Source organism: Agrobacterium sp. NPDC058088, assembly GCF_042885035.1.
In the GTDB taxonomy this organism is placed as follows: Bacteria; Pseudomonadota; Alphaproteobacteria; order Rhizobiales; family Rhizobiaceae; genus Agrobacterium.
Genome location: NZ_JBHVSU010000002.1, coordinates 450,199 through 671,935, shown reverse-complemented (window position 1 = coordinate 671,935; position 221,737 = coordinate 450,199). Strand labels below are relative to the sequence as shown.

The following is a 221,737-nucleotide window of genomic DNA, read 5'->3' as shown; positions in this document are numbered from 1 at the left end:
AACTACCGCCACATCTATCACGCCGGCAATTTCGCGGATGTCCTCAAACATGCCGTGCTTGCCCGCCTCGTGCGCTACCTGCAGAACAAGGACAAGGCATTCCGGGTACTGGATACCCATGCCGGCATTGGTCTTTACGACCTGACCTCCGAAGAGGCGCAGAAGACCGGCGAATGGCAGACCGGCATCGGCAAGCTGATGGAAGGCGATCTGCCCGCGCCCATCGCCGAATTGCTGGAGCCCTATCTTGCCGCCGTAAAGGAACTCAATCCCGAAGGCGGCGTGAAATTCTATCCCGGTTCGCCGAAACTCGCACGTATGCTGTTTCGCCCGCAGGACCGGCTTTCGGCCATGGAACTGCACCCGGATGACAGTCGCGCACTGGCGCGGCTATTCGAGGGTGATTATCAGGTGCGCATCACCGAACTGGATGGCTGGCTGTCACTCGGCGCGCATCTGCCACCCAAGGAAAAGCGCGGTCTCGTTCTCGTTGATCCGCCGTTTGAGTTGGAGAACGAATATCAGCGGCTGGCCGATGGTTTGAACAAGGCCTATCGCCGATTTTCCACCGGCACCTATTGCCTGTGGTACCCGCTGAAGAAAGGCGCGCCGATCAAGGATTTCCACGAGAGGCTGCAATCCTTCGAGATTCCGAAGATGCTGTGCGCGGAACTCTCCGTCAGAAGCGACAGGCTGGATGGCCTGAGCGGTTCCGGACTCATCATCGTCAATCCGCCCTATACGTTGAAGGAGGAGCTGCATGTGCTGTTGCCCTACCTCAAGACGGCGCTTGCCCAGGACAGGTTCGCCTCCCAGCGTGCCTTCTGGCTGCGCGGCGAGGAGAAGCCTGAGGAGGATTGAAGGGCTATCGCAGCCCTTCCCTTTTTTGTGCCGCCGCCAGCTGTGATCGTTCGAAGAACAGGATCACGAACAGCGCCATGATGAAGGGGATGATGAGGTAGAACAGGCGGAACACCAGAAGTGCGGCGATGACGTCCGCGGGGTTCATATCCGGCAGTCCGGTGACGAAAACCAGTTCCAGCACGCCGAGCCCGCCCGGCGCATGCGAGATGAGCGCGGCCGAAAAAGACACCAGAAAAATGCCGAGAATGATCATGTAACCGGGATTTCCGGCCTCCGGCAAAGCGAAATAGATGATGCCGGCCGCGCCGATCAGCTCGATCGGGCCGATGACGAGTTGTTGCGCCACCAGCTTCGGCACGGGATATGGCAGCACGAAGGAGCCGATTTTCAGCGGCTTCAGCCTCAGCAGGCTGCCGATGACATACAGGCTGACGAAGACAAGCAGCACGATGCCCGTCGTCGTCGAGGCTTCGACGGGCAGGATGCCGGTGAATCGTTCGGTGATGTCAGGCTCGTATAATAGCACCAGGCCGATCAGCATGATCGTGCCGATAAGGAATGTGAAGGAGCAGAGGCCGACAAGGATGCCCACTTCCGCAACACTCAGCCCCTTGGAGGTATAGGCCCGGTATCGCACCACGGCACCCGAAAATACGGATGCCCCGACATTGTGGGACAGCGCATAGGTGGTGAAAGAGGTGAGTGTGATGAAGAACCAGTTCACCTTGCGGCCAAGATGCTGCAGCGCGATGCGGTCGTAACCGGCAAGTGCTGCATAGGCCAGCAGGGTTGCAAGGCCCGAACACAGCCAGTCCCGCACGCGAATGGCTTTCAGGCTGTCCCAGAGATCATCAAGCGACAGGCCACGCAATTCGTGGAAGAGCAACCAGGCGGAAAAGCCGATCGTCGCGAAACCGACGACGGGCCAGATGTATTTTTTGAATTTCATGCGGTCATGCCGCCTATTTCCTCCAGCCTGGCCCTATCCCCTCTTCCGTCTTTCGCGGAAGATTCGGTCGACTCTATTCGTTATGCGGCGAAGCTTTCAACCTTTTTGCCCGTTTGCCTCGTTCACAAATTTATGTAAGACCGGATCGTCGCCCGATGGCGATGTGAGCTGGTCCATTTTCCGGGGAACATGCACGGAATGAAACGTTATGCGGGTTTCATCGCCTTGGGTCTTCTGTCGCTTGCAGCGCTGTGGTTTGCACAGGAAAAACCCGCCACAAGAGGACCGGTGAACGACCGGCAGACGACCGGTCAGCAGCAACCCGCCGAACTGCCGCAACAGAATAGAGCCCGTCAGAATTCGGATAGCACATCAGCCCCTCGTGGCGCCGGTTTCGATTTCTACGTGCTGTCGCTGTCATGGTCACCGGCCTTCTGCGCAAGCTCCGAAGGTTCCGGCAACCGCCAGCAATGCGGTGGCGACAGGCGTTACGGTTTCGTGGTGCACGGTCTGTGGCCGCAGAATGAAAACGGTTATCCGGAATTCTGCCGAAGCAGTGAACCGGACCGGGTTCCAGATGCGATCGGCCGCAGCCTGTTCGACATCATGCCGTCCATGGGCCTGATCGGCCACCAGTGGCGCAAGCATGGCTCCTGCTCCGGCCTGTCGCAGAAGGACTATTTTGCGGCGACACGCGCGGCGTTCCAGGCCATCAGGTTGCCGGGGAAAATTTCCTCTGGCGCCCAGGCCAATACGCTCTCCGCCGATGCCATCGAAACCGCCTTCACCGACGCCAATCCGGGCCTGTCGAAACGCGGCGTCTCGATCAGCTGTGACGGCAGCCGTCTTGAGGAAGTGCGCATCTGCCTCAACAAGGATCTCACATTCCGCGATTGCCCCGAGCTTGACCGCAAGGGCTGCCGCGCGAGCTCAACCGAAATCATCCCTATCCGCTGATCATCCGATACCAAACCCATAGGATTTCACCATGGAACTGCTTTATTCGCCCGCCTCCCCCTACTCCGCCAAGGTGCGCATGGCCGCACGCCATCTCGACATCGATGTCGCCTCCGTGCGCGTCGACACCAATGCGGAACCGGCCACGCTGATGGACAATAATCCGCTCGGCAAAATCCCGGTTCTGCTGCTGGACGATGGAGGCTCGGTCTATGACAGCGTGGCAATCATGCATTATCTCGACCGCCTTTCGGGCGGCAAGCTGTACCCCAAGAAGAACGGCAAGCGCACGGAAGTGGAAATCCTGGAAGCTCTGTGCGACGGCATCATGGATTGCCTACTCGCCATCGTTTACGAGCGGCGTTTCCGCCCGGAAGAGAAAATCCACCAGCCTTGGATCGACAAGCAGTGGAGCAAGGTCGTCCGCGGGCTCGACCATCTCAACGCCAACCTGCCGAAAACCGGCAAGAAACTGCATGGCGGCCATTTCGCCCTTGCGGCGATGATCGGTTATCTCGACTTGCGTTTTGCCGGCGAGTGGGCGGAGGGACGCGATGCGCTGGCAGGCTGGCCGGAAATCTTCGGCAAGCGTTTCGAAGCCTATACGGAAATGAAGGCTGCGGCCTGACGTCAGGCGAGCAGGATGCCCGGCTTAGTCGGTCGGGCATCACTTCTGATGGCGAATCCCAAAAGCAAAAAAGCCGGGGCATGACCCCGGCTTTTCTTTGACCGATCCGAAAAGGATCAGAACTTGACGCCGATACCGGCCTTGACGGCGTGATCGTCGTAACCACGCGAGAAGGCGCCGGAGTCGAGGCTGTAGTCCTTCTTCTGGTAGTCGCTGTAGCGATATTCCAGACGAGCGGTGATGTTGTCGGTCACCATGGCTTCTACACCGGCACCAACAGTGTAACCGAGAGCGGTGGCGCTGTCCTTGGAGGTCGCGTCACGCACCTTGTTGTCGGAAACTGCGAGACCAGCCGTGCCGTAGAGCAGGAACGGGTTCATATCGTAACCGACGCGGGCACGCAGCGAGCCGTTGACGCCCTGCTTGCCTTCGACGGCGCGACCTGCAACCGTACCGGCAGAACCCTTCTCGTCACCGAGATTGATGTCGGCTTCACCACCGTAAACGATCTGGCCGTTCTGCATGTTGTAACCGCCGTACAGACCGCCGCCGAAGCCCTTGGCATCGCGACCGTTGTCGCTGGAGCTGAAACGGCCCCAGTCATAGTTGACGGTACCACCGAGGTAGGCGCCGGACCAATCCTTGACCGCGGCGGGCTGGTCGTAGGCTACCGGTGCCTGCGGCACTTCATTTACGGCGTCAGCGGCGTGAGCAGCCGAAAAGCCGGCGGCTGCAATGGTCGAAGCCATAAGGGTTGCTACGAAAATACGCATGTTATTCTCCTTTCAGGGCCGCTCTGTACTCAAAACATTGTTTTCAGACGCGGCATAATTCGTCGGGTTAATCGCCCCTCTGGAAACCGAATTTGATGGGAGAATGCGGAGATCAAAGAGCCAAAATGTGAATTGTTTGAGGCAGCGACGTGACTAGAATTAGACGTTGCCTAATTGCCACAACGGTTTTATTAACCCTAACAGAAGCCTAATCAGCAATATATCGACTTTAAACTTAGTTATATTCAAATTAAACCGAAATTACATTGCGAATAAAAAATCGCCCAATTCTTTTGGGGCTGCGTGACAGCTTGCGATTTGCATCTATATCCAGCACATAGGGAATATATGAGCAAATGCAGGTCCGCCGTGAGAGAAAATATACAAAAGACCGTCTTGATAACAGGAGCCGCCCGCAGGCTTGGCCGGGCAATCGCCACCGATCTTGCCGCGCACGGCTTTGCGATTGCGGTGCATGCCAATGAATCCATGGCCCAGGCGGAGGAATTCGCTAACGAAATAAGGCAGAAAGGTGGCAGGGCCGCAGCCGTTCAGGCGGACCTCACACAATCGGCGTCAACAATGGCGCTTGTCGAAAAGGCCGCTTCAGCCCTCGGGCCGATTGGAGTCGTGGTCAACAACGCCTCGGTTTTTCTGAAGGATTCGGCGGAAACGCCCGACCCCGAAATTTTCGATGCACATTTTGCAGTTCATGTGCGAGCCCCTTCCCTCATCGCTGCCGCCTTTGTCGAGCAACTGCCCTCGGACCAATCCGGGCTGATCGTCAATATCATCGACCAGCGCGTGCTCGCGCTTAACCCGCGTTTTTATTCCTATACGCTTTCGAAATCGGCGCTCTGGACGGCGACTCAAACCATGGCGCAGAGCTTCGCGCCACGAGTACGAGTTAATGCCATTGGCCCTGGACCGACCTTCAAAAACGAAAGACAGGCGCCCGAGGACTTTCAGGCACAAATCGACGGCCTTATATTAAAGCGTGGTCCTGCGCCGGATGAATTCGGGCGGACGATTCGCTTTCTTTACGACACGCCGTCGGTCACCGGACAAATGATCGCGCTCGACGGCGGCCAGCACCTCGGCTGGGAAACCCCTGACGTGGCGGAGATAAATGAATGAACGGAAAGAAGCTGCCTGATGGCGGTATTCTCTTCGATGACACCGATGACGACGACGACGATGCAAGCCTTGCCGCAACGGAAACGGCCGAGGTTTCGCGCGACGTCGTTGGCATGGACTGGAATGCGGGATGGAAAAACGAATCCGGCCTGAAGGGCATGGATCTGATCGCGGAGTTCGTCAAGCACCTGCCGAATTCACCGGGTGTCTATCGCATGTTCAACGAGGCGGGCGACGTGCTTTACGTCGGCAAGGCGCGCTCGTTAAAGAAGCGCGTCGGCAATTACGCGCAGGGCCGCGTGCATTCCAACCGCATTGCCCAGATGGTGCGTCTCACCACGCATATGGAATTCGTCACCACCCGCACGGAGACGGAAGCGCTTCTGCTTGAAGCGAATCTCATCAAGCGTTTGCGGCCGCGCTTTAATGTGCTTTTGCGTGATGACAAGTCGTTTCCCTATATCCTCATCACCGCCGACAATCGCGCGCCGGCCATCTTCAAGCATCGCGGCGCGCGGGCTCGCAAGGGCGACTATTTCGGTCCCTTCGCGTCGGCCGGCGCTGTCGGCCGCACGATCAATTCGCTGCAGCGCGCCTTTCTCATTCGAACCTGTACGGACAGCGTGTTCGAAACCCGCACGCGCCCCTGTCTTCTTTACCAGATCAAGCGCTGTTCCGGGCCCTGCACGCACGAGGTGAGCGACGAGGGCTATGCGGAACTCGTCAAGGAAGCCAAGGATTTCCTGTCCGGCAAGAGCCAGAGCGTCAAGACCGCCATTGCGCGGCAGATGAACGAGGCTTCCGAAGAACTGGATTTCGAGCGCGCCGCGATCTATCGCGACCGGCTGGCTGCACTTTCGCATGTCCAGAGCCATCAGGGCATCAATCCCGCCGGCATCGAAGAAGCGGATGTCTTCGCCATTCATCATGAAGGCGGCATTTCCTGCATTCAGGTGTTCTTTTTCCGCACCGGGCAGAACTGGGGCAATCGCGCCTATTTCCCGAAGGCCGATCCCTCCCTGCCCGGCTCGGAAATCCTCAACGCGTTTCTCGCGCAGTTCTACGACGACAAGCCGGTGCCGAAGCAAATCCTGCTCTCCGAAGCGGTCGAAGAACAGGAACTCCTGGCGGCTGCCCTCGGTGAAAAAGCCGGGCACAAGGTGACGATCAATGTGCCCCAGCGCGGCGAGAAGAAGGACATTACCGACCATGTTCTGGCCAATGCCCGCGAGGCGCATGGCCGCAAGCTGGCGGAAACCTCGTCTCAGGCGCGGCTGCTGAAAGGCATGGCGGAGACGTTCAATCTTCCCTATGTGCCGCGCCGCATCGAGATTTACGATAACTCCCACATCATGGGCACCAATGCCGTGGGCGGCATGGTGGTGGCGGGCCCGGAAGGGTTCGTGAAGAACCAGTACCGCAAGTTCAACATCAAATCGACCGACATCACGCCGGGCGACGACTTCGGCATGATGCGCGAGGTGATGACCCGCCGCTTCTCGCGCCTGCTGAAAGAAGAAGGCAAGCCGGATCGCGACCGCGTACCGACCCCGGAAGAAGCCGCTGATATGCCCTTCCCCGCCTGGCCGGACGTGATCCTGATCGACGGCGGTCAAGGTCAGATGACCGCGGTGCGCGCCATTCTCGACGAACTCGGCATTCGTGACTGCGTGACCGCGATCGGCGTGGCGAAGGGTGTCGACCGCGAGGCGGGCCGAGAGCGGTTCTTTGCCGATGGGCGCGCCGATTTCTCGCTGCCACCGCGTGACCCCGTGCTTTATTTCATCCAGCGTATGCGTGACGAGGCCCATCGCTTCGCCATCGGCTCGCACCGGGCACGGCGCAAGAAGGAAATGGTGCGCAATCCGCTGGATGAAATTTCGGGAATCGGTCCGGGACGGAAGCGCTCCCTGCTGCAGCATTTCGGCACGGCAAAGGCGGTTTCCCGCGCCGGCCTCAACGATCTGATGGCTGTTACCGGCATTTCGGAGACGGTGGCGCGACAAATTTACAATCACTTCCACGAGAGCGGCGGCGATTGACGCAGAACGGTGGGACCGAACTGCTAAAAAAACATAATCACGTGTTGACGCTATGCCCTGGCGGCGGCATCAAGACAGCTGATCTCAGACTGACAGGTTTCCCATGGCTTCGCGCGCATACAGCATCCCCAACCTCCTGACCTACGGTCGCATTCTCGCGGTTCCTGTCATCGTTTTGTGCTTCTTCATCGAGGGCAAGCTGGAGAGCTCTGACTTCGCGCGCTGGACGGCGCTGTGGCTATTCATCATCGCCTCGCTGACCGATTTCCTCGATGGTTATCTGGCCCGCATATGGAATCAGACGTCCAATATCGGCCGCATGCTGGACCCGATCGCCGACAAGCTGCTGGTCGCCTCCGTGCTGCTTCTGATGGCGGCGGATGGCACTATTGCGGGCTGGTCGCTGTGGGCCGCCATCACCATACTCTGCCGTGAAATTCTGGTCTCCGGCCTGCGTGAATATTTGGCAGCGCTGAAGGTCAGCGTTCCCGTGACACGCATCGCCAAGTGGAAGACGACGATCCAGATGGTCGCCATTGCGTTCTTGCTGGCAGGTCCGGCGGGTGACAAAGTCCTGCCCTATACGACTGAGATGGGCATTACGCTTCTCTGGCTTGCGGCTGCACTTACCATGTATACCGGCTATGATTACTTCAAGGCCGGTCTCAAGCACATCGTGGACGAAGACTGATGACACGCATCGTTTATTTCGCCTGGGTTCGCGAGAAGATCGGCACGGATGAAGAGGAGCTGGATATTCCCTCGTCCGTCACCACCGCGGGCGAGCTGATCGCCTGGCTCACAACCCTCGGTGAAAATTACGAGGCCGCCTTTGAATTCCCCGATGTCATCAGGGTGGCCGTCAATCAGGAACATGTCGAGCATGACGAGAGCATTGCCGGCGCGCGCGAGATCGGCATTTTTCCGCCCATGACGGGGGGATGAGCGGATGCAGAAAGTCGTCGAACCGACTGTGCGCGTGCAGGCAGAAGACTTCGACGCTGCCGATGAAACACGCCTGTTAACGCAGGGCGACAAAAGCATCGGCGCCGTCGTGGCCTTCACCGGGCTATGCCGCGACGATGGCGGTACGCTGGCCGCACTGGAACTCGAACATTATCCCGGCATGGCGGAAGCGGAAATCACCCGCATTGCCAAACTTGCGATGGAGCGCTTCGGCCTGCTTGGCCTCACCGCCATCCACCGCCACGGCAAGATTGCCACCGGCGAAAACATCGTCCTCGTCATCGCCGCCTCATCTCATCGACAGGCCGCCTTCGATGGCGCCAATTTCGTGATGGACTATCTCAAGACGTCAGCACCGTTCTGGAAAAAGGAACATGGCAGGGATGGCGCGACGGGCGACTGGGTGGCTGCGAAGGCGACCGACGATACGGCCAAGGACAAGTGGCGATAGCGCTTTTGTCTTCTCGCATTTCCGGCCGGAAAACCGGGGCCCACTTTTCCCCTAGGCTGCTTCGACCCGGCTGCGCAGGACGATCAGCCAGCCGACCAGCAAGGCCAGAACCGCCGCATCCCGCCAGGCGGCGGGGCCGTAACCGACCCAGAATGTTTCCGCAAAACCAATGGCTGCCGCCCCCAGGCCGCAGATGAGCGGGCTGGCATATCCGCCCGCCGCCGAGATCAGCACGACTTTCAGGCCGAAAACGAGACCGGCACCAAAATCCATGGTGCCGTAATAAAACGTGGCGAGCACGCCGGCAATGGCTGCCACGAAACCCGCCGCGCAATAGGACAGCAGAAATATCCTGCCCGCGTTCACCCCCAGGAGCGAGGCGGCCAAGGCATCGTCCGACACGGCCTTCCAGCGCCTGCCGAAAGCGGAATGGCCGAGATAAAGCGAACCTGTGAGAATGAGCAGGCAGAAGAGGGCCGTATTCAGCATCTGAATGGGTGTCAGGGTGACGGCAAAGCCGCCTTCGACCCAGAAACGTACCGGCTGCGATAAAAGCGGCGGCAGCCACAATTGCCTTGTATCGGCGGCGAGCCTTGCGCTTTCCGTGAGCGCAATCAGCACGCCGATGGAGGCCACGGTCACCGCGTTGGGAGAGGCCTTTGCCAGCGGCCGCATGACCGCCCTACCGATGAAACCCGCGGCCCAAAGCCCGCCGAACAGGCCGGCCCCTGCCCCCAACGCCAATGTTGCCGGTAGAACCAGCCACAGCCGGTTCCAGCCGAAATCAGCGAAAAGCAGGCATGTCTGGCCGGCAAAAGCGAATATCGCGCCATAGGTCACATCGGCCCGTTTCGTGACCGAAAAGGCGATGGCGTAGCCGAAGGCCAGAACCGCATAGAGGGCTGCGACCGGCACGGCATTCAGCAATTGTTGCAGGAAATAAGCCAAGCCCGTCCTCCCGCCGGAATTATAACTGTTAAAAAGCTCTTTACCAGTTATAATATGTGCATGACATTTCGCTGGACAGAACATCGTTTCGCAGGGGGAGCATTGGCACTTGATGTCGCCAATAGCGTGATCCTGCGCTCGGACGCGGCAAGAACACTCGACCGCTTTGCCGTGCCGGAACAGATCGTCACCTTCGCCGAAGCAGCGACACGGCTTGGTATGGAGCGTGACAGGTTCCCCGCCCTCATCGCGCCGGAAGCGGACAAACGGCCCATTTTCCTCGAACTTCGCGAGGCGATCGACGATCACTTCCGTTCGGCTGTCTCCGGAGGGGCTGTCGATGATGGCAAGCTGGCCCGCTTTCTCTCTGTCGGCGGCACGGCGCTGCGGACATTTCCAACCTCAGAAAGTCTCGCCAACGCCACCGTTCATTCCGCCCTGTCGCTGCTCGCCGGCGAGACGCGGCAACGGCTGCGGATCTGCGGCAATTGCGGCTGGCTGTTCATCGACCGCAGCAAGAACAGAAGCCGTATCTGGTGTGACATGGCGGTGTGCGGTAACCGGCAAAAAGCCAGCCGGCATTATCACCGCAAGAAGGAGGCGCAGCCGTGAGAATTGCCCTGCCCCTGCTGCTGGCGATTGCGGCAATGCTTTCGCTTTCCGGTTGCCAGCGCGATGAACCACGTGAAGTGGCAAAGCTTTCCGGACGCATGTTCGTCTTCAATTACCGCGTCGCCGTCGCCACTTATCTGGTGACGCTTCAGCGTATTGCCCCTATCCGCGATGGCAGCAGTGTGGAAGCGGCTTTCGAAAACCCGCGCGGAGGGCCTGACCTCGTCACCCGGGAGAGGATTTTTCCGAAGGACGAAAAGATCACCGTTCAGAGCCCGCCGGTCGAATGCGTGAAGCAGGACCGGCCCTACAGGGTCACCGTCCAGATCAAAGGGCCGGATGGCGATACTCTGCAGACGATCGAGACCACTATCCGCTCCGATACCGACCAGTCGGCTCTCCCCGCCAAGCCGCTGGTCGTCGGCCCGCTCTACACGCCCAATCCGGAGGTGTTCAAGGCTGACGGTTCGACGGATATGCGGCCGGTTCAGGGGTGCCCGGCGTCGTAGAGAGCGAGGTAACCTTCTCGCCTGTCAAAAAAAAACGGAGCCTTTCGGCTCCGTTTTCTCGATTCTTTTCAGCAGCTTCACCCAATCGCCTGAGAGGGCGATTCAAGCCGTTGAGATTTTAAATCAGCCGACGATTTCGGTTTCGGCGAACCAGTAGGCGATTTCCTGTGCAGCGGTTTCCGGAGCGTCGGAACCGTGAACGGAGTTTTCGCCGATGGAGAGCGCGAAGGACTTGCGGATGGTACCTTCAGCGGCCTGGGCCGGGTTGGTAGCGCCCATGATTTCGCGGTTCTTGAGGATGGCGTTCTCGCCTTCCAGAACCTGAACGATGGTCGGGCCGGAAGTCATGCCTTCAACCAGTTCACCGAAGAAGGGGCGCTCTTTGTGAACGGCGTAGAAGCCTTCTGCTTCGCGCTTGCTCATCCAGACGCGCTTGGAGGCGACGATGCGCAGACCGTTGTCTTCAAATACCTTGGTGATCGCGCCTGTGAGGTTACGCTTGGTTGCGTCCGGCTTGATCATCGAAAATGTGCGTTCAATCGCCATGTGTCCGTTTCCTTTTCCTTCAGAGAAAGTGGGCGGTCTTTACCCGCCCAAAAGCCCGAAAACAAGGGGGATCAACGAGATTGCGACGATGACGGCAGACATTTCACGCCGCTGTCACACTGCGGCCCCTTGCATCGTAGAGATCGAGACAGCCTTCGAACCAGTCTCGGACCGGGTCGTTATCCGCAAACAGATCCGCCCCGGTGGTGATGCGCGCCCATTGCAGTGCGCCGAATACGATATAGTCCGCAAACAGCGGCGACGTGCCGCCAATGAAAGGTTGGAAACTCAACATACGGCGGATCGGCGCCAACAATGCGGGAAAGGCAGCGATTTCCGCCTCGCGGTTGGCCACCACATCTTCCAGCGGCCGGCCGAGCGCCTTTGTCCTGCTGTCGCGGAAATAAACGCGGTCCGGCTCGTCGAGCATATTGTGGATATCGAGCACGGCGATACGGGTGATGGCCGGGTGAAGCACCGTCTGCGACCAACTTTCGACAAAACGGGCCATCGCCCTGCCTCCCTCCCCGTCAAACAGCGACGGCCGTTCCGGGTAAGCCTCGTCAAGATAAAGCGCGATTTCGAAACTGTCGCTCACCAGCTGGTCGCCATCGCGCAGGATCGGCACGGTCTTCGAAAACCCATCTTCCACCGTCGGGACAACCGTGAAAGGCAAGGGACGTTCCTCGAAATCCAGCCCCTTATGGGCCAGCGACAGCACGGTTTTCCAGCAATGGGGAGAAAACGGTCGGGAAATATCGCTTCCGCACAACGAGTAAAGCGTTCTGGAAGTCGTCATGGGCTGCCCTCTTCTGCAATATCGATGAAGCGATATAAGAACGGCGCGGCGATGAAATCAAATCAGGATTTGTCATACGATCGATCAGCAAACGCATTGGGTCCGTGCGTCTATCCGACGTGAAATTTTTCACTTCGCAGCGCTACAATTTTTCCTAATTCAATCAATTTTAAACCGTTGCTTGTAAGAATAACGCCATTCAACAATCGGTTATTGCCGGTCTATTCATAATAATTTCTCGGGTTTGGGGCTGTCAGTGACGACATCGGCGGGCGATAAAAAACGTGATCAGGCGAGAAGTTCTCTTGTCGTTACAAAAATCACCCAGTTCATCGCCAAGATGAACATTGCACCGTTGCCGCGCAATTATGAACTGATATACGAAATATTGTCGGGTCATAACCCGGCGATGGGTCGCGACATTCTCGCGCTCGGCAACGCGCCACAGCAGCACGAGATCGATCTTATCGGCCAGCGGCACAATCTGCCCGGCTTTTCCCGGATCGAGGCCGAACAGATGGCCAGCGCAGCCTTCGATACGCTGACGCAGATTTCCGCGCGGCTGGAGGCGAGCCTTCAACGTACCGCGACTTTCATGGACGGCCTCCAGCACGACGGGGATGGTGAACCGCCGGTATCGGAACGTTTCCTCGAGCTTTTGGGCGATATTCGCGAGGAACAGACGAGCCTTCGGCATTTCATTGCCATGGGACTGGTGAAAATCCGCGAAGCCGAAAGAAACCGGATGGAACTTCAAGCGGCTTCGCTGCGCGACAGCTTGACGGCGCTTCCCAACCGGGCAGCCTTTCTGGAAAAGCTCGGCACCCTCTTTGCGAAGGAACGGGCCGCTTCCGCCACCTCGCTGGTATTGCTCGACATCGATCATTTCCGCGAAATCAACGGCAAATACGGCTCTTCCGCCGGCAACAAGGCGCTGCGACGGCTCGCCGCGCTGTTTCGCAAGACCATCAAGAAGGACGATTTCGTCGCTCGTATCGGTGGCGACGAATTCGCGTTTCTGTTTACCGGGGTGCCGCAGAACACGGCTGAGGCCATTGCCGAGCGGCTGCGGCAAAGCGTGGAGGCCCTGCGCTTCGCGACCAGCAGCGGCGATGGCGAGCATCTGACGGTTTCAATTGGCGTTGCGGAAGTGGACGGTGCCGCCACGCCCGCCGAATTTTTCGGCCAGGCCGAACTCGCCCTGCTTTCGGCCCGCAGCGGCACGCGCAACTGCGTTGTCGGCTACTCGCGGGAGGTGGCGCAGCACAGCCGCAACAGCTATCTGGCGCAACTCGGCTCCTGAAGCGGCATTCTGTTATAGTGTGGCGCGGGCGCTCTTGCCTTGGCCGGACAGTTCGGCCAAAACGGCGCCATGATTACGATTACCGATCTTTCCGCCCGCATCGCCGGGCGTCTGCTTCTTGACCATGCCAGCGTGACGCTTCCCGCCGGCGTGAAGGTGGGCCTTGTTGGCCGCAATGGCGCCGGCAAATCCACCCTGTTCCGCGTCATCACCGGCGACTTTTCGGCGGAAAGCGGTTCGGTAACGATCCCGAAGCAAGCGCGCATCGGCCAGGTGGCCCAGGAAGCACCGGGCACGGAAGAATCGCTGATTTCCATCGTGCTTTCCGCCGACAAGGAGCGCAGCGCGCTTCTGGCCGAGGCGGAAACCGCAACCGATCCGCACCGCATCGCCGAAATCCAGATGCGGCTTGTTGATATCGACGCCCATTCGGCCGAAGCCCGTGCATCGAGCATTCTTGCCGGTCTCGGTTTCGATCACGAGGCACAACTTCGCCCCGCCTCTTCCTTCTCCGGCGGCTGGCGCATGCGCGTGGCGCTTGCCTCCGTGCTGTTTGCCGAACCTGACCTTTTGCTTCTGGACGAACCGACCAACTATCTCGATCTCGAAGGCACGCTCTGGCTGGAAGATTACATCAGGCGTTATCCGCATACAGTCATCATCATCAGCCATGACCGCGATCTCCTCAACAATGCCGTCAACTCCATCGTGCATCTGGACCAGAAGAAACTGACCTTCTATCGCGGCGGCTACGATCAGTTCGAGCGCCAGAAGGCCGAAAACGACGAATTGCAGATGAAGGCGAAGGCAAAAAATGACGCCGCGCGCAAGCACCTGCAAAGCTTCATCGACCGTTTCCGCGCCAAGGCCACCAAGGCCAGGCAGGCGCAGAGCCGCATCAAGGCGCTGGAGCGCATGGGCACGGTTGCCGCCGTGATCGAAGATCATGTCCAGCCTATCACCTTCCCCGAGCCGGAAAAGCAGCCCGCATCCCCCATCGTCGCCATCAATGGCGGCGCCGTCGGTTACGAGCCGGGCAAATCCATCCTGAAGCAGCTCAATCTCAGGATCGACAATGACGACCGCATCGCGCTGCTCGGCTCGAACGGCAACGGTAAGTCCACCTTCGCGAAATTCATCTCCGGCCGGCTTGCTCCGCAGGCGGGCGATCTTCGTGTGGCTCCCGGGCTTAAGATCGGCTTCTTCGCGCAGCACCAGCTGGACGATCTCGTGCCGGATGAAACGCCCGTCGAACATGTGCGCAAACTGATGCCGCTGGCACCGGAAGCGCAGGTGCGTGCACGCGTGGCGCAGATGGGTCTTGCGACGGAAAAAATGGCGACGGCGGCGAAGGACTTGTCCGGTGGCGAAAAAGCTCGCCTGCTGATGGGGCTTGCGGCCTTCCATGCGCCGAACCTGCTGATCCTCGACGAACCGACCAACCACCTCGATATCGACAGCCGCCGCGCGCTGATCGAGGCGCTGAATGACTATAACGGTGCCGTCATCCTCATCTCGCACGACCGCCACCTGATCGAGGCGACGGTGGACCGGCTGTGGCTGGTGGCCGACGGCACGGTCAAGTCCTTCGAAGGCGACATGGAGGAATATCGCGACCTCGTCGTTTCCTCCGGCCGGAAGAAGGACGACAAGACCGAGGCCGCTCCCGATCAGGCTTCCAAGGCCGACCAGCGCAAGGCCAATGCGGAAAAGCGCGCCCAGCTGGCGCCGCTCAAGAAAAAGATCAATGAAATCGAATCCCTGACGGCAAAGCTTGAGAAACTGATTCAGTCGCTCGACAAGGAGCTGGCGGATCCGGCCCTTTATGAAAAGGCCCCTGCGAAGGCTGCCCAGAAAGTGAAGGAACGTGGTGAGGCCGCTGCAAAGCTCTCCGATGCGGAAGAGCAATGGCTGCTGCTTTCCAGCGAATATGAGGATGCGATGGCGGGCTGAGCGGCACCGTCATCGCGTACACCGCGCCGTAGCTTCCATGAAGGCAAGCTAGGCGCACGCCCGGCGGGACTGCAGCCGCGCAAGCGGCACAGCAGGGGAATAAAGATAACCCTGCCCGAAGCGTATGCCCATCTGCATGAGCAGCCGGCTCTGCTCTTCGGTTTCTATGCCTTCCGTTACCAGCTTTGCGCCGTAACGCTCGGCGCTTTCGAAAGCGAGCGCTATAGCGTCCCTGAACCGCGATTGATCGAGCCTCGACGTCATCCAGTGGTCGATCTTGACTTCTTCGAATGGGAAGCGCGCCAGCAAGGTCAGCGCGGCATAACCCGTTCCGAAATCATCCAGCGCGAGCCGCACGCCTGCGGCAATCAAAGCATCGAAATTCTGCTGCACGACATCCGTCGTCGGTATCTTGCTCATTTCCGTCACTTCGATCGACAGGCGATGCGCCGGCACCGCAATATCCTGAAGCAGCGCCACGACGCGGTCAGCGAAATGCACCGTTGCAAAAGAAGAAGCGGATATATTGACCGCCAGATGGAAATCCGCCTCGAGCCCATGGAGGTCACGAAGATCATTCGTCACTGCCTCGATCGTCGACCATTCGAAATCCGCCAATAGCCGGTGACGTTCTGCAATTTCAAGCACGTAATAGGGCGAAAGCGCCTGCCCCCGCGCATCGACCGCCCGCAACAAAGCCTCGGCTCCGATCATTCGGCGATTGCGGATTTCGAATTTTGGCTGGTAGCAGATGGGTGGCCGCCCGGTTTTGATCCAGTTGACGAGCATCTGCCGCACCGCCTCGTCGCGTGTGGCTTTTTCGGCAAAGGAGAAGGGGAAAATCTGCACCGGATGATCGCTTCCCTTGAGCGCTAGGCTGAGGTGCCTGAGGAAGGAGGCGACGTTCCGTTGCGAAAGCTTGTCCAGATTTGCCGCGCCGATTTTGAGATGCGGGACCGGCCCTGCCTCCGCCGAACGACAAAACGTGCTCAAACCCTCATGCAGACGCATTATGAGTTTCGTACTTTCGGACTTCTCAAGAGAAATCGCCTGCATGACGACTGCGAGTGTCGTATCGCCGAACATGAAGCTACAGGGCGCATTGGTGTCGCAAAGGACGCCGTAGTCCCCGTCGCAGATCTCCCGCGCCAGCCGGGGCCAGAAAAGATCGCTCCAGTCTTCTCCCTCGCAAGCGGCGACATCGGCAATATTGACGATCTCGATCAGAACAAGGGCGTGCGGAACCGCCGATTCCTGCCGCATGACTGTTTCCACATGGTCCTTGAGGGCCCGCCTGTTGGGCAGACCAGTCAACGAATCCGTTCTTGCTGCCTCCTCTCGTTTCCTTGCCTCTTCCCGGCCCCGCGCCTCGCTGCGCAGCAGGATGAACAGGCAGACGATCATCGGCAGACCAATGGAGGCGGCGCCTACCGTCCGGCGACCGAGTGCGCTGACGAACAGTGCCTGATCGATCAGACCCAGCGCGAACGAAATTGTAATGGCCAGAAGTGCAGTCAAGAATCTGGCCGCGCAAACGATAAGAATATCCCGGTTTCCAATATCGGCGAGACGCCGGTTGCGCATCCAGCCATACATGGCGATGCCACAGGCCGAAATGACGACCATGTCCTGCAAGGCCGCAACAAACAGCGCGGGACCGCCAAAGACATATCGCCCGAGCGCCACCAGAACCAAGGTGATCAGCCCGCCTTGCCATGAGCCCAGCAGCCCCGCAAGAAACAGCAATTCTGTGCGGATGTAGGGCTTGGAGGGCAGTTTGATGAATTCGGAAACCAGCATCGCGAGCAGAAACCCCGCCATGCCGAACACGATGCCATAATAGATCTTATAGCGGGGATCCTCGAGCGCGATGTTTCGCCGGAGGAGAATCAGCACGGACACCATGCCGACAACGGCTGCCGCCTGAAGCAGGAGGAAGGGAAGTTCGGCAGCGGATGCTGCCGCTTGTGCGGCGATCAATTCCATCATCTGCATTACCTGTCATTATGTGTTGTGGCACCGGAATTCCGGTTCATGGACTTCACAACTCCCGCTCCGTGCGGGACTTATCAAACATCGCCCAGCCTTCAGCCGCCTATGCCGACATCGCGGCTTCGGCGTCATAAAGTCCTGTTGGCCCGGCAATCGCGTCCATATGGCCGGAGGCCAGCACATCCATCAATATGTAGAGATTGTAGAGGAAGACGCCGGAAATCAGCCCATACGTATTGAATTGGCGGTTTATTCCGTCGACTTTCTGAACGATGCCGAAAAAACGGTCAGATTTAAACAAAATCGCCACAACTCGATCTCTGATATATTTATTTTAGAAAAATAAAACTCGAATAAGTTGGAAATATACATTAAATACTTCATTTAAACAGCCACCAAAATGGAAAATTCAATTAAAAATGCATTATTAATTGCCATATATTTCAGGTCACGCAGAAATGCGAAGTCACTGTCGAGATGTCGCGCTTTCTGGAAAGACCATTCGCGCCGAAACGATCGCCTTGCTCCTTCGGGCGTTTCTGCTAAAAACCTGTAAAAATCACACTTTATCTCAGACAGCACTCACACACGGGTTTCTCTCCATGTCAGCAACCAAGCTTGCCATCGTCGGCGTCGGCAAAATCGTTCGCGACCAGCATCTTCCCGCCATCGCAGGCAATCCGGATTTCGAATTGATCTGCACCGCAAGCCGCCACGGCACCGTGGATGGTGTTTCTTTCTATGGCACCATCGAGGCCATGCTGGAGGCGGAACCGGCAATCGATGCGGTGTCGCTGTGCATGCCCCCGCAATATCGTTACGAGGCGGCTTATGCGGCGCTGAATGCCGGCAAGCATGTTTTCCTCGAAAAGCCACCGGGCGCGACACTTTCGGAGGTGCAGGATCTCGTTCGTCTGGCGGACTCGAAAGGTCTTTCGCTGTTTGCCAGCTGGCATTCCCGTTATGCGCCGGCAGTCGAGGCGGCAAAGGCGTTTCTGGCCTCGACGAAAATCGACAGCGTGCATGTCATCTGGAAAGAGGATGTCCGCCACTGGCACCCAAACCAGGCATGGATCTGGCAGGCCGGCGGTCTCGGCGTGTTCGATCCCGGCATCAATGCACTGTCGATCATCACCCACATCCTGCCGCGCGCCCTGTTCCTGACCAAGGCGACGCTGGAATTCCCGGAAAACCGCGACGCCCCGATCGCCGCCGACCTGCATTTTTCCGACGTGACGAAAATGCCTGTCCATGCCGAATTCGACTGGCGCCAGACCGGCAAGCAGAGCTGGGACATCGTTGCCGAAACGGCAGCAGGGCAAATGGTGCTTTCGGAAGGGGGCGCGAAGCTCTCGATCAACGGCGAGGAAAAACTCTCTCAGCCGGAACGGGAATATCCGGCCCTTTACGAGCGCTTCGCCGAGATCATCAAGACTGGCCGCTCCGACGTCGATCTCGCGCCGCTGACCCATGTGGCCGATGCCTTCCTGCTCGGCCGCCACAAATTCGTGGATTCCTTCTACGACTGAGAAGCGGGAAAGCTTTCCGAAGGATAATGCCTTTAGAGGGCGCGGCTGACGAAACGGTCGCGCCCTGATTTTTTGGCCTGATACAGCGCTTCGTCGACGCTTCGCAACAGCGTCGAGCGATCCGCGCCGGCCTGCGGCGCGATGGCGCCGCCGATACTAAGACGCGCCAGCACGCTCTCGCCCTCGACGTGGAACGGTTGCCGAAACGCGTGGAGTAGTTTTTCGGCAAGGCCGCTGATGAGCGTGGATGAATCCGGGCGCGGCACGAATATTGCAAATTCGTCGCCGCCCATGCGCACAACCACATCTTCTGCTCTTATAGCATCGCGGATACGGGCGGAGGCTTCGACCAGCACCCTGTCTCCGGCCGCATGGCCAAGCGTGTCATTAATCGTCTTGAAGCCGTCGAGATCAAGATAAAGAACGCCGAACGTATCCTTCTCGCAAAGGGCCGCACCCAGTTCCAGATCAACGATCGCGTCCAGGGCCTTGCGATTATAAAAGCCGGTGAGCGGGTCGGTCATTGCCGCGTCCCGCAATTCGCGAGCGGCAAGGCTCATCGTGAAATTCGCCTTCTGCAATCTCAACAGCGCGCCCGCAAGCGTCGCAAAATACTTGAGATTATCGACCTCGGCAGCTGTGTACTGTCGCACATGCGGGTCGAGCAGACAAAAAGTGCCGACGACCAGACCCGGCTCGAGTTCGATCGGAGCGCCGGCGTAGGAGCGCAGGTCAGGCGCACCCTTCACGTAAGGCAAAGACCCGAATTCAGGATGGGCGGTCAGATCCGTAACGGTCAGAACATTCTGCGTAACGACCACGCGGTCGCAGATCGCGATGTCACGGGAGCATTCCTGAAATTGAAGCCCCGCCTGCTCGGCAATGTGGAGCCAGTCCTCATCCAGAATATGCACCGCCGCACGCGCGACACCGAATACGCCCTGGGCCAGTTGTGAGATTGCTTTCAATTCGGCGGTTTCCGCATTCTTGAAGGCCACAACCGACCGCACGGCTACCAGTCGCTCCAACTCCAGATCCGGTCGTGGCATCATCCCTCCCATCACACATCCTTTTCCATGCTGATAACGCGTCTAAAAGCGTAGATGTTTCATGCGTTCATAAAACGACAGCGGTGAGCCGCACCATATACGATTTTTTACCAGCCACTTTCGCGCTGCAGACGTGGCCTGAGCGGGAGATCAGTCACGCCTTCTTCTGCCAACGGCCTTCAGGCGACTGCTGCCAGTAGGTCAGGGAATGCCCCTCTGTTTTCAGCCTTTTCCAGTGATTCCGCGCCATTTCGAGCTGGTAGGCATCGTATCCGTCGAACATGAACACGATGCGTTCATAGGCCGCCACCGCCGGCGGCTCGGCGCCATCGACGAGAAAGCGGACACTTGCCGCGTTGGCGTTCTCGTCCGATGCCGTCAGGAGAATCGGCTGGTTCTGCGGCACTGATGATGCATCGGTCGCATGCGGCAGGAAACTATCGTCGCGAAAGGTCCACAGATGCGTATCGAGGAAATCGCGACGCTCCTCGTCCACCGTCTGGATCGCGACCTTCCAGCCGCGCTCCAGCGATTTCTCGAGCAAAGGCGGCAAGGCGTCCTCCAGCTTCGATTCCGTCAGATGGTAGAACAGAATTTCAGTCATTCGCAGACGTGCCGCCCCGCTCGTTTCAATCTTCGTAATGGGCACGAACGAGTTCGTTCAGCAGACGCACGCCGTAACCCGAGCCCCAGGACTGGTTGATTTCGGTCAGCTGCGACCCCATTGCGGTGCCGGCAATATCGAGATGTGCCCACGGCGTTTCGCCCACGAAACGCTTGAGGAACTGCGCGGCGGTGACGGAGCCCGCCAGGCGGCCCGAGCTGTTCTTCATGTCGGCAAATTTGGAATCGATGATCTTGTCGTAATCCTTGCCGAGCGGCATGCGCCACAGTTTTTCCGCCGTCACCTCTCCCGCCTGCGCAAGACGCGCGGCCAGTTCGTCGTCGTTGGAGAAAAGACCGGCCTGCAGGTTGCCAAGCGCAACAGTAATGGCGCCCGTCAGCGTGGCGAGGTTGATCATGAATTTCGGGTTGAAGCGATCCTTGGTGTACCAGAGCGCATCGGCCAGAACCAGCCGGCCCTCGGCATCGGTATTGATGATCTCGATGGTCTGGCCGGACATGGAGGTGACGATATCGCCGGGACGCTGGGCGTTGCCATCGGGCATGTTCTCGACAAGGCCGATGACGCCGATCACGTTTGCCTTGGCCTTGCGGGCCGCGAGCACATGCATCAGGCCGGTGACGGCAGCAGCGCCACCCATGTCACCCTTCATATCTTCCATGTTAAGGCCGGGCTTCAGCGAAATGCCGCCGGTGTCGAAAACGACGCCCTTGCCGACGAAGGCAATGGGTTCATCCTTCTTGGAACCACCATTCCACTGCATGACCGCCAGCCGCGGTGGGCGGGCCGAGCCCTGTGCGACACCGAGAAGCGCGTTCATGCCGAGCTTCTTCAACTCCTTTTCGCCGAGAATTTCGACATCGACGCCGAGCTTGCGCAGTTCCTCGGCCTTTTCGGCAAATTCAACGGGCCCAAGCACATTCGGCGGCAAGTTGACGAGATCGCGCGCCAGAACCACGCCGCCCGCAACGGCTTCCGACACGGCAAAGGCCTTTTCCGCATTCTTATGGGCGGCGGTTACGATGGTGACATCGACTTTCTTCGGGGTCTTTTCGTCGTCGGACTTTTTCTTGGTCTTATAGGCATCAAAACTATAGGCGCGCAGCAGGAGGCCGAGGGCGAAATCTGCGGCAGCCTCGGCGCCCACCTCAACGCCCGGGGCATCGAGATAGATGACGACCTTATCCGCCTTCTTGAAATGAGCAGCCGCGGTGCCACCGGCGCGCAGCCAGTCATGGGCGACCAGCTTCAACGGCTTGCCAAGCCCAATGACGAGCAGACGGTCGGCGGCCGAACCCTGGGGCGCAATGACGTCGAGCGTCGCCATCGACTTTGCGGAAAAGCCTGAGATCTTCGACGCCCTTTCGATGACGCCGCCCGGATCGGCCTCGGAAGCACCGGCGACGGCCTGCGCCTCACCCGAGGCCTGCAGCACGATGGCCAGGGCATTTTCCAGCGAGGCGGAATTGGCGAAAGAAATATCGAATTTGGCGGACATGTTTTCCTGCTCTTCTTGGACGATCTGCATGATGCGCATGATCATGGCCTTTTCGGCCCGGGGCGCAACCCGCATTCTTTAAAGGCCCACAGTCGCCAAAGGAAAGGCATTTTTGTGGAAGACGAAATGACGTCATGAAACCGACAGCTTGTTCCACAAAAAGACACAGGCGGTGGAAAAATCATCGCGCAAAACATATTTGTGAGCATGCCGGAATAGCCAATTGCCAACGATGCGATTAGATAGGCGGAAATTCGGCGAGCGATCGCTCGAAAAAACAATATCGAACAGGGCCGTATGAAGCTTCTCGAGAACTATATCCTGCGGCGGACAACGCAGATGTTTCTGGTCGCGCTGTTGCCGGTGCTGGCCATCATCTGGACCATCCAGGTTCTCCAGAGAATCAATCTCGTCACCGATACCGGACAGTCGATGGGCTCCTTCATGGCGCTCGCGACGTTGATCCTGCCGACGCTCATTCCCGTCGTGCTGCCCTTCGCGCTTGTCATCGGCATCACCCAGATCTTCACGACGATGAACAATGATTCCGAGCTTGCCATCATCGATGCGGCCGGCGCGCCGCGTTCGGTAATGTATCGCCCGGTTCTCATTCTGGCCGCCGTTCTGAGCCTGTTTTCCTTCACCATCACCAATTTCATCGAGCCGCCCGCCCGCAACTCCGCGCGACAGATGGTGGCCGCCGCCTATGCCGACCTCCTGTCTTCGGTAATCGAGGAAAAGACCTTCCGCACCATTCAGGACGGCCTTTACGTGCAGATCGCCCAGCGACAGGGCCGTATCCTCAAGGGCCTGTTCGTGGCGGATCGTCGCGATCCGAATTTCGACCTCATCTATTATGCCAAGGAAGGCATGATCGATGAAAGCGGCACGTCGCTGACCATGCGCGACGGCGAAGTGCAGCAGAAGACGCCCGACGGCAAGGTCTCGATCGTCAAGTTCCTGTCCTATGCCTTTGATCTTTCCACCATGTCGGAAAAGCAGGATTCGGAGCCGTCGCTTTCACCCGGTGATGCGAGCCTTGGCTTCCTTCTCTCCCCGGACGAGAACAATGCAAGCTACAAGCGCTCACCGGAGACCTTCCGCAGCGAGCTGCACAAACGTCTGTCGGACTGGATGTTCGCTTTTTCCTTCGCGCTGATTTCCCTTGCCATCGCCGCCGACGCCCGGTCGCACCGCGAAGCGCGCCTGCATCCGATGGTCGCCGCGCTGGTGACCGCCTTCATGCTGCGCTGGCTCGGATTTTACGTCACCAATCAGGTCAAGCAGAGCGCTGCCTTCATTCCGCTGGTCTATGCCGTGCCCGGTCTCAGCGGTGCAGCCGCTGCCTTCGTGCTGATGACCGGCCGCAAGCCGAAAATGCCGAATGTGATCGCGGATGCGGCGGGACGCCTGCGCCGTCTCTTCTCCAGCCGGATGGCAAAAACCCCGGGGAGCGGTAACGCATGATCTTCAATACGCTCGCCCGGTATTTCCTGAAACGATATCTGATCACCGCCATCTGGTTCGTGATCGGCGTATCCTCGATCATTTACCTTGCCGACTTCAGCGAAACGGCACGGCGCATGTCCGGCCTGCCCGGTTATTCCGTTCCGGCGGCACTTGGCCTGACGGCGCTTCGCCTGCCGCTGATCCTGCAGCAAACGATACCGTTCATTGCGCTGTTCGTCGGCATGACAACGCTGATCTCGCTCAACCGGCGTTACGAGCTGGTGGTGACGCGTGCCGCCGGCATTTCCGCCTGGCAATTCATCCTCCCCTTCGTGCTCGGCGCCGTCTTCATCGGCATCCTGTCCGTCATGGTTCTCAACCCCATCGCCGCATGGGGCCAGAACAAGTCTCTCGCCATGGAGGCCGGTCTGCGCAACGAAGCAGGCGGCGGACGCCAGCAGCAGATCATTCCGTGGATGCGCCAGTCGAGCGGCGGCCAGGATACGATCATCGGCGCCAAGAGCTTCGAAGACAACGGAACGATGCTTCTCGACGTGGTTCTGATCGACCTCGACAAGGACGGAAACATCGTCTCGCGGAAGGATGCGAAGTCGGCTAAATTGGAAGATGGTTACTGGCTTCTTAACGGCGTTTCGGAAACCCGCGCCGGACATGTGCCAGTTCGGCAAGAAAGCATGCGGATCAGTACCAATCTGAGACGGGAATTCGTCCAGGAGCGCATGACGCAGACGGAAACCGTTGCTTTCTTTGACCTTTCTCACAAAATCGAAGTTGCAAAGTCCTTTGGACTATCTTCAAAGGCGCTTGAGACGCAGTACCATTTCCTGCTATCGACGCCCCTGCTTCTGGTCGCGATGACCTTGATCGCCGCGACCGTTTCATTAAAGTTCAGCCGCTTCGCCCAATCGCGCTCCGTGATTCTGGGTGGAATCGTTTCCGGCTTCGTGCTTTATGTAGTAACCGTGCTCGTAAGGGCATTCGGGAGTGGTGGCGTTGTCCCTCCCACCGTCGCGGTCTGGGTTCCAGTCGTCGTGGCGTTGGCATTGGGGGCAACTATTCTGCTTCATCAGGAGGACGGCTAGTGGCGGTAATTGACCGCGGGAATATCAGGCGGCTTTGGACGGCCCTTCTGACGGGTGCCGCTGTGTGCGCGTATTTGGCATCAAGCCCGGTCGCTTTTGGCCAGGGCGGGTTGCTTGCGTCGGCAAGCCAAGACGATTCGAAACTCCTGCTTACAGCAAATGAACTGACCTATAATCGTGACTCCCAGCGCGTCATCGCGAAGGGCGTTGTCCGCATGAAATATTCGGGCTACCGCATGGTTGCCCAGCAGGTGGAATATAACCAGCAGACCGGCCGCGTGATTGCCCATGGCAACATCGAGCTGATCGAGCCGGGCGGCAACAAGATCTATGCCGACGAAATGGACGTCACCGACGACTTCGGTCAGGGCTTCGTCAATGCGTTGCGCGTCGAGACGACGGACAATACCCGTATCGCGGGTGAGAGCGCCGAGCGTCTCGAAGGCGACCGGATGGTCCTCAACAACGGCGTCTACACCGCGTGTCTGCCCTGTGCCGAGCGGCCGGAAAAGGCGCCTCTGTGGCAGGTCAAGGCGGAACGTGTCATTCAGGACGGACAGACGCATACGATCCGTCTGGAAAAAGCCCGCCTACAGCTTTTCGGCCATTCGATTGCCTACGTGCCGTTCATGACGGTTCCCGACAACACGGTAAAGCGGAAGTCCGGTTTCCTGTTCCCGCAGATGAGCATGACCAACAAGCTTGGCTTTGGTCTCGGCGTTCCGTACTTCCAGGTCCTGTCCGATACATCGGATTTGACGGTCACACCGACCTACTACACGAAACAGGGCTTGCTTCTGCAGGCTGAGTTGCGCCAGCGTTTCGAGACGGGCATGCACACGCTGACGATTGCCGGCATCAGCCAGCAGTCGTCTGACACCTTCATCGCCGGAACGAGTGACGCGTTGAACGATCAGCGCGGCATGGTGGCAACCAAGGGTGATTTCAGCATCAACCCGCGCTGGGCCTTCGGCTGGGACGCCATGGTGCAGTCCGACAACAACTTTTCGCGCACCTATAGCCTCAAGGGCTACAAGAACGACGTCCAGACCAACCAGATTTATCTGACCGGTACTGGCGAGCGTAACAGCTTTGACGCCCGAGGTTATTACTTCAACGTTCAGGACACGGATAATTCCGAGCTCAAGGAACGCAAGCAGGCGATCGTTCATCCGGTCGTAGACTATCGTTACTTCCTGCCGGACCCGATCTATGGCGGTGAACTCTCGCTGACCACGAACTTCACGAGCATCAGCCGTTCGACGCAGGATTCCTACGCGATGGGCGGCTTCCCGCGCTTCAACGGTCTGGAAGGCTCTTATACGCGCTGGACCACGGAAGCGGAATGGAAGCGCACCATCACGATGGATAGCGGTCTTCAGATCACGCCGATCCTTGCTGCCCGCGGCGACGCGCTGTGGACCGACATGACTGCGGCAAGCTTCACCTCCGGCGGCACATCCTATGCCTATGAGGGCATGATCCATGACGATGCCGCCTTGCGCGGCATGGTCACCGGTGGCCTTGAGGTGCGTTATCCCTGGTTGTTCACGGCCCTCAACAGCAGCCACGTGATCGAGCCCATCGCGCAGATTTTCGTTCGGCCGAACGAGCAATATTCCGGTCGTTTCCCGAACGAGGACTCGCAAGCCTTTGTGTTCGATGCCACCAACCTGTTCGAGCGCGACAAGTTCTCCGGCTTCGACCGTATCGAAGGTGGTACGCGTGCCAATCTCGGCTTCCGCTATAACGGCACGTTCGACAATGGTTACGGCATTCGCGCCATTGCCGGTCAGTCCTTCCATCTGGCAGGCGACAATTCCTTCGCCTCCTATGATCTCCTTAATGTGGGCGCCAATTCCGGCCTCGAATCCGATCGTTCGGATTACGTCGCCATGGCTGCCTTCGACGCGCCGATCGGTCTTTCGCTGTCCTCGAGCCTGCGTCTCGACAAGGACAATTTCGAAATCAACCGGTCTGAAACGGGCATCAGCTATTCGGATCGCCGCATCAACGGCAAGCTCAGCTATACGCAGGTCAAGGCACAGCCGGAATATGGCTATAGCGAAAACCGCGATATCATCCAGGCTTCCGGCTCGCTGCGCATGGACGACAACTGGTCGCTGTTCGGCTCGATCAATTACGATCTGAACGGTAAGTTTGCCGCTGAACGCCGCATCGGCATTGCCTATCAGGATGAATGCACGATCTTGACGGTCAGCTATTCCGACGAAGGCAACATCAATTCCAGCCGCCAGGCCGCCAATGACTGGTCGATCAACGCCCGTCTGGCCTTCCGCACGCTGGGTGACATCAGTGTCGGTTCGGCAAACGAAGACTGGAACGACATGGATATCGGCTGGAAGCCAAACAATTACTGAGTTGAAAGGCAGGTCACACAGCATCGTGGTCTGCCTTTTTTCATTTGATCAGTAAAGTCACGGTTTTGCCGCAACAACAGGCCAATGTCGGCCGGGCGTGAAACCTTGAAGGTTTTCTTTCAACAAACCGACACATTGCCGTTTTGCGGATCGCAGTGATATATACGTGGCGAATTCGCAGTGCGGGTTGACGGGTGCAGGTCTGAAATGCCGGGAATTTCTGATATTCCCGCTTCGGACGGAACAGACTGGCGGAAGAGGGCAAGGATCCTCTCCGACGAAAGGGAGAAACAGATGATGAATTTCGGAAAGTCGGCTTTGCGTGGCGCTGCGTTTGCCTTTGCGATTTTCGCCGTTCCCATGGCCGTTGTGCCCTATACCGGCCAGGCCCTCGCCGACAGCACCGTCAAGATCGTCGTCAACAAGACACCTATCACCAACGATGACATTGCAAGACGCGTCGCCTTCCTGAAGCTGCAGCGCCAGTCCGGCAATCTCAATGAGAAAGCCCGCGAGCAGCTTGTCGATGAAGCGCTGAAACGTGAAGAAATCGCCCGCGTCAAGATGTCGGTCAGCACGCAGGATGTCGATGCTGCCTTCGCCCGCTTCGCCGGCAACAACAAAATGAAGCCGGAGCAGCTGACGCAGGTCCTCGCCAAGGCCGGTGTCGGCGCCGATCATTTCAAGGCCTTCATCGCCGTTCAGATGAGCTGGCCGCGCCTCGTCAACGCCCGTTACGGCGCACGCGGCAAAATGTCGAACCAGGACCTCGTGACCCGCCTGAAGGAACGCGGCGAGAAGCCCGTGACCACGGAATATTTCCTGCAACAGGTCATCTTCGTCATCCCGGAAGCCAAACGCAACGCCATTACCGGCAAACGCAAGGCCGAGGCCGAAGCTTCGCGCAAGCGTTATCCTGGTTGTGATCAGGCCATGACCTTTGCAGCAACCATGCGCGACGTAGCGATCAAGGATCTCGGCCGCATCCTCGCGCCGGAGCTGCCGGAAGACTGGAAGGCACTGGTGGAGAAGACCAAGGAAGGCGGCACCACCGGCACGCGCGTGACCGAAAAGGGTGTCGAATATCTGGCCATCTGCAAGCAGCGTCAGGTTTCCGACGATTATGCCGCGGAAATGGTGTTCAAGGCTGAAGACCTGATGAAAGCCAAGGACGGCGAAAACCCGAACGAAAAGAAATATATCGAGGAACTGCGCAAGAAGGCGCAGATCGTCAACACCTGATATTGAGAAAAGAACCGGGTCTTTCCGTGACACATGCATCCCTGCCGCTTGCCCTGACCCAGGGAGATCCAGCCGGTATCGGCCCCGATATCGCCATCAACGCCTGGGCCAAGCGCCGGGAGAACGGTGTGCCGCCCTTCATCTTCATCGGCGATCCCGATGTGGTGGCAAGCCGTGCGGCGCTGATCGGCGTCCCGGTCAATATAGAGACCTGCGACGTGGAGAGTGCCGTCGGCCTGTTCGAGCGCGCTTTCCCCATCCTTCCCCTTCCCGTCGGCTTCGAAGTGCAGGCGGGTCAGCCGCATGTCGGCGCTGCCCATGCGACGATCAAGGCCATCGAGACGGCCGTTTCCCTGACGATTGAAGGCAAGGCTGCAGCTGTCGTCACCAATCCCATTGCGAAATCCGTGCTTTACGAAGCCGGTTTCGGTTTTCCCGGCCATACGGAATTTCTGGCCGATCTCGCCCTGCGCCAGACGGGCAGGCAGGTGACGCCGGTGATGATGATTGCCGGCCCCAAGGTTCGGGTCGTGCCGGTCACCATCCATATTCCGGTAAAGGATGTGCCCGCTGCGCTTACGGAAGAGCTCATCGTCACGACATGCCGGATTATCGATACCGATCTGCGGGAAAAATTCGGCATAACGGCCCCGCGTCTGGCTGTCGCCGGTCTCAACCCGCATGCGGGTGAAGATGGCGCGCTGGGCACCGAGGATCGTGATGTGGTTCATCCGGCGACCATACGGTTGCGGAAGGACGGCATCGACGCCTTCGGCCCCCTGCCCGCCGACACCATGTTCCACGATGCCGCCCGCAAGCGTTATGACGTGGCGGTGTGCATGTATCACGATCAGGCGCTGATCCCCGCCAAGGCGCTCGGCTTTGACGATTCGGTCAATGTCACGCTCGGCCTACCCTTCATCCGCACGTCGCCTGACCACGGTACCGCCTTTGGCATTGCCGGCCAGGGCATTGCCAATGAGGCGAGCCTCGTGGCGGCGCTGACGATGGCGGCGGAGATTTCCGCCCGCAGCCGGGTTGGCGCGTAATGGCCGCCATCGATGAACTGCCGCCGCTGCGCGATGTCATCCAGCGCCATGGGCTCGATGCGAAGAAATCGCTCGGACAGAACTTCCTGTTCGACCTCAACCTGACCCAGAAGATTGCCCGCACGGCCGGGCCGCTCGAAGGCGTAACGGTGATAGAAGTCGGCCCCGGTCCCGGTGGCCTCACCCGCGCCATTCTGTCACTCGGCGCGAAAAAGGTCATCGCTGTCGAGCGCGACAGCCGCTGCCTGCCCGTTCTTGCGGAAATCGAAACCCATTATCCTGGACGGCTTGAGGTCATCGAAGGCGACGCGCTGAAGACGGATTTCGAGGCGCTGGTTCCAGCCGGTGAGCCTGTGCGGATCATCGCCAACCTGCCCTATAATGTCGGAACGCAATTGCTGGTCAACTGGCTGCTGCCGAGGGAGTGGCCACCCTTCTGGCTTTCGATGACGCTGATGTTCCAGAAGGAAGTTGGGCAGCGCATCGTGGCTGAAGAAGGCGATAATCACTACGGCCGTCTCGGCGTTCTCTCCGGCTGGCGCACCGTTTCGGAAATGGCCTTCGACGTTCCGCCACAGGCCTTCAGCCCCCCGCCGAAGGTAACCTCGACGGTCGTACATCTGCTGCCGAAGGACAAACCGCTGCCCTGCGACGTTGCCAAGCTTGAGAGGGTGACCGAAGCAGCCTTCGGCCAACGCCGCAAGATGCTGCGCCAGAGCGTGAAAAGCCTTGGCGGGGAAACGCTGTTGGAAAAGGCCGGTATCGATCCCACGCGCCGGGCGGAAACGCTCTCGGTGGAGGAATTCGTGACGCTGGCGAACTGCCTGTAACATCTGGCATATGGTCGCCGTTCCCAACGGTAGCAAAGGTTCCACCTGCGAATAGAGGAACAAGTGCGTGGAGAGTGCCGGTTTTGACTATAAGCTTGATATTCCCGCCGGAACACCCGATTGCGTTGTCATCTTGCTGCATGGATTGGGACGAACGGAAGACGACCTCATTTCTTTTGGCCGCGCCGTCTTTCCCAAGGGTGTCTTATATGCGCCGAGGGGCGCTGTTCCCTGGGAGAATGGTTTCGCATTTTTTCGCAGAAAACCCGACAGAGAACTCGATATCGACGATCTGAAACATCAGGCGACCAGACTGTGCGGCTTCGTTGCGTTTGTATGTCAGCAGACGGCGCAAAGACCCCTTCTCGTCGGATACTCGAACGGCGCGATCATCGCGGCTGAAACCATATGTCAGGCGCATCATCTGTCGAAAGGCGCCATCCTGCTTCGTCCGTTAACTCCGAGAAAAGACCAGCCTCTTCCGAGCCTTGCGGGGTATCCCGCACTTCTGCTTGCAGGCGTCAACGACGACCGGCGTCACCCCTCCGATGCTCCGTATTTGGCCGAGCAACTGGTCTCAGCCGGCGCTGATGCCGTGCTCGAAACGATCAATACAGGTCACGGCTGGGCGGAAGACGCGGCGGACGAACGATTGTCACGGCAATGGCTGGCGCGCGGGCTCATCGCGTAAATCAGAGCTTCGGCTCTTCTTCCAGCAAGGCCCGCACGAAGTCGAACATGCCGTGGCGACGGTCGCGGCGGACGCGTTCGGCCTTGACGATCGCTTCTATGCCTTCGAACGCGGCCTGCAGGTCGTCGTTGAGGATGACATAGTCATAGTCGCGCCAGTGTTCGATCTCTGCACGGGAGTTGAGGAGGCGCGTTTTGATGACCTCCTCGGTATCTTCGGCGCGGCGGTGCAGGCGTGACTGCAACTCGGTCATGGTCGGCGGCAGGATGAAGATGGAAACGACGTCGGCTTTCATCTTGTCCTGAAGCTGCTCGGCGCCCTGCCAGTCGATATCGAAAAGCATGTCGCGGCCGGCAGCCATGGCTTCCTCGACGGGTTCGCGGGGCGTGCCGTAGAAATTGCCGTGAACTTCGGCCCATTCCAGCAGTTCGTCATTGTCGCGCATGCGCTCGAAATCGCGCTTGGAGATGAAGTGGTAATGGATGCCTTCGATCTCGCTCTGGCGGCGCGGGCGCGTCGTGACGCTGACGGAAAGGCTGATATTCTTGTCTTTCTCGAGCAGGTTGCGCGCAATTGTGGATTTGCCTGCGCCCGATGGCGAAGAAATCACCAGCATCAGCCCCCTGCGGGCAATCGTGACGGGAGAATTATTCACCGGGACCATGGGGTCTACTCCAGATTTTGGACCTGCTCGCGAAACTGGTCGATCACCACTTTCAACTCTATGCCCGCTGCGGTTACCGCACTGGCATTCGATTTGGAACAGATTGTATTCGACTCACGGTTAAATTCCTGTGCAAGAAAATCGAGCTTGCGGCCGACAGGGCCGCCATTCTCCAAGAGTTCCCGGGAAGCCTGGACATGGGCGCGCAGCCGGTCGATCTCTTCACGCAGATCCGCCTTGGTGGCGATCAGCGCTGCCTCGGCATGCAGCCGGTCACGGTCGAGCCCGTGCAGGCCATCACCAATGAGGGCGATCTGCTGGGCGAGCCGTGCGGCAATCTGCTCAGGCTGGCGGGACGGATCATTCTCGATGATGTCCACGAGCTGCTCAATGCGGTTGATATGGCCGGACAGGATGGCGAACAACGATGCCCCTTCCCGCTCACGCATGTTCTTCAGCTTCTCTGCGGCAGCGGCAAAACCGGCGAGCACGTCACCGTTGCGCGATGCCTGCGCTTCTGCGTCGTCCTCCGCCTCGCGGAAATCGACCAGACCGCGTATTGTGAGCAACGTATCGAAGCTCAGCGGCTTGTCATCGACAACATCACCGAGCTCTTTCTTGAGCGCCAGAACGGCGGCAAGCGCGTCGCGATTGATCACGGCCTCAAGCCGGTTTTCCGCGATCGCCAGCGTCAAACCCGCCTGAATATTGCCGCGGGAAAGATGCTCGCCGGCGATTTCCCGCAAGGCCGTTTCCAGTGTTTCAAGACCGGTCGGCAGACGCAGACGCACATCGAGCCCCTTGCCGTTCACCGAACGCAATTCCCAGGCCCAGCGGTAACGGCCGGAGGTTCCTTCGCTGCGCGCAAAGCCGGTCATCGATTGCAATGTCATATCTGGAAGCCCCCTTACGCCGTACAAAACCGGGCCCTGTGGATGACAGGGCCCGGTCGAGATTATCAGTTGTTGGCAGGTTTTTCCGCCTCTGCGCCGCCCGGTTGGCCGTCCACGATCACTTCGGGATTACCACCCGATGCAGCCTTCTCGGCCTCGATCTTGCGCCAGCGGCGAACATTGGCGTTGTGCTCTTCAAGCGTCTTGGCAAAGACGTGGCCGCCGGTGCCGTCGGCAACGAAATAAAGGTCATCCGTGCGCCATGGATTGGCGACCGCCTCAAGTGCCGCCCGGCCCGGATTGGCAATCGGAGACGGCGGCAGGCCCTTGATGACATAGGTGTTGAACGGCGTCTGTTTCTGCAGGTCCGACTGGTAGATCGGCCGATCGGAAGGCTTTCCGTCGCCGCCGAACAGGCCATAGATGATTGTCGGATCGGATTGCAGGCGCATGCCCTTCTTCAGGCGGTTATAGAAGACGGAGGCGACATGGGCGCGCTCGTCATCCTTGCCGGTTTCCTTCTCGACGATCGAGGCGAGCGTCACGAATTCCTCGACGGTCTTGATCGGCAGGTCGGGATCGCGCCGTTCCCAGATCATGTCGATCAGCTTGTCCTGCGCTGCACTCATCTGGCTGATGATTTCTTCACGTTTGGTGCCGCGGGTGAAACGGTAGGTGTCCGGACGCAGGCTACCTTCCGGGGGCAGCGTGGCAGGAAGTTCACCATCCAGAACCTCGTCGGCGGCGAGGCGGGCGAACATCTGCTTCACGGTCAGACCTTCCGGCAGCGACACGGAATAAAGGATCGATTTGCCGGATTCCAGGAGCAGCAGGATATCCTTCATCGATGCGCCGGCCTTGATCTCATATTCGCCGGTTTTCAGCGTCTGGTCCTTTTGCAGATAGCTGCCGGCCATCAGACGGAAAACGCGCGCGTTCGAGATGACGTCGTTGCGCTCGAGGTTATTGGCAATCTCGATGAGGCCCGCACCATTGCGGACGGTAAAATGTGTATTTGTTTCAAGCGGACCAGGCTCCTGGAACGCATTGATCATATAATAGAAAGCGGCAATGGCCAGCACACAGACGGCAACGGCAAGCGTCATCAGAAAATTCAGGAAGATCACAAGCTGCCCGTGGGCCTTGCGCGAGCGCTTGGGCGGCGCCGGGACTTTTTCCGGCCGCAAGGCTTCCGTCGGGGATTTCGGAATGATCGGGCCGCGATTGCCTTCGCCCGCACCGTTCTGTCCGTATGGTCCCTGGCTGTTCTGATTCGTGTCGCTCACCGTCGGTCCTTTTCAGTTCGGCGTTGTCAGCGCTTTTTGCGCAGGTAATGCGGCAAAAACAGGTTCGGAATGCCGTCCCGCACCACATGGAGATATCGTGAAGCCCTGATATTGCGCTTCACGGCCATCGTTTAGGACAAAGCCCATGGAGGAAGCCGCCCGCAGCCGGAAATAACCCGACCCGGCAAACGCCTTCCATAAACGACTACAATATCGGCGCGAAAATCGGAATGGCTTTCGCAAGCCGCAATGCGTTGTTCAAGGGAAAGAACAATTTTCTCAGCGTCCGGCAGGAGAACGCCGCGACCGCCATGGACAGCTTGCGGCGCAGACGCCATCGCGACGGCAAACCGCCGCCGCGATTATGCTTCGTAACGACGCAGCACCAGCGAGGCGTTGGTGCCGCCGAAACCGAAGGAGTTCGAGAGCGCCACGTTGACCTGCCGCTTGCGCGCCTTGTGCGGCACGAGATCGATCTTCGTCTCGACATCGGGATTATCGAGGTTCAGCGTCGGCGGAACGATGTTATCGCGGATCGCAAGCGTCGCGAAAATCGCTTCGATTGCACCGGCCGCGCCGAGAAGATGACCGGTGGCCGACTTGGTGGAAGACATGGAAATCTTCGAAGCCGAATCGCCGACAAGCCGCTCGACTGCGCCAAGCTCGATCGTATCGGCCATGGTAGAGGTGCCGTGGGCGTTGATGTAGTCGATGTCATCGGCCGTCAGACCGGCGCGCTTCAGCGCCATCGACATGCAGCGATATGCACCGTCGCCGTCCTCGGAGGGAGCCGTGATGTGGTAGGCATCACCGGAGAGGCCGTAACCGACGACTTCGGCGTAAATCTTCGCGCCGCGCGCCTTGGCGTGCTCGAGTTCTTCGAGAACGACGATGCCAGCGCCCTCGCCCATGACGAAACCGTCGCGGTCGCGGTCATAGGGGCGCGAGGCTTTTTGCGGATCGTCATTGTGCTGGGTGGAGAGCGCCTTGCAGGCGGCAAAACCGGCGAGCGAAATGCGGCAGACCGGCGACTCGGCGCCACCGGCGACCATGACGTCGGCGTCACCAAGCGCGATCAGACGGGCTGCATCGCCAATGGCGTGCGCGCCGGTTGAGCAGGCGGTAACCACGGCGTGGTTCGGTCCACGCAGCTTGTGACGAATGGAAACCTGGCCGGATACAAGGTTGATCAGACGGCCGGGAATGAAGAATGGAGAAATGCGGCGCGGGCCCTTGTCGCGCAGCGTGTAGCCCGCCTCGACGATGCCTTCCAGACCGCCGATGCCGGAGCCGATCAGAACGCCGGTGGCGATCTGGTCTTCGTCCGTTTCCGGATGCCAGTTTGCGTCGGCAAGCGCCATGTCGGCGGCGGCCATGCCGTAAACGATGAATGGATCGACCTTGCGCTGTTCCTTGGGCTCCATCCAGTCATCGGCATTGAAGGTGCCGTTGGAGCCATCGCCGACGGGGATACGGCAGGCGATCTTTGCGGGCAGGTCCTCAACCTCGAATTCAGTCACGAGACGGGCACCGTTCTGGCCGGCCAAAAGCCGCTCCCAGGTCACTTCCGTTCCGCATCCAAGAGGAGATACCATGCCGGTACCGGTGATAACGACACGCCTCATCGCCAATGCTCCGCCCTTATCCAAATCATCGGTCTTTCTGCAACACCAGACACCATGGGATGGCACTCACGGCAGGCTGCAGTATGTCTAAATTTTTTGCATGAAGGTTACAGGCAGTGTTGTTGCGGCCTGTCACCCTTACGACAGCAGGAAAGCGCACCTTTCGGGCACCCACCGCATGCCTATAAAACATTGGCCCGGACAAGCCGGGCCAAGACGGGAAGATTTGTTACCTTCCCGATGAAGGTCGATCAGGCCTGGGCCTTCTCGATGAACTTGACGGCGTCGCCAACGGTCAGGATCGAGTCAGCTGCGTCGTCGGGGATCTCGACGCCGAATTCTTCTTCGAAAGCCATGACCAGTTCAACGGTGTCGAGCGAATCAGCGCCCAGATCGTCAATGAAGCTGGCGCCTTCGACAACCTTGTCGGCGTCAACGCCAAGATGATCAATTACAATTTTCTTTACGCGTTCTGCGATATCGCTCATGTCGGTTTCCTCGACCTTTATTTTGAAAGGGAATGCCTTTCGGCACCCTGCCCTGTTAGAAGCCCTCATGCGCCGTTCAAATCCGGCACCGCTGGCAAACCCGTTCAACCCGGTCCAAGCTAGACATCGTCACGCAAAACCGCAACGGCTTCCTGTCTCTCCGGGACGACTGTTCACAGTCTTGGCCCGCTTAACATGGTTTCAATCGGTCGAAAAGCCTGAAAACGCGCTAAGCAAAGCGTATGACAGGCAATTTCCCCGAAAACCCGCAAGCGGGGCCTTGCGGCGCCAGCTACCCAAGAAGGTGCTTAAACAGCGCCGCAATCCTTTTATGACGGTCACAAGTGCCGTCAGATCATCGCCATGCCGCCGTTGACGTGCAGGGTCTGGCCGGTCATATAGGCCGCCTCGTTGGAAGCGAGGTAAAGCACGGCCGATGCGACTTCTGCGCCGGTACCCATGCGCTTCATGGGAATGGCGCCCATGATGGCGTCTTTCTGCTTGTCGTTCAGCTTGCCGGTCATCGCGCTTTCGATGAAGCCCGGGGCCACGCAGTTGACGGTGACGTTGCGGGTGGCGATTTCCTGCGCCAGCGACTTCGAAAAACCGATCATGCCGGCCTTGGAAGCGCAATAGTTAGCCTGGCCGGGGTTACCGGTGACGCCCACGATGGAGGTGATGTTGATGATGCGGCCAAAACGGCGGCGCATCATCGGATGCGTCAGCTCGCGCGTCAGGCGGAACATCGCCGTCAGGTTCACTTCAATGACGTTGTCCCAGTCCTCGTCGCTCATGCGCACGAAGAGGCCGTCCTTGGTGATGCCGGCATTGTTGACGAGGATATCGACGCCTTCCAGTTCGGCTTCGGCCTTTTCGCCGAGTGCCTTCACTTCGGCGCGGTCGGCAAGGTTTGCGGGCAAAATCTTGACGCGCTCGCCAAGTTCCGCCGCCAGCGCTTCGAGCTTTTCAACGCGGGTGCCGTGCAGGCCGACGGTTGCGCCCTGGCTGTGCAGAAGGCGGGCGATTTCTTCGCCAATGCCGCCGGTCGCACCGGTTACGAGAGCCTTGCGGCCGGTAAGATCAAACATGTCCTATTCCTTCTTTAGAGCTTCGGACTGAAAATGTTGAGCGTTATTGCGCCCTGAGGAATGCGGCTGCGGGGAAAAACCGTCAGCCGATAAGCGTAGCGAGAAGCTGGTCGATATCGGCAGCACCGTTGACGGCAACGCCGTTCACCGTCTTGTCGATGCGGCGGGCAAGGCCCGTCAGCACCTTGCCGGAACCGATTTCGTAAAGCTGGGTCACGTTGTTGGCGGCAAACCATTCCACCGTCTCGCGCCAGCGCACCTGGCCCGTTACCTGCTCGACTAGCAGAGCGGCGATCTCGCTCGCGTCGGAAACGGGGGCGGCGCGCACGTTAGCGATGACAGGCACGACCGGATTGTGCTTTTCGACTTTCGCCAGCGCCTCGCGCATCGCTTCTGCCGCCGGCGCCATCAGTGCGGAGTGGAAGGGAGCGGAAACTGGCAGCATGATGGCGCGTTTGGCGCCCTTTTCGGTGGCGATCGCCGCTGCCTTTTCGACAGCCGCCTTGCTGCCCGAGATAACCAGCTGACCACCACCATTGTCGTTGGCGATCTGGCACACGCCGAGAATGCCGGCCTCGTCGCAAATGGCGGAAACGGCATCGTGCTCCAGACCGATAATCGCAGCCATGGCGCCCTCACCCACCGGCACGGCGGCCTGCATGGCATTTCCACGGATGCGCAGAAGACGGGCGGTATCGGCGATCGAGAACGTGCCGGCGGCACAGAGTGCCGAATATTCGCCGAGCGAATGGCCAGCCACATAAGAAACCGTATCGGACAACTTCAGGCCGCGCGCTTCCAGAACCCGCATGACCGCCATGGACACGGCCATGAGGGCCGGTTGGGCATTGGCGGTCAACGTCAGCGTCTCTTCCGGTCCGTTCCACATGATGTCGGAAAGCTTCTGGTCGAGCGCCTCGTCGACTTCCTGAAACACGACGCGCGCTTCCGGATAGCTATCCGCCAGCTCCTTGCCCATGCCGATGGCCTGGCTTCCCTGACCGGGAAATGTGAATGCAATACCCATGGGATGTCGTCCTTCTTTTCTGGCCTTGCCTTTATTCTTTCGGACTTCCATTCACATTCCGGCCAGCGAAGTCAAGGCTTGAAGCCCTATGGCAGGCGTTTGTCAGGGGTTTTGCCGACCTGTTTTCCCCTTTCTTTTCATCATATTTTTTCTTGCACTGCGGCAAATCCCCATTACTTTCACCCCACCTTCCAAACTATCTGGCCAAGCACCGGGACATTTCCATGAAACAGAGACTATTGGGCCGCACGGGTATTTCCGTGTCTGAAATCTGCCTCGGCACCATGACATGGGGCACGCAGAACACCGAAGCCGAAGCGCATGCGCAGATGGATTACGCCATCGAAAACGGCGTCAATTTCTTCGATACGGCAGAGCTTTACCCCACCACGCCCGTTTCCGCTGAAACCCAGGGCCGGACGGAAGATTATATCGGCACCTGGTTTGAAAAGACCGGAAAGCGCGATCAGGTCGTGCTCGCCACCAAAGTTGCCGGCTCAGGACGTGATTACATTCGTGGCGGTCGCGATATCGACGCTGCCGCGATCCGCGAGGCTGTCGATACCAGCCTCCAGCGCCTGAAGACCGACTACATCGACCTCTACCAAATCCACTGGCCGAATCGCGGGACCTATCATTTCCGTGGCGCATGGAGCTTTGACGCTTCCGGCCAGGATACCAAGCGCACGCTTGCCGAAATCACCGAAAAGCTGGAAACGCTCGGCGAACTGGTAAAGGCCGGAAAAATCCGCGCCATTGGCCTTTCCAACGAAAGCGCCTGGGGTACGCAGAAATATATCGATATTGCCGAGGCCAAGGGCCTGCCCCGCGTCGCCACCATTCAGAATGAATATAACCTGCTGTACCGCAGCTTCGATCTCGATATGGCGGAAGTCGCCCATCACGAAGATGTCGGCCTGCTCGCCTATTCGCCGCTGGCGGCAGGGCTGTTGACCGGGAAATACCAGAACGGCGCTCGTCCCACCGGTTCACGCGGAACCATCAACAAGGATCTCGGTGGCCGTTTGCAGCCGCATCAGGAAGCGCCGGTCAAGACCTATCTGGAGCTTGCTGCCGCTCATGGTATCGACCCCGCAAAACTCGCCATTGCCTTCTGCCTGACGCGCCCCTTCATGGCCTCCGTCATCATCGGCGCCACCACCATGGAGCAGTTGAAGGTTGACATTGCGGCCGCAGATATCACTCTTTCCGAAGAGGTGCTGAAGGGCATCGCAGGCATCCACCGGCAATATCCAATGCCGATCTGATGATCAAACGGCGCGCTTTTTCACGGTCGCCCTTGCATTCCGGGCAAAAATCCGTATAAGCGCGCTGTTCACAACACCCGGTCCAATTGGCTGGTGGCTGAACGGAGGGCTGGTTCCGGTGACGGAACAGCAGGAACCATAAGGTTTTTCCGGCCTCCCGTGTCTCCGCTCTCGACCGTCTCGAACAACGCTTTTCTTGCTTTAAGGCTCACGCCTTTTCAGGAGCAGTCGTTGAGGCTTAGCGCCGTTGCCGGGTGAAGGACGAAACGCAAGAAAGGCAAAGCTTAAATGGCTCTTTACGAACACATCTTCCTTGCCCGGCAGGATATTTCTGCCCAGCAGGTCGACGCACTTGTCGAGCAGTACAAGGGCGTTATCGAATCGTTCGGCGGCAAAGTCGGACGCATCGAGAACTGGGGTCTGAAGTCCCTCACCTACCGCATCAAGAAGAACCGCAAGGCTCACTACGCTCTCATGGACATCGACGCTCCGGCGGCCGCCATCCATGAAGTAGAGCGCCAGATGCGCATCAACGAAGACGTTCTTCGCTACATGACCATTGCCGTCGAAGCCCACGAAGAAGGCCCGTCCGCGATGATGCAGAAGCGCGACCGTGACGACCGTCCGCGCCGTGACGGCGACCGTCCGGACCGTGGCCCGCGTGAAGATCGTGGCCCGCGCGCACCGCGCGAAGGTGGCTTCGGCGACCGCGAAGACCGTCCGCGCCGTCCGCGCGAAGACCGTGCATAAGGAGAAGTGACCAATGGCTGATACATCCTCTTCCCAGGCACGCCGCCCGTTTCACCGCCGTCGCAAGACGTGCCCCTTCTCCGGCGCCAACGCTCCGAAGATCGACTACAAGGACGTTCGTCTCCTGCAGCGCTACATTTCCGAGCGCGGCAAGATCGTTCCTTCCCGCATCACGGCCGTTTCCCAGAAGAAGCAGCGCGAACTCGCCCAGGCGATCAAGCGCGCCCGTTTCCTCGGCCTGCTGCCTTACGTCGTAGCGTAATGAATTGAAGCGAGGCTGCGTTTTGGCGCGGCCTCGCTTTTCTCGATCAGCTGACTCTTAATCAGCGGGTCGAAATTATAATCCTTCCGCGTTGGGCGCGGATCGATACTTTAAAAACCCATGTTGGGGATATGGCTCTCCGGAGCGATCCTCTAACTGCTTAAGTTTCAGCAGGACAGCGAAGTGCAGAAGTTGAACCAGACAGTGCTGATTTCCGGCGTTCTCGCCGGCATATGCGCCGCGTTTCTAACGCTTGGCGCAACGGCACAGTCGTCGCTTTCTTTCCTGCTTTATGCCGGTTCCGCCATGCCGATCTTCATTGCCGGCATGGGCTGGGGCAACCGCGCCGCCATCATCGCTGTTATCACCACCGCCATCATCGGCGCTGTGGTCATGTCGCCGCTTTTCGCGCTGACCATTGCCATCTTCACGCTGATCCCGGCAGGATGGCTTTCGCATCTCGCCAATCTGGCGCGCCCCGCCTCCGAGCTTGGCGGCCCGGATGATCTGCTTGCCTGGTATCCGCTGTCCGGCATCGTGCTGCATCTGTGCATTCTGGTTTCCGTCGCCGTCGTCATTCTGGGCTGGATGATCGGTTACGGTCCCGATCTCGTCGCACGCATGGTCGATATCATGATGACCTCGGTGCAGAACCGCGAACCTTTATTCGAGCCCAATGCCGAGGCGCTGGCCCAGACAAAGTCCCTTCTGGTGCTGATGCTGCCGATCGTCCAGGGCGGTCTTTGGGTCATTCTCCTGTTTGCGGCTTATTATTTTGCGACCCGGCTGGTCGGTTCCTTCGGCAAGGGCCTTCGCCCGCGCGAGGACATCGCTTCCGCGCTGCGAATGCACCGCAACGCCATCTTCATTTTCCTCGCAGGCATCGTCGCCATGTTCCTCGGCGGCGTCGTCGCCATGGTCGGCGCGGTCATCTGTGGCACTTTTGGCGCAGGCTTCCTGATGGCGGGTTACGCCTCCCTGCACAAACGCGCTCGGGGCAAGGACTGGCGTCTGCCGGTCCTCATTCTCGCATACCTCTCGGCGGTCTTTGTCTTTCCGCTGTTCATCATTCTCGTGTTCGGCCTCAGCGACGTGCGCAGCACGATCTCCCTGACGCCGGCGCGGAAAACCGACAATACGAACGAAACCAACAACTAGAAAGGATCAAGAAGATGGACGTTATTCTTCTCGAACGCATCAACAAGCTCGGCCAGATGGGCGAAACCGTCAAGGTTCGCGACGGCTATGCCCGTAACTTCCTGCTGCCGCAGGGCAAGGCGCTGCGCGCCAACGCCGCCAACAAGACCCGTTTCGAAACCGAGCGCGCAACGCTCGAAGCCCGTAACCTCGAGCGCAAGTCGGAAGCCCAGAAGGTTGCCGAAGCACTCGAAGGCAAGTCCTTCATCGTCGTCCGTTCGGCTGGCGAAACCGGTCAGCTGTACGGTTCTGTCGCTGCTCGCGACGTCGTCGAAATCCTCGGCGCAGAAGGCTTCAACATCGGTCGCAACCAGGTTGAGCTGAACACGCCGATCAAGACCATCGGTCTGCACAACGTTACCCTGCACCTGCACGCCGAAGTCGAGCTGCAGGTCGAGCTGAACGTTGCCCGTTCTGCTGAAGAAGCAGAGCGTCAGGCCAAGGGCGAAAGCCTCACCTCCGCTGATGCCATCTACGGCGTTGACGAAGACGCGCTGCGTCCGGAAGACTTCTTCGATCCGGAAGCTGACCGCGACGGCGACGACGAATAAGATCTGGCCTAACGGTCAAAGGAAAACCCCGGATGGCGACATCCGGGGTTTTTTGTTTGCGCGCTGAGAGTTTTCGGAGAGGTTTACCCCCCTCTGCCCTGCCGGGCATCTCCCCCACAAGGGGGGAGATCGGCAGGAGGCACTATCATCACTTCATTCGCAGCTGTTGAGATGGGCGAGACCTGACCGCTTGTCGATCTCACCCCTTGAGGGGGAGATGTCCGGCAGGACAGAGGGGGGCGCCTCTTGGCACACTCCCAAGCCAGACTACCTCGCCGCCGTCTCCGACCCGTCAGGCCCCTTGCTCTTATCCACATGCACGACCACCGACATGCCCGGCGAAAGTTCCGCCGCCAGCGGCTGATCCGCGTCGATGGTGATGCGCACACCGAGACGCTGCGCGATCTTCACGAAATTGCCGGTCGCATTGTCGGGCTTGATGACGGCGAATTCCGAACCCGTGGCGGGCGAAAAACGCTCCACATGGCCGGTCAGCTTGCGGCGATGCAGCGCGTCCACCGAGATCGTTACCGGCTGGCCCACCTGCATCCCGGCAAGCTGGGTTTCCTTGAAATTGGCGATAACCCAGACATCATGCGGTACAACGGCCATCAGCTGCGTTCCTGCGGTGACATATTGGCCGGTGCGCACGCCAATTTCGCCGAGCCGGCCATCCACGGGCGCATGGATTTCGGTATTGGCAAGATCGATTCGGGCGAGTTCGACGGCGGCTTCGGCATTGGCGACGGCCGCCTGCAGCGAGCTGCGGTTGACGATGATGGTCTGCAGATCCTGCCGGGAAACTTCGAGCGCAGCTTTCGCCTGGGAGAGCGACGCCCGTGCCTTTTCAAGCGCTGCATGGGCTTCTTCCTGCAGACTGGAAGTTCCGACACCGCTCTTGATCAGATTATCCTGCCGATCGGAGGCGAGCTGCGCCTGCTTCAGTGAGGCTGTGGCGCTGTCGACCGCCGCTTCACTGGAGCGGATATTGGCATTGGCGGCATTTTCCTGCTGGCGGGAATTGTCGAGTGCCGCCTTGTGCGTATCGAGCGTTGCTTCCGCCTGCGCCTGTTTCTGGCGATAGATGCGATCATCGATCCTGGCCAGCAGGGTGCCCTGTTTGACTTCCTGATAGTCCTTCACCGGAACATCCACGACATAACCGCTGACCTGCGGGCTCATCATGGTGACGTAGCCCCTGACAAAGGCGTTGTCGGTCATTTCGACGGTGGAAAGGAAAGGCGGCAGCCGCCAGGCGTAAAGCACCAGCGCCACACCGGCGATGCCGCCGAGCAGCACGAGAATGGAAACGGGGGTAAAAAACTTCTTCAGCATGATGTCACTCTTGGATGTTCAAGACTGTGTCGCTGGCGCGGCATCGGCATTTCCCGAAAGGAGAGGCCAGATGCGTCGCCAGGCAAGATGGATTAAAAGGAAGGTGAGCGCCAGCGCCGAGACAACTGATATCAGCAGGAACGTATCGTTGTAGGCAAGCACATAGGCTTCCCTGCTGACCTGCTGACCGAGCAGCGACAACCCCTCCGCCTTCAGCAAGGCAGGATCGGTGATGATGTGGCTGTAAGCGCCGGAAAGTTGGGACACACGCTGGGCAACCACGGGATTGGTAAGCAGGATATTTTCCACCAGAATATTGGAGTGGAATTTCTCCCGCAGCGTCACGAAGCTGCCGAGCAGGCCGGTCATCAGCATCGAGCCGGTGATTTGCGTGAACAGGAAGATGGTGATGAAGTTCACCAGATAGGGCGCACCGCGGGCCAGCGCTGCGCCAAAGCCCTTGGCCATGACGGGCGGCAGGAACATGGCCGCACCAAAGGCGATCATCATCTGGCTGAGATACATCTGCTCCGGACGGGTCAGATTGGTGGACTGGCTGTCCATGAAGGAGCCGGCGGCGATCAATGTCAGCGCAATGACATGAGCCGTATCGACATATTTCGTCAGCATCAACCAGGCGCAGGCGGCACCGCCGAGAATGGTGGCCAGCAGCACCAGCGCATAAAGCGTGGTGGTCTGGTCGTTGAGCAGGCCCAGTTGCTGATAAAAGCTGACTGCCGTGGACGATTGTTCCGACGACACCGCCCGATAGACCAACAGGACGGCAATGGCGTGCAGGTTGGTTTTGGAAAAAATCCAGCGCAGGTCGAGCAACGGGTTCTTACGCGGCAATTCGATGAAAGCCATCAGCGTCAGAAGCGCGATGGATGTCGCCAGCAACGCACCAAGCCACCAGGTTTCGAACCACCAGTAAAACCGGCCAAGCGTCAGCATGACTGCAAGGCAACCGAGACCGCCTGCAAACAGCAGATAGCTCAGAATATCCATGCGCTCGATGACTTTCGCGCGTGGCGGCGGTGTGACCTTGAGGACGTAGATCATCGCAAGCGAGATCAGCGCAAAACCAACCTCCATCGAATAAAGGGCGCTCCAGCCATCGATCGCCAGCAGCGATGGTGACACCATGCGCGCAATCGGCGCCGACAACAGCGTGCCCGTCAGCGCGATGCTGAAACCGAGCGAAAATTTCCGGGCGGGCGGAAAAGCCTCCAGAATATAAAGGAAGCCGAGCGACGAAATCGGTGCGGCGGCCATGCCGCTGATGAAGCGGATGACGATTGCCGAATGCAGATCCGTGACGAAAAGGTTGAGGCAGTTGGCGACGACAAAAGCGACGATGGAGAGTTCAGCAAAAGGTCGCAGGCCATATTGCGCCCTGACCTTGAACAGCGCGATGGAAAACGTGGCATAAGGCGCCATGTAGGCGGCGGAGAGCCAGGCGACCTCGGCTACAGTTGCGGAGAACTCGCCCTGCAGCTGATAGATATTCGCCATGACGAGGTTCATGCCGAGGCCCTGCGTTATGAAAAAACACAGTCCAGCGAAGATGAAGCAGAGCCGTAGCCAGAGCGGGCGATCCGGCTGGACTGGCGCCGCGGGGGCCGGCTGCGGAGCAGGGTCAGCTATCACCTCTTGGCGCGCAGCGGCAGTGTCAGCCTCCAAGCGCTCGGGATCGGGCGCTTTTTCCAGCCTCGCTTCATCATCATTCTGCGACACGATGGTGCTCATGGCTGCACTCTCCCCGTTGCGAGATGATGCAGGTTAGCGGAAAGACGGCGCATGACATCCAATGCCATCGCCAGATCCTGTGAAGAAATATCGGCAGCGATTTCCGAACGCAGCGATTTCGCCATCGCCTGAACCGTTTCGGATGTCTTTTCGCCTTCCGCCGTCATGTGAATGCGTTTTGCCCGACGGTCGTTTTCATCGGAACGGCGCTCGATGAGGTTCTGTTTTTCCATACCGTCAAGCACCCGCACCAGCGTCGGCGTTTCGATTTCCATTTCCTCGGCAAGTTCCGTCTGCGTCAGCGGGCCGCGCCGCGAGAGCGCAAAAAGCGCACGCGCACGCGCCAGCGTCAGCCCGCTTTCCCCAACCCGCGCATCGAAAAACGCGCGCAGTTTGCGGGTGAAAGCGGAAACTTCATCGAGAAGCTGTTCCTTGTCGGTCTCGCGGGACATGTCAGCAAGCCTTATAATTAGCACACTACTTATTTTCTGCCTATTTATTCGTAAGCCTGACGATTTTCAAGTTTCTTTCACGCCGGGTCTGCCATGCGGTAAACTCATGGCAGCGAATCACGTTGCCGGAAAATTCCGGCGCCCCGTTCCCACTCCCCTGTGGATTGCTGGGGACAACTGAAGATGTGATCAAGCTTCGCAGAGTGGACGTCAGCCTGCCACGGAGTGTTGCAACAATATCATTGACTGCCATGCCCCAGGAAGCCAAACCCGAGGTGTAAGGACAAAGGCAAAGGGAGATCGCGCAAACCATGAACGACGCTGTGAGAAAGATCACCCCCGCGCAACCGGCGGAACCGCATTACCGCGAAGCGCCCAACAACATCGAGGCCGAACAGGCGCTGCTCGGCGCCATTCTCGTGAATAACGACGCCTATTACCGCGTATCGGACTTCCTGAAGCCCGTGCACCTCTACGAGCCGCTGCACCGCAAGATTTTCGAGGTGGCGGGCGATATCATCCGCATGGGCAAGACCGCCAATCCGGTGACGATCAAGACCTTCCTGCCCGCCGACGACAAGATCGGCGATCTGACGGTGGCGCAGTATCTCGCGCGTCTGGCGGCAGAAGCCGTGTCGATCATCAACGCGGAAGATTACGGCCGGGCGATCTATGATCTGGCGCTGCGCCGCGCGCTGATCCAGATCGGCGAGGATGTCGTCAACATCGCCTATGACGCGCCGCTGGACATGCCCCCGCAGGCTCAGATCGAAGACACCGAACGACGCCTGTTCGAACTGGCGGAAACCGGCCGTTATGACGGCGGCTTCCAGTCGTTCAACGACGCGGTGGCGCTGGCGATCGACATGGCGGGCGCGGCCTTCGAGCGCGACGGCAATCTTTCAGGCATCTCCACCGGCATTCATTCGCTCGATGGGCGCATGGGCGGCCTGCAGCGTTCCGACCTGATCGTGCTTGCGGGTCGTCCGGGTATGGGCAAGACCTCGCTTGCCACCAACATCGCCTATAATATTGCCGCCTCCTATGAGCAGGAAGTGCAGCCCGACGGCTCTTTCAAGGCGAAGAACGGCGGCGTCGTCGGCTTTTATTCGCTCGAAATGTCGTCCGAACAGCTGGCCACCCGTATCATTTCCGAGCAGACGGAAGTCTCCTCTTCCAAAATCCGCCGTGGTGACATCACCGAGTCCGATTTCGAAAAGCTCGTGGCCTGCAGCCAGATGATGCAGAAGGTGCCGCTTTACATCGACCAGACCGGTGGTATCTCCATCGCCCAGCTTTCCGCCCGCGCCCGTCGCCTGAAGCGCCAGCGCGGCCTCGATGTTCTTGTCGTGGACTATATTCAGCTGATGACCGGCGGTGGCAAGGGCGGCGAAAACCGCGTGCAGGAAATCACCCAGATAACCACGGGCCTCAAGGCGCTGGGCAAGGAACTCAACGTTCCGATCATCGCGCTCTCGCAGCTCTCTCGTGCGGTGGAAAACCGCGAAGACAAGCGCCCGCAGCTTTCAGACCTGCGCGAATCGGGCTCCATCGAGCAGGACGCCGACGTGGTGCTGTTCGTGTTCCGCGAGGAATATTACGTGAAGAACATGGAACCGCGCGATATTTCCGATCCCAAATATGCCGAGTGGGAAGCCCTGTTCGACAAGGTGAAAGGCACGGCAGACGTCATCATCGCTAAGCAGCGTCACGGACCGACCGGAACGGTGAAGCTCGCCTTCCAGTCCGAATTCACGCGCTTTGCCGATCTGGCCGACCCGAGCTTCACCCAGTACGAAGAACATTGATCTGGAGCATAGCGAGGGTGATGTATTTTTGCCCTCGCTGCGCCCGTTGCATTTCGGACGTAGAGTCCGGAGTCTTTTCAGGACTTTGGCAGGATTGTCTCACAATCCGATTCCGCGCAGCAGCGCCACGGACGCAACGCCGAGGGCCGCTGCCGGCAGCAGGCTGAAGCGCAGGGCCGCAATGGCCGTCAGAGCGCAAGCGATGGTTTCAGCCGGGCCGCTGGCGAGCGCCGTCGGCGTGACCACCGCCATCAGGACGGCGGGCGGCACCACGCCGAGCGCCTTTTTCAGACGCGGCGTCAGGGTGAAATGACTGACCAGCAGCAGGCCGCCCAGACGCGTGGCAACGGTTGCCGCCATCATGGCGAGGATTGTTAGCAGCGTGTTCGGGTCGAGCGTCATGCCGGCTGCTTCACCTGTTCTTCACGCCCGAAGGCGGCGACGGCAAGCCCCGCCAGCGCCCCGGCGGCGATATACCACGCGCCGGGAACCAGCGTGTGGGTGAGACAGGCAGCGGATGCGCTTGCCAGAAGCACGAAGCCGGTTTCCCTGCCCTTCCAGAAACCCATGAGCAGCACGATGAAGACGGCGGGAAAGGCAAAATCCAGACCGATGACCGACATGTCTCCCACCACCGAACCGAGCAGCGCGCCGACAAGCGTTGCGACGTTCCAGACGAGATAGATGGAAAGCGCGGATCCGGTAAAAAAGGCAGGTGTCAGCCTGCCGGCAATGACACGGAATTCCGATAGCGCCCAGGATTCATCCGTCAATACCAGCATCGCTGCATATTTCCGCCAGCCCTTGAAGTCGCCCAGCTTGCCGGCGATGGAGGCGCTCATCAGCACATGGCGTAGATTGACGAGAAGCGCCGCAAAACCGAGCGCTGTCCAGCTTGCGGGATGGGTCCATAGATCCATCGCCACGAATTGTGAGCCGCCGGCAAAGACCAGCATCGACATCAACGAGGCCTCAAGTGGCGACAGGCCCTTGCCGATGGCGACCGCGCCGAACACCACGCCGATCGGCACCATGGCGACCAGCAATGGGGCGGCGGCCCGCAGCCCCGCGATAAATTCCGCGCGTTTCTCCGATATGAACATCGCATTCTCCCTTTCGAAGGAAAGGGATTACGCTTGAGACATACAGTCGTCTTGAACGAAAGTGACGTTGCGTGAAGGAACGGTGTCCGGCAGGTCAACCCGTCCGAAATTGTCCCGGTGTTACGCCAGTACGCGCCTTGAAATGCCGGGTAAAGTGCGCCTGATCGGCGAAACCACACAGTGCCGCTACCTCGGCTGGCATCTCGCCGGCACGCAGAAGCCGACGCGCCCTGCGGATGCGCACATCCGTCAGATAGGCGTGCGGGGTGATGTGAAACTCCTTGCGAAACGCGCGGATGAGATGCGCCCGGCTGAGACCGGCGATAGAGGCGAGTTCTTCAAGGCCAATATCGCTCTCGTAATTATCGGTGAGATAATCCCGGGCGGTATGGACCGCCGTTTTCTCGCGGGTTTCGACCGGCAGGATGATGGCGCTGCCATGCCGACCGAACAGGGCCGCCAGAACCGAAAACATTCCCTCATCCGCCTCCAGCGCCCCGGTTCTGGCCTCCAGCCGCCGGTGCGCCATCTGGAAGGAGGCGGCCATCTGCGGATCGCGCGGCAGAAACTTCGGGAAGGATGGCGTGCCGTGAAATGCTCTGCCCGTTACGTCCTCGATGATGCCGCGCAGCAGTGCCGTGTCGGGATAGATCATGCGGTAACGATAACCGCCGCCGCCGGGCGCGCCGTCGTGAATCTCGTCGGGATTGATGAGATAAAGATGCCCTGGCCCCGTCTGTTCGGTGGTGCCCTGAATGGTGGAAATCTGCGAGCCGCTTTCGATTGCACCGATGGAAAACGTGTCATGTGCATGCGGTGAATATTCATGGGTGAGAAACGTCGCGCTCAGGCATTCCATGCCGCCAAAACGTCCGTCCCGCCAGAAACGCGTGGTTTCCGTCGTGGCAACGGGCATGAAATCGAGGGCCTGTTCCTGCGAAACATTGTGCATGAGCGAAGTTTAGAGCATTCGATCCTTACCGTCTTGAACAAAAGTGCTAGGGTCTGGCCGGTTCCAAGATCAACCGGACGCATGGCATGACAGACGACTTCGAAGACAGCTTTCCCGAAAATGATGCTTTCGAGCACGCGCCGCTGAGACTGACCGTCGATCTCGGCGCTCTCGCCGATAATTGGCGGGACATGAAGAAGCGGTCCGGAAGCGCGCGGACGGCGGCTGTCGTCAAGGCCGATGCCTATGGTCTCGGTATCGAGGATTGCGGCGCGACGCTCTACCACGCCGGCGCGCGGGACTTCTTCGTGGCGACGGTGGCCGAGGGCGCAACGCTGCGTTCCTATGCTCCCGAAGCGCGCATCTTCGTCTTGTCAGGCATATGGCAGGGACAGGAAGGGCAGGTCTTCGACAATGATCTGGTGCCGGTGCTGGCATCAGAAGAACAGCTGTCCTTCTGGATGGCGACCGTTGCCGAACGGGGCGACCACCCCTGCGCGCTGCATGTGGATACCGGTTTCAATCGGCTCGGGCTGCCGCTCGACGACGCGCTGTTCCTTGCCGATGACGTCACACGGCCGGCGAGTTTCGACCCGGTTCTGGTGCTGTCACATCTCGCCTGCGCAGACACACCCTCCTCACCGATGAACAGGGCGCAGCTCGAATCATTCCGGAAGGTTAGCGCCACTTTCGAAGGTATCGAATCAAGCCTTTCGGCATCCGCCGGGATTTTCCTCGGCTCAGATTATCATTTCGACCTCACCCGCCCGGGCATCGCCCTTTATGGCGGCGAGGCGGTCAACGATGTGGCCAACCCGATGCGGCCTGTCGCCAAAGCCGAGGCGCGGATCATCCAGATACGCGAGGCGGGTGAAGGCCAGACCGTCAGCTATGGCGGCAGCTTCCTGCTGAAGCGCGCCAGCCGGCTTGCCATTGCTTCCGTCGGTTATGCGGATGGATATCAGCGTTCGCTGTCCGGCTCCGGCATTCCGCTGCGTGAAATGGATCATGGCGGCGCCTACGGTGTCGTTAACGGCCATAAAGTGCCCGTCGCCGGCCGCGTGACCATGGACCTCACCATTTTCGACGTGACGGATGTACCTGTTAATGCCATTCGCAGCGGCGACTATATCGAGCTCTTTGGCCCCAACGTACCGGTAGACGAGACCGCGCGGGCGGCCGGCACTATCGGCTATGAGATGCTGACGGGGCTTGGCCTGCGTTACGAACGGCAATATCTGATGGCCGACGACTGAGAGCCACCTTTAGCGCTTGGAAAGCCGACGCGACCTGTGCTAAAAGAGAACAAAAGGAGATCGAAATGCCCGAAATCCATTTGAGCGAGCAGGACGAGAAGTTCATCGAAGAGCAGGTGGCGGCTGGCATCTTCAAGGATGCAGACGCGGTGGTATCCGCCGGTTTGCGCCTGCTCGGCAGTAATGAAGGCAAGCTCGTAGAGCTTCAGCGACTGATCCAGGAAGGGCTGGACGATATGGAAGCCGGCCGGGTGATGGAGTTTTCCACGGCGGATGATTTAACCGCACATATCATAAAGCTCGCGGGGGAACAGAATGAAGCGAAGGCGTCTGGTGATCACCACACGGGCACTGGACGATCTTCTCGCCGATCATAATTATATCGCGCAATTCAATCCCGTTGCTGCCAGGCGCTTTCTGGACGATATCAACGTCAAAATGATCTCGCTGGCGCGATACGGGATAACAGGTGTGCCTCGGAGCTTCGCGCCGAATTTGCGGGCTTTCCCCTATCGTGATCGATGCATCTATTTCGTCGTCGACGACAAGAAGATGTATGTGCTGCGCGTGCTGCATGGCCATCAAGACATTTCCGCCGACGATTTCAAACAAGAAGAAAACTGACATAAGATGGCCAAAGCCAAGACCCAATTCGTGTGCCAGAACTGCGGCACGGTTCACACCCGCTGGGCGGGAAAATGCGAAGGCTGCGGCGAGTGGAATACCATCGTCGAAGAGGATCCGATGGGCGGTATCGGCTCCGGGCCGGGCAAGGTGCCGAAGAAGGGCAGACCCGTCACGCTCACCTCACTTTCCGGCGAGATCGAGGAAGCGCCGCGTATTCCGACCGGCATCAGCGAGCTGGACCGGGCGACGGGCGGCGGTTTCGTGCGTGGTTCGGCCGTTCTGATCGGCGGCGATCCTGGTATCGGCAAATCGACGCTGCTGATGCAGGCGGCTGCCGCCCTGTCGCGGCGTGGGCATCGCGTCATCTATGTGTCAGGCGAAGAGGCGGTGGCGCAGGTGCGCCTGCGCGCCCAGCGTCTGGGGGCGGCGGAAACCGATGTGCTGCTGGCGGCGGAAACCAATGTCGAGGATATTCTGGCGACGGTTTCCGAGGGCAAGCGGCCCGATCTCATCATCATCGATTCCATCCAGACATTGTGGAGCGACACGGCCGATTCCGCACCCGGCACGGTGACGCAGGTGCGCACTGGTGTGCAGGCGATGATCCGCTTCGCCAAGCAGACGGGTGCGACCATGGTGCTTGTCGGCCACGTCACCAAGGAAGGCCAGATCGCCGGTCCGCGCGTGGTCGAGCACATGGTCGATGCCGTGCTTTATTTCGAGGGTGACCGCGGCCACCACTACCGTATTTTGCGCACCGTCAAGAACCGCTTCGGGCCGACGGACGAGATCGGCGTGTTCGAAATGTCGGATCGCGGCCTCAGGGAAGTCTCCAACCCCTCCGAGCTGTTTCTGGGCGAGCGCAACGAAAAATCTCCCGGAGCCGCCGTTTTCGCCGGCATCGAAGGCACCCGTCCGGTGCTCGTCGAAGTGCAGGCGCTGGTCGCCGCCACCTCACTTGGAACGCCGCGCCGTGCCGTGGTCGGCTGGGACAGTTCGCGGCTTGCCATGACCCTTGCCGTGCTGGAGGCCCATTGCGGCGTAAAGCTCGGCCAGCATGACGTTTATTTGAATGTCGCCGGAGGATACCGTATTTCCGAACCGGCGGCGGATATGGCGATTGCGTCTGCGTTGGTTTCCTCGCTGGCCGGCCTTGCCCTGCCTGCCGATTGCGTCTATTTCGGCGAAATCAGCCTGTCGGGTGCGGTACGGCCGGTGGCGCATACGGTGCAGCGGTTGAAAGAAGCCGAAAAACTTGGCTTTTCCGCCGCACTTCTGCCGTCTGGTTCGGCTGAATTGCCGAAAGCGGGCAAGGGTCGCTGGACGGAAATTGAAAGCCTTCCAGACCTCGTTGCCCGCATCGCCGGCTCCGGCAACCGGTTCAAACAGGTTGAGGACGACGAATATTGATCCTTTCGCCAAGGGAAACAGTGGTGTAAGAGGATCGCAAAATTGGCAAGGCAGCGTCTGACAAGGCGTCGCACCTCCGGAGTTGGTATATGCCCATTACAATTTTCGACGGCATCGTCATCGCCGTTGTTCTTTTCTCCGCCCTTCTTGCGATGGTGCGCGGTTTTTCACGCGAGATTCTGTCGATTGCGAGCTGGGGTGGCTCGGTGGCCGCCGCCTATTATCTTTATCCGGTCCTGCTGCCCTATGCGCGCAACTATACCGATGACGACAAGATCGCCATTGCCGGTTCCGCCGGCGTGGTCTTCCTTGTCTCGCTGATCGTCATTTCCTTCATCACCTCGCGTATTGCCGATTTCATCATCGACAGCCGCATCGGCGCACTGGATCGCACGCTGGGCTTCCTGTTCGGCGCCGCGCGCGGCATTCTTTTGCTGGTCGTCGCCGTCGCCTTCTGGAACTGGCTGGTGGATGTGAAGACGCAGCCGGAATGGGTGACCCAGGCCAAGTCCAAGCCCTTCCTAGACGGGCTGGTGGGCAAGTTGGAGGCGGTTCTGCCTGACGATATCGAGCCGCAGATCCGTGCCCGTATTCTTGGAAAACCACAGGAACCGGCAGCCGCGCAGGCGCCTGCCGAAGATGTGCCGGCCACAAATCAACCGGCAACGAATAATTGACACAGTGTCGCGCCTTGCAATGCATGCAAGGCGCGCTATTTGTGCTAAATATCAAGCACGACACAGATGGGCCGACCGGGAGAGATACTCACCGGAGAGGTCTTTCTTTTTTCTCGGTAGAGAGCAAGGGCAAGCCGGATGATTGAGCCGCTTTCGCATTCCACATTCCATGGAACCACTTTCAAGGAAGAGATCGACGGCGATACGCTGCATGAAGAATGCGGCGTGTTCGGCATTCTCGGCCATGCCGATGCCTCGGCGCTGACCGCTCTCGGTCTGCATGCGCTGCAGCATCGCGGCCAGGAAGCTGCCGGCATCGTCTCCTTCGACGGCAAGCGCTTCCATCAAGAGCGCCATATGGGCCTCGTCGGCGATCATTATACCGATCCCGCAACGCTCGCCCGCCTGCCCGGGTCCATCGCCATTGGCCACACCCGTTATTCGACGACAGGCGAAGTGGCGATGCGCAACGTGCAGCCGCTGTTTGCCGAGCTGGAAGAAGGCGGCATTTCCATTGCCCATAACGGCAACTTCACCAACGGCCTGACGCTTCGCCGCCAGATCATCGCGACGGGCGCCATCTGTCAGTCGACGTCGGATACCGAAGTCGTGCTTCACCTTATCGCCCGCTCCCGCCACTCTTCCACTGCCGATCGCTTCATCGATGCGATCCGCCAGATGGAAGGCGGGTATTCGATGCTGGCGATGACCCGCACCAAGCTGATCGCCGCGCGCGACCCTATCGGCATCCGCCCGCTGGTCATGGGCGAGCTGGACGGCAAGCCGATCTTCTGCTCGGAAACCTGTGCTCTCGATATCATCGGCGCGAAATTCGTGCGCGACGTTGAAAACGGCGAAGTCATCATCTGCGAAATCCAGCCTGACGGTTCGATCACCATCGATGCGCGCAAGCCGTCGAAGCCGCAGCCCGAGCGTCTTTGCCTGTTTGAATATGTCTATTTCGCCCGCCCCGATTCCGTCGTCGGCGGCCGCAACGTCTATACGACGCGCAAGAACATGGGCATGAACCTTGCCAAGGAAGCGCCGCTGGAAGCCGACGTCGTTGTCCCGGTTCCCGATGGCGGCACGCCGGCTGCGCTCGGTTTTGCGCAGGAAAGCGGCATTCCCTTCGAATACGGCATCATCCGCAACCATTATGTCGGCCGTACCTTCATCGAGCCGACGCAGCAGATCCGCGCATTCGGCGTCAAGCTCAAGCATTCCGCCAACCGGGCGATGATCGAAGGCAAGCGCGTGGTGCTTGTGGATGATTCCATCGTGCGCGGCACGACCTCGGTCAAGATCGTGCAGATGATCCGCGAAGCCGGCGCCAAGGAAGTGCATATCCGCGTCGCCAGCCCGATGATCTTCCACCCCGATTTTTATGGCATCGACACACCTGACGCCGACAAGCTGCTGGCGAACCAGTATGCCGACGTCGACGCGATGGCGAAATATATCGGCGCCGATTCGCTCGCTTTCCTGTCGATCGACGGGCTTTACCGCGCCGTTGGCGGTGAGAACCGCAATCAGGCGCGGCCGCAGTTCACCGACCATTATTTCACCGGCGATTACCCGACCCGCCTCCTCGACAAGAACGGCGAGGCGATGGGCAGCAAGATTTCCATGCTGGCCAGCAACGGCTGATAAGCGCTACTGAACAAGCGGCCACCGGCCTCCGGTGGCCGCTTTTTTCTTGCCTTCTGTTCAGTCTGATGGCGGCGGCAATATAATTGCTTGCAGCGGGCCGCCGCGGCTTCGTAGAAGAAGGCGCAATCATTTCGGGGGAGACCATGACTATCGATCTCAAGGGGCGCATCGCTCTTGTCACTGGCGCATCGCGCGGCATCGGCTATTTCACGGCGCTGGAGCTGGCCAAGGCGGGCGCGCATGTCATCGCCTGCGCCCGCACTGTGGGCGGTCTTGAGGAGCTGGACGACGCCATCAAAGCCGTCGGCGGCACGGCGACGCTGGTTCCCTTCGATCTCTCCGACATGAAGGCCATCGATGCGCTGGGCGCCAATATCTACGAGCGCTGGGGCAAGCTCGATATTCTCGTTGCCAATGCCGGCGTTCTTGGCGTGATCTCACCGGTCGGCCATATCGAGGCGAAAGTCTTCGAGAGGGTCATGAATATCAATGTCACCGCCACCTGGCGGCTGATTCGCTCGGTCGAACCGCTGCTTCTGAAATCGGATGCCGGCCGCGCGCTGATCCTGTCTTCAGGCGCCGCCCATAGCTGTCGTCCCTTCTGGGGCGTCTACTCCGCCTCCAAGGCCGCCGTGGAAGCGCTGGCCCGCACCTGGGCTGCGGAAACGCAGAAGAGTGCGCTTCGTGTCAACAGCATCAATCCGGGCGCCACGCGCACGGCGATGCGCGCCCAGGCCATGCCGGGCGAAGACCCGGCCACCGTGCCGCATCCGTCAGAGGTTGCCGCCGCCATTCTTCCGCTTGCCTCGCCGGAGCTTACCGAAACCGGCAAGCTCTTTGTCGTGCGGGACAGGAAATTCGTGGACTACCGCCAGCCGGAGTGACTATGTCATGCTTCAGCAGCCGATGCGGTCACCACACATGCTCTTGACCGCACGGCACCGCCGCGCCATAAGCAAGACATGAAAACAACGATCTGCACCTGCTGCTGAATAAATTTTGCTGGTTCGCCGCCGGCCAGATCGTTTTCGTCTCCCCGCAAGGTCCAACAGACAAACGGTCCGGTCAGGACAATTGACTGCCTTTAGGGAACACCCGCATGTCCTTGCGCCTCAAACTCCACAATACCCTGACACGCGAAAAGGCGGAATTTGCGCCAATCGACGCTGATAATGTGCGCATGTATGTCTGCGGCCCGACCGTCTATGATTTCGCCCATATCGGCAATGCGCGCCCGGTCATCGTGTTCGATGTTCTCTACCGGCTGCTGCGTCACGTCTATGGCGAGACCCACGTGACCTATGCCCGCAACATCACCGATCTCGATGACAAGATCAATGCGCGGGCCCTGCGCGACTATCCGCACCTGCCGCTCAACGACGCCATCCATGCGGTGACGAAAAAGACCGCCGACCAGTTCCATGACGATGTGGCCATGCTGGGCTGCCTTCCGCCGACTGTCGAACCACGCGCCACCGATTACATTGCCGAGATGATCGACCTCATCGAAAAACTGATCGCCCGCGGCCACGCCTATACGGCGGGCGGCGAGGTGCTGTTCGACACCCGCTCGATGGCCGATTATGGCCAGCTTTCGAAGCGGCCTCTGGACGAACAGCAGGCGGGCGCACGTGTGGCGGTGGAAGCTCACAAGAAGACACCCGGCGATTTCGTCCTGTGGAAGCTTTCGTCCAATAATGAGCCGGGCTGGGAGAGCCCCTGGGGTCGTGGCCGTCCCGGCTGGCACATCGAATGCTCGGCCATGGCCGGTCGCTACCTCGGCGAGGTCTTCGACATTCACGGCGGCGGGCTCGATCTCATTTTTCCGCACCATGAGAACGAAATCGCGCAATCGCGCTGCGCCCATGGCACGCATGTCATGGCCAATGTGTGGATGCATAATGGTTTCGTGCAGGTGGAAGGCCGCAAGATGTCGAAGTCCGAGGGCAACTTCGTGACCATCTACGAATTGCTGCACACGGAGAAATTTGGCGGCCGGAAATGGCCGGGCGAGGTTCTGCGCCTTGCCATGCTGATGACGCATTACCGCGAGCCGATCGATTTTTCGGTGAAGCGCCTGGAAGAGGCCGAACGCCTGCTTGCCAAATGGCCGGCGGCGGAAACCTCCGATGCTGCGCCGGACGATACCGTGCTCGAAGCGCTCGCCGATGATCTCAACACGGTTGCGGCCGTGCAAGCGCTGCATGCGCTGGCGCACGCCGCCAATGTGGACCCATCCCGGCTGCCTGCCTTTGCCGCCAGCGCTGAACTGCTCGGTGTGCTACCCAAGAAGGCGGAAATGGATGAGGCGATCGTTTCGGCCGTGGATGCGCTGGTGGAGTTGCGGCTTGAAATGCTGAAGGCGAAGAACTTTGCGGAGGCAGATCGTGTTCGCGACGAGCTTTCGGAGAAGGGCATTCAGTTGAAGGATGGCAAGGACAAGGAAACGGGCGAGCGGACGACGACTTGGGAGATTAAGCGGTAGGCTCCGCGTTCGAGGCTTCCCCCCCTCTGCCCTGCCGGGCATCTCCCCCACAGGTGGGGAGATCGACTCGTGGTTAGGCCCCGCATTTCTCTTCGGTCGAAATAGAGTGACGCAGGCGCGTCATGCCGATCTCCCTCCTTGTGGGGGAGATGCCCGGCAGGGCAGAGGGGGGTATCCTCGCCCACCACAATACGCTTGCGATTTTAAGTTCCCTCAACCAATCTAAGGCGAGGCACTAAACGGCGAGCCAAATCATGCCGCATGCAGATGTAGACCCGATGCATCGGAAATACGCGAAGCAGATGCGGAAAGTAATGACGGATGCCGAGCTGAAACTCTGGAACGCCATTCGCGCCCATCGCCTTGAAGGCTTGAGTTTCCGTAGACAAATGCCGATTGCCGGTTTTATCGTCGATTTTGCTTGTTCCGATCATCGACTTATTATCGAGATCGATGGCTCTCAACATACATCCGAGGCAGCATCACACTACGATCGTGAAAGAACCTTGCGGCTTGAAAAAGACGGCTGGACCGTCCTCCGTTTCTGGAACGATGATATCCTGAAAGACATCGACAACGTTTGTCTCCACATTATCCGAACGGTAAAGGAGAACCAACCATGACCACTCATACCGGCGGATGCCAATGCGGCGCGGTCCGTTTTCGCGCCACTGGCGACTTGAAAGACAGTTCCATCTGCCATTGCCGCATGTGCCAGAAGGCTTTTGGAGCCTATTACGCGCCGCTGGTTTCGGTGCGTAACGTGGAATTCGAATGGACGCGCGGCGAGCCGAAACGGTTTCAATCCTCCAGCGTCGTCAAGCGTGGTTTCTGCCCGGAATGCGGCACGCCGCTGACCTATGAGGCACCGGATGGCATAGCGGTCGCAGCTGGCGCGTTTGATGATCCCGCGGCCCTGCCACCGACAATTCAGTGGGGCGTGGAACGCAAGATCGATTTCGTCGACAATCTCCACACCCTGCCCGCCGTTCCGACAGAAGACGACCTGACTTCGGTGGACTATCTCACCAATCTCGTCTCCTATCAGCATCCCGACCATGATACGGCACAATGGCCGCCGGAGAACAGACAATGAGCGAAAGCGGTTTTTCCGGCGGTTGCCAGTGCGGCGCCGTGCGTTTCCATGCGGGCAAGCTCGGCCGGGCCTCCATCTGCCATTGCCGCATGTGCCAGAAACATTTCGGCAATTTCTTTGGCGCGCTGGTCAGCGCCGATCAGGCGCATCTGGTCTGGACACGCGGCCAGCCTGCCCTCTTCCGCTCGTCGCAGAAAATCCATCGCGGTTTCTGCAACAAATGCGGCACACCGCTGACCTATCATTATCCCGGCGGCGTGGAGATCGCCATCGGTGCTTTCGATGAGCCGGAGCGGATCGAGCCGCAGGTGCAGGTCAACATCCACAAGCGTATGCCGTGGATCGAGCAGCTGTTTTCCAAACCAGCCGTAGAACAGGGCGTGGACGAGGCGGAGATCAATTCCTATCAGCACCCGGATCACGACACGCAGGTCTGGCCGCCGGAAGACGACCGCTGATGGGCGAGCTGAAGGGCTTTTCCGGCGGATGCCAGTGCGGCGCAGTGCGTTACCGGATCGAGGGCGGGTTGCGTTATCCGCATCTGTGTCATTGCCGCATGTGCCAGAAGGCGTCGGGCAATTATTTCATGCCACTTGCGGCCGGTGCCCTTGATGTCTTTGAGATGACCCGCGGCGAGGCATCATGGTTCCAGTCGTCCGACCATGTGCGCCGCGGTTTTTGCGGCCGCTGCGGCACGCCGCTCTTTTACGACATGCCGGGGGCCGATTTCATCAATATTTCCCTTGGTTCGCTGGACGAGCCAGAGCGGATAAAGCCGGAGGCGCAGTCCAATCTTGCCAGCAAGATGCACTGGTTTTCCGAACTTGATGCCTTGCCGGTCGAGCCGGAACCTGCAACGGATGATGCGCCCGCGCCGGTGAACAGCCGGCAGCACCCGGACCATGACACGGCCAAGTGGCCACCAGAGGACAGTAATCCATGACCGAAAAATTGCGCGGCTTTTACCCCGAGATCGAACCTTTCGAGACCGGTATGCTCGATGTCGGCGATGGACATGTGATCTATTGGGAACGGGTGGGCACACGCGGCGCGAAACCGGCGGTTTTCCTGCATGGTGGGCCGGGCGGCGGCGTGAACCCAACGCATCGCCGGGTTTTCGATCCAGCACTTTACGATGTCATCCTGTTCGATCAGCGCGGCTGCGGTCGTTCCACGCCGCATGCGGAACTGGAGGCCAACACCACCTGGCATCTGGTTGCCGACATTGAAAGGCTGCGCGAGCTTTGCGGCTTTGAAAAATGGTTGGTTTTCGGCGGCTCCTGGGGTTCGACGCTGGCACTCGCTTATGCCGAGACCCATCCTACCCGCGTCAGCGAACTCGTCCTGCGCGGTATCTACACCGTTACCCGGCCGGAACTGGACTGGTACTACCAGTTCGGCGTCTCGGAAATGTATCCGGACCAGTGGGAAAAATTCATCGCGCCCATCCCGGAAGCGGAGCGTGGCGAAATGATGCAGGCCTATAATCGCTATCTCACCGGCGCTGACGAAGCAAAGAAGCTGGAATGCGCCAAGGCATGGAGCCAGTGGGAAGGCGCGACCATCGCGCTCGTCACCGATCCTGACCGCGTCGAGGATTTCGGCGAGGATAAATATGCCATCGCTTTCGCTCGCATCGAGAACCATTTCTTCGTGAATGGCGGCTGGCTGGAAGAAGAGCAACTGCTGCGCAACGCCGGCAAGCTCAGGGATATTATCGGCGTCATCGTGCATGGGCGCTACGACATGCCCTGCCCGCTGAAATATGCCTGGCAGCTGGCCAAGGCCTGGCCGAAGGCGGATTTCCACATTATCGAGGCTGCTGGACATGCGATGAGTGAGCCCGGCATTCTTGACCAGCTGATCCGCGCCACTGATCGCTTTGCCGGGAAATAAGCGTCTTTTCAGCGACTTGTAATGGCCGGATGAGACAGTGATTCATCTGGATGCCTATGTGGCTCCACGCGGGATTTCCCGCCTGGAGCACCCGGACGGTCAACATGGAAGCTTATTTCAAGAGCAAAGCGCCTGTTATTCATGCAGTTTTTCTCATGAACCCTTCACGGAAATGAATTGGCCGCTATTGTGGCGATCCGCTATAAAACGCCATCCGAACAATTGGCGGTATTCCCCATGGCACTCGACAAATCGCTCCCGGCCCAAGAGGGCGGCGACAGCGCGCGCGGTTTTGCTTTCGCGCTCTCCGCATATCTGTTGTGGGGCTTCCTCCCCATTTACATGAAGGCGGTTGCGCATATCTCGCCAATCGAGGTCATCGTGCATCGCGTCATCTGGTCGGTGCCGATCGCGGCAGCGGTGCTCATCGCACTCGGGCGGACGGCGGAAATCAGAACAGCACTGAAAAACCCGAAGATGCTGGCCATGGCAAGCCTGACGGCCGCCCTCATCAGCATCAACTGGGGTATCTATATCTGGGCGATCGGCGCGGGCCGTGCATTGGATGCGGCACTCGGCTATTTCATCAATCCACTGTTCAGCATCTTCCTCGGCGCCGTTCTCCTGAAGGAGAAACTCTATCCGGCGCAGATCGCCGCCATTGGCCTCGTCGCGCTCGCCGTTGCCATCCTCACCTGGCATGCGGGCAGCCTGCCATGGGTGTCCATCGCGCTTACCGTCTCCTGGGGTTTTTACGCCTTCTTCCGCAAGACATTACCGATTGGCGCGACGCAGGGCTTCCTGCTGGAAGTCATGCTGCTGTCCATTCCCGCCGTGCTGGTCATGATCTGGCTTGCCTTCAGCGGACAGGCGCATTTCATGGGCGGTAATTCCACCGACACCTGGCTTCTGGCGGCAAGCGGCGTGATCACCGCCGTGCCCCTCATTCTCTATGGCAACGGCGCCAAGCTGCTGCGGCTGTCGACCATCGGCATCATGCAATATATCGCGCCGACGATGATCTTCCTCATCGCCATCTTCATCTTCAAGGAACCCTTCGACACGGTGCGGATGGTAGCCTTTGCGATGATCTGGGTGGCGCTGGCGATCTACACCGGCTCCAGCCTGATGCGGCTCAAGAAGTAGGCCGCACACTCTAAAGGCGGGAAATCACCGAAGGATCGCCTTCCGGGTTCTGCTGCGCCAGCGCCCGGTCGATGATGGCGGGCACGATGTCCTTCACCTCGTCGATGATGAGCGGGTTCAGAAGATGCGCGCGATGGATGAACCCCTGGTCGCGCATATGCTGTACCAGCTCCAGCATGGGGTTCCAGAAGCCGTTGATATTGGCAAAGACCATCGGTTTGGCGTGACGGCCAAGCTGCGCCCAGGTCATGATCTCGACGATCTCTTCCAGTGTGCCGACACCGCCCGGCAGGGTCACGAAGGCATCCGAGCGCTCAAACATCATATGTTTGCGCTCATGCATGTCCTTGGTGATGACAAGCTCGTTCAATTGTCCGAGAGAATGGCGTGTTGCCTCCATATCGACGAGAAATTCCGGTATGATGCCCGTTACTTCGCCGCCATTGGAAAGAACGCCACTGGCAACCGCACCCATGATGCCCTTGGTGCCGCCGCCATAAACGAGGCGGATGCCGTTTTCGGCGATGGATTTCCCAAGCGCACGGCCTGCTTCCATATGGGCTGGATCACGTCCGGGCTGGGAGCCGCAATAAACGCAGATGGATCGAATCGCTGTATTTTTGTCCGTCATTGAGGGAAGGAACTATGCGGGATGCTGCACGTCAAGAAAATTTGGGAAATCCCTTGCAAATATGACCTTTTGGCCACACGCCGCTTGTCTGGGAGAAGGTAAGACGCTAGCAATCTCAACTCATGTTCATAGCTTGGAATACCCGGAGCACACAGGATGAAAAATAACAAAGCCGGTTTGCTGGCGCTGATCGTGCTGGGCATTGCGTCCCTGCTCATGATCTTTTTCGTCCTGCCGCGGATTTCCAATGACGGTAAACCGATTGGCGACGCCATCAACGAGGCGGGCAACGCGGTGAAGAACAGCGTTGAAATGGGCGCCGACAAGGCGGGCGACATCCTTTCCGACGCGGCTGAGGAAACAGCCAACATCGCCGACAAGGTGGGCCGCCGGGCGGCGTCCGCAACCCAGTCGATCAAGGACATGGCCTCGCTTTTCGCCGACAACAAGGTCCCCTCCGACGCCGATTTCGCAGCAGCCCGCAAGAATGTCGAGGCTTCGCTGAAGGAACTGACCAATATCGATATTCCCGAGTCGCTGGACGAAACGACGTCGCGGCTCATCACCACGGCGCGCGCTGCGGCCGAACGTACCACCGCCTTCCTGCGCGGCCTGCCTGACAGTGCCGCAGCGGCAGCGGAGCAGGTGCGCCGACTGGCAGGCGTGTTTGCCGGCACCGACGACGGTGCGCCGAGACCCGCTCAGCCGGTTGCGCCCTCAGCGCCCACGCAGACACGGGCTCCGGCACAGGCTCCAGCTGGCGCCAGCGCTGCACAGGCCACCCCAGGTGCGCCAACTTTCGACGTGTTGCGGGTGGAGCCTGATGGATCGGCCGTGATTGCAGGCAAGGCACAGCCCGGCGGGAAACTCGAGATTTTGAGCAATGGCAAGGTCGTCGCCGAGACGAAGATCGATGGAAGCGGCGATTTCGCTGCGGTCTTCGACAATCCCCTGCCGCCCGGAGACCACCAGCTGGTGTTGCGCTCCACTGATGCCAACGGCAAGGCAACGCAGTCCGAAGAAGTGGCAACCGTCTCCGTGCCGCAAAACAAATCCGGCGAACTTCTGGCCATGGTGTCCAAGCCCGGCGAGGCAAGTCGCGTGCTGGCCATGCCGGACGCTGCTCCGGCGCCGCTCCAGCCGCAGGCCACGGTCGCTCAACAGCCGGCAGCTACGCCCGAGCAGACCGCAAATGCCGCTTCCACCCCGGTTGCAGGCAGCGCACCTTCGGCGGCTGCACCGCTGACCGCGAGCGTGCAGGTCACCGCCGTTGAATTTGAAGGATCGAAGATTTTTGTGGCCGGTTCCGCGCCCGCGGGTTCGGCAGTTCGAGCGCTCGTCGACGAGACGGAGATCGGCAAGACCACGACGGAAACCTCCGGGCATTTCGTCATCGAAGGCAATGTCGACCTGGCCGTCGGCAGCCATATCATCACCGTCGAAGAGTTGAATGCGGATGGCACCGCCAAGGTGCGCGTGCGCGTTCCCTTCGAGCGGCCGCAGACCGATCAGGCAACCGTCGCCATGCAGGCGCCATCGGCCTCATCTTCCGCCAGCACGACCGCGGCGCCGGCCGAAAACCAGAGCACGGCGAGCGACCGCGCCGCGTTTGAAAAGCTGCGCACCGATGTCGCCAAGGCATTCGGCATCCTGTCCAATCTCTACAAGGACCAGGCAACGCCAGCGCTCGATCAGGCCATTGCCGGTCGCTCCGCTGTGGTGATCGCGCTGAAATCGCTCTCGGAGTTCCGCACTGCCGCCGCAACCGAGCCTGCCTTCACCGCTTTTGCCGGTGATATCACGGCCAAGGCACGCCAGCTGCTTGCGACGGTTGAAGCCTGGCCGAACGATGTGGCGGCCATCGGCAAGGGCATCGCCTCGCTTGCAAGCCGTCTCGCCGAACTCCACATCATCGCTCCGCCCGCCCCCGCGCCGCAGGCCCCTGCCGGCCCGCAGACCTTCGAGCAGGCGCCGCTTGCCGAAAGCCAGAACAGCGTCATCATCCGCCGCGGTGACACGTTGTGGCAGATTTCGCGCCGCGTTTACGGTCAGGGCGTGCGTTACACCACGATCTACCTCGCCAATGAGGACCAGATCAAAAACCCCGACCTGATCGAACCCGGCCAGATTTTCGGCGTGCCGAAAGAAGCCCTGCCGAATGCCGAGGAACTCCACCGCAAGCGGCTGAAGAGCGGCTCCTGACGATCTGAAGACGTTGCGGTGAACCCGCAACAACCCTATCTGTGACACGCGCGGCGGCTTGACCAAAGCCGCCGTCCTGCTGTCGGCTTCCGGCAGTGCCCGGAGAGAATGATGGCAACGAAGAAAAAAACCATTTCGGCGGATTCCAGCAATCCGACCCAGACCCTGATCAATCTCTGGCCCTATATGTGGCCGGAGGGCCGGTGGGACCTGAAGATGCGGGTGATCTGGGCAACCGTGTTCCTTGTTGTCGCCAAGCTGGTTTTGATCGCCGTTCCCTATTTCTTCAAATGGGCGACGGATGCGCTTAACGGTAAGCTCGATATGGCCGGCCTGGTTCCGGCCTTCCTGCTCGGCGCGGTGGCGCTGGTCATCGCCTATAATCTGACACGGCTGATCCAGGTCGGTCTCAATCAGCTTCGCGATTCGCTGTTTGCCAGCGTCGGACAGCATGCGGTGCGCCAGCTCGCTTATCGCACCTTCGTGCACATGCACCGGCTTTCCCTGCGGTTCCATCTGGAACGCAAGACCGGCGGGCTTTCGCGGGTGATCGAGCGCGGCACCAAGGGCATCGAAACCATTGTCCGCTTCACCATTCTCAACACCGCACCGACCTTCATCGAATTCCTGCTGACGGCCATCATCTTCTGGGCGTCCTACGGCTTTTCTTACGTGCTCGTCACCGTCATCACCGTCTGGGCCTATATCTGGTTCACGGTCAGGGCCAGCAACTGGCGCATCGGCATTCGCCGCGCCATGAATGACAGCGATACCGACGCCAATACCAAGGCGATCGACTCACTGCTCAACTTCGAGACCGTCAAATATTTCGGCAATGAGGAGATGGAGGCCAAGCGCTTCGACATTGCCATGGAGCGCTACGAAAAATCGGCGATCTCCATCTGGACCTCGCTCGGCTGGCTGAACTTCGGCCAGGGCGTGATCTTCGGCATCGGCTCGACGATCATGATGGTGATGTCGGCGCTGGCCGTGCAGCGTGGCGAACAGACCATCGGCGATTTCGTCTTCGTCAATGCGCTGCTGCTGCAGCTTTCGGTGCCGCTCAATTTCATCGGCTTCGTTTATCGCGAAATCCGCCAGGGGCTGACCGATATCGAGCAGATGTTCGATCTTCTGGAGGTGGAAGCCGAAGTGACGGATGCGCCGGATGCAAAGCCGCTTTCGGCCGGCCCCGGCGCCATCTCCTTCCGCGACGTGCATTTTGCCTATGACCCTGAAAGACCGATCCTGAAGGGTGTTTCCTTCGCCGTGCCGGCTGGCAAGACGGTGGCGATCGTCGGTCCATCTGGTGCGGGAAAATCGACGATCTCGCGGCTTCTTTATCGTTTCTACGATATTCAGGAGGGTACAATTACAGTCGACGGGCAGGATATTCGCGACGTAACGCAAAAGAGCCTGCGTTCGGTAATCGGCATGGTTCCGCAGGATACGGTGCTATTTAACGACACGCTGGCCTACAACATCCGTTATGGCCGCCCGTCGGCAACGCAGGAAGAGGTCATGGCGGCAGCGGATGCGGCGCAGATCAGCGCCTTCATCGGCAAGCTGCCGGAGGGTTACGCCACCATGGTCGGCGAACGCGGCTTGAAACTGTCTGGCGGTGAAAAGCAGCGTGTGGCGATCGCCCGGACCATCCTCAAGGGGCCGCCGATCCTGATCCTCGACGAGGCGACGTCGGCGCTCGATACGCACACGGAACAGGAAATTCAGAGCGCCCTCGACATCGTCTCGAAAAACCGCACCACGCTGGTCATCGCGCACCGCCTTTCCACGGTCATCCATGCGGACGAAATCATCGTGCTGAAGGAAGGCCTGATCGCCGAGCGGGGAACACACGCCTCGCTGATGGCGCAAAACGGCCTCTACGCCTCGATGTGGAGCCGCCAGCGCGAGGCGATCCGGGCGGAAGAGATGCTGCGCCATGTTCGCGAAAGCGACGATCTTGGCGTCGTGGACCGCGGTGAACCGGCGCATTGACGGCATAAACTCGGCATAACTCCGGGGGAACCGGAGTGGGAGCCCTGCCGGGCCATTGCCGGGCGGGGCGTTTGGCTGTAACCAGCAAGACGAAGTTTGTCGCATGCCCGTATGGATCGTGTCGTATGAAGACCACATATGGAGGCGCAGACAAAAACCGGAGCAAGGAACCATATGAATCTGTTCGACACCATTCGCAACACCATCGTACCGATCCACAAGGAAGGTTATGTCTTCGTGGCGGCCTTCTTCGTCGCATCGCTGGTGCTCGGCTGGATCGCCGAACCGCTCTTCTGGGTCGGTCTCGTGCTGACGGCCTGGTGCGCCTATTTCTTCCGTGACCCGGAGCGTGTGACGCCGCAGGATGACGACCTCATCATCAGCCCCGCCGATGGCAAGGTTTCCGCCGTGCAGAGCGTCATTCCGCCGCTTGAACTGGAACTCGGCAAGGAGCCGATGGTGCGCATTTCGGTGTTCATGAACGTGTTCAACTGCCATGTGAACCGCGCTCCCGTCCGTGGCCGCATCGTCAATGTCGCTTACCGTCCCGGCCTCTTCCTGAACGCCGAAGTCGACAAGGCTTCCGAAGACAATGAACGCAACGGTCTCGTCATCGAGACCTCGCATGGCAAGGTCGGCGTGGTACAGATCGCCGGCATGGTCGCCCGCCGCATCGTCTGCTGGGTGAAACCGAATGAACCTGTCGATGCCGGTGAGCGTTTCGGCCTTATCCGTTTCGGTTCGCGCCTCGATATCTTCCTTCCAGCTGGTTTCGAGCCGCGTGTATCGGTCGGCCAGACGGCGATTGCCGGTGAAACCGTGCTTGCCGAATTCGGCTCGGCCAAGGGTCCGGTCCTTAGCCGCCGCGGCTAAGGACAAACAGGAAGGGCATGCGCATGGAAACGCCGGCAGCAGAGTCACAGCAGAACGGAAAACATGAGGGTCGCAAAGATAGCGGCCGTGGGCCGCGCTTGAGGGAAATTCCCTTTCGGCTCCTGGTGCCCAATCTCATCACCGTTCTGGCCATCTGCGCCGGCCTGAGTGGCGTGCGCCTTGCCATAGAAGGCCGCTTCGAGCTGGCCGTTGGCATGGTGTTGCTCGCCGCCTTCCTCGACGGTATCGACGGGCGCGTTGCCCGCATGATGAAGGCGACCTCCAAATTCGGCGAACAGATGGATAGCCTGGCCGACATCGTCAATTTTGGTGTCGCCCCTGCCCTCGTCGTCTATATCTATCTGCTCGATCAGGTCCGCTCGATCGGCTGGATCGCCGGCCTCATCTATGTCATTGCCGCCGGCCTGCGCCTGGCGCGCTTCAATGTCATGATCGAGCGCCCGGTGAAGGCTCCCTGGCAGAATGAATTTTTCGTCGGCGTGCCGGCGCCGATGGGCGCCATGCTGGTGCTGCTGCCGGTTTATCTTGGCTTCCTTGGCGTGGAGCCGGACAAGCCTTTCGCTTATGTCGCTGCCGCCTATACCGTGCTGATCGGTTATCTTCTCATCAGCCGCCTGCCGATCTGGTCGGGAAAATCCGGAACCAGCCGCATTCGCCGCGATCTGGTGCTGCCGATGATCCTCGTCGTCGTGCTCTATGTGGCGATGCTGATGAGCTTCACCTGGGAAGTTCTTGTTCTGACGGTTGCCGCCTATCTCGTCTTTATTCCCATCAGCGCCCGTCTCTGGCACCGCCGCTACGGCACGCTGACCATCGAGGAAGACGCGCATGACGACGCCAATGGCGGCAACGGCCTCGATCGCAGCATTTGAAACCACAGGTTTATTTTTTCCGCATTGGCCAGTGCGGGATGTGACACAAAATGTCGCAGCCCGAAAAACCGGCTTCGCAACTTTCGCCTCGAATCCGTCAAGATTAGCCTCGAAAGAAGGGCCTCAGACGCATCGCAAAGGCGATTGGCGTGAATTGTGGAGAGAGAAAATGACGAACGAGACGAAGGCACAGCCGCAGGCGAAGCCTGACCTCAAGAGCCACTACCGCCCGCTCGGACTGAAGGCCGTTGCTGCCGCAGCCCTGATGCTGAAGCGTAAGCCCGCCGCCAAAACCGCCTGAAAACATTCACTTTTCTGATGTCAGCGGATATTGGGGATTTTCCGAAAGACGGAAAAATACTGACGGAAAATCAACAATCACGCGGCGCCTTTTGCAGGCGCCGTTTTTGTTTTTCGCGCGCCGCGATGTAGCAGATCGTAAACCATTCATAGAATTGGCAGAATTCTGTAACGAAGCCGCAACGAAACTGCAGTAGAAAGCTCGGCTTCGACAAGACGGCTATACGAGCGCCAACGTATAGCTTAGTGAATATAAAAGAACTTTTCTATTCCGCATTTTTTTCCACAACAATGCATAAGCCAACCTTCGAATTCGCGGCCGCGCGGAGACGAATAGTCGGCATTGAGGAAAGACTGGGGAGACGGGCCATGGGGGGCTTCGGGACGGCATGCAGGATAAAATCCTTCTGATTGAAGATTCCATTGCGCTTTCCATGCTGCTGAAGACGCGGCTTTCGGAAGAAACGGAGGCTGAGGTATTCCATTGTGACAGCATGGCGGCGGCTGATGCCCTCATGCAGGAGCATAATTTCACGCTGGCGTTGACGGGGCTCAACCTGCCGGATGCGCCGAAGGGCGAGATTCTTGCACTTTTATCCGAGCACAAGGTGCCGGCCATCGTTTTCACCGCCACGGTGGATGACGAGGCGCGCAAGCGCTACGCCGAAAAGAAGATCATTGACTATATCGTCAAGGACGGTCATCGCACCGTCGATGCGGTCGTCAGAACCGTCCAGCGGATTTTGAACAACAAGCTATTCTCCGTTCTCGTGGTCGACGATGTGCGTGCGGCACGGTCCGGCCTGGTGGAAATTCTGGAGCGGCAGAATTTCAGGGTCAGCGAGGCCCATTCGGGCAAGCAGGCGCTGGAAATCCTGTCGCAGAACCCGACGATCCAGCTCGTCATCACCGATTATCATATGCCTGACATGGACGGTTATGAGTTGACGCGCCGAATCTGCGACAGCCGCTCATCCGAGGATTTGCGGGTTATCGGCATATCCTCCTCCACGGACCGGCTGCTTTCGGCAAGCTTCCTCAAGGCTGGCGCGTCGGATTTCGTCTACCGTCCCTTCGTGCCGGAAGAATTGCAGTGCCGCATCGACAACAATATCGAGACGTTGAAGCAGCTGAAGCGCCTGCGCGAACTGGCGGAACGTGACCACCTGACCGGCCTGCCCAACCGCCGCTCCTTCTTCGAGCGTACCCGGGCGCTGATGGACGTCATCAACGACAATGACGAAAGCGGCGCCGTCGCCATTCTCGACATCGACCATTTCAAGAAGATCAACGACACGCTGGGCCACGATGCCGGCGACAGGGCGCTCAAGAAGTTGGCCGAGCTGCTGCATGACATGTGCGACGAGCAACGCCATATCCCCGCCCGCCTCGGCGGCGAGGAATTCGCGGTGTTCCTGCGCGGGCTGGATGCGCGGGCTGCCTATGCCTTCTGCGAGGAACTGCGCGAACAGGTGGAAAAGAACGGCCGGCAACTGAGCGGCAGCAGCCTGGCACTGACGATTTCGCTCGGCGTCGTGGAGATCGAAAAGGGCGAACCTTTCGACAACCAGCTGAATGCCGCTGACCAGCTGCTCTATCTCGCCAAGGCGAATGGCCGAAACCGCGTCTATTCCGACATCATGATAGCTGAAGGGCTGCAAAAGATCGGGCGGAACGGGTGATAGCTCCAGAGAGCTCGTTATCCGCGTGATCGAGCGGGAGCCGCTTGTTTCTTCTCCCCTCCGGGGGAAAAAATACGCGGCAACGTCAGCCGGCGGATAACAAGCCTCGCACACCGCGCAAAGACCTCAAAACAGCGACATCTGCCCCTCGTCCTTCGGCGGTTTGATCTTTGCCAGCGGCACGCTTTCCGGCACCGGCTCGATGAGATCGGCCCCGACATTGGCGACCTTGTTGACCTTCTCCGAGACGGGAATCATCTCGAAAAAATCATCCTGAACCGGCCGCATCAGATCGGCGACCTCGCGTGGTTCCTGGGTCTTGCAATCCAGCCAGCGACTGAAATCCTCCGGCGCAATGACCACGGGCATACGGTCGTGAATACGGCCGATCGTGGCATTGGCGGCGGTTGTGAGGATCGCGCCGGTATCGACCTCCGAGCCGTCGGCGGAAGACCAGGTTTCCATGAGGCCGGCGAAGCCAACGATGCCGCCGTTTTTCGGGCGAATGAAATAGGGCTGTGGCTTGCTGCCTTCCTCCTTTGGCGGGCGTCGCCATTCGTAGAAGCCGGTGGCGGGCACGAGCACGCGGCGATGGCGCATGGCGGCGCGGAAGGAGGCCTTGCCGATCGCCGTCTCCGAACGGGCGTTGATAAGCAGCGGAAAATCCTTGGGGTCCTTTACCCAGCCCGGCAGGAAACCCCAGCGGACGAGCACGGCGCGGCGGTTGGGCAGATTGCTGCCCCGCTCCTGCCGCTCGCCTTCCATGACGATCAGGATGGGTTGGGTCGGCGCGATGTTGAAACGGGCGGGAAAATCCTCGAGGCCGATCAGATCAAGATAATCGGCGATTTCTTCCGGCGTCGCCTCCAGCACGAAACGTCCGCACATGGCCTTCTCCTCAACCCCTCGGCCCGAACAGGATAATGGCGGTGCCGGCAAGGCAGACGACGCCGCCGGCAATATCCCACCTGTCCGGCGCATGCCCTTCCACGCCCCAGAGCCAGAACAGCGAGGCGGCGATGTAAATCCCGCCATAGGCGGCATAGGCCCTGCCCGCCGCCTCGGTCGGCACCAGCGTCAGAAGCCACGCGAAAGCCGCCAGCGCCACCATGCCGGGCAACAATATCCAACCGGTCTTGCCGAGTTTCAGCCAAGCCCAGAAGGAAAAACAGCCGGCGATTTCCGCAAGAGCCGCCAGAACGTAGATAAGATAGACCTTCATTCCACCGTCTTTAGCATGCACAATCACGCCCGTTCCGGACTATAACCATTGGCGCGGAAACCGGAATCGATTTTTCCGAGCCATGATACCACTATAGACAGGCCGGAAACGGCCGAAACAAGCGAAACCATTCATGACCCTTCGTATCAAGCCCCGTGCCGCTTCTTCCGCCATCGTCAGGAATGGCGACCGGCTGCTTCTGGTGCGCCGCATCAACCCGCCATCCAAGGACATGTTCGCCTTTCCGGGCGGACGGGCCGAAGAAGGGGAAACCCCGGCCGAGACTGCACTGCGCGAATTGCAGGAAGAAACCGGCATCGTCGCCCGCCGGCCGCAGCTTTTTGCGACCTACGATCTTCCCTCGCGAGATGCGGCAGGCGTGCTCACGAGCCACTATTTCCTGTCGGTCTTCACCGTGGAAACCGATGCCGATCCGCTGGTGACGGTGGGGGACGATGCGGCGGATGCGGGCTGGTACACATTGGCGGAAATTCGCCTTCTGCCGGCGCCCGAAAGCGTCGTCGAATGCGCCGAGCGTCTGCTTGCATGATTGCCAGCCAGCCAGAATCGCTATTATTTAGGACCGATCCGCCCGCCGGATGGTCACGAGCCAACAGTTCACGAGTATGTGTGGGGCAGAATAGAATTTTGATACGGCCAACCATCTTCCTGTCTCTTTTTCTGACAATGCTTGCCATATCAGGGCAAGGGATCGTCGCTTATGCGCAGCCTTCAAAATCCGTTTCCGAGGCGCGTCCCGCGGACGCGGCACCGCCCAAACCTGCTCCTTATGACGACAAGCTGGCGCGGCTTTCGGAAATATTGGGCGCGGTGCAATACTTAAGAACCCTGTGCCCCTCTTCCGGACCGGAAGACTGGCGCAAATCGATGAGCGACCTGCTGGCAGCGGACACGGCCAGCGAACCCGAACGACGCCAGCGTATGACGGCCGCATTCAACCGTGGATATCGCTCTTTTGCGGCCATCCACACCAGTTGCACACGCGCCGCCATCATGGCAGAAGAGAACTACCGTAACGAAGGGGCAACACTCGCGCAGGAAATCGCGTCCAGGTTCGGAAATTAAAGGTTTATTAACCTCTTTTCGCCGCAGCCCGTGCCGTTTTGATAAAAGGCTGCTAGTGTTGTTAACAGGGTGGTAAGGACTTGCCCGCCCTGTCGAGGATGAAAAATGCAGACAAGCCGTAACGAAATCGACGATATGATCGTGCATGAAAAGATGCAGGTCGCTCTGGAACACCAGAACGAGGCATGGGCTGACGGCATGGCCGACGGCATCGAGCCTGAGATCATCGCCGATGCCGCGATTGCTCTGGCCATGCGTGAAACCATCCGTATTCATGGCGAGGCCGGCGCGGAAGCAATGCTGGAATCGCTGCGCCAGCGTATGCTTCAGGGCGAATTTTCGCCGCAGCGGGTAATACAGTAAAGCCGGAGTCTACCATGTCTTGCCTGAGCAAGGGGCTTTTGCGCTCTTCCGCCCTGCTGTCCATCCTGCTTGCGTTTACCGCCGGCCCGATCAGTCTGCCTGAAAAAGCCTTTGCCCTATCCGAGCTGAAACCCGTGCAGAAGGGCCAAAGCGAACCGCAGGCGCAGAACGGCGAACAGGCACAGCCTGCGGAGCCTGACGAGGTTGAAGGCGATTCGGAAGGCATTCCCCTGCCCGACCCGCTGGTTGACCGCTCCGCCAACCAGACGAACCAGCAATCCGCCAAACCAGACACCACGCCGGAAATGTCCGTTGTCATCGAGCACGATATTTCCAAGGCGCCGGAGCCTGTGCGCAAGCTGCGCCAGCAGATCATCGATGCCGCTGCGTCAGGCGATATCGAGAAACTGCGGCCCTTCATCGCCGCCGGGCAGAATCAGCTCCGCATCGACGGCAGCGACAGCGAAGACCCGATTGCGGCGCTTAAAAGCTATTCCGGTGACCCTGACGGCCTGGAAGTGCTGGCGATCATCATCGACCTGCTGTCGACCGGTTATGCCCATGTCGATGCCGGCACGCCCGACGAGGCCTATGTCTTCCCCTATTTCGCCGGGAAACCGCTGAATACGCTGACTGCGCCGGAAAAGGTGGAGTTGCTGCGCATCATCACGGCGGGCGATCTGGCGGATATGCAGGAATATGGCAATTACAGCTTCTACCGCATCGGCATTTCGCCCGATGGCAAGTGGAAGTTCTTCACCGCCGGCGATTGATCTCATCCCGGCGCTTGCCGTTCTCAGGTAAAAATCCTAACTGTGCGGAATGAGCATTCCGGCAAAGTGCATCCGCCGCTTGCCGGATATTTAATAGTCTCGACGAACCGAACGGTGACGCCATGTCTTCCGCCTTTCTTGCCGACCGCCGCCTGATCCGGGTTTCCGGCACCGGCGCCGAGGAATTTCTGAACAATCTGATCACGACCGATGTCGAAAACCTGCCGGAAGGCGAAGCCCGCGCATCGGCGCTTCTCACGCCGCAGGGTAAGATCCTGTTCGATTTCCTGATCTGGCGCGACGGCGGAGACTATCTGGTTGAAACGGGTGCCGCCGAGCAGGATGCCCTGCTGCGTCGCCTGACCATGTACAAGCTGCGCGCGCCCGTCGATCTGAAAGCTGAAGCCGTGGAAGGCGTCAGCGTTTTCTGGGACGACAGCGCGCCGGAGACAGGCGTTCGGGATGGCCGTTTCGCCAAGGCGAATGTCGATCTCTGGCGTGTGCCGGGCGCATCCGCCTCTGGCGAGGCCGCAGCCTATGAGGCACTGCGAATAGAGCACGGCATTGCCGAATCCGGCCAAGATTATGCGCTGCAGGATGCTTTTCCCCATGATGTGCTGATGGATGTGAACGATGGCGTTTCCTTCAAGAAGGGCTGCTTCGTTGGCCAGGAAGTCGTCTCGCGCATGAAACATCGCGGCACGGCGAGACGGCGCGTCGTGACCGTTTCGACTGACGGCACACTTCCCGTCAACGGGACGGAGATAACCGCCAACGGAAAACCGGTCGGCGCGCTGGGAACCGTTCACGGCAACAGGGCGCTTGCCATCGTGCGGACCGACCGTATTGCCGATGCGCTTGCCGCCGGCACGCCGCTCCTTGCCGGTAATGTCGAAGTGAGCGTGGCCCTGCCGTCGTGGAGCGGTCTCTCCTTCCCGGCGAGCGATCCGGCGGCTCGGGCGGAGGACTGAGAGTGACGCCCGCAAAAAGCCCGCGCGCCTGGCAGCGCATGCTGTCCGGCCGGCGGCTCGATCTGCTCGACCCTTCGCCGCTCGATGTGGAAATCGCCGATATCGCCCATGGCCTTGCCCGCGTTGCCCGCTGGAACGGGCAGACGCGCGGCGACCACGCCTTTTCCGTCGCCCAGCATTGCCTGATCGTCGAGACCATTTTTGGCCGCATGTGCACCGTTGCCACGCCTGACGAGATGCAGATGGCGCTTCTGCACGATGCGCCGGAATATGTGATCGGCGACATGATCTCGCCCTTCAAGTCCGTCGTCGGTGGTGGTTACAAGACCGTGGAGAAGCGGTTGGAGGCCGCCGTGCATCTGCGTTTCGGCCTGCCACCGCATGCGTCGCGAGACTTGAAGGACCGCATCAAGAAGGCCGATACGGTTGCCGCCTTCTTCGAAGCGACCGAGCTTGCCGGTTTTTCCACCGCCGAGGCGCAGAAATTCTTCGGCCTGCCGCGCGGCATTACCCGCGACATGTTCGATATCACACCACTTCCTTCGACGGAGGCACAGAGACTGTTCATCGCGCGCTTCGAGGCAATCGAGACGCTGCGCGTGACCAGGGGCGGGACTGCGACATGACGGCCATTGTGGTATCGCCGCTCTCGCGGATCGCCGAAATGGCCGTAAGGCACAAGGCCCGCGAAATGGTGACGCTGATCGCCGAAGAGCAGAACTTTCACCGCCCGGCCGTCATTACCGCCGAGCGGCATCTGACGCTTGCCATGAACGATATCGCCTTCAAGGGCACGGGCGATCTTATTGCGCCTGATGATGCGCATGTGCTGAAGCTGATCGATTTTGCGCGGGAATGGGATCAATCCGCGCCGCTGCTCATCCATTGCTGGATGGGGATTTCGCGCTCGCCGGCGGCTGCCGTCATTGCCGCACTCAGCCTTTATCCTGATCAGGATGAGAACGAGCTTGCGCTTCGCCTGCGCGCCGTATCCCCCTATGCCACGCCCAATGCCCGCATCATCGCCATAGGCGACCGGCTGCTGGGGCGCGAGGGCCGGCTCATCAAGGCCATCAAGGCGATCGGCCGGGGGGCGGATACCAATGGCAACGTCCCTTTCGTGCTGCCGCTTGGCGGATAAGGCCCGATTCTGGGCGGAACCGCTGCGGCACCCATTCGTTACCAATCCTGAACGGCAATAAAATCATGGGATAATTCATGGAACAACAGGCAACCGATATCCTCGTCGCATCGCAGACGGCTGTGCGGCAGGCGAGCGCGCTGGCGGTGCAATATTCCTTTTCGGTCATCGGTGCGCTGCTGCTGCTGATCATTGGCTGGCTGGCGGCCACCTTCCTGCAGCGCTGGGCGTTTCAAGGCCTCTCGCGCATCCGCGGTTTTGATGCAACGCTTGCCGGCTTCTTCGCGGGCGGCATCCGTTATGTCGTGCTTATTCTGGTCATCGTCATGGTGCTTGGCCAGTTCGGCGTGCAGACGGCCTCCATTCTCGCGGCTCTCGGCGCTGCCGGTCTTGCCATCGGTCTTGCGCTGCAAGGCACGCTGCAGAACATCGCCGCCGGCATCATGCTGCTGGTTTTGCGCCCCTTCCGGGTTGGCGAATATATCGAGACCAGCACGGTCAACGGTACGATCATTGAAATCGGGCTGTTTGCCACCGAACTCAAGACGAGTGACGGGCTTTATCGGCTCGCGCCCAATTCCACGCTCTGGAATGTGCCGATCACAAATTACAGTCGCTTCCCTTCGCGCCGTCACGAACTGAGCCTGACGGTCAAAAACGACGAGGATCTGGCTGCCGCGCAGGATATGCTGATGCGCGTAGTGCGTTCGGAAAGCCGGGTGCTGCTGGACCCCGCCCCCGTGACTTTCGTCGATTCCGTCAGCACCGACAGCGCCACCGTGAAGTTACGTTACTGGGTGCGCAGCGACAGCTATTTCGCAACGACCCGCGATGTGACGAAAGCCATGAAACTCGCTTTTGACGAACGCAAGGCTGAGGTAAGCGCACAGCCCGCCTGAGGCCTGACGGCTCACCCTTCCCGCATATTTTCAAGCGAGGTGGCTCAAACAGCCATCGCGCTTTTTCATGACTGCACATCGACACGCACCCTTGCATCCCGTCAAAGACGCCTCTATAGGTCCATACGTAATGTTATTACGTTACCTATCTTGATCACAGACTGAAGAGGGCCGAAATAATGCAGAAGACACTGATCCGCGTCACCGGCGCGCTCGCGCTTGGTTCCATGCTGCTGGCGGCTGCCGTGGCAACCGCTGCCGGCGGCGACAAATCCGCTGCCCACAGCCATGACCATGGTCATGACCACCAGATGACCGAGGCGGAAAAGCAGATTTACAAGGGATACTTCGAGGATGCCCAGGTAAAACCGCGCGCGCTTTCCGACTGGGAAGGCGACTGGCAATCGGTTTATCCCTATCTGCTGAACGGCTCGCTCGACAGCGTCATGGCCGAAAAGGCCGCACATGGCGACAAGACGGCGGCCGAATATCGCGCCTATTACGAGATCGGCTACAAGACGGATGTGAACCGCATCCTCATCAAGGCTGACAGCGTCGCATTCTACAAGGACGGCAAGCCCGCTGAAGGCACCTATGTCAGCGACGGTCATGAAATCCTGACCTACAAGAAGGGCAATCGCGGGGTCCGCTATATCTTCAAGAAAACTGCCGGCGACGAGGCCGCGCCGCAATTCATCCAGTTCAGCGACCACTCCATCGCTCCGGTCAAGGCCGGCCATTACCATCTTTACTGGGGCAATGACCGCAAGGCGCTGCTGGACGAAGTGACCAATTGGCCGACCTATTATCCGTTCCTGATGGACGGTGCTGATATCGTCAAGGAAATGGCGGCGCATTGAGCCGTCACAGGCTCACGGCTTTCCCTGACCTGAAGAATGCCGAGCGCGTGCCTCTTTCGCCTTCTCCCCGCCGGGGAGAAGGTCGCGGCAGCGGGTTGAGGGGGCAAGCTCGCCGCATATCGCTGCCGTTGCCCCGTCATCCGACCCTTAGGGCCACCTTCTCCCCGCCGGGGAGAAGAAACTAGCGGTAACCGCTTACTGCCCCATGGTGGAACGATGCGCCCACCCGGTCATCCGGCGCTCCAGCCAGGCCATGACCGCATACATGGCAATACCTTCCACCGCGAGCATCAGCAGACCGGCAAAGACGAGCGGCACATTGAACTGGCTCTGCGCCGAACTCATCATGTTGCCCAGGCCATAATTGGAGGCGACGGTTTCCGAAACGACCGAGCCGACGAAAGCAAGCGTGATGGCGATTTTGAGCGAGCCGAAGAAATAGGGCATGGACCGCGGAATACCGACCTTCAGCATGATGTCCATCTTCTTGGCACCGAGCGCCCGCAGCACGTCTTCGGTTTCCGGCTCGATGGTGGCAAGGCCAGTGGCGACATTGACGACGATGGGGAAGAAGGAAATCAAAAAGGCGGTCAACACCGCGGGAACCGTGCCGATGCCGAACCAGATGACGAGGATGGGCACCAGCGCCACCTTGGGGATGGCGTTAAAGCCGATCATCAGCGGATAAAGCCCCGCATAGATGGTTTTCGACCAGCCGATGAACAGGCCGATGGCGAGACCGGCGGCCACAGCAATGGCGAAGCCCAGCGTCGTGGTGTAAAGTGTCTGCAGCGAATTCTTCCAGATCGGCGACCAATATTGCACGATGGCCTGTCCGACCCTGACCGGCGACGGCAGGATGGTGGGCGGCATTTTCAGTGCGTAGACGAGCAGTTCCCACAGCACGAAAAGTGCCAGCGTATAAAGCCACGGGGCGGCCTTCACCCAGTTGACTCGCGCAATCAGTGGTTTGGGTGGTTCGGCGGCCACGGTGCTTTCTACGATCGCGCTCATGCCGCCACCCTCGCCTGCGCGATTTCGCCATGCAGTTCCTGCACCATGTCGTTAAAACCCTTGTCATACATGATATCGAGCTGACGTGGTCTGGCAAAAGGCACGCGGTGTTCCGCCAGCACACGGCCGGGCCTCGCGCTCATCACAAAAATCTTGTCAGCGAGAAAGGTCGCTTCGCGCAGATCGTGAGTCACCAGAATGATGGTGACACGCTGGGCGGCGTGCAGGTCGCGTATGACGCACCACAACTCCTCACGGGTGAAGGCATCGAGCGCGCCGAACGGCTCGTCAAGCATCAGCAATTCCGGCTCGTGGATCAGCGCACGGCAGAGGTTGGCGCGCTGCTGCATGCCGCCGGAAAGCTGCCACGGATATTTTGAACCGAAGCCCTTCAGGCCGACTATTTCCAGCAGGCGCTCGGCTTTCGCGACATATTCTGCCTTGTGGGCGCGCAGGCGACGACGGTGTTTCTCGACGATCTCCAGCGGCAGCAGGATGTTCTCCAGCGTCGTGCGCCAGGGCAGCATCGTCGGGTTCTGAAAGGCCATGCCGACGATGGAGACCGGCTCCGTGACCTGCCGCCCGGCAACGATGACATTGCCCCTTTGCGGAATATGCAGACCCGTCACCAGCTTCATCAGCGTGGACTTGCCGCAGCCGGACGGGCCGACCACAGCCGCGAATTCGCCCTTGTCGACTGTCAGATTCAAACCGGATACGGCCAGCGTTCCGGCCGACCCGCCGTAGCGCATGTCGACATTATCTATTTCCACGAGATGTGACATCGCGATCCCCATTTTCAGGCTGGAACGGGCGCTTATGGCCTTCGTTACTCCCGCCGCAATTCCTTAGGCTGCCGGCTATACCCGGCGTTGCCGCTTGTTTCTTCTCCCCGAAGGGGGTGAATGTGGCCCGAAGGGTCGGATGAGGGGGAAACGTCAGCGGTAGACCGAGAGCTTGCCCCCTCATCCCGCTGCCGCGGACTTCTCCCCGGCGGGGAGAAGAAACCTGCGGCACCCGCTCATTTTACCCATCAGGGAAGCATGCGCTCTTCCTTGGTCGGCAGGTAGGTGGCGTCGAACACCTGCTCCGCCTTGACGTTGCCCTTCAGGCCCATCGACACCTTGAGCGTTTCCAGTGAGGCGGCAAGCCGGGCCGGATCGACACCGCCCATGCCGTTTTCCACCACATAGGGCGTCTTGATGTTCATGCTGTTGGCCATGTTGAGGCGTTCCAGCTCGATGGCGCTGTCGAGCGTCTCGTTGCGCTTCAAGACAGCCGCCACGCCCTCTTCCGGGTTCTTGACGGAATCGGCGAAGCCCTTGGCCAGCGCTTTCAGAAAACCCTTCACCGCTTCAGGGTTTTTCTCAGCGAAATCAGTGTTTACCAGCACCGCATTGCCATAAAGATTCAAGCCATGCTCAGCCATCAGGATGGTCGATATGTCGTCATCGGCAATGCCCTGTTTCTTGAGATTGAGAATGACGGAAAAGGCAAAGCCGAAAACGGCATCGACGTCGCCCTTGGCGAGCATCGGTTCACGCACCGGGAAACCGATCGATTCGATCTTGATCTTGCTGTCATCGAGACCCGCCACCTGCTTGAAGGCCGGCCATTGCGCAAAGGCGCCATCCGGCGGCGGAGCGCCGAGCTTTTTGCCTTCCAGCGACTTCGGATCCCCGGTAACACCGAGCGACTTGCGGCCAACGACGGCGAAAGTCGGGCGCTCATAGACCATATAAACGGCCTTGACCTTCTGGCTCGGATCCTCGTCGAGGAACTTCATCACCGAGTTGATATCGCCAAAACCCATCTGGTAGGCGCCGGTTGCAACACGCGGGATGGCCTCGACCGAGCCATTGCCGCTGTCGATGGTGACATCCAGGCCCTCGGCGTTGAAATACCCCTTGTCGAGCGCCAGCAGGAAGCCGGCGGCCGGTCCCTCGAATTTCCAGTCAAGCGTGAATTTCACTGGCGTTTCGGCATAAGCACCCGTCACCGGCAACGAAAAGCCCGCGATCGCACCGATGGTGGCAATGGCCAGCGTTCTGGACAACAACCTGCGCGTTAAAATCATCTATTCCCCCTGATGGTTTTGCTTGATTGGTTGCATAAGACCCAATCCAAACCCTCAAGGCAAGATAAAATTGCATACAAAATCGCCATTATTTTGTATGATTATTTTATGTGCATGAATGATCGAGACGCAGGCAAAAAGCTGGCGCCTCTGCTCATCCCGCGTGCAACAAAGGCGCAAAAATACTGTTCACACAGAGAACACATCGTTCTCATTTGCCGGGGTTGCGGATCGGGGGCAGCGTGGGACAAATAGGGTTCGAACAGCAGGCGAAACGGTGGGACGACGACATGAATTCTGCACTGGGCATCCATCACATCACCATGATCACCCGGAAGGTGCAGGCGAATGTGGATTTTTACGCCGGTTTTCTGGGATTGCGGCTCGTCAAACGCACGGCAGGCTTTGAAGACGCCATGCAGTTGCACCTGCTTTACGGCGACGACATCGCTTCGCCCGGCTCGCTATTGACCTTTCTCGTCTGGGAAGATGGCGGTCAAGGCCGTGTCGGTTATGGCCAGACACTTGAAATCTCCGTTGCAATCGATCCGGCCGCCATCGGTTTCTGGTTGACACGGGCGCTGAAATTCGGCTTCCGCGCCGAGGGACCGTCCGATGAATTCGGCGCTCCCGTCATCCGGCTGAAAGACCCTGACGGCCTGATCGTCAAGCTGGTCGGCACCCACGCCTTTGCCGACGCGACACCGCATGTGACGGCCGATATCCCCGCCGCTGAAGCCATTCGCCGAATCTATGGCGCAACCATGCTGAGCGAAGTGCCGGAAGAGACCGTGGCATTTCTGGAAAAACACTTTGGTTACCGGCAAGAAAGCCAGGCGGGCGCCATACGCCGGCTTATTTCCGACAGCGGCGACATCATAGACGTGCGTGACGCGACCGGCTTCTGGTCCAGCGCGCCCGGCACCGGCACGGTCGACCACATCGCCTTCCGTGCGAAGGACATGGATGAGCTGAACGCGGTTCTCACCGGGTTGAAATCGCTGAATTCCAGCACCACCAACGCCCACGACCGGAAATATTTCCACTCGCTCTATGTCCGTGAACCCGGCGGCGTACTGATTGAAATGGCGACCGACGCCCCCGGCATGACGGTGGACGAACCGCTGGAAACGCTCGGCGAAGAATTGTTCATTCCGCCCCTCTTCATGAAGGACGAGGCGGATGTGCGCGTTGCCCTGCCGCAATTTTCAATGCCGGGCGAAGAGCGGATCGTTTATCGCGACCTGCCTTTCGTGCACCGGTTCTACACGCCGCATGAGCCCGATGGCAGCACCATCATCCTGCTGCATGGCTCCGGCGGCAGCGAGACGAGCCTGATGCCGCTGGCACACAGGGCAGCCCCCGGCGCCACCCTGCTTGGCGTGCGCGGCCGCAGCACCGAAGAAGACGTTGCCCGCTGGTTCCGGCGCTTTCCCGATTTCAGCTTCGACCAGAAGGATATCCTCTCGGAAGCGGAGGCTTTTGCCGCCTTCGTGGAAGGAGCAAGCCGCGCCTATGGTCTCGATTGCTCGAAACTGCGGTTCATCGGCCATTCCAATGGCGCGAACTTCTATGCGGCCTTTGCGGCGCTTTATCCGGAGCTTGCCGGCGACGCCCTGCTCTACCGCCCGATGCCGGTTCTTGAAACATGGCCGGAGACCGATCTTTCCGGCCGCAGATTCCTGCTTGTTGCGGGAGAACGCGACAAATACCGCGACGGGGCGAGCGTGCTGCAGGGCAAGCTTGCGGCGAGCGGCGCAACGGTTGAGGTGGAAACGCTCGAGGATGGGCACGAACTCGGGCTCAGCGATATCGAAGTGGCGCGGCGCTGGCTGGCGGATGTTTCCTGACACGCGAGATGTAGATAAGTCCAGCGGGATCCGCTCGTTCACTCCCTGATAACCCCTGCCACATATCAACCGGGCCTTGCATAAATTCACCAAAAGGGCTTTAAAAACAGCTTCATAATTGGAGAGCCCGTTTGGACATCCCGCTGTTTATCCTCGCCCTCGTTGCGGCCTTCATCTACACATTGGTCGCGAGCATCCGCAATTCCAGCCGAATCAAGTCTCTTGAACGGGAGGTTCACAGCCTCAAGCGGCTGATGGCCGCGGGTGTGGCGGCTCCCGTGATAACGCCGGCAGAGAGCGCGGAAGCCACGGAGAAACCGGATTTCGCCGCGGAAACGGAAAGCGAAACCGCGCCGGGTGAAACAGCCTTCCAAGCTGAATCCACATCTGCGCCAGAAGAAGCCGCAGCCACGGTCGCGCCGGAAGAGATCACGCGCGAGGACGCACAGCCCGCACCTGTCACAGCAACTGTCGAGATACCGGCAGCGAAGGAAAGCTTCGAAAGCCTGCTCGGCGCGCGCTGGGCGGTCTGGGCCGGCGGGCTGGCGCTGGCGCTTGGCGGTATTTTCCTCGTCAAATATTCGATCGAATCGGGGCTCTTGAGCCCGGCGGTCAGGCTGTCGCTCGCCGCCATTTTCGGCCTCGTTCTCGGCGTTGCCGGCGAAGCGATCCGCCGCAAGGCGGTACCGGGCGTTGCCACCACCTATTCCAACGCCATGATACCGGGTGTGCTGACGGCGGCCGGTGCATTGACGCTGTTCGGGGTGGTTTACGCAGCCTATGGCATTTACGACTATATCGGCCCAGGCACGGCGTTTATCCTGCTTGGCCTCGTCGCCTTCGCCACCATCGGCCTGTCGCTGCTGCACGGACAGGCGCTGGCCGGTCTTGGCCTGCTCGGTTCGATGCTGACGCCGGCCCTGATTTCCACCGATACGCCAAATATCTGGGCGCTTTTCGTGTTCCTGACCGTTGCCTGGATGGCTACCGCTGCAGCAGCGCGCCGGCAGGGCTGGACGGTGGTTCCCTCACTTGCCAATGCCGGCCTCGGCCTCTGGGCGCTCGGTTATATCGGTTTTTCCGATACGATCAGTGCGGAACCGCCGACGCTTGCCCTGCTTATCATGCTGGCCGGCACGATCTTCCTCTGGCCCGGGAAGCAGCACGACACCCCGCCCGCAAAAGCGGCCGAAACCGCTGCTCCCGAGCGGCGCGCGGTTCGCGTCATGCGGCTTCTGCTACGCCCGTCGCTCGCCATCAATCTCACGGTATCCATGGCGGTCATTCTGCCGGCCATCGGCTTCCTCTTTGCCGAGGGCAGCATCGACACCCATCCGGCACTGGTCGTTTCGGCACTCATTGCTGCACTCGCAGCCCTTGGCGCTGCCCGCCACTATGCGGTCTGGCCGGCCATCATTGCCGCCCTTGGCGCACAGACTGCGGTATCGCTGATGTCGCGGCAGGGCATCGACTTCATCGGGCTCATCAATGATACCGGCGTAACGCTTCCGCCTGTAGGAACAGGCTACACCGCGGAAATCGCCATGGCGCTCGGCCTCGGAGCGATCCTGGTGCTGTGCGCCTTCTCCTTTCTGAAGCGCAAGGGTGCAGCGGATACGGATTTTGCCCAGCTCTGGGCGGGGATCGCCGCACTTTTCCCGGTCTGGCTCGGCACGGCAAGCTTCGTCGAATATGGCAATCTCGGCCGTGACTGGCTGCATGCGGCCTATGGCCTCGGCCTCGGTTTTGCACTGATTGCGGGTGCTGAATGGCTGCACCGACGGAACAATGAGGCCTATCGCAAGCCACTCAACATTCTCGTTCTCGGTTCCTTTGCCGCTTTCGCGCTCAGCCTTCACACGCTGACGGAAGGGCTGGTGACAACCGTGCTGCTTTCCGTCATCGGTTTCGTCTATGTGCTGGCAAGCCGTTACCGCAAATGGGATGTGCTGCCCTGGGTGATGGCGGTGGCAAGCGTTGCCGTTCTTGGTCGCATTGCCTGGGAACCCACCATCGTCGGGCCGCAGAACCTCGACACCACGCCGGTCTTCAATGCGCTTCTTCCGGGTTACGGCATTCCCGCCCTGCTCGCCGTCGCCTCGGCATGGCTGCTGCGCGACTGGCCGGGTGTCCGGGCGAAGAACTTCCTGCAGGCGATTGCCAGTGTCATGGGACTTCTGGCCGTCGCCATCCTCATCCGCCATGCGATGAACGGCGGCACGCTCGACAACAGCGTGCCGACGCTCGGCGAACAGTCGATCTACACGCTGCTGACCATTGGCTTCTCGGGCGTGCTGATGACGCTCGATCTCAAGAGCCCCAGCCCGGTCTTCCGTTACGGTTCGATGATTGCCGGCGTGATTGCCGTCATCAATGTGCTGACGATGCATTTCTTCACGCTCAACCCGTATTTCACCGGCGAGAATACCGGCCGCATCCCGGTCCTCAACCTGCTGCTGATCGGCTACCTTCTGCCGGCGCTCGCCTATGGCGGCCTTGCCTATTACGCGCGCGGAAAACGTCCGCCGCCCTATGTCAGCATGCTGGCGGTGGCGGGAGCCGCACTCGGTTTTGCCTGGGCCACGCTTTCGGTGCGCCGTTTCTGGCAGGGCGAAAACATCGCCGACTGGAAGGGTTTTATGCAGGGTGAGACCTATAGCTATTCCGTTGTCTGGCTGCTGATCGGCGTGCTGCTGCTCGTAATCGGCTCGCGCTTTAACGCCCGCAGCCTGCGTTTGGCATCGGCCGCTTTCGTGCTGATCTCGGTTGCCAAGGCCTTCCTGATCGATATGAGCAATCTTGAAGGCGTGCTGAGAGCCCTGTCCTTCATTGGGCTCGGCGCGGTGCTGATCGGCATCGGCCTGTTCTACCAAAAAATCCTGACCCGGAAGCCGCAGGCATGATCGCGGCCGAGGCTTTCGCGCCCTATGCGGCGCTTGCGCAGGATTTGATACCGCACGCCGCCGATGCGGGCGACGGCTCGCATGATCTTGCCCATATTCACCGCGTCTTCCGCAACGCCATGCGCATCCATGCGGGCGAAGGCGGGGATGGCACCGTGCTGGCGGCCAGCGTGCTGCTGCATGATTGCGTGGCGGTGGAAAAGAACTCGCCCCTGCGGGCGCAGGCCTCACGGCTGGCGGCGGAAAAGGCGGCGGGCATTCTGATGGGGCTTGGCTGGAAACAGGCGGATATAGATGCCGCCGCTCACGCCATCACCACCCACAGCTTTTCCGCCAATATCGAGCCGCAGACACTGGAGGCTAAAATCCTTCAGGATGCCGACCGGCTGGATGCCATCGGCATGGTGGGCGCAGCGCGCTGCTTTTATATTGCCGGGCGAATGGGCTCAGCACTTTACGATCCGGTCGACCCGCTGGCGAAGGAGCGCCCACTTGACGACCGCGCCTTTGCCATCGACCACTTCGAAACCAAGCTGTTCAAGCTGGCCGACGGTTTTCGCACCGAGACAGGCCGGCAGATGGCCACGGCCCGTCACGAGCGGCTGAAGCAGGTGCTGGACCTGTTTCTAGACGAGATTTGAGGAGACCCGAGATGCGTGTGACCGAACTGAATATCTATCCGCTGAAAAGCGGGCGCGGCATTCCCCTCTCCGAAAGCGCCGTTTCGGCCGAAGGCCTGCCGGGTGACCGCCGCGCGATGTTGATCGATCCCTCCGGCCATTTCATCACCCAGCGCGAATTGCCCGCCATCGCCACAGTTCTGGCCCGGCACGAGGATGGTGGCATGGTGCTTTCACGCGACAAGGACGGCGAGATTTTCGCAAGCCCATCCGGCCAGCGTATGGATGTGGCGGTGTGGAAATCGATCGTCAGCGCCAATATTGCCGATGACGAGACCAACAAGGGGCTTTCGGCCTGGCTCGGACGCGAGGTGAAGCTGGCGTTCTTCGATGATGCCTCGAAACGCATTGCGAGCCTAGAATGGACGGGCAATGAAACGCCCGTCACCTTTGCCGACGGTTACCAGATTCTCGTCACCACCACTGCCTCGCTTGCCGCACTGAACGACAATATGCGGGGAAATGGCGAGGAGGCCGTGGGCATGGAACGTTTCCGGCCCAATATCGTGCTGGATACGGACGAAGCATGGGCTGAGGATCGTTGGGCGGCTATCGAGATTGGCGGCATTCGCTTCGATCTCGTCAAGCCCTGCGCCCGCTGCATCATGACAACACAAGACCAGCTGACCGGCTCCCGCGATGTGCCCTCCCCCATGAAGGCCATGGGCCGCATCCGCATGTCCGGCGACCGGCGTGTGCCTGGGCCGCTCTTTGGCTGGAACGTGACGCCGCGTGGGGAAGGCAGGCTGTCGGTCGGCGATATGGCAAAGGTAATCGAGGAACGCGCCGAGGGCTGGGCGATCAAGAGGCGGTAAGCCTGCGGTTTGGGCCTGACTGGACCTCTAGCGGGCGCGGCATTTTCTTACACATACACACCCCAACATCATTTCTCTTCGCCGGAACAGGAATGATGAGAAGACTGATCCATCACGGCTTCTTCGCACCGACGATCAGAAAGATCGGACGACGATCCTCGTGCTTCAGTTCCGGCCGCTCGGCCATCAAAGCCGGATCAGGCCGTGGTTCCGCCAGGCGCGTCAGGGTAAAACCGGCGGACAGCAGGCCGTTGACAATAGCTGACACGGTGCGGTGATATTTGACCACGTCATCCGCCATCCAGTTGGAGTGACGCACGCCCTCGTTCTGGTAGTTGTCGAGTGGCCAGTGCAGGATTTCGCCGTCCTCGCCATAAAACCAGTCCTGTTTTTCCAGCGCGGTGAAAACGGGGTGTTCGATGGAAAAGATGAAATCACCGCCGGATTTCAGCACCGCAAAAATCTTCGCGAACGCCACGTCGAGATCGCGGACGTAATGCAGGGCAAGAGAACTCAGCGCCACATCGAAACTGTCCCGCGGAAAATCGATGTCTTCGATAGCGGCGCGGCGGTATTCGATCCCCGGGCCGCCGTTGATCTCCGAGGCGCGGCGCAGCATGTTTTCCGATAGATCGATGCCGACGATATGGGCAGCGCCCTCATCCGCTGCATAACGGCAATGCCAGCCAAAACCACAGCCGAGGTCGAGAAAAGACCTGCCTTTCAGATCCGGCAGCGTGGCGCGCAGCTCATGCCATTCGCCGGCCTGGCGCAGCCCCTCCACAGACCGCGGCATGGCGCTGTAACGCTCGAAAAACCCTGCGTCGTCGTAGATATTCTGCTTCATCGTCGTCTTTCCGGTGGTCGCATTCCATCAATGGCATGAATAATGGCCGTCAAGAAAAGTCGCTAGTGGGGCAGGCTGACAAAAGATAATATTCATCCGATCATAGGGGAATCCGCAGCAAGCCATCGCCCTTCTCTTTTAGGTGCAGCGCTGCGATCAGGGGAATATTCATGTCGCAAGCCACACGCCAGACCATGCCCTGGCTGATTATCGCAGCCGGGTCGCTGATTGCGGTCATGACCTTCGGTCCCCGCTCCGCCATGGGCTTTTTTCAATTGCCGATGCTTGCCGATACCGGCTGGGATCGCTCCACCTTCGGTCTCGCCATGGCGTTGCAGAACCTGTTCTGGGGTCTCGGCCAGCCCTTCTTCGGCGCGATGGCGGATAAATACGGCACGGGCCGTGTTCTGGTGCTGTCTGGCATTCTTTACGCCGCGGGCCTTATCTGCATGTCCTTCGGCACCTCGCCCTTCTGGCTGCATTTCGGTGGCGGCGTGCTTGTCGGCCTCGGCATTGCGGCCGGTTCCTTCAGCGTCATTCTTTCCGCCTTCGCACGCCACGTCACGCCGCAGCAGCGCTCGCTTGCCTTCGGCATCGGCACGGCGGCGGGTTCGGCCGGCATGTTCCTGTTTGCACCCATCAGCCAGGGGCTGATTTCCGCCTATGGCTGGTCCGACAGCCTCGTCTGGCTGGCCGCCATGATGGTGCTCGTGCCGCTGCTCGCCTTTTTCATACGCGGCAACTCCTCCTCCGGCAGCCAGTCGCAGGCGCAGTTCCAGCAGACGGCAGGCGAAGCGCTGAAGGAGGCCCTGGGCCATAAGAGCTATCTGCTGCTCACCACCGGTTTCTTCGTCTGCGGCTTTCAGGTGGCTTTCATCACCGCGCATTTCCCGGCCTATCTCGGCGATATCGGCATCGAGCCGCGCTACGCCGTCATCGCCATGGCGCTGATCGGCTTCTTCAACATCATCGGATCGCTCGCCGCCGGCGTCATCGCCCAGCGTTATTCGAAACCCTATATGCTGGCCTATATCTATATCGCCCGCTCGGTCGTGGTTACGGCCTTCCTGCTGCTGCCGCAATCGCCGCTTTCGGTCATCCTCTTCGCTTCCTTCATGGGCATTCTGTGGCTTTCCACAGTGCCGCCCACCAATGCGCTGGTGGCGATCATGTTCGGCACGCGCCATCTCGGCATGCTGGGCGGTGTGGTCTTCCTGACCCACCAGATCGGCTCGTTCCTCGGGGTCTGGCTGGGCGGTTTCCTTTATGACAGGTTCGGCACCTATGATATCGTCTGGTGGCTCGGCGTCGGCATGGGAATTTTTGCCGCCATCGTGCACTGGCCCATTCAGGAGCGACCAGTAGCACGGCCGGCAATGGCCTGAGACTTGAGGGATTTCGCACGTCGTGGCGGAACACCGGGAGGCTAGCTCCCTGAAAATATTCTAGAGCATTTCCGGTGAAAACCGGATCACCTGAAATGCTCTATCTCTTTGTTTTTACGCAGTCCGGACGCAAAATCGCTGACGCACTTTTGCTTGACGTGCTCTAGACGGCCGTATCGAGAGCGGGCGGTGTCGTCCTGCGCTCCAGCGCCTTCAGCGCCGCCTGCACGAAACCGTCGCGGGCGGCGTTTTCATTGAGGCCGCGCGGATCATAGACATGCCTGTGGAGGAAATGACCGGTCAGCCGAAACGCCGCGGCAAGGCTTTCCGGATCGGCCGCCTTCGACTGGCCGTCGCCGAGAAAGGCGGGAAGCGCAAGCATCCTCTCCGCATAGGGTGCGCCCGCCGTGCGGCAGACCGCCCTGCCCGTTTTCGGCGAGACATAGATGAGATCGTTGCGCAGCCCCGTCGCGGCGCATTCGGTCAGGTCAAGGCCAAAACCGAGATCGTTCAGCACCGCCAGTTCGAAGCGCACGAACAATTCGCCCGCATCGACCGGCTCATGGAGATTGTCGAGAATGATATCGAGCGCCTGGTAAAGATGCGGGTGCGGATCGCGCTCCGGCAGAAGCCTCAGCAAAGCGCCCATCGCCTGCACACCGTAAACGGCGGTTGCCGTCTCCATCAGCTGTGCTGCGCGCAATTGCAGTGGTTCAATACGGAATTCGCCGAGATGATCGTGAAGGCGCGCCCGCCAGATGACATCCACCCGGTTTCCCGCCTGCAGCACGGGCTGCATGGTGCGAGACCGGCCGGAGCGCACCATGCCCAGATGGCGGCCGCGCGAAGGGGTCATCACTTCGGCGATGACACTCGTCTCGCCATGGCGTTTAACGCCGAGAATGATCGCCTCATCCTGCCACTGCATGAAACCTGTCCGAATTTCGATTCAAGCCTAATCATAACCGATCTGGCGGCGAAACGTTATTCTTTTACGGCGTCTACGGCGTCGTGCGGCATACCGACAAGTCTCAGAACGAAATCCATGATTTCATTTTCCCCGAAGGGCTTGCCGAGCAAAGGCGAATGCGAGAGGTCATCGGGAAAACCCGTGGTGTCGCCGTAGCCGCTGACGAAGCCGAAGGGAATGCCCACCTCGCGCAATCCGCGCGCGAATTCATAGCTCGTGCCGTCCGTCAGGCTGACATCGAGAAGAACACAATCGGCGCCATCCTGTTCGACGGCCTGCCTTGCCTGCCCGAGCGTGGTGGCGATCACGACCGTTTCCACGCCCATGGACTGGAGAACCGCTTCGACATCAAGCGCCACCAGATATTCATCCTCAACGATGATAACCCGTTGTGGCACCATATGTTTTCTTCTTCCTAAAACAGAGCCGCAAGGCTCGAAGCCGCAGTCTGCGACGTGATCTCAAGCGAGACATCACCAGAGCAGTCGCAAATTGCGGCGCCAGCGTCATTTAAAAAAGACATGTCAAAGGAAGATCAGATGAAGGGTCTCTGCCGCTTTTCGTCACTTTCCCAGCCCGCAACGTTGCTCAACCCGACATCGTCAAGCACCAGACAGCCCTTGTCCGTCCAGCGGATGAGCCCGCGATCCACCAGCTTTCTCAAGGTCTTGTTAGTGTGAACGATGGACAGGCCGAGCGTGTCGGCAACGTGTTGCTGCGTGACCGGGATCGGTGTTTCGCCGGGAATGAGATTGACCGCTTTCGCCTTGCGATAGAGAAACGCGATCAGATAGGCAGCACGCTCCAGCGCGGTGCGCCGGCCGATGCTGAGGAGGTGGTTGTCGAGCATACGTTCCTCGCTCGCCGCGATCCAAGTCAGGTCATAGGCAAGGCTCGGATGATCGGTGAAGAGATTGTTGAGGCGCGACCGCTCGAAGACGCAAAGCGTCACGGGCGACAGCGCCTCCACGGAATGCTGCATTTCCCCCATCACCGTGCCCTGCAGCCCGACGAGATCCCCCGGCATGACATAGTTGAGGATTTGCCGCCTGCCATCTTCCAGCGTCTTGTAACGGAAAGCCCAGCCCTGCAGGACGGTGTAGAGATGGGCGCTGTGTGAGCCTTCCATCAGGATGACGGATCCGCTTTCCACCGCGAGTTCCCCCGTCTTGAAACGGGAGACGAAATCGAGTTCGGGGGAGGAAAAGTCCCGGAAATGCGGCAGATCACGCAGGGGACATTGCTGGCACGGGGTGGTGGAAATTCCGTTCGGTTTTTTTGGCGACATGAATATCCATCATCAAAAAAAGGTTGCGCCCAATTGTTTTCGAACAACCCGCCCGAATGTATTCGGTTCCCGATGGTGGGTGAAGATATCAGGAACTACACCCTCGCTCCGGCGCTTGTCGCGGGAGCGAGGACGAGATGCGATTTAGCCCCGCGGGAATTCGAGACCCATTTCACGGAAGCGCTCGGGGTCATCGCCCCAGTTTTCACGCACCTTCACAAACAGGAAGAGATGCACCGGCTGTTCGAGAATCTCAGACAGTTCCTTGCGCGACGCGGTGGAGATGGCCTTGATCGCATCGCCGTTCTTGCCGAGTGCAATCTTCTTCTGGCTGTCGCGTTCGACATAGATTACCTGCTCGATGCGCACGGAGCCGTCCTTGCGTTCCTCCCACTTTTCCGTCTCCACATGCGAGGCATAGGGCAGTTCCTGATGCAGGCGCAGGAAGAGTTTTTCGCGGGTGATTTCGGCGGCGAGCTGGCGCATGGGCAGGTCGGAGATCTGGTCTTCCGGATAGTACCACGGACCTTCCGGCAGTGCCTCCACCAGATAATCCATCAGGTCTTCGCAGCCCGAACCATTGGTGGCGGAAATCATGAAGGTGCGGTCAAACGCAACTGTTTCATTGGCGGCGGCGGCGAGCTTCAGCAGGTCTTCGCGCTTCACCTGATCGATCTTGTTGAGACACAGGATCTTCTTCTGTGGAACATCCTTCAGTCCTTCGAGAATGGCCTCGGCATCACCCTTGAGGCCGCGTTCGCTATCGATCAGCAGCAGGATGAGATCGGCATCCTTCGCGCCACCCCAGGCGGAGGTGACCATGGCACGATCAAGCCGGCGGCGCGGCTTGAAGATGCCTGGTGTGTCCATGAAAACGATCTGCGCATTCTTGTGAATGGCGATGCCGCGCATCACCGCGCGTGTCGTCTGGACCTTGTGACTGACGATCGAAACCTTGGCGCCCACCAGCCTGTTCACCAGCGTCGACTTGCCGGCATTGGTCGGGCCGATGAGGGCCACAAAGCCGGAACGGGTCGGAAGGGCATTGTCTTCGCCTGTTACGGCGGGATTTTCGTGATCGGTCATGATATCCATCAAGGTCAGAGGTATTCAACATGCGGCCAAAGGGTCCGCCATGCGCTCGATTGCAGCACCCTTTCAGGGCACTCAGTCTCAGGTGGAGGATTTCTGCCAGACGCCTTCGCGTTCCAGCAATCTGGTTGCCGCCACCTGTTCGGCCGCGCGCTTGGAGCGCTCGACACCGGTTTCCGGCTTCACGCCGGGTATTTCCACCGTCACCGTAAAGCGCGGATCGTGATCCGGTCCGGAACGATCGTCAATACGGTAAGAGGGCGTGGTCGCAAATCTGGCATGCGCCCATTCCTGCAATTCGGTCTTGGCATCGCGCCGACCGGCATCCACGCTGGTTGCGCGGCCCTGCCAGTATTTCAGAATGAATTTGCGCGATGCTTCCAGCCCGCCATCCAGATAGATGGTGGCGATCAGGCTTTCGACGACGTCGGCGCGCACGTTGAGCATCGCCTTGCCGGTGAGCTTCTTCACGTCCGATCCGGTGCGGATGAAATTGTGCAGGCCCATCTCGTCGCCGATCGCAGCGCAGGATTCGGCGCTCACGAGCTGGTTCAGACGGACGGAGAGTTCACCTTCGGTGGCGTTGCGGAAGGTGGAGAACAGCAGTTCGGCGACGCAGAGGCCGAGAACGCGGTCCCCTAAAAATTCCAGCCGCTCATAATTGCCGGCCGCGGCGGAGCGGGCGCTGGCATGGGTCAAGGCCCGGTCGAGCCGGGCCTTTTCCTTGAACTCATATCCGATCAACGCTTCCAGACGGGAAATCTCGTCCGCGGAAAGCGGCTTGGTCTTGCTCATCCCACAACCTTGAACAGGCGGTCCCAACGCATGTTGGCCGGCCATTCCCAAATGCGGCTGAACGGCGTGTCGTTGCCCAGCGAGAAGAAGATGACGCTGGCGCGGCCGATCAGGTTTTCTTCCGGCACAAAACCGACGTCGAAGCGGCTGTCGAGAGAATTGTCCCTGTTGTCGCCCATCATGAAATAGTGGCCTTCCGGCACCACGAATTCGCGGGTGTTGTCACCGCGCGAGTCGGGCGACTGGTCGAGCGTGTCGTAGGTGACGCCGTTGTCGAGCGTTTCGCGGAAGACAGGCACATTGGTGCCGGGATCGGCACGGTAATCGGAGGTGAAGGTGCCATCGGGCTGCTTCGGAACCGGCTGGCCGTTGATGAAGAGTACGCCGTTCGTCACCTGCACGCGGTCACCCGGCAGGCCGACAAGGCGCTTGATGTAATCCACTTCAGGATTGGGTGGCAGGCGGAAGACCACGACATCGCCGCGCTTCGGCTTGCTGAATTCGAGGATGCGGCCGGAGAAGAGGTTCGGCGAGAAAGGCAGCGAATATTTCGAATAGCCGTAGGAGAACTTGTTGACGAAAAGATAGTCGCCAACCAGCAGTGTCGGCATCATCGAGCCCGACGGGATCGTGAAGGGCTGAAACAGCACGGTGCGGATGACCATGGCCAGCAGCAGCGCCTGAATGATGACCTTGACGTTCTCCCAGAGGGCGTTCTGCTTCTTCTCAGCTTTTTCGGACACTTATAGACCTGCCTGATTGTTCCCCGGCTCCTTCGATCTCAGAAGCTCCCGGGCCGTTGCTTGTCGCGCCTGCGGCGGGTGATGCTGTTTCACGCAGCCGGCAACGCTTTCATATTTCTGCGACTTCTCTAGAACCTTTCCAGCCGGAAGGGAAGCGCTTCTGTGACACGCTCACAAATAGAGCGCCTTTACGGCGGCAGCACGCCTTACCCGTTCACGGGAAGCGCCTCGATAATCACAAATGCCTGAGCATAAGGAAAGTCGTCCGTGATCGTCAGATGGATATTGGCGCGGTGGCCGGCGGGCAGCATCGCGGCCAGCCTCTCCCCTGCACCGTTGGTCAGGATCATGGTCGGCTTGCCGCCCGGCAGATTGACGACACCCATATCCTTCCAGAAAACGCCGTTCGCAAGCCCGGTCCCAAGCGCCTTGGAACAGGCTTCCTTGGCGGCGAAACGTTTGGCGTAAGACGCGGCGCGGTTTTTCCGACCATCCGATTTCGCCCGCTCGATGTCGGTGAAACAACGATGGGTGAAACGTTCGCCAAAGCGCTCGATCGATTTTTCGACGCGGCGGATGTCGATCAGGTCGCTGCCCAATCCAATGATCATTTCAACATCTCCAGAGAGGCATTTTTATTGGCGGCGCGGTGGGCGAGATTTTCCATCTTGCGCCGCTGGAAGCCGCTGACGAGGCCGTAGACGGCGACATAGGCAATCACGGCGCTGATGGCGGCTGGAAACAGGGCGCCGATGGTCATGGGTTCCAACACCGGCGTCCATATCTGCCGGAATTCGAGATGGCTGAACAGCGCGACAAAATCCACATGCGCCGCACTGGCGGTCTTCTGCCGGCCGAGGATGAAGTGCCCCAGCTCCCAGGTGGACGCCCAGATGAACGGAAATGTCAAAGGATTGGCGAAGGTGGTGCCGAGCGCTGCCGCCACGAGATTGACGCGCATGAGGAAACCCAGCGCCATCGCGATGACGATATGGACCCCGAGAAAGGGTGTCCACGCCACGCCAACGCCAATGGCGACACCGGCGGCAACCGAATGGGGAGAAGCGGAAAGCCTGAGCAGACGCAGCTTCATATAGCGCAGCGACCGGGAAAAACCCGTGCGCGGCCAAAACAAGTCACGAATCTTTTCTGAAAAACCAACGGGTTCACGGCGGCGAAACGGCATGGAGTGCAGTTTATTTCATCACTCGGGCTGAGCCAAGAGCATCATGGACGACGCAAGGCTTTCTTTTGAAGGTCTATTCCCCGCGTCCGTCATGCCGCCCTTGATCTGGCATTCCGCCGATACTGCGCGGCTTCACCAGATGAATACGAACCTTGCCGGACACTCTGACGTCATCCTCGGGCTTGTCCCGAGGATCTGCAACCGATTGATTTAATTCGACGTGATAAGATTCTTGGGACAAGCCCAAGAATGACGTCGAGGAAATAAGCACCCTCTCGCCGTCAACCTTGCTTCAAAAGCAACGTGTCCTGTCATTTAGACCGGACAAAGGTGGACGCCCGCTTGAAGCGCGCATTCACATCGTTTTGCGAGACACAGCGATGCACAGGCCGATACGGCTACATCTCACTGGCCTCATACGCATGGCGAGGGGCTGCCATGCGCTCAGCGCATTACCGGCGGAACAGACCGCGGTCGATTTCGCGCTGGCGGAACTCGAGGTCGACATTCGATACCGAGCCGCTGAGGTATTCGAATTCGCGTTCCTGCGAGGTCTTGCCACGAACGGCACGGGCGATTTTGCGAAGCGGAGTAAACATGATTTTCGGTCCTTTCGGTTTGGAACTGGCGTTTCTCATCGGTGTAAGTTCACCGGCACGCCGCGTTTCCTTCTCTTCAATTTCTGAAAGGAAGATAGTCACAAACCGTCTCCACGACCAGAGACAGGAAAGGGTCGCTGCCATGCATTCAGCGCATAACAGCGGCCTTCAGGTATTTTCCACAGGTCAAAAATGCCTCAATCGAAGGCACGCGTGACAGTTGACACGCAATCCAGATCCTTGAGCTGCGACAGCAATTGGTTCAGCTGCCGCAAATCCCAGACTTCGACATCCAGTGCCAGCTCGGAGAAGTCCGTACCGATGCGGACCATGTTGAGCCCACGGATGTTGACGTCGAGCGTTGCGATCGACTGCGCCACCGATGCGAGCGTGCCCGGCTCGTTCAGCGCATTGATCATCACCCGCGCCATGAAGCGCGACTTGTTCGCCTCATCCAGGTCCCAACGCACATCGATCCAGCGTTCCGGCTCGTCATCGAAGCGTTGCAGCGCCGGCGCCTGGATTGGATAGATGGTGATGCCCTTGCCTTTTTCCATGATCCCGACGATGCGATCCCCCGGCACGGCCCCGGCGGCACTGAAGTGCACGTCGAGATTGCCGGAAAGGCCGCGGATCGGCAATGGATCGGGTCCGTCCAGCATTTCAGCCGCGCCGTCATCTTCCAGAACCGAGCGCGATTTGCCGGGGATCTTGAAGACCATGCCCGAGGCGCTGCGCATGTTGAACCAGCCATCGTCGCCGGTCATCTTCACCGTCACGCGCTCGTCCTGATAATCCGGGAATACCGCGCGCAGGACATCGAGCGAGGAAACCTCGCCACGGCCAACGGCGGCGATGGCATCCTCGACATCCTTCTGAGCCAGACGATGCAGCACGGGTTTCAGCGCTTCACGCGAGAAGGCCTTGCCGGCGCGCTCGAAGGTGCGCTCGAGAATACGATAGCCGAGACCGGAATATTGCTTGCGGATGGCCATGCGAGTGGCGCGGCGGATGGCAGAGCGGGCCTTGCCCGTGACCACCACCTCTTCCCATGCGGCGGGCGGAACCTGCACGCCGGAGCGGATGATCTCCACCTCGTCGCCATTGTTCAGCCGGGTGACGAGCGGCATGATCCGCCCGTTGATCTTGGCGCCGACAGTCGTGTCGCCGATATTGGTGTGCACCGCATAGGCGAAATCGATAGGTGTCGCGCCGCGCGGTAGCGCAATCAGCTTGCCCTTGGGCGTGAAGCAGAACACCTGGTCCTGGAAAAGCTCGAGCTTGGTGTGTTCGAGGAATTCTTCCGGGCTATCGCCTTCAGCCAGCGATTCGATGGTGTGGCGCAGCCAGGAATAGGCGTTGCTTTCTTTCGAAAGCAGGTCGCCCTCCCCGTTTTCGCCATCCTTGTAGAGCGCATGGGCGGCGATGCCGAATTCGGCTATCTCGTGCATGCGCTTGGTGCGAATCTGCAGTTCGATACGCTGGCGCGACGGGCCGACGATCGTGGTGTGGATGGAGCGATAGTCGTTCTGCTTCGGCGTGGAGATGTAATCCTTGAAGCGACCGGGCACCACGCGCCAGCGGGTGTGCACGATGCCAAGCGCCCGGTAGCAGGCGGGGATATCATCGACCAGAATGCGGAAGCCGTAGACATCGGACAGTTGCTCGAAGGAGAGCGACTTCGACTGCATCTTGCGGAATACCGAATACGGTTTTTTCTGTCGTCCTTTTACGCCCGCACCCAAAAGGCCGTTGGCCACCAGCAACTCCCGCAGTTCGTCCTCGATCTTCTTGATCAAGCCTTCATTGCGGGTTTCCAGTTCCTGCAGGCGGTTGGTGACCGTCTCATAGGCTTCTGGGTTGAGATAACGGAAGGACAGATCCTCCAGTTCGTCGCGCATATCCTGCATACCCATGCGACCAGCGAGCGGCGCATAGATTTCCATGGTCTCCTCGGAAATGCGGCTGCGCTTGTCGTCCGGCATATATTCCATGGTACGCATGTTATGCAGGCGGTCGGCGAGCTTCACCAGGAGAACGCGAACGTCGTCGGAAATGGCGAGCAGCAACTTGCGCAGGTTTTCCGCCTGCTTCGCCTTGCGGGTGACGAGATCGAGCTTCTTGAGTTTGGTGAGCCCTTCAACCAGTCGGCCGATATCTTCGCCGAACAGCTCGTCGATTTCAGCGCGAGTGGCGGTAGTGTCCTCGATCGTATCGTGCAGCAGCGCCACCGCGATGGTCGATTCGTCGAGATGCATTTCGGTGAGGATCGCGGCAACTTCCAGCGGATGCGAAATATAGGGGTCGCCATTGGCCCGCTTCTGCTGGCCGTGTTTCTGCATGGCATACACATAGGCCTTGTTCAGCAGGGCCTCATTCGCATCCGGTTTGTATTTTTGAACCCGCTCGACGAGTTCGTATTGCCGCATCATGCGATATTCCACAAAAAGAAAGCGCGCCAACCATGGGGTCGGCGCACAATGCTGCATCAATAGGGATCAGATTATGACGGCAACTATTGACAGACGGTAACCACCACCCGCCAAAGACGTCATAAAATCCTATCAATAATCGTCATTTTTTTCCGGCGGCACAAGGCCTTCGATGCCAGCCAGCAGTTCTTCTTCCGACATCTGGTCGAAAGTCACGGTTTCCGGCTGGTCCTCGTCTTCGCTATCGGCAGATGCGGCTGCAAGCGTAACCGGATCGGGCTCGGGCTCGTCCACTTCCACATGCTTCTGCAGCGAATGGATGAGGTCTTCCTTCAGATCGTCGGGAGACAGGGTCTCGTCGGCGATTTCGCGCAGCGCCACGACAGGGTTCTTGTCGTTATCGCGGTCAACCGTGATGGAGGACCCTTGAGAAATCTGGCGCGCACGGTGGCTGGCGAGAAGCACCAGTTCGAAACGGTTGTCTACTTTATCAATGCAATCTTCAACTGTGACGCGGGCCATTGCCTGTCCTTTGCGTGTCGTAATGTCGTGGATCAGAGCGCCGTGCTTTCTTGAGGATGCACAAGGGATGCTCTAACCTATTGAATCTGCGCTTCGTGCCTTGCGAAAAACGCTTGGGATTCCTCGCGACGAAGCCTTCCAGCTTCCGATACAGCCATTGGCCGCGGAATTCAAGTTTTTCCTGTCTTTGGCGTCTTTTGGCACCTTATTGCCCTTGTTTGGCGTCTGATGAACAAAATGTCTAGAAGAATTGTCTTGGAATACGGGTGAAGTTACCTTACTTAAAACGCAACGGCGCTACGCAAAATTCGTTGATACGACTTTATTTTTCGCGTTTGCGACCGGAAATAAAAGCCAGATAATGGCCTTTCCAAAAAAAGGAATGGGATGGAATGTTCGATCCACGGGAGAAAATTGCGCTCTTTATAGACGGAGCCAATCTTTATGCAGCATCGAAAAGCCTGGGGTTCGATATCGACTATCGCAAGCTTCTGAAGGCGTTTCAGAAGCGCGGCTATCTGCTGCGCGCCTATTATTACACCGCATTGATCGAGGATCAGGAATATTCCTCGATCCGTCCGCTGATCGACTGGCTGGATTATAACGGCTACAAGGTCGTGACGAAGCCGGCGAAGGAATTCACCGACGCGCTCGGCCGCCGAAAGATCAAGGGCAACATGGATATCGAACTCGCAGTCGATGCCATGGAACAGTCCGAAACGGTCGATCACCTGGTGCTGTTCTCCGGCGACGGCGATTTCACCACGCTGGTGGATGCACTGCAGCGCAAGGGCCGCAAGGTTTCCGTGGTTTCCACCATGGCCACGCAGCCCGCCATGATTGCCGACGACCTGCGCAGGCAGGCCGACCACTTCATCGATCTGATGACGCTGAAGGCCGAAATCGGCCGCGACCCGAACGAGCGCCCTGTGCGTCACGCCGAGGGTCCTGAGACGGTCTGATCCCAGCTTTTGCTGCGAAGACATCATCAACGCGTCCGTCCAAAAGACGGGCGCGTTTTTGTTTGGCGTGACGCCGGCGCGGTAAAAATTCTTTTTAGAATTAACAAACATCAAATTCGATAAGTCAAAATTATAACTTGGTTAATTTTAGAGGTGTCTAAAAGATGTAACGGCGCCAACGATATGATTTCGGTGCCAAATCAGGATATTTAGACATGCATGGCCAAGCAAAAACCGACCGACAACTCGACGAAAGACTGAATTTTCTGGGACTTGGTCACGAGCAACGGAAAAATCTCTCCGAGATGAAAGGCGTTATCACCGGCTCTCTCGATGCGTCTCTCGATCGTTTTTATACGAAGGTTCGCTCGGTGCCGGAGACGGCGAAGTTTTTCTCCAGCGAGGCGCATATCCACCACGCCAAGAGCATGCAGCTCAAACATTGGTCAAGGATCGCCTCCGGCACATTCAATGCGGATTATACCGACGCCGTGACCGCCATTGGCCGTACCCACGCGAGACTGGGCCTGGAGCCCAGATGGTACATTGGCGGTTATGCGCTGATGCTCGACGGCATCGTCAAGGCGGTGATCGAGTCCGAGTTGAAGGGCCTGTTCATGGAAAAGAAGGCCAAAAAGGTGAAGGAAGCCCTGTCCGCCACCATCAAGGCCGCCCTTCTCGACATGGACTACTCCATCTCCGTCTATCTCGACGTGCTTGCCACAGAACGGCAAAAGGTGGAGGCCGAGCAGGCGCAAATGAAGAAGGAGCAGGATCACGTTCTTGAACTGCTCAACAATGCGCTGAACAAGCTGGCAAATGGCGATCTCACCTCCAGCATCAGCGAAAAGACCGCGCCGCAATTCGAAGGGCTGATCGACAATTTCAATACCGCCGTTGGCAATCTCTCCGGCGCATTTGCGCAGATCGTCGAAGAGGCGAACAAGATTTCGGGCAATACCCGTGAACTGACTTCTGCGACCGACGACATGGCCCGGCGCACGGAACAGCAGGCCGCCGCGCTGGAGGAAACCGCCGCCGCCGTCGAAGAAATCACCACCATTTCCAAGCTCTCGGCCCAGCGCTCCGAAGAGGCGAAGTCCATCGTCGAAAGCTCGGCCATCGAGGCGGCGCGCTCGCGCGATGTGGTGACGGATGCAGTGGAGGCAATGGGCGCGATTGAGGAATCGTCGCAGAAGATCACCCAGATCATCTCCGTGATCGACGAGATTTCATTCCAGACCAATCTTCTGGCGCTGAATGCCGGCGTGGAAGCCGCACGCGCCGGCGAGGCTGGCAAGGGTTTCGCCGTTGTCGCCCAGGAAGTGCGCGAGCTCGCACAGCGTTCCGCCAATGCCGCCAAGGAAATCAAGGCGCTGATCGCCAAATCTTCCGAGGACGTGATGCAGGGCGTTTCGCTGGTCAACAAGACGGGGGAATCCTTAAACACGATCGGCAACAAGGTCGATCACATCAAGGATCACATCACCTCGCTCACCAAAGCCGCGCAGGAACAGTCTGTCGGCATTCAGGAAATCAGTGCGGCTATCAACAGCATGGATAATCTGACCCAGAAGAATGCGGCGATGGTGGAAGAAACCAATGCGGCCACGCATAATCTGGGCGATGTCAGCGCCAATCTGGCAGCGCTGGTCAGCCGGTTCAGCGTTTCGGCTTCGAAGGCTTATGTGGAGCGGACGTATCGGGCGGCGTGAGCAGGCGCCCCCCCCTACTCTCCTCATTCCTGTGCTTGTCACAGGAATCCAGCCGACACGCGTCTGCGTGGCGGGAAGAGCCCTTTCAGCCCAAGGACTTGGGCTGACTGGATTCCTGTGACAAGCACAGGAATGAGGGAAGGCAGGTCTTAGGCGTTGCCACCCTTCAGCAACCGTGACTTCTGCCGGTTCCAGTCGCGTTCCTTCTCGGTCTCGCGCTTGTCGTGCAGCTTCTTGCCCTTGGCGAGCGCCAGTTCCAGCTTGGCGCGGCCCTTGTCGTTGAAATAGACCTTCAGCGGCACCAGCGTCATGCCGTCGCGGTTGATGCCGGCGCGCAGGCGGTTGATCTCGCGCTTGTTCAGGAGCAGCTTGCGGCGGCGGCGCGGCTCGTGGTTGAAGCGGTTGGCCTGCAGATATTCCGGCAGGTGGGAATTGATCAGCCAGATTTCATCGCCCTCATCCGAGGCATAGGATTCGGCGATGTTCGCCTTGCCTTCGCGCAGCGACTTGACCTCGGTGCCGGTCAGCACCAGCCCCGCCTCATAGGTATCGATGATTTCATAGTTGAAACGAGCCTTGCGGTTTTCCGCAACGATCTTGTTCACCACGCGCTGGCTGCCTTTGGGGGCCATGATATTTCAATCCCTTGTTTTTCTTATTGCGCCTTCGGCCTGCCGCCGAGAGCGGTTTTCGAACCTCTATTTAGTATCGTCGCCACGAAAAGAAAAGGCGCGCGGGACGGCTTCTGCTGCGAAGCTGTCCATTGCGCGCCTTCTGGCTTTTCAGACCTGTCTCAGTTCATCAGGCCGGCATGCTTCAGCGCCGCGTCGATGGCCGCTTCGGTCGCCGGTTCCAGCGTGCTCATCAGCGGCGAACGCACACGGCGATTGCCGCCTCGTGTCTTCGACAGCGCGTATTTCGTCCCACAGACGCCGGGCTCCATGAAGATTGCCCTGTGCAGCGGCATCAGGCGATCCTGATAGTCCAGCGCCTTGGCATAGTCTCCGGCAAGCATTGCCGCCTGAAACTCCGAGCAGAGACGCGGGGCGACATTGGCCGTGACCGAAATACAGCCGACGCCGCCATGGGCGTTGAACCCGAGTGCCGTACCATCCTCACCCGAAAGCTGGATGAACTCCTTGCCGCAGGAAATGCGCTGTTCGGAAACGCGGTCGAGCTTGCCCGTCGCATCCTTCACACCGACGATGTTCTTATGCGCCTTGACCAGCGCACCCATTGTCTCGGGCGACATATCCACGACCGAGCGCGGCGGGATGTTGTAAATGACGATCGGCAGCTTCACCGCTTCGGCGACAGCGGAAAAATGCGCGAACAGGCCCTTCTGCGTCGGCTTGTTGTAATAGGGGGTGACCACCAGCAGCGCATCCGCACCGGCTTCCTGCGCGTGCAGGGCAAGCTCGATTGCTTCATCCGTATTGTTGGAGCCAGCACCCGCGATGACCGGAACCCGTTTCGCCGCAACCTCAATGCACAGTTCAACGACCCGTTTGTGCTCGTCGTGGGAAAGCGTCGGGGATTCCCCCGTCGTGCCCACGGGCACAAGGCCGTTGCTGCCTTCGGCGATCTGCCATTCCACATGGGCGGCGAAGGCCTGTTCGTCCACGGCACCATTGTCCGTGAACGGGGTAATGAGGGCGGGAATAGATCCCTTGAACATGCAAAGCTCCTGGCGCCGAACCGGTTCATGCTTCGGCCGCATTCGATGGTTAAAACCGGCACACATTAGAGCCAGCCCTTGGCGCCGACAAGCGCAAAGGCAGCGTATTTTGCCCGAAATTGTCGGAAGTGTGACAGTCTTCGGGTCGAGATCGGCGAGCACAAAAGGCAAGCGGCGAAAAGCTGCGTCGCTCGCGGGCCGGTGAATAAAAGTTGATTGAATTGCAAGGCGGAAATTAAGATTTCATTAAGCCTGAAATCCCAAGATTCCCGTGCGGGACTAAAAACCGTTTCGGTAATCCCGCTGCAATGAAGCGATATTACAAGAAAGTCGACAATCCGTTACACAATGAAGAGCGGCATGAAAAAGACAGTCTGGGGATTGATGGCGGCGGGCCTTGCCGCAACCGTTTGGAACGCACTGGCCGGGCCACTCCCGGAAGGAGCGGCACCCCTTCCCTATGTCAAGCCGAACGCGCCTGCCGTTCCGGCCTTCATGCCGGCCTCGCCCGAGATCACCGGTGCCATACCCCGCCTCAACCGTCCCGATGATACCAGCCAGCTGAAGGCAGGCCTCGACGCACTTTCCAGCCGCGATGCCGCAAGGGCGATCGCGCTGCGCAATACCATGCCGAGCGGCAGCCTAGACCGCCATATTCTCACCTGGGCAATCGCGGTTTCCGGCCAAAAGGATGTGCCGTCCGCCGAGATCGCCGCAGCGCAGCGCGACCTGGCCGGCTGGCCAGGCGCCGCCACCCTGCGGGCAAATTCCGAAAAGGCGCTCTATCGTGAGGATCCGCCGGCCGGCCAGGTGCTTTCAGCCTTCGGCAGCAGCCGGCCGGAAACCGCGGAAGGCACGGTTGTGCTTGCCAAGGCGCTCACCTCCTCTGGCAGAACAGACGAATCACAGCGCCTCGTTCGCCAGCTCTGGGTCAGTGAAGGCATGGACAAGGACATGGAAGACCGTGTGCTTGCCGAATTTCCCGCCTATCTGACGCCGGCCGATCACAAGGCGCGCATGGATTATCTGATGTATCGCAGCCGCATCAGCCAGGCGAAGCGTTTTGGCGATCTCGGCAAGGCGCAATCGCTTTATAATGCCTGGGCGGCGGTGTTGCAGCGATCCGCCAATGCCAGCGCTCTGCTGGGCAAGGTCGACGCTTCCTGGCGCAGCGATCCCACCTATCTCTTCGCGAGCATCGAGAACCTGCGCAATCAGCAGAAATATCCCGAAGCCGCCGTCCTTCTGCGGCAGGCGCCGAAGGACGCGGCGAAGCTTGTCAATCCCGGCGAGTGGTGGAACGAGCGCCGCATCATCGCCCGCGGCGTTGCCGATCTCGGTGATTTTGCCGAGGCGTATCGCATCGTCGCCAATCATTCGGCCACCTCGCCCGTGGATATCGCCGATGCCGAGTTCCATGCCGGCTGGTATGCTTTGCGGGCGTTGCACGATCCGGCGGCAGCGGCGCGCCATTTCAATACGCTGCTGCAGACTTCGAACCGGCCGCTTTCCGCCTCACGCGCCTATTATTGGCTTGGGCGGACGGCGGAAGCCGGTGGACCGGGCAATGCCCGGGATTTCTTCACCAGGGCAGCCGCCCATCCCGGCACATTCTATGGCCAGCTTGCCGCCGCGCGAATCGGCACCAGGACCCTGAACGTCACCTATCCGAACGCAAGCAGCGGCGACCTGGAACGATTCGCCGGTCGTGAGGCCGTGCGCGCCATCGACCGGCTGGAAGCGGCAGGTTATGGCTGGCGCGCCGACAGTCTGTATCGATCACTTGCCGAACAGCTCGACAGCCCCGGCGAACTCGCCATTCTGGCGGCGCGGGCGGAGAGCAACGGCAACCATCAGGTTTCGCTGCAAATCGGCAAGACCGCCTTCAGCCGCGGCATCGATGCGGCAGCACTTGCCTATCCTCTCGGCGTCATCCCGGCCAGCGCCAATATTGCCGGTTCCGGCAAGGCGCTTGCTTACGCCATCGCCCGCCAGGAAAGCGCCTTCAACCCGGCCGCCGTCTCCGCCGCCAATGCCCGCGGCCTGCTGCAACTGCTGCCCGGAACGGCCAAGGGCGTGGCCGGCCGCCACGGCCTGCCCTATACGCAGGCGATGCTGACCAGCGATGCGGGCTACAACGCCACCCTCGGCGCCCATTACCTCGGCGAGCAGATCGACAGCTTCGGCGGATCCTACATCCTCACCTTCGTCGCCTATAATGCGGGGCCAAAGCGCGTGCCGGAATGGATCTCCCGATATGGGGACCCGCGCGGCAAGCCGATCGACGAGGTGGTGGACTGGATCGAACGCATCCCCTTCCCCGAAACGCGCAATTATGTGCAGCGGGTGATGGAGAATTATCAGGTCTACAAGACGAGGTTGGGACAGCAGGCCGATATTGTCGATGACCTTCGCCATGGGCGTGCGGGATAAGGGCGGTATTCATCCGCCAATCACATTCTTAAAACATCCAAGCATCGGTTCGCCGGTGCTTTTTTTGTTTTCCGCGTTTGAATAACGACTCTTAGCGCAGGAAGCCATCAAACGAAAACCCCGGCACTTCTGCCGGGGTTTCCATCACTGACAATGTCAGATCAGATTAGAAATCGCGCTGAAGGCGAACGAAACCGGTGACCTGATCGTCCTGACCATCTTCATCGTAGTAGTTCGCCGTGATCTTGGTGCTCAGACCCTCGGTGATCTTGTAGTCGATAGTTGCGCCGGCGGTCCATGCGTCGCGATTCGACCAGTCGTTCGAAACGATCGCGGTCGTGCCGGTGTTCACGATAGAAACCTTGTCGGCGACATTACCGAGATACTGCACTGCCGGGGTGATCGTCAAACGGTCGGTTGCCTTGATTGCGTATTCGGCAGCGACAGTCCATTCGGACAGAGCGTAATAAGCGTTGGGGCCAGATGCCCAAACACCGGCAAGACCGAGGGTGCCAGGTCCGATATCCGCGAATACCATTGCGCGGATAGCGCCTTCTTCCTGATCAACGTCGTAAGAACCGATCAACTGAAGAGTTGCAGCGCCGAACTTTCCGCCAACACCAGCGGTGATGCCAACGTTGTTGTCAGGCTCCTGGGACAGCGGGAACAAGCCACCAACAGCCGGACCAGTGATGGTTGCGAACTGGCTACCAGTGCCTTCAAGTTCGTCAACCGAGATACCTGCCCAGAAAGAACCGGTGTCGTAGGTGTAGCGGATGGAGTTGAAGAGCGTGTTGGAAGAAAGAAGATCCGTCTCGCCCGAGAGGTCGTCATCCCACCAGCTGTAGAACTTACCGACGCGCAGGCCACCAAGTTCGATGAATGCCTGACGAGCTTCCAGACCGGAAGAGCTGGACTGACCGTTGCCTGCATCAGCGCGGAATTCGATGAAACCACGCAGGGCGCCAAGCTCGGTGTCGGTACGGGTGTCAACGTTGAACTGAGCACGTGTGAACGAATTCCAGTCCGAGGTGCCGGACTGATCGCGACCGAAGTTGGTCTGGAAACGAACGTAACCGCTGAACTTCAGGCAGGTTTCAGTGCCGGGGATGTAGAAGAAGCCCGTGCCGAAAGCGTCGCAAACGCGAACGTATTCCAGGGGCTCGGGCTCGGCAGCGACGATAGCGTCGGCAGCGTGAGCGCCGGATACTGCTGCGAGAGCCGCAGCGGAGCCGATGAGAAGGCTCTTGATGTTCATGGTTGACCTCCAGTCAAACGCTAATTTTCTAAGCAGCGGGTGGGAAGCGCTGATTAATGCGTGCCGCTTATGGAGCTGATTAGAGCTAAAACTGCGCTGCTCGGCAATCTCAATCATGACAAAAGGAAGACAGTAAGGTGTCCTTAGTTTTCCATTGTTGCGAAATAGCTACAATTCTAATGGCTGAGCGCCTTTATTAACAAACCGTTAATTTCTAATTTATTTCAATAACTTAGAGAGCTCCCCGGACGCCCGCTCCTGATGTCGGGGCGGCGGGAAAATCGTTCGAAAATGGGGCCCGCCATTCAAGATGGAGAATCCCGCCATTTTACCCGACTCTTTCCTAGTGATTCCACCCTTGCCTGGCAATCCATACGAATCAGGTCTGCGGAAGCAGCGTACAACTTTTCTTGAAGCATGGTTCGAGGTGTTCCTATGATCTTCGACAACAAAAAACCCCGGCATTTCTGCCGGGGTTTCCATCACTGACAATGTCAGATCAGATTAGAACGAGCGCTGAAGGCGAACGAAGCCCTTCCACTGCTCATCACGGTTGTCTTCGTCGTAGTAGTTAACTGCGACCTTCGTGGAGAGACCAGAAGTGATCTTGTAGTCGATCGTTACGCCAGCCTGCCATGCGTCACGGTCAGACCAGTCGTTGGTGACGATTGCGGTGCTGGTCTGTACGCCAGCAGAGTTGAGGATGCCGATACGGCTAGCAACGTTGCCGAAGTACTGACCACCGGGGGTGATCGTCAGCTTGTCGGTTGCCTTGATTGCGTATTCAGCAGCAACTGCCCACTCGGATTCAGAGTAGTAAGCGTTTGCGCCGGATGCCCAAACACCAGCAAGACCGAACGTGCCCGGACCGATGTCGGCCGTTGCGATCAGGCGGATTGCGCCTTCTTCCTGGTCGATGTCGTAGCCGCCGATGAGCTGCAGGGAAGCAGCACCGAGCTTGGCGCCGAGGCCGAGAGCGATACCAACGTTGTTGTCAGGCTCCTGCGAAAGCGGGAAGACGCCGCCAACAGCAGGACCAGTGATGGTTGCGAACTGGCTGCCTGTGCCTTCGAGTTCGTCAACCGAAACGCCTGCCCAGAAGGAACCAGCGTCGTAGGTGTAACGGATCGAGTTGAACAGAGCGTTCGTGGAGAGAACGTCAGATTCGCCAGAGAGGCCATCGTCCCACCAGCTGTAGAACTTACCGACCTTCAGGCCGCCGAGTTCGATGAATGCCTGGTCAACGAATACGCCAGACGAAGCGGCAGAACCGTTGTCAGCATTGCCACGCAGACCGATGAAGCCACGCAGAGCGCCGAGCTCGGTGTCGGTACGGGTGTCAACTTCGAACTGAGCGCGGGTGAACGAATCCCAGTCAGAAACACCAGACTTGTCACGACCGAAGTCGGTCTGGAAACGAACGTAACCGCCGAACTTCAGGCAGGTTTCGGTGCCGGGGATGTAGAAGAAGCCAGTGCCGAAAGCGTCGCAAACGCGAACGTATTCCAGGGGCTCAGGCTCAGCAGCGACGATAGCGTCGGCAGCGTGAGCGCCGGATACTGCTGCGAGAGCCGCAGCGGAGCCGATGAGAAGGCTCTTGATGTTCATGGTTGACCTCCAGTCAAAGTTTTTAAAAGGGTCTGGGTACTTTCGCTGAAGGACAGCATTCCCTGCCCCATTCCCGTGTTCTTAGAAGCCAAACGATCCACCGCCTCGCTTCTGGTGGTGAAAATACAAAAGGTTTCGCCGCTTGCAATCGCCAACATCCGATAAACCGCATTTACGTATATGCTTCATTTCGGCTTGTTGCGGAAACAACACACACTGGGCATCCAGCCTGCGACCTCTTTTACAATCTGTTAATATTTTCATTGAAAATCCGTTGGTTAGCAAAGTTAACAACGTCTTTCTAAACTAAGGGGTTTTCCAACTCTTCCTTGCTATGCCGGTGCGGCGCGATGGCATTTATTGCCCGGATCGATCCTGCATCGAAGCGCTTCTGGAAGGCACGAGGATGGAAATTGGAAAAAGGCGGAGCAGCCGGACGCCGATTCACCCGACATTGATTCGACCGACTGGCGCCTGCATCAGCCACCTTTTGAGTCTTATTTCACCGGCGCCGGTCGCAGCCCGCATGCGCATCACGAGCGCAACTGCATTTGAGAACGGCTGATGCCGGCGTCAGAACTCAGGTGCGGTCCAAGGCAACGGTGATTGAATGCCGATCGATTCGTTCCTGCAGCGCGGCCACGACAGACAGCAGGAACTCGCGGCGGCGAGGTGCCTTGGTTTTCTCCAAAGTCGTCATCAGCCGGAGGCTAATCTTTTCCATGAAACCGACATGGTCAAAACAGTTGGCGGATATGTTGACTTCAACCTCGTCCATATAGTGCGAGAGGTGCGGACCCAGTTCCAGATTCTCGTCCGTCTGATAGTGAGACGCCATCCGCTCGGCAAGCGTGCCCATCTGCGTGTAAGGACCGTATTCGTCGCTCATCAAATCTCCTTTGTTTGGTTGAAGATTCAGATAGGCGATCTTTTTCCAAGAACGAGATGCTGCCAAGCCTATTCGCGCAAAAGATCAGGTCGGATTTTAAAATAAACGTGATCGATCAGCGCGCCCGCACGATCACTCGTCATCGCGGGGCCAATGGTCGCGGATACTTGCTGCGAGGGCAGAGCTAAACATGGTAATTTACGGGGGAATAAGCTTGCGCTGGATGCTTAGCGCGGCTGGCATATCTGCCGGATACATAAGCTTTTGAAAAAACTGATGGCGGAGAGGATGGGATTCGAACCCACGATACGCTTTTGACGTATACTCCCTTAGCAGGGGAGCGCCTTCGACCACTCGGCCACCTCTCCGGTGCGGCCTGATTATTGCGTAAAAAAAATGAATGCAAGGGTTTTTCGCCAAGAAGCCGAAAAACCTGTTGGGCAAATACGGTTCGGCGAAACTTTGCAGGCAATTCGGGAACTTCTTGCAAGCCGGCACGTTCTGGCTTCGGTAACAAAAGAGGTGCTCTTATGGCTCAGACCAAACTGAATGTTGTCGAAGATACGATCGAAAACCAGATTGCCGAGTTGCGCTCGCAGATCGCGTCCCTCTCCAAATCCGTCTCCGCCCGCGCGGAAGGTGTGAGCGAGGATGCGTCTGAGTTTCTGGATGAGGCGCGAGGCCGCGTTCGCAAGGCCGCGAATAATGTCCGGGCGCAGGGCCAGAACGTGGTGGAAGCCGTCAAGGAAAATCCGGGCACGGCAACGTCGCTGCTGACGATCGTCGGCGCACTCGGTTTTGCAATCGGTTATGCGGTGGGCGCGGGCACGCAGCAGAGCTCGTCAAATAGCAGCCTGTATCGCTGGCGCTGATCGCCGTATAAATTGAAGCTAGGGCAAGGCGGGTCTTTCCTGCCTTGCTTTTGCCTGTTGGTTTAAAGCGCAATGAAAATGGGGGCGAACATGCGGTTCAGCGACGATCTTGAAGCAGCCTTGTCGGATTTTGCCAGGGATCACGGCATAGACAGGGATGAAGCCGTTCAGCGCATCATTCGCGCCGCCCTTATCAATACCGGCTATCTCGCCTCCGGCGAAGAAGGCATTCCGCCGGAAAAGCTGAACGCCAGCAACGACGATTGAGCCTCAGTAACCCGATCTAGACGGCTGGGGTGCCGCTCCCCCCTTGTAACGGGCGGCAAGCGAGCGAAGCGTATTGGCGAATTCCGTCACATCGGCACCGACCGCCACGAAGGATGCGCCAAGCTCGAGATAACGGCGATTATAGGCCTCGTTGAAGGTCAGAATGCCGGCAGCCTTGCCCGACGCGACGATTTTGACGATCGCTGCTTCGATCACTGCCTGCACCTCCGGCTCGTCTATCCGGCCGAGATAACCCATGTCGGCGGCGAGATCGGCAGGACCGATGAAGACGCCGTCCACGCCGTCCACCGCAAGAATATTGTCGAGATCATTGATCGCCGCCCGCGTTTCGGCCTGTACCAGCAGGCAAACGCTGTCGGAGGCGCTGTCGGCATAATCGCTGATCGTGTTGAATGCGGAAGCACGAGCGACCGCCGCACCCATGCCGCGAATGCCGCGCGGTGGATAATGCATGGCGCGGACCAGATCGCTTGCCTGCGCAGCCGAATCAACCATCGGCACGAGGAGTGTGCGTGCGCCCGCATCCAGGAGCTGCTTGATCATCCAGCTTTCGCCGACGGGCACGCGCACCACCGGCTCGGCGGGCGATGTGGCAAGCGCGCGCAGCTGATCGATGATGCTGCGCAGATCGTTCGGCCCGTGTTCTCCGTCAATCACCAGCCAGTCAAAACCCGCAGTTCCGGCGATTTCCGCCGTGATGGCCTCGCCCATATCGAGCCAGAGGCCAATCTGCGGCTTGCCCGCATGGATGGCGGTTTTGAAACGGTTTTCGGGAGCGGGCATGATATCCTCAGGAAAGCAGTAATTTCAGATCGGCGGCAGCGTCCGCCAGGATGGCGCGATCCGGCTCCGCGCCGGTATCGAGCAGTTTCTTGCCGGCGACATAGGCCTTGGCGTCGTTGATGGCATCGACAGCGACGAATCGCCCATCGCGGAAATACCAGACGGACCAACTGCCTTCACGGGCGCCGGGCCTCAGCATCGTCTCGTCATAACCGAGATTGAAGCCGGCAATCTGCAGCTTCACCTCATATTGATCCGACCAGAACCAGGGTTTCGCGTCATAGGCGGCTTCGGTGCCGGCCAATACGGCAGCGGCGGCCTCGGCCTGATCAACGGCATTCTGCACCGATTCGAGACGCACATGCTGGCCGCGCCACGGCAACATGGCGCAATCGCCCACCGCATGTATGTCCGCATCCGATGTGCGGGTATGGCCGTCGACCACGATGCCATTGCCGACATCAAGGCCCGATTCGCGGGCGAGCCGATCATTTGGCGTCACGCCGATGCCGACGATGACAAAATCGACATCCAGCATCGAGCCGTCGGAAAGTTCGGCAGCGGCCACCCGCCCGTCCATGCCGACAAGGCGCACAAGGCCGGTCTTTTCGCGGATGGAAACGCCATGGGCCTGATGGATGCCGCGCATGATATCGGCGGTCTCCTTCGCCGCCACGCGCTGCAGAATGCGATCGGCCATTTCGATCAGCGTGACCTCAAGGCCGAGCTTGCGGGCAACCGCCGCCGCTTCGAGGCCGATATAACCGCCACCGATCACCAGCAGCCTGCGGCCCGGCTTCATCTCCTCCACCAGCCGGTCGGCATCGCGCTTGTCGCGGACCGTCAACACGCCTTCGAGATCACCGCCAATGCTGGCCGGCAGCAAGCGGGGTGCCGCCCCGGTCGCCAGCACCAGCTTGTCATAGGAAAGCGTGCTGCCATCCTGCATGCGTACGGTTTTAGCAGTACGGTCAATCTCCTCCACCCAGGTGGACAGCCGGATGTCGACATTGTTTTCAGCGTACCATTCCTCCGGCCGGAACATCAGCCGGTCGAAACTCATCTCGCCGAGAAGGTATTTTTTGGAGAGCGGCGGCCGCTGGTAGGGATAGGCATCCTCGGAACCGATGACAGTGATGGGGCGCTCATCCTTCAGCGCTCGCAGCTTCGACGCCAGCGCGAAAGCGGCCTGCCCCGCCCCGACGATTACCAGCCTTCCCGTCACAGTCCACTCCCAGAACAACCACGAAGCGCGATCCTGTCGCACCCCGAGAAGCCACATTGCAGGATCAGGCGTAACGCCAAGTACGGCCGCAGTCAACCGCGCAGCAACGCCAGCCCGGTGCAAGCATGACGCCTTATCAGCATAGCCTGCGGCGCCATTGCGACCGGATGGGGCGAAAAGCATTTTCATGAGGGGAAACATCGGCTTCCCCAACGAAACCTGGTCGAGATCGACACAGAGTAGAGAGAATTGCGCGGATTTTCTTCATGCACTGGCAAGGAAGCCGCGTTAAAATGGGCACGAGAGAGGCAATCCGGGAGGTTGTCATGGCTTTGCATATGGATATCAGTCAGAACGTCCCTCAGGACGAGATGTACGAGAAATTTCAGATCGACCGGCCCGGCAAGATCACCTTTATCGGGCATCATCTCAGCGCCAAGGACACCATGCGCTGCCTGGTGCGGACCATTTCGCTCTATGGCGCGGAACTGGATGTAAGCCCCAACCTGGAAATGCCGGCTAATTTCTATCTGGAGATTCTCGGTATTCGCGACGAGATCGGCTGCACGCTGATCCGCCGTGAGGAAGAAAAGGTCACCATCGGCTTCAACATGCTGATCGATGCGGAATTCCTGCACCATGTCCGCCGCCTGAGCTTCGAGACCAGCGCGTGAGTCGGTTGGGCCGGGCCTGCCGCATCAGACCGGCAGGTTATCCTCACTTGACGCGGTAGCGGAAAAATCTGTTCCAAAACAGTCATCCGGCCACCGGACGCGGCTTGCGTCCGGTGTTTTTGCACCTATTGTGAGCCGGGTTTTCAAACACAGCTACCGGAACTTTCAGCCAATGTCCGCTTTTTCACGCCTCACGCCGCTTGCCGTCTCGCTTCCTTCAACCGTTCCTTTTGTTGGCCCGGAAGCCATCGAGCGGAACCGCGGCCTGAAGGTGGAAGCGCGGATCGGCGCCAATGAAAGCGGCTTCGGCCCCGCCCCATCTGTGCTTCTCGCCATGCGGGATGCGGCAGCGGACACCTGGATGTACAGCGATCCGGAAAATTTCGAGCTGAAGGAAGCGCTTGCCATCCACCACGGGGTTGCACGCGGCAATATTGCCATCGGCGGCGGGGTTGATGGATTGCTGGGCGAAATCGCCAGACTGATCGTCGAGCCGGGCACGCCTGTCGTAACATCCCTGGGCGGCTATCCCACCTTCAATTACCATGTGAACGGTTTCGGCGGAAAACTCGTGACCACGCCCTATGTCGACGATCACGAAGATCTGGACGGACTTCTCGATCTCGTCATCCGGGAAAATGCGCCACTCGTTTATTTCGCCAACCCTGATAATCCGATGGGAAGCTGGTGGGAAGCGAGCGAAGTCGTCGCCTTTGCCCGTGCATTGCCGGAAACCTGCCTGCTCATTCTGGACGAGGCCTATTGCGAGACCGCGCCTGCGAGCGCCGTTCCGGCCATCGATGCGCTGATCGGCCAGCCGAACATCCTGCGCATGCGCACCTTCTCGAAAGCCTATGGACTTGCCGGCGCTCGCGTGGGTTACGCCATCGGCACGCTTGGCAATGCCGAAGCCTTCGACAAGATCCGCAACCATTTTGGCATGGCGCGCATTTCGGTCGCCGGCGCTTTGGCGGCACTGAAGGATCAGGCCTATCTGCATGAGGTGGTTGGTAAAATTTCTGACGCCCGCGAGCGCATTTCCGCTATCGCCCGCAATAACGGCCTTTCACCGCTGCCGTCCGCTACCAATTTCGTCACCATCGATTGCCACCGCGACGGCGCTTATGCCCGCGCCATCGTTGATGGGCTGATGGAGCAAGGCGTGTTCATTCGCATGCCGGGCGTTGCGCCGCTTAACCGCTGCATTCGTGTGAGCGTGGGGCCGAGTGACAAGCTCGATCTTTTCGAGCAGGCGCTGCCGAAGGTTCTCAAGACGATCGGGTAAGCTCCTACGTCTCCTCATTCCTGTGCTTGTCACAGGAATCCAGCCGACGTGCGTCTGCGCGGCGAAAGGACTCTTCTCAGCCCAAGGACTTGGGCTGGCTGGATCCCTGTGACAAGCACAGGGATGAGGGTGTCGGGCGAGTCGGTATATGATCCGATACCGCGCGTTGCACACATCGATTCAACATCCTCCCGCAACCCCCTGCCCGCGAATCATTTTCCGGCAACGGAGATTGCCAGACATAAGAAAACCGCGCCGGCCTTGTTCCTGCCGGTCGCGGTTTGATGTGTCAGCGCAAAAGCCCTTTTCAAGGCCCTCGCCGCGTTCCCCTTCGGGTTTACTTTCGTTTTGACCGGTCATCGGGACTGGAGGGAACCGGACCGGAAATCTCGATAATAGGGTGGTTAAATCAGTGCATCGTCATCCAGTCGCGGGCGGCGCGCAGCGCTTCGGCCAGTTCCGATTTCGTCATGTTGCGGGCGAGATCGGCGCGGAGCGAAGCGGCTCTCTCCGATCCGCGGATCGCGGCGATGTTGAGCCATTTATGTGCTGCGATCAGGTCCACCTTGCAGCCCCGACCGGTCGCATAGACCAGGCCGAGATTGCAAAGAGTGTCGGCGCGGGTTTCGCCACCGGCAGCCATTTCGATATCACTGATGTCAAAGCGTGCCATTGTTTTAATCCCTGTCTTTCTGCCTGTTTCATCGTTCGCCTTCTTGTCGAGGCTACCGTCCGGACCTGCCGTCTTTTGCGGCTTTTTCGTCCTTCCGTCCGGCAGGTTTTCCCTGCGCTTTTGATGAGTTCACTATGCCACCGGGCCTTCAACGCTCGCTTAAAAGGCATGATTAATGCCGCGCAAACAAACTGCAAACGATTGGTAAAATTGGGTTTTTGTTAAATATCAGGAGGTGCGGAAATTAAGGAGTTTCCGGCGATTTTTACGAAAAGTTTACATCTGGATTTAAACCCTTCATTCACCACGATCCAAACACCGATTTTCGGTTTCCTTCTTTTCTTCGCTTTCAAACGTCGCAAATGCCGTGCAATGGACGCAAATTTCTGTTTCCTTTTACGTGAACGTCAAATACTATTTACCTGCCCGTGCGGAGGATGAACGGGCAAAGAACAGCGCGACGTGACCGGAGGAGTTTCCATGAAGCGTGTGATGATGATGACCGCTGCCCTGCTGATGGGCAGCAACCTTGCCTTTGCCGCAGAAGCCATTGAGGGCAACTGGAAGACGGCCAGCGGCGAAACCGCCGTGATCGGCCCCTGCGGCGGCGCCTTCTGCGTGACGCTGAAGACCGGCAAACATGCCGGAAAACAGATCGGCAAACTTTCGGGCAAAGGAAACAGCTATTCCGGCGAAATCACCGACCCCGCAAACGACAAGACCTATAGCGGCTCCGGCACCGTTTCCGGCAACTCGCTGAGCATGAAGGGCTGCGTGCTGAAGGTTCTGTGCAAATCGCAGACCTGGACGCGGCTGTAAGCACCCTGTCTCAATCCAGTCCACAGCGTCCTCCGAAGACGCTGTGGACTGAACCACGATGAATATTGCCTGCCTCTATTTGCGTCCCATTATCCTGGACGAAATACTTATCATGGGAAATGCTGGACCAGGATCGATCTTGCGTCCGGGGGAGATATCTTGATGCCCCAGAACGTCGAGGAATTTAAACCGATCATGAAGGGCAGAACCGATGTCTGAGACTGCTTCCAATTGCGCCTTGGTATAGATTTGCCAACCACTCGGTTGATTTCCGTTTTTATGGGTTAGAACCGTCACCTCCGACGGAGGCACCTTATTGTCCGCCCAATTGACCCATTCGCCCTTTTCTGTGCGGGTCAACTTGCCCGCATTCACGATTTCAATACCTATTGAATAGGAATTCAAGCCGTCTATGCCCTGCCAATAGCTTTTTCCGGCATGCCAGGCGATGCGATTGAGGGGAACCATCTGCGTAACAGAACCGTCGCGGTCTACCACGAAATGCGCGGAGGCCTGCGCAGCTCTATTCTTAAACCAGCTGATGGCCCCCTCTGCGGTCATTCCCGCAGTATAATGCAAAATAAGATAAAGAGGCTTCACCTGCCCGCTCATATTAGGCGTTTCGATGAAATTGACATTGCTTCCATCGAATTGCAGCCTGTTGTCTTTTACAGAATACGTCATCAATATCGCTCCTATTCACCTAAGTCATTATCAACAATAAGCTTTTTGAATTCAGGATCGTTGTAGAAAACGGCAAGATCATCATCGCGGGGATTCCCGCCCTGACTGACATCGTAGATTTTGAGCAGAAGCTTTCTGACCGGGTCGTCCGGGTTGCACACCATCTTCACAACTTTCCGAACCGAAGCGAGTGCGCTTTCCCGCGCTGCGATGGCTTCCGGCAGAGTTTTATCATTTAAATATTTGAATTTTTGCCCGAATGCCGCAGCTCTCCGGAGTTGAATAAGAGGCTGCTTGTGGTCAGGAGCGCTTTCCAGTTTATTCGCGATCCTGATCGCTTTTTCAAAGCCTGTGGGCGGAGGCAAATAAAGAGCTTCAAGCAAGGCCGCCCGGGCAAGCGTCATGACATCTTTCCGGCGCGGCTCCAGACGCAACGCGTCCAAAATATCATCGACAAATCCCTCCTGATCGCCCTTATATCGTTTCAATTCGGCCAGTCGCAGCAATATTTCGACGTTGAAGGGATCATTGTTGCGAGCATCGATCAAAGCCATCTCACCCGCATGATTGCGGCCCGCGCGAAATTGCGCGGCTGCCCAGCCAGCAATTTCTGTGGCCGATTGCAGTTTTGAACGCGCCATATCCACCAGGATTTTGTCATTTGCGTCTGGTCGTACCAGCGAGGTGGGTGCGAGGTCGGTCTGACTCTCCGGCTTCTTGTCCTCGACCGCAAGCGGACGGCTCAGGGCAGTCTCAAATATGCTGGCGTCGTTGTTAACCGCCTCCATACCGAGAAACATCAAGGTAAGACGTGTACGCGTTTCCAAATAGACGAACAGGCATGACAATATGAGGCATGAAACAATGATGCTAAAAATAAAAGATGACGAGACGCCCGCCTCTACGGCAATCTTTTCCTTGTCTGGAATATTAAAGCTTTTGTTCTCGATAAAAACAGCTGCGTAAACCGAAGATGTGTGCAAATATTCAACGATAGTATTGAACTGGACGAGTCCTATACCTATTATTATCTTCGTAAGCCAGTCCGACACTTCTTCCAGACTTGTGTTCGTCATAAAGAAGGGGTCGGTCTCACGCTTCGCACCGGGCTCCAAGGCTCCGTCATCACCACTTGTGGCATATTTCTGAAGAAGCCTCGGGATCCCGAACAGAAAACCAAGTACACCGCCGAGTGAGGCAGCAGCGACGGCAACCATCGATGCAACGCTGAAGTATTTCAAGACGAATGGGAATGCTTCTGTAGCGGTCTTCATCGTCCCGATAGAAATCGACAGCATCAATATCATAATAAATATGATTGAAATACTTAATTTTACGGACCTTTCAACAGATCCAAGCCCCATCAGTATATTTTGTCTGATTCGATCATAAGATTCGGATGAGACCAAATTTCTCGAAGTCATTTGAGCCACCTGAAATATATTATTGAAATTTGTGTATCAAAACACAAATTAAAGTAGAATTCAACCTTATGTAGTACGCGTTCCGGAATAATATTTATCCGGGTTTTTTGAGTGCTGTTCGGAAAGTCGTGATGACTCGAACAGGTGCGGAGTCGGCAACAGAAATGTCACCGCCCGTTAACATCCCTGAACACCATATGAACCGGGGTCTCAGGGTCCGTTCAGTCCGACTATGGCAAAACTCTGTCCATCAACTCCAATAAAGGGGAATGGACATGACAAAGCTGATCAGCCGACTGGCAATCTTCGCGTTTCTCATGGCGATCTTCGCCATGTCCTTCGCCTCTCTCGTCGTCAATCCGAACCGCAGTTTCCAGCGGGTGAATGCCGGTGCGGCAATTGCCTGCCAGCACAGCCCGGCGCCCGCCGCCAATTGCCCGGTCGTATTGTGAGGACCTGATGATGACGACAAGCTTTTCCAATGGCCTGTTTTCCGCCCTGCGGCTGATGCTGATAGCCTCGATCTTTCTCGGCCCCGTGGCAGGACTTGCGGTTTACAAGGCCGATCCCCGCCCCGCCTCCAAAGGCGCCGGTTTCGTGCTTTTGATGAGCCTGCAGCGCGGCGCGCTCGGCTGAGATTTCGCACGCCCTCCATTGATCCAGCAGCTTTTTCAGTTTCTTCGTATTTCTGTCGCTTGCCTGTCGAAATTGCCCTCTTATAATGGGCCATGACAATAGCAAAACCAACGATTCCGCCCTTCACCTTCATCAGCCCCGAGCCTTTCGCGCCGCAGAGATTCACGGATCCGAAAGAAGCGGTTGCGGCTTTGGCCGCGCTTTATGAGCGCAATACGGCGTTCCTGATCAATTCCTTCACAGACCTTGCCAAAGGCGCGCCGATTACCGGCCGTTACCGCGCCTGCTATCCGCAGGTCAGTCTTGAGACCGCCACCTTCGGCCATGTCGACTCGCGCCTTTCCTATGGCCACGTCACCGCGCCCGGCGTCTACACGACAACGATCACCCGGCCGGAACTGTTTCGCCATTACCTGAAAGAGCAGCTAGGGCTTCTGATCAAGAACCACGGCGTTCCGGTCACGGTTTCGGAATCGGCCACGCCCATTCCGCTGCACTTCGCTTTCGGCGAAGGCGCCTATGTCGAGGCGGCTGCGGCGTCGTCGCTCTCCGACGTGCCGCTGCGCGATCTGTTCGATACGCCCGATCTCAATAATACCGATGATCTCATCGCCAACGGCGAATATGACCAGGTGCCCGGCGAACCGGCGCCGCTTGCGCCCTTTACCGCGCAGCGCATCGATTATTCGCTCGCCCGCCTCAGCCACTATACGGCCACCAGCGCCAGCCATTTCCAGAACTTCGTGCTGTTCACCAACTACCAGTTCTATATCGACGAATTCGCCGCCTGGGCCCGGCAGATGATGAAGAACGGTGGCGAGGGTTACACCGCCTTTGTGGAGCCGGGCAACATCATTACCCATGCGGGTTCTGACAAGCCGGAGACGGATGCCGTGCTGGCTCGCCTGCCGCAAATGCCGGCCTATCACCTGAAAAAGAAGGGCCATGCCGGCATTACGCTCGTCAATATCGGCGTCGGCCCCTCCAACGCCAAGACGATCACCGACCACATTGCCGTGCTGCGCCCGCATGCCTGGCTGATGGTCGGCCATTGCGCCGGACTGCGCAACAGCCAGCGGTTGGGCGACTATGTTCTGGCCCACGCCTATGTGCGCGAGGATCACGTGCTTGACGACGACCTGCCGGTCTGGGTGCCCATCCCGGCTCTCGCCGAAGTGCAGCTGGCGCTGGAAGGCGCTGTGGCGGAAGTCACGGGTTACGAGGGTTTCGAGCTGAAGCGCATCATGCGCACCGGTACCGTCGCCACCATCGACAACCGCAACTGGGAACTCCGCGACCAGGCCGGCCCGGTCAAGCGCCTGTCGCAATCGCGCGCCATCGCGCTCGACATGGAATCGGCCACCATCGCCGCCAACGGCTTCCGCTTCCGTGTGCCTTACGGCACCCTGCTCTGCGTTTCCGACAAGCCGCTGCATGGCGAATTGAAGTTGCCGGGCATGGCGACGGAGTTTTATCGCACACAGGTGGCCCAGCATCTGCAGATCGGCATCCGCGCCGTGCAGAAGCTTGCCGCTATGCCGACAGAGACGCTGCATTCACGCAAGCTCAGAAGCTTTTACGAGACGGCGTTCCAGTAAAATCGGTATCGCAAAAGCATGCCTTGGTGTATGATTATAAAAATCCATACACCAAGGGCTTTTTCATGCGCACGAATATCGAATTGGATGATGCCTTGATCGCCGAGGCGATGGAAATCACCGGCCTTTCGACAAAGAAAGCGACGGTGGAGAAGGCGTTGCGCGATCTTGTGCGTATTCACCGGCAGATGCGTGCCCTCGATTCGTTGGAAGGCACGGGTTGGGAGGGCAATCTGGACGAGATGCGGACGGATTGGGATGCTGAGACGGACTGGGATGTGAAGAAGGCAAAATGATCGTAGCAGATAGCTCTGCCTGGATTTCATTCATTCGAAAAGACACGCCTGCCCTCTCCGCCAAGTTTCGCGTCTTAATGGCGCAGGGCGAAGTTCTGATCGGCGATATCATTCTTCTTGAGGTGCTTAGAGGCGCACGTGACGGCCATCATGCGCGGCATCTTGAACGACTGCTGGGTGAATTTCCCTGCGTCGCGATGATGTCTCCGCAACTCGCCATCAAGGCTGCTGCCAACTACCGCTTCCTGCGGGAACGCGGCTATACGATCAGGAAAAGCAACGACCTCATCATCGGCACTTACTGTATCGAGCACGGGCATAAGCTCCTGCAAAACGACCGAGACTTTCAGCCCATGGCCGATCATCTCGGTCTGCAACTGGCCTGAGCCTCAAACCACCGTCACTGTCCCCTCCACCCGCACCGGAAAATTCACCGATCGCGCGATGAAGCATTTATCATGCGCGTCGTGGTGCAGTTCGTCCGCCCGAGCAGCATCCCCCTTCGAAATGGTGATGACCGGTTTCAGCACCACTTCGCTGAACTGCCCGGCACCGTCCTTTTCCATAACCAGCGTGCCTTCGGCATTGTCGACATAGTCTTCGACGATGATGCCGTTGAGCGAGCAGAAATGCAGATACCAGAGCTTGTGGCAGGCCGAGAGTGAGGCGACCAGCAGGTCTTCCGGGTTCCAGCGGGAGGCATCACCGCGGAAGGCGGGGTCGGAGGAGCCGGCGATATCGGCCTTTCCCGCGGTGGAAATCGTATAATCGCGCTCATAATCGCGGTAGCCGGACGTGCCCTTGCCGCGATTGCCCGTCCACTTCACCTGAACGGTGTAATGATGTTCCTGTCCTGCCATTTTAGTTCTCCCTTGGATTCTTTTTTCGCATTCTTTAACGGAAAACCGGTGTCCACTTTTCCTAGAAATGCTCTCGCGTATCGCGCAGATGGTCGAGCGCCTTGCCAAGCGTCTCGATGATTTGATCGACTTCGGAACGGCTGATCGTCAGGGCTGGCGAGGCGAGCATACGGTCACCCGTAGCGCGCATGACGAGGCCGTTTGCCAGGCAATGATTGCGCACGGCGGTTCCAATATCGTCCGGCTTGGCGAAACGCGTGCGCGTCGTCTTGTCGGTCGTTAGCTGCAGGCCGCCCATCAGGCCCACGTTAACAGCTTCCCCCACCAGTTCGTGGTCCTCAAGGCTTTTCCAGCCCTGAGAGAAATAGGGGCCGATATCGTCGCGCACCCGCTCTACCAGCCCCTCAGCCTCGATGATGCGGAGATTTTCCAGCGCAGCGGCGGCACAGACAGGGTGGCCGGAATAGGTGAAGCCGTGGTTGAAGTCACCGACTTCAGACATCATCACTTCCGCCACCCGATCGGACACGATCACGCCGCCGATTGGCAGATAACCTGATGACAGGCCTTTGGCGACCGGGGCGAGATCCGGCTCGACGCCGAAATGCTGATAACCGAACCATGAACCGAGACGGCCGAAACCGCAGATCACCTCATCGGAGACGAGAAGGATGTTGCGCGCCTTGCAGATACGCGCGATTTCCGGCCAATAGGTCTCCGGCGGCACGATGACGCCGCCGGCGCCCTGAATGGGTTCGGCCACGAAAGCGGCGACATTTTCCTCGCCGAGTTCATCGATCTTCGCTTCCAGTTCGCGGGCGACCTTCAGGCCGAATTCGGCCGGAGAGAGATCACCACCCTCTGCATACCAATAGGGCTGACCGATATGGGCAATACCTTCGATCGGCAGGTTGCCCTGCTCGTGCATCCATTTCATGCCGCCGAGTGACGCGCCTGCCACTGTCGAGCCGTGATAGCCGTTGCGCCTTGCGATGACCTTCGTTTTCGTGGGATGGCCAAGCGCCCTCCAGTAGACCCGCGCCATGCGGAACCAGGTGTCAGTGGCTTCCGAGCCGGAATTGGTGAAAAACACATGGTTCATGCGGGGCCCGGCGCGCGAGGCAATCTTCTGCGCCAGAAGCGTCGCGGGTGGCGTGGTGGTGCCGAAAAAGGCGTTGTAATAGGGCAGCTCGTTCATCTGACGCTGCACGACATCGGCAATCTCGCGGCGTCCATAACCGATATTCACACACCAGAGACCGGCAAAGGCGTCGAGATATTTTTTGCCCGTGCTGTCATAGATGAACACCCCTTCGGCCCGCTCAATGATACGTGTGCCAGCGGCGTTCAGCTTGCCCATATCGGAAAAAGGATGAAGGTGATGGGCGGCATCGATGGCGGCGAGATTGGACATCGGCTTGGAGACTTCATTCATGACAGATCGCACTCCCATAAAGGCGAAGGCGCTTACGCCACCGCGCCAGGCGAACATGGCCGGGCAGCTTCGATTTGGCAAGGCTGGTGATTTTCAGGGGTATTGCGCGGACGTCACCGCTTGTCTCTTCTCTCGCCGGGGAGAAGAAACAAGCGGCGATCACCCAACTCACAGTCGATTGCGCTATGCGAAAAAAGCCCGCCCCACCAGCACCTTCAGCTCACCCGCATGAACCTCCAGCGCCACATCCCGTTCCATCGGCAACAATTCCCCATCGATCACGCAACGCACGTCGTGGCGCTTCTTCGGAAAATGCAGTTCCACACCCGTGACCGTCATGGCCGTCACGGCGGCGTTTTCCTTGAGCTTGCCGCGCAAAATGTCGAAGGCGAGTTTTGCAACGCCCGAGGGACGTAGCGGATCGGTGAGATAAAAACCCAGATGGCCGCCGGAAACATTGTCCGCCACCAGGAGCGAGTTCTGGCCGAATTCATTGTTAGAGACGGAGATGGCCGAGACCTTGCGGCGCTGGGTTTCGCCGTTGACGGTGTATTCCACCTCGAAGACCGGAGGGTTGAGGATGACGCTGATGGCGGCGCGGACGCTCGCCTTGATCTTGCCGAGACGGGAGGCAAAAGCGAGATTGTTGCGGTAGCGCACCATGCGCGAATGCAGGCCGGCGGAAAACTGGTGCACGAAAAGGCGGCCATTAGCACTGGCAATATCGACACTGGCAATCTCGCCATTGGCCAGCGTTTCCAGCGCCTGGCGAATATCGAGCGGCAGCTTCAGCGAGCGGGCGAAGAGGTTCATCGTGCCGGCCGGAACAATGCCAAGCGCGATGCCATGTTTCCAGGCGATGGCAGCGGCGGCGGAAATCGTGCCGTCACCACCGCCGGCGATAATGCCTTCAATGCCAGGCTCCTCGGCGGCGCGTTCCATCTCCTCAACGATGTCCTTGCCCGAAACCAGACGGCATTCGATCGAGTGGCCGGCGCGGGAGAAGACCGTGCGGGCTTGGTCGCAATAGGCATCCATATCCGTGGTGCGAAATGTGCCACCGTCGCGATTGAAAATTGCAATGAGCTTCATGTTTCCAATCCGATTCCGCAACGCAGCCGCGCGTAAATGCCTGACTTCCGATAGAGTTCCGAACACCATTGCGTGAAGATATTCTTTTGCCGAGAATCGCTCTACCGCAACGCGTCAATTCATGTTAGTGATCACTTAAGGTCATTTTCATGACCGCGCATCTCCAGTCAGGGCAGACCGCTCCCATACGGTCTTGCCCTTTTTTCTTTGGGCCCTGCCCGCTTTTCAGGTCACGATGAGCCAGTCGAATATTTCCGAAGCCCGCCTTAGCGCGGAGAGTGAAACCATTGGCGCGGCTACGCCGGCCCTCACTCTTTCACCTCTTGCCGTCGCGCTGATCGAACTGGCGCTGGCTGCCGGTGGTTTCGGCATCGGCACCGGTGAATTCGCGATCATGGGCCTCCTGCCTGACGTCGCAACCACTTACGGCGTCACCGTTCCGCAGGCGGGTTATGTCATTACCGCCTATGCGCTGGGCGTCGTCATCGGCGCGCCTATCATCGCCGTGCTTGCGGCGCGCGTGACGCGGCGCGCACTGCTTCTTGGCCTGATGGGACTTTTTGCGGTCGGCAATATTCTGAGCGCGCTTGCGCCTGACTTCCTGAGCTTCACCCTCCTGCGCTTCGTGACCGGCCTGCCACACGGTGCCTATTTTGGCGTTGCGGCATTGGTAGCGGCCTCCATGGCGCCAATTCACAAGCGTGCCCGCGCCGTTGGCCGCGTCATGCTCGGTCTCACCATCGCCACCCTGCTCGGTACCCCGCTCGCCACCTTCTTCGGCCAGATCATGTCCTGGCGCGCAGCCTTCATGCTGGTGGGCGGCATCGGGCTGCTGACGGTCGCCCTTCTCTGGCTGTTCCAGCCGCGTGATAAGGTGGAGGAAGGCGCAAGCGTCTGGCGCGAACTCGGTGCTTTCCGCCGCGTACAGGTTTGGCTGACGCTCGCCATCGCCGCCGTTGGTTTCGGCGGCATGTTCTCGGTCTTCAGCTATATCGCCAAGACCACGACTGACGTGGCGATGATGCCGGTGTCGACCGTTTCCATGGTGCTGGCGCTGTTCGGCATCGGTATGAATGTCGGTAATGTCGTCGGCTCGCGGCTGGCTGACATCTCGCTCAATGGCACGATTGGCGGCATGCTGGCCTTTAACGTATTGGTGATGACCGTGTTCGGCATGACGGCGGACAACCCTTTCATGCTCTGCCTCTGCGTGTTCCTGATCGGCTGTGGTTTTGCCGCTTGCCCGGCCGTGCAGACGCGACTGATGGATGTGGCGCAGGATGCGCAGACGCTGGCGGCGGCCTCCAACCATTCCGCCTTCAACATTGCCAATGCGCTCGGCGCCTGGCTCGGCGGCCTCGTCATCGCCATGGGTTTCGGTTACGCCTCGACGGGTTATGTCGGTGCGGTCCTCTCCCTTCTCGGGCTTGGCGTTTTCCTTGTTTCGGTCACCGTCGAACGGCGCGCAAAAGCCGGCTAAAAGCCGGTTTTTCTGCGATCGAGACGCCTTTTCCGGCGGCCGCTCAAAACCTTACGGAAAATTCACAATCGGCTCGCTTGACTCTTTTTCGTTTCAGGCGCAACACGGCGTTACGCACGGGCCGTGACCCGGAACTGTGCGGATTTCAACGGAGCATCATTGGATGTCTAGCGACAGTAGTAGTCGATTGCCTTTGCCGAAAGCGGCGAACGGGAACTGATCCGACCTCTGTCGGCTCACTACCGCGTTCGCCGTAATCGGCGAATCGACGGAAAGGTGAGCAATCATGAACTTCCACACCCTCTCCCAGAGAGCCAGCAAGGCCGCACGTCTTCTCCGCAGCGGAAATGCCGGTTCCACCACCATTGCAGAACGTGTCGAGCACCTCAACACGCTTGATACCGATGCAGCCGTAGCAGCACTGCTTGCCATGCCGCAGGCAAAGGCGGTCGCCATTCTCGACCGGCCGGAGCTGCATGACGCAGCAGCCATCATTGCCCGCATTCCCCTTGAGCAGGCTGCCCGCTTCGTCAACCTGATGTCCGACGACCGCGTCGCCGACGTCATGGCTGACATGGAAGACGAGCCCCGCGCCAAGCTGTTTGCCCGGCTGGACCGCACCACAGCGCTCTCCATCCAGCATCTGATGGGTTACCCGCCGCGCACTGCCGGCTCCATCATGACCACGGAATTCGTCAGTGTGCCCGACAGCTGGACGGTGGAACAGACCCTTTCGCACATCCGCGTTGTCGAGCGGTCGCGTGAAACGGTCTATGCCATCTATGTGCTGGCGCAGGATGGCACGCTGACGACCGTGGTGACGCTGCGTCGCCTGCTGACCGGCGAGCCTGGCGCTTCCATCCTGTCCGTCGCATCGAAGGAAGGCATTGCCTATGCAAGCCCCCTGATGTCGCAGGAGGATGTGGCCCGGCTTATCCGCAAGCACGACCTTCTGGCCCTGCCCGTGGTTGACGACCACTCCCATATTCTCGGCATCGTCACCGTTGACGACGTGATCGACACCATGATCGCCGACACCACGGAAGATGCCCACAAGTTCGGTGGTATGGAAGCGCTCGGCAAGCCCTATATGACGATCGGTTTTCCGGACATGATCCGCAAGCGCGCCGGCTGGCTCGCAGCCCTGTTCCTCGGTGAAATGCTGACGGCCAGCGCCATGCAGCATTTCGAAGGCGAGCTGGAAAAGGCCGTGGTGCTGACGCTGTTCATTCCGCTCATCATGTCGTCGGGCGGCAACTCCGGTTCGCAGGCCACCTCGCTCATCATCCGGGCGCTGGCGTTGGGCGAATTGAAGCTTTCCGACTGGTGGCGGGTGCTGCTGCGGGAAATCCCGACGGGGCTGACGCTCGGCTGCATCCTCGGTGCCATCGGTTTCCTGCGCCTGACGATCTGGCAGCAGGCAGGTTTCTACGATTACGGTGAACACTGGCTGCTCGTCGGCGCCACGGTCTTTGCGGCGCTTGTCGGCATCGTCACCTTCGGTTCGCTCGCCGGTTCCATGCTGCCATTCGTCCTGCAGCGCCTGCGGCTCGATCCGGCCAGCGCCTCTGCGCCCTTCGTCGCCACCCTGGTGGATGTCAGCGGGCTGGTCATCTACTTCTCGGTGGCGCTGGTTATCCTCAGCGGCACGTTGCTTTAAAGACAAAAGGCCCGCTCGAAAGAGCGGGCCTTTTCATTTGCGATGAGGAAATGCGAGAAGCCCCTGCCCTCAGCCGCCGGCGCTGATGACGCCGGTTCCCAAGAGCGCGAGCAGGATGAAGCCGATGACCACGCGGTACCAGACGAAGGGCATATAGCTCTTGGTCGAGACCAGCTTAAGGAACACAACGATCACGGCGTAACCGACGATGAAGGCGATGAGGGTCGCAAGGCCGGTCTGGCCCCAGCCGACCGGATTGTCTTCGCCGATGCTTTTGAAGAGTTGGTAGAAACCGGAGCCGAAGACGGCGGGCACGGCGAGCAGGAAGGAATATCGGGCCGCCGCCTCGCGGGTATATCCCAGAAGCAGGCCGGCGCTGATGGTGCCGCCGGAACGCGAGACGCCGGGGATGAGCGCCATGGCCTGCGCGAAACCGAACAGGATGCCATCGCGCCAGATCAGCTGGTTCAGCTTGTAGCGCTTTTTGCCGATCCGGTCGGCGACGCCAAGGATGATACCGAAGACGATCAGCATCACGGCGGTGATATAGAGGTTACGCAGCGAATGCTCGATGGCGTCCTTGAAGAACAGCCCCAGAAACACGATCGGCACCGAGCCGACGATGATGAGCCAGCCGAGACGGGCATCGGCTTTGTCGTAGGGCCCGAGGCGAAGATTTTGCCTGAGCCAGGCGGCAGCGATCCGCATGATATCGGACCAGAAATAGACCAGCACCGCCATTTCCGTGCCAATCTGGGTAATGGCGGTAAAGGCAGCCCCGGGGTCTGCGCCTGATGGCAGGAATTCCCCGGCGATCCTTAGATGCGCGCTTGAAGAAACCGGAAGAAATTCCGTAAGTCCTTGCAAAAGACCGAGAAATCCGGCCTCCATCCAACCCATGCTCATGTGCTTTGATGTCCCTGCTGCGAATCGGTTTTGCAGCATTATGCATCAATCGGGGCAAATCCGTGTTGCATCGCACCATGAAAAAATGGCTTCCACGGAATGTGCTTTTACCCGTGATTTCTTTCAGGCCGCCTTCTCGGGAGCCTGCGGAAGCTGGGTGTATTTCGCACCGTTCTTGCACACGACATGGGCATCGCCCCAGCTTTTCAGCGCTGAAATCACTGGCCTCATCGTCTCGCCAAGCGGCGTCAGCGCGTAATCTACGCGCGGCGGCACCACCGGGAAAACGGTGCGGGAAATCAGGCCCGCCTCTTCCAGCTCGCGCAGTTGCTTGGTCAGCATGCGCTGGGTGACGCTGGGAATATGGCGGCGCAACTCGTTGAAACGCAGGGTTCCCTCATTGATGAGGTGATAGAGGATCACGCCTTTCCATTTGCCATCGAGAAAACTCAGGGCCGATTCCACCGGGCAGCCGGGAAAGTTGCCTGTCAGTTTGGCGCGCGGTCGCGACATCTACAGTATCCTTTTTGTATGTATCATCAGAAAATGTGCATTCTTGCGATCGTTGTTCATATGTATCAAGTAAGAGGCACGCAAACAAGCAAAGGAGACTGTTCATGCGCGCCATCGGTTACAAGACGAGCCAGCCCATCACCGCCAGAGACGCCCTCATCGACATCGACCTTCCGCAGCCGGAGGCCAAGGGGCACGACATTCTGGTGGAGGTGAAGGCGGTCTCGGTGAACCCCGTCGATACCAAGGTACGCCGCAACCAGTCGCCTGAAAATGGCGCCACCCGCGTGCTAGGTTTCGATGCCGCTGGCGTGGTGAAGGCTGTCGGCGACAAGGTCTCGCTGTTCAAGCCCGGCGATGAGGTGTTCTATGCCGGCGTCATCAATCGCCCCGGCTCCAACAGCGAATTCCATTTGGTCGATGAGCGCATTGTCGGTGCAAAGCCGAAATCACTGAGTTTCGAAGAGGCGGCGGCGCTGCCGCTCACCGCCATCACCGCTTATGAGACGCTGTTTGACCGGCTGCGGGTGAAGGAACCGGTTCCGGGTGCGGCCAACGCCGTTCTGGTCATTGGTGGGGCTGGCGGCGTCGGCTCGATCGCCATCCAGCTTCTGCGGGCACTAACGGACCTCACCGTCATCGCCACCGCGTCGCGGCTGGAAACGATCGAATGGGCCAAAGACCTCGGCGCGCATCACGTTGTCGACCACAGCAAGCCGATCGCACCGCAGGTGGAGGCACTGGGCCTCGGCGCACCGGGCTTCGTCTTCTCCACGACGCACAGCGACATCCACGCCGCCGACAGCGTGGCGACCATTGCGCCGCAGGGCCGCTTTGCGCTGATTGACGATCCGGCCGGCGGCTTCGACGTTATGGCCTTCAAGCGCAAATGCATCTCGATCCATTGGGAAATGATGTTCGCCCGCGCCGTTTTCGAAACCCCTGACATGATCGAACAGCACAAGTTGCTCAACCACGTTGCCGAGCTTGTCGACGCCGGCAAGATCAAGACGACGCTGACCGAGGTTTTCGGCACCATCAATGCGGAAAATCTGATCAAGGCGCATGCGCTGATCGAAAGCAACAAGGCCAAGGGCAAGATCGTGCTTTCTGGCTTCTGATCAACGGCGAGGCGTCCGCATCACGGACGCCTCTGCCCCTTATTGGAGCATCTGCGCCGCACGAGAGAAACGCGCGGCCATTCAATCAATCGTCGTCGGGATCTTCCGGGCACGGCCAGGAAGCAGGCGCGGTGAGGCCACTCGGCAATTTGGTCTTGGCGTCACCGCAGGCAATGTCGATCTGTTTCTGGTCGAGGCCGGTGGCCGTGGAGAGATCGACCCCCTCGATACGGGTCAGCAGCAGGAAGGCGCTGGTGAAATCCACCGGGCCGCCAAGCGTGGCGCCGCCGAAGCGGGCACGCGATAGATTGGTCAGGGAAAATTTCGAGCCGTTCAGCGACGCGCCCTCGAAATCAGCACGCCCGAGTTCCGCCTTGGTAAAATCCGTGCCGTCGAGCTTGGTCTTCTCGAATTTGGTTCGCTGCATTTCGGCATTGACGAACTTGGCATTGGTGGCATCTGCGGCGGAAAAATCGCTGCGGTAGGCTTCCACCTTCGTCAGATTGGCGCCCTGCAGGTTCGCCTCGCCCAGCGCCGTGCGGATGAGCTTGGCCTTTTCGAGATTGGCACCCTTCAGCGACGAGCCGCGCAGGTCAGTATAGGTGAAATCCGAACCGTAGAGCATCGCCGAATCCAGATTGCTGCCACCTAGCATCAGCATGCGCTTGTTGCATTCGCGCCAGTCTATCCCAGCCATGGCGTCACTACGGCAGCTTGCAGCCGCAAGCGGGCCAGTGCTGAAAGAAACCGCTATCGTCGAAAGCGCTGCCACGCCGACAACAAGCCCTGTTTTCCGTACGATATTCAGCCTTTGAAAGCCGGACATTCTCTCACTCCCTGTCGCCGGGCGACGGCGCAAACGCAACAGCTCTTGAGCCGAACCGGGACCATATGCACATTCAAGGCGTTACCGCATTCAGCGTCCGCAATCCACGGGCAAGGCAATGCTACAACACCCCAACATCCTATATGTAAGAAATCGAAGAGCAATCCACAAATACTGAGGGGGAAGAGGCTGTGGCGGCGGCTGTCCGGTTTAATTTTTTTGCAGGCCACACTTGAGCTGAAGTGGGGGCATAGTCGCTTAACGTCATCCCGGACACGAGGCCGAGGACGTTGAGCGACTATGCCCCCACTCCACCCCGTCACATATTGGCGTAAACCGGCCCCTCGCCACCCTGTGGCGGCACCCAATTGATGTTCTGGTTGGGGTCCTTGATATCGCAGGTCTTGCAATGCACGCAGTTCTGGGCGTTGATGACGTAGACCTCCTCGCCGTCCTTCTCCACCCATTCATAAACGCCGGCGGGGCAATAACGGGTCGAGGGACCGGCATAAACGTCGTGTTCGGAGCGCTTCTGCAACTCCATGTCCTTCACCTGAAGATGCACCGGCTGGTCTTCCTCATGGTTGGTGGAGGACAGGAACACCGAGGACAGGCGGTCGAAGGTGAGAACGCCGTCAGGCCTTGGATAATCGATCTTCTTGTGCTTCGAGGCCGGTTCGAGGCTCTGCGCATCCGTCTTGCCGTGCTTCAGCGTGCCGAAGAAGGAGAAACCGAACAGCTGGTTCGTCCACATGTCGAGACCGCCAAGACCGACGCCAACAAGCGTGCCGAATTTCGACCAGAGCGGCTTGACGTTGCGCACCCGCTTCAGGTCCTTGCCGATATCGCCTTCACGCCATTCTGCCTCGATCTCCACCACCTCGTCATGGGCGCGGCCGGCGGAGAGTGCCGCGGCGATCTTTTCCGCGGCCAGCATGCCCGACAGAACCGCATTATGGCTGCCCTTGATGCGCGGTACGTTGACGAAACCGGCGGAACAGCCGATCAGCGCGCCACCCGGGAAGGTGAGCTTCGGCACCGACTGATAGCCGCCTTCGGTAATGGCGCGCGCGCCATAAGAAATGCGCTTGCCGCCCTCGAAGGTATCGCGGATCGCCGGATGCGTCTTGAAGCGCTGAAATTCCTCGAAAGGATAAAGATAGGGGTTCTTGTAATTGAGATGCACCACGAAACCGACGGCAACGAGGTTGTCTTCCAGATGATAAAGGAACGAGCCGCCGCCGGTCTTGAAGCCGAGTGGCCAGCCGAAGGAATGCTGCACGAGGCCCTGTTTGTGCTTCTCCGGCTTGACCTGCCAGAGTTCCTTGATGCCGATACCGAATTTCTGCGGCTCGCGATCCTTCGACAGGTCGAATTTGGAAATCAGCTGCTTGGCAAGCGATCCACGCACGCCCTCGCCGATCAGCACGTATTTGCCGTGCAGTTCCATGCCGCGGGTGAAGTTCGGGCCCGGCTCGCCATTCTTTTCGATGCCCATGTCGCCGGTGGCGACGCCGATGACGGCACCTTCGTCATTATAAAGCACTTCGGTTGCGGCAAAGCCCGGATAGATCTCGACGCCGAGCCCTTCCGCCTTTTCCGCCAGCCATCGACAGACGAGACCGAGCGAGACGATGTAATTGCCGTGATTATTCATCAATGGCGGCATCATGAAGTTCGGCAGGCGGATGGAGCCCGCCGGCCCTAGGAACAGGAACTGGTCATCCTTGACCTCGGTCTTGAAAGGATGCCCCTCCTCTTCGCGCCAGCCCGGTAGAAGCCTGTCGATGCCGATCGGATCGACCACGGCGCCGGAGAGGATATGCGCGCCGACTTCCGAGCCCTTTTCCAGAACGACAACCGAAAGCTCCGGCTCGACCTGCTTCAGGCGGATCGCCGCTGCAAGACCGGCCGGACCCGCCCCGACGATCACAACGTCAAATTCCATCGCTTCGCGTTCGGGCAGTTCCATCGCTTCCGTCATCGTGTCCTCTCAGATCGCCGGTCCCATCCGGCTGTTGTTATCGTCTTTTTCGAAACCGCATCGCACCGCCTGCGCCAGACAGAAAGCCCATCCGCGACACGGCAACGATCAGCACTTGTCTTCGCAAAGCGAGACGCCTTTGTCGAGCGTGTATAGCGGCGAATCAGGTCATGCACCAGTCAATTGTCAGACAACCTGATGAATTCTTATTACTTTTACGTTCACGTAATAAAACGATAGAGGTTGCGCTCCTGGCCGTCAAGGGCGATTGGCCTGGCGTCTGGAAGCGAATCAACAACGAAAGCAAGTCTGCATAGTGGTTCCACGCAGCGTCTTTGATGACGCGAGCCAACCGCTAGCTTTCAGAAATTGTGCCGCCACGGGAATGCATGTTCGCCATCAGCCTTTGCAGGCCCCTGGTGCGGAACCGGCTGAAAGCGGCTATATCGCCCGTTGCTTTCACGCGGATAAGCGCACCTTCATAGGCCTCAATTATGCAAGCGCACAGATCAGAAACGTCCTCTTCCCTGGCAATTTTGCCTTCACATTGAGCTTGGGTCAGCAGTTCGCGGATGCTCGTCTCCCATCGCCCGAAGGAAATAGCGAGCGCGTCGCGGACGAGAGCGCTGCGACCGGCGGAGGTCTGCGCAATGACGCCGTAAAGGCAGCCTGCATAAGGCCCGTCCTGCCTAAGCTCCACTTCCAGCGTCTCGAAATAGTCCGCCAGGCGCTGCAAGGCGCCCAGAGAGGTATCCGCAAAAAATCTTTCCCTGATCTCAGCGTATTTTTGTTCGTAGGCCTCGATGACCGCCACAACGAAGTCGTCCTTGCTCGCAAAGAAGTAATAGAACGAGCCTTTCGGGACATCCACTTCCTTCAGGATCGGGCCGATCCCAACGCCCTCATAACCGTGGGCAAGCAGCTGGCGCATTCCCTCCGAAATGAGACGCGCGCGCGTCGCAGATTGACCAACCATGACTAGACCGATCGTCTACAATATTGATTATACATACTTACCTCTGCGGGGTGATACCGATATGAGTCTATCACATGAGCGTTCGAGTGGCATATACCTTGTCGCAGCCTCCGCAGTTTTATGGAGCACAGCGGGGCTTTTCGTCCGCATGGCGGATATGGATGTATGGTCGATGGTGGGGTGGCGCTCTACGTTCACCTTTTTGGCTCTCGGCGCGTTTCTTCTACTTCGGAATAGATTTGCCAGACAAAAGTCGTCGACGTCATTCGGCTTGCCCGGCGCTGCCGGGTGCCTGGTGTCTGCGATCGCGGCGATGACCTATATCGCGTCGTTGCGGTGGACGACCGTCGCAAACGTCATGACGATCTACGCAACACTGCCATTCGTCGTGGCCGGTATCGCATGGATGTGCATGCGCGACCGGGTAACCTATCGCTTCGTCATTTCCGGCTGCGCTGCATTCGTCGGCGTCCTGATTTCTGTCGGCGCGGCGGTATCGCAGCAGGATATGCTCGGGATCTTTGCCGCCTTTGTTATGACCGCAGGTTGCGCCACCCAAATCGTGATCGCGAAGCGCTTTCCGGACATGGACACCACCTTGATGACCGCTCTCGCTGCGCTGATTTGCCTTTGCGTCGCGCTGCCGCTGATGCGGTTTGAGATTCCCGCCCCGACGCAGATCATTGCCTGTGCACTTTACGGCGTCTTCACCACTGCCCTCGGCTATATACTCCTGCTCGAAGGGTCCCGGCGAATAAATGCCGGCGAGGCCGGATTAATTTCCATGCTGGATGTTATTCTCGGACCAGTATGGGTCTGGCTCTTTTACAATGAAGTTATATCGCCCATCGTTCTGACTGGAGGCGCCATCGTGATTATGTCGGTCTCCTGGTATCTGGCGGGAAACCGCAGGGCCGCTACCGTGCCGTAAAAAGCCCTTCCGAGGCTGACGGACGGAGCATTCAAACCGCCCATTCCTCATCCGTCGTGAACACGATCGTCAGCCAGCGGTCGCTCCCCTCGCCGCCCAGCGCATTGCCGATTTCATCGCGGATAGCGTCCCATTCCTCCAGACGCCGGGGCGGCCAGTTTTTCGGAACGATGAAGAAGAGTTCGATCTGCCGGCCGCGGCCGACGCGGGCGACATAGGAATAGTGTGAGGAAAAGCCGAATTTGGTCACGATCTCGCCGGCCACACCGTCCACATGCTGCTTGAACTCCAGCGGCGTCACCAGGAGGATGTCGGCAAGCGCCTGCTTCACGTTGCCGAGCGGCATGGGGATGATGACGAGGCAGACGAGCGCCAGCACGGCCGGGTCTATATAGGGCGCGAGCCAGGCCTGCGACGTCCCCGTCAGGCCGTAACCGATGGCAAAGGCGACGAACAGGGCCATGCTCAAAAGCGCACTCATCAGCCAGCTTTTGGCGTCCAGCGCCACGAAAGCGGATTTCAGCCGGCGGTTTTGCCGTCTGACGAACCAAGCCATGGCAAGCGAGACGGCAAAGCTGACGAAGGTGACGATGATGGCGTAATCGAACTCGATCGATCTGCCGCCATCCATCAGGCTGTCGGTGGCATTGATAAGCGCATAGATCGCAGCGCCCATCAACAGCGTGCCGTTGAGGCCCAGCACCATCGGCTCCAGATGCCAGAAACCCATGGTGAAACGTTCCGCCAGTCGGCCACCGGGGCGTGGCGCTGCGGAGGCGGCGATCAGGCGCGCCACGAGCAAAGCCAGTACCGTCATGAAAGCATCAGTAAGCGCATAAACACCATCGAAAACCACGGCGAAGGAGCCGGAGAGCAAGCCTGCGCCGATGCCGAACAGAGCCAGAAGCATTGTGACGGCGATGGAGAATTTGAGCAGGGATTGTTCTGTCATGACGTGTATTTTACCTTCAAAAGCGGACGCCATCTTCCTATAAACAGCACATAGACTGCAAACAAGGACAGGACAGACCCCATGGATTTCGGCATTTCGGGCAAACGCGCCCTCGTTCTCGCCTCCTCTCGCGGCCTTGGGCTGGGCATTGCGACAGCGCTTGCGAAAGAAGGTGCGAACGTCCTTCTGGTTGGCCGAAGCGGTGAAAAACTGGCGGAAAACTGCAAGGCGATCAATGCGCTCGGCAAGGGCAAGGCCGACTGGGTGTGGGGTGATCTTGCCGATGACAATTTTGTCGAGTCCATGGTTCAGGCCGTCAAGGACAAGCTTGGCGGCATCGATATTCTCGTCAACAATACCGGTGGTCCGACGCCCGGCCTTGCCCAGGAGATGACGACCGAGAAGCTCGACACTTTCTTCCAGTCGATGGTATTGCGGGTCATCACGCTGACCAATGCGCTTTTGCCGCAGATGAAGGAACAGGGCTTTGGCCGCATCCTGACCGTGGCCTCGTCAGGCGTGTTCGAACCGATCGCCAATCTGGCGCTCTCCAACACGCTGCGCGGCGCGTTGGTCGGCTGGAGCAAGACATTGTCGAGCGAAGTGGCTTCCTTCGGCATCACTTCCAACCTGCTCCTGCCCGGCCGCATTCACACCGACCGCATTGACGAGCTTGATGGCGCGAACGCCAAGCGTCTGGGAAAAAGCGTCGAGGAAATCCGCGAGGCTTCGGTCAAGAGCATTCCGGCCGGCCGGCTCGGCACGGTGGAAGAATTTGCCGCCGCCGGCGCTTTTCTCTGCTCGGTGCCGGCAAGCTACATTACCGGCACGATGCTGCGGGTAGATGGCGGCGCGGCGAAGTCGAACTAAGGGCCAACACGCAAGGCCGATTATGGGACCGTTGCGTAAACGACGTAACGGTTCCGCCCGGTGTTCTTCGCCTCGTAAAGCGCCGTATCGGCGTGGCGCAAAACGTCAGTGGCGCTTTCGCCGGGATTTGCATAGGCAATGCCGGCTGAACAGCTGTAGCGAAAATCGGGCATGTCGTGCAGAGGCGCGGCATCCGCCAGCGACGACAGAAGCTGCCGCATCAGACTTTCTGCGCTGTGCATCCTTGAACCACTGAGAACCAGCAGGAACTCTTCCCCGCCAATGCGCCCGAGAAGATCATCACGGCCTGCAGTGGAGGACAGGCGCGCGGCGAAGTCTTTCAGCACGAGATCGCCATATGCATGCCCGAAGCGGTCGTTCACGCTTTTGAAGTGATCGATATCCATGATGATGACGGCAAGCGCCTGCGCCTTGTTGGGACCAAGCAGGTGGTTGAGCGCATCCATCGCATAGCGGCGGTTTCCGAGCCCCGTCAGTTCGTCGCTCAAGGCGGATTTGAGCGCCCTGTCACGCTCCTGGCGCAGATCGCGCAACTCAACGCCAAGCTCTGAGACATCGGTAATGACGCACAGCATCCAGCCGCCCGGTAGCGTGGTTTCAGTCGTCAATATCCAGCGCCCGTCATTCAGGCTTGTCTCAATGGTGCGGAACGGTAACTTGCCGCGCCGTGTCTTTGCGGAGCGCAGCCACAGTTCGAAATCTGACGTTTCAATGGTGGTGCCGATGGCCTTAAGGTAGCCACTGCGCATCAACTGCGCCCAACTTGGAAATGAGTTCCGCTCCATACCGAGTGCGGCGCGGAAGGCGCTATTGGCAAAACGCAACTCATCGCTGCCGTCAAACAGCGCATAGCCCTGCTGCGACGCTTCCATGAGCGTCATGAGCTGGATGAAAACGCCCATGTCGCCCCGAACGATGCCGGTATGATCCGGCATGGCGTCGTCCAAGACGTATTGTCTGATCTCGTGGGGCATCAAATTTCCAGGACTACGAAACGACCGACGACCAAATACAGTACATCCAGCAAGACATGCCAACATTAAATAAAATATTTATTTCGCATAACAAATTGCATCATTTCAGTAGCTGTTATTTTTATACGCTCCATTATGACGAGGAGCGCCTAAAGCTACTCCAGAGAACTATCATGTTCTTTCATGCGTGGATAATCCTCCCGTCTACAATGCGACACCAAGGTTGCGGCAACTTCGCGCGGCGACCCGCCTTTGCAGAGACTGAAAAAATACCGCCGTCGCTTGCCATTCCGTCTGCCTTGTGCAATCAACCGCCCTCCTCTGACATCGGGGTGCCAAGAGCATCCCTTATCTTCACGCCGGGCCGCCCAAGGGCCGGGCGGGTTCTCTATCGGCACAAGGATATGGCGATGACGCAAAAGCGGGCTCTCGGCCTCGATTTCGGCACGACCAACACGGTCATGGCTCTTTCCGACACTGGCGGCGCCAGCCACTCCATGCGCTTCACCAGCAGCGCGGGCACGGATGACAGCATGCGCACCGCGCTCTCCTTCATGAAGGATGCCGGCCTCGGTGCGGCCGCCCTGCATGTGGAAGCGGGCCATGCCGCCATTCGCCAATTCATCGACAATGCCGGTGACTGTCGTTTCCTGCAGTCGATCAAGACATTTGCGGCCTCACCGCTGTTTCAGGGCACGCTGATCTTCGCCAAGCGCCAGACCTTCGAAGATCTGATGGAGGTGTTCCTGCGCAAGCTGAAGATCTATGCGGGGGATGAGTGGCCGGGAGACGTTTCAACTGTCATCGCCGGCCGGCCGGTGCGTTTCGCCGGCAGCAACCCGGACGAGACGCTCGCGCTTGCCCGTTACAACGAGGCGCTCACCCGGGCCGGCTTCCCGGAAATCCACTATGTCTACGAGCCCGTGGCGGCCGCCTATTATTTCGCGCAAAGCCTGAAAAAGGACGCGAATGTGCTGGTGGCGGATTTCGGCGGCGGCACGACGGACTATTCGCTGATCCGTTTCGAAACCCATGCCGGCAAGCTTTCCGCCACCCCCATCGGCCATTCCGGCGTCGGCGTTGCGGGTGATCATTTCGACTTCCGCATGATCGACAATCTGGTCTCGCCTGAAATCGGCAAGGGCAGCAAGTTCAAAAGCTTCGACAAGGTGCTGGACGTGCCCTCCGGCTATTACGTGAATTTCGGCCGCTGGAACCAACTGTCGATCTTCAAGACCTCGAAGGAATTCACCGACCTCAAATCGCTGGTGCGTTCGGCGCTGGAGCCGGAAAAGCTGGAAATGTTCATCGATCTGGTCGAGCATGACGAGGGTTACCCGCTCTATCAGGCGATTTCCGCCACCAAGATGGCGCTGTCGTCTGCGGAAGAAGCGGAGTTCAACTTCTCGCCGCTCGGCAAGGCCGGACGCAAGATGGTGAAGCGCAGCGATTTCAACAGCTGGATCGCCGAGGATCTCGGCAAGATCGAAGAAGCGCTCGACGAGGTTCTGGAAAAGACGCAGGTTGCGCCTGATGCGATCGACAAGGTGTTCCTGACCGGCGGAACCTCCTTCGTTCCGGCGGTGCGCGAACTCTTCACCCGCCGTTTCGACGCCGACCGCATCGAGAGCGGCGGCGAGCTGCTTTCGATTGCCCACGGTCTGGCCATGATTGGCGAAAGCGGCGATATTCAGCGCTGGACAGTGTGATTTGCGGGTTCCCCGGGCGGGGAACATGGGGTAATTTCCGCCCATGATCGCCGTCCACGACCTTTCCCCGGCCGAACTCGCCGCCCTCCTGCATTTCCATGCGGATGCGGGCGTGGACTGGATGCTGGAAGAGACGCCGGTTGACCGTTTCGCTGAATTTGCCGCCGCCCGCCCTGCCCGCCCCATGCCGGGGCAGGACACTGCCGCAGCGGCGCGGCAGGTGGAAAGCCCGGCCGATCGCCGCACTGATGCGCCTCAACGGCAGGCACCAGGCCGAAGCGCCCCTGCGCGTGGCGCACCGGCCGCCCCCGCCATTCAGCAGAATGTCGCCATGCCGGACGAGCAGGCCGTGGCGGCCGCACGTTTTGCGGCGGAAAGCGCACGGTCGCTTGCCGAGCTGAAAACCGCGCTTGAGGGTTTCAGCGGCTGCAATCTCAAGAACAGCGCGCGCAATACGATTTTCAGTGAAGGCGATCCCGCCTCCCCCATCATGGTCATCGGCCCCATGCCTGACGCCGATGACGACCGCGAGGGCTTGCCCTTTGCCGGCAAAACCGGCCTGCTGCTGGATCGGATGCTCGCGGCAATCGGGCTTGAGCGCAGCGCCGTCATGCTCGGTAATGTCGTTCCCTGGCGGCCGCCGGGCAACCGCCCACCGACTCAGGCCGAGATGGATATCTGCCGGCCCTTCATCGAGCGTCAGATCGCGCTTGCGGAGCCGAAACACCTGTTGCTTCTTGGCAACTTCACCGCACGTTTCTTCTTTGGCGGCACAGGTACCATCCACACACTGCGCGGACAGTGGCGTGATGTCGCAGCCGGACACCTGATTCTGCCGGCTCTCGCCAGCCTGCACCCGCAGGAACTGTTGAATGCGCCAGCCAGCAAGTCATTGGCATGGCAGGATTTATTGGCTTTTCAGGCAAGGATCGCCGAGGGCTGATTGCCTCATTCCTGATCAATGTAAATGAATTATGAAAAAAGCCATGCGCATTACGCATAACAGCGGCGCATTTGGCCGGCTTGCCGAATCCATGCTGCGCTGCGATATAGCGACCATGTCTTGGGAGGAATTCGGTTAAAGGAACCAAGGCAATGACCACTCGCTTCCGTCCGGTACATTCCGGCTTTGAAACGCTCCGCCTGGCGGGCCTCGGCCCTCGTTCCAGTCAGGGCTACCATCGTTTCGGCGCAGCCGCAAACGAACAGATGACCGCACGCGCTGCCATGCAGCAGGTCCGCGTGACGCGTCCTTCGGCAGTCTTCGCGGATTTCCGCGAGCGCTGAGAAGCACTTTCAGACCAGTTTAGTGCTGGTCTATAGATATGATAGCGCGCTGGCGTCTTTCTTCGGGAAGGCGCCTTTTGCTTTTGCGTGTGTTTGCGAGAGCGGGCCGCATAACGATGGACCGCGCCAAACACTCCGACGTCATCCTCGGGCCTGTCCCGAGGATCTGCAACGGATCAATTTTGGTGGCGTGTTTAGATCCTTGGGACAAGCCCAAGGATGACGCCGGGAAAATATCTGCCCTCGTCATTAACTTCGGGGAATACGACGCAAGCTTACCGCGGGAGTGGCAACATCCCTCACCCCTGTGGCGTCGAGGCTTTGCGCGCCGCCCGCCTCGCCAAGCCCAGCTGATGCTCGCGGAAAATGATGAAGATGCCAGCAAGAATCACGATCGCCGTGCCGATCAGCATGGTGAAGGTGGGGATGTCTCCGAACAGGATGTAGGAGACCGCGATTCCAAAGATGATGGAGCTGTATTCGAAGGGCGCGATGACGGAGACTTCCGCATGGCGGTAACTTTCCGTCAGGAAAATCTGTGCAACGCCGCCGCAGATGCCACTGGTCATCAAAAGCATCGTCTGCGTCATCGTCAGCGCGCTCCAGCCGAGCGGCACGCTGATGAGCGATAACAAAGTGGCGGTGAGCGAAAAATAGAGCACGATGGTCGGCGTCTTTTCCGTCTCCACGAGTTGCCGCACCTGGATCATTGCCAACCCACCCAGCGCCGCGCCACACAGCACGGCAATAGCCCCCAGCCCCTCGCCCGCGGCAAATCCACCTTCGCGCAGAAGCGTCATCTTCGGCCACAGAATGACCAGCACGCCTATCATGCCGACGAAGACCGCGCTCCAGCGATAGACGCGCACCTTCTCACGCAGAATGAAGGCGGCGAAAACGACGGCGAGCAGCGGCGAGGCATAACCGATGGCGATGAATTCCGGCAGCGGCAGCATGGTCAGCCCGTAAAAGCCACAGGCCATGGAGAGGATGCCGAGAAAACCGCGCTTGAAATGGCCGAGAAGATTGTTGGTGTGCAGCGCGCTTGCCAGCGCATGCAGCCAGGCGAGGTAAACGACGATCGGAATGATGGCGAAAGCCGAACGAAAGAAGGTGATCTGCCCCGCCGGCACATCGCCTGCGGCCTTGATGCACGTCTGCATGACCAGAAAAAAGCCAACCGAAATCAGCTTCATGCTGATCCCGCGGAAGGGATTCATCGGTTCGGCGTTCATAGGCAGTTACTCATATCGGCTGCACAGACACGCCATCGGGAGGTTTTCACTTGGGGGAGACGACGCAGGGGAAGTGGATGCGCCAAGGCTAGAGCATTCCTCCTGGGCTTTACAACAAAAAACGTTATTCACACATGAATTCCGCTGATCTGGCGAAGCTTCGTTCTCCCGGCCGGGCGGATGACCGCAAACCAAAAGTGGCACGCGCTAAAATTTGAAGAAAATAAAATATAATTTCAGCAATCGTTCAACATTTGCTGCGATGGTCCTGACGTCCGGCGGCGGGAGGATCGTCTGCATGACCGGCAAAACCTTCCATGGCGGGACATAACGTCCTCCGATGCGCACATGAACGTGACGAATACTCTACCTATTTTACATCCGGGCCTTATGACGACATGATGCCGGGAGACCACGCCAAGTTATTCAGGGATAGTCATGCGAACAGACACGGGCCAGATCGTTCACCTGGCAGATTACCGCCCCACCGATTTCGTTCTGGAGCGGGTGGATCTCACCTTCGAACTCGACCCCAAGAACACCAAGGTTGAAGCCCGTCTGATCTTTCACCGGCGCGAAGGTGCCGATATCAAGGCCCCGCTGATTCTCGATGGCGACGAACTGACGCTTTCCAGTCTGCTGCTCGACCAGGTGGAACTTCCCGCCAGCCAATATGAGGCGACGCCCGACAGCCTGACCATCCGCGACCTGCCGGCCGAAGCCCCCTTTGAGATCTGCGTCACCAACTACATCAACCCGCAGGTCAATACGCAGCTGATGGGGCTTTACCGCACCAATGGCGTTTATTGCACGCAATGCGAAGCGGAAGGTTTCCGCCGCATCACCTATTTCCCCGACCGCCCGGATGTTCTGGCGCCCTACACGGTGACGATCATTGCGGCGAAGGAAGGCAATCCGCTACTCCTGTCGAACGGCAACTTCCTCGGCGGCGGCAATTACGACGAGGGCCGTCACTTTGCTGCCTGGTTCGATCCGCATCCGAAACCAAGCTATCTCTTCGCGCTTGTCGCCGGCGATCTCGGCGTGGTGGAAGATACTTTCACCACCATGTCGGGCCGCGAAGTGGCGCTCAAGATTTACGTCGAGCACGGCAAGGAGCCGCGTGCGGCCTATGCCATGGACGCGCTGAAGCGTTCCATGACGTGGGACGAAGAGCGCTTCGGCCGCGAATATGACCTCGATATCTTCATGATCGTCGCCGTGTCCGATTTCAATATGGGCGCGATGGAGAACAAGGGGCTCAACGTCTTCAACGACAAATTCGTGCTGGCCGACCCGGAAACGGCCTCTGACGCTGACTACGCCAATATCGAGCGCATCATTGCGCATGAATATTTCCACAACTGGACAGGCAACCGTATCACCTGCCGCGACTGGTTCCAGCTGTGCCTCAAGGAAGGCCTGACGGTTTATCGCGATCAGGAGTTTTCCGCGGACATGCGCTCGCGTCCGGTCAAGCGTATCGCCGATGTGCGCCACCTGAAGTCGGAGCAGTTCCCGGAGGATTCCGGTCCGCTGGCGCATCCGCCGCGCCCGGATACCTACCGAGAAATCAACAACTTCTACACGACGACCGTGTATGAAAAAGGTGCCGAAGTCACCCGCATGATCGCAACGATCCTCGGCGCTGACGACTTCAAGAAGGGCATGGACCTCTATTTCGAACGCCATGACGGCGAAGCGGCGACGGTCGAAGATTTCGTCAAGAGCTTTACCGATGCCAGCGGTCGCGATCTCTCGCAGTTTTCGCTGTGGTACACCGAGGCCGGCACGCCGCTGGTCTCCGTTTCGTCCGCTTACGATGCCAGCAAGGCCACTTTCAGCCTGACGCTGGAACAGACCGTGGCACCGACGCCCGGTCAGCGGGTGAAGCAGCCGCGTCACATTCCGCTGTCGCTGGCACTGATCCTCGATAATGGCCAGATTGCCGAACCGCAGGCTGTCGAAGGCGGTGAGTATCGCGATGGCGTGCTGCATCTGACCGAACGCAACCAGACCTTCTCCTTCTCCGGTATTTCCTCGCGTCCGGTGCTGTCGATCAACCGCAGCTTCTCGGCGCCGATCAATCTGGATTTTGAGCAGAATGCGGCCGATCTGGTGCAGATCGCCCGGCATGAAACCGACATGTTCGCTCGTTTCCAGGCGCTGACCGATCTTGCCCTGCCGGCGCTGATTGCCGCCACCAAGGCGGTGCAGAACGGTGAAGAGATACAGACGGATGCGGCGCTCTCCGCAACGCTCGTCGAAATCATCGGCGACGATACGCTGGAACCGGCATTCCGGGCGCAGGCGCTTGCCTTGCCGAGCGAAACGGATATCGCCCGCGAACTCGGCGGCAACACCGATCCCGACGCCATCCACAAGGCGCGTAATGCTACGATCAAGGCCATTGCCACGGCTGGCCTCGAAACCTTGCAGCGCCTTGTCGACAGTGCTGGCAATGGCGAGGCCTATGACCCCGGCGCAGACAGCGCCGGACGCCGTTCGCTGCGCAATGGCGCGCTGAGCTTCCTCGCCTATGCCGAGGGAACGCCGGAGCGGGCAGCGAAGGCCTATGCCGACGCCACCAACATGACCGATCTTGCGCATGCGCTCAGCGTCCTGACCCAGCGCTTCCCCGACAGTGCCGAAACGAAGGAGGCGCTTGCCGCCTTCGAAAAACGCTTTGCCGACAATGCGCTCGTTCTCGACAAGTGGTTCTCGCTGCAGGCCGCCATTCCGGGCGAAGCTGCGCTGGAGCGCATCAAGACGCTGATGAAATCGAAACATTTCATCGCCACCAATCCGAACCGGGTGCGTTCGCTGGTCGGCACGCTCGCCTTCTCCAACCCCACCGGTTTCCACCGTGCGGATGGCGCGGCCTACCGTTTCCTTGCCGAACAGATCATCGCCATCGACAAGCGCAATCCGCAGCTGGCTGCCCGTATCCTTACCTCCATGCGCTCCTGGCGCTCGCTTGAGGCAAACCGTGCAGACCATGCGAAAGCCGCGCTTTCGACCATTGCCGAAGCGAAAGGCCTTTCGACGGATGTGAGCGATATTGTCGGACGCATCCTGAAGGGCTGATCGCCCCCGAAGTCTCACCACTCTGATCCACGCCGCGACGCCGTCTTGATTTCCATCAAGGCGGCGTCGCGCATTGCGCGGCATCCTTCTGTGCGAAGGGCCAACCTCGGCTCGGGACCAGAAAGGAATTTCAGATGACGGACATGTCCAGAACCAGCGCTTCGTTTCAACGCTTCATGACCGACGCCCCGGCTCATAAGACCGCATGGCTGCAGGCTGTGCAGGGCTTGGGCGCGGCCTCCACGCTCGACTTGAAGACGCAGAGCCTGATCTATATCGGCATTCTGGCCGCTCTTCGTCTGGAAAGCGGTATCAGTTTTCATGTGATGGAAGCCAAGGCGCACGGTGCGAGCCGCGACGATATCATCAGCGCAGTGCTGACCGGTCTTCCAGCCGCGGGCAATGGCGTGATCGGCGCGCTTGGCCCTGCTCTCGATGCCTTCGACGGAGCCTAAAACCCGTTCCACGCGGGATCCCGAAGCAGCCGAAATTAAAGTGCCGGCTCACTGATTTTCTTCATGAATCCCGCGTCCCCCGAAGCGGAAACAGATTGTCCCGAAAAAATACGGAGTCGGTTCAAGGGGTTAAATTTCTTTTAACTTTTGCCTCTGGACAGAGGGAATCGCATTTGATTCATTAGGGATATTCGAGCGGCGGCGCTTCGAATCAGTGGGGATATCTAAAAGGCGGGACAATGACGAACGTGCGGCGGGCGACTGCGGGCGATGAGCGGCCGTATGCCAAATTTTCTGATCTTGCGGCCTGGGGCGAAAGGCTTTCCAGCGACCTGATGGGTTTGATGAATGGCACCGACCGCCCGGCGGCGCAGGTCGAGACCCTGCTCAAACGTCTGATCCCCATTCTCATCCTCGCCTTCCTCGTCGTCGTTGCCGCCTCGCGCATGCTGGGCATCGTTGCCGAATATAGCCGCATGGAAGAAGCCGCCCGCCATTCCACCGCACTGACGGCGCTGACTGCCAAAGCGGCCCTTCTGAACAATGACACGATCTTCACAGCACAGGATCGCACCCGCGCCGAGGCAAACCTTGTCGCCGCTTTGCCATCGGGCAGCCTTGCCGATGGCACCATGGTGCTGCTGTCCGGCAGCAATGGCCGCATTTTCGCAGGCGCCGGCAAGGATGCCTTGCTTTACGTCGGCACCTCGCTGCCCGCCCTGCTTCCCGAGATTGCCATCGTGCAGCGTTTCCCCGGCGCACCCGGCACCATCGAGACCAATATCGATGGCCAGCAGCATTATGCGACGATGATCCCGTTTGGCGACGATGGCGCGATGGTGATCGCGGCGCGTTCGTTGCAGCCGATCCGTTCCTTCTGGCGCAGCGAGATCGCCATGAACGTGACGCTGTTCGCCGGCATCTCCTCCATCCTGCTTGTCGTGCTCTACGCCTATTACATGCAGGTGAAGCGCGCCCGCGACGCCGATGACATCTTCGCCGAATCCAACCTGCGGGTGGAAACGGCGCTGTCGCGCGGCCGCTGCGGCCTTTGGGATTTCGATCTTGCCAGCCGACGCATGTTCTGGTCCGGTTCGCTTTATGAAATTCTGGGCATGCCGCCGAAGGCAGCACCGCTCTCCTTCTCAGACGCGGCCCGCATGATGCATTCGGAAGACGGCAATCTCTACGAGCTCGCCCGCGCCGTCGGCTGCGGCAACCTGCGCCAGATCGACCAGATTTTCCGCATGCGCCATTCCAAGGGGCATTATGTCTGGCTGCGTGCCCGTGCGCAGGTGATCCGCACCAATAACGGTCCGCGTGTCATCGGCATCGCCATGGACGTCACCGAGCAGCACCGTCTTGCCCAACGCTACGCAGAGGCCGACCAGCGCCTTGCCGACGCCATCGAATCCACCTCGGAAGCCTTTGTGTTGTGGGACAAGAATGATCGTCTGGTTATGTGCAACACCCACTACCAGAAGGCCTATGGCCTGCCAGACAGCGTGCTTGTGGCCGGCACGGAAAAAACCACTGTCCATGCTGCGGCCGCCCGACCTGTCGTGGAACGCCGCGTTGCCGATGCGGACCAGTCCGGCCTGTCACGCACCACGGAAGTGCAGCTTGCCGATGACCGCTGGCTGCAGATCAACGAACGCCGCACCCGCGATGGCGGCCTCGTCTCTGTCGGCACCGACATTACGCTTCTCAAGCGCCATCAGGAGCGGCTGCGCGATTCCGAGCGCCGGCTGATGGCAACCATCGGCGATCTCTCCGCCTCGCAGCACAAGCTGGAACGGCAGAAAACCGAGCTTTCCGACGCCAACGCCAACTACCTCGCCGAAAAAGAGCGCGCCCAGGCCGCAAACCGGGCGAAATCGGAATTCCTCGCTAATATGAGCCACGAGCTGCGCACGCCGCTCAACGCCATTCTCGGTTTCTCCGAAATCCTGCTGAACGAGATGTTCGGCCCCGTCGGCTCGCCAAAATATTCCGAATATGCCCGCGACATTCACGACAGCGGCAAGCACCTCTTGAACGTCATCAACGATATTCTCGACATGTCGAAGATCGAGGCGGGCCATATGCGCATCAACCGCGAGACGATCGACCTCGCGCCGCTGATCGAGGAAACTCTGCGTCTGACGGCCATCCAGGCCGAGCAGAAGAACATCACCGTTCAGCAGAAAGTCTGCGCTGGCCTCACCATGCAGGGCGACCGCCGTGCCATGAAACAGATCATGCTCAACCTGCTCTCCAACGCCGTGAAATTCACGGGCGATGGCGGCCGCATTGCGCTACGCACCCATGTGCATGAGGCTGCGATGATCCTCACCATCGCCGATACCGGCATCGGCATTCCCACCCAGGCTCTGGAAAAGATCGGCCAGCCCTTCGAGCAGGTGCAGAGCCAATATGCCAAGAGCCAGGGCGGCTCGGGGCTTGGTCTTGCGATTTCCCGCTCGCTGGTGAAGTTGCATGGCGGGACGATGAAGATCCGCTCGTGTGAAGGACGTGGGACAGTGGTGACGATTATTATTCCGCATACGGCGGGGCGGTGTGGGACGGTGCATTGATAGGGATGTGGGAGAGTGTGGCTTCACCCCCCTCTGTCCTGCCGGACATCTCCCCCTCAAGGGGGGAGATCGATATGCGGCCAGCTTTCGACCATCTCAACGGTAGAGGATGGAAGTGGCGAGAGGGCCTCTGGCCGATCTCCCCCCTTGAGGGGGAGATGCCCGGCAGGGCAGAGGGGGGTAAAGCCAAACCCGCCCACATCACCCGTTCTTCACCACCCCAACAAACGCCTTCCGCACCGCTTTCGCCAACCGCTTCACTTCCCCCTCCAGCGTCGCAATATCAGGGCAATCTCCTGCCCGGCACACAAGATCGATCAAGCCCGCTGGCGCTTCCTTCGGGTTAAACGCCCCATCGATGCACAACCGCACAATCTGGGAAATCTCGGTATAAAGCCCCATCGCCGCCATGCAGTCATCGAAAGCCTGCGGTTCCATGACCGGCGCGGCCAGGACCTGCAGCGCCTCGGCCGTGTTGCGACCCGGTTCATGCGCGGCAAGCCCCTTCGCAGGCCCTACCAGCGCCAGATATTGCGCGATGAATTCCAGATCGACCAAGCCGCCATTGATGAGCTTGAAGTCCCAGATATTCTCCGGCGGCTTTTCCTGCTCGATGAGGCTTCGCATCTCCAGCACATCGGCGGAAACCTTCGCCACATCGCGCTTTTGCGAAAGGATGGAGGCGATGATGCGGCGCGCATCCTCCATGAGCGTGTCCTCGCCGCAGACGAGGCGGGCACGCGACAGCGCCATGTGCTCCCAGGTCCAGGCCTCCTCGCGCTGGTATTTCTCGAAGGCGGAAATACGCGTCGCCACCGGTCCCTTGTTGCCGGAGGGGCGAAGCCGCATGTCGACCTCGTAGAGCACGCCTTCCGCCGTCGGGGCTGACAGGGCAGCGATCAGCCGCTGGGTGACGCGGGTGAAATAACGCACCACATCGAGCGGCTTTGCGCCGGTCGATTCATGAGCGGTGTCGTCATAATCATAGAGCAGGATGAGATCGACATCCGAACCGGCTGTGAGCTCGAAGGAGCCGAGCTTGCCCATGCCCATGACGGCGACACGGCCGCCGGGATAAGGCCCATGCGCCGCCTCCATTTCCGAAAGCACCGCATTCAGCGCCGCCTCGATGACCAGATCGGCAAGATGGGTGAAGGCGCGGGCGGCGACCTCGCCACGGATTGCGCCAGTCAGCAGCCTGACACCGATGAGGAACCGCTGCTCAGCGGCGAAAATGCGCAGCCGGTCGAGAATATCCTCGTAGTGGCGTGCGTTGGAGAGGAAATTGCCCATGCGGTGGGCGAGATAATCCCGTGTCGGCACGTCGCTCATCAGCGCCGGGTCCAGCATGCCGTCGAAAACATGCGGCCGGGCGGCGATGATTTCGGCAAGGCGCGGCGCGGAGGACATGATCGTTACCAGCAGGTCGAGCAGCGCCGGGTTGTTGCCGAGCAGCGAAAAAAGCTGGATGCCCGCCGGCAGGCCCGAGAGGAAATTATCAAAGCGCAGCAGTGCCTCATCGGCCCGCTTGCTTTCACCGAAGGCGCGCAGCAGGTCAGGCGTCAGTTCCGTCAGCCGCTCGCGCGCCTCGACCGATTGCGTTGCCCGGTAACGGCCATTGTGCCAGGTGCGGATGACGCGGGAAATATCCTCCGGCCGTTGAAAGCCGAGCGTGGAGAGCGTTTTCAGCGTATCGGGATCGTCCTTCTGGCCGGTGAAGACCAGATTGCCGGCCTCGCCCGACAGCTTCACCTCCTGCTCGAACAGCGCCGAATAACGCCGCTCCACCAGCCGCAGCACCTCTTCCAGCTTCTCCGAAAAAGCCTTGGTGTCCTCGAAACCCAGCATGAAGGCGATGCGCTTCAATTCGGCTTCCGTGTCAGGCAGCACATGGGTCTGCTCGTCGCGCACCATCTGGATGCGGTGTTCCACCTCGCGCAGGAACCAATAGGCCTCCGTCAGGCTGTCGCGGGTTTCGGCGTCGATCCATTTCGCCTCAGTCAGCGCCGCCAGCGCCTCTTCGGTTGCGCGCACGCGTAGCGGCGGCATGCGCCCGCCGGCGATCAGCTGCTGGGTCTGGGCGAAGAACTCGATCTCGCGGATGCCACCACGCCCGAGTTTGACATTGTGGCCCTTCACCGCAATGGCGCCGTGGCCCTTATGCGCATGAATCTGCCGCTTGATGGAATGAATATCGGCAATCGCCGCATAATCGAGATATTTGCGGAAGATGAAGGGCGTCAACTCGCGCAGGAAATTCTCACCCGCCTTGATATCGCCGGCCACAGGCCTTGCCTTGATATAGGCGGCACGCTCCCAGTTCTGGCCCCTGCCCTCGTAATAAAGCAACGCCGCTTCCACGGGGATGGCGAGCGGTGTCGAGCCGGGGTCTGGCCGCAGCCGCAGATCCGTGCGGAAGACATAACCATCGGCGGTACGCTCCTGCATGATGCGAACGAGACGGCGCATCATGCGGCCGAAATTCTCCGTCGCATCATAGGGATCGTCCATGATGCCAGCCGAAGGTTCGAAGAACACGACGGCATCGATATCGGAGGAATAGTTGAGCTCGCGCGCGCCGAGTTTGCCCATGCCGAGCACGATCAGCCCGGAACCCTCGCTGGGCGCTGCAATATTCTTCAGTTTCAGCTTGCCGCTTTCATGCGCTGAGAGCAGCAGATGATCGATGGCGGCGGATAGCGATGCATCCGCCATGTCGCTCAGCCACCGCGTCGTATCGCGGGCAGTGAAGAGGCGAGCAAGATCCGCAAGGGCCGCAACGAAGGAAAGCCGACGCTTGGCTGTTCTGAGCCGTGACATCACCTCGTTTTCGGCGGGCACGGCACCCTCTGCGGGCTTCCAGCAATCACGCGCCTCGCGCACCAGATCGGTCAGCAGCGGCTCCAGCGGCTTCGAAATCGCCAGCGTCAAAAGCCCCTCATCCGCCGCCGCCATGTCGCGCAGATAGGGCGACAGGGTGAAAGCGGCGGCGATGAAGTCCTTAAGCGGGCTTTCGCCGGCGAGAAGCGTGGCCACCGCCGGTTCTGCCTTGCCGATATCCTTCAGCGTCGAAAGAACGGATTTCAGTTCCGTCTGCGTATAGGGGCGGATGGCACCCGGCAGAACATCGCTCAGACCTCTGACGGTTTTTTTCTCTTTCGTCACGCAAGTCTCCCATCCCGCGTTTTGGCAGCGGCCCATAACCGAGCCCGCCATCATGCCGACGGTTGTAACAAATGACGCAAGGATTGCGACCAGAAAAACATGCTCGGGTGAGTGCCGAGCTTTAGCCTGTCGTAGCGGGGAAGATCATGGAAACGGTCAGTCCCGGGCAAGCCGTATTGGTGGCATCCGTGTCCGAGAGCACCAGCGATCCGCCGTGCAGCTCCATCACCGCTTCCACCAGCGAGAGGCCCAGTCCGGTGCCCGGCTTGGAGCGGCTCTCATCCAGCCGCACGAAGCGTTTCAGCACCTCACCGCGCTTGTCGGCGGGAATGCCGGGACCATTATCGGCAACGGAGAGCACGATCGCCTCCGCTTCTTTCACCAGACGAACGACGAGTTTTTTGTCGCCCTCGCCTTCGCAGGCATATTTCATGGCATTGTCGATGAGGTTGGAAAGCGCCTGGCCGATCAGTTCGCGGTTGCCCTGTACGGAAAGACCCGGCTCTATCTGCGATTCCAGCGCAAGGCCAGCATCCTCGGCCACCGGCTCGTAAAGTTCGGCGCTGTCGGCGGCGATCGCCGACATGTCCACACCGGTCATTTCAGCCGCGATCGAACCTGCCTCAACGCGGGAGATCATCAACAGCGCATTGAAGGTACGGATGAGCTGGTCGGATTCGGCGATGATGCCTTCAAGGGCAGCCCGCCGTTTCGTCTCGTCGTCGTCATCAAGTGCTGCGGCTGCCTTGTTGCGCAGCCGCGTCAGCGGCGTCTTCAGGTCATGGGCGATATTGTCGGAGACTTGTCGCAGGCCCTCGTTCAGCTTTTCGATGCGGCCGAGCATGGCGTTGAGCGAGCCGGACAGCCGGTCGAATTCATCACCGGAGCGGCCCTGCGGCAGGCGCTGGGAAAGGTCGCCGGCTATGATCCTCTTGGTTGCGGCCGACATGCGGTCGATGCGTTTGAGCGCATTGCGGCCAATGCCAAACCAGATGAGCAAAGCGCCACCACTCATGATCGCAAGCGCCACCATCAGCGCATTGCGCACGAGCGCCCGGAACTTCGTCGGCTCGCCAAGATCGCGGCCAATCAGGATGCGCAGGCCATTGTCCAGCACGAAAACATTGGCGGTGGCGAGATGCTGCACGCTGTCGCCGCTTTCGGAATATCGCTCGTAACGGAAAGGAAAACCGGTCCAGCCCTCCTTGTCGAAGACGCCGGGCTCTACAGAGGCGACGTTTCCGGCGAGGATTTCGCCATTCGGGCCGGCGATGATGTAAAGGCTCGCACCCGGCTGGCGGGCACGGCGCTCCATCATCCTCAGCAGCGGATTGATGCCACCGCGATTATAGACGCGCTGCACATCCGAAACTTCCTGCAGGACGGCATCCCGCGTCTGCTGGTTCAACAGCCGTTCGGAGAGCGCCGTGACATAAAAGACAAGGAAGGCGGCGCAGAGTGCGAATAGCAGGATATAGAGCGCCGAAAGGCGCACCGCCGTCGATCTGAACAATAGTCTGAGGCGGGCCATTTTCGGCAATCAGCCCTCGTCCTTCATCATGTAACCGGCGCCGCGAATGGTCTTCAGCAGCGGCTTCTCGAAATCCTTCTCGATTTTCGAACGAAGACGGGAAACATGCACGTCGATGACATTGGTCTGCGGGTCGAAGTGATAATCCCAGACGTTTTCCAGAAGCATGGTGCGGGTCACCACCTGGCCGGCATTCTTCATCAGATATTCCAGCAGACGGAATTCGCGCGGCTGTAACAGGATTTCCTTGCCGCCACGGCGGACATCATGCGACAGGCGGTCAAGTTCCAGATCACCGACGCGGTAGATCATGTCCTGCTCGGGTTTGCCTTTGCGGCGACCAAGCACCTCGATGCGGGCGAGCAGTTCGGAAAAGGCATAGGGTTTCGGCAGATAATCATCGCCGCCGGCGCGCAGGCCGGTCACGCGGTCATCCACCTGGCCCAGCGCGGAAAGGATCAGCACCGGCGTTTCGATGCCGCGGTGGCGCAGCTCGCTGATGACGGAGAGCCCGTCGCGGCGCGGCAGCATGCGGTCTATCACCATCACGTCGTAGGCATTCTCGCAGCCCATGAACAAACCGCTCTCGCCATCGCTGGCGTGATCGGCGACAATCCCGGCTTCGCGGAACGCCTTGGTCATATAGGCCGCAGCCTCGAGGTCGTCTTCAATGACAAGAATCTTCATGTGCGGGACAATAGCGCCCTCCCCCATTTCCGTACAACCGGAAACAGAAGCGGGAGTAACTTCCTGAACCTTGTTTTCCATGGAATTTCCTCCGAAGATCTGGTCTCTGGCACCTTAGCGCTTCAAGACGGAGCGAGCGCCCACGGACTGGGCGAGTGCGGCTGGGTTTCTTCTCCCCGCCGGAGAGAAGGTGGCCCGAAGGGTCGGTTGATGGGGCAAGCGCGCAGTCTCTAGCTACCCTCGCCCCCTCATCCCGCTGCCGCGACCTTTTCCCCCACAGGGAGAAGAAACAAGTGGCACGCGCTCGTTCCATATGCTCTGTCCCGTCTTACAGGCGAGACACATTCCTTGGCGATGCCGGCTCCAAAAGAACCGGCATCGCCTCTCAACTTATCAACCCTGGTCGATATCCAGAGCGATGAAGCGGCTGCCGTCATCCGTCTGGATCTGGAACAGCGCCTTGGAGCGCCCGTCCTTCTTGGCCTGTTCGAGGATTTTCTCGATGTCGGCGGCAGACGCAACCTGCTGGTTGTTGACAGAAGTGATCTTCTCACCCGTCTTCAGGCCACGGGCAGCGGCATCGCTGTCGGGGTCGACATCGGTGATGGCAAGCCCGTTGCCGTCATCGGCGGGCGAAACCGTCAGGCCGAGGCTGGACAGTACCTTCTCGCTAGAGGACTGGCCCTTGTCGTCGTTCTGGGTCGGTGTCGATTTGGAGGCATCATCACTGGCGAGATCACCAAGCGTCACATTGACCGACTGGGATTTGCCACCACGCCACAACGAGATTTCAACCTTGGTGTTGGGTGCCATACCGCCGATGCGGCGCGACAGGTCGCGTGCATCCTTGACGGGATCGCCATTGACGGCGGTGATAATGTCGCCCTGCTTGATGCCGGCCTTGTCGCCCGGCGAGCCCGCCTGAGGAGAAACGACGAGCGCGCCGCTGGCTTCAGAAAGGCCGAGCGATTCTGCAATATCCTTGCTGACAGGCTGAATCTGCACGCCTAGCCAGCCACGCTCGACCTTGCCGTCCTTCTGCAGGTCGGCGATCACATCCTTGGCGACCGAAGACGGGATGGCGAAGGCGATGCCGACGCTACCGCCGGAAGGCGAGAAGATGGCGGTGTTGATGCCGACCACTTCACCGTTGAGGTTAAAGGCAGGGCCGCCCGAGTTGCCCCGGTTTACGGCAGCATCGATCTGCAGATAATCGTCATAGGGGCCAGAACCGATATTGCGTCCACGAGCAGACACGATGCCCGAGGTGACCGTACCGCCGAGGCCGAAGGGGTTACCAACGGCGACAACCCAGTCACCGACACGGATCTTGCTGTCGTCCGCGAATTTCACATAGGTGAACTTGCGATTCACATCGACTTTCAGGAGCGCCAGATCGGTGCGCGGATCGCGGCCGACCAGCTTGGCATCGAGCTCGGTGCCGTCATTCATCACGATCGTATAGGCCGAACCATCATCGACAACGTGGTTGTTGGTGACGACGTAACCGTCTTCGGAAATGAAGAAACCGGAGCCCTGAGCGACCGGGCGCAGCGGACCCTTGCCATCACGGTGGCGGTTCGGGCCACGGTCCGAGCGATCCTGGTTCGGGCCCCCGAATTCCTTGAAGAAGCGCTTCAGCGGATGATCGTCCGGCAGCTGGTCGAGGCCACGGCCGCCGAAGTTGAAGGAGAAGTTGCTGGAATCGTCGGACGCGGGCTGCACGTTCGACTGCACGCGAACCGAGACGACGGCGGGCGACACGGCATCGACCACATTGGCGAAGCTCGGAACCTGCGGAGCATTCACTTCGACGGGAGCAGCAAAGGAATGGAGGATGGGTGCGGCAAGGCCGGTCGAGAGCATCAGCGCGGCGAGACCGCCAACAGTCGTGGCCTTCATGGCCGTCTTCAGCGAGGCCGTCTTTGGTGAGGAATGGCCGTTTTGCGAATGAGACATGGTGTACCTTCTTTCTTCATTCAGACTGGAACCCGTGTGACCGGGGAAGCGGTGGATGATGGAGATATAGGAGGCAACACCTTACGGCGAAGTGTCTGAGGAATGAAAAATCCGTAATGTTGAAAAAGAACCGAAGACAAAAATGAAAACGGATTATTTTTCAATGAGATTGCGAATTCTCATCTCTTCATCCGCGCTCAGTTTTTGTGGCTGTTGCTGAGTAGCGCGGCGACGCGAAAACACGAAGACGGCGAAAATCCCGGCAAGGGTGAGGCCGATGGGAGCGCCCCACAAAAGTATGGTTCGAAGGCTGAGGCGTGGTTTCAAGAGCACGAACTCGCCGTAACGCGACACGACGTAATCGATGACGGCCTTGTCGCTATCGCCCTGAACCAGCCGGTCGCGCACGAGGACGCGCAGGTCACGCGCGAGTTCGGCGTTGCTGTCATCGATCGACTGATTCTGGCAGACCATGCAGCGCAGCTGGGAGGTCAGATTGCGGGCACGCTGTTCGAGCACGGGGTCCTTGAGGACTTCATCCGGGTTGAAGGCGGAAGCGGGAAATGAAGCAAAGAGGACGAGAAGGAGCGTGAGTCCTGCCACGATCTCCCTCATTCCTGTGCCTGTCACAGGAATCCAGCCAGCCCAAGTCCTTGGGCTGAAAAAACTCTTTCGCCACGCAGACGCGTGTCGGCTGGATTCCTGTGACAGGCACAGGAATGAGGAAGATAACGCAGATATCATTCCGCCGCCTCCGGCATTGCAGTCCGCACCGGCTTCGCCTTGCGATTCGGCGCTCCGACCCGCAAACGCCTGTCCGAGAGCGAGATAAAACCACCCGCCATCATGAACAGCGTGCCCCCCCAGATGCAGAGGATGAAAGGTTTCCACCAGATGCGAACCACCATGCCACCATCGGCCATGGGGTCACCCAGCGAGACATAGAGCTGGCTGAGACCAAAGGTCAGGATGCCGGCTTCTGTCGTCGGCATTCGCCGGGCGGTATAGAGCCGCTTCGAAGACCAGACATCGGCCACCTCCACACCCGCCTTGCGAACGGTGAAATGGCCGCGATCCTCGGTGAAGTTCGGGCCGACGGCGTGGCGGATGCCATCGAATGTCAGGCTGTAGCCGCCCGCTTCCGCCACCATTCCCTGTTTCATCTCCAGCACCGTCTCCGTCTCGAAGGTGGTGACGATGACGATGCCGAGTACGGTGATGCCGAGGCCCATATGCGCCAGCGCCGTACCGAAGGCGGAACGCGGCAGGCCCTTGAGGCGGCGGAATGCAATACCGAAGGCGAGTTTGCCGAAATTGGCGCGATACCACAGATCGGCAAGTGCGCCGAGAATCAGCCAGAAACCGGCGGCAATGCCGAGTGCTGCCAGCACCGGACCGCCGTGTTCGATATACCACAGCGTCAGCCCCGCCAGCGCGGCGAGCGCCGCCGCCACATAAAGCCGCTGGAAAGCGCCGAGAAGATCGCCGCGTTTCCAGGCCAGCATCGGCCCGAACGGCGTGACGATCAGGATCGGGATCATCAACAGGCCGAAGGTAAGGTTGAAGAACGGCGCACCGACCGAGATTTTTTCGCCCGTCAGCGTTTCGAGAATAAGTGGATAGAGCGTCCCGATCAGCACGGTAGCGGTCGAGACTGTCAGGATCAGGTTGTTAAGGACCAGAGCGCCTTCACGCGAGATCGGCGCGAACAGACCGCCGGCCTTGAGGGTGGGCGCGCGCCACGCAAACAGCGCAAAAGCACCGCCGATGAAGACGGTCAGAATGCCGAGAATGAAGATGCCGCGGCTGGGATCAGTGGCGAAGGCGTGCACGGAGGTCAAAACGCCGGAACGGACGAGGAAGGTGCCGAGCAGCGACAGCGAAAAGGTCATGATCGCCAGAAGCACGGTCCAGATCTTCAGCGCTTCGCGCTTTTCCATGACAAGCGCCGAATGCAGAAGCGCTGTGCCGGCAAGCCACGGCATGAAGGAGGCGTTTTCCACCGGATCCCAGAACCACCAGCCTCCCCAGCCGAGTTCATAATAGGCCCAGTAGGAACCCATGGAGATACCGGCGGTCAGAAAGGTCCAGGCGGCGAGCGTCCAAGGTCTTACCCAGCGCGCCCAGGCAGCGTCGATGCGGCCTTCCAGAAGGGCCGCAACGGCAAAGGAGAAACAGACGGAAAAGCCGACATAACCGAGATAGAGGAGCGGCGGATGGATGGCGAGACCGAAATCCTGGAGGATGGGATTGAGATCCTGTCCTTCCGCCGGCACCCGCTCCAACCGCAGGAATGGGTTTGAGGTGAGCAGAATGAACAGCAGGAAGGCGACGGAAATCCAGGCCTGGACGGCAAGTACATTGGCCTTGAGCGTTTCCGGCAAATTGCGGCCGAATGTGGCGACAAGCGCGCTGAAGAACACAAGGATAAGCAGCCACAACAGCATCGAGCCTTCATGATTGCCCCACACGCCGGTCAGCTTATAGAGCATCGGCATCAGCGAATGGGAGTTTTCCCAGACGTTGCGCACCGAAAAATCAGAGACGGCATAAGCCCGCGTCAGCGCCGCGAAGGAAAAACCCACCAGCAGGAACATCATGATGGAGCCGAGCGAGGCGATATCCATAAATGCCCGGTCGTTGCGGCGCGCGCCGATGACCGGCAGCGTCGAGACAATCAGCCCCACGCCAAGCGCGAGAACGAGGACATAGTGGCCGATCTCGTTGATCATCTGGTTGCTCCGGTTTTGTCGCCTGAGGCAGCGCTGGCCGCAGGCGTGGCGGCGGGTGCTGCCCCCTCGGCGCCCTGCTGCCACAGGCCTTTGTCCTTCAGCCGGTCGGCCACTTCCTTGGGCATATAGTTCTCGTCATGCTTGGCCAGCACGCTGTCGGCCACGAAGCCGTGGGTCGCGGCATCGAACATGCCTTCGGTCACCACGCCCTGCCCTTCGCGGAAGAGATCGGGCAGGATGCCGGTATAACTGACCGGCACAGTGGCCTCGCCATCGGTCACCGTGAAGCTGACCGTGCGGCCCTCGCCACGTTTGATCGAACCCTCCGCCACCAGTCCGCCAAGGCGGATGCGGGTGCCGGGATTGACGGGGGTTTTTTCCAGGTCGGCCGGCATGTAGAAATAGGCTATCGACTGGCCGAAGGCGAACATAACCAGCAAGACCGCCGCAACGATGAAGCTCATGCCACCGCCGATGATCGCCAGACGTTTCTGTTTGCGGGTCATTGCGTCACTCCCTGCGGCGCTGCCTGTCCATTGCGGATCGGCCCGGCGGAAACGCCGAGCTCTTTCGCCAGCGCCAGAAGCTGCCTGCCCTGCTCTCCCTGCGGCGGGAAAGCCTGCAAGCCGGCCCTTAAGGCTTCACCCGCCTTCGCGTCGTTCTTGAGGACGGAATAGGCGCGCATGAGGCGCATCCAACCTTGAAAATCGGCCGGGTTTTCCTTCAATTTGGCATCGAGGCTCGCCACCATGCCCTCGATCATCGCCTGACGATCGGCGGGAGCCATATCCTTTGCAGCGGCAACATCGGCGGCAGTTGGCCCTGTCTCCGCTTTGCCACCCGTCCGGGCAATATGTTCCTGCACCAGTGGCAACCAGGGAGCACCGGCCGGTGCATCGGCGGCGAGTGCGTCAAAGGCTGACCGCGCCTCCTCCGTCTTGCCCGATTGTTCGAGCGCCAGCGCCAGATAAAAACGCGTGCGCGGATTACCGGGGCTCAGCCGGTCAGCCGCGGCAAAAGCATCGCGAGCAGCGTCGGTAACGACACCGTCATTGCCGGCCACCAGCGTTTCGCCAAGGCCCGTCAGCCGCTCCGCGCTCGGCCCCAGGATGCGCAGCGCATTACGATAGGCAAGCTCGGCATCGCCAAGACGCTGGGTCTTGAAATAGATGGGCGCCAGAACATCCCAGCCGCCACCGTCTTCCGGGTTCTGCGCCAGATGCCTTTCAGCACGGGCAACCAAAAGGTTCATGTCGTTACCGGGGTTTTCAAGACGCGCCTCTAGCGGCATGTCCGGCGTCTCCGGACTGCCGTTCCAGATGTAAAGACAGAGCCCCAGCGCAGGCAACAGAACGGTGATCAGGCTGACCGCGAGATTGTGGCGACGCGACCGGATTTCTTTCGCGGGCACCTCCCCGGCGTCGGCCGCGGCCAAAAGGCGACGGCCGATTTCGGCGCGGGCGTATTCGGCCTCGGTTTTGCCGATCAGGCCGGCGGCGCGCTCTCGGTCCAGTTCCGCCAGCTGGTCACGATAAACGGCAACCTCACCGTCACGGCGCGTCTGCGGCGCCTCGGTCTTCCGCATCAGCGGGTACATCAGGACGATGGCGACAGCCGCCGTCAATATCGCAACGACAATCCAGAACATAAGGCTCAATTACTCGAATGCGCGGCACATGGAAACACGAAGCGCGGGGATGACGTGAATTTGAGACATCACGCCGCACCGCAGATGCCGTTTCGCTGTTCCGCCATGCCTCTTCGTGTCACTGCGGCAGGCCCGTGACCTTGATTTACGTCAAACTGATCAGATCAGCGGCGACCAGCTTCCATCGTCATTGCGGCAGGCCGCACCGCGCACCCTGGTGTCGCGCCCGTCGACAGTGAGGGTGTGGGAATATTGCCGGCAGTTCTGGTTGCCGACCTGGTAAGGCGCATTGGCGACCACCTGGCCCTTGACGTCATCGCCGCTCCAGGTGACAGGCGTGCCAACCGGGGCAGTCTCCAGCGCCTTGTATTCCGCCTCCAGCGCCTTGGTCTGGTCGCCCCTGTCCAGCTCCACGCCGCTTTTGCCGACGATGCCGCCTTGCAGATTGGCAAGGAAAGGCGTGGAGGGCTGGGCCGAACGGCCGAACAGGCCGCCGCCAGCGGGGCGGGTGCCCGTGGTCGTGCAGGCGCTCAGCATCGAGACACACAGGATCGAGAGAAGTGCCGGGCGTGACACAAGCGAACGCATCGTCACGGAGCGACAGCCATCATACACGTCAACCAAACCCTGTCCTCTTCATACCGCATTGCAACCAATATTGCGCCATTGAATTTCTTGCCTTTTTTCGCGTCTCACGCAAGCTCTTTCGAAAGACCCGGCAAAATCAGATCGGCTTTCAGGCCACCGATGGCGCTGCGCGACAGCGAAAAGCGGCCATGGTATTCAGACACCACCTCGGAAACGATCGACAGGCCGAGGCCTGTACCCGGCCGGCTTTCGTCCAGCCGGCGGCCACGCTTCATCGCTTCGCTGATCTGTCCCGGCTCCAACCCCGGGCCATCGTCTTCCACCGTCAGTTCCACCCAGGCGCGGCGGGCGATTTCGGCGTCGGAGGACGGGTGGGTACCGGCGGCCAGCGTGATGACCACACGTGTCTGCGCAAAACGCGCGGCATTTTCGAGAAGATTGCCGACGACCTCTTCGAGATCCTGCTGTTCCATGCCGAGCACGGCCCCGGCCTGCTCGAAGTTCAGCACGAACTGCTTGTCGGGATTGAGGCGCCGCATCACCCGCACCAGCCGTTCCAGCGCCGGTTCCGCTTCCACGCGGGCAAGGATCGAGCCGCGCTGTGCGGCGATGCGGGCGCGGGAGAGATAGGATTGCACCTGCGCCTGCATGGCGTCCGCCTGCGCCCGTACCAGATCACCATGCTGGGGCTCCAGCGTGCGGGCCTCGTTGAGGAGGACGGCGATGGGCGTTTTCAGCGAATGCGCGAGGTTGCCAACCTGCATGCGGGCACGCTCCACAAGGCGGCGGTTGCTGTCGATCAGCGCATTGACCTCATTGGCTAGAGGCTGGATTTCACGCGGGAATTCGCCTTCGAGGCTTTCCGCTTCGCCGCCCCTGATCTTGCCGAGCGCCAGACGCGCCTGATCGAGCGGCCGCAGACTGTAGAGAATGGCAAGACCGTTGACGACCAGACTGCCGACACCGAAAACGGCCAGTGCCAGATAAAGGCTGTTGGAGAAATTGCGCACATCGTCTTCCACGACGTTCAGATTGCCGGAAACACGAAACCGCGCCGCACGGCCTTCACCGTCAAGCACGACTTCCGTTTCCGCCACGCGCACCTTGTTGCCCGCCTCATCGGTGACGGCATAAAAGCGCTCGTATCTGTTGTCGAAGGGGGCATCGAGAATGCTCGGCACCGGCAGCGTCGACACGCCGAGCGAGGAGGAAACCAGCGGCGCGGTCTGGAAATTGCCGAGCGGTTCCACCACCCAGTACCAGCCGGTATCAGGCTGCGAGAACCGGAGATCGCCAAGCTGTGGGCTGCCGGCCAGCGTGTTTTCGTTGGAAATCGTCACGGAATTGATGACGTTGTAGAGCTGCGCCCTGAGAAGATCGGTGAAGCTGCGCTCCACCCCCTGCCGGTAAAGCGTCGAGATCACGACGGCGATCACCACCAGCGCCAGCGCCGACCAGGCGGAGGCGAGCAGCAGAACGCGGGCGGTGAGAGAGTTACTTCGCATCTGCCGGCGCTTGCATCCGGTAACCGAGACCGCGGATCGTCTCGATCAGATCAACCCCGATCTTCTTGCGCAAACGTCCGACAAACACCTCGATCGTGTTGGAATCGCGGTCGAAATCCTGATCGTACATATGTTCGACCAGCTCCGTGCGCGAAACGACCTCGCCCATGTGATGCATGAGATAGGACAGGAGCCTGAACTCGTGCGAGGTGAGCTTGAGCGTCGTGCCGTTAACAGTCGCCTTGGAGGATTTGGTGTCGAGCCTGACCGGGCCGCAGACCAGTTCGGAGGAAGCGTGGCCGGCAGCGCGACGGATGAGCGCGCGCACGCGGGCAAGCACTTCCTCCACATGGAATGGCTTGGTCACATAGTCATCGGCACCGGCATCGATGCCCGCCACCTTGTCGCTCCAGCGGTCGCGGGCGGTGAGCATCAGGACCGGCATCGCCTTGCCGGCCGCACGCCATTTTTCAACGACGGTGATGCCATCCAGCTGCGGCAGACCGATATCGAGGACGATGGCGTCATAGGGCTCGGTATCGCCGAGGTAATGCCCCTCCTCGCCGTCAAATGCCTGATCGACGACATAACCGGCCTCTTTCAGGGCGTCGGTCAGCTGTCGATTGAGATTGGCATCGTCCTCAACAACGAGAATACGCATTGGCCGCCCTTTCCTTCCTTCCCGGCCCACGCGGGTGGCCGGTCATGCTACATGTGTCGGGTTGTTTTCCGATATTTCGGCGATGCGGGCAAGCTACATCGGTACGCGCATCGTTACCTTGCGCGGGCGCTCGCCATTGCCCTGGACGAGAACGGTGACGACACAGGACTGACCATCGCCGGAAGGATAGACCGAAAGCAGCTGACCACCGGTTTCGCGCACGACGCGGGCGACGGCTGCGCCACAATCGCTGGCAGCCAAAATGTAGTGGCCCTGCAGATCAGCCTCGGGCGCCGTGAAACCGGAGAGCCCGGCTGCAAGCGTCGCGATGATGAGAGGTGATGCCATTCTACAAACTTCCACAAAAAACCGGGTGCGTCTCGAACCCTAGCGTGTCCGAATATGTAGCGCAAAGCGTCTGAATGGCAAATGAATGCCGGCCCCGCCGCTGCGGCGCGTGGCGGGAACGGCGTTTTCGCAGGCGGCGTCAGCGGATGGAGCGGGTCGCCGAAAGGCGGCCGTAAAGTGCGATCAGACCGCCGATTCCGCCCGCAACCGTCACCAGCCCTTCGGCCAGCTCCCCCTGCGCGCCCGCGGGCAGATCAAATCCGGCAATGTTGAAAAGCGGTGCAAAAACCGCAATCAGCGCGCCCCAGATCGTGCGCGATTGATACCATGCCTTGGTATTGTCCATAATCTCGTCCTTTGCGTTATTTTTCAGGCACATGTCAAAGTGGGAGAAGGGCCTGGGCCACCACCCCCAAGGGCACCGCGCGGCCCAGCTGGCGGACACGCACGGAAATGTGATCCCGAGGAACCGGGAAATCTGTGAGTTCGTCCGCGGCGGGATAAAGCCAAAAGGGTTCCGGCACCTCTGCCACACGGCGCACGGTCTCGCCGTCCAGCACCTCCACGCGATAAAGCTCGAAGGGCTCGTCCAGCGGGATGTCACTCGCATCCCAGCCATCGGCTTCCATGCGACCACGACGCTTCCACCTGAGGAAAACGCCGTCGCGCCCGCGTTCAGCGGAAAGATGCACCGGCGCGAGCGGCGTCTGCGCCCGCGCGCCTCCTTCAAAGGCGAAAGGCCCGGCTGGCGCACCCGCCATGCCAACCGCTTCCACGATCCAGTTCAGGCGTCGCCCGCGCTCGTTTGCAGCAAGACCAAGCGGCTGTATCGCCGCATCGAGAACCACCACCGGAGCGCCCTTTGGCGCGCCTGCGGCGAGCGCATCCTCTGTGCCGCCGAGACCGCGTAGGAACGCGGAGAGCCGCCAGCGCGACCGCGCGATTTCCTCGGCCCGGGCGAAGGCGACGATCTCCCACACGCCGTTTGCGGCCCTGATCGCCAGACGGTTCTCGCCATTCAGCACAGAAAGCTCTGCGACCGATGAGACTTCACCGGCGGGAAGATCGATCAGCATGCTATTGTTGCGGTCGAAACGGCCGGAGGGACCTGATGGCAGCGGCTGCGCCAGCACGCCGATCATCGCGGGCCGGTCCAACAGCACGCGCTGGCGATAACCTTCCGTGCCGGGTGAGGAAGAAACGACGATGGGCCGCCAGGGTTTTGCGAAGGCGGCGATCCGCGCCGAACTTTCCGGCGCGGTGCCATCGTTGTATGGCAGATCGAGAAACAGCACCTCCGGGGCGAACCCTTCGGCGCCGCTTGCGCCAACCCTACGCCGCTCCTCCGCAGCGGTGGCGGCGGCGGAAAAGGCCGGGGAAAAAGCCCGTGCCTCCACCTGCCGCACCGCGCCATCTTCAGTGCGGTTGACCAGAAACCGCCCGGCCGGGGCCTGCGGAAAGACCCTATCCGGCAGGCGGATGCAATCGCCGGGTTCCAGCGTGATATCGGATGGCGGCAGGGCGAAACGCAGGCTGCGCCGCGCATGCCGGTTGTCACGCAGTAGCGCTTCCACGGCTGCTTCCGTCGTTTCCGCCGGCAAAGCGGCGTTGAGATCCAGCCGCAACACCCGTCTGCCGGCATCGTCGATGCGGCGGGAACGCGCACTCGCCTGCTCGTAATCGAATGCCGGATTGAACGACGTCAACACGGCTTCCGCCGCGAAATCGCTGTCATGTCCGCGATTTTCCGACCAGAGCGGCTCGTCCTCGATATCCGCCAGCACGGCAATGTCGCGAACGGGTATCAATGCCGTGTTGCGGGAGCGGAAGCGCAACGTTGCGCCGTCTTCCACCACATCCACCTGAAACGCCGCCATCAGCGGTTCTAGCAGATTACGGGCCGAGGTTATGTCACCCTGCATGTAGCCGGTCAGATCGCCGCTGACGGCCGAGACGTCGAAGGCAGAAAAGCCGTGATCGGTGAGGATGGCGGCGATGGTGTCGGCAAGTGTGGCTGTTCCCAGCCGGCCGTTCAGCCAGTGGCCTGTGCGCCAGTTTGCGCCATCGCTCCAAACGGTACCATTCTGCGGAAAAGCCGGGAAAGGCCGCGCATCCCAGGTCCAGAGATAGACACGGTTCTTGTCCACCATCGCTGCCTCGCCTTGACCCCAATGGTCGAGATGCGCCTCCAGAAACCGCCGCTGCTGGCTGCCTGCCCGGTTGCGACGGGAAAAATGGGGAAAGGCGTTTTCCGCCGATTTCGGATCGGGAAAGACATTGGGGCGCGTGGCGCTCTTGTCCACAGCCGGGCAGCCGAGTTCGGTGAACCAGATCGGCTTTGCGCCCGGCACCCAGTCAGTGGGTGTGGATTTCTCCATACCACGCACCCGGTCGTAATGCAGGTTGCTCCACCAGTTGCGGAGATCCTTGTAACGGAACACCCACGGCTTGCCCTTCAGCCCATCCGTTATCGGCGTGCGCAGCCGCGCCGCGCGATCGGCCTCGCTGGCATAATACCAGTCGAAACCCTCGCCTGCCGTTATAGCGCGGCGAAATGCACTCGCATCATCGGGGCCGGTCATGCCATCGGGATTGCCGCTGGCGGCATCCTCGTCACGCCAGTCGGAAAGCGGCATGTAGTTATCGATGCCGATGGCGTTGATATCCGGGCTCGCCCAGAGCGGATCGAGATGGAAGAACACGTCGCCCGACCCGTCTGCCGGCTGGTGGCCGAAATATTCGCTCCAGTCCGCCGCATAGGTCAACTTTGTCGCCGCTCCGACAATCGTTCGCACATCGCGCGCAAGCCGCACCAGTTCCTCGACGAACGGAAAGGCATCGTTCTGGTCGCGGAGCACGGTGAGGCCACGCAGTTCCGAGCCGATCAGGAACGCGTCCACGCCGCCCGCCCGCGCCGCAAGCGCTGCATAATGCAACACCATGCGACGATAACCTTCGTCCCGGTTGCAGAAGGCGGAAACCTCTGCCCGCGCAGCAGCGCTACGGTCCGGGGAGCCGGCCCTGCCGGGCGCGGGAAAACAGGTAATGCGTCCGCGCCAGCCATAGGCGGCCTGCTCGCGATCGCCATAGGGATCCGGCAGGCCGTTGCCGGCGGGCACATCCATCATCACGAAAGGATAAAGGCAGACCCGCAGCCCCCGGGCCTTGAGATCGGCGATGGCCTGCAGCACGCTCTCATCGTCAGGCGTGCCGCCATAGGCCGGGCCGCCGCCATGATGGCTGACCAGATGCGCGTCACCCCGCGCAAGGCCGGCGACGGACCATGGTGCCGTTTCTCCGTCGCGATCTGCGACCTCGACGCCGGGCAGAATGCGGCATTCGCCCGCCCGCATGTCCGTGCCGAACCAGCCGACCACCAGCGCCACGTTTTGGAGATTGGGGCAAAGCGCCTGCAATTCGTCGATAGCCGCCTGCCAGTCGGTCCCGGCGATCAGATTATTGCGGTTCAGGATGCGGCTTTGGCCGATGCCCGTGCGTTCGCTGACCTGCGTGGTGGCATAACCGTGTTCGGTCGCGCCGGGAATGACGGTGATGGCGCTGATCCGGCGTTCGAGCTTTCCGACTGGTCGCACGACTTCGAACTGCATCAGCGGAATGCGATTGCCATAGTTCTCGAGCGGCAGGCGTTCGAACACCACATAGGCCAGTCCACGAAAGGCCGGCGCGTTGCCTGCGCCCTGCTTCGCCTCGATCAGCGGATCGGGCAATTGCGTCTCACTGCCGGAATAAAAGCGCATCTCGATGCCGGTGAGATCAACTTCGCGCCCATCGGCCCAGACACGCCGTACCAGGGCCGCCTCGCCTTCGCACAGGCCAACGGCGAGATTGGCGAAATAACGGAAGCTTTCCACCTTCGGGCCGCGGTTGCCCTTGCCGCCACGTCGCTGCACCTCAACGCTTTCCTCGAAACGTGTCGCCCAGATGAGCGTGCCACCGATCCTTGCCGTGCCATAAAGCCGGTTGATCGCCGCCCCTTCATCCGCACCGGGAATACGCGCCGTAGAAAGCCGTGTGCCAGCCACCGTGCGGCCGTTCGAAAGCAGCGCGCGATCGACGGCATTGCCGGCCAGCGCCCCCGCCGCCCGGCCGATGACGGCACCCACGGGGCCGAAAATACTACCGAGTGCCGCACCCGCCGCCTGAAAAACGATTGTCGCCATGTTTGCCTCGAAAAAATTTCAGGGATCGGGAAAACGGAAGGCACCGGCAATACGCCGCTTCCAGCCCCGCACCAGCGCCGACCGCACCACCGCCGCCTGCTCATAGGCATGGATGAAATGCTCCGGCCCGGCGAGGATGCCGAGATGTTTCGCCGCGGCATCTGCCCGCCAGCGAAACAGCAGCAGGTCTCCCGGGAGCGCCTCCGATATGCCCGAAAGCATCGTGAAATGGCGCTTCGCCGCTGCCATCAAACGGTCCTCGCCGCCACGTTCGGCCCAGTCCGGGGCATAGGGCGGCGGCAATTCCGGTTCGTGCCCGTAAAGCCCGCGCCAGACACCGCGGATCAGGCCGAGACAATCGCAGCCGACACCCTTCTGCGAGGCCTGATGCCTGTAGGGCGTGCCGATCCAGCTTTCGGCCAGCGCCAGCACTTTTTCGGCCGTGTCATTCATGGAAACAGCACCCCGCCATCATGGCTCTGGGCGCCGCTCGCATAGGAATAGGCAAAATCCGCGCCCGGCAGATGCGGGAACCCCCTGAAATTCAGGTGATTGCCGAATTTCGCCCTGCAGGTGGCGAAACCCTTGTCGCAGCCAGCGGTCACCAAAAAACTGTCTCCCGGCGACGGCATCCGGTCCGGTGCCAGCCAGAAGGACAGAAATGTGCCGCCATCAAGCCGCTCGTGGCCGTCGAGATCGAAAGCCCTGCCGGTAAGGCCGCCAGTCAGGAATTTGAGCTTGCCCCTGCTGAAGAAACCCTCCGCAAAGACATTGAGCCCCGAGACCCGTAGCCTGCCCGAAGCATCCACCCCCGCCACGCTGCCGTGGCCGGTGAACCGCGTGAGATCAATGCCGCAACGCCCGTCCCCCAGTGTGGCATCGCAGCGCCGCCCATAGCTCCTGCCCTGCGGCTGGCCAAGGCGGTGGGCCATGCTGCGCAATTCGGCGCGGAACGCCCCACCGGCCCGCGTCACCTCGCCGATTTCGCGCAGGCTGAGCAGCACATGCTCGTCCGGCGTCTGCCAGTTGACGAGGAAAAGCTCCACCGTCGCGCCATCGAAGCGACCGGCGGCAAGATCGTCTTCGGCCATCGCCTCGCTCGAAAAACCGCCCGCCACCTCGCCGGCGCTTGCGCCAAGCCCGGTTTCGCCGTCGCTGTCGCTGGCGGAAAAACCGCTGGCCGCAAGATAGGGTGTACCGCCGAAGGACAATGTTTCATCATGGTCGGTGAAACCCATCACGACGCCGTCCTTCAGCGTCACCCGCCAGCAATGGCAGGTGGTCGTGGCATCCCCTTTGATATGATCGGCAAGGGCAACGGGCATGGTCTTCATGGCAGGATTTCCATCAACGGAATGGAAGGGATACGGCCGGCTTCAAAGGCGGTCACATTGATGTCGATACGGTCGATGGCGAAGCGCACCGGCACGTCGAATTCAAAGCCGGCGCGGATCACGGCACCGGCAGGCGGCACGCGCCCCGCCCGGAATGTCATCCGGCCGGTCGTATGATCGACCGACACATCGGACGATGCGGCCTTCGCCCCCTCGACCGAAATGATGACAGAGCCTTCGACCGGCTTGTCGATCCGCCGGGAAAACGAGCCGCCGGCATCGGCATAGGTTTTCACCAGCTGGAAACCCGTCGTCACCCCGTCACCGGTGCCAATCCTCTGATCGGTCGCGGCAGGCGTCTCTCCCGGCGGACAGGATTTGAAATCCACCGGATCGCGAAAACGGAAACCGTAGAGTTCCCCGCGCCGCGCCTCGAAAAAGGCGAGCACCTCGTAGAGATCGGCGACGGAGCGGATGCCGGAACCGGCATCATAAGCACGCCTGGCATTCCGCCAGCGCTGGTTGCGGTTTTCCCGGCCGTTGGAAAGATTGACGATGTCGGTGCGCCGCACTGGCCCGCCGCTGACGCCGAGCGCCAGCCGCAGCGGAAACCGCACTTCATGAAATGCCGCCATGTGGTTGTTCCTGGATTCGTTTTGCTGTGTGGGATGTGGGAGATGCGGGCAGCGCCCGCGTCACAATCCCCGCTGGCCGCGCCCGACGCTGCGCGCCAGCATGGCAGCAATTTGCCCTTCGCTTTTCCGGAAACTTCCCGCATCGGTGGCCGTCACGTTAAAAACGATCTGCGCCCCGCCCCCGCCCGAGGGCGCGGCGACACCCAGCGCGCCATCCGAACCCCGTTTCAGCGGCAGGATCGCCTCCGCCCCCGCTTCCCCCATCAGTCCAAGCCCGCCACCCATCGGAAAAAAGGCGGGACTGGACACGACCCCACCCTCTGCAAAAGGCGTTATGGCGCGCCCCGGCACGCCGCCATCGGCAAAGGCGAAGAGCGAACCGCCGCCGTTCAACAACCCGCCGACGGCATTGCCGATCATGCTCTCCAGCGGTTTCATCCCAGCCGAGAGCGCGATGCCAGAGAGCCGCTGCCCGAGCCCGCGCAACACATCGTCCAGCCCCTTGCCGCCCGTCGTCGCCGCCTGCAAGGCAGAGGTCAGCGCCGCCCCGAACCGCTCCGAACGCCGTTCGAGATCACCCATCACCTCGGACAGCGCTTCCGCCTCCTCCCGGTTCTCCGCAATCGATCCTTCACCCGCCATCGCGCTTGCCTTTCTGATTCAACTGAGGAATGTAGAGCGCTGAAAAAGCATTTTTAAAACTCATTGCTGCAGCCGAAACCCTTTCAAAACCCAACATCTTGGGTTACTATTTTCATGGTCACTGTCCTACGCCAGCATGGCATGCGTTTCGTCATCTACACGGCCGATCATGAGCCGCCGCACGCGCACGTCTATGGAGAGGGCGAAGCCCGTATCGATATTGCCAGCCTGACCGTTCTCACGCAGGGCGGCATGTCGGACCGGGATGTAAGGCGCGCCGTTGCCGTGATCGAAGAGAACCGGATGTTGTTTATGGAAACCTGGAGACGATATCATGGTTGATGTCAGCGACGCCGAACTCGCGGCCGCCAGGGAGCGCTGGCGACAGGAGCGTGCCGGGCGTCCCATTCCTGTCTCCGTGCGTTTCGAAGCGGCATCGGCGCGCATCATCGTCGATTTTAATAATGGCGCGAGTTTCATGGTTCCGGCCCGGGCGATTGAGGGCCTGCAGGACGCGACGGCGGAGCAACTCGCAGACGTCGAACTTCTTGGCGAGACGGGCCTGCATTGGGAAACCCTCGATGTGGACTACACGGTTGCCGGCCTGATGAACGGCATATTCGGCAGCCGCACGTTCATGGAGGCGCAGCGCAAGGGCGGACAATCGCGCTCCCCGGCCAAAACGGCCGCCAGCCGGGCGAACGGTGCAAAGGGCGGCCGGCCGCGAAGGGTGCCCTGAAGCCTTCACCCATCCGGGAACCGTCGCATCATCGCCTCCATTTCCTGGCGGTCGGGGCCGTGCGGAACGGCGTTGCCGCCCGTCATCGCGAAGAACTCCCTCGGTGTCATGAGCCAGAAGGCTTCGGAGGAAAGCCGCAGCAGGCAAAGGCCGGTGTGGATGACCGCCGGCCAGGGAAAGGGACGTGTTGCCGCCTCGCCTGCTGCGGCATTCAAGGGTCCGGTGTTGCGCCATCTTTGAAGCCGCCGAAGGTGGCGGTCAGGAGATCGGCGACGATCGCGGCGTGGCCGGCAATGCCGCCTTCCACCGTCGCCGCGGCCACGTCCTCGTCGGAAAAGACGTTTCCGGCACCACGCAGACCCGCACCGATGACCCGGATCATGTCGGCAGCCTTCATGCGGCCGCTGGCGAAACGCTCGGCGAGCGCGGTGAGATCGTCGGCGGCAAAGGCGGTTTCTAGTTCGGCAAGCGCGCCGAGCGTCAGGCACAGGATGCGCCTTTCGCCGTCGATCAGCGCTTCTACCTCGCCGCGATGACGGTTCGCCCGCCCGTAACGTAACCCTTGAGGCATCACAGCACTCCGAATGTGAGAAGACCGGCGGATTCCAGCGCGATCTCGAATTGCACCTCACCATCGTGGCGGCCCGAATATTCAAGCGCCACGATCTGGAAAAGTCCGGCAATGGTGCCGAAATCGGGAATGACGATCTGCCAGTCCGGAATGGTGCCGGCGAAAAACGCGCCGCGCACCAGCGCATCGCTCGCCTGGTCCTTGAAGATGCCCGAGGCCGTCAGCGATGCCCGCTGTACGCCGGCGCCGGAGAGAAGCTCGCGCCAGCGGCCCGCGCTTTGCGCATCCGTTACGTCGACTGCCTGTGCATTGAAGGCCAGCCGCTTGGTTCTGAGGCCTGCCACCGTTTCATAGGCACCGGCATTGCCAATCTTCAGCAGCAGGTCCTTGCCCTTCTGCGCTACCATGTTGTTTCCTTTCGTCTCGATTGCGGTTGCGGGGGTGCCGCGGGGCTGCTACCAAATGGTTTCCTGCCCCTCGCACCCCGCGATCTCACCATGTCCGACGCCGCCTCCATGACGTCCCGCGTGCGCCTTATCGGCGTGCTGGCGCTTGGGCAGATCGTCAGCTGGGGCAGCGGTTTCGATATGCTGGCCATTCTTGCGCCGCGGATCGGCGGCGAACTGGCGCTCGGCAACGAGATCGTTTTTGCCGGCCTCACCATCATGATGCTGATAAGCGCGCTTTGCGGCCCGCTGCTGGGAAGAATGCTCGTCCGTCGCGGCGCGGCACCTGTGCTGGTCGCCGGTTCCGTGCTCTTTGCCGCCGGTTTTGCCTTGCTTGCCGTTTCGGGCGGTCTCACCAGCTATCTTTTTGGCTGGGCCATCATGGGTCTGGCCGCGACCTGCGGGTTGACGACGGCTGCCCATACGGCCGTGGTAGAGCGCGTGGGCGCCGAAAGCGGCCGGTTGCTGACGCTTCTAATGCTGTTCACCGGGCTTTCAGGGGCGGTTTTCCTGCCCGTTACCGCCATTGTGGAACAGCATCTCGGTTGGCGCGGCACGCTTCTGCTCTACGCCTGTCTGCAGATCTTTGTCCTTCTGCCGCTCTATCTCTTTGTCCTTCCCGGCCGTCCGGCCCGCCAGGAAGCAAAGCGACAAAATGCCGACGCCCTTTCGTCCTCGCCGGTCGACACCCGCCGGGCCTTTCTGCTTCTGGCGTCCATGACGACGATCAGCGCCTTTACGACCTTCGGCCTGTCGCCGCTGCTGCCGCTGCTGCTGGTGCAGGCGGGCGCGACACAATCGCTTGCCGTGCAACTGGCGTCAGTGCGCAGCCTGCTGGCGATTACGGCACGCGGGCTGGATTTCCTGCTTGGAAAACGCGGTAGCCCCTTCGTCACCGCTGCGATCGGGCTCTGTCTGCTCTTCCTGTCGCTGCTGCTGTTGCTCGCCTTTTCTCCGGAAATGCCGGCCTTCATCGGATTCATCGTTTTTTTCGGTTTCGGCGCTGGCGTGCTCACCGTCAGCCGGGCAGTGCTGCCGCTCGCGGTGTTTTCCCCTGACGAATATGGTCTTCAGGCGGCGCGTATCTCCCTGCCGCAGAACCTCTCCATCGCCGTCGCGCCGGTGATTTTCACGCTGGCGCTCGACCGCGGCGGGGTAGCGGCCATGCTTGGCATCGCCGCCGTGCTGATCGGCATTTCGTTCCTGCTGTTGATCGCTCTGTGGCGAACCGTGCGTCAACAGGCGCCCTGAAAAAGCCTATTCCGTCACGGCCCTGAAACGCATTTCCTCGACAAAATTCCGGGTCTTCCCATCGCGCCGCGAGCGGCTGGAGAGAAGCTGCAGATTGACGAGAGAGGCACCGGCAATCGACAGCGCCGAATCATCAAGCAGGTTTTTCACCAGAGCGGCTATCTCCCCCGCGCCCTTGCGGCCATTGGCATCGCTCCAGATGTGCAGCGACAGGAAATGCTCCTCGGCCTTTTCCGTCGCCGTCGAATAGTCCCGGCTTTCGAGATCGCCGATCACGATACAGGGCAGAACCGCGCGCGACAGAAGCCGGTCGACAACGCCACCAGGGATGAGCGCCGTCAGCGCCGCATCACCCGTCAATCGCGCGAAGATCGCCTGCAGCAAGGCGTTGGCAGCGCTCATCGGCTTTCCTCTTCACAACGGCAGACGATGAAACGACGGGTCTCGTCCGGATCCATCACCGCCCGGATCGCGAGGATGCGGCGACCCTTTCGAAAGCGCATACCGATAGCGACGTCGCTACAAAAGGCCAGCCAGATTCGGTGGGTAATGGTCACGCCCTCGGCAGAGGCCCGCTCCTGGGATGCTTCGGAAACCGGCTCGATGGCCGCCCAGAGCGATCGCACGACAGTCCAGACTACCGTCGCGCCGCCCTGCCCGTCCGGCACCTCGGTGCGCGTTTCCAGGTCAAGCCGCGCGGTCAGCTTGCCGGGGTCGAGAAAAACAAGGTTCATGGCTCAAAGCCCCAAGCGGCAGAAAGGCATCACCAGCCGCTCATAACCGGCGGGAACCGCCGCAGGCTGGTTTTCAGGGGCAACCGCACCGCGAAAGGCGAACATCTGGGCGACATGCATCAACATGGCGCGTTTCAGCGTGTCGGGCACATCCGTGCCGGCCTCGCCGTAACCGGCGATGAAATCGATCTCGATGCCGTTCATCGCCCGGCCGGGGCTCGGCGGATCGCGCAGCCACAGCCGCGCCGGGCGTGCCGTCCCGTCAAGCAATCTGTCAGCACCGGTAATGTCCGCCGCGCGACCCTGAGCGTTAAAAACCAGAATCGTTTCGATGACTTGCACCGGTCCCTTGCCAATCAGAATCACGCCGTTCTCAGGCCACCGATCGAGATAAAGTCGCCAGGTCTGGCGGATGAGGCAAAGGCTGGTCACCCGTTCCAGATGCTCACGGGCGGTGCGCAGCAGTGCGGCAAGAAGCGCATCCTCCTCGCCGCCGTCCAGACGCAGATGCGCCTTGACCTCGGCAAGCGTCAGCGGTTCCACCTGTGGCGGGTGAATGAGGGCGTAGGTCATGGGGTCTCCGTTATGACGGTAATCGAATGGGGGAAGCGAGCGGTGGCGGCTTGTTTCTTCTCCCCGAGGAGGGAGAAGAAAGGGCCGTAGCGCCTGTCAATTCACCCCGAATTTCACCAGCTTGATCGCCTCGAAATTCTGTACGCCACCGCCCACGCGCTTGGTGGTGTAGAACAGCACATAGGGTTTGGCCGAATAGGGATCGCGCAGGATGCGGACGCCGGTGCGATCCACCACGAGATAACCGGCGCGGAAATCACCGAAGGCGATGGCGAAGCTGTTGGCGGCCACACCAGGCATGTCTTCCGCCTCCGTCACCGGAAAGCCCATCAGCGAGGCCGGCTGGCCGGCGGCGGCCGGCGGGTGCCAGAGGTAGGCGCCGGTAGTGTCCTTGAACCGCCGTAGCGCCCCTTGCGTCTTGCGGTTCATCAGAAAGGTGCCGTTCTGGCGATGGCCGGCTTTGAGCGCATAGACGGCATCGAGCAGCACGTCCATCGGCCCGGCGGAGGCGAAACCGGCCGAAACGCCGGTCGCGACGTAACCGATATTGCCCCAGCTCCAGCCATCATTGGCAACCGCGGTATAGGAGAGGAAACCTTTCGGCTTGTTGACGCCATCACCGGCGATGAAGGCGGCCGCCTCCTGCTCGGCGAAGGCAATGTCCACCTCCGAGGCAATCCACGCCTCGATATCGACCGCGGCGTCATCCAGCAACCCTTGAGTCGCCGCCGGCATGGCGTAAAGCTCCATGGTCGGGAAGGACAGTTCGGCAAGCTGCGGTGTTGCCGTCTGCGGGCGTGCCGCCGTCTCGGACACCCAGCCGGTCGTCATGCCGCCCGGTGCAAAGGGTTTCTTCAGCACGGCGGCGGAAACCTGCCGCACGGTCGCCAGCGCCCGGATCGGCGAAATCGCCGTCATGCGCCGGCCGATCTCGCCGTCTGTCTCGTTCGGCAGCAGAAAACCGCCATCGGCCCCGGTCGAACCGGCAAAGGCCTTGGCCTCCAGATCACGCAGCGCGCCCTCCTCGCCCCGGCGGATATAGGCCTCGAAAGCCGCTTTATGTTCTTCCGCGTCATGAGAAAGGGCATCTTTGCGGCCAAGTGCGGGACGCGCCTTCTTGAGCGCCAGGTCGTCCATGATCTTGCGGCTGTCGTCGAGCGCCTTGTCGATGCGGTCGAGCTTGTCGCGGGTCACGACGTCCACCCCCATCTTGCGCTCGATATCGGCAAGCCTCTGGTCGTTGGTTTCGCGGAAGGCCTCAAAGGCCTCCATGAAGTCGTCGAAGGCAGCCGTCACCGTATCGGGCACGGCTTTCACCTGCGGCGCAACGGTCATCTGGGCCTGTTTCGTCATTTGGTCCGTCATGTGGTTCTCCTTATTCGTTGATGCCTTGAGGGGTCAGCGTTTGAAGGTTGTGTCGAACAGCGAGCGAGCGGCGCGGCGCATCGCGCGCACCAGTTCGGTCTCGCGGTCGCGGAAGAAGCGGGCATGCTTGACGTCTGAAACCCGCGCCGAGGGCAGCATCGGGAAGGTCACAACCGAGATTTCCCAGAGATCGGCTTCGAGAATGCGCCGCACGCCATTGCGCGCCGCCTTGCCGGAGCGAACAGTGCGAAAGCCGATCGACAACCCGTCAAGCGCGCCGGTCTTCATCAGCGAATGCACCTCGCGGGAACGGGCAACGCCGGGTGCGAGAATGCCTTCGACGTAAAGACCGCGCTCGTCCTCACGGATGGTGCGCCATGCGCCGATCGGCTCGGCCGGATCGTGCTGGTAGAGCATGCGGATGCCGGCTGCGCCCCGCTCCTCGATGGAGCGGCGGAAAGCGCCGCGCTCGATAACATCCTGGCCGAGATCTACCTCGCCGAAGACGCTGGCATACCCGGAAAACGTGCCGTCGCTGGTAATGCCGCGCAGTTCCAGATTGGCGAATTTGCGCGTGGCGGGACGCGGCCCGCGATAGACGTGCATGAAAAACTCCTGCGATGTGAAGGGGAACGACGTCGCTCTTGGGCTCTGGGGCTTTCAGGCCCCTTGCACCCTCGGGCTCTCAGGCGCGCGGGCGCGTGCCGTACCGGTCGGCGATGCGGACCAAAACGCCCAGCCCCCACCAGGCGCCCATGCTCGCGGCGGCCGAGCCGGCCACCATGATTTCCCGTCCCGAAAGCGCCCCGGCAATATCGAGCTGTTGCACGATCCACAGGCCGATCGGCCCGCCGAAGATCATGCCGCACGAAACGCCGGTGACGAAACGGCTTGCCGCCTCGCGTTTGCTTCTCGGCAGCAGGTAAACGAGGGAGACACCCGCGCCCGCCACGGCGCCGGTGATGCGGGCGGCCCAGATGCCGGCCTCATTGGCGAATTCAGACATGGGTAATCATTCCCGTTTAGGATGTTGCAATCGGGCGAACGCACCGCGCCGCCCGCAGGCGCTTTTTGCGCGCCTGCGTTGGGTGATTTTTCGAATCTTCGGAATCGCTTGCGCGGAAGACCTCACAAAGAGAGTCCGCTTCTTCAGAGATTGATTCAACTGAACCCGCCCGTTTCGAGAGCGGTGTTTCGCCCGCTCAATAACCGACGGCTTCGCGTTTTTCCTCGTCGCTCAGGAAGGATGCCGCGCCGATACGAGACCAGAGCGCATCCCGTTCGCCGGCAAGCCCGGCGATCCTGTCGAGATCGGGTTCGAGCCTCAAGCCGGCACCGAAGACCGGCGCCAGCCAGCCGCAAAGCCTTGCCGCCGTGCGATAAACCAGCGGCAGTACGGTGAGGCGATAAAAGGCGCGGTTCGCCTCCTGGTAGTTGGCATAGGTATTGTCACCGGGAATGCCGATGAGCATTGGCGGCACACCGAGCGAGAGCGCGATGTCGCGCGCAGCACCGTTGCGCGCCTCCAGAAAATCCATGTCGCGCGGCGAAAGCCCCATGGCCTTCCAGTCCAGCCCACCTTCCAGAAGCAGCGGCCGGCCGGCATTCATCGCTCCCTGATAGCCCTCTTCCAACTCGCGCTTCAGCCGCTCATATTGCTCGGTGGAGAGATTGCCGCCCTCCTTCGGTTGATAGACCAGCGCGCCGGACGGCCGGGCGGAATTGTCGAGCAGGCGCTTGTTCCACTGGCTCGCGGCATTGTGCAGATCGAGCGCAGCCCCTGCGGAAGCGAGCGGCGCAAAGCCGACCCGGTCATCCAGCGGATGAAAAAGCTTCAGATGCAAAAGCCCCAGCCCGTCACGCTCGGCAGCGATGCGCCGCGCGGCGCGGCCCTCGGCGCGATATTCATAGGCCACCGGCCAACCGTCCGCTCCTTCGACGATGCTCACCCGGTCGGGCCGCAGCAGATGCATTTCGCGCAGCCGCCCGCCGACAACAAGCGGTTCGATATAGGCGTTTCCGGAAAGCATGAGATGGCCATAAAGCGCCTCGAAAAAATCAGGCCCGCCCATATGGGCACTCGGCTGCGACATGAGTGCCAGGAGCGGATGATCGGCCAGTTCTTCGTCACCGTCATACACCAGCCAGCTGACCGAAGCGGATGTCTCCGCCACCATGCGGGCGGCGCGGTGGGCGACCGGGTTTTTCATGAAGCCTTCGCGGGCAAGTGCGGCGTAGGAACGGCCGGACCAGAAGGCCTGCCCGCCCTGCACCGCCACCGCCATGAAGCCCTCGGCCATTTTCCGGCTTTCAGGCACGGCTTTGCCATCCGCCGGGCGCAGCCACGGCAGGGAGAAAGGAAATCGCATGGAGTTGTCCTTGTTTTGGGGCGGCTCAGGCGCCGATGCCCTCATCCCTGTGCCTGTCACAGGGATCCAGCCAGCCCAAGTCCTTGGGCTGAAAAGACTCCCTCCGCCGCGCAGACGCGCGTCGACTGGATTCCTGTGACGAGCACAGGAATGAGGGTACAGGGGCCTCAGCACCTACGACGGAGGAAAGGCTTCCCCCCGTTCTCAGCAGACTACTTGCGGATGCACGTCACTTTCGCAGCCGAAACCAGACTTTTACCGGATCGGCGCTTTCACCGCCGTGTCGCTGTTGAAATCGGCGGCGACGCGGGTCTCGCGCAGCGGCTTTACGGTGCGGGTCGAAAGATCATAGGCCGGGTCGGCCTTGTAGGCCGCCAGCGCGGCCTCATTTTCAAACTCGCCATAAACGATGAAATCGACCGAGTTGCCCCATTGGTCCTTCTTGACGTTCTCGCCGATTTCCAGCTTCAGCGCATGTGATATGGCGGTGAGGCCCGAAAGTCCCTTGCGCACAGCGTCGCGGTTTTCTTCTGGAACGGTGAAAAAGACGATATGGCGGATCACGGTGTCACCTGTCATGCAAAGTTCAAGAGCGGCCTCAGCGGCCCCGTGTAACGGGTTATCATCTGGCCGACGCCGGTTCAATCCGCGCCGTGAGAAGGGCGCGATGAAATGCGCGTCCATAACTGCCTACCAGCCGGGCACGGTCGGTGCCATTGATGATGGCGCGCGCACCGTCCCAATCTTCGCGCCTGTTGCTGAAGAAATCGGATAGTCTGTGGCCGGTGAAGCTGCCGGCCGCCATACCGTGGATCAGGATCGCGGTGGCCACCTCCAGCTCCATGGCCCGCTCCGGCCGTTCCAGAAGATCGACGCCCATCAGTGCCGACATGGCCCCGTAATTGCGGCGATGGGTCAGCTGTACGAACCCGCGCCCCAGCCAGCTTTTTCCTTCGGCATCCGGCCGCCAATAGGGTTTGCGCACCATGGGCAGCCTGCCCGCCGCAAAGGCGCGGTCCAGTCTGGCTATCGCCTCGGCGTCGGTGGCCGCCAGTGTCTCGCGCACCGGCTGCATGGTCGCCGCCGTCTCGTGAAAGGCCGTCGCCAGCATATAGGCCAGCCAGCGCGGATCGCCGCCCGGCAGCGCCTTTTCGAAACCGGCAAGCACCGTCTTCGTGCCGGCAAGCTGGGCGGCACGAAGGCGCCCCCCAAAGATGGAAATTCGCACCGACGCGAAGAATCGCGCCTCGTCATAGGCCATATCAGGCTCCTGAAAGTGACGGGCGACATGACGCCCGGTTTTCCACATGACGGCCGTCACGACTAAATCGATTTGAAAAAACCTTAATCGATTTTAATCCGCGGACCGGGGTTTTGGGGTAAAAAATTCCTTGAGTTCCGGAACCTTAGCGGGCTTACTACATTCACCGCGCAGTTCAGTCGCGTTAACCAATCAAGGAGGAATGCCACCATGACAGCGACAATCCCCCAGACCGTTTATGACCGCCTCGAAAACGAATGGCGCCAGATGCGCGAAACCGGCTCCCAGCCGAAGCCGGCGCAATCTCCGAAGAAATAATATCGACCAGACGCCCGAAATCGGGCGTTCATAGTGCCTCACTTTTCTTCTCCCCGCCGGGGAGAAGATGGCCCGAAGGGTCAAATCAGGGGGCAAGCTCTTGGCATCTTTCCACTCTTCCAGCACAACTTGACCGTGGCCCCCTCATCCGGCGCTACGCGCCACCCTCTCCCCGGCGGGGAGAAGAAACAGGCGGTAACCGCTCGACGGTTAATTGGCTCTCATTGGTGGAAGCCACAGTCATCGACCTCACATCCCCCGCACCTTCGGTTCACTCACAACCATGGTCGTCAGCGCCGTGATCGCCCAGACGAGCGCATCCAGCCGGTCCGGCGAGCGCCCGGATGACAGGCCATCAGGTCCGAAATCCGTCATCTGGTCCTCCAGCTTTTCAAACCGGGCGGCGTGGCACACCCTGCCCTGCTCGTAGAGCGCGGCGACGGGCTCGGCGCGGGCGAATTTGCCGCGGCTGGCGCGTACCAGTGTCAGCGGTAGATTGGCGTCGATGCTCTGCAGCATCGCCCGCACCATTTCGCCCCCCTGATTGACCTCGGCCACCACCCGGTCTGCCTCATGGCGACGGAAGGCGGCAACGACGGCGCGCGCCCAACCGGCTGGCGTTTCACTCTCGACCGAACAATCCGCAAGCACCGCAAGACGCCCGGATATGCCGAGCCCTGCCACGACGATGCCGCAGCAGGAATTCTCGCCCACCCCGGCAGGCGGATCGACCGCCACGACGATCCGCGCAAGCGGCTCGTGCGCGGCATCGACGATCGCCTCCAGATCGGCGCGTTTCCACAACGCGCCCTCCCGTTCATCGATCAGCTCACCGCCAATTTCCTGACGTCCCAGGCGCGTGCCGCCGTAACGCTCCTGCATGGCCTTCAGAAAACCGGGCGAGAGATTGCCCGCATTCATCGCCGTCGGCATCCTCGCCACCCGGCTCGAAGGGTCGGAGAGAAGCGCCTTCAGCAGCGGAATCGGCCGCGGCGTGGTGGTCACCAATTGTCGTGGCGCTTCGCCGAGACGCAGGCCGAATTGCAGCATGTCCCAGGTTTCCTGCGGATATTTCCATTTGCCGAGCTCATCCGCCCAGGCCATGTGGAATTGCGGACCGCGCAGGCTTTCCGGGTCTTCAGAAGAAAACACCTGCGCCATTGCCCCGTTGGGCCAGATAAGCCGGCGGCGCGACACTTCGAAGGATGGGCGATGGCGGCGGGCAATGCGGCAGATGCCGGAGATGCCGTCGATCATCACCTCGCGGGCGTCACCCAGCGTTTCCGCAACGAGCGCGATGCGCAGATCGGAATGCTTGCCGGCGGAAGCGACGGCGTGCACCCATTCGGCGCCCGCACGGGTCTTGCCGGAGCCGCGTCCGCCGATCAGCAGCCATGTCCGCCAGTCGCCCTGCGGCGCCTGCTGCGGCCGGTTACCGATGAAACGCCAGTCGCGCAAAAGGTTGAAGACCTGTCCGTGCAAGCGGGCTTCCGTCAAGAATTCTGCCATGCCTCAGTCCGACCCCAGCGCAGCGGCGGATGCAGCGATCGCCTCCAGCCTCTCGCGGCATTTCTGCTCGGCCAGCTCGTCAATGCGGTTGAGGAAATGCGCCACCGCCGCCTGATAATCTTCGGTATCGGTTTCATCCTCGCCCATAAGCGCCTGCCGCTCCTCTGCCAGCACCCGCTGCAGGGCGTCGATCCGTTCCAGGGTGCGGACGATGAGCGACAGCTGATCCGTTGCGATTTTCACGTCAGCGCGCGCCTGCTTGGCCGCCGCATCGTCGGCCTCCGGCAATAGCCCCGCTTCTCCCGCCTCCCGCAGATTGCGGTACATGGAGAATTGCTCGCGCATCTCCACCGTCAGTTCGTTCAGCAATTGTCGCAGACTGCCGTTGCGGGCCGCATCCTCCGCCGCCAGCCTGTCGGACCGCGATTTGGTTTCGGGGGCAACTTCCGCCGTGTTCTCACCCGCATATGCGGACCTGTCCGGCCAGGCTCCATAGAGCGCCGGGTCGCAATTGTGAGAACCTGTCATGGGATTGGCCTGCGAGCAAATGATGGGTTAATCAGAAGCGCTAAAGGGGCAAAACCGCCTGTCAGCCGCAAATCTCCGACCGTAAACAAACACTATCAAACCACCGTCACGCTGTAAAGGATTATTTTCCTATTACCTTGATTTTTATCCTACCAACAGCATTTGCGCCCGTCCACGCCCCATATTACACTCACGCCGCAAGGATGAGAGAAGAGGGAAAGTCAAGTTGGTGAAACAATGGGTTGAGCGGTTGTTTGCAGGTCTTTCGGCAACCGGCATCGTCTTTGGCACGATTCTCTTCTGCGCTTCCCTCACACCCTCTCTTCTGCCGCGTACATGGCTGATGCAAGGCGTTTTGTGCGGCTTTTCCTTCGCCATCGGTTACATGATCGGCGTCGCCCTGCATTCCATCTGGACCTATCTGGAACTGCCGGAACCCTCGCGTCACAATGTCCGCGGCGTTCGGTTTCTTATCGCGCTCGCCGCTGCGATTACAGCGATTGCATTCCTGTGGCAGGCGAAGGACTGGCAGAATTCGATCCGGATATTGATGGAGCTTGATCCGCTGCCCAGCGCCCATCCCACCAAGACCGGCAGCCTTGCCGTGCTGGTCGCGGCCCTCCTCATCGGCGCCGGCCGGCTTTTCCAGCTCATCCGCCGGTTCTTTGCCACCCGTAGCCGCCATTACCTGCCGCGCCGGCTCGCCAATGTTCTCGGCATCGCCGCCGCCATCGTGCTGTCATGGATGCTGCTGAACGGGTTGATCTTCGATATCGGCCTGAGATTTGCCGATTCCTCGCTGAAACAGGTGGATTCGCTGATCGAGCCTGACGTGCCGCGACCGTCGGATCCGCTGAAAACCGGCAGCAGCGCCTCGCTGATGACGTGGGAATCGCTTGGCCGACGCGGCCGGGAATTCGTTGCGGAAGGGCCGGCTGAAGCACAGATTTCCGCTTTCACCCATCGCCCGGCCAAGGAGCCGCTCAGGGTCTATGCGGGCCTGAATTCCGCCTCTACCCCCGAAGCGCGGGCCTCCCTGGCGCTGGAGGAGCTGAAGCGCGTCGGCGGTTTCGAACGCAAGGTACTGCTCGTCGTCATTCCCACCGGCACCGGCTGGGTCGATCCGGAAGCGCTCGATACGGTGGAATATCTGCATGATGGCGATATCGCCAGCGTCGCCGTGCAATATTCCTATCTCTCCAGCTGGATCGCGCTGCTGACCGAACCGGATTACGGCGTTGAGACCGCACGCGCCCTGTTCGAAGCCATCTATGGCTACTGGACCACATTGCCGAAGGAAACGCGGCCGAAGCTTTATCTGCATGGTCTCAGCCTCGGTTCGCTCAATTCACAGAAATCCTCCGATCTCTATGATGTGCTGTCAGACCCGTTCCAGGGCGCCCTGTGGAGCGGCCCGCCCTTCTCCAGCCCCACCTGGCGCATGGCGACCAATGGCCGGGTGAAGGGCACGCCGGAATGGCTGCCGCGCTTCCGCGATTCCTCGGTGATCCGCTTTGCCAACCAATATACGACAGCGCATATGCCCGGTGTGGACTGGGGTCCAATGCGGATCGTCTATCTGCAATATGCCAGCGACCCCATCACCTTCTTCGAGGCCGCTTCGCTTTACCGACGGCCGCAATGGATGGTACATCACGGCCCTGACGTTTCGACGTCCTTCCGCTGGTTCCCGGTGGTCACCCTGCTGCAACTTGGCCTCGATGTCGCCGCTGCGACTACGGCGCCGATGGGTTATGGCCACGTCTACGCGCCGGAACATTACATCGACGCATGGATGGAGGTAACCCAGCCGCAGGGCTGGAATGCGGAGGATATCCAGCGGTTGAAGATGTTCTTCAAGGCCCGCCGCGGCTCTACCGATCCGGCGTGAGCGCGACGGGCCCGCTTGCGGCCTCAGCCCTTCAGCTGCTCCAGATTGTCGGCGATATAGGTCTCCAGCGAACGCGGCGCGTGGCCGGTCAGCGTTTCCACGTCGCCGGTCACCACGGCCGTCCAGCCTTCACGCACGGGATAGAAGATCGAGGCGAGGAAGGACGCGTAGTCCTGCGGCACGCCGGCGCCGGTGAGAATGCCGATGAAGACCTCATCCGAAACGGCGCTATAAGAGACCGGCTTGCCGATCGCCTGCGAAATCATCGCGGCCGCTTCGCCATAACCGAGCGCCTTCGGGCCCGTGAGGTTGAAGGCCTTGCCGTCGAAGGCGTCAGACGTGAGCGCTGCGGCGGCACTGTCGGCGATATCGCGAATATCGATGAAGCTCGACTTGCCCTCGCCGGCCGGCACGGCGATCTGTCCGTGGTCGATGCCCGCCTTCCAGTAGCTGTGGAAATTATCGGCGAACCAGTTAGGGCGCAGGATGATGTAAGGCGTACCGGACGCGATGATTTTCAACTCGATCTGGCGATAGGGAATGGAATCGTCGGCATCGACACCGAGGACACTGAGGAACACGATCTTCACCTTGCGGCGCGCGGCCTCCTCGACAACGGGCGTCAGCGCGTCGATGGCATCCAGACGCCCGCTGGCAAGAAGCAGGAACATGCGGTCAACGCCGTCGAAGGCATCCGCATAGGTCGATGCGTCGGTATAATCGAAACGCACGCCTTCCGCGCCATCCGACGGATTGCCGCTGCGCGAGGCCGCCTTCACGCTTTCGCCCTTGGCGACGAGCGCCTCGACCAGCGGTGTGCCGATGGTGCCGGTGGAACCAATTACAAGTATCTTGCCTGCCATCTCAAATCTCCTTAGTATCTAATGGAAACCATGTTTCGAAAACACAGGTACTGCGTTTGCGAAATCATGAAAAGAGAGCACTTTTCGGTTATCTGGTTTCCTTGCGGAAACCGGCATGGCCTTGAAACAACAGGGTGAAATCGATGGCAAATGTCTATGACGTTTATGAGGACCGCTGCCCGACACGCATGGTGCTGGACAGGATCGCTGACAAATGGGCGCTGTTGATCCTTGACAAGCTGCGGCGCGATCCCGTGCGCTTCAACCTGTTACGGCGAGAGATCAAGGGCATATCACAGAAGGTGCTGTCGCAGACGCTGAAGAAGCTGGAGCGTGACGGGCTGATTTCCCGGCAGGCCTTTCCGACGGTTCCTGTCACCGTCGAATATTCGCTGACGCCGCTGGGGCGCACGCTGACGGACACGGTGGCAGCACTCGCCCATTGGGCGGAAGGCAATATTGATGCGGTGATGGCGGCGCAGAGGGCTTACGATGAGCGGGCGGTGGTTTAAATTGAGGCGCGGCATACCCATACGTCCCTCATTCCTGTGCTTGCCACAGGAATCCAGCCAGCCCAAGTCCTTGGGCTGAAAGGGCTATTCTCGCCGCGCAGACGCGCATCGGCTGGATCCCTGTGACAAGCACAGGGATGAGGAGGAGAGAGCGTACGGAATAACAGTCAGCGCTGCGCCTACCGCGCGCGCCGCCCCCCCTACCGCGAAATCCGCGTCGACAGAATGATTGACGACAACGTGCGCTCCACACCGTCCAAGGCGCCGATACGATCGATCAACCGGTCGAGATCGAGGATCGAAGGGGCGGCCAGAATGGCGATCAGGTCAAATGTACCGCTCACCGAATGCAGTGTCGTCACTTCCTTGATGGCGGCAAGCGCCGCCGTCACCGCCGGCAGCGCCTTCGGCCCGATGGTGATGAGCACATGCGCGCGCACCAGCCCGGAAAGATAGCTTTCCGAAAGCCTCAAGCCATAACCCGCAATCACGCCGTCGGCCTCCAGCCGCTCGATGCGCGCCTGCACCGTGGTCCGCGAAAGGCCGAGCTTGCGCGCCAGTTCCGCCACCGGCACGCGTGCATTTTCGGAAAGCAGGGCCAGCAGCGCCCGATCCTTTTCTGCGATCGTCATAATGATTAATCCAGTCGTCTTATCGTCCAATAATAGACTTTAATATGCACATAGTGAAGCTTCGAATCGTAATATAACCGCAATATGATTGTGCCCTAAGAATTTTTCTGCGGGGAACAAAAACATGAAAAACATTGTCGTCATCGGCGCGGGTAATATCGGTTCGGCCATCGCCTGGATGCTGGCCGCAACGGGCGATTATCGCATCACGGTCGCCGATCGCTCGGCCGACCAGCTGGCCAATGTGCCAGCACATGAGCGGGTCGACACCGAGATCGTCGACATCACTGACCGCCCGGCGCTCGAAGCACTGCTGAAGGGCAAATTCGCCGTGCTTTCGGCCGCCCCCTTCCACCTGACGGCGGGTATTGCCGAAGCGGCGGTCGCGGTCGGCACCCATTATCTCGATCTCACCGAAGACGTGGAATCCACCCGCAAGGTCAAGTCCTTGGCGGAAACGGCGGAAACCGCGCTCATCCCGCAATGCGGCCTCGCGCCCGGCTTCATCTCCATCGTCGCCGCCGATCTCGCCGCCCGCTTCGACAAGCTGGACAGCGTGAGGATGCGCGTCGGCGCGCTGCCGCAATATCCGTCCAATGCGCTCAACTACAACCTCACCTGGAGCACGGACGGGCTGATCAACGAGTATATCGAACCCTGCGAAGCCATCGTCGAAGGCCGCCTCACCGCCGTTCCGGCGCTTGAAGAACGCGAGGAATTCTCACTCGACGGCGTCACCTATGAGGCCTTCAACACGTCAGGCGGGCTCGGCACGCTCTGCGCCACGCTGGAAGGCAAGGTGCGGACGATGAATTACCGCACCATCCGTTATCCTGGCCATGTGGCGATCATGAAGGCGCTTCTGAACGACCTCAACCTGCGCAATCGCCGTGATGTGCTGAAGGACCTGTTCGAAAACGCCCTGCCCGGCACCATGCAGGATGTGGTCATCGTCTTCGTCACCGTCTGCGGTACTCGCAACGGTCGCTTCCTGCAGGAAACCTATGCCAACAAGGTCTATGCCGGCCCGGTTTCCGGCCGCATGATGAGCGCCATCCAGATCACCACGGCGTCAGGCATCTGCACGGTACTCGATCTGCTCGCGGAAGGCACACTGCCTCAGAAGGGCTTCGTGCGGCAGGAGGAAGTGGCACTGCCGAAATTCCTAGAAAACCGGTTTGGCCGGTATTATGGCGCACACGAGCCGCTGGCGCGGGTTGGGTGATTTGAGGGCACAGCATGGCCGCCGGTTTCTTCTCCCCGCGGGGGAGAAGGTGGCCCGAAGGGTCGGATGAGGGGGCAACGTTGCCGGATATATTTGCCGTGGCCCCCTCAACCCGCTGCCGCGGACTTCTCCCCCTCGGGGAGAAGAAACAAGTGGCACCTGCTCGCTTCACGTTGAGGGTCCGTTGCTTACGTCCCGCAAAACGTCCGAAACACCCGCTCATGGCTCATCGGCGGCTGCATGTAGACAAAGTTGTCCGGCCGCTCCTCGAAGGGCGTCGCAATCGCCTTCAGCATGGCGTGAAAGGGCTCGAAATCATCCTCCTCCACTGCCGCCTCGATCAATTCTTCGATGCGGTGGTTGCGCGGTATGACGGCCGGATTGATGGAAAGCATTGCCGCTGATCTTTCGGAATCGGAAATCCCTTCGCGACCGGCTCGTTCCCGCCAACGGGCGAGAAATCCGTCAGCGCCCTCGATATCGATGAACATGCCGCGGAATGGCTCAGCGTCGCCATTGACGGCATGGGAAAGACGCCGGAAGGTCAGCGTGTAATCCGCTTCCGATGCCTGCATCAGCGCCAGCAGCGACTGCACCAGATCCATATCGCCCTCCTCCTCGGTCGTCAGACCCAGTTTTTCGCGCATGCCGGTGAGCCAGCGTTTGGGAAATGAGGCGGCGAAATCGGCGAGAACGGCGTTGGCGAGTTCGGCGGCTTTATCCACTTGCGGATCAAGCAGCGGCAGCAGGCATTCCGCCAGTCTGGCGATATTCCATTGCGCTATGCCCGGCTGGTTGTTGTAGGCGTAGCGGCCCTGCGCGTCGATGGAGGAAAACACCTTGTTGGGGTGGTATTCATCGAGGAAGGCGCAGGGGCCGAAATCGATGGTCTCGCCGGAAACGGCCATATTGTCGGTATTCATCACGCCGTGGATGAAGCCCACCATCATCCAGCGGGCGATGAGGTCGCATTGCCGTTCAGCGATACCACGCAACAAGGCAAGGTACGGATTGCCTGCCTGTTTTGCCTCGGGAAAATGGCGGTCGATCACATAGTCTGCGAGATTCCTGATCGCCTCGTCATCCTCGCGCGCGGCGAAAAACTGGAAGGTGCCCACGCGGATGTGGCTTGCCGCGACGCGGGTAAAGACACCGCCCGGCAGCCCGACTTCACGCTGCACCCTGTCCCCGCTGAGCACGGCGGCAAGCGCTCGTGTGGCGGGAATGCCAAGCGCATACATCGCCTCCGAAACGATATATTCGCGCAAAACCGGACCAAGGGCGGCGCGGCCGTCACCCCTGCGCGAAAACGGCGTCGGGCCGGAACCCTTCAGCTGGATATCCCGCCGTTTGCCGTTCGCATCGATTACCTCACCGAGAAGAATGGCGCGGCCATCGCCCAGTTGCGGCACGAAACCGCCAAACTGGTGGCCGGCATAGGCCATGGCCAGCGGCTCCGCCCCCTGCGGCACGACATTGCCGGAAAAGATCGCCGCCAGCCTGTCATTATCAAGGCCGGCCACATCGAGAAGGAGTTCATCGGCCAGCTCGCGATTGAAGGCGATGAGGCGCGGCGCCTTCACCGGTGTCGGCAGCACGGCGGCGCTGAAGCGTTCCGGCAGGCGGGCATAGGAATTGTCGAATTTCATCACGGATAAACTCCCTGCTTTTGCCCCTATATGGGGTCGAAAGGCGAGAGATGCGAGTGATAAATGCCGCGCTACCGCCATCATCTCATTCAATTTTGCACAATGAACTTTCCCGCGCCATCATCGTTCCTATGCTTGACCCGCAGAATGCCGAACGGAAAGGAAAAGCAATGACCGTCGTTGAAGCCGTAAACTCCGAACCGGAAAGCGCGATCCGCACCATTCACACCGATCTGCCCGTCAACGCTACCTTCCATGTCTGGCTGAAGGCGAAAAAAGATGCCGAGCCGGGCGCCGTCTCCTTTTCCAATCAGAACGGAAAATTCGCTGAAGTTTCAAGCGTCAACACGGAAGAGTTCGGTTTTCGAATCTACCAGGTTTTTGGCGGCGGCCATGTGGAGCTCAGTTACGATACGGTGACGACAGCCGTCTCCGTCATCTACTGGTTCACCGCTTCCGATGTGCTGGAAACCGGCATTACCGTCGTCCATACCAAACCGGACAATGCCGCGCCCGAGCTGCCCGGCAGCTATCATTTCCGGCCGCCCTTCGGCTGGATGAACGACCCGAACGGCTTTGGGCGCTTCGAGGGTCGGCCGCATCTGTTCTATCAGCATTATTCGCACGGGCTGCGCTGGAACACCATGCATTGGGGCCATGCCGTCTCCTCCGATTATCTGCGCTGGCGGCACCTGCCGATCTTCCTTTTCCCGTCAGAGGACCTGACGACGCGGCCGGACAAGCGCGGCGGCGCCTATTCCGGGTCGACCATTCCGCTGGTCGAAGGCACCGGCATCCGCGTCTTCTTCACCGAACAGGTGCAGGACCGTATTCCCGAACAGCAGATACAGCTGACCGCCACCTCTTCCGATCTCATCATGGCCGGCCAGGCAGAGGTCATTCTGGGCCACAGGCCGGACGGACAGGGGTTGACGCCGGATTTCCGCGATCCGTATGTCTTTCGTGGTCCCGATGGCTTATGGAAAATGGTGCTCGGCAGCCAGAGCGATGGCGGCGGCGTCATTCTGCTTTACGAGACGCTTGATCCCACGGCCGCATCGGGCTGGACTTATGTCGGCAAGCTATGGGTGGAGACACGTTATAAAACCACCGCCATCGAATGCCCCTGCCTTCTGCCGCTCGACGGCCCGGCCAATGCCCGCTCCACCCGCTGGGTGTTGATCTACGGGCTGATGCATTCAGAGGACCCGGAGACCGGCCGCAAGAACCTGACCATGGCCGATGTCGGCTGGTTTGACGGCAAGGCCTTCACCAAGGAATCCGGGCAGGAGCTGGATTTCGGCACCGATAATTACGCGTTTCAGGCGTTTCTGGATGGCGACAGCATCATCGGCATGGGCTGGCTCGCCAATTGGGCGGATGCCAATCCCGAGATCGATTTCCCGACCTCGATGACCTTGCCGCGCCGGATTCATTATGTGAATGGCGAGCTTCTGACCCCACCTATAGGTGCGACGGAAAGCCTTCGCAGCCATATTCTCGACCGCACGCGGCTTGCAGCCGGCGAGCGGGTCACCTTCATCAACGGCGCGGTGGAAATATTGTTCGAGCTTGCCTCTCCCGGCGCGCCCTTCGAACTGGTGTTCGATCATCCGACGGTCAAGCTAGGCGTCGTCTCCGATGAAACCGGACTATGGATCTGCCATGAGGACGGGCGCGACGGCCCTGCGCCACATTACATCGCCAAGGGAGCCAGAGCATCCCGCATCCGCATCTTTCTGGATTATGGTTCGATCGAAGTCTTCGCCAATCGCGGGCGATATGTGGGCACCAAGCGCATCGAAGGTTTCGAGCCCGTGCGCTCAGCGGTGCTGAAGGCCGCGCCCGGCACGGTGGTGCACGCCACCAGCTGGGCGCTGAAGCCGTGAGGAACCTTTTGGCGGATTGGGCGGTTGATAGATCGAAACCATCCATTCCACGGATAAGGAGAAACGGCATGACCAAAATCCGCGACACCAGCGATCCGATCCTATTTCCGACCGAAGCCAATGAAAACAAGGCGGAGAAGAAGCGCGCCGGCAAGGGTATCATCATCATTATCGGCGCAGTCGCGATCATGGCCTTTGTTGTTTATCTGGCGGCGATCACCATCGCCACCACCCAGTCGTGACCGCGCAGGTGAACAGCCGTTTTTCCTGAAAGGCTCTAGCGGCGTTCGCCCCGCAAACCTCTGGCGGTCATGATAGCGAGAAGCGATACCACCACACCCAGCCCATAAAGATAAAGCATCGGCATCGTCACATCCGCACGCTCGATCTGCACGACAAGATCGGTCGCGGCGGCGACGGTGCCGCTGGCGCCTGCACCGGCCGCAGAACCGAGCGTCGCGACCGTGGGCAGCAGTGCGCCTGTCATCTTGCGCTCCTGTTCCGGTGCCGCCTCTATGGCCGCCTGGCTGATACCGGCCCACGACATGCCGAAGGCAGAGCCTATCAGCACCTGCCCGAGCAGCATCTCCCCCCAATTGCCCGTCGCAAGCCCAAGCCCCAGCAGCACGCAGCCCGGCAGCATCTGGTAAGGGCCGTAATGCAGGCAGATTTCCCGCAGGCGGTCGGAGCGCAGGCTACCGATCAACATCGCCACGAAGCTCCACGCAAGTGGCATGGTCACGACGATGAAACCGGCGAAAGTCGGCTCATGCTGCCACAGATTGATGGCGACATAAGCGAGATAGACGCTGCCCAGCGCGTGGGCATAGGACATCAGAAACAGCACCCAGAAGCCGCTGCCGAGCACCGTCTTCAGCCGGAACGAATCCTTCGGAAACAGGCCGGAGGACGGCTGGACGCCTGCCCGCAGGGAGGCCCACAACAATGCAGCGCCCGCGAGCAGGGAGATCGCCCGCAGGCTTGCATCCTCAAAGGCGGAGGGCGCGGAAAAGGCCAATGCGCCGACAAGGCAGAGCAGCAGCGGCACCAGCGGCTTGCGTGTGGCAGCCACCGGCCGCTCCGCAGAGACGGCGACAACCGTATAGACCATGAGCACAAGGATCAGCGGCGCCGACAGCAGGAAGGTGGCGCGCCAGGAAATGTGCTGGGTGGCGAAACCGCCGGTCAGCGGACCGATGAAAGAGGCCACTGCCCAGATCGCCGCCTCGATGGCAAAGACCTTCGGCAACAGTCCGGAGCGGAACCCGGCGGGAATGAGACTATAGCACACCGCAACGATCAGCCCGTCCGCCACGCCCTGCAGCGCCCGGCCGATGACCACCCATAAAAAATTGCCGGCGATTGCCGAAAGAACGGAGCCGAAGGAGAAGATGAGGCAGCACAGCAGCAGGACGCCACGCGCGCCGAAACGTTCGCGGAACAGCACTGCAGTGACCCCGCCCGCGACGGAACCGACGAAATAAAGACTGTAAGCCCAGCTATAAAAGGCGGCGCCGCCGATTTCGTTGACGGCTACGGGCAAGGCCGTCACGACAGCAAACTGATTAAAGGCGTGCAAGCCGATACCGGAGGAGATGACGGTCAGAAGCGAGAGGTTCGCCCCGCTCAGCAATTCGCCCCAGCCGTTTTTCTCCACCATTTCCATACTCGACAAAGCCGTATCCTTTCCATTTTTTGGGGTACGGCGGGCAAACTAGAACCTCAAGCACCATTGAGGTCAAGACGGCTTTTCACGTTATTTGGTCTGAAGCAATTCTCGCACGGCAGGAACCCTCCGCGCCTCCGTTCGTTTGCCGAGAACCGACAGAAAGGACACCGTCATGGACCGCGAAAAAATCCTGCCCCCTAACGAAGACGCCATGAACGAGGATCTGCTCGATCTCGACGTCGACGCCCTTCCCGCCAAGGGAGAGATTCCGCAATCCATCGAACGGGAAATCGAGGAAGAGGAAGCCGAGAGCGAGGACGACCCCTATCAGGAAAGCGACGAGGCCCTTCCCGACGACGCGGAGGAACGGGTGATCAACCGCAATCCCTCGCGCGAGGGCGGCGCATTCGACGAGGTTTAACCGCTTGTCAGGCCGGATGCGAGGCGTTTCAACATGTGGCGCTGATGATCCTGCCCACCAAAGAAGATGGCGAGAACGCGTAAGGTCTTCTCGCCGTCATCAACATCGAAATAAAAGATCGCCTGATTTTTCGTGACCCGACGAAGGCCTGGCAACAGTTCAGGCATCAGTGTCCCCTGAAACGGTGCATTGCCGAGGGTTTGCATATCCGCTTCAATAGCGCCGATGCGCAGAACCGCCCGCTCGAATGCCTCCGGCAGCGTGTCGCCAAGGCTGCGATAGGATTGAACGAGATGGTCGAGAATGAGGCCAAGATCCTGATCCGTCTGCGTCGAACGCAGGACCTTAAAGACCATGGCTGGCCTTCCTGGCCGCTATCATCGCCGCAGTTCTGTCCTTGCCGTCCTTGAGCGAGACGAACTCCCCTTCACCACGCTCGGCCAGCAGGTCGCGAAGCGCAGCAAGTTCGGCATCCTTCAACTCCGTTTCCTGCCGAAGCAGTTCCAGCCCACGCTGGACGACCGCACTGAGGCTGGCATAACGCCCCTCCTCAACCAGCCTGCGCGCAAAGCTGACCTGCTGATCGGAAATTGAGACTGACGCCTTGACGGACATTGGTATACTGCTTTCAAAGAAAAAATGATGCTGCCCAGTAGCACATCTTTCCTTTTCATTCCAGCATCGAGTTACCTCACCCCGCCCGTTCAGGCGTGTAACCGGCCTCGCGGATCGCTTCCTCCGCGGTTGCGGCGTCACCCGTTACCGTGAGCCTATGCGTGGAAAGATCGATATTGACGGCGGCGTCGGGAAGGACGTCCGAAATTGCGCCGCGCAGGGTCTTTTCGCAATGGCCGCAGGTCATGTCCGGGATGAGGAAGGTGGTTGTACTCATGATTTCTCCTTTTGGTCAGCGCCGATTCGCACCGGCTTTCTTTCAGTGGGTTCTGGCGGGCTTGCCGTCTGCCTTGTCGGCACCCGCGAGATCGTCGAGGATCGGGCAATCGGGCCTATGGTCGCCGCCGCAGCAATGAGCGAGATGTGACAGCGTTTTCACCATGCTCTTCATCTCGGCGATCTTCTGCTCGAGATCGGCGATATGGACGAGTGCTATTTCTTTCACCGCCGAACTCTCACGGCTCTTGTCCTGCCAGAGTTTCAGCAGCGTATCGGTTTCTTCCAACGAGAACCCGAGCGTGCGCGCCCGTTTGATGAAGCGCAGGTTGTGGACATCCTGCTCTCCATAGACGCGGTAATTATTGCCGGTGCGCGCGGCGGGCGTGATAAGCCCGATCTGCTCGTAATAGCGGATCATCTTGGTGGAGACGCCCGATGCCTCCGATGCCTGGCCGATATTCATGCCGTCACCTCCCTGTGTGCAACCTTCACCCGCTTCAACCGCAGCGCATTGGCGAGAACAAAGACGCTGGACAGCGCCATCGCACCTGCACCAATCATCGGCGACAGTGTGATGCCGAAGGCGGGATAAAGCACGCCCGCCGCAACCGGTATCAGCGCCACGTTGTAACCAAAGGCCCAGAACAGGTTTTCCTTGATGTTGCGCATGGTCGCACGGCTCATCTCGATGGCGTTAACCGCGCCAAGAAGATCGCCGCCAACCAGGACCACATCGGCGCTTTCAATGGCGACATCCGTGCCGGTGCCGACGGCAATGCCGATATCGGCCTCTGCCAGTGCCGGCGCGTCATTGATGCCGTCACCGACGAAGGCCAGCACCTTGCCGCCTGCGCGCATCTCGTGGATCGCCTTCACCTTGCCCTCGGGCAGCACTTCGGCCACCACGCGGGAAATGCCGACCTGCCGGGCTATGGCGTTTGCCGTACGCTCATTGTCGCCCGTCACCATCGCCACTTCGATGCCCATCGCCTGCAATGCCTTGATGGCGGCGATACTTGAGGGCTTTAGCGGATCGGCGACGGCGATCGCAGCCGCCAGCCTGCCGTCGATGGCGGCATAAAGCGGCGTCTTGCCTTCGTCACCCAGCCTTGCGGCGGCTTCACCGAAGATACCCACGGAATGGCCGAGTTTGGCCATGTAACGATCCGCTCCGACCTCGACCTTGCGGCCATTGACGGTGGCAGCGATACCGTAACCCGGGACGCTTTCGAAGTTTTCGATCGTTGCAGGTTCGAGTCCTGCAGGGGTCGCCACCTTCTTTTCCTCCGCAGCCCTGACGATGGCTTCGGCGATCGGATGTTCCGAGCGGCCCTCGACGGCGGCGACCAGCGCCAGCACTTCGTTATCGGCAAATCCTTCCGCAACCACCAGATCGGTCAGTTCCGGACTTCCCTTGGTGACGGTGCCGGTCTTGTCGACCACGACGATCTCAGCCGAGCGCAGTTCCTGCAGGGCCTGTCCCTTGCGGAACAGCACGCCCAGCTCCGCCGCCTGGCCGGTGCCGACCATGATGGATGTCGGCGTGGCGAGACCCATGGCGCAGGGGCAGGCGATGATGAGCACCGCGACCGCATTGACCAGCGCGAAAGTATAGGCAGGCTCGGGACCGAAGATCGCCCAGACGACGAAGGTCAGCACCGCAATCGCAATGACGACGGGCACGAACAGCGCGGTAACACGGTCGACCAGCAGCTGGATCGGCAGCTTGGAGCCCTGCGCCTCCTCCACCATGCGGATGATCTGCGCCAGCATGGTATCGGCGCCCACCTTGGTCGCCCGGAACTTGAAAGCACCTGTTTTGTTGATGGTGCCGCCGACGACCGCTGCGCCGACCTTCTTTTCCACCGGCAAGGGTTCGCCTGATATCATGGATTCATCGACATAGGACGAACCTTCGACGACTTCACCATCCACCGCCAGCCTCTCGCCGGGACGGATGACGATGATATCGCCCATCACCAGATCGTCAGGGGAAATATCGATGGTGGCACCATCGCGCTCTACGCGGGCGGTCTTCGCCTGCAGGCTCATCAGCTTGCGGATGGCGTCTCCCGTGCGGCCGCTGGCGCGGGCTTCAAGAAGCCGGCCGGTCAGGATCAGCGTCACGATGACGGTTGCCGCTTCATAATAAACGAACTGCGCTTCTGCCGGCAGCAGATCGGGCGCGAAGGTCGCCACGACGGAATAGAGATAGGCCGCACTAACGCCCAGCGCCACCAGCGAGTTCATTTCCGGCGTTCCGCGCAGCAGGGCCGGAAAACCGGTCTTGAGGAAGCGCAGACCCGGGCCGAAAATCACCGCCGTCGCCAGCACGAAATAGATGTAATAGAGGTTCTGCGTGTCGATGATGCCCATCAGCCAGTGATGCATCGGCTCATAGAGATGGCCGCCCATTTCCAGCACGAAAAGCGGTGCCGTCAGGATGGCGGCGATCGTCAGGTCGCGTTTCAGCGCGCCCTCTTCGCCCGCATGGTGCATATGGTCATGGCCGCCACTTTCACCGGCCGCCGCCATCTCGCTGTGGCCGTGATGATGCCCCTCGTGCTTGTTGTAGTCTTGATGCGCGGAATGGTCGTGCGGCTTTGGTGTCGCCAATGCAAAGCCGGCAAGTTTTGCCGTTTCCACCAGCGCGTCCCGTTCACGCCGGCCGCCGATCGTCTCCACAGCGGCCTTGCCGGCTGCGGTATCGACAGTCGCGTTAATGGTGGTTGCGACGGCTTCCAGAACGGCCTTCAACCGCGCCGCATCCGCGTCGCTGTGCAGACCTTCGACGGTAAATTCATGCCGATCCGGTGCAATATCGTAACCCACCTTTTTGATGGCAGCGCCAAGCGTTTTGGCCGAAAAACCTTCAGCCGGCTCGACGGTGAGCTTCTTCGTGGCGAAGTTCACGGAACTCGACGCAACGCCCGGCACCTTGGCCGCGGCCGTTTCCACCCGCCGCACGCAGGAGGCGCAGGTCATGCCCTCGACGGGCACGGAGACCGGTTGATTTGGGTGGGCGTGTCTGACTGTCTCGTTCATGGGAAATCCCCTTTCGAGACCCTATGTAGGGCTTCCCATGATGGGAAGGTCAAGGGAAGAAGAAATTTTTTGCCGCAAACAAAATCGTGAACGACGCCGCCAGCCACAGAACGATGAATATGGCAGCAGCGACGCGGCTGACGGGACGTGATTGCGCGGCCGCGGCCGCCAGCCGATGCTCCGCCAGCAGTGGCGGCGGCACAAGACGTACCGCAACGAGGATGCCGAGCGGGACGATGACGAGATCGTCTAGATAGCCGATAAGGGGAATGAAATCCGGGATGAGATCGATCGGTGACAGCGCATAGGCGGCGACCAGCATCGCCACCACTTTGGCCAAAAGCGGCGTACGGGGATCGCGTGCGGCAAGATAGAGGGCGTGAACGTCACGCTTGATGGATTTCGCCCATCGCTTGAGTTTTTCCAGCATGGGAAAGTCCCTGAAACATCCGGCCTGCGGATCCTATGCGTCATTCGCCAAGGCTATGCAAGCAGCTCTACGACACCACGCGCCTGGCGAGATAAATCGTTGCCCCGCCGCATTGCGGATCGTTGACGACGTGGTCCAGAAGCCGGAATCCGTGCGTGGCCAGCAGGCTTTCGTAATCTTCACGCGCGAGGCTGGCGTGATAAAGCGGCTTGCCCTGAAAGGTACCGATTGCTTCACCTCGCTCCGGCCCGGCGGTGAACATCAGGGCCGCACCTTCATTGGCATGCCGGCGGAAGATACCGAACATCAAACGCTGGTCCTCGGCACTCAGATGGAAAAAACTGTGCCAGGCGATCAGCCCATCGAAGCGACGGCCAAGGGCCAGTTCGCGCATATCGGCAACGGCCCAGAGGTTTTCCGGAAAGCGACTGCGGCAAAGTTCGATCAGCGGCGGAGACGAATCGATGCCCGTGAGGTCATAACCGTTGGAGATGAAATAACCGGCAATCGGCTCACCCGAACCGCAGCCTATATCGAGAATGGAGCCGCCATCGGGCAAAAGCGAGGTGAACCTGTCAAGCCAGGGTTTTTCCACAAGGGAACGACCGCGCTGATTGTCGAAATCAGCACCGTGCTTCGTGTAGAGCTTGATGACATCGCGAGAGGCATCCGACATATGTTGATGTCCTTTCCCGTGTGAGGGCCGTCGCCTACCGATGCACCGCCAGCCGCGGGATATCGCGCAGGAAGGCATCGCGCACGGTTGGACCGAGCGGTTCGTTCGAGGGTTTGTCGGAAACACGCAGCCTTGCGAAGACGATATGCTGGCCTTCACGCTCCGCCCAGCCAACGAACCAGCCGAAGGGGCGATTGCGATCGGGATTGCCCTTTTCGTCGCGCATGTAGCCGGTTCCGGTCTTGCCGTGTACGGCCCAGCTTTCCGGCGCATCGAAAACCGGCACGATGGCGCGTGTCTTCGCCTGCGCATCGCGGGAGAAAGGCAGATTGCCGGCAAGCAACCGGCGAAGGAAACCGACCTGCTCCACCGGCGAGATGGTGAGCGACGCCCCCAGCCAGGAGTGGGTGAGTCCATTATTCTTGCCCGGCTCACCCGAAACATCGGCATTGCCGTAACCGAGGCGTTTCACATAGGCGGTGAATTTTTCCGGGCCGAGGCGGCGGGTGATTTCGCGCGAATACCACAGCACCGAATCCTGCTCCCAGATGGTCGGGTCGACCGTCTTGCGGTCGACGGCGCGCGCCTCCGTGCCGGGTTTCCAGTCCCAGGCAGGCGACTTCGCGTCCTGCAGTATGCCGGCATCGTAACCGATCAGCGCCAACGGCACCTTGAAGGTGGAGGCCGGTGCAACGCGCTGGTCGCAGGCGCCCTGCTGGTTGATGATGGCGCCGGTCTCGATTGATGTGACCAGCGTGCATTCGAAGGCCTGGGGCTGTTGCTGGGCGTCAGCGGAAAACGGCAGGAGCCCCGGAAGGGCAAGGCATGAAAGAAAGATGGCGGGCAGCCGATAGCGCATGCGTTTTGATGTCCCTCGTCCGCTTTTGCGGATCAATTGCCGGAATGACCGGAAGCTGTCTTTGATCTCAGACAAGTCGTGGCCCGAAACCGTGACACGCTTTCGGATGACATGCCTTTAGGAGGCTGATGGGGCAGGAATAGGACCAAAACGAAAATTGCCGTTTTCCGTCAGGTCCGTTCTTTTTCGCCCGCCCTCTCGCCGACCGTCAGCGGCCAGTCGACCACATAATCCTCGAAGTCGTCAACATCCACATCGGCCTCGCTGACGGTGCGGCCGCGGGCGGAAATGCCCGCCTGATGCACCGTTTCGGTATCGCCGGAGACGAGATAGTGCCACCAGTAGAGATCCTTGCCGTCTCGCACCAGCGCATAGGCGCAGGTGGGCGGCAGCCAGCCGATTTCATGCACCTTCTTCAGGTCCAGCTGAATACAATCAGGCACGGTGGCGCGGCGGTTTTCATAGTCGGAGCATCGACAGCTCTCACCGTCGAGCAGCACGCAGCGGACCGAGGTAAACACCACTTCGCCGGTGTCCCAGTCCTCCAGCTTGTTCAGACAGCACAAGCCGCAGCCGTCGCACAGGCTTTCCCATTCCTCACCGGTCATCTCGGTCAGCGATTTGGTTTTCCAGAACGGCGCGTCATTCATCGTTAACATTTCCGTTTCATTTTGATCACTTGGACGGGAGTGTTTAACCGGTCCCTAATCCTTTATATCGTATCGCCAAGGGCTGGTTTGTACGATATTTTAGCATATTGGCAGGCGGCAGAGCGGTCATTGGCCCGCGAAAGGCCGCCACGTCAAGCACTTCCGACATAACCATGCCACGGTTTTGCGTCGGGAATGGGTTGAAGCGCAGAATATCGATGACCGCGTTGCGTTGAACAGGAAAACATCGCCAGGTGCAGGAAGAAAAAGACGATAAAAAAGGCCGTAAAAAACGGCACATCCTGCTCCGGATCGATAGCTTCATCGATAGCGGCCTGTGGACGGCTGCCGCAAGGCTGGTGGATTTCTGGGAAGACGTCACCATCGCCTCGCGCAAGCTGCATGTGCGCGGATGGAAGAAACTTGTCGTCAACCTGACCTGTGATGCGCTGACCTTCGGAACGGCAGGATCGGTCGTGCTTCTGGCGCTCGCCATGCCCGCTTTCGAGGAAACCAAGAAGGACTGGCGTTATCGCGGCGATTTCGCCGTCACCTTCCTCGACCGTTACGGCAACACCATCGGCCATCGCGGCATCATCCATGAAGACAGCGTGCCGATCGATCAGATGCCCGACCATTTCATCAAGGCGGTTCTGGCGACTGAAGACCGGCGTTTCTTCGAGCATTTCGGCATCGATTTCATCGGCCTTGCCCGCGCCATGAGCGAAAACGCCCGCGCCGGCGGCGTGGTGCAGGGCGGCTCGACGCTGACGCAGCAGCTCGCCAAGAACCTGTTCCTCACCAATGAGCGCTCGCTGGAGCGCAAGATCAAAGAAGCCTTCCTCGCGCTGTGGCTCGAGACCAACATGTCGAAGAAGGAAATTCTCAGCCTCTATCTCGACCGGGCTTATATGGGCGGCGGCACATTCGGTGCTGCTGCGGCGGCGCAGTTTTATTTCGGCAAGAACCTCACCGATGTGACGCTTTCCGAATCCGCCATTCTGGCCGGCCTGTTCAAGGCGCCGGCCAAATATGCGCCGCATGTCAACCTGCCCGCCGCGCGTGCCCGCGCCAACACCGTGCTATCCAACCTGGTGCAGAGCGGGCTGATGACCGAGGGCCAGGTGATCGGCGCGAGGCGCAACCCTGCCACCGTCGTCGACCGCGCCGATGTAAAGGCACCGGATTATTTCCTCGACTGGGCTTTTGACGAGGTGCAGCGGCTGGCCGCCGAAGGCAAATTTAAAGACCACACCGTCGTCGTGCGCACCACCATCGATACCGGCCTGCAGCAAGCGGCCGAGCAGGCGATGGAAATGGAGCTGCGCGAATATGGTGAGGGTTATCGCGTCAAGCAGGGCGCGATGGTGATGATTGAAAACGGCGGCGGCGTGCGCGCCATGGTCGGCGGCCGGGATTATGGCGAAAGCCAGTTTAACCGCGCCACGGCGGCCCTGCGCCAGCCCGGCTCCTCCTTCAAGGTCTATACCTACTCGGCCGCCATGGAAAAGGGCATGAAGCCGGACACGCTGATCTCGGATGCGCCGGTGACCTGGCGCGGCTGGTCGCCGCAGAATTACGGCCGCTCCTATGCCGGCAAGGTGACGCTGCAGGTGGCGCTCGCCAAGTCCTACAATACCGTTCCCGTGCGGCTGGCCAAGGACGTGCTCGGCACGCAGGTGATCGTCGATACCGCCAAAGCGATGGGCGTGGCGACGCCACTGCGCACCGACAAGACCATTCCGCTCGGCACCTCCGAAGTGACGGTTCTCGATCAGGCCACCGCCTATGCCGTTTTCCCCGCCGACGGCATGCAGTCTCGCCGCCACGGCATCGAGCAGGTGCTGGATTACGAGGGCAAGGTTCTCTACGATTTCAACCACGACGAGCCGCCTGCCAAGCGCGTGCTTTCGCAGGAAGCCAATTCCAAGATGAACCAGATGCTGGTGACGATCCCGGTCATGGGCACGGCCCGGCGTGGCGCGCTCGACAACGGCATCGTCTCCGGCGGCAAGACCGGCACCTCGCAGGCCTATCGCGACGCTTGGTATGTGGGCTTTACCGGCAATTACACGACGGCTGTCTGGTTCGGGAATGACGAGTTCACGCCGATGAACAACATGACCGGCGGCGCGCTTCCGGCCATGACCTATAAGCGACTGATGGATTATGCCCATCAGGGCATGGAGCTACGCCCTATCCCCGGCATCCAGAACCCGCTGCCAACGGGTGCGCGCCCGCAACCCTCGGCGCAGGTCGCTGCCGCATCCGCCAACACCCCCGCCATGCCGGCGCTTACCCGCCCCCGCTCACTCTCCGCCGAGGCAACGCGTGTGATCCGCTCGATTGCACAGAAGATGAAGGAAGCCACGGCGCTGAGCGTGACGACGCAAAAGGTGGCAGATGCTACGGTGCGGGATGGCAGGGACGAGACCGGGCGGCGCTAAGGAATATGCCTTGAAGGGACCACGAGTCCCTGACAACTCATGAATTGTCGGCTTTTTGCGAGTTTTTTTAACAATCTTGAGTTGTTTAGCTATCCAAATGTTTTCTCCGCCTCCAAGGCCGAAAGATAAGGGTTGACGCATCGCCATCCACCTGTCGCAACCACGCATAAATAGTATTTTATTGAAATTCCTGTCAACTTTCCTTTCCATCGGACGCTTGGGATGGGCGATAAGCCGCAATATTCTTTTTACACCCAAAGATTGAATGGACCGCGCCGACCAATTCATGTCTAAGTGGTCGCCGTTATCTCTTGTGTGATAATGGCGCGCGCCCGGGAGGACGGCATGAATGATGCGGCGGAAACGCGCGCAGCGGCGGTTGCTCTTGTCGCCGGACTTTGGCTTGCAGCTGACGCTGCCCATGCGCAGGACCCGATGCTGCTGATCGACGAGCCGGGTTTCGAACTACGCCTGCATTTTCAGGCGGGCATCAATGCCGTTGCCGAGCAGAACCTGTTCTGGAATTTTGCCGATAGATTTGCCCCGGACGCCGGCTTCGACAGCGACACGCGCTGGCTCGAGGGCTATCTGATGCCGGGCATCGGTTTTACGGCGGATGCCGGCGAACGACTTCAGGTCTATGGAAAAATCTCGGCCGTTGCCTCCGGCACGCTCGGCACCGATGCCTTCGATGCCGGCGGCACGGGCGCCGTGACGCTTGAGGACGGCTATCTCGGACTGCGCTCAAAGGCGGAAACAGGCCAATTCTTCGATATCTCCCTCGGTCCGCGACCGTTCAGAACGGGAACGGGCATGCTGATTGCCAATGGCGGATCAAGCGGTTTTGAGCGTGGCGCCCTGAAACTCGGGCCCAGAAAGGCTTGGGAACAGGCGGCGATCCTTCGATTCGGCAAGGATGACCTGACGGCCACGGCCTTTTTCATCGACGCGAATGAATTATCCGGCAAGGACAGCGGAACGACGATCGTGGGAGCGGATCTGCGTTATGAACCGCAAGAGGGTCGATATGTCGGCATTACATTCGGCCATGTTCCGGAATCCGGCTCGCCCTACGCCAGGGCTGCGGCTGGAGGCATCGGCGCGCCTGTCATCATGCCGGGTGCGCGCGAGGGTTTGAGCTTCATCAACGCCTATACCCGTACCAATCCGTTCGACGCGCCATTGCCGGGATTTTTCATCGGCGGCGATATCGCCTATCAATGGAACCCCGATATCGACCTCAGGGCCTGGGGTGGCCGCGCCCAGGTCGGTTATGCGTTTGAAGAGGTTTCGTGGACGCCAACCATCGCCTACAGCTACCAGACCTTCTCCGGCGACGATCCTTCGACCACGCGTCTGGAGCGCTTCGATCCGCTCTATTACGAAGGCAATCCAAGCGCATGGTCGACGGGCACGAAGTCCTCGATGATGTTCCTGAATTCGAACGTCAATGCGCATCAGATCAGCCTGCAGGTGAAACCGACGCAGGCCGATACTTGGACGCTGCGATACGCGCATATCCGCGCCAATGAGCTGAACAGCCCGATCCAGTTCGGCCAGGGCACGCGGCTCGACGACATAGACGGCACGCCCACCCCGGTTGCGGGCGTCGGCAACCACCATCTCGCCGACGACATCTATCTGGAATATTCGCGCATCATCAATGCCAATACCTATCTCACCGCCGGCGTCAGCATTTCATTCCCCGGCAAGGGCGTGGATTCACTGACGGCAGAGCATTCGCCGAACTGGCTAGGAGGTTTCGTCAATGTCATCGTTAATTTCTAGAACCCTGCCCGTCCTTCTTGCAGCCATGGTGCCTGTTCTGGCTTACCCGTATGCCGCTGCCAGTCAGCAAGCCGCGCCGCTTTCAGCGGAGCATTCGGACCCGCTGACGCTCGGCTGGATGCAGGGCTTTCCGCCGCCGGAAGACAAGATCATCCGCTTTTCGGACAGCGACTATTTCAATTTTCCGAAATTGCGCTGGACGGTGTGCCACTTCCGCCAGCTGATGCCGACGGTCAATGTCAGCCGTGGGCTCGGCGCGCCAGCGGCCCTTGAGCGCAAACCCGATCCCGCCATCGACGCCGTGACCTTTCGCCCGACAGGCGCTGCGCAGGACATGACCTGGCAGCAATCGCTGTCGGCCAATTACACCGATGGCATTGTCGTGCTGCACAAGGGCGTCCTTGTCTATGAGCGCTATTCCGGTTGCCTCAACGACGCCGGGCAGCATGGGGCAATGTCTGTTACGAAGTCGCTGACAGGCCTTCTCGGTGAAATGCTGGTTGCCGAAGGTAGGCTCGACGAGAATGCCAAGGTCGCGACCGTCGTTCCCGAACTGGAAAAAAGCGCCTTCGGCGATGCGACGATCCGGCAGGTGCTGGATATGACGACGGGCCTGCGTTACAGCGAGGATTATGCCGATCCCAATGCCGATGTGTGGATCTATTCCGCCGCCGGCAATCCGCTTCCCAAGCCCGAGGGTTACGAGGGCCCGCGCAGCTATTTCGACTATCTGAAGACGGTGGTGAAGCAGGGTGAACACGGTTCCGCCTTCGGCTACAAGACGATCAACAGCGATGCGCTTGGCTGGATCATTGCCCGCGTCTCGGGCAAATCGGTGGCAAAGCTGCTGTCCGAGCGTATTTGGAGCCGGATGGGCGCCGAACAGGACGCCTATTATACGGTCGATTCCACCGGCACGCCCTTTGCAGGCGGGGGGCTGAACGCGGGCTTGCGCGACATGGCACGCATCGGCCAGCTTTTGCTCGACGGCGGGATGGCGGGCGGCCAGCGCCTTATTCCCCAAAAGGCAATCGACGCCATTCGCCACGGCGGCGACAAGGCGGCTTTTGCGAAGGGCGGTTATCCGGCCTTGCAGGGCTGGAGCTATCGCGCCATGTGGTGGGTCACCCACAATGCCAACGGCGCCTTCATGGCTCGTGGGGTGCATGGCCAGGCGATCTATGTCGATCCCGCCGCCGACATGGTCATCGCCCGGTTCTCGTCGCATCCTGTTGCCAGCAACGCCGCCAACGATGCGACATCCTTGCCAGCTTATGAGGCTGTGGCGCGTTATTTGATGAAACGGGCGGGGAAGCCGTGAGGGCAGAGCGGTGAAGTCGGGGCGAATCGACTGAAGTTTTCTGTCGGATTGTGTGGCTCACCCCCCTCTGTCCTGCCGGACATCTCCCCCACAAGGAGGGAGATCGGCAAGACGCTCTACCGCCACTTCAATCTCAAACGTTGAGATGCGCGAGACCTGGCCTCGGGTCGATCTCCCTCCTTGTGGGGGAGATGTCCGGCAGGACAGGGGGGTAAGCCGCAAGCTCCACGCTCCGCGTGCCTCACACCAACAACGTCGCCCTCGCCGTCCCCACCACCTCCTCCGTCAACCCCGCCAGCCTTTCCGCCGCAAGCCGGTTAACCTGCCAATAGAGCGGGATATCGAGCGGCGTGCCGGGAACGACCTCTATCAGCCGCCCTTCCCTCAAATGCTCCGCCACAAGCTGCACGGGATTGAGCCCCCAGCCCATGCCGGCAAGGCTCGCCTTGACAAATCCATCGGTCGAAGGCAGCCAGTGGGTCGGGTAGGCAATCTCTTCACCTAGCACCTCCCTTACCCAGCTCGCCTGCAGCCGGTCCTTCTGGTTGAAGGTCAAGCCCGGCGCGCAGGCAAGCGTTGCTGATGTCACCCCATCGGCAAAATGGCGGGTCATGAAATCCGGGCTGGCGGTCGCGTGATATCGGAGTACACCGAGCGGCGTTACCCGGCACCCCTGCACCGGCTTGTCATGGGCGGTCACGGCGGCGAGCACCCTGCCCGCGCGCAGCCATTCCACCGTGTGATCCTGATCGTCGACGGCGATATTAACGAGATAATCGCTGCTGCCGGTGAATTTCGACACCGCATCCAGAAACCATGTGCCCAGGCTGTCGGCATTGGTGGCGATGTTGAGCGTCACCCGCTCCGGCGCCGCTCCCGCTTCCGCCAAGGCCGGTAGCTGGCGAAACAATTCGCTTTCCAGCATGCCGACGTGATCCATGTGTCGGCATAGCCACTCACCCTTTTCCGTTGCAACGCAGGGGTTACCGCGAACGATGAGCACCACGCCCAACCGCTCCTCCAGCTGCTTGATACGCTGGGAGACGGCCGATGGTGTGATATGCAGCGCTTGCGCCGCCTTTTCAAAGCTGCCGGTCTGAACAACCAGCGCCGCCGCGCGCATTGCGGGATAATCCAACATTAGCAATTCTTATCCTGACTGAGATTGTTTAATTTGATTAATCCTCCATGCGGAAATATCCAAGCCTACTTCATGTGATTTCAGCAAAGAGCGGTAGCGGGCGTGGACATCCAAATCTTTTTCACCGGCCTCACCATGGGCCTCAGCCTCATCGTCGCCATCGGCGCGCAGAATGCGTTTGTGCTGAAACAAGGGCTGGCGCGTTCGCATGTCTTTGCCGTCTGCGCTACATGCGCCCTTGCCGATGCGCTGCTCATTACCGTCGGCGTGTTCGGTTTTCAGCGGATCAGCGCCGTCATGCCTGCGCTCGATCCCATCATGCGTTATGCGGGGGCTGCCTTCCTCATCTGGTACGGCGCCAAAAGCCTGCATTCGGCGCTGCGTTCTTCCGAAGCGCTGTCGGTAGCGGAGCGGCAGGAGGCGAGCCTGTGGCAGACGCTCGCTATTTGTCTGGCGCTCACCTTCCTCAATCCACATGTCTATCTCGATACCGTCGTGCTGCTCGGCACGATTTCCACGCAGTTTCCCGGTTTCGAAAAGACCTTTGCGGCGGGTGCAGCCACCGGTTCGCTGCTGTTCTTCTTTTCGCTGGGTTATGGCGCGCGTTGGCTGAGGCCGATCTTCGAAAAACCATCCGCCTGGCGCATTCTCGAAGGTGTCATCGCCGTCACCATGTGGGCCATCGCCTTCAAGCTTGTCATGGGTGCATAAGGGCAGGAATTTCGCGCTCCCATCACTTTCAACAGGACTAAACAAGCCGCGCCATTTTCCAAACGGGGAATCAGTGATAGTCCTCGACCTGTTCAAAAACGGGAAAACAGCGTGTTCCGAGTTCCATTCCTTGTCGGCATCGCCCTTCTGATTGCCTTTGGCGGCGGTATTGCCGCGACGATGGCAGCGCTTGAAGCGACATCCGGTTTCGGCTCGATCCGCATCGGCTCCTGGGACGCCTTTCCCGAAGCGCAGACGATCGAGGCCGACCCCTACGCCAAATCGCACCGTGCCGATGCGGGCAAGCTGCTTTATGGCACCGCCGAGGGACTGTCTTTCACCGCCTCCGTCGATAGCGACGGCCAGCGCCTGAGCGGTGAATGCCGCTACCGCCTGGCTGGCGCCGTGCCGCCCGCGCGTTTCTGGACGCTTTATACCGCCGACCAGCAGGGCAATGTGCTTGCCGAAGATGCTGGCCGGCCCTTCGCGCTCAATTCCCGAACGCTGCTGCGCAGTGCCGATGGCGGGATCGACATCACCATCGCCCCCGATGCCCAGACCTATAACTGGCTGTCAGTGCCGCAGGGCCAGACCTTCAAGCTGGTCATGACGCTGCTCGATACGCCGGTTGCCGGCAGTTCCGGCCTGATCGACATTTCCATGCCGCAAATCCGCAAGCTGGGGTGTGGCAATGCTTAGGGTCCTGCTCGCCATCGTCACCGGCCTCGTTGCCGCCGCCGTGCTGCATGTCATCGTCATTCTGGCGATACCGCATTTCAGCAATCGCGACGCCTATACGCGGGCGCTGGCGGAAGGAAAGCCGCATCTGTTTCATCTGCTCGAAGAGACGACGGAGAAAAAGACCCTCGGTAGCGGCGATCCCTTCATGCGGGTGGCCGTCTGCACCTTCAACATCGAGGAACAGCCGGTCAGGCTCACCGCCATCGGCGCCGTTCCCTTCTGGTCCGTCGCGGTTTACGACAGGGCCTCCAACGAGGTGTTCAGCATGAATGACCGCACCTCCGCCGGCGGCGAGATGGATATTCTGGTCGCGGACGCCGTGCAGATAGCCGCCATCCGCAAGGCGCAGCCGCCCGCGCTTTCGCAGGCCATTCTGGCGGAATCGGATCAGACGGAAGGGTATGTGGTGTTAAGAACCATGGTGCCGCAGCCGAGTTTCGGCGAAGAAGCGGAGCGGTTCCTGAACGATGCAAAATGCCAGCCGACGCCGTGGAAATAACGCCGGTTCGTTCGCGATAATCAGGACTTGAGAGCAGTTTCCGTTGCGGATTTGCCCTTGCGCGCGACTTTGCCAGATGGCTCCGTATCGCGTTTTTCATAACGAACGCCGGTAAACAATACGACCTTCGCCGGACCGACTATCACTGTTCCAGCCAAGCCGGCGGGGCGCAGGTTTCGTCGGGCGTCGCCAATTGCAATAATCTCTGCCATGCTCATCTCCTCTTCGGGACATGATTGTCAATGTTGCCCATGGGAACCGCGCAAGCCTCGTCTTGCGTCGGGAATTTCATCACCATTACATTGCGCATAGGCCAGTCCACAGACTGGTTTCCGCACGATCCAAAAATCCAAAGCGATTCTTATAAGGGGATCGTGCGCAGATTCAGGCTTCACATGCCATTTTTGCTTTTATTTCGTAGATCAGAATAACATGGAATCCTAATACTTCCCATGAAATTACAAACAGACAGAGGTTAATGATCCGTTAACCCTAATCGTTGGGCCCTGATTTCTTTCTCCATCGACCGCACCCGTTGAAAACTAAGGCGGTGCGGCAAAGTTCCATCGGATTTTCGGCGTCATCAAGGTTTTAAAATTTCCTTGTTGAAAGAGGCAGATTCCCTCTTGCCACCCCCCATAGTTAACAGGACGTCAACGCATTTGCTCTAATTTGAGCCGATATTGTGTTTGCGTTTGTTGGGTAGTGCGTTGACCGACCGGTTTCGAGAACTTGAGAGGCCAAGAGCCATTAGGAAGAAAGATGTGGTGCTGATGGCCACGGTGACGAATTTCGAGTCTGTTTCCCATCCGTCAAAAACGGACCTTCGGCAGTTCGCCGAACTTTTTATGCCACTTTTTAATGCCTCCACCGAGGAAGCCAAGCGGGAGGCCATCGCCGCGCTTTCCCAGCATCCGAGCGTGCCGTCAGCCGTCGCCTTCTTCATCGCCTGCCAGCCGATTTCACTTGCCGCGCCCTTTCTCATTTCCTCGAAATGCCTTGATGACGACACGCTGATCACCATTGCCCGCACGCAAGGCGCCGCCCATGCGCGCGCCATCGTGCGCCGCGAAGACCTCTCCCCGACCGTCATCGACGCGCTTGTGGGCCTGCGCCACGCGGAGGATCTGAAAAGACCGGTAGAGGAAACGACGGTCGCAGAACCACAGGCTGCAGCAATGCCCGAAGTGCAGACAATGCAAGAAAAGACGGACAGGATTGCCGCCGCTTCCGCGCTCGAGGAAGAAATGCGCCAGCAGATCAAGCAGATGGCGCGCCACCTCAACCGCCCGGAAAGCGACGTTCTCGGCCTTCGCCGCCTGAGCGAGGTGCAGGAGGCACTGCTCGTCCGCTTCGCGCGTGAGCGCAACGCCCGGCAATTCGCGGTGGCGCTGGCCGATTCGCTGTCATCGAGCTATTGGCTGTCGGAGCGCATCATGCTCGATATATCGGGCGCGCAGCTGGCGACGACGCTCGTCGGCCTTGGCATGGAGTTTTCCGAGGCGGCCTTCGTGCTACAATGCTTCTATCCGCATCTTTCCGCCGCCGAAGGTGACATGAGCCGCGCCGAAGCCCTGCTCGACCGCCTCGACACCGTGGAATGCGAAGAGCGGCTGGAAAGCTGGCGGCGGGCCGACAGCTATACGCATGGCCGTGAACGGCCGAGCCGTAGCGCACCGGCTGCGCAGAGAACCGGGACGCAGGGTTAAGCGGGCTGGCCTTTGCATCTTCAGTAGTGCGAGGTCATTCGCGGACGGAGAACCGGATTGCACTTTTCCTGGTTCTAGCCTTTGGGCTGATCCACCAGCGTCAGCAACGTCCCGATGTCATCGGTTTCGATCTCCACGACCCACAGGTCGCTGTCGAACCGCCGCTCCCTTTCCAGCAGGGCCGCACTTTCCTCGCCCTCGACATCGGCCAGACGTGTTTCGAAACGGCGCTCGGCGCGGATGATGTCCTCTTCATCAGCGAAACTTTGCGGGGCGGGTCCATAGAGGTTCTCTCGGCCGTCGCGCAGCCGCTGGCGGATGAAGATCGCCCCCGCCTCCTCCGCGCCCTTCTTTTCGACAGCGGCAAATCCTCCGGCAGCGAAGACGCGGCGGATGAGGGCTGAGACGAAGATTTCGGATTTGAGGCGCATGGGTTTGCTTTCGATTTTTGCGCTGCGTAGGTGGGTGGGGTTTCGATGTCGATTTTTAAGCTGACGAAGGTGTCCGTGGGTTACCCCCCTCTGCCCTGCCGGGCATCTCCCCCTCAAGGGGGGAGATCGAGATGCCGTGAGGTCGCGCCCATCTTCATGTCTGCGAATGAATTGGTTATAGCGCCGCTTGCCGATCTCCCCCCCTTGAGGGGGAGATGCCCGGCAGGGCAGAGGGGGGGAGATCCACGCACGCACCCCGGCTGCCGTCAAAACCTCAAAGCGCCCCGATAGACTTCAGCTTCTTCAGCACAGCCTCGCTCGGCTCGCCGGTTTCCGGCAAGCGATAATGTTTCTCAAACGCCCTGATAGCATTCCGTGTCTGCTGGCCGGCCACGCCGTCCACCTTCACATCGGCATAGGCGATGTTGATCAGCCCCTGCTGGATCTTCGCGATGAGATCGCGGCTTGCCGGCTTGGCGGCGTTGTTGAGGGAGACCGGCTCGGCTTTCGGGCGCGGTGCCTCCGCCTTGCGGATGGCGGCGGCGACGGGATCAATCTCGACACCACCGCTGGTATCGGCAGGCCGGTCCTTCGGGATAGCGGCAACCGTTGCACCGTCGATCCTGAGCGCGGCCAGCACCCGGGTCGTCGGCTCGCCGGTCTGCTCCATGCCGAGCGTTTCCTCGAAGAACATGATGGCGGCGGCGGTCTTCGGCCCCATGCGGCCGTCGGCGTCGCCTTCATAAAGCCCGCGTTTCTTCAGTTCAGCCTGAATATCGGCGACGATCTGCTGCGGCTTCTGGGTATCGGCTGCAGGAAGTGCTGCGGTTTCCGGGGCGGCGGGAGACGGTGCCGTCTCGCCTTCCGCCGGCCGCTCGATGCGGAAGGTGGTGACGTTGCCGTGCGTGCCGAGCGGTTCGGCCGGGCGATAGCCGGCGATGCCGTTGGGATTTTCCGCATCGCGCGTGCGCAGGAAGGGCGTGGGGTGAACGCCTGGCTGATACCAGAGCGCATTGGCGGCGACAAAACCGAAGACGACGGCAAAGGCACCACAGCCGCCAACCATTTTCGGATGGCGCAGGATTTCGCGCCCGATGGCCGAAACCACCAAGGAAACAATGCCGACACCAATCTGTGCCGTTGTTTTCTTAGGCGATTTTCGCTTTCGCGGGGCCATCGTCACCGTCCTTTCTCATTCTTGCGGCCATCTCGCCAAGCTGCCGGATGCGGGGCGGAAACTCCACCATGCTTTCGGCTTCAGCATTATGACCGCCACCCGCCATGCCGGAACCGTCAGCAGGCAGGGTGATCGTTACGACCGTCCCCTCGCCGGGCTTGCTGGTGATGGCAAACGTGCCGCCATGCAGAGCCACAAGCCCCTTGACCAGGGACAATCCCAGACCCGTGCCCTCATAGCGACGGGTATATTCATTCTGAACCTGCATGAAGGGCTGGCCCAGGAACTCGATCTTGTCTTCGGCAATGCCGATACCGGTGTCGCTCACCGTCAGCTTCAACATCGCGCCCTCACGCGCGGCGTCGATCGACACCACACCACCCGCATCGGTGAATTTTATGGCATTGCCGGCAAGATTGATGAGAACCTGCCGGATGGCGCGCTGATCGGCCGCGATTTCGCCGATACCGCGCTGGATGCGGCTGGTCAATGTCAGGCCTTTTTCCTTCGCCTGCAGGCCAAGCATGGCTTCGCAAGATTCAATCGTCTCGGCAATCGGGAAGCTTTCCATCATCAGCTCGTAGCGGCCGGCTTCCAGCTTACTCATGTCGAGCATGGTGTTGACGACGGACAGGAGATGGGCGCCGGACTGGCGGATCAGCCCGACATATTCCCGCTGGCGATCGTTTTCCAGCCGGCCGAAATATTCGCCCGCCAGAATATCGGAGAAACCGAGGACGGCGTTGAGCGGTGTGCGCAGCTCATGGCTGACGGCGGCGAGGAAACGCGACTTGGCGTCGTTGGCCGATTCCGCCTCCGCCGCCTTGCGGGCGACATCGCGGCGCAGACGTTCCATTTCCGTAATATCGGTCAGCTGGGCGACGATGCGGCGCAGGCGGCCTGTCGCACCCCGAATGGCGGTCATCTCGATACGGACATGCATGAACTGCGTCTGGCGCGATTTCGCACCGGTCTCGAAGCGAAGTTCGGCGGTTGCCGTGTCGTCGCCCTGCCGCAGCGTGTCGAAAGCCTGCATCAGGTCGATGCGATCAGAGACATAGACATATTCAACGAGGATGTGTCCCTTGCTGGCCTGAAGATCTCCCGGAAACGTCGCGAGATCCCGACCGGAGACGTGTTCGACCATACCGGTCTCACCGATGACCAGCACGAGCCCCGGCACCTGCGAGGCGGCGATCAGATCGTTATCACCGGCCACGGCGGAAAAGGAGGGCGCACCGCGTGCAGGGCGCGAAAAGGCAATCAGCAGCGCGGCGGCGGCAAGATAGAGCGCCAGCACCAGGGCCGCACCGATGGGTAGCGCGATGGCGGGGCTGAAAACGAGGCTGAACAGGGCTGGTACAACAAAAAGGCCGACAGCACTGAAAGCGATCAGCCGGCGCAGGCGCGCAATGGTTCCGGCACGCCTTTCGGCGTCCTCTTCCATGCGCGCAAGCCATCTGCCTGCGGCATGGTCGACCAGTGCGACCGCTTTTTCTCTCATATTACGCAATACCAAACCCGAATCTTGAAGGCGGTTCTAACAGCGTCGACAATAGAAGGCGGCGGCTTAAGGAATGGATAAAAAGAATGGCGGCAAAGGCCTGTCAAATACGCCTCAGTCCCAATACGGGGCATTTATTCCAAGCTTTGCCAATCATGGTTAATGACGGGTAAGCGACGGATTTCGCTTCATTTTCGCCATCGTGTTAACCTTTGTGGCAAGGCTTGCCGCCGCTTTGGCCCGGAACGCGTGGGCTCTGTCGCAATTATGCTTAACATGGACTGTTAAAATGCGAATGAATTGATGGCTGCCGTCCCGATACGAGGAGAATAGATACAATTTGAATTAAATTGCGCCGCTTTTTGCAATCGGCTGTTCGCCGGTCGCCTGTAGCTTCTCCTCAAGCCCGGGAAACGGGACAAAGGCCGATGACCCGAAACCGGGCGGGGCTTCAAAACAAAGATCATCTGGCAGGGTGTCTGACAATGTGGTTTCTGATCAAAGGAACATTCTGGTTTTCGCTGGTGCTGGTGGCGCTGTCCTATTTCGGCAGCTACAACGACCCCACCAAGGAACCTTCGGCATTTGATCTTCCCAGCGCCGTTTCAGCCGCAGGGGAAGCCTATCGTTATGTCAGCGCCATCTGCATCGAAAAACCCGATGTCTGCATCAAGGGTGCCGAAACCTTCCACGCGCTCGGCGAGCGGGCAAAGGAAGGCGCAAAGGTTGCCTATGAGCTGCTGGACAAGCAGCTTGCCTCCGGTGACAAGCCCGCCGATGTCGCTGATGTTGCCGCAGAAGTCGAAAAGCTGGCTGCAGCACCTGTCGTCAGCGTCGAATTTCCCGGAAAGCCGGACCCGCTGAAGACCGGCACGGTCATACCCCTGCCGCAGAAGCGTCCTGCTCTCTGAGCCTGCCTTCCACCGCCCCTTTCCGGCAGACGATATCCGTTTGCCCACTGCCTGCCTGACTTGCCCACGGAGACCTGTTTTCCGTGGGCTTTTTCTTGGCCCATGGTTCAAAACCGCGCACACTTCCCCTATATCCTGGGAAAGACCTTGAATAACGGATGATACGGCGCAACCATGGCCTCTCTCGAAACGATCCTCGACGACTTCGCTTTCCTCGACGACTGGGAGGACCGTTATCGTTATGTCATCGAACTCGGCAAGGCCCTTCCCGAGTTGCCGGAAGACAAACGCACCGCCGACAACAAGGTACAGGGCTGCGCCAGCCAAGTCTGGCTCGTCAGCTATAGCGATGGTGCGGAAGACCCACTCATGACCTTTGAGGGCGATTCGGATGCGCATATCGTGCGCGGCCTCGTCGCCATCGTGCTCGCCGTCTATTCCGGCAGAAAAGCCTCCGAGATTGCCGATCTGGATGCCATCGAGGTGTTCAACAAGATCGGGCTGGTGGAGCATCTCTCCGCACAGCGCGCCAATGGCCTGCGCTCCATGATCAAGCGTATCCGCGGGGAAGCCCAGCTGCTGGCGGCCTGAGCCCTCACTCCGTTGCTGTGCCTGTCCCCAGCGAGGGGCGATAATCCGCATCGCCCCAATGTCGATCCTTGCCTCCCCGAGTGGTGGCAGGCGGCGCATAGTGGCGGGCTAGCGAGAGCAGCGCGGCCCTGAGCAGCAATTTAGCCGAGCGCGCCGGCCATAATCTTTCCCGCTCCACCGTCTCCAGCCCCTTTTCGAAGCAGCAGATATCGATGGCGACGCCCGAAAGTTCCGGGCCCATCGCGTCCGCCGCGCGGGAAAACCGCGCCCTTGCCGCCATTGCCGCCTCCGTAAGATCGAGTGCACCGCCCGCCTCACCTCTGGTGCGATTTGCAATGCGCGGCTCCCATGTCGCCGTGATTCTGGGATTGAGATGGCCGCGATGAAAATCTGCGGCAAGGCGCTCACCCGCCTCCAGCGCGTCTTCAGGGAAAAATGCACCGCCATCCCGCTCCTTCAATCGTGAAAGGCTGGTCAGCGGCGAGGTGTTGAGGTTGCGACGGGCCGGCTGCTTCGCCTCATCGAGCTCCACCACGACGGTCTCGATATTCCGGTGCTGCTCCTGAAACACCTCGTCCCGGTCCTTTGCCATCGCCCGTTTCAGATAGGGGCCAAGTGGCGGTGCGGCGCAAAGGCTGTTCTGCCGCCGTTCGACCAGACCGGAGGAGACGGCAAGCCGCACCGTCTCGGCCGGAAACCGCTGGACCGCCTGCCCCGGATGCCGGCGGCGCAGGACGATATCGTTCCCCTCCTGTGTGATGTCAGCCGCACCGGCCGCGATGCAGCGCAGAAGCCGCAGCAGGACACGATGTGCGGAAGCGGTCGGGACGTTCTTCGCTTCACTCATCCCGCGCCCCTTTCACTACGTTGAAAATGCCTCCGGCCAGCCGTTGAAGTGCCGCGACGAAATCATCGAAGGCCGGCTCGTCACGCCGGTCCTCGACCACCTGGCAGGCATGGCCCACCGTTGTCCTGTCCCGGCCAAAGCAGGGGCCGATATCCGACATGGGAATGCCGAGTTCGACATGGCAGACATACATGGCGATCTGGCGAATATGGCATTCGGTGCGGCGACGGTCGCGGCGCGCCGCAAAGCGATCACCGGTCAATTGCACCATCTCGCCGGTGAGCTGCCGCACCAGACGGCAAAGACGGGCAACCTCTTCCCGCCCGGCAATGGGCGGCCAGTGGCGGAAGGGGCGATTGACGACCTGCATGCGAGGCCGCGCGGCGGCAGACAGAAGTGATGTATCCGACGGCATATGCAACTCCTCTACGAATAGGAATTAATTCATACACCTGTGGATGGATGCGGGGAAGTGCGAATTTATGCCCGCGACTTCATCAATTGAATTTGCAATGTTTTTTGGAAAAAAGCGTCGTCACAGAAGGATTTTTTTCCTCAACTGAAATTTCGCGCGACAACAAAAAAGCCGGTCGACGGACCGGCTGGACGATAAGAGCGAGCGAATGAACCATGCTGCCTTCTCCCCGGCGGGGAGAAGATGCGGCAGTGGGCTTATGAGGAGGGGTCAGCGATATCGAAGAGCCGACCCCTCGCCGGTCCTTCTGGCCCCCTCTCCCCGCTGGGGAGAACAGGCCGGACCGTCGTTACAATCAGCGGCTGGCCTTGCGGCGTTGGCCGAGACCCATTTCCTTGGCTAGCCGCGAACGAGCTTCGGCATAGGCGGGCGCAACCATCGGATAATCGACCGCCAGGTCCCATTTTTCGCGATATTCTTCCGGCGTCATGCTGTGATGCGTCGTGAGATGCCGCTTCAGCGACTTGAACGAGCCGCCGCATTCCAAACAGACGATATGATCGTCCTGAACCGACTTGCGGACCGAGACCGCAGGCTTCTGCTTTTCGACATTGACCGCCACCGATGCCGGTGCCGATGTTCCGCTAAGCGCCGTGTGAACATCCGAAATAAGGCCGGGAAGCTCTGTGACCGGAACGACGTGGTTGCTAACATAGGCAGCCACAATATCCGCCGTCAGTTCGACCAGCAGATCCTGGGCGTTACCGTATGCAGTTTCCGTCATTTAAGTATCTCCTGTTTATTTATCCCCTGAAGCGGCGAACGCTGCAGCAAGCGATGTGAAGTTACCCGGTGCCCCACCTTCGCCCTGTTGAAACCAACGTGAAATCTACCCCTAGATTTCAGACGAAAACCGGAAACGAATTATCCGAGATTCAACTTGTGGCCCGCGTCATGGGCAGCAATGGTCCGATGGCCCATAGATTAGACATTAATAAAATGCCTACGCCGTTCATGAAGAGGCTAGATGCAAATCGCGATAAGCAAATTTACACTTCATTTGGATAACAGCAAAACAGCAAAAGTCAAATTCCTATTATGAATTTTTCAGTTCAAAACAGTCTAATCTCAATACAAAAAATTACGGGTAATAAAATACTAGGCCTAGTAGTAATTGAAAATGAACACCCCCCATTATTAGGGGGATTTTCAACTTCAAATTTTCTTGAGGTCATCAACTACCGATTTATCCGCCAGCGGATAACCTGCCTTGTGTGCTGCCATGGCAAGAAGATGCGCAGAGACTGGTGCGGTGAGAATGAAGAACAGGAAACCGGCCAGTGCACGCGCCAGTGTCGACAGTTCCATGGAATGGATGCCCACTGCCAGAAGTAACAGGCCGGACCCCACCGTTCCCGCCTTGGAAGCCGCGTGCATGCGGGTATAGACATCAGGCAGGCGATTGAGCCCGATTGCCGCAATCAACGAGAAGAGCGCACCGGAAATCATCAGCGCCGCAACGGAAAGTGCCACCATCCAGTCCGTCATCGCCTGCCCCTTCCCTTTTTGCCGCGAGCAACGTTTTCCATAGTTTTCTCAATCACTTCAGATGCGCGCTCGCCATCGAGAACCGCCGTTCTCCCGCGCCTGTCATCCGGCCCGCGCGACAGCACGAAGCGGGCAAAGGCGACTGTTGCCAAAAAACCGACCAGCCCGAGCGCGATGGCAATATCCACATACAGCGTGAAGCCGGTGCGGATGGCGATAACCGCGATAAATCCGATGGCGATGCCGACCAGCATGTCGAGGGCAACGATGCGATCCGGCAGGGTCGAACCAACCACGACACGATAGACCGTCAGCAAAAAGGCAGCCGATAATACAACCGCTGCAAGTATAGTTGCGAATGAAACAGTGAGTTCCGGCGTCATTTCTGGAACGCCTCCATGATCTTCTTTTCAAAGCCGTTTCGGATGTCGTTTTTCGTGGCTTCGATATCGCTGCAGTCCAGCGCGTGCACATAGAGCGTTGTTCTATCCTCGGAAACATCGACGGAAAGCGTGCCGGGCGTGAGCGTGATGAGATTTGCAAGCAGCGTAATTTCGAAATCCGTCGTTACCGTCAGCGGATAGGCGAAAATGCCGGGTTGCACCCTAAGCTTCGGCCGCGTCACCAGCACCGCCACCTTCCAGGCCGAGAGCGCCAACTCCTTGAAGAACAGCAGCGCCAGCGACAGCACACGGAAAAGCCGGAGAAAGTGGCTGCGTCCGCCCGGAAGCTGGTGGCGGATCAACCCGAGCGCCAGCGTCGAAACGATGAGGGCAAAGACGATATTCGCCAGCGTGACGCTGCCCGTTACCGCGAGCCACACGGCAATGAACAGCAATTGCACGATATAGAGGCTCATGGCTTGCCCCCTTGTGGAAAGACCGACTGAATATAGGCCTGGGGATCACCAAGGCCTGCCGCTGCCTGTTGGCTGAGATTGAGCAGGCTTTCCGGGAACAGGCCGAAAAATACCACCAGCAACGTCAGCCCGACCAGCGGCGCGACTGACGGCACCGGCGGGCGTGCGGCAGGCTGCAGAGCGGAGTGGCCGGCGGACGCCGTTGCCGGGCGCCAGAAACACAAAAGGAAAATCCGCCCGAAGGCGATGGTGGCGATGAAACCGGAGACGAGAATGGCGGCAGCAAGCCACCAGGCGCCGATATCGATGGCGGACTTCACCAGAACCGCCTTCGGCCAGAAGCCGGAAAAGGGTGGCAGGCCGGAACCGGCGAAAAACAGCGCCAGCGCCAGCGCCGAAAACCATGGGGCCTGCCGGTAAAGGCCGCTGAGCGCCGTCAGGCTGAAACTGCCGCCGAGACGGGCGGCGTGGCCGGCGGCAAGATAAAGCGCCGTCATCAGCACCATGGAATGCAGTGCGTAGAAGATGGCGCCCGCAACGCCTGACGGCGTACCAATGGCGATGCCGGCCATCATGTAGCCGATGCCCGAGATGACGATGTAACCGAGCATGCGGCGGATATCGTTCTGGGCGAGCGCGCCCATGGCGCCCAGCACCATGGTGAGCGCAGCAGAGATGGCGATGACAATACTGAGCTCTTCCCGCTCGACGGGGAACAGCATGACCATGACGCGCAGCAGCGAATAGATCCCGACCTTGGTAAGCAGGCCACCAAAGAGCGCGGAAACGACGATGCGCGGCGTGTGATAGGAGGCCGGCAGCCAGAAATTCACCGGGAAGGCCGCGGCTTTCATAGCGAAAGCGAGCGCGAAGAGGCTGGCGAGCGTCATCAATGGCGCTGTGCCACGCAGCCCCGTCGCCTTCAGCGCGATATCGGCCATATTGAGCGTGCCAAAGATGGCATAGAGATAACCGACCGTGATCAGAAACAGCGTCGTGCCGATGAGGTTCAGGATCGCGTATTTCAGCGCGCCATCGATCTGTTCGCGCGTCGAGCCGAGCACGATGAGGCCGAAGGACGAGATCAGCAGCACCTCGAACCAGACATAGAGATTGAAGATATCGCCGGTGAGGAACGCGCCTGTCACGCCCGCCATCAGCAGCATCAGGAAAGGATAAAAACCGTAGCGCCTACCGCTGGCGTCAATATCGCTCGCGGCATGGACAGCACCCGCCAGCGCCACGATGGCAGCGGCGAGCGACAAGAGCGCGCCGGTGAGATCGGCGGTAAATGCGATACCGAAAGGCGGCAACCAGCGGCCCATGACCATGGTGAACGGGCCTTGCGTGGCAACCTTCCAGAGCAGCGCGGCATCAAGGATGACCAAGAGGGCAAGCGCGGCAATGGCGACACTCGCATGGTGGCGGATAGCGTGGCGCATCATCATCAGCACCGCACCTGCACCGATGCAGAGCGCGATGGGAAGGATGATCAGCCAGTCGGCAAGCGGCACAGGCGTCGTGACGAGCGCTGCGGAAAGGTCGGTGACTGCGGATGTGGTTGAGGATGCCATGTCGTCGCTGCCTTGCCGCTCAATAACCGAGCGGCGGCAAGGGCTCGCCTGCCGGTTCTGCGGTGCGCATTTCGTCCGTGTCATCGGTCTGCAATTCCTGGAACGCACGCCAGGTCAGGACCAGAAGGAAACAGAAGAAGGAAAAGGAAATCACGATTGCCGTCAGGATGAGCGCCTGCGGCAGCGGATTGGCGGCACCTGCCGGCAGCCTATCCATGCCCGCCGGAATGATCGGCGGCACGTCCCGCGTCAGCCGGCCTGCGGTAAACAGCAGGAGGTTGACCGCATTGCCGAGAATGGCGATGCCGAGCAGCATGCGGATGCTGTGGCGCGACAGCATGAGATAGATCGCCACCGAAAAGAAGATGCCGACGAGAATGGAGAAAACCGCTTCCATCAGTCGCTTTCCCTTTCTTCCAGAGCCAGTGCAATGGAGGTGATGGCGCCGACCACGACGAGATAAACGCCGATGTCGAAGGACATGACGGTGGAAAGCGGCACCTCGACGCCAAACAGGCTCGGATAAACCCACAGGCCGGTCATAAACGGCACGCCTGATGCCATGGATACGAGACCTGACAACATGGCCATGAGCAGCCCTGCCCCGGCGATCGAGAGCGGATGAAAGACGATGGCGCGCCTGACCGCCGCCACGCCATAAGCGATGCCGTAGATCGAGAGCGCCGAAACGGCAATCAACCCGCCGATGAAACCGCCACCCGGCTCGTTATGGCCACGCAGCAGCACGAAGATCGAAAACAGAACCATGAGGCTGGTGACGACAGGCGCGACGGTGCGCAGGATAAGCGTGTTCATGCCCGCGCTCCCTTCTTTTTCGCCGTCCTTGCCGGCCCTTTGAGAGCAGCCGCGGGGCGGATGCGGATGAGCGCGAGGATGGCAAGACCGGTTATCATCACGACAGCGATTTCGCCCAACGTATCCGTGCCGCGGAAATCGACGATGATGACATTCACCACATTCGCCCCATGGGCGATGACCTTGGAATAGGTGTTGTAGAAGTCCGTCAGGCGGTTGTCGAAACTGGCCTGCGTCGCCCGCATCAGGAACAGGGCAAAACCGGTGCCGCAGCCGATGGCAATGGTGCTGTCCAGAAGTTTCTGGCCGAGCCCGCGATGGTCTGATGGCGACAGGCGAAGCCTGGTCATGACAAGCGTCAGAATGACCACTGACAACGTTTCCACCATGAACTGCGTAAACGACAGATCAGGCGCGCCGAACAGCAGGAAAATAACCGCCACCGCAAAACCCTGAATGCCAAGCGCGATAATGGCGGTCAACCGGCTGGAGGCCGTCAGCACTGCAATGAGGCCCGCCACCGCGATGACGATGAAGGTTAGCTCGTGAATGGGCATGTCCTGCGGCCAGGCCGGGATCGATGGTAGTTCGTCATAAAGGAACAGCGGCACCAGCAGGACGGCGGCGATGACGGCGAAGGTGGCGGTGACGTAAAATTCCAGCCTGCCCGGCTGGATGAGCCGCGTGACGCGGAAGGAAATCCGCACCAGCATTTCTATGAAGACATCAAAGCCCCTGTCCGGCCCTGCCCCGAGCGCGTTGAAGCTGCGGTCCATCAGGCTGCGCACTGTGGAAAGCCTGTTATAAAGGACGATGCCGAGCGCGATGGTCAGCAGCGACAGGCCAAGCGGCACGCCGATATGGGGAATGAGCGAGATTTCCACCGGGCGCGGCTCACCTGCAATGGCGCTCGCCATGGGGGTGGAGATGTAAAAATGCGCGATGCCGGCGAAGAGCGCTGTCGTGAGCCCCTTCAGCGCCAGCAGCGCCGGGCCGAGCCAGAGCAGAACCGGGCCTTCATGGGCCTGTTTCGGCGTCTTCACCGGCTTGCCAAGGAAGGGCTTCAGCGCCACGGCGAAGGCGACAGCGAACATCAGCGCGTTACCGAGAATGGCGATGCCGGTGAACAGCACGGCACGCGGATTGGCATGCGCCAGCGCATAATAGATCTCTTCCTTGGCAAGAAAGCCAAAGAAGGGCGGCAGGCCAGCCATGGAAATCGCCGCCGCCAGAGCCGCCGCAAAGGTGATGGGCATGGCCTTTCTCAGGCCGCCGAGCTTCGTCACATCACGCGTGCCGGTCTCATGGTCAATGATACCGGCGACCATGAACAGTGCGCCCTTGAACAGCGAATGCGCCACCAGATAAAGCACGGCCGCCTGAATGGCATGCTCAGAGCCAAACCCCGTGAGCATGACCAGCAGGCCGAGCGACGACACCGTGGTATAGGCGAGCATCAGCTTCAGGTCTGTCTGGCGCACGGCGAGCAGCGCGCCTGTCAGCATCGTCAGCCCACCGAAAAAGGGCAGCAGGATCTGCCAGGCGGCGGTATCGCCAAGAACCGGGTTAAGGCGCATCAGCAGATAGACACCGGCCTTTACCATGGTTGCCGAGTGCAGATAGGCCGAAACCGGCGTGGGCGCCTCCATGGCGTTGGGCAGCCAGAAATGGAACGGAAACTGCGCCGATTTGGTGAAGGCGCCGCCGAGAACCAGAAGCAGCGCGGCCAGATAAAACGGGCTGTCACGCAGGACATCGCCGCCGCGCACCAGCATCGACAATTGCGTAATGCCGCTGATATCCCAGATGAAAATCAGCCCGGCGAGCAGCAGCAGACCGCCGCCGCCGGTTACCACCAGCGCCTGCAACGCAGCGCGGCGGGAGTCGGCGCGCTCATGGTCGAAGCCGATCAGCAGGAAGGAGGTGATGGAGGTCAGCTCCCAGAAGACGAACAGCATCAGCAGGCTGTCGGAAACGACGACTCCCAGCATCGCGCCCATGAACAGGAGCAGGAAGGACAGGAACCGGCCCTGCTGCGGGTGGCCCTTCATGTAACCGCCCGCGTAAAGCACGATCAGTATTCCGATGCCCGTAATCAGCAGCGCAAAGGTGAGCGACAGGCCATCGATAAACCAGGAGAAGCTGAGATTGAAGCTCGGCACCCAGGCATAACCGCCGGTCACCACGCCGCCCGCCGCGATCTCCGGCAGCATCAGCGCAAAATTCAAGAAGGCAAGAGCCGGCGCGATCGCCAGAATCCACGCCGCATCGTGACCGAACCTTTTCACAAGGGCCGGTGCAGCAAGCGCCGCCAGAAACGGCAGGAACAGCGACAGGAATGTCAGCGCCGTGACATCTGATGTCATTCACATCTCCCGGGATGTCCCCCATCCCTGCGCGCCAGTGAGTGGCGTTCTTCTTTCAAATCGAGTTTCAGTTAAGCCATAGATACGCTCACCTCAACCCAAATCGGTACTCCCGTCCCATAACGAACACGTTATGACGCCCCGCCTCTTTCAATCGGCAGCGGCGATGACTATTTCTGGCAGGAACAGAAAGGATCATTCCATGAGCGATCTGACATCCCCCAAAGTCAACAAGAGCGATGCCGACTGGCGTGAACAGCTGACGCCGGAACAATATCACATCCTGCGCGAACACGGC

Annotated in this window: 225 protein-coding genes and 1 tRNA gene (2 of these 226 running past the window's edge); 103 read left to right on the top strand and 123 right to left on the bottom strand. The window is 59.9% G+C overall.

Annotated elements, in window-relative coordinates; all coding sequences use genetic code 11:
• A protein-coding gene (locus ACFVTJ_RS08625) for a 23S rRNA (adenine(2030)-N(6))-methyltransferase RlmJ (RefSeq protein ID WP_386906387.1) crosses the window boundary here: on the top strand, positions 1-861 show its 3' portion. Its footprint begins 3 nt before the window's first position; the window shows 861 of its 864 coding nt (coding positions 4-864); the start codon falls outside the window, past its left edge; it ends in the stop codon at positions 859-861.
• A gap of 4 nt (positions 862-865) precedes the next feature.
• On the opposite strand, the gene ACFVTJ_RS08620 is transcribed toward ACFVTJ_RS08625, so the two are convergent.
• Positions 866-1,813: a lysylphosphatidylglycerol synthase domain-containing protein gene (locus ACFVTJ_RS08620; RefSeq protein ID WP_386906385.1), complete on the bottom strand. Its 948-nt coding sequence runs from the start codon at positions 1,811-1,813 to the stop codon at positions 866-868.
• Between the two features lie 198 nt (positions 1,814-2,011).
• On the opposite strand from ACFVTJ_RS08620, the gene ACFVTJ_RS08615 reads away from it, so the two are divergent.
• Positions 2,012-2,770 carry a ribonuclease gene (locus tag ACFVTJ_RS08615; RefSeq protein ID WP_386906383.1) on the top strand — a complete coding sequence of 253 codons (759 nt, stop codon included), beginning with the start codon at positions 2,012-2,014 and terminating at the stop codon, positions 2,768-2,770.
• Positions 2,771-2,801: 31 nt separating this feature from the next.
• A complete protein-coding gene (locus ACFVTJ_RS08610; RefSeq protein ID WP_386906381.1) occupies positions 2,802-3,398 on the top strand; it encodes a glutathione S-transferase in 597 nt (198 codons plus the stop codon).
• Between the two features lie 116 nt (positions 3,399-3,514).
• Here ACFVTJ_RS08610 and ACFVTJ_RS08605 read toward each other — a convergent pair whose 3' ends face one another.
• Positions 3,515-4,171 carry an outer membrane protein gene (locus ACFVTJ_RS08605; protein WP_386906379.1) on the bottom strand — a complete coding sequence of 219 codons (657 nt, stop codon included), beginning with the start codon at positions 4,169-4,171 and terminating at the stop codon, positions 3,515-3,517.
• A 348-nt stretch (positions 4,172-4,519) separates the two neighbouring features.
• On the opposite strand from ACFVTJ_RS08605, the gene ACFVTJ_RS08600 reads away from it, so the two are divergent.
• The 5 genes from ACFVTJ_RS08600 (at position 4,520) to ACFVTJ_RS08580 (ending at position 8,767) form a co-directional block, all read left to right on the top strand.
• Complete coding sequence (locus ACFVTJ_RS08600) at positions 4,520-5,308, top strand: SDR family oxidoreductase (protein ID WP_386906377.1); 789 nt, start codon at positions 4,520-4,522, stop codon at positions 5,306-5,308.
• Positions 5,305-7,350 carry an excinuclease ABC subunit UvrC gene (gene uvrC, locus ACFVTJ_RS08595; protein ID WP_386906375.1) on the top strand — a complete coding sequence of 682 codons (2,046 nt, stop codon included), beginning with the start codon at positions 5,305-5,307 and terminating at the stop codon, positions 7,348-7,350. Before ACFVTJ_RS08600 ends, uvrC begins: the two co-directional genes overlap by 4 nt.
• Positions 7,351-7,453: 103 nt before the next feature.
• The gene (gene pgsA / locus ACFVTJ_RS08590) at positions 7,454-8,041 is read left to right on the top strand and encodes a CDP-diacylglycerol--glycerol-3-phosphate 3-phosphatidyltransferase (protein ID WP_046798832.1); all 588 of its coding nucleotides are present in this window, start codon (positions 7,454-7,456) and stop codon (positions 8,039-8,041) included.
• The gene (gene moaD / locus ACFVTJ_RS08585) at positions 8,041-8,295 is read left to right on the top strand and encodes a molybdopterin converting factor subunit 1 (RefSeq protein WP_386906374.1); all 255 of its coding nucleotides are present in this window, start codon (positions 8,041-8,043) and stop codon (positions 8,293-8,295) included. Before pgsA ends, moaD begins: the two co-directional genes overlap by 1 nt.
• Positions 8,296-8,299: 4 nt before the next feature.
• A complete protein-coding gene (locus ACFVTJ_RS08580; protein WP_386906372.1) occupies positions 8,300-8,767 on the top strand; it encodes a molybdenum cofactor biosynthesis protein MoaE in 468 nt (155 codons plus the stop codon).
• Between the two features lie 51 nt (positions 8,768-8,818).
• On the opposite strand, the gene ACFVTJ_RS08575 is transcribed toward ACFVTJ_RS08580, so the two are convergent.
• Positions 8,819-9,715: a branched-chain amino acid ABC transporter permease gene (locus tag ACFVTJ_RS08575; protein WP_386906370.1), complete on the bottom strand. Its 897-nt coding sequence runs from the start codon at positions 9,713-9,715 to the stop codon at positions 8,819-8,821.
• Between the two features lie 54 nt (positions 9,716-9,769).
• Between ACFVTJ_RS08575 and ACFVTJ_RS08570 the strand changes: the two genes are divergently transcribed.
• Together ACFVTJ_RS08570 and ACFVTJ_RS08565 are read left to right on the top strand one after the other, a co-directional pair.
• Positions 9,770-10,327, top strand: coding sequence for a CGNR zinc finger domain-containing protein (locus tag ACFVTJ_RS08570; RefSeq protein WP_386906368.1), 558 nt, complete (start codon positions 9,770-9,772; stop codon positions 10,325-10,327).
• Positions 10,328-10,362: 35 nt separating this feature from the next.
• Positions 10,363-10,836, top strand: coding sequence for a hypothetical protein (locus ACFVTJ_RS08565; protein ID WP_386906916.1), 474 nt, complete (start codon positions 10,363-10,365; stop codon positions 10,834-10,836).
• 123 nt (positions 10,837-10,959) lie between these two features.
• Here ACFVTJ_RS08565 and ndk read toward each other — a convergent pair whose 3' ends face one another.
• Together ndk and ACFVTJ_RS08555 are read right to left on the bottom strand one after the other, a co-directional pair.
• Positions 10,960-11,382 (bottom strand): nucleoside-diphosphate kinase, encoded by a 423-nt coding sequence (gene ndk, locus ACFVTJ_RS08560; RefSeq protein WP_003502118.1) that lies wholly within the window; start codon positions 11,380-11,382, stop codon positions 10,960-10,962.
• A gap of 103 nt (positions 11,383-11,485) precedes the next feature.
• Positions 11,486-12,181, bottom strand: coding sequence for a glutathione S-transferase family protein (locus ACFVTJ_RS08555; protein WP_386906365.1), 696 nt, complete (start codon positions 12,179-12,181; stop codon positions 11,486-11,488).
• Between the two features lie 256 nt (positions 12,182-12,437).
• Here ACFVTJ_RS08555 and ACFVTJ_RS08550 point away from each other — a divergent pair, with 256 nt between their 5' ends.
• Together ACFVTJ_RS08550 and ACFVTJ_RS08545 are read left to right on the top strand one after the other, a co-directional pair.
• Complete coding sequence (locus tag ACFVTJ_RS08550) at positions 12,438-13,484, top strand: GGDEF domain-containing protein (protein WP_386906363.1); 1,047 nt, start codon at positions 12,438-12,440, stop codon at positions 13,482-13,484.
• Positions 13,485-13,553: 69 nt separating this feature from the next.
• Positions 13,554-15,437, top strand: a complete 1,884-nt coding sequence (locus ACFVTJ_RS08545) for an ABC-F family ATP-binding cassette domain-containing protein (RefSeq protein WP_386906361.1) — start codon at positions 13,554-13,556, stop codon at positions 15,435-15,437.
• A gap of 48 nt (positions 15,438-15,485) precedes the next feature.
• Here the strand turns inward: ACFVTJ_RS08545 and ACFVTJ_RS08540 are convergent, their stop codons facing one another.
• Positions 15,486-17,426 (bottom strand): EAL domain-containing protein, encoded by a 1,941-nt coding sequence (locus tag ACFVTJ_RS08540; RefSeq protein ID WP_386906360.1) that lies wholly within the window; start codon positions 17,424-17,426, stop codon positions 15,486-15,488.
• A 106-nt stretch (positions 17,427-17,532) separates the two neighbouring features.
• The gene (locus ACFVTJ_RS08535) at positions 17,533-17,739 is read right to left on the bottom strand and encodes a hypothetical protein (RefSeq protein WP_386906358.1); all 207 of its coding nucleotides are present in this window, start codon (positions 17,737-17,739) and stop codon (positions 17,533-17,535) included.
• 292 nt (positions 17,740-18,031) lie between these two features.
• Between ACFVTJ_RS08535 and ACFVTJ_RS08530 the strand changes: the two genes are divergently transcribed.
• Entirely contained in the window at positions 18,032-18,958 is a 927-nt protein-coding gene (locus tag ACFVTJ_RS08530; RefSeq protein WP_386906356.1) for a Gfo/Idh/MocA family protein, read from the top strand.
• A gap of 32 nt (positions 18,959-18,990) precedes the next feature.
• Here ACFVTJ_RS08530 and ACFVTJ_RS08525 read toward each other — a convergent pair whose 3' ends face one another.
• From ACFVTJ_RS08525 to ACFVTJ_RS08515, 3 genes are all read right to left on the bottom strand, one after another.
• Positions 18,991-20,019, bottom strand: coding sequence for a diguanylate cyclase (locus ACFVTJ_RS08525; RefSeq protein WP_386906355.1), 1,029 nt, complete (start codon positions 20,017-20,019; stop codon positions 18,991-18,993).
• 142 nt (positions 20,020-20,161) lie between these two features.
• Positions 20,162-20,611 carry a DNA polymerase III subunit chi gene (locus ACFVTJ_RS08520; protein WP_386906354.1) on the bottom strand — a complete coding sequence of 150 codons (450 nt, stop codon included), beginning with the start codon at positions 20,609-20,611 and terminating at the stop codon, positions 20,162-20,164.
• Positions 20,612-20,636: 25 nt separating this feature from the next.
• Positions 20,637-22,130, bottom strand: a complete 1,494-nt coding sequence (locus ACFVTJ_RS08515; protein ID WP_386906914.1) for a leucyl aminopeptidase — start codon at positions 22,128-22,130, stop codon at positions 20,637-20,639.
• Between the two features lie 297 nt (positions 22,131-22,427).
• Between ACFVTJ_RS08515 and ACFVTJ_RS08510 the strand changes: the two genes are divergently transcribed.
• From ACFVTJ_RS08510 to ACFVTJ_RS08480, 7 genes are all read left to right on the top strand, one after another.
• On the top strand, positions 22,428-23,597 hold the full coding sequence (locus ACFVTJ_RS08510; RefSeq protein ID WP_386906353.1) for an LptF/LptG family permease: 1,170 nt from the start codon (positions 22,428-22,430) through the stop codon (positions 23,595-23,597).
• A complete protein-coding gene (gene lptG / locus ACFVTJ_RS08505) occupies positions 23,594-24,682 on the top strand; it encodes an LPS export ABC transporter permease LptG (protein WP_386906351.1) in 1,089 nt (362 codons plus the stop codon). The genes ACFVTJ_RS08510 and lptG overlap by 4 nt, the downstream gene beginning before the upstream one ends.
• Positions 24,682-27,063 (top strand): LPS-assembly protein LptD, encoded by a 2,382-nt coding sequence (locus ACFVTJ_RS08500; RefSeq protein WP_386906350.1) that lies wholly within the window; start codon positions 24,682-24,684, stop codon positions 27,061-27,063. Before lptG ends, ACFVTJ_RS08500 begins: the two co-directional genes overlap by 1 nt.
• 294 nt (positions 27,064-27,357) lie before the next feature.
• On the top strand, positions 27,358-28,305 hold the full coding sequence (locus ACFVTJ_RS08495) for a SurA N-terminal domain-containing protein (RefSeq protein ID WP_386906348.1): 948 nt from the start codon (positions 27,358-27,360) through the stop codon (positions 28,303-28,305).
• Between the two features lie 26 nt (positions 28,306-28,331).
• Positions 28,332-29,354 (top strand): 4-hydroxythreonine-4-phosphate dehydrogenase PdxA, encoded by a 1,023-nt coding sequence (gene pdxA, locus ACFVTJ_RS08490; protein WP_386906346.1) that lies wholly within the window; start codon positions 28,332-28,334, stop codon positions 29,352-29,354.
• Positions 29,354-30,184, top strand: coding sequence for a 16S rRNA (adenine(1518)-N(6)/adenine(1519)-N(6))-dimethyltransferase RsmA (gene rsmA, locus ACFVTJ_RS08485; RefSeq protein ID WP_386906344.1), 831 nt, complete (start codon positions 29,354-29,356; stop codon positions 30,182-30,184). The genes pdxA and rsmA overlap by 1 nt, the downstream gene beginning before the upstream one ends.
• Before the next feature lie 67 nt (positions 30,185-30,251).
• Positions 30,252-30,875, top strand: a complete 624-nt coding sequence (locus ACFVTJ_RS08480) for an alpha/beta hydrolase (RefSeq protein ID WP_386906342.1) — start codon at positions 30,252-30,254, stop codon at positions 30,873-30,875.
• 1 nt (position 30,876) lies between these two features.
• Here the strand turns inward: ACFVTJ_RS08480 and gmk are convergent, their stop codons facing one another.
• The 7 genes from gmk to fabD all read right to left on the bottom strand — a co-directional run bounded on the left by gmk (position 30,877) and on the right by fabD (position 37,946).
• Complete coding sequence (gene gmk, locus ACFVTJ_RS08475) at positions 30,877-31,539, bottom strand: guanylate kinase (protein WP_386906340.1); 663 nt, start codon at positions 31,537-31,539, stop codon at positions 30,877-30,879.
• Between the two features lie 5 nt (positions 31,540-31,544).
• The gene (locus ACFVTJ_RS08470; RefSeq protein ID WP_386906338.1) at positions 31,545-32,432 is read right to left on the bottom strand and encodes a YicC/YloC family endoribonuclease; all 888 of its coding nucleotides are present in this window, start codon (positions 32,430-32,432) and stop codon (positions 31,545-31,547) included.
• A 65-nt stretch (positions 32,433-32,497) separates the two neighbouring features.
• Entirely contained in the window at positions 32,498-33,718 is a 1,221-nt protein-coding gene (mltG, locus tag ACFVTJ_RS08465) for an endolytic transglycosylase MltG (protein WP_386906336.1), read from the bottom strand.
• Between the two features lie 362 nt (positions 33,719-34,080).
• A complete protein-coding gene (fabF, locus tag ACFVTJ_RS08460; protein ID WP_386906334.1) occupies positions 34,081-35,343 on the bottom strand; it encodes a beta-ketoacyl-ACP synthase II in 1,263 nt (420 codons plus the stop codon).
• 251 nt (positions 35,344-35,594) lie between these two features.
• Positions 35,595-35,831: an acyl carrier protein gene (locus ACFVTJ_RS08455; protein WP_003502080.1), complete on the bottom strand. Its 237-nt coding sequence runs from the start codon at positions 35,829-35,831 to the stop codon at positions 35,595-35,597.
• Positions 35,832-36,181: 350 nt separating this feature from the next.
• Positions 36,182-36,919, bottom strand: coding sequence for a 3-oxoacyl-[acyl-carrier-protein] reductase (gene fabG, locus ACFVTJ_RS08450; protein ID WP_386906331.1), 738 nt, complete (start codon positions 36,917-36,919; stop codon positions 36,182-36,184).
• Positions 36,920-37,001: 82 nt separating this feature from the next.
• Positions 37,002-37,946, bottom strand: a complete 945-nt coding sequence (gene fabD, locus ACFVTJ_RS08445) for an ACP S-malonyltransferase (RefSeq protein WP_386906329.1) — start codon at positions 37,944-37,946, stop codon at positions 37,002-37,004.
• A gap of 224 nt (positions 37,947-38,170) precedes the next feature.
• Between fabD and ACFVTJ_RS08440 the strand changes: the two genes are divergently transcribed.
• The 5 genes from ACFVTJ_RS08440 to rplI all read left to right on the top strand — a co-directional run bounded on the left by ACFVTJ_RS08440 (position 38,171) and on the right by rplI (position 41,974).
• Positions 38,171-39,214 carry an aldo/keto reductase gene (locus tag ACFVTJ_RS08440; protein ID WP_386906327.1) on the top strand — a complete coding sequence of 348 codons (1,044 nt, stop codon included), beginning with the start codon at positions 38,171-38,173 and terminating at the stop codon, positions 39,212-39,214.
• Between the two features lie 288 nt (positions 39,215-39,502).
• A complete protein-coding gene (gene rpsF, locus ACFVTJ_RS08435) occupies positions 39,503-39,964 on the top strand; it encodes a 30S ribosomal protein S6 (protein ID WP_003520723.1) in 462 nt (153 codons plus the stop codon).
• A 13-nt stretch (positions 39,965-39,977) separates the two neighbouring features.
• Positions 39,978-40,226: a 30S ribosomal protein S18 gene (gene rpsR / locus ACFVTJ_RS08430; protein ID WP_003496832.1), complete on the top strand. Its 249-nt coding sequence runs from the start codon at positions 39,978-39,980 to the stop codon at positions 40,224-40,226.
• Between the two features lie 183 nt (positions 40,227-40,409).
• A complete protein-coding gene (locus ACFVTJ_RS08425) occupies positions 40,410-41,384 on the top strand; it encodes a DUF2232 domain-containing protein (RefSeq protein ID WP_386906324.1) in 975 nt (324 codons plus the stop codon).
• 14 nt (positions 41,385-41,398) lie between these two features.
• Positions 41,399-41,974, top strand: coding sequence for a 50S ribosomal protein L9 (gene rplI / locus ACFVTJ_RS08420; protein ID WP_077982571.1), 576 nt, complete (start codon positions 41,399-41,401; stop codon positions 41,972-41,974).
• A gap of 267 nt (positions 41,975-42,241) precedes the next feature.
• Here rplI and ACFVTJ_RS08415 read toward each other — a convergent pair whose 3' ends face one another.
• Genes ACFVTJ_RS08415 through ACFVTJ_RS08405 form a run of 3 tightly spaced genes read right to left on the bottom strand, consistent with a single transcriptional unit; the run spans position 42,242 to position 45,510 of the window.
• The gene (locus ACFVTJ_RS08415) at positions 42,242-43,309 is read right to left on the bottom strand and encodes an HlyD family secretion protein (RefSeq protein ID WP_386906321.1); all 1,068 of its coding nucleotides are present in this window, start codon (positions 43,307-43,309) and stop codon (positions 42,242-42,244) included.
• Between the two features lie 18 nt (positions 43,310-43,327).
• Positions 43,328-45,058: an MFS transporter gene (locus ACFVTJ_RS08410; RefSeq protein ID WP_386906319.1), complete on the bottom strand. Its 1,731-nt coding sequence runs from the start codon at positions 45,056-45,058 to the stop codon at positions 43,328-43,330.
• Entirely contained in the window at positions 45,055-45,510 is a 456-nt protein-coding gene (locus ACFVTJ_RS08405; protein WP_386906317.1) for a MarR family winged helix-turn-helix transcriptional regulator, read from the bottom strand. Before ACFVTJ_RS08405 ends, ACFVTJ_RS08410 begins: the two co-directional genes overlap by 4 nt.
• A gap of 311 nt (positions 45,511-45,821) precedes the next feature.
• Here ACFVTJ_RS08405 and ACFVTJ_RS08400 point away from each other — a divergent pair, with 311 nt between their 5' ends.
• A complete protein-coding gene (locus tag ACFVTJ_RS08400) occupies positions 45,822-47,318 on the top strand; it encodes a replicative DNA helicase (RefSeq protein WP_137410048.1) in 1,497 nt (498 codons plus the stop codon).
• Between the two features lie 99 nt (positions 47,319-47,417).
• Here ACFVTJ_RS08400 and ACFVTJ_RS08395 read toward each other — a convergent pair whose 3' ends face one another.
• The 3 genes from ACFVTJ_RS08395 to ACFVTJ_RS08385 all read right to left on the bottom strand — a co-directional run bounded on the left by ACFVTJ_RS08395 (position 47,418) and on the right by ACFVTJ_RS08385 (position 49,373).
• Complete coding sequence (locus tag ACFVTJ_RS08395; protein WP_386906315.1) at positions 47,418-47,720, bottom strand: AzlD family protein; 303 nt, start codon at positions 47,718-47,720, stop codon at positions 47,418-47,420.
• Positions 47,717-48,421, bottom strand: coding sequence for an AzlC family ABC transporter permease (locus ACFVTJ_RS08390; RefSeq protein ID WP_386906313.1), 705 nt, complete (start codon positions 48,419-48,421; stop codon positions 47,717-47,719). The genes ACFVTJ_RS08395 and ACFVTJ_RS08390 overlap by 4 nt, the downstream gene beginning before the upstream one ends.
• Before the next feature lie 94 nt (positions 48,422-48,515).
• Entirely contained in the window at positions 48,516-49,373 is an 858-nt protein-coding gene (locus ACFVTJ_RS08385) for an AraC family transcriptional regulator (RefSeq protein ID WP_386906311.1), read from the bottom strand.
• An 86-nt stretch (positions 49,374-49,459) separates the two neighbouring features.
• Between ACFVTJ_RS08385 and alr the strand changes: the two genes are divergently transcribed.
• The 14 genes from alr to rarD all read left to right on the top strand — a co-directional run bounded on the left by alr (position 49,460) and on the right by rarD (position 61,616).
• Positions 49,460-50,629: an alanine racemase gene (gene alr / locus ACFVTJ_RS08380; RefSeq protein ID WP_386906309.1), complete on the top strand. Its 1,170-nt coding sequence runs from the start codon at positions 49,460-49,462 to the stop codon at positions 50,627-50,629.
• Between the two features lie 65 nt (positions 50,630-50,694).
• Positions 50,695-51,006 carry a type II toxin-antitoxin system ParD family antitoxin gene (locus tag ACFVTJ_RS08375; RefSeq protein WP_386906307.1) on the top strand — a complete coding sequence of 104 codons (312 nt, stop codon included), beginning with the start codon at positions 50,695-50,697 and terminating at the stop codon, positions 51,004-51,006.
• Positions 50,963-51,253, top strand: coding sequence for a type II toxin-antitoxin system RelE/ParE family toxin (locus tag ACFVTJ_RS08370; RefSeq protein WP_386906305.1), 291 nt, complete (start codon positions 50,963-50,965; stop codon positions 51,251-51,253). Before ACFVTJ_RS08375 ends, ACFVTJ_RS08370 begins: the two co-directional genes overlap by 44 nt.
• 6 nt (positions 51,254-51,259) lie before the next feature.
• Positions 51,260-52,666 carry a DNA repair protein RadA gene (gene radA / locus ACFVTJ_RS08365; protein WP_386906303.1) on the top strand — a complete coding sequence of 469 codons (1,407 nt, stop codon included), beginning with the start codon at positions 51,260-51,262 and terminating at the stop codon, positions 52,664-52,666.
• An 89-nt stretch (positions 52,667-52,755) separates the two neighbouring features.
• Positions 52,756-53,343, top strand: a complete 588-nt coding sequence (locus ACFVTJ_RS08360) for a CvpA family protein (RefSeq protein WP_080791012.1) — start codon at positions 52,756-52,758, stop codon at positions 53,341-53,343.
• 138 nt (positions 53,344-53,481) lie between these two features.
• Positions 53,482-54,990, top strand: coding sequence for an amidophosphoribosyltransferase (gene purF / locus ACFVTJ_RS08355; RefSeq protein WP_386906301.1), 1,509 nt, complete (start codon positions 53,482-53,484; stop codon positions 54,988-54,990).
• 146 nt (positions 54,991-55,136) lie between these two features.
• On the top strand, positions 55,137-55,877 hold the full coding sequence (locus ACFVTJ_RS08350; protein WP_386906299.1) for an SDR family NAD(P)-dependent oxidoreductase: 741 nt from the start codon (positions 55,137-55,139) through the stop codon (positions 55,875-55,877).
• A gap of 215 nt (positions 55,878-56,092) precedes the next feature.
• Positions 56,093-57,478: a cysteine--tRNA ligase gene (gene cysS, locus ACFVTJ_RS08345; protein WP_386906297.1), complete on the top strand. Its 1,386-nt coding sequence runs from the start codon at positions 56,093-56,095 to the stop codon at positions 57,476-57,478.
• A 254-nt stretch (positions 57,479-57,732) separates the two neighbouring features.
• Positions 57,733-58,101 (top strand): endonuclease domain-containing protein, encoded by a 369-nt coding sequence (locus ACFVTJ_RS08340; protein WP_386906295.1) that lies wholly within the window; start codon positions 57,733-57,735, stop codon positions 58,099-58,101.
• Complete coding sequence (locus ACFVTJ_RS08335; protein WP_386906293.1) at positions 58,098-58,574, top strand: GFA family protein; 477 nt, start codon at positions 58,098-58,100, stop codon at positions 58,572-58,574. The genes ACFVTJ_RS08340 and ACFVTJ_RS08335 overlap by 4 nt, the downstream gene beginning before the upstream one ends.
• On the top strand, positions 58,571-59,032 hold the full coding sequence (locus tag ACFVTJ_RS08330; protein WP_386906291.1) for a GFA family protein: 462 nt from the start codon (positions 58,571-58,573) through the stop codon (positions 59,030-59,032). Before ACFVTJ_RS08335 ends, ACFVTJ_RS08330 begins: the two co-directional genes overlap by 4 nt.
• The gene (locus tag ACFVTJ_RS08325; protein WP_386906289.1) at positions 59,032-59,517 is read left to right on the top strand and encodes a GFA family protein; all 486 of its coding nucleotides are present in this window, start codon (positions 59,032-59,034) and stop codon (positions 59,515-59,517) included. Before ACFVTJ_RS08330 ends, ACFVTJ_RS08325 begins: the two co-directional genes overlap by 1 nt.
• Positions 59,514-60,470 (top strand): prolyl aminopeptidase, encoded by a 957-nt coding sequence (gene pip / locus ACFVTJ_RS08320; RefSeq protein ID WP_386906287.1) that lies wholly within the window; start codon positions 59,514-59,516, stop codon positions 60,468-60,470. The genes ACFVTJ_RS08325 and pip overlap by 4 nt, the downstream gene beginning before the upstream one ends.
• A gap of 237 nt (positions 60,471-60,707) precedes the next feature.
• Complete coding sequence (rarD, locus tag ACFVTJ_RS08315; protein WP_386906285.1) at positions 60,708-61,616, top strand: EamA family transporter RarD; 909 nt, start codon at positions 60,708-60,710, stop codon at positions 61,614-61,616.
• Positions 61,617-61,626: 10 nt separating this feature from the next.
• Here rarD and ACFVTJ_RS08310 read toward each other — a convergent pair whose 3' ends face one another.
• Positions 61,627-62,247 (bottom strand): TIGR00730 family Rossman fold protein, encoded by a 621-nt coding sequence (locus ACFVTJ_RS08310; RefSeq protein ID WP_006700139.1) that lies wholly within the window; start codon positions 62,245-62,247, stop codon positions 61,627-61,629.
• Positions 62,248-62,403: 156 nt separating this feature from the next.
• Here ACFVTJ_RS08310 and ACFVTJ_RS08305 point away from each other — a divergent pair, with 156 nt between their 5' ends.
• The 6 genes from ACFVTJ_RS08305 (at position 62,404) to ACFVTJ_RS08280 (ending at position 70,195) form a co-directional block, all read left to right on the top strand.
• Positions 62,404-64,449 carry a LysM peptidoglycan-binding domain-containing protein gene (locus ACFVTJ_RS08305; protein WP_386906283.1) on the top strand — a complete coding sequence of 682 codons (2,046 nt, stop codon included), beginning with the start codon at positions 62,404-62,406 and terminating at the stop codon, positions 64,447-64,449.
• Positions 64,450-64,560: 111 nt separating this feature from the next.
• Complete coding sequence (locus ACFVTJ_RS08300; protein WP_386906281.1) at positions 64,561-66,447, top strand: ABCB family ABC transporter ATP-binding protein/permease; 1,887 nt, start codon at positions 64,561-64,563, stop codon at positions 66,445-66,447.
• A 174-nt stretch (positions 66,448-66,621) separates the two neighbouring features.
• Positions 66,622-67,320 carry a phosphatidylserine decarboxylase gene (locus ACFVTJ_RS08295; protein WP_174008123.1) on the top strand — a complete coding sequence of 233 codons (699 nt, stop codon included), beginning with the start codon at positions 66,622-66,624 and terminating at the stop codon, positions 67,318-67,320.
• A 23-nt stretch (positions 67,321-67,343) separates the two neighbouring features.
• The gene (gene pssA / locus ACFVTJ_RS08290) at positions 67,344-68,213 is read left to right on the top strand and encodes a CDP-diacylglycerol--serine O-phosphatidyltransferase (RefSeq protein WP_386906279.1); all 870 of its coding nucleotides are present in this window, start codon (positions 67,344-67,346) and stop codon (positions 68,211-68,213) included.
• Between the two features lie 169 nt (positions 68,214-68,382).
• Positions 68,383-68,514 (top strand): hypothetical protein, encoded by a 132-nt coding sequence (locus ACFVTJ_RS08285; RefSeq protein ID WP_004440985.1) that lies wholly within the window; start codon positions 68,383-68,385, stop codon positions 68,512-68,514.
• 388 nt (positions 68,515-68,902) lie between these two features.
• Positions 68,903-70,195, top strand: coding sequence for a diguanylate cyclase (locus tag ACFVTJ_RS08280; RefSeq protein ID WP_386906277.1), 1,293 nt, complete (start codon positions 68,903-68,905; stop codon positions 70,193-70,195).
• Positions 70,196-70,321: 126 nt separating this feature from the next.
• On the opposite strand, the gene ACFVTJ_RS08275 is transcribed toward ACFVTJ_RS08280, so the two are convergent.
• Both ACFVTJ_RS08275 and ACFVTJ_RS08270 read right to left on the bottom strand, forming a co-directional pair.
• Complete coding sequence (locus ACFVTJ_RS08275) at positions 70,322-71,083, bottom strand: SOS response-associated peptidase (RefSeq protein ID WP_386906275.1); 762 nt, start codon at positions 71,081-71,083, stop codon at positions 70,322-70,324.
• A gap of 10 nt (positions 71,084-71,093) precedes the next feature.
• Positions 71,094-71,417: a YnfA family protein gene (locus ACFVTJ_RS08270; protein WP_137003223.1), complete on the bottom strand. Its 324-nt coding sequence runs from the start codon at positions 71,415-71,417 to the stop codon at positions 71,094-71,096.
• 133 nt (positions 71,418-71,550) lie between these two features.
• Between ACFVTJ_RS08270 and ACFVTJ_RS08265 the strand changes: the two genes are divergently transcribed.
• The 9 genes from ACFVTJ_RS08265 to ACFVTJ_RS08225 all read left to right on the top strand — a co-directional run bounded on the left by ACFVTJ_RS08265 (position 71,551) and on the right by ACFVTJ_RS08225 (position 77,510).
• Positions 71,551-71,967 carry an NUDIX hydrolase gene (locus ACFVTJ_RS08265; RefSeq protein WP_386906273.1) on the top strand — a complete coding sequence of 139 codons (417 nt, stop codon included), beginning with the start codon at positions 71,551-71,553 and terminating at the stop codon, positions 71,965-71,967.
• Positions 71,968-72,065: 98 nt separating this feature from the next.
• Positions 72,066-72,503: a TIGR02301 family protein gene (locus tag ACFVTJ_RS08260; RefSeq protein ID WP_386906912.1), complete on the top strand. Its 438-nt coding sequence runs from the start codon at positions 72,066-72,068 to the stop codon at positions 72,501-72,503.
• Between the two features lie 105 nt (positions 72,504-72,608).
• Positions 72,609-72,866, top strand: a complete 258-nt coding sequence (locus ACFVTJ_RS08255; RefSeq protein WP_003501987.1) for a hypothetical protein — start codon at positions 72,609-72,611, stop codon at positions 72,864-72,866.
• Between the two features lie 14 nt (positions 72,867-72,880).
• Positions 72,881-73,639: a hypothetical protein gene (locus ACFVTJ_RS08250; protein WP_386906270.1), complete on the top strand. Its 759-nt coding sequence runs from the start codon at positions 72,881-72,883 to the stop codon at positions 73,637-73,639.
• 122 nt (positions 73,640-73,761) lie between these two features.
• The gene (locus ACFVTJ_RS08245) at positions 73,762-74,610 is read left to right on the top strand and encodes a YgfZ/GcvT domain-containing protein (protein ID WP_386906268.1); all 849 of its coding nucleotides are present in this window, start codon (positions 73,762-73,764) and stop codon (positions 74,608-74,610) included.
• Positions 74,611-74,612: 2 nt separating this feature from the next.
• Positions 74,613-75,236 carry a YfbR-like 5'-deoxynucleotidase gene (locus ACFVTJ_RS08240; protein ID WP_386906266.1) on the top strand — a complete coding sequence of 208 codons (624 nt, stop codon included), beginning with the start codon at positions 74,613-74,615 and terminating at the stop codon, positions 75,234-75,236.
• Entirely contained in the window at positions 75,233-75,751 is a 519-nt protein-coding gene (locus ACFVTJ_RS08235; RefSeq protein ID WP_386906264.1) for a tyrosine phosphatase family protein, read from the top strand. The genes ACFVTJ_RS08240 and ACFVTJ_RS08235 overlap by 4 nt, the downstream gene beginning before the upstream one ends.
• Before the next feature lie 77 nt (positions 75,752-75,828).
• A complete protein-coding gene (locus ACFVTJ_RS08230; protein ID WP_386906262.1) occupies positions 75,829-76,650 on the top strand; it encodes a mechanosensitive ion channel family protein in 822 nt (273 codons plus the stop codon).
• A gap of 179 nt (positions 76,651-76,829) precedes the next feature.
• Positions 76,830-77,510, top strand: coding sequence for a ZinT family metal-binding protein (locus tag ACFVTJ_RS08225; RefSeq protein WP_386906260.1), 681 nt, complete (start codon positions 76,830-76,832; stop codon positions 77,508-77,510).
• Between the two features lie 195 nt (positions 77,511-77,705).
• Here ACFVTJ_RS08225 and ACFVTJ_RS08220 read toward each other — a convergent pair whose 3' ends face one another.
• The 3 genes from ACFVTJ_RS08220 to ACFVTJ_RS08210 all read right to left on the bottom strand — a co-directional run bounded on the left by ACFVTJ_RS08220 (position 77,706) and on the right by ACFVTJ_RS08210 (position 80,601).
• Positions 77,706-78,524 carry an ABC transporter permease gene (locus ACFVTJ_RS08220; RefSeq protein WP_386906258.1) on the bottom strand — a complete coding sequence of 273 codons (819 nt, stop codon included), beginning with the start codon at positions 78,522-78,524 and terminating at the stop codon, positions 77,706-77,708.
• Positions 78,521-79,309, bottom strand: a complete 789-nt coding sequence (locus ACFVTJ_RS08215) for an ABC transporter ATP-binding protein (protein WP_386906256.1) — start codon at positions 79,307-79,309, stop codon at positions 78,521-78,523. Before ACFVTJ_RS08215 ends, ACFVTJ_RS08220 begins: the two co-directional genes overlap by 4 nt.
• A gap of 248 nt (positions 79,310-79,557) precedes the next feature.
• Complete coding sequence (locus ACFVTJ_RS08210) at positions 79,558-80,601, bottom strand: ABC transporter substrate-binding protein (RefSeq protein WP_386906255.1); 1,044 nt, start codon at positions 80,599-80,601, stop codon at positions 79,558-79,560.
• 290 nt (positions 80,602-80,891) lie between these two features.
• Between ACFVTJ_RS08210 and ACFVTJ_RS08205 the strand changes: the two genes are divergently transcribed.
• From ACFVTJ_RS08205 to ACFVTJ_RS08190, 4 genes are all read left to right on the top strand, one after another.
• Positions 80,892-82,451 (top strand): VOC family protein, encoded by a 1,560-nt coding sequence (locus tag ACFVTJ_RS08205; protein ID WP_386906253.1) that lies wholly within the window; start codon positions 80,892-80,894, stop codon positions 82,449-82,451.
• Between the two features lie 131 nt (positions 82,452-82,582).
• Positions 82,583-85,354: a DUF2339 domain-containing protein gene (locus tag ACFVTJ_RS08200; RefSeq protein ID WP_386906251.1), complete on the top strand. Its 2,772-nt coding sequence runs from the start codon at positions 82,583-82,585 to the stop codon at positions 85,352-85,354.
• Positions 85,351-85,995, top strand: coding sequence for an HD domain-containing protein (locus tag ACFVTJ_RS08195; RefSeq protein ID WP_386906249.1), 645 nt, complete (start codon positions 85,351-85,353; stop codon positions 85,993-85,995). Before ACFVTJ_RS08200 ends, ACFVTJ_RS08195 begins: the two co-directional genes overlap by 4 nt.
• A gap of 11 nt (positions 85,996-86,006) precedes the next feature.
• Entirely contained in the window at positions 86,007-86,849 is an 843-nt protein-coding gene (locus tag ACFVTJ_RS08190; protein ID WP_386906248.1) for an MOSC domain-containing protein, read from the top strand.
• 112 nt (positions 86,850-86,961) lie between these two features.
• Here ACFVTJ_RS08190 and ACFVTJ_RS08185 read toward each other — a convergent pair whose 3' ends face one another.
• Positions 86,962-87,696, bottom strand: coding sequence for a class I SAM-dependent methyltransferase (locus ACFVTJ_RS08185; protein WP_386906246.1), 735 nt, complete (start codon positions 87,694-87,696; stop codon positions 86,962-86,964).
• A 170-nt stretch (positions 87,697-87,866) separates the two neighbouring features.
• Between ACFVTJ_RS08185 and ACFVTJ_RS08180 the strand changes: the two genes are divergently transcribed.
• Positions 87,867-89,081, top strand: a complete 1,215-nt coding sequence (locus ACFVTJ_RS08180) for an MFS transporter (protein WP_386906244.1) — start codon at positions 87,867-87,869, stop codon at positions 89,079-89,081.
• Positions 89,082-89,244: 163 nt separating this feature from the next.
• On the opposite strand, the gene recO is transcribed toward ACFVTJ_RS08180, so the two are convergent.
• The 11 genes from recO to rpoZ form a co-directional block, all read right to left on the bottom strand.
• On the bottom strand, positions 89,245-90,009 hold the full coding sequence (gene recO, locus ACFVTJ_RS08175; RefSeq protein WP_386906242.1) for a DNA repair protein RecO: 765 nt from the start codon (positions 90,007-90,009) through the stop codon (positions 89,245-89,247).
• Between the two features lie 56 nt (positions 90,010-90,065).
• Complete coding sequence (locus ACFVTJ_RS08170; protein WP_386906240.1) at positions 90,066-90,452, bottom strand: response regulator; 387 nt, start codon at positions 90,450-90,452, stop codon at positions 90,066-90,068.
• Positions 90,453-90,586: 134 nt separating this feature from the next.
• On the bottom strand, positions 90,587-91,339 hold the full coding sequence (locus ACFVTJ_RS08165) for a Crp/Fnr family transcriptional regulator (RefSeq protein ID WP_386906238.1): 753 nt from the start codon (positions 91,337-91,339) through the stop codon (positions 90,587-90,589).
• 144 nt (positions 91,340-91,483) lie between these two features.
• Positions 91,484-92,434 carry a GTPase Era gene (gene era, locus ACFVTJ_RS08160; protein ID WP_386906236.1) on the bottom strand — a complete coding sequence of 317 codons (951 nt, stop codon included), beginning with the start codon at positions 92,432-92,434 and terminating at the stop codon, positions 91,484-91,486.
• A gap of 78 nt (positions 92,435-92,512) precedes the next feature.
• Positions 92,513-93,226, bottom strand: a complete 714-nt coding sequence (gene rnc, locus ACFVTJ_RS08155) for a ribonuclease III (protein ID WP_080791041.1) — start codon at positions 93,224-93,226, stop codon at positions 92,513-92,515.
• Positions 93,223-93,969, bottom strand: a complete 747-nt coding sequence (gene lepB / locus ACFVTJ_RS08150; protein ID WP_006311536.1) for a signal peptidase I — start codon at positions 93,967-93,969, stop codon at positions 93,223-93,225. The genes rnc and lepB overlap by 4 nt, the downstream gene beginning before the upstream one ends.
• Before the next feature lie 206 nt (positions 93,970-94,175).
• Entirely contained in the window at positions 94,176-94,580 is a 405-nt protein-coding gene (gene acpS / locus ACFVTJ_RS08145) for a holo-ACP synthase (RefSeq protein WP_006311535.1), read from the bottom strand.
• Positions 94,577-95,155, bottom strand: coding sequence for a DUF2062 domain-containing protein (locus tag ACFVTJ_RS08140; RefSeq protein ID WP_386906233.1), 579 nt, complete (start codon positions 95,153-95,155; stop codon positions 94,577-94,579). The genes acpS and ACFVTJ_RS08140 overlap by 4 nt, the downstream gene beginning before the upstream one ends.
• A gap of 452 nt (positions 95,156-95,607) precedes the next feature.
• Entirely contained in the window at positions 95,608-95,754 is a 147-nt protein-coding gene (locus tag ACFVTJ_RS08135; RefSeq protein WP_386906231.1) for a DUF3563 domain-containing protein, read from the bottom strand.
• Between the two features lie 197 nt (positions 95,755-95,951).
• Entirely contained in the window at positions 95,952-98,186 is a 2,235-nt protein-coding gene (locus ACFVTJ_RS08130) for a RelA/SpoT family protein (protein WP_386906229.1), read from the bottom strand.
• 132 nt (positions 98,187-98,318) lie between these two features.
• A complete protein-coding gene (rpoZ, locus tag ACFVTJ_RS08125) occupies positions 98,319-98,708 on the bottom strand; it encodes a DNA-directed RNA polymerase subunit omega (RefSeq protein ID WP_386906227.1) in 390 nt (129 codons plus the stop codon).
• A 392-nt stretch (positions 98,709-99,100) separates the two neighbouring features.
• On the opposite strand from rpoZ, the gene ACFVTJ_RS08120 reads away from it, so the two are divergent.
• Positions 99,101-99,670, top strand: coding sequence for an NYN domain-containing protein (locus tag ACFVTJ_RS08120; RefSeq protein ID WP_003509957.1), 570 nt, complete (start codon positions 99,101-99,103; stop codon positions 99,668-99,670).
• Between the two features lie 215 nt (positions 99,671-99,885).
• Positions 99,886-101,385, top strand: a complete 1,500-nt coding sequence (locus ACFVTJ_RS08115) for a methyl-accepting chemotaxis protein (RefSeq protein WP_386906225.1) — start codon at positions 99,886-99,888, stop codon at positions 101,383-101,385.
• Between the two features lie 149 nt (positions 101,386-101,534).
• On the opposite strand, the gene smpB is transcribed toward ACFVTJ_RS08115, so the two are convergent.
• Together smpB and dapA are read right to left on the bottom strand one after the other, a co-directional pair.
• Positions 101,535-102,017, bottom strand: a complete 483-nt coding sequence (gene smpB, locus ACFVTJ_RS08110) for an SsrA-binding protein SmpB (RefSeq protein WP_386906223.1) — start codon at positions 102,015-102,017, stop codon at positions 101,535-101,537.
• 161 nt (positions 102,018-102,178) lie between these two features.
• A complete protein-coding gene (gene dapA, locus ACFVTJ_RS08105) occupies positions 102,179-103,063 on the bottom strand; it encodes a 4-hydroxy-tetrahydrodipicolinate synthase (protein WP_386906221.1) in 885 nt (294 codons plus the stop codon).
• 360 nt (positions 103,064-103,423) lie between these two features.
• Between dapA and ACFVTJ_RS08100 the strand changes: the two genes are divergently transcribed.
• The gene (locus ACFVTJ_RS08100; protein WP_386906219.1) at positions 103,424-105,496 is read left to right on the top strand and encodes a lytic transglycosylase domain-containing protein; all 2,073 of its coding nucleotides are present in this window, start codon (positions 103,424-103,426) and stop codon (positions 105,494-105,496) included.
• Positions 105,497-105,662: 166 nt separating this feature from the next.
• Here the strand turns inward: ACFVTJ_RS08100 and ACFVTJ_RS08095 are convergent, their stop codons facing one another.
• The 4 genes from ACFVTJ_RS08095 to ACFVTJ_RS08080 form a co-directional block, all read right to left on the bottom strand.
• Complete coding sequence (locus ACFVTJ_RS08095) at positions 105,663-106,754, bottom strand: porin (RefSeq protein ID WP_386906217.1); 1,092 nt, start codon at positions 106,752-106,754, stop codon at positions 105,663-105,665.
• 504 nt (positions 106,755-107,258) lie between these two features.
• Positions 107,259-108,362, bottom strand: a complete 1,104-nt coding sequence (locus ACFVTJ_RS08090; protein ID WP_386906215.1) for a porin — start codon at positions 108,360-108,362, stop codon at positions 107,259-107,261.
• A 580-nt stretch (positions 108,363-108,942) separates the two neighbouring features.
• The gene (locus tag ACFVTJ_RS08085) at positions 108,943-109,251 is read right to left on the bottom strand and encodes a hypothetical protein (RefSeq protein WP_386906213.1); all 309 of its coding nucleotides are present in this window, start codon (positions 109,249-109,251) and stop codon (positions 108,943-108,945) included.
• A gap of 277 nt (positions 109,252-109,528) precedes the next feature.
• Positions 109,529-109,619 (bottom strand) — tRNA-Ser (locus ACFVTJ_RS08080).
• Positions 109,620-109,781: 162 nt separating this feature from the next.
• Between ACFVTJ_RS08080 and ACFVTJ_RS08075 the strand changes: the two genes are divergently transcribed.
• Positions 109,782-110,123, top strand: coding sequence for a hypothetical protein (locus ACFVTJ_RS08075; protein WP_386906211.1), 342 nt, complete (start codon positions 109,782-109,784; stop codon positions 110,121-110,123).
• A gap of 90 nt (positions 110,124-110,213) precedes the next feature.
• Positions 110,214-110,390, top strand: coding sequence for a hypothetical protein (locus ACFVTJ_RS08070; protein WP_386906209.1), 177 nt, complete (start codon positions 110,214-110,216; stop codon positions 110,388-110,390).
• A 3-nt stretch (positions 110,391-110,393) separates the two neighbouring features.
• Here ACFVTJ_RS08070 and ACFVTJ_RS08065 read toward each other — a convergent pair whose 3' ends face one another.
• On the bottom strand, positions 110,394-111,194 hold the full coding sequence (locus tag ACFVTJ_RS08065; protein WP_386906207.1) for an aldolase/citrate lyase family protein: 801 nt from the start codon (positions 111,192-111,194) through the stop codon (positions 110,394-110,396).
• Between the two features lie 7 nt (positions 111,195-111,201).
• Complete coding sequence (locus ACFVTJ_RS08060; RefSeq protein ID WP_386906205.1) at positions 111,202-112,419, bottom strand: NAD(P)/FAD-dependent oxidoreductase; 1,218 nt, start codon at positions 112,417-112,419, stop codon at positions 111,202-111,204.
• Positions 112,420-112,745: 326 nt separating this feature from the next.
• Here ACFVTJ_RS08060 and ACFVTJ_RS08055 point away from each other — a divergent pair, with 326 nt between their 5' ends.
• Both ACFVTJ_RS08055 and ACFVTJ_RS08050 read left to right on the top strand, forming a co-directional pair.
• Positions 112,746-113,093, top strand: a complete 348-nt coding sequence (locus ACFVTJ_RS08055) for a hypothetical protein (protein WP_386906203.1) — start codon at positions 112,746-112,748, stop codon at positions 113,091-113,093.
• A 172-nt stretch (positions 113,094-113,265) separates the two neighbouring features.
• Positions 113,266-114,378 (top strand): pyridoxal phosphate-dependent aminotransferase, encoded by a 1,113-nt coding sequence (locus ACFVTJ_RS08050; RefSeq protein WP_386906201.1) that lies wholly within the window; start codon positions 113,266-113,268, stop codon positions 114,376-114,378.
• Between the two features lie 409 nt (positions 114,379-114,787).
• Here ACFVTJ_RS08050 and ACFVTJ_RS08045 read toward each other — a convergent pair whose 3' ends face one another.
• Positions 114,788-115,051, bottom strand: a complete 264-nt coding sequence (locus ACFVTJ_RS08045; RefSeq protein ID WP_003509974.1) for a sel1 repeat family protein — start codon at positions 115,049-115,051, stop codon at positions 114,788-114,790.
• A 480-nt stretch (positions 115,052-115,531) separates the two neighbouring features.
• Here ACFVTJ_RS08045 and ACFVTJ_RS08040 point away from each other — a divergent pair, with 480 nt between their 5' ends.
• Positions 115,532-115,870, top strand: a complete 339-nt coding sequence (locus ACFVTJ_RS08040) for a DUF2147 domain-containing protein (protein WP_077982624.1) — start codon at positions 115,532-115,534, stop codon at positions 115,868-115,870.
• A gap of 75 nt (positions 115,871-115,945) precedes the next feature.
• Here ACFVTJ_RS08040 and ACFVTJ_RS08035 read toward each other — a convergent pair whose 3' ends face one another.
• Together ACFVTJ_RS08035 and ACFVTJ_RS08030 are read right to left on the bottom strand one after the other, a co-directional pair.
• Positions 115,946-116,554 (bottom strand): N-acetylmuramoyl-L-alanine amidase, encoded by a 609-nt coding sequence (locus ACFVTJ_RS08035; protein WP_386906199.1) that lies wholly within the window; start codon positions 116,552-116,554, stop codon positions 115,946-115,948.
• An 11-nt stretch (positions 116,555-116,565) separates the two neighbouring features.
• Positions 116,566-117,978 (bottom strand): tetratricopeptide repeat protein, encoded by a 1,413-nt coding sequence (locus ACFVTJ_RS08030; protein WP_386906197.1) that lies wholly within the window; start codon positions 117,976-117,978, stop codon positions 116,566-116,568.
• 269 nt (positions 117,979-118,247) lie between these two features.
• Between ACFVTJ_RS08030 and ACFVTJ_RS08025 the strand changes: the two genes are divergently transcribed.
• The 5 genes from ACFVTJ_RS08025 (at position 118,248) to ACFVTJ_RS08005 (ending at position 120,894) form a co-directional block, all read left to right on the top strand.
• On the top strand, positions 118,248-118,430 hold the full coding sequence (locus ACFVTJ_RS08025) for a hypothetical protein (protein WP_006311503.1): 183 nt from the start codon (positions 118,248-118,250) through the stop codon (positions 118,428-118,430).
• A gap of 7 nt (positions 118,431-118,437) precedes the next feature.
• The gene (locus ACFVTJ_RS08020) at positions 118,438-118,614 is read left to right on the top strand and encodes a hypothetical protein (protein WP_386906952.1); all 177 of its coding nucleotides are present in this window, start codon (positions 118,438-118,440) and stop codon (positions 118,612-118,614) included.
• Positions 118,615-118,706: 92 nt separating this feature from the next.
• Positions 118,707-120,212 (top strand): AMP nucleosidase, encoded by a 1,506-nt coding sequence (gene amn, locus ACFVTJ_RS08015; RefSeq protein ID WP_386906195.1) that lies wholly within the window; start codon positions 118,707-118,709, stop codon positions 120,210-120,212.
• 65 nt (positions 120,213-120,277) lie between these two features.
• Positions 120,278-120,508, top strand: coding sequence for a type II toxin-antitoxin system VapB family antitoxin (locus tag ACFVTJ_RS08010; RefSeq protein ID WP_386906193.1), 231 nt, complete (start codon positions 120,278-120,280; stop codon positions 120,506-120,508).
• Positions 120,505-120,894 (top strand): PIN domain nuclease, encoded by a 390-nt coding sequence (locus ACFVTJ_RS08005; RefSeq protein ID WP_386906191.1) that lies wholly within the window; start codon positions 120,505-120,507, stop codon positions 120,892-120,894. Before ACFVTJ_RS08010 ends, ACFVTJ_RS08005 begins: the two co-directional genes overlap by 4 nt.
• 3 nt (positions 120,895-120,897) lie before the next feature.
• On the opposite strand, the gene ACFVTJ_RS08000 is transcribed toward ACFVTJ_RS08005, so the two are convergent.
• From ACFVTJ_RS08000 to ACFVTJ_RS07990, 3 genes are all read right to left on the bottom strand, one after another.
• The gene (locus tag ACFVTJ_RS08000) at positions 120,898-121,368 is read right to left on the bottom strand and encodes an OsmC family protein (protein WP_386906189.1); all 471 of its coding nucleotides are present in this window, start codon (positions 121,366-121,368) and stop codon (positions 120,898-120,900) included.
• A 61-nt stretch (positions 121,369-121,429) separates the two neighbouring features.
• Positions 121,430-122,803 carry an aspartate aminotransferase family protein gene (locus ACFVTJ_RS07995; protein ID WP_386906187.1) on the bottom strand — a complete coding sequence of 458 codons (1,374 nt, stop codon included), beginning with the start codon at positions 122,801-122,803 and terminating at the stop codon, positions 121,430-121,432.
• 183 nt (positions 122,804-122,986) lie between these two features.
• On the bottom strand, positions 122,987-123,895 hold the full coding sequence (locus tag ACFVTJ_RS07990) for a diacylglycerol/lipid kinase family protein (RefSeq protein WP_386906185.1): 909 nt from the start codon (positions 123,893-123,895) through the stop codon (positions 122,987-122,989).
• 235 nt (positions 123,896-124,130) lie between these two features.
• Here ACFVTJ_RS07990 and ACFVTJ_RS07985 point away from each other — a divergent pair, with 235 nt between their 5' ends.
• Together ACFVTJ_RS07985 and mgtE are read left to right on the top strand one after the other, a co-directional pair.
• Complete coding sequence (locus ACFVTJ_RS07985; protein WP_386906183.1) at positions 124,131-125,375, top strand: MFS transporter; 1,245 nt, start codon at positions 124,131-124,133, stop codon at positions 125,373-125,375.
• A gap of 286 nt (positions 125,376-125,661) precedes the next feature.
• Complete coding sequence (mgtE, locus tag ACFVTJ_RS07980) at positions 125,662-127,035, top strand: magnesium transporter (RefSeq protein ID WP_386906181.1); 1,374 nt, start codon at positions 125,662-125,664, stop codon at positions 127,033-127,035.
• Positions 127,036-127,104: 69 nt separating this feature from the next.
• On the opposite strand, the gene ACFVTJ_RS07975 is transcribed toward mgtE, so the two are convergent.
• Positions 127,105-127,941, bottom strand: a complete 837-nt coding sequence (locus ACFVTJ_RS07975; protein ID WP_386906179.1) for an undecaprenyl-diphosphate phosphatase — start codon at positions 127,939-127,941, stop codon at positions 127,105-127,107.
• A 123-nt stretch (positions 127,942-128,064) separates the two neighbouring features.
• Positions 128,065-128,454: a winged helix-turn-helix transcriptional regulator gene (locus ACFVTJ_RS07970; RefSeq protein WP_386906177.1), complete on the bottom strand. Its 390-nt coding sequence runs from the start codon at positions 128,452-128,454 to the stop codon at positions 128,065-128,067.
• 104 nt (positions 128,455-128,558) lie between these two features.
• Between ACFVTJ_RS07970 and ACFVTJ_RS07965 the strand changes: the two genes are divergently transcribed.
• Positions 128,559-129,575: a zinc-binding alcohol dehydrogenase family protein gene (locus tag ACFVTJ_RS07965; RefSeq protein ID WP_386906175.1), complete on the top strand. Its 1,017-nt coding sequence runs from the start codon at positions 128,559-128,561 to the stop codon at positions 129,573-129,575.
• 85 nt (positions 129,576-129,660) lie between these two features.
• Here the strand turns inward: ACFVTJ_RS07965 and ACFVTJ_RS07960 are convergent, their stop codons facing one another.
• The 3 genes from ACFVTJ_RS07960 to ACFVTJ_RS07950 all read right to left on the bottom strand — a co-directional run bounded on the left by ACFVTJ_RS07960 (position 129,661) and on the right by ACFVTJ_RS07950 (position 133,361).
• Positions 129,661-130,401: a pentapeptide repeat-containing protein gene (locus ACFVTJ_RS07960; RefSeq protein WP_386906173.1), complete on the bottom strand. Its 741-nt coding sequence runs from the start codon at positions 130,399-130,401 to the stop codon at positions 129,661-129,663.
• Between the two features lie 319 nt (positions 130,402-130,720).
• Positions 130,721-132,385, bottom strand: coding sequence for an electron transfer flavoprotein-ubiquinone oxidoreductase (locus ACFVTJ_RS07955; protein ID WP_386906171.1), 1,665 nt, complete (start codon positions 132,383-132,385; stop codon positions 130,721-130,723).
• 355 nt (positions 132,386-132,740) lie between these two features.
• On the bottom strand, positions 132,741-133,361 hold the full coding sequence (locus ACFVTJ_RS07950; protein ID WP_386906169.1) for a TetR/AcrR family transcriptional regulator: 621 nt from the start codon (positions 133,359-133,361) through the stop codon (positions 132,741-132,743).
• Between the two features lie 61 nt (positions 133,362-133,422).
• On the opposite strand from ACFVTJ_RS07950, the gene ACFVTJ_RS07945 reads away from it, so the two are divergent.
• Entirely contained in the window at positions 133,423-134,292 is an 870-nt protein-coding gene (locus tag ACFVTJ_RS07945; RefSeq protein WP_386906910.1) for a DMT family transporter, read from the top strand.
• A 31-nt stretch (positions 134,293-134,323) separates the two neighbouring features.
• Here ACFVTJ_RS07945 and ACFVTJ_RS07940 read toward each other — a convergent pair whose 3' ends face one another.
• Positions 134,324-135,244, bottom strand: a complete 921-nt coding sequence (locus ACFVTJ_RS07940; protein ID WP_386906167.1) for a cation diffusion facilitator family transporter — start codon at positions 135,242-135,244, stop codon at positions 134,324-134,326.
• Between the two features lie 81 nt (positions 135,245-135,325).
• Here ACFVTJ_RS07940 and ACFVTJ_RS07935 point away from each other — a divergent pair, with 81 nt between their 5' ends.
• Positions 135,326-136,114 (top strand): SDR family oxidoreductase, encoded by a 789-nt coding sequence (locus tag ACFVTJ_RS07935; RefSeq protein ID WP_386906165.1) that lies wholly within the window; start codon positions 135,326-135,328, stop codon positions 136,112-136,114.
• 20 nt (positions 136,115-136,134) lie between these two features.
• Here the strand turns inward: ACFVTJ_RS07935 and ACFVTJ_RS07930 are convergent, their stop codons facing one another.
• Complete coding sequence (locus tag ACFVTJ_RS07930) at positions 136,135-137,070, bottom strand: diguanylate cyclase domain-containing protein (RefSeq protein ID WP_386906163.1); 936 nt, start codon at positions 137,068-137,070, stop codon at positions 136,135-136,137.
• 449 nt (positions 137,071-137,519) lie between these two features.
• Between ACFVTJ_RS07930 and ACFVTJ_RS07925 the strand changes: the two genes are divergently transcribed.
• The 3 genes from ACFVTJ_RS07925 (at position 137,520) to ACFVTJ_RS07915 (ending at position 140,105) form a co-directional block, all read left to right on the top strand.
• A complete protein-coding gene (locus ACFVTJ_RS07925) occupies positions 137,520-138,818 on the top strand; it encodes an Hsp70 family protein (protein WP_386906161.1) in 1,299 nt (432 codons plus the stop codon).
• A 43-nt stretch (positions 138,819-138,861) separates the two neighbouring features.
• On the top strand, positions 138,862-139,761 hold the full coding sequence (locus ACFVTJ_RS07920) for a uracil-DNA glycosylase family protein (RefSeq protein ID WP_386906159.1): 900 nt from the start codon (positions 138,862-138,864) through the stop codon (positions 139,759-139,761).
• Positions 139,762-139,913: 152 nt separating this feature from the next.
• A complete protein-coding gene (locus ACFVTJ_RS07915; RefSeq protein ID WP_003509784.1) occupies positions 139,914-140,105 on the top strand; it encodes a hypothetical protein in 192 nt (63 codons plus the stop codon).
• Positions 140,106-140,404: 299 nt separating this feature from the next.
• Here the strand turns inward: ACFVTJ_RS07915 and ACFVTJ_RS07910 are convergent, their stop codons facing one another.
• Entirely contained in the window at positions 140,405-141,340 is a 936-nt protein-coding gene (locus ACFVTJ_RS07910; protein WP_386906157.1) for a DMT family transporter, read from the bottom strand.
• Positions 141,341-141,778: 438 nt separating this feature from the next.
• On the opposite strand from ACFVTJ_RS07910, the gene pepN reads away from it, so the two are divergent.
• The 3 genes from pepN (at position 141,779) to ACFVTJ_RS07895 (ending at position 147,458) form a co-directional block, all read left to right on the top strand.
• The gene (pepN, locus tag ACFVTJ_RS07905; protein WP_386906155.1) at positions 141,779-144,427 is read left to right on the top strand and encodes an aminopeptidase N; all 2,649 of its coding nucleotides are present in this window, start codon (positions 141,779-141,781) and stop codon (positions 144,425-144,427) included.
• A 134-nt stretch (positions 144,428-144,561) separates the two neighbouring features.
• A complete protein-coding gene (locus ACFVTJ_RS07900) occupies positions 144,562-144,882 on the top strand; it encodes a carboxymuconolactone decarboxylase family protein (RefSeq protein ID WP_386906153.1) in 321 nt (106 codons plus the stop codon).
• 239 nt (positions 144,883-145,121) lie between these two features.
• Positions 145,122-147,458, top strand: coding sequence for a PAS domain-containing sensor histidine kinase (locus ACFVTJ_RS07895; protein ID WP_386906151.1), 2,337 nt, complete (start codon positions 145,122-145,124; stop codon positions 147,456-147,458).
• Between the two features lie 201 nt (positions 147,459-147,659).
• Here ACFVTJ_RS07895 and ACFVTJ_RS07890 read toward each other — a convergent pair whose 3' ends face one another.
• From ACFVTJ_RS07890 to ACFVTJ_RS07805, 18 genes are all read right to left on the bottom strand, one after another.
• Positions 147,660-150,623 carry a bifunctional [glutamine synthetase] adenylyltransferase/[glutamine synthetase]-adenylyl-L-tyrosine phosphorylase gene (locus ACFVTJ_RS07890; RefSeq protein ID WP_386906149.1) on the bottom strand — a complete coding sequence of 988 codons (2,964 nt, stop codon included), beginning with the start codon at positions 150,621-150,623 and terminating at the stop codon, positions 147,660-147,662.
• A 121-nt stretch (positions 150,624-150,744) separates the two neighbouring features.
• A complete protein-coding gene (locus ACFVTJ_RS07885) occupies positions 150,745-152,154 on the bottom strand; it encodes a sensor histidine kinase (protein WP_386906908.1) in 1,410 nt (469 codons plus the stop codon).
• 9 nt (positions 152,155-152,163) lie between these two features.
• Complete coding sequence (locus ACFVTJ_RS07880; RefSeq protein ID WP_386906147.1) at positions 152,164-152,922, bottom strand: response regulator transcription factor; 759 nt, start codon at positions 152,920-152,922, stop codon at positions 152,164-152,166.
• Between the two features lie 312 nt (positions 152,923-153,234).
• Positions 153,235-154,800 (bottom strand): Do family serine endopeptidase, encoded by a 1,566-nt coding sequence (locus tag ACFVTJ_RS07875; protein WP_386906145.1) that lies wholly within the window; start codon positions 154,798-154,800, stop codon positions 153,235-153,237.
• Between the two features lie 153 nt (positions 154,801-154,953).
• The gene (locus ACFVTJ_RS07870) at positions 154,954-155,415 is read right to left on the bottom strand and encodes a cytochrome c-type biogenesis protein CcmH (RefSeq protein WP_386906143.1); all 462 of its coding nucleotides are present in this window, start codon (positions 155,413-155,415) and stop codon (positions 154,954-154,956) included.
• Between the two features lie 125 nt (positions 155,416-155,540).
• Positions 155,541-157,532 carry a heme lyase CcmF/NrfE family subunit gene (locus tag ACFVTJ_RS07865; RefSeq protein ID WP_386906141.1) on the bottom strand — a complete coding sequence of 664 codons (1,992 nt, stop codon included), beginning with the start codon at positions 157,530-157,532 and terminating at the stop codon, positions 155,541-155,543.
• Positions 157,529-158,038, bottom strand: coding sequence for a cytochrome c maturation protein CcmE (gene ccmE, locus ACFVTJ_RS07860; RefSeq protein WP_386906139.1), 510 nt, complete (start codon positions 158,036-158,038; stop codon positions 157,529-157,531). Before ccmE ends, ACFVTJ_RS07865 begins: the two co-directional genes overlap by 4 nt.
• Positions 158,035-159,180: a c-type cytochrome biogenesis protein CcmI gene (gene ccmI / locus ACFVTJ_RS07855; RefSeq protein ID WP_386906137.1), complete on the bottom strand. Its 1,146-nt coding sequence runs from the start codon at positions 159,178-159,180 to the stop codon at positions 158,035-158,037. Before ccmI ends, ccmE begins: the two co-directional genes overlap by 4 nt.
• A 159-nt stretch (positions 159,181-159,339) precedes the next feature.
• Complete coding sequence (locus ACFVTJ_RS07850) at positions 159,340-159,768, bottom strand: hypothetical protein (protein WP_386906906.1); 429 nt, start codon at positions 159,766-159,768, stop codon at positions 159,340-159,342.
• A 104-nt stretch (positions 159,769-159,872) separates the two neighbouring features.
• The gene (locus tag ACFVTJ_RS07845) at positions 159,873-161,273 is read right to left on the bottom strand and encodes an ATP-binding protein (RefSeq protein WP_386906135.1); all 1,401 of its coding nucleotides are present in this window, start codon (positions 161,271-161,273) and stop codon (positions 159,873-159,875) included.
• Positions 161,263-161,934 (bottom strand): response regulator transcription factor, encoded by a 672-nt coding sequence (locus tag ACFVTJ_RS07840; protein ID WP_386906133.1) that lies wholly within the window; start codon positions 161,932-161,934, stop codon positions 161,263-161,265. The genes ACFVTJ_RS07845 and ACFVTJ_RS07840 overlap by 11 nt, the downstream gene beginning before the upstream one ends.
• A 93-nt stretch (positions 161,935-162,027) precedes the next feature.
• On the bottom strand, positions 162,028-162,282 hold the full coding sequence (locus ACFVTJ_RS07835) for a hypothetical protein (RefSeq protein ID WP_003497070.1): 255 nt from the start codon (positions 162,280-162,282) through the stop codon (positions 162,028-162,030).
• 139 nt (positions 162,283-162,421) lie between these two features.
• Positions 162,422-162,628 (bottom strand): hypothetical protein, encoded by a 207-nt coding sequence (locus tag ACFVTJ_RS07830; RefSeq protein ID WP_386906130.1) that lies wholly within the window; start codon positions 162,626-162,628, stop codon positions 162,422-162,424.
• A 34-nt stretch (positions 162,629-162,662) separates the two neighbouring features.
• Positions 162,663-166,463, bottom strand: a complete 3,801-nt coding sequence (locus ACFVTJ_RS07825) for a glycoside hydrolase/phage tail family protein (RefSeq protein ID WP_386906128.1) — start codon at positions 166,461-166,463, stop codon at positions 162,663-162,665.
• A gap of 18 nt (positions 166,464-166,481) precedes the next feature.
• On the bottom strand, positions 166,482-166,916 hold the full coding sequence (locus ACFVTJ_RS07820; protein ID WP_386906126.1) for an NlpC/P60 family protein: 435 nt from the start codon (positions 166,914-166,916) through the stop codon (positions 166,482-166,484).
• A complete protein-coding gene (locus tag ACFVTJ_RS07815) occupies positions 166,913-167,797 on the bottom strand; it encodes a DUF2163 domain-containing protein (protein ID WP_386906124.1) in 885 nt (294 codons plus the stop codon). The genes ACFVTJ_RS07820 and ACFVTJ_RS07815 overlap by 4 nt, the downstream gene beginning before the upstream one ends.
• Positions 167,794-168,432 (bottom strand): TIGR02217 family protein, encoded by a 639-nt coding sequence (locus tag ACFVTJ_RS07810; protein ID WP_386906122.1) that lies wholly within the window; start codon positions 168,430-168,432, stop codon positions 167,794-167,796. The genes ACFVTJ_RS07815 and ACFVTJ_RS07810 overlap by 4 nt, the downstream gene beginning before the upstream one ends.
• Before the next feature lie 60 nt (positions 168,433-168,492).
• A complete protein-coding gene (locus ACFVTJ_RS07805) occupies positions 168,493-169,074 on the bottom strand; it encodes a phage tail tape measure protein (protein ID WP_386906120.1) in 582 nt (193 codons plus the stop codon).
• Between the two features lie 114 nt (positions 169,075-169,188).
• On the opposite strand from ACFVTJ_RS07805, the gene ACFVTJ_RS07800 reads away from it, so the two are divergent.
• Entirely contained in the window at positions 169,189-169,416 is a 228-nt protein-coding gene (locus ACFVTJ_RS07800) for a DUF4160 domain-containing protein (RefSeq protein ID WP_386906118.1), read from the top strand.
• Positions 169,409-169,813 (top strand): DUF2442 domain-containing protein, encoded by a 405-nt coding sequence (locus tag ACFVTJ_RS07795; RefSeq protein ID WP_386906116.1) that lies wholly within the window; start codon positions 169,409-169,411, stop codon positions 169,811-169,813. The genes ACFVTJ_RS07800 and ACFVTJ_RS07795 overlap by 8 nt, the downstream gene beginning before the upstream one ends.
• Positions 169,814-169,818: 5 nt before the next feature.
• On the opposite strand, the gene ACFVTJ_RS07790 is transcribed toward ACFVTJ_RS07795, so the two are convergent.
• Genes ACFVTJ_RS07790 through ACFVTJ_RS07780 form a run of 3 tightly spaced genes read right to left on the bottom strand, consistent with a single transcriptional unit; the run spans position 169,819 to position 170,791 of the window.
• The gene (locus ACFVTJ_RS07790) at positions 169,819-170,028 is read right to left on the bottom strand and encodes a rcc01693 family protein (RefSeq protein WP_386906114.1); all 210 of its coding nucleotides are present in this window, start codon (positions 170,026-170,028) and stop codon (positions 169,819-169,821) included.
• Entirely contained in the window at positions 170,025-170,384 is a 360-nt protein-coding gene (locus ACFVTJ_RS07785) for a gene transfer agent family protein (RefSeq protein ID WP_386906112.1), read from the bottom strand. The genes ACFVTJ_RS07790 and ACFVTJ_RS07785 overlap by 4 nt, the downstream gene beginning before the upstream one ends.
• On the bottom strand, positions 170,384-170,791 hold the full coding sequence (locus ACFVTJ_RS07780; protein WP_386906110.1) for a phage major tail protein, TP901-1 family: 408 nt from the start codon (positions 170,789-170,791) through the stop codon (positions 170,384-170,386). Before ACFVTJ_RS07780 ends, ACFVTJ_RS07785 begins: the two co-directional genes overlap by 1 nt.
• A gap of 90 nt (positions 170,792-170,881) precedes the next feature.
• Here ACFVTJ_RS07780 and ACFVTJ_RS07775 point away from each other — a divergent pair, with 90 nt between their 5' ends.
• Positions 170,882-172,081: an MFS transporter gene (locus ACFVTJ_RS07775; protein ID WP_386906108.1), complete on the top strand. Its 1,200-nt coding sequence runs from the start codon at positions 170,882-170,884 to the stop codon at positions 172,079-172,081.
• Positions 172,082-172,087: 6 nt separating this feature from the next.
• On the opposite strand, the gene ACFVTJ_RS07770 is transcribed toward ACFVTJ_RS07775, so the two are convergent.
• From ACFVTJ_RS07770 to ACFVTJ_RS07720, 11 genes are all read right to left on the bottom strand, one after another.
• Positions 172,088-172,483 carry a DUF3168 domain-containing protein gene (locus ACFVTJ_RS07770; RefSeq protein WP_386906106.1) on the bottom strand — a complete coding sequence of 132 codons (396 nt, stop codon included), beginning with the start codon at positions 172,481-172,483 and terminating at the stop codon, positions 172,088-172,090.
• A complete protein-coding gene (locus ACFVTJ_RS07765) occupies positions 172,480-172,815 on the bottom strand; it encodes a phage head closure protein (RefSeq protein WP_386906104.1) in 336 nt (111 codons plus the stop codon). The genes ACFVTJ_RS07770 and ACFVTJ_RS07765 overlap by 4 nt, the downstream gene beginning before the upstream one ends.
• A 3-nt stretch (positions 172,816-172,818) precedes the next feature.
• The gene (locus ACFVTJ_RS07760; RefSeq protein WP_386906102.1) at positions 172,819-173,388 is read right to left on the bottom strand and encodes a head-tail connector protein; all 570 of its coding nucleotides are present in this window, start codon (positions 173,386-173,388) and stop codon (positions 172,819-172,821) included.
• 96 nt (positions 173,389-173,484) lie between these two features.
• Positions 173,485-174,753, bottom strand: a complete 1,269-nt coding sequence (locus ACFVTJ_RS07755) for a phage major capsid protein (protein ID WP_386906100.1) — start codon at positions 174,751-174,753, stop codon at positions 173,485-173,487.
• Between the two features lie 33 nt (positions 174,754-174,786).
• Positions 174,787-175,359, bottom strand: coding sequence for an HK97 family phage prohead protease (locus ACFVTJ_RS07750; RefSeq protein WP_386906098.1), 573 nt, complete (start codon positions 175,357-175,359; stop codon positions 174,787-174,789).
• Positions 175,360-175,438: 79 nt separating this feature from the next.
• Entirely contained in the window at positions 175,439-175,759 is a 321-nt protein-coding gene (locus tag ACFVTJ_RS07745; RefSeq protein WP_386906096.1) for a DUF6107 family protein, read from the bottom strand.
• Positions 175,760-175,955: 196 nt separating this feature from the next.
• A complete protein-coding gene (locus ACFVTJ_RS07740; RefSeq protein ID WP_386906094.1) occupies positions 175,956-177,122 on the bottom strand; it encodes a phage portal protein in 1,167 nt (388 codons plus the stop codon).
• 255 nt (positions 177,123-177,377) lie between these two features.
• On the bottom strand, positions 177,378-177,701 hold the full coding sequence (locus ACFVTJ_RS07735) for a Dabb family protein (RefSeq protein WP_178118701.1): 324 nt from the start codon (positions 177,699-177,701) through the stop codon (positions 177,378-177,380).
• A 43-nt stretch (positions 177,702-177,744) separates the two neighbouring features.
• Entirely contained in the window at positions 177,745-178,383 is a 639-nt protein-coding gene (locus tag ACFVTJ_RS07730; protein WP_386906904.1) for a hypothetical protein, read from the bottom strand.
• Positions 178,384-178,950: 567 nt separating this feature from the next.
• A complete protein-coding gene (locus tag ACFVTJ_RS07725; RefSeq protein ID WP_386906092.1) occupies positions 178,951-180,210 on the bottom strand; it encodes a DNA-packaging protein in 1,260 nt (419 codons plus the stop codon).
• Positions 180,211-180,213: 3 nt separating this feature from the next.
• Positions 180,214-180,738 (bottom strand): hypothetical protein, encoded by a 525-nt coding sequence (locus ACFVTJ_RS07720; protein ID WP_386906090.1) that lies wholly within the window; start codon positions 180,736-180,738, stop codon positions 180,214-180,216.
• Positions 180,739-180,988: 250 nt separating this feature from the next.
• On the opposite strand from ACFVTJ_RS07720, the gene ACFVTJ_RS07715 reads away from it, so the two are divergent.
• Positions 180,989-182,629, top strand: coding sequence for an alpha/beta hydrolase (locus ACFVTJ_RS07715; protein ID WP_386906902.1), 1,641 nt, complete (start codon positions 180,989-180,991; stop codon positions 182,627-182,629).
• A 23-nt stretch (positions 182,630-182,652) separates the two neighbouring features.
• On the opposite strand, the gene ACFVTJ_RS07710 is transcribed toward ACFVTJ_RS07715, so the two are convergent.
• Positions 182,653-183,492 carry an SDR family oxidoreductase gene (locus tag ACFVTJ_RS07710; RefSeq protein WP_386906088.1) on the bottom strand — a complete coding sequence of 280 codons (840 nt, stop codon included), beginning with the start codon at positions 183,490-183,492 and terminating at the stop codon, positions 182,653-182,655.
• Between the two features lie 143 nt (positions 183,493-183,635).
• Here ACFVTJ_RS07710 and ACFVTJ_RS07705 point away from each other — a divergent pair, with 143 nt between their 5' ends.
• On the top strand, positions 183,636-184,004 hold the full coding sequence (locus tag ACFVTJ_RS07705) for a winged helix-turn-helix transcriptional regulator (RefSeq protein ID WP_386906086.1): 369 nt from the start codon (positions 183,636-183,638) through the stop codon (positions 184,002-184,004).
• A 200-nt stretch (positions 184,005-184,204) separates the two neighbouring features.
• Here ACFVTJ_RS07705 and ACFVTJ_RS07700 read toward each other — a convergent pair whose 3' ends face one another.
• Positions 184,205-184,636 carry an Lrp/AsnC family transcriptional regulator gene (locus ACFVTJ_RS07700; protein ID WP_280799607.1) on the bottom strand — a complete coding sequence of 144 codons (432 nt, stop codon included), beginning with the start codon at positions 184,634-184,636 and terminating at the stop codon, positions 184,205-184,207.
• 124 nt (positions 184,637-184,760) lie between these two features.
• Here ACFVTJ_RS07700 and ACFVTJ_RS07695 point away from each other — a divergent pair, with 124 nt between their 5' ends.
• Positions 184,761-185,861, top strand: coding sequence for a saccharopine dehydrogenase NADP-binding domain-containing protein (locus tag ACFVTJ_RS07695; protein ID WP_386906084.1), 1,101 nt, complete (start codon positions 184,761-184,763; stop codon positions 185,859-185,861).
• Positions 185,862-186,049: 188 nt separating this feature from the next.
• Here ACFVTJ_RS07695 and ACFVTJ_RS07690 read toward each other — a convergent pair whose 3' ends face one another.
• Positions 186,050-187,510, bottom strand: coding sequence for a YdiU family protein (locus ACFVTJ_RS07690; RefSeq protein ID WP_386906900.1), 1,461 nt, complete (start codon positions 187,508-187,510; stop codon positions 186,050-186,052).
• 170 nt (positions 187,511-187,680) lie between these two features.
• Here ACFVTJ_RS07690 and ACFVTJ_RS07685 point away from each other — a divergent pair, with 170 nt between their 5' ends.
• Together ACFVTJ_RS07685 and ACFVTJ_RS07680 are read left to right on the top strand one after the other, a co-directional pair.
• Complete coding sequence (locus ACFVTJ_RS07685; protein ID WP_386906082.1) at positions 187,681-189,399, top strand: GH32 C-terminal domain-containing protein; 1,719 nt, start codon at positions 187,681-187,683, stop codon at positions 189,397-189,399.
• A 68-nt stretch (positions 189,400-189,467) separates the two neighbouring features.
• Complete coding sequence (locus ACFVTJ_RS07680; RefSeq protein ID WP_080825533.1) at positions 189,468-189,641, top strand: hypothetical protein; 174 nt, start codon at positions 189,468-189,470, stop codon at positions 189,639-189,641.
• Between the two features lie 35 nt (positions 189,642-189,676).
• On the opposite strand, the gene ACFVTJ_RS07675 is transcribed toward ACFVTJ_RS07680, so the two are convergent.
• Complete coding sequence (locus ACFVTJ_RS07675; RefSeq protein ID WP_386906898.1) at positions 189,677-191,065, bottom strand: MFS transporter; 1,389 nt, start codon at positions 191,063-191,065, stop codon at positions 189,677-189,679.
• A 175-nt stretch (positions 191,066-191,240) separates the two neighbouring features.
• Here ACFVTJ_RS07675 and ACFVTJ_RS07670 point away from each other — a divergent pair, with 175 nt between their 5' ends.
• Positions 191,241-191,489 carry a hypothetical protein gene (locus tag ACFVTJ_RS07670; protein ID WP_386906080.1) on the top strand — a complete coding sequence of 83 codons (249 nt, stop codon included), beginning with the start codon at positions 191,241-191,243 and terminating at the stop codon, positions 191,487-191,489.
• On the opposite strand, the gene ACFVTJ_RS07665 is transcribed toward ACFVTJ_RS07670, so the two are convergent.
• The 9 genes from ACFVTJ_RS07665 to ACFVTJ_RS07625 form a co-directional block, all read right to left on the bottom strand.
• A complete protein-coding gene (locus tag ACFVTJ_RS07665) occupies positions 191,486-191,845 on the bottom strand; it encodes a type II toxin-antitoxin system RelE/ParE family toxin (protein ID WP_386906078.1) in 360 nt (119 codons plus the stop codon). The two genes, ACFVTJ_RS07670 and ACFVTJ_RS07665, sit on opposite strands and share 4 nt — an antisense overlap.
• On the bottom strand, positions 191,835-192,104 hold the full coding sequence (locus ACFVTJ_RS07660; protein WP_386906076.1) for a type II toxin-antitoxin system ParD family antitoxin: 270 nt from the start codon (positions 192,102-192,104) through the stop codon (positions 191,835-191,837). Before ACFVTJ_RS07660 ends, ACFVTJ_RS07665 begins: the two co-directional genes overlap by 11 nt.
• Positions 192,105-192,180: 76 nt before the next feature.
• On the bottom strand, positions 192,181-192,381 hold the full coding sequence (locus ACFVTJ_RS07655; protein WP_386906074.1) for a heavy-metal-associated domain-containing protein: 201 nt from the start codon (positions 192,379-192,381) through the stop codon (positions 192,181-192,183).
• Between the two features lie 42 nt (positions 192,382-192,423).
• A complete protein-coding gene (gene cueR, locus ACFVTJ_RS07650) occupies positions 192,424-192,846 on the bottom strand; it encodes a Cu(I)-responsive transcriptional regulator (protein WP_386906072.1) in 423 nt (140 codons plus the stop codon).
• Positions 192,843-195,428: a heavy metal translocating P-type ATPase gene (locus ACFVTJ_RS07645; RefSeq protein WP_386906070.1), complete on the bottom strand. Its 2,586-nt coding sequence runs from the start codon at positions 195,426-195,428 to the stop codon at positions 192,843-192,845. The genes cueR and ACFVTJ_RS07645 overlap by 4 nt, the downstream gene beginning before the upstream one ends.
• Before the next feature lie 49 nt (positions 195,429-195,477).
• Positions 195,478-195,858: a YkvA family protein gene (locus ACFVTJ_RS07640; RefSeq protein WP_386906068.1), complete on the bottom strand. Its 381-nt coding sequence runs from the start codon at positions 195,856-195,858 to the stop codon at positions 195,478-195,480.
• 67 nt (positions 195,859-195,925) lie between these two features.
• Positions 195,926-196,534 carry a class I SAM-dependent DNA methyltransferase gene (locus ACFVTJ_RS07635; protein ID WP_386906067.1) on the bottom strand — a complete coding sequence of 203 codons (609 nt, stop codon included), beginning with the start codon at positions 196,532-196,534 and terminating at the stop codon, positions 195,926-195,928.
• A gap of 34 nt (positions 196,535-196,568) precedes the next feature.
• Positions 196,569-197,393, bottom strand: coding sequence for a class D beta-lactamase (gene blaOXA / locus ACFVTJ_RS07630; protein WP_386906065.1), 825 nt, complete (start codon positions 197,391-197,393; stop codon positions 196,569-196,571).
• A 170-nt stretch (positions 197,394-197,563) separates the two neighbouring features.
• A complete protein-coding gene (locus ACFVTJ_RS07625) occupies positions 197,564-198,043 on the bottom strand; it encodes a YcgN family cysteine cluster protein (protein ID WP_003497144.1) in 480 nt (159 codons plus the stop codon).
• A 254-nt stretch (positions 198,044-198,297) separates the two neighbouring features.
• Here ACFVTJ_RS07625 and ACFVTJ_RS07620 point away from each other — a divergent pair, with 254 nt between their 5' ends.
• From ACFVTJ_RS07620 to ACFVTJ_RS07610, 3 genes are all read left to right on the top strand, one after another.
• Positions 198,298-200,490 carry a transglycosylase domain-containing protein gene (locus ACFVTJ_RS07620; protein ID WP_386906062.1) on the top strand — a complete coding sequence of 731 codons (2,193 nt, stop codon included), beginning with the start codon at positions 198,298-198,300 and terminating at the stop codon, positions 200,488-200,490.
• A 345-nt stretch (positions 200,491-200,835) separates the two neighbouring features.
• Positions 200,836-202,278, top strand: a complete 1,443-nt coding sequence (locus ACFVTJ_RS07615) for an alginate export family protein (RefSeq protein ID WP_386906060.1) — start codon at positions 200,836-200,838, stop codon at positions 202,276-202,278.
• Between the two features lie 25 nt (positions 202,279-202,303).
• Positions 202,304-203,599 (top strand): serine hydrolase domain-containing protein, encoded by a 1,296-nt coding sequence (locus ACFVTJ_RS07610; protein ID WP_386906896.1) that lies wholly within the window; start codon positions 202,304-202,306, stop codon positions 203,597-203,599.
• A gap of 241 nt (positions 203,600-203,840) precedes the next feature.
• Here ACFVTJ_RS07610 and ACFVTJ_RS07605 read toward each other — a convergent pair whose 3' ends face one another.
• On the bottom strand, positions 203,841-204,740 hold the full coding sequence (locus ACFVTJ_RS07605) for a LysR family transcriptional regulator ArgP (protein ID WP_386906058.1): 900 nt from the start codon (positions 204,738-204,740) through the stop codon (positions 203,841-203,843).
• A gap of 102 nt (positions 204,741-204,842) precedes the next feature.
• Between ACFVTJ_RS07605 and ACFVTJ_RS07600 the strand changes: the two genes are divergently transcribed.
• The 3 genes from ACFVTJ_RS07600 (at position 204,843) to ACFVTJ_RS07590 (ending at position 206,691) form a co-directional block, all read left to right on the top strand.
• A complete protein-coding gene (locus ACFVTJ_RS07600) occupies positions 204,843-205,451 on the top strand; it encodes a LysE/ArgO family amino acid transporter (RefSeq protein WP_386906056.1) in 609 nt (202 codons plus the stop codon).
• Between the two features lie 111 nt (positions 205,452-205,562).
• Positions 205,563-206,150: a DUF1214 domain-containing protein gene (locus ACFVTJ_RS07595; protein WP_386906054.1), complete on the top strand. Its 588-nt coding sequence runs from the start codon at positions 205,563-205,565 to the stop codon at positions 206,148-206,150.
• Positions 206,143-206,691: a DUF1254 domain-containing protein gene (locus ACFVTJ_RS07590; RefSeq protein ID WP_386906052.1), complete on the top strand. Its 549-nt coding sequence runs from the start codon at positions 206,143-206,145 to the stop codon at positions 206,689-206,691. The genes ACFVTJ_RS07595 and ACFVTJ_RS07590 overlap by 8 nt, the downstream gene beginning before the upstream one ends.
• Positions 206,692-206,711: 20 nt before the next feature.
• Here the strand turns inward: ACFVTJ_RS07590 and ACFVTJ_RS07585 are convergent, their stop codons facing one another.
• The gene (locus ACFVTJ_RS07585; protein ID WP_386906050.1) at positions 206,712-206,903 is read right to left on the bottom strand and encodes a hypothetical protein; all 192 of its coding nucleotides are present in this window, start codon (positions 206,901-206,903) and stop codon (positions 206,712-206,714) included.
• Between the two features lie 561 nt (positions 206,904-207,464).
• Between ACFVTJ_RS07585 and ACFVTJ_RS07580 the strand changes: the two genes are divergently transcribed.
• A complete protein-coding gene (locus ACFVTJ_RS07580; protein WP_386906894.1) occupies positions 207,465-208,400 on the top strand; it encodes a DUF2336 domain-containing protein in 936 nt (311 codons plus the stop codon).
• Between the two features lie 74 nt (positions 208,401-208,474).
• Here ACFVTJ_RS07580 and ACFVTJ_RS07575 read toward each other — a convergent pair whose 3' ends face one another.
• The 3 genes from ACFVTJ_RS07575 to ACFVTJ_RS07565 form a co-directional block, all read right to left on the bottom strand.
• Positions 208,475-208,831, bottom strand: coding sequence for a DUF1491 family protein (locus ACFVTJ_RS07575; protein WP_386906048.1), 357 nt, complete (start codon positions 208,829-208,831; stop codon positions 208,475-208,477).
• Positions 208,832-209,105: 274 nt separating this feature from the next.
• Positions 209,106-210,008 (bottom strand): peptidoglycan-binding protein, encoded by a 903-nt coding sequence (locus ACFVTJ_RS07570; protein WP_386906046.1) that lies wholly within the window; start codon positions 210,006-210,008, stop codon positions 209,106-209,108.
• Positions 209,980-211,512, bottom strand: a complete 1,533-nt coding sequence (locus ACFVTJ_RS07565; RefSeq protein ID WP_386906044.1) for a sensor histidine kinase — start codon at positions 211,510-211,512, stop codon at positions 209,980-209,982. The genes ACFVTJ_RS07570 and ACFVTJ_RS07565 overlap by 29 nt, the downstream gene beginning before the upstream one ends.
• A gap of 485 nt (positions 211,513-211,997) precedes the next feature.
• Between ACFVTJ_RS07565 and ACFVTJ_RS07560 the strand changes: the two genes are divergently transcribed.
• Positions 211,998-212,423, top strand: a complete 426-nt coding sequence (locus ACFVTJ_RS07560) for a DUF5330 domain-containing protein (RefSeq protein WP_386906042.1) — start codon at positions 211,998-212,000, stop codon at positions 212,421-212,423.
• Between the two features lie 174 nt (positions 212,424-212,597).
• Entirely contained in the window at positions 212,598-213,014 is a 417-nt protein-coding gene (locus ACFVTJ_RS07555; RefSeq protein WP_386906040.1) for a SufE family protein, read from the top strand.
• 4 nt (positions 213,015-213,018) lie between these two features.
• On the opposite strand, the gene ACFVTJ_RS07550 is transcribed toward ACFVTJ_RS07555, so the two are convergent.
• The 10 genes from ACFVTJ_RS07550 to ACFVTJ_RS07505 all read right to left on the bottom strand — a co-directional run bounded on the left by ACFVTJ_RS07550 (position 213,019) and on the right by ACFVTJ_RS07505 (position 221,439).
• A complete protein-coding gene (locus ACFVTJ_RS07550) occupies positions 213,019-213,861 on the bottom strand; it encodes a DUF6456 domain-containing protein (protein ID WP_386906038.1) in 843 nt (280 codons plus the stop codon).
• On the bottom strand, positions 213,854-214,276 hold the full coding sequence (locus ACFVTJ_RS07545; protein WP_386906036.1) for a helix-turn-helix domain-containing protein: 423 nt from the start codon (positions 214,274-214,276) through the stop codon (positions 213,854-213,856). The genes ACFVTJ_RS07550 and ACFVTJ_RS07545 overlap by 8 nt, the downstream gene beginning before the upstream one ends.
• A gap of 355 nt (positions 214,277-214,631) precedes the next feature.
• Positions 214,632-215,060: a MucR family transcriptional regulator Ros gene (gene ros, locus ACFVTJ_RS07540; protein WP_386906034.1), complete on the bottom strand. Its 429-nt coding sequence runs from the start codon at positions 215,058-215,060 to the stop codon at positions 214,632-214,634.
• Positions 215,061-215,491: 431 nt separating this feature from the next.
• Entirely contained in the window at positions 215,492-215,824 is a 333-nt protein-coding gene (gene mnhG, locus ACFVTJ_RS07535) for a monovalent cation/H(+) antiporter subunit G (RefSeq protein ID WP_386906032.1), read from the bottom strand.
• Positions 215,821-216,207: a cation:proton antiporter gene (locus ACFVTJ_RS07530; RefSeq protein ID WP_386906030.1), complete on the bottom strand. Its 387-nt coding sequence runs from the start codon at positions 216,205-216,207 to the stop codon at positions 215,821-215,823. The genes mnhG and ACFVTJ_RS07530 overlap by 4 nt, the downstream gene beginning before the upstream one ends.
• Positions 216,204-216,683 carry a Na+/H+ antiporter subunit E gene (locus ACFVTJ_RS07525; RefSeq protein ID WP_386906028.1) on the bottom strand — a complete coding sequence of 160 codons (480 nt, stop codon included), beginning with the start codon at positions 216,681-216,683 and terminating at the stop codon, positions 216,204-216,206. Before ACFVTJ_RS07525 ends, ACFVTJ_RS07530 begins: the two co-directional genes overlap by 4 nt.
• The gene (locus ACFVTJ_RS07520; protein ID WP_386906026.1) at positions 216,680-218,257 is read right to left on the bottom strand and encodes a Na+/H+ antiporter subunit D; all 1,578 of its coding nucleotides are present in this window, start codon (positions 218,255-218,257) and stop codon (positions 216,680-216,682) included. The genes ACFVTJ_RS07525 and ACFVTJ_RS07520 overlap by 4 nt, the downstream gene beginning before the upstream one ends.
• Positions 218,258-218,276: 19 nt before the next feature.
• Complete coding sequence (locus ACFVTJ_RS07515) at positions 218,277-218,654, bottom strand: Na+/H+ antiporter subunit C (protein WP_386906024.1); 378 nt, start codon at positions 218,652-218,654, stop codon at positions 218,277-218,279.
• On the bottom strand, positions 218,654-219,073 hold the full coding sequence (locus ACFVTJ_RS07510; protein ID WP_386906022.1) for a Na+/H+ antiporter subunit B: 420 nt from the start codon (positions 219,071-219,073) through the stop codon (positions 218,654-218,656). Before ACFVTJ_RS07510 ends, ACFVTJ_RS07515 begins: the two co-directional genes overlap by 1 nt.
• Entirely contained in the window at positions 219,070-221,439 is a 2,370-nt protein-coding gene (locus ACFVTJ_RS07505; RefSeq protein WP_386906020.1) for a putative monovalent cation/H+ antiporter subunit A, read from the bottom strand. Before ACFVTJ_RS07505 ends, ACFVTJ_RS07510 begins: the two co-directional genes overlap by 4 nt.
• Positions 221,440-221,641: 202 nt before the next feature.
• On the opposite strand from ACFVTJ_RS07505, the gene msrB reads away from it, so the two are divergent.
• Positions 221,642-221,737 carry the 5' end (the start) of a peptide-methionine (R)-S-oxide reductase MsrB gene (gene msrB, locus ACFVTJ_RS07500; protein ID WP_174007895.1) on the top strand. The gene runs 312 nt beyond the window's last position, so only the first 96 of its 408 coding nucleotides appear in the window; its start codon is at positions 221,642-221,644; its stop codon lies beyond the right edge, outside the window.

Bases quoted from the DNA above. Each gene is read 5' to 3' on its own strand.
- ACFVTJ_RS08055 (WP_386906203.1), top strand. From the start codon at position 112,746: ATGGCTTTGCATATGGATATCAGTCAGAACGTCCCTCAGGACGAGATG.
- ACFVTJ_RS08300 (WP_386906281.1), top strand. From the start codon at position 64,561: ATGGCAACGAAGAAAAAAACCATTTCGGCGGATTCCAGCAATCCGACC.
- era (WP_386906236.1), bottom strand. From the start codon at position 92,434: ATGGATATCATGACCGATCACGAAAATCCCGCCGTAACAGGCGAAGAC.
- ACFVTJ_RS08285 (WP_004440985.1), top strand. From the start codon at position 68,383: ATGACGAACGAGACGAAGGCACAGCCGCAGGCGAAGCCTGACCTCAAG.
- ACFVTJ_RS07710 (WP_386906088.1), bottom strand. From the start codon at position 183,492: ATGGCAGGCAAGATACTTGTAATTGGTTCCACCGGCACCATCGGCACA.
- ACFVTJ_RS07705 (WP_386906086.1), top strand. From the start codon at position 183,636: ATGGCAAATGTCTATGACGTTTATGAGGACCGCTGCCCGACACGCATG.
- ACFVTJ_RS07945 (WP_386906910.1), top strand. From the start codon at position 133,423: ATGAGTCTATCACATGAGCGTTCGAGTGGCATATACCTTGTCGCAGCC.
- ACFVTJ_RS08085 (WP_386906213.1), bottom strand. From the start codon at position 109,251: ATGAGCGACGAATACGGTCCTTACACGCAGATGGGCACGCTTGCCGAG.
- ACFVTJ_RS07990 (WP_386906185.1), bottom strand. From the start codon at position 123,895: ATGAAGCTCATTGCAATTTTCAATCGCGACGGTGGCACATTTCGCACC.
- ACFVTJ_RS08020 (WP_386906952.1), top strand. From the start codon at position 118,438: ATGATGACGACAAGCTTTTCCAATGGCCTGTTTTCCGCCCTGCGGCTG.
- ACFVTJ_RS07875 (WP_386906145.1), bottom strand. From the start codon at position 154,800: ATGTCTCATTCGCAAAACGGCCATTCCTCACCAAAGACGGCCTCGCTG.
- ACFVTJ_RS07985 (WP_386906183.1), top strand. From the start codon at position 124,131: ATGAGCCAGTCGAATATTTCCGAAGCCCGCCTTAGCGCGGAGAGTGAA.
- ACFVTJ_RS08030 (WP_386906197.1), bottom strand. From the start codon at position 117,978: ATGACTTCGAGAAATTTGGTCTCATCCGAATCTTATGATCGAATCAGA.
- ACFVTJ_RS08220 (WP_386906258.1), bottom strand. From the start codon at position 78,524: ATGAGCGCGATCGTAGAAAGCACCGTGGCCGCCGAACCACCCAAACCA.
- ACFVTJ_RS07950 (WP_386906169.1), bottom strand. From the start codon at position 133,361: ATGGTTGGTCAATCTGCGACGCGCGCGCGTCTCATTTCGGAGGGAATG.
- ACFVTJ_RS07765 (WP_386906104.1), bottom strand. From the start codon at position 172,815: ATGAACCTTGTTTTTCTCGACCCCGGCAAGCTGACCGCGCGGCTTGAC.
- ACFVTJ_RS08190 (WP_386906248.1), top strand. From the start codon at position 86,007: ATGCGTGTGACCGAACTGAATATCTATCCGCTGAAAAGCGGGCGCGGC.
- ACFVTJ_RS08225 (WP_386906260.1), top strand. From the start codon at position 76,830: ATGCAGAAGACACTGATCCGCGTCACCGGCGCGCTCGCGCTTGGTTCC.
- ACFVTJ_RS08545 (WP_386906361.1), top strand. From the start codon at position 13,554: ATGATTACGATTACCGATCTTTCCGCCCGCATCGCCGGGCGTCTGCTT.
- ACFVTJ_RS08215 (WP_386906256.1), bottom strand. From the start codon at position 79,309: ATGTCACATCTCGTGGAAATAGATAATGTCGACATGCGCTACGGCGGG.
- ACFVTJ_RS08390 (WP_386906313.1), bottom strand. From the start codon at position 48,421: ATGTTCATATCGGAGAAACGCGCGGAATTTATCGCGGGGCTGCGGGCC.
- ACFVTJ_RS07975 (WP_386906179.1), bottom strand. From the start codon at position 127,941: ATGAGCATGGGTTGGATGGAGGCCGGATTTCTCGGTCTTTTGCAAGGA.
- ACFVTJ_RS08330 (WP_386906291.1), top strand. From the start codon at position 58,571: ATGAGCGAAAGCGGTTTTTCCGGCGGTTGCCAGTGCGGCGCCGTGCGT.
- ACFVTJ_RS07685 (WP_386906082.1), top strand. From the start codon at position 187,681: ATGACCGTCGTTGAAGCCGTAAACTCCGAACCGGAAAGCGCGATCCGC.
- ACFVTJ_RS08340 (WP_386906295.1), top strand. From the start codon at position 57,733: ATGCCGCATGCAGATGTAGACCCGATGCATCGGAAATACGCGAAGCAG.
- mgtE (WP_386906181.1), top strand. From the start codon at position 125,662: ATGAACTTCCACACCCTCTCCCAGAGAGCCAGCAAGGCCGCACGTCTT.
- ACFVTJ_RS07625 (WP_003497144.1), bottom strand. From the start codon at position 198,043: ATGAATGACGCGCCGTTCTGGAAAACCAAATCGCTGACCGAGATGACC.
- dapA (WP_386906221.1), bottom strand. From the start codon at position 103,063: ATGTTCAAGGGATCTATTCCCGCCCTCATTACCCCGTTCACGGACAAT.
- ACFVTJ_RS08555 (WP_386906365.1), bottom strand. From the start codon at position 12,181: ATGACGACTTCCAGAACGCTTTACTCGTTGTGCGGAAGCGATATTTCC.
- ACFVTJ_RS07770 (WP_386906106.1), bottom strand. From the start codon at position 172,483: ATGAGCGCTGCCAACGCCTTGCTGCAGGCGATCTTCGCGCGATTGACG.
- ACFVTJ_RS07570 (WP_386906046.1), bottom strand. From the start codon at position 210,008: ATGGCCCCGCGAAAGCGAAAATCGCCTAAGAAAACAACGGCACAGATT.
- ACFVTJ_RS07865 (WP_386906141.1), bottom strand. From the start codon at position 157,532: ATGATCAACGAGATCGGCCACTATGTCCTCGTTCTCGCGCTTGGCGTG.
- mnhG (WP_386906032.1), bottom strand. From the start codon at position 215,824: ATGACGGACTGGATGGTGGCACTTTCCGTTGCGGCGCTGATGATTTCC.
- rpsR (WP_003496832.1), top strand. From the start codon at position 39,978: ATGGCTGATACATCCTCTTCCCAGGCACGCCGCCCGTTTCACCGCCGT.
- ACFVTJ_RS07555 (WP_386906040.1), top strand. From the start codon at position 212,598: ATGGCCTCTCTCGAAACGATCCTCGACGACTTCGCTTTCCTCGACGAC.
- fabG (WP_386906331.1), bottom strand. From the start codon at position 36,919: ATGTTTGATCTTACCGGCCGCAAGGCTCTCGTAACCGGTGCGACCGGC.
- ACFVTJ_RS08000 (WP_386906189.1), bottom strand. From the start codon at position 121,368: ATGGCAGGACAGGAACATCATTACACCGTTCAGGTGAAGTGGACGGGC.
- ACFVTJ_RS08570 (WP_386906368.1), top strand. From the start codon at position 9,770: ATGTGCATGACATTTCGCTGGACAGAACATCGTTTCGCAGGGGGAGCA.
- ACFVTJ_RS07580 (WP_386906894.1), top strand. From the start codon at position 207,465: ATGGCCACGGTGACGAATTTCGAGTCTGTTTCCCATCCGTCAAAAACG.
- ACFVTJ_RS07960 (WP_386906173.1), bottom strand. From the start codon at position 130,401: ATGTCCGGCTTTCAAAGGCTGAATATCGTACGGAAAACAGGGCTTGTT.
- ACFVTJ_RS07645 (WP_386906070.1), bottom strand. From the start codon at position 195,428: ATGAACGAGACAGTCAGACACGCCCACCCAAATCAACCGGTCTCCGTG.
- purF (WP_386906301.1), top strand. From the start codon at position 53,482: ATGATTGAGCCGCTTTCGCATTCCACATTCCATGGAACCACTTTCAAG.
- ACFVTJ_RS08470 (WP_386906338.1), bottom strand. From the start codon at position 32,432: ATGACATTGCAATCGATGACCGGCTTTGCGCGCAGCGAAGGAACCTCC.
- ACFVTJ_RS08075 (WP_386906211.1), top strand. From the start codon at position 109,782: ATGGCTCAGACCAAACTGAATGTTGTCGAAGATACGATCGAAAACCAG.
- ACFVTJ_RS08250 (WP_386906270.1), top strand. From the start codon at position 72,881: ATGTCTTGCCTGAGCAAGGGGCTTTTGCGCTCTTCCGCCCTGCTGTCC.
- ACFVTJ_RS07635 (WP_386906067.1), bottom strand. From the start codon at position 196,534: ATGTCGGATGCCTCTCGCGATGTCATCAAGCTCTACACGAAGCACGGT.
- ACFVTJ_RS08395 (WP_386906315.1), bottom strand. From the start codon at position 47,720: ATGACGCTCGACCCGAACACGCTGCTAACAATCCTCGCCATGATGGCG.
- ACFVTJ_RS07800 (WP_386906118.1), top strand. From the start codon at position 169,189: ATGGTCACTGTCCTACGCCAGCATGGCATGCGTTTCGTCATCTACACG.
- ACFVTJ_RS07775 (WP_386906108.1), top strand. From the start codon at position 170,882: ATGTCCGACGCCGCCTCCATGACGTCCCGCGTGCGCCTTATCGGCGTG.
- ACFVTJ_RS07965 (WP_386906175.1), top strand. From the start codon at position 128,559: ATGCGCGCCATCGGTTACAAGACGAGCCAGCCCATCACCGCCAGAGAC.
- ACFVTJ_RS07885 (WP_386906908.1), bottom strand. From the start codon at position 152,154: ATGGCCCGCCTCAGACTATTGTTCAGATCGACGGCGGTGCGCCTTTCG.
- ACFVTJ_RS08265 (WP_386906273.1), top strand. From the start codon at position 71,551: ATGACCCTTCGTATCAAGCCCCGTGCCGCTTCTTCCGCCATCGTCAGG.
- ACFVTJ_RS07585 (WP_386906050.1), bottom strand. From the start codon at position 206,903: ATGGCAGAGATTATTGCAATTGGCGACGCCCGACGAAACCTGCGCCCC.
- ACFVTJ_RS07655 (WP_386906074.1), bottom strand. From the start codon at position 192,381: ATGAGTACAACCACCTTCCTCATCCCGGACATGACCTGCGGCCATTGC.
- ACFVTJ_RS07670 (WP_386906080.1), top strand. From the start codon at position 191,241: ATGGACCGCGAAAAAATCCTGCCCCCTAACGAAGACGCCATGAACGAG.
- ACFVTJ_RS07515 (WP_386906024.1), bottom strand. From the start codon at position 218,654: ATGGAAGCGGTTTTCTCCATTCTCGTCGGCATCTTCTTTTCGGTGGCG.
- amn (WP_386906195.1), top strand. From the start codon at position 118,707: ATGACAATAGCAAAACCAACGATTCCGCCCTTCACCTTCATCAGCCCC.
- ACFVTJ_RS08565 (WP_386906916.1), top strand. From the start codon at position 10,363: ATGCTTTCGCTTTCCGGTTGCCAGCGCGATGAACCACGTGAAGTGGCA.
- ACFVTJ_RS07880 (WP_386906147.1), bottom strand. From the start codon at position 152,922: ATGGAAAACAAGGTTCAGGAAGTTACTCCCGCTTCTGTTTCCGGTTGT.
- ACFVTJ_RS08165 (WP_386906238.1), bottom strand. From the start codon at position 91,339: ATGTCGCCAAAAAAACCGAACGGAATTTCCACCACCCCGTGCCAGCAA.
- ACFVTJ_RS07740 (WP_386906094.1), bottom strand. From the start codon at position 177,122: ATGCGATTTCCTTTCTCCCTGCCGTGGCTGCGCCCGGCGGATGGCAAA.
- ACFVTJ_RS08415 (WP_386906321.1), bottom strand. From the start codon at position 43,309: ATGCTGAAGAAGTTTTTTACCCCCGTTTCCATTCTCGTGCTGCTCGGC.
- ACFVTJ_RS07665 (WP_386906078.1), bottom strand. From the start codon at position 191,845: ATGGTCTTTAAGGTCCTGCGTTCGACGCAGACGGATCAGGATCTTGGC.
- gmk (WP_386906340.1), bottom strand. From the start codon at position 31,539: ATGGTCCCGGTGAATAATTCTCCCGTCACGATTGCCCGCAGGGGGCTG.
- ACFVTJ_RS08600 (WP_386906377.1), top strand. From the start codon at position 4,520: ATGAGCAAATGCAGGTCCGCCGTGAGAGAAAATATACAAAAGACCGTC.
- ACFVTJ_RS07900 (WP_386906153.1), top strand. From the start codon at position 144,562: ATGACGGACATGTCCAGAACCAGCGCTTCGTTTCAACGCTTCATGACC.
- ACFVTJ_RS07545 (WP_386906036.1), bottom strand. From the start codon at position 214,276: ATGCCGTCGGATACATCACTTCTGTCTGCCGCCGCGCGGCCTCGCATG.
- blaOXA (WP_386906065.1), bottom strand. From the start codon at position 197,393: ATGCGCTATCGGCTGCCCGCCATCTTTCTTTCATGCCTTGCCCTTCCG.
- ACFVTJ_RS07520 (WP_386906026.1), bottom strand. From the start codon at position 218,257: ATGGCATCCTCAACCACATCCGCAGTCACCGACCTTTCCGCAGCGCTC.
- ACFVTJ_RS08350 (WP_386906299.1), top strand. From the start codon at position 55,137: ATGACTATCGATCTCAAGGGGCGCATCGCTCTTGTCACTGGCGCATCG.
- ACFVTJ_RS08310 (WP_006700139.1), bottom strand. From the start codon at position 62,247: ATGACGGACAAAAATACAGCGATTCGATCCATCTGCGTTTATTGCGGC.
- rpsF (WP_003520723.1), top strand. From the start codon at position 39,503: ATGGCTCTTTACGAACACATCTTCCTTGCCCGGCAGGATATTTCTGCC.
- ACFVTJ_RS08530 (WP_386906356.1), top strand. From the start codon at position 18,032: ATGTCAGCAACCAAGCTTGCCATCGTCGGCGTCGGCAAAATCGTTCGC.
- ACFVTJ_RS08400 (WP_137410048.1), top strand. From the start codon at position 45,822: ATGAACGACGCTGTGAGAAAGATCACCCCCGCGCAACCGGCGGAACCG.
- ACFVTJ_RS08610 (WP_386906381.1), top strand. From the start codon at position 2,802: ATGGAACTGCTTTATTCGCCCGCCTCCCCCTACTCCGCCAAGGTGCGC.
- ACFVTJ_RS08620 (WP_386906385.1), bottom strand. From the start codon at position 1,813: ATGAAATTCAAAAAATACATCTGGCCCGTCGTCGGTTTCGCGACGATC.
- ACFVTJ_RS07850 (WP_386906906.1), bottom strand. From the start codon at position 159,768: ATGCGTTCGCTTGTGTCACGCCCGGCACTTCTCTCGATCCTGTGTGTC.
- ACFVTJ_RS07575 (WP_386906048.1), bottom strand. From the start codon at position 208,831: ATGCGCCTCAAATCCGAAATCTTCGTCTCAGCCCTCATCCGCCGCGTC.
- ACFVTJ_RS08100 (WP_386906219.1), top strand. From the start codon at position 103,424: ATGAAAAAGACAGTCTGGGGATTGATGGCGGCGGGCCTTGCCGCAACC.
- ACFVTJ_RS07690 (WP_386906900.1), bottom strand. From the start codon at position 187,510: ATGAAATTCGACAATTCCTATGCCCGCCTGCCGGAACGCTTCAGCGCC.
- ACFVTJ_RS08295 (WP_174008123.1), top strand. From the start codon at position 66,622: ATGAATCTGTTCGACACCATTCGCAACACCATCGTACCGATCCACAAG.
- ACFVTJ_RS07660 (WP_386906076.1), bottom strand. From the start codon at position 192,104: ATGTCCGTCAAGGCGTCAGTCTCAATTTCCGATCAGCAGGTCAGCTTT.
- ACFVTJ_RS08050 (WP_386906201.1), top strand. From the start codon at position 113,266: ATGTCCGCTTTTTCACGCCTCACGCCGCTTGCCGTCTCGCTTCCTTCA.
- ACFVTJ_RS07925 (WP_386906161.1), top strand. From the start codon at position 137,520: ATGACGCAAAAGCGGGCTCTCGGCCTCGATTTCGGCACGACCAACACG.
- ACFVTJ_RS07815 (WP_386906124.1), bottom strand. From the start codon at position 167,797: ATGAAGACCATGCCCGTTGCCCTTGCCGATCATATCAAAGGGGATGCC.
- ACFVTJ_RS07820 (WP_386906126.1), bottom strand. From the start codon at position 166,916: ATGAATGACACGGCCGAAAAAGTGCTGGCGCTGGCCGAAAGCTGGATC.
- ACFVTJ_RS08455 (WP_003502080.1), bottom strand. From the start codon at position 35,831: ATGAGCGATATCGCAGAACGCGTAAAGAAAATTGTAATTGATCATCTT.
- ACFVTJ_RS08255 (WP_003501987.1), top strand. From the start codon at position 72,609: ATGCAGACAAGCCGTAACGAAATCGACGATATGATCGTGCATGAAAAG.
- ACFVTJ_RS08115 (WP_386906225.1), top strand. From the start codon at position 99,886: ATGCATGGCCAAGCAAAAACCGACCGACAACTCGACGAAAGACTGAAT.
- ACFVTJ_RS07525 (WP_386906028.1), bottom strand. From the start codon at position 216,683: ATGAGCCTCTATATCGTGCAATTGCTGTTCATTGCCGTGTGGCTCGCG.
- ACFVTJ_RS08005 (WP_386906191.1), top strand. From the start codon at position 120,505: ATGATCGTAGCAGATAGCTCTGCCTGGATTTCATTCATTCGAAAAGAC.
- ACFVTJ_RS08375 (WP_386906307.1), top strand. From the start codon at position 50,695: ATGCCCGAAATCCATTTGAGCGAGCAGGACGAGAAGTTCATCGAAGAG.
- rarD (WP_386906285.1), top strand. From the start codon at position 60,708: ATGGCACTCGACAAATCGCTCCCGGCCCAAGAGGGCGGCGACAGCGCG.
- ACFVTJ_RS07675 (WP_386906898.1), bottom strand. From the start codon at position 191,065: ATGGAAATGGTGGAGAAAAACGGCTGGGGCGAATTGCTGAGCGGGGCG.
- alr (WP_386906309.1), top strand. From the start codon at position 49,460: ATGACAGACGACTTCGAAGACAGCTTTCCCGAAAATGATGCTTTCGAG.
- acpS (WP_006311535.1), bottom strand. From the start codon at position 94,580: ATGATCATTGGATTGGGCAGCGACCTGATCGACATCCGCCGCGTCGAA.
- ACFVTJ_RS08065 (WP_386906207.1), bottom strand. From the start codon at position 111,194: ATGCCCGCTCCCGAAAACCGTTTCAAAACCGCCATCCATGCGGGCAAG.
- ACFVTJ_RS07910 (WP_386906157.1), bottom strand. From the start codon at position 141,340: ATGAACGCCGAACCGATGAATCCCTTCCGCGGGATCAGCATGAAGCTG.
- ACFVTJ_RS08495 (WP_386906348.1), top strand. From the start codon at position 27,358: ATGATGAATTTCGGAAAGTCGGCTTTGCGTGGCGCTGCGTTTGCCTTT.
- ACFVTJ_RS08210 (WP_386906255.1), bottom strand. From the start codon at position 80,601: ATGATTTTAACGCGCAGGTTGTTGTCCAGAACGCTGGCCATTGCCACC.
- pepN (WP_386906155.1), top strand. From the start codon at position 141,779: ATGCGAACAGACACGGGCCAGATCGTTCACCTGGCAGATTACCGCCCC.
- ACFVTJ_RS08120 (WP_003509957.1), top strand. From the start codon at position 99,101: ATGTTCGATCCACGGGAGAAAATTGCGCTCTTTATAGACGGAGCCAAT.
- ACFVTJ_RS08205 (WP_386906253.1), top strand. From the start codon at position 80,892: ATGAATTCTGCACTGGGCATCCATCACATCACCATGATCACCCGGAAG.
- ACFVTJ_RS08010 (WP_386906193.1), top strand. From the start codon at position 120,278: ATGCGCACGAATATCGAATTGGATGATGCCTTGATCGCCGAGGCGATG.
- ACFVTJ_RS07560 (WP_386906042.1), top strand. From the start codon at position 211,998: ATGTGGTTTCTGATCAAAGGAACATTCTGGTTTTCGCTGGTGCTGGTG.
- ACFVTJ_RS07735 (WP_178118701.1), bottom strand. From the start codon at position 177,701: ATGACAGGTGACACCGTGATCCGCCATATCGTCTTTTTCACCGTTCCA.
- ACFVTJ_RS08170 (WP_386906240.1), bottom strand. From the start codon at position 90,452: ATGGTGCCACAACGGGTTATCATCGTTGAGGATGAATATCTGGTGGCG.
- ACFVTJ_RS07725 (WP_386906092.1), bottom strand. From the start codon at position 180,210: ATGGCAGAATTCTTGACGGAAGCCCGCTTGCACGGACAGGTCTTCAAC.
- ccmE (WP_386906139.1), bottom strand. From the start codon at position 158,038: ATGACCCGCAAACAGAAACGTCTGGCGATCATCGGCGGTGGCATGAGC.
- recO (WP_386906242.1), bottom strand. From the start codon at position 90,009: ATGCAGTGGCAGGATGAGGCGATCATTCTCGGCGTTAAACGCCATGGC.
- ACFVTJ_RS07510 (WP_386906022.1), bottom strand. From the start codon at position 219,073: ATGAACACGCTTATCCTGCGCACCGTCGCGCCTGTCGTCACCAGCCTC.
- fabD (WP_386906329.1), bottom strand. From the start codon at position 37,946: ATGGGTATTGCATTCACATTTCCCGGTCAGGGAAGCCAGGCCATCGGC.
- ACFVTJ_RS07995 (WP_386906187.1), bottom strand. From the start codon at position 122,803: ATGAATGAAGTCTCCAAGCCGATGTCCAATCTCGCCGCCATCGATGCC.
- ACFVTJ_RS08090 (WP_386906215.1), bottom strand. From the start codon at position 108,362: ATGAACATCAAGAGCCTTCTCATCGGCTCCGCTGCGGCTCTCGCAGCA.
- ACFVTJ_RS07810 (WP_386906122.1), bottom strand. From the start codon at position 168,432: ATGGCGGCATTTCATGAAGTGCGGTTTCCGCTGCGGCTGGCGCTCGGC.
- ACFVTJ_RS07750 (WP_386906098.1), bottom strand. From the start codon at position 175,359: ATGCACGTCTATCGCGGGCCGCGTCCCGCCACGCGCAAATTCGCCAAT.
- rsmA (WP_386906344.1), top strand. From the start codon at position 29,354: ATGGCCGCCATCGATGAACTGCCGCCGCTGCGCGATGTCATCCAGCGC.
- ACFVTJ_RS08245 (WP_386906268.1), top strand. From the start codon at position 73,762: ATGTCTTCCGCCTTTCTTGCCGACCGCCGCCTGATCCGGGTTTCCGGC.
- fabF (WP_386906334.1), bottom strand. From the start codon at position 35,343: ATGAGGCGTGTCGTTATCACCGGTACCGGCATGGTATCTCCTCTTGGA.
- ACFVTJ_RS07970 (WP_386906177.1), bottom strand. From the start codon at position 128,454: ATGTCGCGACCGCGCGCCAAACTGACAGGCAACTTTCCCGGCTGCCCG.
- ACFVTJ_RS07505 (WP_386906020.1), bottom strand. From the start codon at position 221,439: ATGACATCAGATGTCACGGCGCTGACATTCCTGTCGCTGTTCCTGCCG.
- ACFVTJ_RS07955 (WP_386906171.1), bottom strand. From the start codon at position 132,385: ATGACGGAAGCGATGGAACTGCCCGAACGCGAAGCGATGGAATTTGAC.
- ACFVTJ_RS08035 (WP_386906199.1), bottom strand. From the start codon at position 116,554: ATGACGTATTCTGTAAAAGACAACAGGCTGCAATTCGATGGAAGCAAT.
- pgsA (WP_046798832.1), top strand. From the start codon at position 7,454: ATGGCTTCGCGCGCATACAGCATCCCCAACCTCCTGACCTACGGTCGC.
- ACFVTJ_RS08360 (WP_080791012.1), top strand. From the start codon at position 52,756: ATGCCCATTACAATTTTCGACGGCATCGTCATCGCCGTTGTTCTTTTC.
- ACFVTJ_RS07590 (WP_386906052.1), top strand. From the start codon at position 206,143: ATGCTTAGGGTCCTGCTCGCCATCGTCACCGGCCTCGTTGCCGCCGCC.
- ACFVTJ_RS07920 (WP_386906159.1), top strand. From the start codon at position 138,862: ATGATCGCCGTCCACGACCTTTCCCCGGCCGAACTCGCCGCCCTCCTG.
- ACFVTJ_RS08130 (WP_386906229.1), bottom strand. From the start codon at position 98,186: ATGATGCGGCAATACGAACTCGTCGAGCGGGTTCAAAAATACAAACCG.
- ACFVTJ_RS07745 (WP_386906096.1), bottom strand. From the start codon at position 175,759: ATGTCTGAATTCGCCAATGAGGCCGGCATCTGGGCCGCCCGCATCACC.
- ACFVTJ_RS07610 (WP_386906896.1), top strand. From the start codon at position 202,304: ATGGTGCCTGTTCTGGCTTACCCGTATGCCGCTGCCAGTCAGCAAGCC.
- ACFVTJ_RS07840 (WP_386906133.1), bottom strand. From the start codon at position 161,934: ATGCGTATTCTCGTTGTTGAGGACGATGCCAATCTCAATCGACAGCTG.
- ACFVTJ_RS07825 (WP_386906128.1), bottom strand. From the start codon at position 166,463: ATGGCGACAATCGTTTTTCAGGCGGCGGGTGCGGCACTCGGTAGTATT.
- ACFVTJ_RS07615 (WP_386906060.1), top strand. From the start codon at position 200,836: ATGAATGATGCGGCGGAAACGCGCGCAGCGGCGGTTGCTCTTGTCGCC.
- cysS (WP_386906297.1), top strand. From the start codon at position 56,093: ATGTCCTTGCGCCTCAAACTCCACAATACCCTGACACGCGAAAAGGCG.
- pssA (WP_386906279.1), top strand. From the start codon at position 67,344: ATGGAAACGCCGGCAGCAGAGTCACAGCAGAACGGAAAACATGAGGGT.
- cueR (WP_386906072.1), bottom strand. From the start codon at position 192,846: ATGAATATCGGCCAGGCATCGGAGGCATCGGGCGTCTCCACCAAGATG.
- ACFVTJ_RS07795 (WP_386906116.1), top strand. From the start codon at position 169,409: ATGGTTGATGTCAGCGACGCCGAACTCGCGGCCGCCAGGGAGCGCTGG.
- ACFVTJ_RS08305 (WP_386906283.1), top strand. From the start codon at position 62,404: ATGAAAAATAACAAAGCCGGTTTGCTGGCGCTGATCGTGCTGGGCATT.
- ACFVTJ_RS07755 (WP_386906100.1), bottom strand. From the start codon at position 174,753: ATGACGGACCAAATGACGAAACAGGCCCAGATGACCGTTGCGCCGCAG.
- ACFVTJ_RS07930 (WP_386906163.1), bottom strand. From the start codon at position 137,070: ATGCCGGATCATACCGGCATCGTTCGGGGCGACATGGGCGTTTTCATC.
- ACFVTJ_RS07605 (WP_386906058.1), bottom strand. From the start codon at position 204,740: ATGTTGGATTATCCCGCAATGCGCGCGGCGGCGCTGGTTGTTCAGACC.
- ACFVTJ_RS08405 (WP_386906317.1), bottom strand. From the start codon at position 45,510: ATGTCCCGCGAGACCGACAAGGAACAGCTTCTCGATGAAGTTTCCGCT.
- uvrC (WP_386906375.1), top strand. From the start codon at position 5,305: ATGAACGGAAAGAAGCTGCCTGATGGCGGTATTCTCTTCGATGACACC.
- ACFVTJ_RS07780 (WP_386906110.1), bottom strand. From the start codon at position 170,791: ATGGTAGCGCAGAAGGGCAAGGACCTGCTGCTGAAGATTGGCAATGCC.
- ACFVTJ_RS08275 (WP_386906275.1), bottom strand. From the start codon at position 71,083: ATGTGCGGACGTTTCGTGCTGGAGGCGACGCCGGAAGAAATCGCCGAT.
- ACFVTJ_RS08140 (WP_386906233.1), bottom strand. From the start codon at position 95,155: ATGCCGTTTCGCCGCCGTGAACCCGTTGGTTTTTCAGAAAAGATTCGT.
- ACFVTJ_RS07550 (WP_386906038.1), bottom strand. From the start codon at position 213,861: ATGAGTGAAGCGAAGAACGTCCCGACCGCTTCCGCACATCGTGTCCTG.
- ACFVTJ_RS08410 (WP_386906319.1), bottom strand. From the start codon at position 45,058: ATGAGCACCATCGTGTCGCAGAATGATGATGAAGCGAGGCTGGAAAAA.
- moaD (WP_386906374.1), top strand. From the start codon at position 8,041: ATGACACGCATCGTTTATTTCGCCTGGGTTCGCGAGAAGATCGGCACG.
- rpoZ (WP_386906227.1), bottom strand. From the start codon at position 98,708: ATGGCCCGCGTCACAGTTGAAGATTGCATTGATAAAGTAGACAACCGT.
- ACFVTJ_RS07730 (WP_386906904.1), bottom strand. From the start codon at position 178,383: ATGGCCTATGACGAGGCGCGATTCTTCGCGTCGGTGCGAATTTCCATC.
- ACFVTJ_RS08040 (WP_077982624.1), top strand. From the start codon at position 115,532: ATGAAGCGTGTGATGATGATGACCGCTGCCCTGCTGATGGGCAGCAAC.
- radA (WP_386906303.1), top strand. From the start codon at position 51,260: ATGGCCAAAGCCAAGACCCAATTCGTGTGCCAGAACTGCGGCACGGTT.
- ACFVTJ_RS08440 (WP_386906327.1), top strand. From the start codon at position 38,171: ATGAAACAGAGACTATTGGGCCGCACGGGTATTTCCGTGTCTGAAATC.
- ACFVTJ_RS08515 (WP_386906914.1), bottom strand. From the start codon at position 22,130: ATGTCCGCCAAATTCGATATTTCTTTCGCCAATTCCGCCTCGCTGGAA.
- ACFVTJ_RS07720 (WP_386906090.1), bottom strand. From the start codon at position 180,738: ATGACAGGTTCTCACAATTGCGACCCGGCGCTCTATGGAGCCTGGCCG.
- ACFVTJ_RS08045 (WP_003509974.1), bottom strand. From the start codon at position 115,051: ATGGCACGCTTTGACATCAGTGATATCGAAATGGCTGCCGGTGGCGAA.
- ACFVTJ_RS08230 (WP_386906262.1), top strand. From the start codon at position 75,829: ATGGAACAACAGGCAACCGATATCCTCGTCGCATCGCAGACGGCTGTG.
- ACFVTJ_RS07785 (WP_386906112.1), bottom strand. From the start codon at position 170,384: ATGCCTCAAGGGTTACGTTACGGGCGGGCGAACCGTCATCGCGGCGAG.
- ACFVTJ_RS07640 (WP_386906068.1), bottom strand. From the start codon at position 195,858: ATGCTGGAAAAACTCAAGCGATGGGCGAAATCCATCAAGCGTGACGTT.
- ccmI (WP_386906137.1), bottom strand. From the start codon at position 159,180: ATGTTCTGGATTGTCGTTGCGATATTGACGGCGGCTGTCGCCATCGTC.
- rplI (WP_077982571.1), top strand. From the start codon at position 41,399: ATGGACGTTATTCTTCTCGAACGCATCAACAAGCTCGGCCAGATGGGC.
- ACFVTJ_RS07835 (WP_003497070.1), bottom strand. From the start codon at position 162,282: ATGGCATCACCTCTCATCATCGCGACGCTTGCAGCCGGGCTCTCCGGT.
- ACFVTJ_RS07940 (WP_386906167.1), bottom strand. From the start codon at position 135,244: ATGACAGAACAATCCCTGCTCAAATTCTCCATCGCCGTCACAATGCTT.
- ACFVTJ_RS08185 (WP_386906246.1), bottom strand. From the start codon at position 87,696: ATGAAGCAGAATATCTACGACGACGCAGGGTTTTTCGAGCGTTACAGC.
- ACFVTJ_RS08580 (WP_386906372.1), top strand. From the start codon at position 8,300: ATGCAGAAAGTCGTCGAACCGACTGTGCGCGTGCAGGCAGAAGACTTC.
- ACFVTJ_RS08540 (WP_386906360.1), bottom strand. From the start codon at position 17,426: ATGATGGAATTGATCGCCGCACAAGCGGCAGCATCCGCTGCCGAACTT.
- ACFVTJ_RS08195 (WP_386906249.1), top strand. From the start codon at position 85,351: ATGATCGCGGCCGAGGCTTTCGCGCCCTATGCGGCGCTTGCGCAGGAT.
- ACFVTJ_RS07700 (WP_280799607.1), bottom strand. From the start codon at position 184,636: ATGACGATCGCAGAAAAGGATCGGGCGCTGCTGGCCCTGCTTTCCGAA.
- ACFVTJ_RS07530 (WP_386906030.1), bottom strand. From the start codon at position 216,207: ATGACGCCGGAACTCACTGTTTCATTCGCAACTATACTTGCAGCGGTT.
- smpB (WP_386906223.1), bottom strand. From the start codon at position 102,017: ATGGCCCCCAAAGGCAGCCAGCGCGTGGTGAACAAGATCGTTGCGGAA.
- ACFVTJ_RS08520 (WP_386906354.1), bottom strand. From the start codon at position 20,611: ATGACTGAAATTCTGTTCTACCATCTGACGGAATCGAAGCTGGAGGAC.
- ACFVTJ_RS07895 (WP_386906151.1), top strand. From the start codon at position 145,122: ATGACGAACGTGCGGCGGGCGACTGCGGGCGATGAGCGGCCGTATGCC.
- ACFVTJ_RS07830 (WP_386906130.1), bottom strand. From the start codon at position 162,628: ATGGACAATACCAAGGCATGGTATCAATCGCGCACGATCTGGGGCGCG.
- ACFVTJ_RS07915 (WP_003509784.1), top strand. From the start codon at position 139,914: ATGACCACTCGCTTCCGTCCGGTACATTCCGGCTTTGAAACGCTCCGC.
- ACFVTJ_RS08095 (WP_386906217.1), bottom strand. From the start codon at position 106,754: ATGAACATCAAGAGCCTTCTCATCGGCTCCGCTGCGGCTCTCGCAGCA.
- ACFVTJ_RS07565 (WP_386906044.1), bottom strand. From the start codon at position 211,512: ATGAGAGAAAAAGCGGTCGCACTGGTCGACCATGCCGCAGGCAGATGG.
- ACFVTJ_RS07845 (WP_386906135.1), bottom strand. From the start codon at position 161,273: ATGCGAAGTAACTCTCTCACCGCCCGCGTTCTGCTGCTCGCCTCCGCC.
- ros (WP_386906034.1), bottom strand. From the start codon at position 215,060: ATGACGGAAACTGCATACGGTAACGCCCAGGATCTGCTGGTCGAACTG.
- ndk (WP_003502118.1), bottom strand. From the start codon at position 11,382: ATGGCGATTGAACGCACATTTTCGATGATCAAGCCGGACGCAACCAAG.
- ACFVTJ_RS08270 (WP_137003223.1), bottom strand. From the start codon at position 71,417: ATGAAGGTCTATCTTATCTACGTTCTGGCGGCTCTTGCGGAAATCGCC.
- ACFVTJ_RS08385 (WP_386906311.1), bottom strand. From the start codon at position 49,373: ATGCACAATGTTTCGCAGGAACAGGCCCTCGATTTCATGCCCGTTGCC.
- ACFVTJ_RS08525 (WP_386906355.1), bottom strand. From the start codon at position 20,019: ATGGGAGGGATGATGCCACGACCGGATCTGGAGTTGGAGCGACTGGTA.
- ACFVTJ_RS07805 (WP_386906120.1), bottom strand. From the start codon at position 169,074: ATGGCGGGTGAAGGATCGATTGCGGAGAACCGGGAGGAGGCGGAAGCG.
- rnc (WP_080791041.1), bottom strand. From the start codon at position 93,226: ATGAGCAAGACCAAGCCGCTTTCCGCGGACGAGATTTCCCGTCTGGAA.
- ACFVTJ_RS08025 (WP_006311503.1), top strand. From the start codon at position 118,248: ATGGACATGACAAAGCTGATCAGCCGACTGGCAATCTTCGCGTTTCTC.
- ACFVTJ_RS08070 (WP_386906209.1), top strand. From the start codon at position 110,214: ATGCGGTTCAGCGACGATCTTGAAGCAGCCTTGTCGGATTTTGCCAGG.
- ACFVTJ_RS07760 (WP_386906102.1), bottom strand. From the start codon at position 173,388: ATGACCTACGCCCTCATTCACCCGCCACAGGTGGAACCGCTGACGCTT.
- ACFVTJ_RS07695 (WP_386906084.1), top strand. From the start codon at position 184,761: ATGAAAAACATTGTCGTCATCGGCGCGGGTAATATCGGTTCGGCCATC.
- ACFVTJ_RS07680 (WP_080825533.1), top strand. From the start codon at position 189,468: ATGACCAAAATCCGCGACACCAGCGATCCGATCCTATTTCCGACCGAA.
- ACFVTJ_RS08180 (WP_386906244.1), top strand. From the start codon at position 87,867: ATGTCGCAAGCCACACGCCAGACCATGCCCTGGCTGATTATCGCAGCC.
- pip (WP_386906287.1), top strand. From the start codon at position 59,514: ATGACCGAAAAATTGCGCGGCTTTTACCCCGAGATCGAACCTTTCGAG.
- ACFVTJ_RS08510 (WP_386906353.1), top strand. From the start codon at position 22,428: ATGAAGCTTCTCGAGAACTATATCCTGCGGCGGACAACGCAGATGTTT.
- ACFVTJ_RS08605 (WP_386906379.1), bottom strand. From the start codon at position 4,171: ATGCGTATTTTCGTAGCAACCCTTATGGCTTCGACCATTGCAGCCGCC.
- ACFVTJ_RS07870 (WP_386906143.1), bottom strand. From the start codon at position 155,415: ATGAGGGAGATCGTGGCAGGACTCACGCTCCTTCTCGTCCTCTTTGCT.
- ACFVTJ_RS07935 (WP_386906165.1), top strand. From the start codon at position 135,326: ATGGATTTCGGCATTTCGGGCAAACGCGCCCTCGTTCTCGCCTCCTCT.
- ACFVTJ_RS08325 (WP_386906289.1), top strand. From the start codon at position 59,032: ATGGGCGAGCTGAAGGGCTTTTCCGGCGGATGCCAGTGCGGCGCAGTG.
- lptG (WP_386906351.1), top strand. From the start codon at position 23,594: ATGATCTTCAATACGCTCGCCCGGTATTTCCTGAAACGATATCTGATC.
- ACFVTJ_RS08335 (WP_386906293.1), top strand. From the start codon at position 58,098: ATGACCACTCATACCGGCGGATGCCAATGCGGCGCGGTCCGTTTTCGC.
- ACFVTJ_RS08615 (WP_386906383.1), top strand. From the start codon at position 2,012: ATGAAACGTTATGCGGGTTTCATCGCCTTGGGTCTTCTGTCGCTTGCA.
- ACFVTJ_RS08135 (WP_386906231.1), bottom strand. From the start codon at position 95,754: ATGTTTACTCCGCTTCGCAAAATCGCCCGTGCCGTTCGTGGCAAGACC.
- ACFVTJ_RS08280 (WP_386906277.1), top strand. From the start codon at position 68,903: ATGCAGGATAAAATCCTTCTGATTGAAGATTCCATTGCGCTTTCCATG.
- ACFVTJ_RS08235 (WP_386906264.1), top strand. From the start codon at position 75,233: ATGACGGCCATTGTGGTATCGCCGCTCTCGCGGATCGCCGAAATGGCC.